General features: G+C 33.6%; 218 protein-coding genes and 2 pseudogenes (1 of these 220 running past the window's edge). 91 read left to right on the top strand and 129 right to left on the bottom strand.

Annotated elements, in window-relative coordinates; all coding sequences use genetic code 11:
* From GIY83_RS12785 to GIY83_RS12750, 8 genes are all read left to right on the top strand, one after another.
* Window positions 1-2,960, top strand: partial view of a TonB-dependent receptor gene (locus tag GIY83_RS12785; RefSeq protein WP_208681642.1) — the 3' portion only. 112 nt of this gene lie to the left of the window's left edge; the window shows 2,960 of its 3,072 coding nt (coding positions 113-3,072); its start codon lies off the left edge, out of view; it ends in the stop codon at window positions 2,958-2,960.
* A gap of 11 nt (window positions 2,961-2,971) precedes the next feature.
* Window positions 2,972-4,447 carry a RagB/SusD family nutrient uptake outer membrane protein gene (locus GIY83_RS12780; RefSeq protein WP_194615412.1) on the top strand — a complete coding sequence of 492 codons (1,476 nt, stop codon included), beginning with the start codon at window positions 2,972-2,974 and terminating at the stop codon, window positions 4,445-4,447.
* A gap of 11 nt (window positions 4,448-4,458) precedes the next feature.
* Window positions 4,459-6,015: a hypothetical protein gene (locus tag GIY83_RS12775; protein WP_194615413.1), complete on the top strand. Its 1,557-nt coding sequence runs from the start codon at window positions 4,459-4,461 to the stop codon at window positions 6,013-6,015.
* Between the two features lie 14 nt (window positions 6,016-6,029).
* Complete coding sequence (locus GIY83_RS12770; RefSeq protein ID WP_194615414.1) at window positions 6,030-7,688, top strand: family 16 glycosylhydrolase; 1,659 nt, start codon at window positions 6,030-6,032, stop codon at window positions 7,686-7,688.
* Between the two features lie 81 nt (window positions 7,689-7,769).
* Window positions 7,770-8,528 carry a family 16 glycosylhydrolase gene (locus GIY83_RS12765; RefSeq protein WP_194615415.1) on the top strand — a complete coding sequence of 253 codons (759 nt, stop codon included), beginning with the start codon at window positions 7,770-7,772 and terminating at the stop codon, window positions 8,526-8,528.
* A 334-nt stretch (window positions 8,529-8,862) separates the two neighbouring features.
* Complete coding sequence (locus tag GIY83_RS12760; protein ID WP_194615416.1) at window positions 8,863-9,447, top strand: RNA polymerase sigma factor; 585 nt, start codon at window positions 8,863-8,865, stop codon at window positions 9,445-9,447.
* A 50-nt stretch (window positions 9,448-9,497) separates the two neighbouring features.
* Window positions 9,498-9,641: a hypothetical protein gene (locus GIY83_RS12755; protein ID WP_165689754.1), complete on the top strand. Its 144-nt coding sequence runs from the start codon at window positions 9,498-9,500 to the stop codon at window positions 9,639-9,641.
* Window positions 9,642-10,585: 944 nt separating this feature from the next.
* Window positions 10,586-11,650, top strand: a complete 1,065-nt coding sequence (locus GIY83_RS12750; protein WP_194615417.1) for a hypothetical protein — start codon at window positions 10,586-10,588, stop codon at window positions 11,648-11,650.
* Window positions 11,651-11,665: 15 nt separating this feature from the next.
* Here the strand turns inward: GIY83_RS12750 and nth are convergent, their stop codons facing one another.
* Window positions 11,666-12,343, bottom strand: a complete 678-nt coding sequence (gene nth, locus GIY83_RS12745) for an endonuclease III (RefSeq protein WP_194615418.1) — start codon at window positions 12,341-12,343, stop codon at window positions 11,666-11,668.
* A gap of 224 nt (window positions 12,344-12,567) precedes the next feature.
* On the opposite strand from nth, the gene GIY83_RS12740 reads away from it, so the two are divergent.
* Together GIY83_RS12740 and bcp are read left to right on the top strand one after the other, a co-directional pair.
* Window positions 12,568-13,248 carry a hypothetical protein gene (locus tag GIY83_RS12740; protein ID WP_194615419.1) on the top strand — a complete coding sequence of 227 codons (681 nt, stop codon included), beginning with the start codon at window positions 12,568-12,570 and terminating at the stop codon, window positions 13,246-13,248.
* Between the two features lie 33 nt (window positions 13,249-13,281).
* Window positions 13,282-13,734, top strand: coding sequence for a thioredoxin-dependent thiol peroxidase (gene bcp, locus GIY83_RS12735; protein WP_194615420.1), 453 nt, complete (start codon window positions 13,282-13,284; stop codon window positions 13,732-13,734).
* 358 nt (window positions 13,735-14,092) lie between these two features.
* Here bcp and GIY83_RS12730 read toward each other — a convergent pair whose 3' ends face one another.
* A complete protein-coding gene (locus GIY83_RS12730) occupies window positions 14,093-15,556 on the bottom strand; it encodes a TonB-dependent receptor (protein ID WP_194615421.1) in 1,464 nt (487 codons plus the stop codon).
* Between the two features lie 90 nt (window positions 15,557-15,646).
* Between GIY83_RS12730 and GIY83_RS12725 the strand changes: the two genes are divergently transcribed.
* From GIY83_RS12725 to GIY83_RS12715, 3 genes are read left to right on the top strand one after another with little or no spacing between them, the layout of a single operon-like run.
* Window positions 15,647-16,411 (top strand): MBL fold metallo-hydrolase, encoded by a 765-nt coding sequence (locus GIY83_RS12725; protein ID WP_194615422.1) that lies wholly within the window; start codon window positions 15,647-15,649, stop codon window positions 16,409-16,411.
* A gap of 13 nt (window positions 16,412-16,424) precedes the next feature.
* Complete coding sequence (locus tag GIY83_RS12720) at window positions 16,425-16,928, top strand: hypothetical protein (protein WP_194615423.1); 504 nt, start codon at window positions 16,425-16,427, stop codon at window positions 16,926-16,928.
* Between the two features lie 43 nt (window positions 16,929-16,971).
* A complete protein-coding gene (locus GIY83_RS12715) occupies window positions 16,972-17,400 on the top strand; it encodes a hypothetical protein (RefSeq protein WP_208681640.1) in 429 nt (142 codons plus the stop codon).
* A gap of 53 nt (window positions 17,401-17,453) precedes the next feature.
* Here the strand turns inward: GIY83_RS12715 and GIY83_RS12710 are convergent, their stop codons facing one another.
* The 6 genes from GIY83_RS12710 to GIY83_RS12685 all read right to left on the bottom strand — a co-directional run bounded on the left by GIY83_RS12710 (window position 17,454) and on the right by GIY83_RS12685 (window position 23,258).
* Window positions 17,454-18,080 carry a hypothetical protein gene (locus GIY83_RS12710; protein WP_194615425.1) on the bottom strand — a complete coding sequence of 209 codons (627 nt, stop codon included), beginning with the start codon at window positions 18,078-18,080 and terminating at the stop codon, window positions 17,454-17,456.
* Window positions 18,080-18,670, bottom strand: a complete 591-nt coding sequence (locus GIY83_RS24935) for a hypothetical protein (protein WP_228520366.1) — start codon at window positions 18,668-18,670, stop codon at window positions 18,080-18,082. The genes GIY83_RS12710 and GIY83_RS24935 overlap by 1 nt, the downstream gene beginning before the upstream one ends.
* 58 nt (window positions 18,671-18,728) lie before the next feature.
* Complete coding sequence (locus GIY83_RS12700) at window positions 18,729-19,373, bottom strand: alpha/beta hydrolase (protein ID WP_194615426.1); 645 nt, start codon at window positions 19,371-19,373, stop codon at window positions 18,729-18,731.
* A 241-nt stretch (window positions 19,374-19,614) separates the two neighbouring features.
* Window positions 19,615-19,941 carry a hypothetical protein gene (locus GIY83_RS12695; RefSeq protein ID WP_055098245.1) on the bottom strand — a complete coding sequence of 109 codons (327 nt, stop codon included), beginning with the start codon at window positions 19,939-19,941 and terminating at the stop codon, window positions 19,615-19,617.
* Between the two features lie 5 nt (window positions 19,942-19,946).
* Window positions 19,947-21,203 (bottom strand): dihydroorotase family protein, encoded by a 1,257-nt coding sequence (locus GIY83_RS12690; RefSeq protein WP_208681638.1) that lies wholly within the window; start codon window positions 21,201-21,203, stop codon window positions 19,947-19,949.
* A gap of 126 nt (window positions 21,204-21,329) precedes the next feature.
* Entirely contained in the window at window positions 21,330-23,258 is a 1,929-nt protein-coding gene (locus tag GIY83_RS12685; RefSeq protein WP_194615428.1) for a BatA and WFA domain-containing protein, read from the bottom strand.
* A gap of 286 nt (window positions 23,259-23,544) precedes the next feature.
* On the opposite strand from GIY83_RS12685, the gene GIY83_RS12680 reads away from it, so the two are divergent.
* Window positions 23,545-24,657, top strand: coding sequence for a lactonase family protein (locus tag GIY83_RS12680; RefSeq protein WP_208681636.1), 1,113 nt, complete (start codon window positions 23,545-23,547; stop codon window positions 24,655-24,657).
* A 134-nt stretch (window positions 24,658-24,791) separates the two neighbouring features.
* Here the strand turns inward: GIY83_RS12680 and GIY83_RS12675 are convergent, their stop codons facing one another.
* The 10 genes and pseudogenes from GIY83_RS12675 to GIY83_RS25115 form a co-directional block, all read right to left on the bottom strand.
* Window positions 24,792-26,144, bottom strand: a complete 1,353-nt coding sequence (locus tag GIY83_RS12675; RefSeq protein WP_194615430.1) for a DEAD/DEAH box helicase — start codon at window positions 26,142-26,144, stop codon at window positions 24,792-24,794.
* Between the two features lie 109 nt (window positions 26,145-26,253).
* Window positions 26,254-26,622: a response regulator transcription factor gene (locus GIY83_RS12670; RefSeq protein ID WP_194615431.1), complete on the bottom strand. Its 369-nt coding sequence runs from the start codon at window positions 26,620-26,622 to the stop codon at window positions 26,254-26,256.
* A gap of 10 nt (window positions 26,623-26,632) precedes the next feature.
* Window positions 26,633-28,846, bottom strand: a complete 2,214-nt coding sequence (locus GIY83_RS12665; RefSeq protein WP_229029093.1) for a DUF4838 domain-containing protein — start codon at window positions 28,844-28,846, stop codon at window positions 26,633-26,635.
* A gap of 5 nt (window positions 28,847-28,851) precedes the next feature.
* Window positions 28,852-30,114 carry a YaiO family outer membrane beta-barrel protein gene (locus GIY83_RS12660; RefSeq protein ID WP_208681633.1) on the bottom strand — a complete coding sequence of 421 codons (1,263 nt, stop codon included), beginning with the start codon at window positions 30,112-30,114 and terminating at the stop codon, window positions 28,852-28,854.
* A 6-nt stretch (window positions 30,115-30,120) separates the two neighbouring features.
* The gene (locus tag GIY83_RS12655) at window positions 30,121-31,557 is read right to left on the bottom strand and encodes a glycosyltransferase family 2 protein (protein WP_208681631.1); all 1,437 of its coding nucleotides are present in this window, start codon (window positions 31,555-31,557) and stop codon (window positions 30,121-30,123) included.
* Complete coding sequence (locus GIY83_RS12650) at window positions 31,554-32,615, bottom strand: hypothetical protein (RefSeq protein ID WP_194615435.1); 1,062 nt, start codon at window positions 32,613-32,615, stop codon at window positions 31,554-31,556. The genes GIY83_RS12655 and GIY83_RS12650 overlap by 4 nt, the downstream gene beginning before the upstream one ends.
* A gap of 71 nt (window positions 32,616-32,686) precedes the next feature.
* A complete protein-coding gene (locus tag GIY83_RS12645; RefSeq protein ID WP_194615436.1) occupies window positions 32,687-33,451 on the bottom strand; it encodes a TIGR02757 family protein in 765 nt (254 codons plus the stop codon).
* Entirely contained in the window at window positions 33,448-34,866 is a 1,419-nt protein-coding gene (locus tag GIY83_RS12640; protein ID WP_208681629.1) for a hypothetical protein, read from the bottom strand. Before GIY83_RS12640 ends, GIY83_RS12645 begins: the two co-directional genes overlap by 4 nt.
* A gap of 281 nt (window positions 34,867-35,147) precedes the next feature.
* Window positions 35,148-35,585 (bottom strand): annotated as a pseudogene (locus GIY83_RS24930) (ABC transporter ATP-binding protein); the annotation flags it as partial.
* 228 nt (window positions 35,586-35,813) lie between these two features.
* A pseudogene (locus GIY83_RS25115) lies at window positions 35,814-36,026 on the bottom strand (ATP-binding cassette domain-containing protein); the annotation flags it as partial.
* 132 nt (window positions 36,027-36,158) lie between these two features.
* On the opposite strand from GIY83_RS25115, the gene GIY83_RS12630 reads away from it, so the two are divergent.
* Window positions 36,159-36,881, top strand: coding sequence for a phosphodiester glycosidase family protein (locus GIY83_RS12630; RefSeq protein ID WP_208681625.1), 723 nt, complete (start codon window positions 36,159-36,161; stop codon window positions 36,879-36,881).
* A gap of 101 nt (window positions 36,882-36,982) precedes the next feature.
* Window positions 36,983-37,276 (top strand): hypothetical protein, encoded by a 294-nt coding sequence (locus GIY83_RS12625; protein ID WP_370514189.1) that lies wholly within the window; start codon window positions 36,983-36,985, stop codon window positions 37,274-37,276.
* 77 nt (window positions 37,277-37,353) lie between these two features.
* Here GIY83_RS12625 and GIY83_RS12620 read toward each other — a convergent pair whose 3' ends face one another.
* The 7 genes from GIY83_RS12620 to GIY83_RS12590 form a co-directional block, all read right to left on the bottom strand.
* A complete protein-coding gene (locus GIY83_RS12620; protein ID WP_194615441.1) occupies window positions 37,354-37,656 on the bottom strand; it encodes a DUF6787 family protein in 303 nt (100 codons plus the stop codon).
* A gap of 32 nt (window positions 37,657-37,688) precedes the next feature.
* The gene (locus tag GIY83_RS12615) at window positions 37,689-38,138 is read right to left on the bottom strand and encodes a DUF6146 family protein (protein ID WP_194615442.1); all 450 of its coding nucleotides are present in this window, start codon (window positions 38,136-38,138) and stop codon (window positions 37,689-37,691) included.
* Between the two features lie 228 nt (window positions 38,139-38,366).
* Entirely contained in the window at window positions 38,367-38,930 is a 564-nt protein-coding gene (locus GIY83_RS12610) for a hypothetical protein (protein ID WP_194615443.1), read from the bottom strand.
* Window positions 38,931-39,091: 161 nt separating this feature from the next.
* Window positions 39,092-39,451 carry a hypothetical protein gene (locus tag GIY83_RS12605; protein ID WP_208681620.1) on the bottom strand — a complete coding sequence of 120 codons (360 nt, stop codon included), beginning with the start codon at window positions 39,449-39,451 and terminating at the stop codon, window positions 39,092-39,094.
* Between the two features lie 95 nt (window positions 39,452-39,546).
* On the bottom strand, window positions 39,547-40,497 hold the full coding sequence (locus GIY83_RS12600; RefSeq protein ID WP_194615445.1) for a D-2-hydroxyacid dehydrogenase: 951 nt from the start codon (window positions 40,495-40,497) through the stop codon (window positions 39,547-39,549).
* Window positions 40,498-40,636: 139 nt separating this feature from the next.
* Window positions 40,637-41,707 carry a 3-phosphoserine/phosphohydroxythreonine transaminase gene (serC, locus tag GIY83_RS12595; RefSeq protein WP_194615446.1) on the bottom strand — a complete coding sequence of 357 codons (1,071 nt, stop codon included), beginning with the start codon at window positions 41,705-41,707 and terminating at the stop codon, window positions 40,637-40,639.
* A 93-nt stretch (window positions 41,708-41,800) separates the two neighbouring features.
* Entirely contained in the window at window positions 41,801-42,874 is a 1,074-nt protein-coding gene (locus tag GIY83_RS12590; RefSeq protein ID WP_208687186.1) for an acyl-CoA reductase, read from the bottom strand.
* Window positions 42,875-43,010: 136 nt separating this feature from the next.
* Here GIY83_RS12590 and GIY83_RS12585 point away from each other — a divergent pair, with 136 nt between their 5' ends.
* Window positions 43,011-43,364, top strand: a complete 354-nt coding sequence (locus tag GIY83_RS12585) for a 4Fe-4S dicluster domain-containing protein (protein WP_065447848.1) — start codon at window positions 43,011-43,013, stop codon at window positions 43,362-43,364.
* 165 nt (window positions 43,365-43,529) lie between these two features.
* Window positions 43,530-44,690 carry a hypothetical protein gene (locus GIY83_RS12580; RefSeq protein ID WP_194615448.1) on the top strand — a complete coding sequence of 387 codons (1,161 nt, stop codon included), beginning with the start codon at window positions 43,530-43,532 and terminating at the stop codon, window positions 44,688-44,690.
* A gap of 87 nt (window positions 44,691-44,777) precedes the next feature.
* Here the strand turns inward: GIY83_RS12580 and GIY83_RS12575 are convergent, their stop codons facing one another.
* Window positions 44,778-47,513, bottom strand: coding sequence for a TonB-dependent receptor (locus tag GIY83_RS12575; RefSeq protein ID WP_194615449.1), 2,736 nt, complete (start codon window positions 47,511-47,513; stop codon window positions 44,778-44,780).
* A 316-nt stretch (window positions 47,514-47,829) separates the two neighbouring features.
* Here GIY83_RS12575 and ychF point away from each other — a divergent pair, with 316 nt between their 5' ends.
* The 9 genes from ychF (at window position 47,830) to GIY83_RS12530 (ending at window position 59,611) form a co-directional block, all read left to right on the top strand.
* On the top strand, window positions 47,830-48,924 hold the full coding sequence (gene ychF / locus GIY83_RS12570) for a redox-regulated ATPase YchF (RefSeq protein ID WP_053473683.1): 1,095 nt from the start codon (window positions 47,830-47,832) through the stop codon (window positions 48,922-48,924).
* A 302-nt stretch (window positions 48,925-49,226) separates the two neighbouring features.
* Window positions 49,227-49,904, top strand: coding sequence for a TIGR02117 family protein (locus GIY83_RS12565; protein ID WP_208681619.1), 678 nt, complete (start codon window positions 49,227-49,229; stop codon window positions 49,902-49,904).
* A 388-nt stretch (window positions 49,905-50,292) separates the two neighbouring features.
* Window positions 50,293-51,252 carry a YihY/virulence factor BrkB family protein gene (locus tag GIY83_RS12560; RefSeq protein ID WP_208681616.1) on the top strand — a complete coding sequence of 320 codons (960 nt, stop codon included), beginning with the start codon at window positions 50,293-50,295 and terminating at the stop codon, window positions 51,250-51,252.
* Window positions 51,249-51,773 (top strand): NADPH-dependent FMN reductase, encoded by a 525-nt coding sequence (locus GIY83_RS12555; RefSeq protein ID WP_194615452.1) that lies wholly within the window; start codon window positions 51,249-51,251, stop codon window positions 51,771-51,773. The genes GIY83_RS12560 and GIY83_RS12555 overlap by 4 nt, the downstream gene beginning before the upstream one ends.
* Before the next feature lie 3 nt (window positions 51,774-51,776).
* A complete protein-coding gene (locus tag GIY83_RS12550; RefSeq protein WP_208681614.1) occupies window positions 51,777-52,757 on the top strand; it encodes a transglutaminase domain-containing protein in 981 nt (326 codons plus the stop codon).
* Between the two features lie 120 nt (window positions 52,758-52,877).
* Window positions 52,878-54,053 (top strand): nicotinate phosphoribosyltransferase, encoded by a 1,176-nt coding sequence (pncB, locus tag GIY83_RS12545; protein ID WP_194615597.1) that lies wholly within the window; start codon window positions 52,878-52,880, stop codon window positions 54,051-54,053.
* 162 nt (window positions 54,054-54,215) lie between these two features.
* Entirely contained in the window at window positions 54,216-56,087 is a 1,872-nt protein-coding gene (locus tag GIY83_RS12540; RefSeq protein ID WP_194615454.1) for a DNA topoisomerase IV subunit B, read from the top strand.
* Window positions 56,088-56,233: 146 nt separating this feature from the next.
* Complete coding sequence (locus GIY83_RS12535; protein ID WP_208681612.1) at window positions 56,234-56,851, top strand: hypothetical protein; 618 nt, start codon at window positions 56,234-56,236, stop codon at window positions 56,849-56,851.
* A 36-nt stretch (window positions 56,852-56,887) separates the two neighbouring features.
* Complete coding sequence (locus GIY83_RS12530; RefSeq protein WP_194615456.1) at window positions 56,888-59,611, top strand: DNA gyrase/topoisomerase IV subunit A; 2,724 nt, start codon at window positions 56,888-56,890, stop codon at window positions 59,609-59,611.
* 275 nt (window positions 59,612-59,886) lie between these two features.
* Here GIY83_RS12530 and GIY83_RS12525 read toward each other — a convergent pair whose 3' ends face one another.
* The 8 genes from GIY83_RS12525 to murQ form a co-directional block, all read right to left on the bottom strand.
* Window positions 59,887-60,513 carry a PolC-type DNA polymerase III gene (locus GIY83_RS12525; protein ID WP_208681610.1) on the bottom strand — a complete coding sequence of 209 codons (627 nt, stop codon included), beginning with the start codon at window positions 60,511-60,513 and terminating at the stop codon, window positions 59,887-59,889.
* 2 nt (window positions 60,514-60,515) lie between these two features.
* Window positions 60,516-62,432 (bottom strand): DUF294 nucleotidyltransferase-like domain-containing protein, encoded by a 1,917-nt coding sequence (locus tag GIY83_RS12520; RefSeq protein WP_208681608.1) that lies wholly within the window; start codon window positions 62,430-62,432, stop codon window positions 60,516-60,518.
* A 202-nt stretch (window positions 62,433-62,634) separates the two neighbouring features.
* Window positions 62,635-63,408, bottom strand: coding sequence for a TerC family protein (locus GIY83_RS12515; RefSeq protein ID WP_208681600.1), 774 nt, complete (start codon window positions 63,406-63,408; stop codon window positions 62,635-62,637).
* Between the two features lie 24 nt (window positions 63,409-63,432).
* Window positions 63,433-63,804, bottom strand: a complete 372-nt coding sequence (locus GIY83_RS12510) for a DNA topoisomerase IV (protein WP_208681598.1) — start codon at window positions 63,802-63,804, stop codon at window positions 63,433-63,435.
* A 276-nt stretch (window positions 63,805-64,080) separates the two neighbouring features.
* Entirely contained in the window at window positions 64,081-64,656 is a 576-nt protein-coding gene (locus tag GIY83_RS12505) for a DUF1572 family protein (protein ID WP_208681595.1), read from the bottom strand.
* Between the two features lie 90 nt (window positions 64,657-64,746).
* Complete coding sequence (locus GIY83_RS12500) at window positions 64,747-65,319, bottom strand: pentapeptide repeat-containing protein (RefSeq protein ID WP_208681592.1); 573 nt, start codon at window positions 65,317-65,319, stop codon at window positions 64,747-64,749.
* A gap of 96 nt (window positions 65,320-65,415) precedes the next feature.
* On the bottom strand, window positions 65,416-65,637 hold the full coding sequence (locus GIY83_RS12495; protein ID WP_072955827.1) for a DUF6095 family protein: 222 nt from the start codon (window positions 65,635-65,637) through the stop codon (window positions 65,416-65,418).
* Window positions 65,638-65,833: 196 nt separating this feature from the next.
* Window positions 65,834-66,658 (bottom strand): N-acetylmuramic acid 6-phosphate etherase, encoded by an 825-nt coding sequence (murQ, locus tag GIY83_RS12490; protein WP_194615465.1) that lies wholly within the window; start codon window positions 66,656-66,658, stop codon window positions 65,834-65,836.
* Window positions 66,659-67,122: 464 nt separating this feature from the next.
* Here murQ and GIY83_RS12485 point away from each other — a divergent pair, with 464 nt between their 5' ends.
* A complete protein-coding gene (locus GIY83_RS12485) occupies window positions 67,123-67,587 on the top strand; it encodes an outer membrane beta-barrel protein (protein WP_208681590.1) in 465 nt (154 codons plus the stop codon).
* A 222-nt stretch (window positions 67,588-67,809) separates the two neighbouring features.
* Here the strand turns inward: GIY83_RS12485 and GIY83_RS12480 are convergent, their stop codons facing one another.
* Together GIY83_RS12480 and GIY83_RS12475 are read right to left on the bottom strand one after the other, a co-directional pair.
* Window positions 67,810-68,478: a ZIP family metal transporter gene (locus tag GIY83_RS12480; protein ID WP_121318961.1), complete on the bottom strand. Its 669-nt coding sequence runs from the start codon at window positions 68,476-68,478 to the stop codon at window positions 67,810-67,812.
* 92 nt (window positions 68,479-68,570) lie between these two features.
* Window positions 68,571-69,335: a bifunctional 2-polyprenyl-6-hydroxyphenol methylase/3-demethylubiquinol 3-O-methyltransferase UbiG gene (locus GIY83_RS12475; RefSeq protein ID WP_194615466.1), complete on the bottom strand. Its 765-nt coding sequence runs from the start codon at window positions 69,333-69,335 to the stop codon at window positions 68,571-68,573.
* Window positions 69,336-69,467: 132 nt separating this feature from the next.
* Here GIY83_RS12475 and GIY83_RS12470 point away from each other — a divergent pair, with 132 nt between their 5' ends.
* From GIY83_RS12470 to GIY83_RS12460, 3 genes are all read left to right on the top strand, one after another.
* A complete protein-coding gene (locus tag GIY83_RS12470) occupies window positions 69,468-70,631 on the top strand; it encodes a class I SAM-dependent RNA methyltransferase (protein WP_194615467.1) in 1,164 nt (387 codons plus the stop codon).
* A 184-nt stretch (window positions 70,632-70,815) separates the two neighbouring features.
* Complete coding sequence (locus tag GIY83_RS12465) at window positions 70,816-71,052, top strand: hypothetical protein (protein WP_194615468.1); 237 nt, start codon at window positions 70,816-70,818, stop codon at window positions 71,050-71,052.
* A 224-nt stretch (window positions 71,053-71,276) separates the two neighbouring features.
* Window positions 71,277-71,969, top strand: coding sequence for an aspartate/glutamate racemase family protein (locus tag GIY83_RS12460; protein WP_194615469.1), 693 nt, complete (start codon window positions 71,277-71,279; stop codon window positions 71,967-71,969).
* Between the two features lie 56 nt (window positions 71,970-72,025).
* On the opposite strand, the gene GIY83_RS12455 is transcribed toward GIY83_RS12460, so the two are convergent.
* From GIY83_RS12455 to rlmD, 4 genes are read right to left on the bottom strand one after another with little or no spacing between them, the layout of a single operon-like run.
* Window positions 72,026-72,964 carry a hypothetical protein gene (locus GIY83_RS12455; protein ID WP_194615470.1) on the bottom strand — a complete coding sequence of 313 codons (939 nt, stop codon included), beginning with the start codon at window positions 72,962-72,964 and terminating at the stop codon, window positions 72,026-72,028.
* A gap of 11 nt (window positions 72,965-72,975) precedes the next feature.
* Window positions 72,976-73,773 (bottom strand): DUF6048 family protein, encoded by a 798-nt coding sequence (locus GIY83_RS12450; RefSeq protein ID WP_194615471.1) that lies wholly within the window; start codon window positions 73,771-73,773, stop codon window positions 72,976-72,978.
* Complete coding sequence (locus GIY83_RS12445) at window positions 73,745-74,281, bottom strand: DUF6452 family protein (RefSeq protein WP_194615472.1); 537 nt, start codon at window positions 74,279-74,281, stop codon at window positions 73,745-73,747. The genes GIY83_RS12450 and GIY83_RS12445 overlap by 29 nt, the downstream gene beginning before the upstream one ends.
* A gap of 10 nt (window positions 74,282-74,291) precedes the next feature.
* The gene (rlmD, locus tag GIY83_RS12440) at window positions 74,292-75,704 is read right to left on the bottom strand and encodes a 23S rRNA (uracil(1939)-C(5))-methyltransferase RlmD (protein ID WP_194615473.1); all 1,413 of its coding nucleotides are present in this window, start codon (window positions 75,702-75,704) and stop codon (window positions 74,292-74,294) included.
* Between the two features lie 158 nt (window positions 75,705-75,862).
* Between rlmD and GIY83_RS12435 the strand changes: the two genes are divergently transcribed.
* Complete coding sequence (locus tag GIY83_RS12435) at window positions 75,863-76,912, top strand: sensor histidine kinase KdpD (protein ID WP_208681588.1); 1,050 nt, start codon at window positions 75,863-75,865, stop codon at window positions 76,910-76,912.
* 125 nt (window positions 76,913-77,037) lie between these two features.
* Here GIY83_RS12435 and GIY83_RS12430 read toward each other — a convergent pair whose 3' ends face one another.
* The 3 genes from GIY83_RS12430 to GIY83_RS12420 all read right to left on the bottom strand — a co-directional run bounded on the left by GIY83_RS12430 (window position 77,038) and on the right by GIY83_RS12420 (window position 79,882).
* Window positions 77,038-78,024 (bottom strand): aldo/keto reductase, encoded by a 987-nt coding sequence (locus GIY83_RS12430; protein WP_194615475.1) that lies wholly within the window; start codon window positions 78,022-78,024, stop codon window positions 77,038-77,040.
* Between the two features lie 177 nt (window positions 78,025-78,201).
* A complete protein-coding gene (cysM, locus tag GIY83_RS12425) occupies window positions 78,202-79,089 on the bottom strand; it encodes a cysteine synthase CysM (protein ID WP_194615476.1) in 888 nt (295 codons plus the stop codon).
* A gap of 1 nt (window position 79,090) precedes the next feature.
* Entirely contained in the window at window positions 79,091-79,882 is a 792-nt protein-coding gene (locus GIY83_RS12420; protein WP_194615477.1) for a serine O-acetyltransferase, read from the bottom strand.
* 190 nt (window positions 79,883-80,072) lie between these two features.
* On the opposite strand from GIY83_RS12420, the gene GIY83_RS12415 reads away from it, so the two are divergent.
* From GIY83_RS12415 to GIY83_RS12405, 3 genes are all read left to right on the top strand, one after another.
* Window positions 80,073-80,774, top strand: a complete 702-nt coding sequence (locus GIY83_RS12415; protein ID WP_194615478.1) for a DUF1003 domain-containing protein — start codon at window positions 80,073-80,075, stop codon at window positions 80,772-80,774.
* A 384-nt stretch (window positions 80,775-81,158) separates the two neighbouring features.
* Window positions 81,159-81,344 (top strand): hypothetical protein, encoded by a 186-nt coding sequence (locus GIY83_RS12410; RefSeq protein ID WP_194615479.1) that lies wholly within the window; start codon window positions 81,159-81,161, stop codon window positions 81,342-81,344.
* The gene (locus GIY83_RS12405; RefSeq protein WP_194615480.1) at window positions 81,334-81,885 is read left to right on the top strand and encodes a Smr/MutS family protein; all 552 of its coding nucleotides are present in this window, start codon (window positions 81,334-81,336) and stop codon (window positions 81,883-81,885) included. The genes GIY83_RS12410 and GIY83_RS12405 overlap by 11 nt, the downstream gene beginning before the upstream one ends.
* 151 nt (window positions 81,886-82,036) lie before the next feature.
* Here GIY83_RS12405 and GIY83_RS12400 read toward each other — a convergent pair whose 3' ends face one another.
* Window positions 82,037-83,008, bottom strand: coding sequence for a hypothetical protein (locus tag GIY83_RS12400; RefSeq protein ID WP_208681586.1), 972 nt, complete (start codon window positions 83,006-83,008; stop codon window positions 82,037-82,039).
* A gap of 87 nt (window positions 83,009-83,095) precedes the next feature.
* Here GIY83_RS12400 and GIY83_RS12395 point away from each other — a divergent pair, with 87 nt between their 5' ends.
* The gene (locus GIY83_RS12395) at window positions 83,096-84,220 is read left to right on the top strand and encodes a cysteine desulfurase family protein (protein ID WP_208681584.1); all 1,125 of its coding nucleotides are present in this window, start codon (window positions 83,096-83,098) and stop codon (window positions 84,218-84,220) included.
* Between the two features lie 105 nt (window positions 84,221-84,325).
* Here GIY83_RS12395 and GIY83_RS12390 read toward each other — a convergent pair whose 3' ends face one another.
* On the bottom strand, window positions 84,326-84,898 hold the full coding sequence (locus tag GIY83_RS12390) for an L-threonylcarbamoyladenylate synthase (RefSeq protein WP_194615483.1): 573 nt from the start codon (window positions 84,896-84,898) through the stop codon (window positions 84,326-84,328).
* A gap of 37 nt (window positions 84,899-84,935) precedes the next feature.
* Window positions 84,936-86,012 (bottom strand): DegT/DnrJ/EryC1/StrS aminotransferase family protein, encoded by a 1,077-nt coding sequence (locus tag GIY83_RS12385; RefSeq protein ID WP_208681582.1) that lies wholly within the window; start codon window positions 86,010-86,012, stop codon window positions 84,936-84,938.
* A 222-nt stretch (window positions 86,013-86,234) separates the two neighbouring features.
* On the opposite strand from GIY83_RS12385, the gene GIY83_RS12380 reads away from it, so the two are divergent.
* From GIY83_RS12380 to GIY83_RS12335, 10 genes are all read left to right on the top strand, one after another.
* Window positions 86,235-86,465 (top strand): phosphopantetheine-binding protein, encoded by a 231-nt coding sequence (locus GIY83_RS12380; RefSeq protein ID WP_078008137.1) that lies wholly within the window; start codon window positions 86,235-86,237, stop codon window positions 86,463-86,465.
* 4 nt (window positions 86,466-86,469) lie between these two features.
* Window positions 86,470-87,525: a ketoacyl-ACP synthase III gene (locus GIY83_RS12375; RefSeq protein ID WP_194615485.1), complete on the top strand. Its 1,056-nt coding sequence runs from the start codon at window positions 86,470-86,472 to the stop codon at window positions 87,523-87,525.
* Window positions 87,522-88,610 carry an aromatic ring-hydroxylating dioxygenase subunit alpha gene (locus tag GIY83_RS12370; RefSeq protein WP_208681580.1) on the top strand — a complete coding sequence of 363 codons (1,089 nt, stop codon included), beginning with the start codon at window positions 87,522-87,524 and terminating at the stop codon, window positions 88,608-88,610. The genes GIY83_RS12375 and GIY83_RS12370 overlap by 4 nt, the downstream gene beginning before the upstream one ends.
* Window positions 88,610-89,353 (top strand): SDR family NAD(P)-dependent oxidoreductase, encoded by a 744-nt coding sequence (locus GIY83_RS12365; RefSeq protein WP_194615487.1) that lies wholly within the window; start codon window positions 88,610-88,612, stop codon window positions 89,351-89,353. The genes GIY83_RS12370 and GIY83_RS12365 overlap by 1 nt, the downstream gene beginning before the upstream one ends.
* An 8-nt stretch (window positions 89,354-89,361) precedes the next feature.
* Complete coding sequence (locus GIY83_RS12360; protein WP_194615488.1) at window positions 89,362-90,372, top strand: 3-oxoacyl-ACP synthase III family protein; 1,011 nt, start codon at window positions 89,362-89,364, stop codon at window positions 90,370-90,372.
* Complete coding sequence (locus GIY83_RS12355; protein WP_194615489.1) at window positions 90,372-91,007, top strand: acetyltransferase; 636 nt, start codon at window positions 90,372-90,374, stop codon at window positions 91,005-91,007. Before GIY83_RS12360 ends, GIY83_RS12355 begins: the two co-directional genes overlap by 1 nt.
* 61 nt (window positions 91,008-91,068) lie before the next feature.
* Entirely contained in the window at window positions 91,069-91,491 is a 423-nt protein-coding gene (locus GIY83_RS12350) for a hypothetical protein (protein ID WP_194615490.1), read from the top strand.
* A gap of 75 nt (window positions 91,492-91,566) precedes the next feature.
* A complete protein-coding gene (locus tag GIY83_RS12345) occupies window positions 91,567-91,872 on the top strand; it encodes a hypothetical protein (RefSeq protein ID WP_194615491.1) in 306 nt (101 codons plus the stop codon).
* Window positions 91,811-92,242 (top strand): glycosyltransferase, encoded by a 432-nt coding sequence (locus GIY83_RS12340; protein ID WP_228520380.1) that lies wholly within the window; start codon window positions 91,811-91,813, stop codon window positions 92,240-92,242. Before GIY83_RS12345 ends, GIY83_RS12340 begins: the two co-directional genes overlap by 62 nt.
* Before the next feature lie 35 nt (window positions 92,243-92,277).
* Window positions 92,278-93,240 (top strand): glycosyltransferase, encoded by a 963-nt coding sequence (locus GIY83_RS12335; RefSeq protein ID WP_194615493.1) that lies wholly within the window; start codon window positions 92,278-92,280, stop codon window positions 93,238-93,240.
* Window positions 93,241-93,245: 5 nt separating this feature from the next.
* Here the strand turns inward: GIY83_RS12335 and GIY83_RS12330 are convergent, their stop codons facing one another.
* A complete protein-coding gene (locus GIY83_RS12330) occupies window positions 93,246-94,283 on the bottom strand; it encodes a glycosyltransferase family A protein (protein ID WP_194615494.1) in 1,038 nt (345 codons plus the stop codon).
* Between the two features lie 101 nt (window positions 94,284-94,384).
* On the opposite strand from GIY83_RS12330, the gene GIY83_RS12325 reads away from it, so the two are divergent.
* Window positions 94,385-95,251: a hypothetical protein gene (locus GIY83_RS12325; RefSeq protein WP_194615495.1), complete on the top strand. Its 867-nt coding sequence runs from the start codon at window positions 94,385-94,387 to the stop codon at window positions 95,249-95,251.
* 1 nt (window position 95,252) lies between these two features.
* Here the strand turns inward: GIY83_RS12325 and GIY83_RS12320 are convergent, their stop codons facing one another.
* A complete protein-coding gene (locus GIY83_RS12320) occupies window positions 95,253-96,326 on the bottom strand; it encodes a glycosyltransferase family 1 protein (RefSeq protein WP_194615496.1) in 1,074 nt (357 codons plus the stop codon).
* 83 nt (window positions 96,327-96,409) lie between these two features.
* Here GIY83_RS12320 and GIY83_RS12315 point away from each other — a divergent pair, with 83 nt between their 5' ends.
* Window positions 96,410-97,177 (top strand): Kdo domain containing protein, encoded by a 768-nt coding sequence (locus GIY83_RS12315; protein WP_208681576.1) that lies wholly within the window; start codon window positions 96,410-96,412, stop codon window positions 97,175-97,177.
* On the opposite strand, the gene GIY83_RS12310 is transcribed toward GIY83_RS12315, so the two are convergent.
* From GIY83_RS12310 to GIY83_RS12300, 3 genes are all read right to left on the bottom strand, one after another.
* Window positions 97,158-97,940, bottom strand: a complete 783-nt coding sequence (locus GIY83_RS12310) for a glycosyltransferase family 2 protein (RefSeq protein ID WP_208681574.1) — start codon at window positions 97,938-97,940, stop codon at window positions 97,158-97,160. The genes GIY83_RS12315 and GIY83_RS12310 overlap by 20 nt on opposite strands.
* The gene (locus tag GIY83_RS12305) at window positions 97,940-99,013 is read right to left on the bottom strand and encodes a glycosyltransferase family 9 protein (protein WP_208681572.1); all 1,074 of its coding nucleotides are present in this window, start codon (window positions 99,011-99,013) and stop codon (window positions 97,940-97,942) included. Before GIY83_RS12305 ends, GIY83_RS12310 begins: the two co-directional genes overlap by 1 nt.
* Window positions 99,014-99,118: 105 nt before the next feature.
* Complete coding sequence (locus tag GIY83_RS12300; protein WP_026982140.1) at window positions 99,119-99,934, bottom strand: 2,3,4,5-tetrahydropyridine-2,6-dicarboxylate N-succinyltransferase; 816 nt, start codon at window positions 99,932-99,934, stop codon at window positions 99,119-99,121.
* 287 nt (window positions 99,935-100,221) lie between these two features.
* On the opposite strand from GIY83_RS12300, the gene GIY83_RS12295 reads away from it, so the two are divergent.
* Window positions 100,222-100,863 (top strand): PAS domain-containing protein, encoded by a 642-nt coding sequence (locus GIY83_RS12295; RefSeq protein ID WP_208681570.1) that lies wholly within the window; start codon window positions 100,222-100,224, stop codon window positions 100,861-100,863.
* Between the two features lie 70 nt (window positions 100,864-100,933).
* Here GIY83_RS12295 and GIY83_RS12290 read toward each other — a convergent pair whose 3' ends face one another.
* On the bottom strand, window positions 100,934-102,709 hold the full coding sequence (locus tag GIY83_RS12290; RefSeq protein WP_229029092.1) for an LTA synthase family protein: 1,776 nt from the start codon (window positions 102,707-102,709) through the stop codon (window positions 100,934-100,936).
* 377 nt (window positions 102,710-103,086) lie between these two features.
* Between GIY83_RS12290 and ruvX the strand changes: the two genes are divergently transcribed.
* Window positions 103,087-103,503 carry a Holliday junction resolvase RuvX gene (gene ruvX, locus GIY83_RS12285; protein ID WP_194615502.1) on the top strand — a complete coding sequence of 139 codons (417 nt, stop codon included), beginning with the start codon at window positions 103,087-103,089 and terminating at the stop codon, window positions 103,501-103,503.
* Between the two features lie 124 nt (window positions 103,504-103,627).
* Entirely contained in the window at window positions 103,628-105,124 is a 1,497-nt protein-coding gene (locus GIY83_RS12280) for a malate:quinone oxidoreductase (protein WP_194615503.1), read from the top strand.
* A gap of 39 nt (window positions 105,125-105,163) precedes the next feature.
* Here the strand turns inward: GIY83_RS12280 and GIY83_RS12275 are convergent, their stop codons facing one another.
* Window positions 105,164-107,386: an FUSC family membrane protein gene (locus tag GIY83_RS12275; protein WP_194615504.1), complete on the bottom strand. Its 2,223-nt coding sequence runs from the start codon at window positions 107,384-107,386 to the stop codon at window positions 105,164-105,166.
* A 201-nt stretch (window positions 107,387-107,587) separates the two neighbouring features.
* Between GIY83_RS12275 and def the strand changes: the two genes are divergently transcribed.
* The 3 genes from def to mazG all read left to right on the top strand — a co-directional run bounded on the left by def (window position 107,588) and on the right by mazG (window position 109,604).
* A complete protein-coding gene (gene def / locus GIY83_RS12270; protein ID WP_208681566.1) occupies window positions 107,588-108,178 on the top strand; it encodes a peptide deformylase in 591 nt (196 codons plus the stop codon).
* Between the two features lie 67 nt (window positions 108,179-108,245).
* Entirely contained in the window at window positions 108,246-108,731 is a 486-nt protein-coding gene (locus GIY83_RS12265; protein ID WP_208681564.1) for a DUF5606 domain-containing protein, read from the top strand.
* A gap of 102 nt (window positions 108,732-108,833) precedes the next feature.
* Window positions 108,834-109,604 (top strand): nucleoside triphosphate pyrophosphohydrolase, encoded by a 771-nt coding sequence (gene mazG, locus GIY83_RS12260; RefSeq protein ID WP_194615507.1) that lies wholly within the window; start codon window positions 108,834-108,836, stop codon window positions 109,602-109,604.
* Here mazG and GIY83_RS12255 read toward each other — a convergent pair whose 3' ends face one another.
* The gene (locus GIY83_RS12255) at window positions 109,605-110,285 is read right to left on the bottom strand and encodes a Crp/Fnr family transcriptional regulator (protein WP_194615508.1); all 681 of its coding nucleotides are present in this window, start codon (window positions 110,283-110,285) and stop codon (window positions 109,605-109,607) included.
* Between the two features lie 205 nt (window positions 110,286-110,490).
* Here GIY83_RS12255 and GIY83_RS12250 point away from each other — a divergent pair, with 205 nt between their 5' ends.
* From GIY83_RS12250 to GIY83_RS12215, 8 genes are all read left to right on the top strand, one after another.
* A complete protein-coding gene (locus GIY83_RS12250) occupies window positions 110,491-112,878 on the top strand; it encodes a heavy metal translocating P-type ATPase metal-binding domain-containing protein (RefSeq protein WP_208681562.1) in 2,388 nt (795 codons plus the stop codon).
* Between the two features lie 104 nt (window positions 112,879-112,982).
* Window positions 112,983-113,174 carry a cbb3-type cytochrome oxidase assembly protein CcoS gene (ccoS, locus tag GIY83_RS12245; protein WP_194615510.1) on the top strand — a complete coding sequence of 64 codons (192 nt, stop codon included), beginning with the start codon at window positions 112,983-112,985 and terminating at the stop codon, window positions 113,172-113,174.
* Between the two features lie 2 nt (window positions 113,175-113,176).
* A complete protein-coding gene (gene ccoN / locus GIY83_RS12240) occupies window positions 113,177-115,363 on the top strand; it encodes a cytochrome-c oxidase, cbb3-type subunit I (RefSeq protein ID WP_208681560.1) in 2,187 nt (728 codons plus the stop codon).
* Between the two features lie 7 nt (window positions 115,364-115,370).
* Window positions 115,371-115,565 carry a cytochrome C oxidase subunit IV gene (locus GIY83_RS12235; RefSeq protein WP_065447907.1) on the top strand — a complete coding sequence of 65 codons (195 nt, stop codon included), beginning with the start codon at window positions 115,371-115,373 and terminating at the stop codon, window positions 115,563-115,565.
* Window position 115,566: 1 nt separating this feature from the next.
* Complete coding sequence (locus tag GIY83_RS12230; protein WP_194615512.1) at window positions 115,567-116,505, top strand: cbb3-type cytochrome c oxidase N-terminal domain-containing protein; 939 nt, start codon at window positions 115,567-115,569, stop codon at window positions 116,503-116,505.
* Between the two features lie 11 nt (window positions 116,506-116,516).
* The gene (gene ccoG / locus GIY83_RS12225; protein ID WP_194615513.1) at window positions 116,517-117,935 is read left to right on the top strand and encodes a cytochrome c oxidase accessory protein CcoG; all 1,419 of its coding nucleotides are present in this window, start codon (window positions 116,517-116,519) and stop codon (window positions 117,933-117,935) included.
* Between the two features lie 12 nt (window positions 117,936-117,947).
* Entirely contained in the window at window positions 117,948-118,397 is a 450-nt protein-coding gene (locus GIY83_RS12220; protein ID WP_194615514.1) for a FixH family protein, read from the top strand.
* A 298-nt stretch (window positions 118,398-118,695) separates the two neighbouring features.
* Window positions 118,696-119,397 carry a sulfite exporter TauE/SafE family protein gene (locus tag GIY83_RS12215; RefSeq protein ID WP_208681558.1) on the top strand — a complete coding sequence of 234 codons (702 nt, stop codon included), beginning with the start codon at window positions 118,696-118,698 and terminating at the stop codon, window positions 119,395-119,397.
* Here GIY83_RS12215 and hemN read toward each other — a convergent pair.
* The 5 genes from hemN to GIY83_RS12190 form a co-directional block, all read right to left on the bottom strand.
* Window positions 119,394-120,758, bottom strand: coding sequence for an oxygen-independent coproporphyrinogen III oxidase (gene hemN / locus GIY83_RS12210; RefSeq protein WP_194615516.1), 1,365 nt, complete (start codon window positions 120,756-120,758; stop codon window positions 119,394-119,396). The genes GIY83_RS12215 and hemN overlap by 4 nt on opposite strands.
* Before the next feature lie 118 nt (window positions 120,759-120,876).
* On the bottom strand, window positions 120,877-121,353 hold the full coding sequence (locus tag GIY83_RS12205; RefSeq protein ID WP_208681550.1) for a hypothetical protein: 477 nt from the start codon (window positions 121,351-121,353) through the stop codon (window positions 120,877-120,879).
* Between the two features lie 109 nt (window positions 121,354-121,462).
* The gene (locus GIY83_RS12200) at window positions 121,463-121,810 is read right to left on the bottom strand and encodes a hypothetical protein (RefSeq protein WP_208681548.1); all 348 of its coding nucleotides are present in this window, start codon (window positions 121,808-121,810) and stop codon (window positions 121,463-121,465) included.
* Window positions 121,811-121,926: 116 nt separating this feature from the next.
* Window positions 121,927-122,349 carry a DoxX family protein gene (locus tag GIY83_RS12195; RefSeq protein ID WP_194615519.1) on the bottom strand — a complete coding sequence of 141 codons (423 nt, stop codon included), beginning with the start codon at window positions 122,347-122,349 and terminating at the stop codon, window positions 121,927-121,929.
* A 122-nt stretch (window positions 122,350-122,471) separates the two neighbouring features.
* Entirely contained in the window at window positions 122,472-124,100 is a 1,629-nt protein-coding gene (locus GIY83_RS12190) for an acyl-CoA carboxylase subunit beta (RefSeq protein ID WP_194615520.1), read from the bottom strand.
* A gap of 251 nt (window positions 124,101-124,351) precedes the next feature.
* On the opposite strand from GIY83_RS12190, the gene GIY83_RS12185 reads away from it, so the two are divergent.
* The 3 genes from GIY83_RS12185 (at window position 124,352) to GIY83_RS12175 (ending at window position 125,787) form a co-directional block, all read left to right on the top strand.
* Window positions 124,352-124,942 carry a TetR/AcrR family transcriptional regulator gene (locus GIY83_RS12185; protein WP_208681545.1) on the top strand — a complete coding sequence of 197 codons (591 nt, stop codon included), beginning with the start codon at window positions 124,352-124,354 and terminating at the stop codon, window positions 124,940-124,942.
* Window positions 124,943-125,011: 69 nt separating this feature from the next.
* Window positions 125,012-125,470, top strand: coding sequence for a hypothetical protein (locus tag GIY83_RS12180; RefSeq protein WP_194615522.1), 459 nt, complete (start codon window positions 125,012-125,014; stop codon window positions 125,468-125,470).
* A 2-nt stretch (window positions 125,471-125,472) separates the two neighbouring features.
* Window positions 125,473-125,787, top strand: coding sequence for a DUF3817 domain-containing protein (locus tag GIY83_RS12175; protein WP_194615523.1), 315 nt, complete (start codon window positions 125,473-125,475; stop codon window positions 125,785-125,787).
* Between the two features lie 261 nt (window positions 125,788-126,048).
* Here the strand turns inward: GIY83_RS12175 and lpxD are convergent, their stop codons facing one another.
* The 4 genes from lpxD to prfB form a co-directional block, all read right to left on the bottom strand.
* Window positions 126,049-127,047 (bottom strand): UDP-3-O-(3-hydroxymyristoyl)glucosamine N-acyltransferase, encoded by a 999-nt coding sequence (gene lpxD, locus GIY83_RS12170; protein ID WP_194615524.1) that lies wholly within the window; start codon window positions 127,045-127,047, stop codon window positions 126,049-126,051.
* 641 nt (window positions 127,048-127,688) lie between these two features.
* Window positions 127,689-128,135, bottom strand: a complete 447-nt coding sequence (gene msrB, locus GIY83_RS12165) for a peptide-methionine (R)-S-oxide reductase MsrB (RefSeq protein WP_194615525.1) — start codon at window positions 128,133-128,135, stop codon at window positions 127,689-127,691.
* Window positions 128,136-128,239: 104 nt separating this feature from the next.
* Window positions 128,240-129,094: a hypothetical protein gene (locus GIY83_RS12160; RefSeq protein ID WP_194615526.1), complete on the bottom strand. Its 855-nt coding sequence runs from the start codon at window positions 129,092-129,094 to the stop codon at window positions 128,240-128,242.
* A gap of 4 nt (window positions 129,095-129,098) precedes the next feature.
* A protein-coding gene (prfB, locus tag GIY83_RS12155; protein WP_194615527.1) for a peptide chain release factor 2 occupies window positions 129,099-130,197 on the bottom strand; the annotation gives its coding sequence in 2 pieces (ribosomal slippage) (window positions 129,099-130,133 and window positions 130,135-130,197; 1,098 coding nt in all).
* Window positions 130,198-130,749: 552 nt separating this feature from the next.
* Here prfB and GIY83_RS12150 point away from each other — a divergent pair.
* Complete coding sequence (locus GIY83_RS12150; RefSeq protein ID WP_194615528.1) at window positions 130,750-131,769, top strand: low specificity L-threonine aldolase; 1,020 nt, start codon at window positions 130,750-130,752, stop codon at window positions 131,767-131,769.
* Between the two features lie 98 nt (window positions 131,770-131,867).
* Here GIY83_RS12150 and GIY83_RS12145 read toward each other — a convergent pair whose 3' ends face one another.
* Window positions 131,868-132,842, bottom strand: a complete 975-nt coding sequence (locus tag GIY83_RS12145; RefSeq protein ID WP_194615529.1) for a hypothetical protein — start codon at window positions 132,840-132,842, stop codon at window positions 131,868-131,870.
* A 12-nt stretch (window positions 132,843-132,854) separates the two neighbouring features.
* Window positions 132,855-133,175, bottom strand: a complete 321-nt coding sequence (locus tag GIY83_RS12140) for a YbaB/EbfC family nucleoid-associated protein (RefSeq protein ID WP_065447922.1) — start codon at window positions 133,173-133,175, stop codon at window positions 132,855-132,857.
* Window positions 133,176-133,319: 144 nt separating this feature from the next.
* Between GIY83_RS12140 and GIY83_RS12135 the strand changes: the two genes are divergently transcribed.
* From GIY83_RS12135 to GIY83_RS12120, 4 genes are all read left to right on the top strand, one after another.
* Window positions 133,320-135,380 (top strand): S9 family peptidase, encoded by a 2,061-nt coding sequence (locus GIY83_RS12135; protein WP_208681543.1) that lies wholly within the window; start codon window positions 133,320-133,322, stop codon window positions 135,378-135,380.
* A gap of 70 nt (window positions 135,381-135,450) precedes the next feature.
* A complete protein-coding gene (locus GIY83_RS12130; RefSeq protein WP_065447924.1) occupies window positions 135,451-136,491 on the top strand; it encodes a PLP-dependent cysteine synthase family protein in 1,041 nt (346 codons plus the stop codon).
* Between the two features lie 375 nt (window positions 136,492-136,866).
* Window positions 136,867-137,796 carry a LamG domain-containing protein gene (locus tag GIY83_RS12125; RefSeq protein ID WP_208681541.1) on the top strand — a complete coding sequence of 310 codons (930 nt, stop codon included), beginning with the start codon at window positions 136,867-136,869 and terminating at the stop codon, window positions 137,794-137,796.
* A 432-nt stretch (window positions 137,797-138,228) separates the two neighbouring features.
* Window positions 138,229-139,146 (top strand): LamG-like jellyroll fold domain-containing protein, encoded by a 918-nt coding sequence (locus tag GIY83_RS12120; protein WP_194615532.1) that lies wholly within the window; start codon window positions 138,229-138,231, stop codon window positions 139,144-139,146.
* A 100-nt stretch (window positions 139,147-139,246) separates the two neighbouring features.
* On the opposite strand, the gene GIY83_RS12115 is transcribed toward GIY83_RS12120, so the two are convergent.
* The gene (locus GIY83_RS12115; protein ID WP_194615600.1) at window positions 139,247-139,444 is read right to left on the bottom strand and encodes a hypothetical protein; all 198 of its coding nucleotides are present in this window, start codon (window positions 139,442-139,444) and stop codon (window positions 139,247-139,249) included.
* Window positions 139,445-140,021: 577 nt separating this feature from the next.
* Here GIY83_RS12115 and GIY83_RS24920 point away from each other — a divergent pair.
* Window positions 140,022-140,165, top strand: coding sequence for a hypothetical protein (locus tag GIY83_RS24920; protein ID WP_229029091.1), 144 nt, complete (start codon window positions 140,022-140,024; stop codon window positions 140,163-140,165).
* A 57-nt stretch (window positions 140,166-140,222) separates the two neighbouring features.
* Here GIY83_RS24920 and GIY83_RS12105 read toward each other — a convergent pair whose 3' ends face one another.
* The 3 genes from GIY83_RS12105 to gcvT form a co-directional block, all read right to left on the bottom strand.
* Window positions 140,223-140,936, bottom strand: coding sequence for a YebC/PmpR family DNA-binding transcriptional regulator (locus GIY83_RS12105; RefSeq protein ID WP_059118580.1), 714 nt, complete (start codon window positions 140,934-140,936; stop codon window positions 140,223-140,225).
* A gap of 471 nt (window positions 140,937-141,407) precedes the next feature.
* Window positions 141,408-143,438 carry a S41 family peptidase gene (locus GIY83_RS12100; RefSeq protein WP_194615533.1) on the bottom strand — a complete coding sequence of 677 codons (2,031 nt, stop codon included), beginning with the start codon at window positions 143,436-143,438 and terminating at the stop codon, window positions 141,408-141,410.
* Window positions 143,439-143,710: 272 nt separating this feature from the next.
* Complete coding sequence (gcvT, locus tag GIY83_RS12095; protein WP_208681539.1) at window positions 143,711-144,793, bottom strand: glycine cleavage system aminomethyltransferase GcvT; 1,083 nt, start codon at window positions 144,791-144,793, stop codon at window positions 143,711-143,713.
* Window positions 144,794-145,248: 455 nt separating this feature from the next.
* Here gcvT and GIY83_RS12090 point away from each other — a divergent pair, with 455 nt between their 5' ends.
* The 3 genes from GIY83_RS12090 (at window position 145,249) to GIY83_RS12080 (ending at window position 147,666) form a co-directional block, all read left to right on the top strand.
* Complete coding sequence (locus tag GIY83_RS12090) at window positions 145,249-146,106, top strand: NAD(P)H-hydrate dehydratase (protein WP_208681536.1); 858 nt, start codon at window positions 145,249-145,251, stop codon at window positions 146,104-146,106.
* 404 nt (window positions 146,107-146,510) lie between these two features.
* On the top strand, window positions 146,511-147,293 hold the full coding sequence (locus GIY83_RS12085; RefSeq protein WP_194615536.1) for a HipA family kinase: 783 nt from the start codon (window positions 146,511-146,513) through the stop codon (window positions 147,291-147,293).
* Entirely contained in the window at window positions 147,283-147,666 is a 384-nt protein-coding gene (locus GIY83_RS12080) for a DUF3037 domain-containing protein (protein ID WP_194615537.1), read from the top strand. Before GIY83_RS12085 ends, GIY83_RS12080 begins: the two co-directional genes overlap by 11 nt.
* A gap of 294 nt (window positions 147,667-147,960) precedes the next feature.
* On the opposite strand, the gene GIY83_RS12075 is transcribed toward GIY83_RS12080, so the two are convergent.
* Window positions 147,961-149,070 carry a polysaccharide lyase family 1 protein gene (locus GIY83_RS12075; RefSeq protein WP_194615538.1) on the bottom strand — a complete coding sequence of 370 codons (1,110 nt, stop codon included), beginning with the start codon at window positions 149,068-149,070 and terminating at the stop codon, window positions 147,961-147,963.
* A 231-nt stretch (window positions 149,071-149,301) separates the two neighbouring features.
* On the opposite strand from GIY83_RS12075, the gene GIY83_RS12070 reads away from it, so the two are divergent.
* On the top strand, window positions 149,302-149,874 hold the full coding sequence (locus GIY83_RS12070; protein WP_194615539.1) for a Crp/Fnr family transcriptional regulator: 573 nt from the start codon (window positions 149,302-149,304) through the stop codon (window positions 149,872-149,874).
* Window positions 149,875-150,025: 151 nt separating this feature from the next.
* Here GIY83_RS12070 and GIY83_RS12065 read toward each other — a convergent pair whose 3' ends face one another.
* From GIY83_RS12065 to GIY83_RS12040, 6 genes are all read right to left on the bottom strand, one after another.
* Complete coding sequence (locus GIY83_RS12065) at window positions 150,026-150,574, bottom strand: HutD family protein (RefSeq protein WP_208681534.1); 549 nt, start codon at window positions 150,572-150,574, stop codon at window positions 150,026-150,028.
* A 121-nt stretch (window positions 150,575-150,695) separates the two neighbouring features.
* On the bottom strand, window positions 150,696-151,202 hold the full coding sequence (locus GIY83_RS12060; protein ID WP_194615541.1) for a GNAT family N-acetyltransferase: 507 nt from the start codon (window positions 151,200-151,202) through the stop codon (window positions 150,696-150,698).
* Window positions 151,203-151,248: 46 nt separating this feature from the next.
* Window positions 151,249-152,781 carry a S10 family peptidase gene (locus tag GIY83_RS12055; protein WP_194615542.1) on the bottom strand — a complete coding sequence of 511 codons (1,533 nt, stop codon included), beginning with the start codon at window positions 152,779-152,781 and terminating at the stop codon, window positions 151,249-151,251.
* A gap of 576 nt (window positions 152,782-153,357) precedes the next feature.
* A complete protein-coding gene (locus GIY83_RS12050) occupies window positions 153,358-153,936 on the bottom strand; it encodes a hypothetical protein (protein WP_194615543.1) in 579 nt (192 codons plus the stop codon).
* Window positions 153,937-153,940: 4 nt separating this feature from the next.
* Window positions 153,941-154,174, bottom strand: a complete 234-nt coding sequence (locus GIY83_RS12045) for a hypothetical protein (RefSeq protein WP_194615544.1) — start codon at window positions 154,172-154,174, stop codon at window positions 153,941-153,943.
* A gap of 6 nt (window positions 154,175-154,180) precedes the next feature.
* The gene (locus GIY83_RS12040; protein WP_208681532.1) at window positions 154,181-154,687 is read right to left on the bottom strand and encodes a hypothetical protein; all 507 of its coding nucleotides are present in this window, start codon (window positions 154,685-154,687) and stop codon (window positions 154,181-154,183) included.
* Between the two features lie 136 nt (window positions 154,688-154,823).
* Between GIY83_RS12040 and GIY83_RS12035 the strand changes: the two genes are divergently transcribed.
* On the top strand, window positions 154,824-155,219 hold the full coding sequence (locus GIY83_RS12035; protein ID WP_194615598.1) for a helix-turn-helix transcriptional regulator: 396 nt from the start codon (window positions 154,824-154,826) through the stop codon (window positions 155,217-155,219).
* A 157-nt stretch (window positions 155,220-155,376) separates the two neighbouring features.
* Here GIY83_RS12035 and GIY83_RS12030 read toward each other — a convergent pair whose 3' ends face one another.
* The 5 genes from GIY83_RS12030 to thrA all read right to left on the bottom strand — a co-directional run bounded on the left by GIY83_RS12030 (window position 155,377) and on the right by thrA (window position 162,517).
* Window positions 155,377-155,748 carry a hypothetical protein gene (locus GIY83_RS12030; RefSeq protein ID WP_208681530.1) on the bottom strand — a complete coding sequence of 124 codons (372 nt, stop codon included), beginning with the start codon at window positions 155,746-155,748 and terminating at the stop codon, window positions 155,377-155,379.
* A 47-nt stretch (window positions 155,749-155,795) separates the two neighbouring features.
* Window positions 155,796-157,445, bottom strand: coding sequence for an ankyrin repeat domain-containing protein (locus tag GIY83_RS12025; RefSeq protein ID WP_208681528.1), 1,650 nt, complete (start codon window positions 157,443-157,445; stop codon window positions 155,796-155,798).
* 133 nt (window positions 157,446-157,578) lie between these two features.
* Window positions 157,579-158,868 carry a threonine synthase gene (gene thrC / locus GIY83_RS12020; RefSeq protein ID WP_194615548.1) on the bottom strand — a complete coding sequence of 430 codons (1,290 nt, stop codon included), beginning with the start codon at window positions 158,866-158,868 and terminating at the stop codon, window positions 157,579-157,581.
* A 130-nt stretch (window positions 158,869-158,998) separates the two neighbouring features.
* On the bottom strand, window positions 158,999-159,931 hold the full coding sequence (locus GIY83_RS12015) for a homoserine kinase (protein WP_208681526.1): 933 nt from the start codon (window positions 159,929-159,931) through the stop codon (window positions 158,999-159,001).
* Window positions 159,932-160,069: 138 nt separating this feature from the next.
* Window positions 160,070-162,517: a bifunctional aspartate kinase/homoserine dehydrogenase I gene (gene thrA, locus GIY83_RS12010; protein WP_208681524.1), complete on the bottom strand. Its 2,448-nt coding sequence runs from the start codon at window positions 162,515-162,517 to the stop codon at window positions 160,070-160,072.
* A 723-nt stretch (window positions 162,518-163,240) separates the two neighbouring features.
* On the opposite strand from thrA, the gene hutH reads away from it, so the two are divergent.
* The 4 genes from hutH to GIY83_RS11990 all read left to right on the top strand — a co-directional run bounded on the left by hutH (window position 163,241) and on the right by GIY83_RS11990 (window position 168,377).
* Window positions 163,241-164,755 carry a histidine ammonia-lyase gene (gene hutH / locus GIY83_RS12005; protein WP_194615551.1) on the top strand — a complete coding sequence of 505 codons (1,515 nt, stop codon included), beginning with the start codon at window positions 163,241-163,243 and terminating at the stop codon, window positions 164,753-164,755.
* A 48-nt stretch (window positions 164,756-164,803) separates the two neighbouring features.
* Window positions 164,804-165,448, top strand: coding sequence for a DUF47 domain-containing protein (locus GIY83_RS12000; RefSeq protein WP_055098081.1), 645 nt, complete (start codon window positions 164,804-164,806; stop codon window positions 165,446-165,448).
* A gap of 32 nt (window positions 165,449-165,480) precedes the next feature.
* A complete protein-coding gene (locus tag GIY83_RS11995) occupies window positions 165,481-166,821 on the top strand; it encodes an inorganic phosphate transporter (protein WP_194615552.1) in 1,341 nt (446 codons plus the stop codon).
* Between the two features lie 170 nt (window positions 166,822-166,991).
* A complete protein-coding gene (locus GIY83_RS11990) occupies window positions 166,992-168,377 on the top strand; it encodes an SMI1/KNR4 family protein (protein WP_208681522.1) in 1,386 nt (461 codons plus the stop codon).
* Between the two features lie 78 nt (window positions 168,378-168,455).
* Here the strand turns inward: GIY83_RS11990 and GIY83_RS11985 are convergent, their stop codons facing one another.
* From GIY83_RS11985 to GIY83_RS11960, 6 genes are all read right to left on the bottom strand, one after another.
* Window positions 168,456-169,772, bottom strand: a complete 1,317-nt coding sequence (locus tag GIY83_RS11985; protein WP_208681520.1) for a serine hydrolase — start codon at window positions 169,770-169,772, stop codon at window positions 168,456-168,458.
* Window positions 169,769-170,386 (bottom strand): hypothetical protein, encoded by a 618-nt coding sequence (locus GIY83_RS11980; RefSeq protein WP_208681514.1) that lies wholly within the window; start codon window positions 170,384-170,386, stop codon window positions 169,769-169,771. Before GIY83_RS11980 ends, GIY83_RS11985 begins: the two co-directional genes overlap by 4 nt.
* A complete protein-coding gene (locus tag GIY83_RS11975; protein ID WP_065447952.1) occupies window positions 170,383-170,718 on the bottom strand; it encodes a PadR family transcriptional regulator in 336 nt (111 codons plus the stop codon). The genes GIY83_RS11980 and GIY83_RS11975 overlap by 4 nt, the downstream gene beginning before the upstream one ends.
* Before the next feature lie 108 nt (window positions 170,719-170,826).
* Window positions 170,827-171,342 carry a DUF421 domain-containing protein gene (locus GIY83_RS11970; RefSeq protein ID WP_208681512.1) on the bottom strand — a complete coding sequence of 172 codons (516 nt, stop codon included), beginning with the start codon at window positions 171,340-171,342 and terminating at the stop codon, window positions 170,827-170,829.
* Window positions 171,343-171,442: 100 nt separating this feature from the next.
* Window positions 171,443-172,813 (bottom strand): 30S ribosomal protein S6--L-glutamate ligase, encoded by a 1,371-nt coding sequence (rimK, locus tag GIY83_RS11965; RefSeq protein ID WP_194615558.1) that lies wholly within the window; start codon window positions 172,811-172,813, stop codon window positions 171,443-171,445.
* 143 nt (window positions 172,814-172,956) lie between these two features.
* Complete coding sequence (locus tag GIY83_RS11960; protein ID WP_208681510.1) at window positions 172,957-175,503, bottom strand: ATP-dependent Clp protease ATP-binding subunit; 2,547 nt, start codon at window positions 175,501-175,503, stop codon at window positions 172,957-172,959.
* Window positions 175,504-175,761: 258 nt separating this feature from the next.
* Here GIY83_RS11960 and gyrA point away from each other — a divergent pair, with 258 nt between their 5' ends.
* Together gyrA and GIY83_RS11950 are read left to right on the top strand one after the other, a co-directional pair.
* Complete coding sequence (gyrA, locus tag GIY83_RS11955; protein WP_194615560.1) at window positions 175,762-178,404, top strand: DNA gyrase subunit A; 2,643 nt, start codon at window positions 175,762-175,764, stop codon at window positions 178,402-178,404.
* A gap of 40 nt (window positions 178,405-178,444) precedes the next feature.
* Window positions 178,445-179,716 (top strand): tetratricopeptide repeat protein, encoded by a 1,272-nt coding sequence (locus GIY83_RS11950; protein WP_194615561.1) that lies wholly within the window; start codon window positions 178,445-178,447, stop codon window positions 179,714-179,716.
* Between the two features lie 76 nt (window positions 179,717-179,792).
* On the opposite strand, the gene GIY83_RS11945 is transcribed toward GIY83_RS11950, so the two are convergent.
* From GIY83_RS11945 to GIY83_RS11920, 6 genes are all read right to left on the bottom strand, one after another.
* The gene (locus GIY83_RS11945; RefSeq protein WP_194615562.1) at window positions 179,793-180,212 is read right to left on the bottom strand and encodes an OsmC family protein; all 420 of its coding nucleotides are present in this window, start codon (window positions 180,210-180,212) and stop codon (window positions 179,793-179,795) included.
* Window positions 180,213-180,565: 353 nt separating this feature from the next.
* Window positions 180,566-182,557 carry a DUF349 domain-containing protein gene (locus GIY83_RS11940; RefSeq protein WP_208681508.1) on the bottom strand — a complete coding sequence of 664 codons (1,992 nt, stop codon included), beginning with the start codon at window positions 182,555-182,557 and terminating at the stop codon, window positions 180,566-180,568.
* 435 nt (window positions 182,558-182,992) lie between these two features.
* Window positions 182,993-183,742, bottom strand: coding sequence for a shikimate dehydrogenase (locus GIY83_RS11935; RefSeq protein ID WP_194615564.1), 750 nt, complete (start codon window positions 183,740-183,742; stop codon window positions 182,993-182,995).
* Window positions 183,742-185,139, bottom strand: a complete 1,398-nt coding sequence (locus GIY83_RS11930) for a tetratricopeptide repeat protein (RefSeq protein WP_208681506.1) — start codon at window positions 185,137-185,139, stop codon at window positions 183,742-183,744. The genes GIY83_RS11935 and GIY83_RS11930 overlap by 1 nt, the downstream gene beginning before the upstream one ends.
* A gap of 230 nt (window positions 185,140-185,369) precedes the next feature.
* Window positions 185,370-186,566 carry an aspartate aminotransferase family protein gene (locus GIY83_RS11925; RefSeq protein ID WP_208681504.1) on the bottom strand — a complete coding sequence of 399 codons (1,197 nt, stop codon included), beginning with the start codon at window positions 186,564-186,566 and terminating at the stop codon, window positions 185,370-185,372.
* A 262-nt stretch (window positions 186,567-186,828) separates the two neighbouring features.
* Window positions 186,829-188,514 (bottom strand): OstA-like protein, encoded by a 1,686-nt coding sequence (locus GIY83_RS11920; RefSeq protein WP_370514188.1) that lies wholly within the window; start codon window positions 188,512-188,514, stop codon window positions 186,829-186,831.
* A 491-nt stretch (window positions 188,515-189,005) separates the two neighbouring features.
* Between GIY83_RS11920 and GIY83_RS11915 the strand changes: the two genes are divergently transcribed.
* Window positions 189,006-190,877 carry an alpha-amylase family glycosyl hydrolase gene (locus GIY83_RS11915; protein WP_194615567.1) on the top strand — a complete coding sequence of 624 codons (1,872 nt, stop codon included), beginning with the start codon at window positions 189,006-189,008 and terminating at the stop codon, window positions 190,875-190,877.
* Window positions 190,878-190,961: 84 nt separating this feature from the next.
* Here GIY83_RS11915 and GIY83_RS11910 read toward each other — a convergent pair whose 3' ends face one another.
* The 7 genes from GIY83_RS11910 to rsfS form a co-directional block, all read right to left on the bottom strand.
* Window positions 190,962-191,744: a superoxide dismutase gene (locus GIY83_RS11910; protein WP_194615568.1), complete on the bottom strand. Its 783-nt coding sequence runs from the start codon at window positions 191,742-191,744 to the stop codon at window positions 190,962-190,964.
* 8 nt (window positions 191,745-191,752) lie between these two features.
* Complete coding sequence (locus tag GIY83_RS11905) at window positions 191,753-192,022, bottom strand: acyl-CoA-binding protein (protein WP_194615569.1); 270 nt, start codon at window positions 192,020-192,022, stop codon at window positions 191,753-191,755.
* Complete coding sequence (locus tag GIY83_RS11900) at window positions 192,022-192,675, bottom strand: phosphatidylserine decarboxylase family protein (protein ID WP_194615570.1); 654 nt, start codon at window positions 192,673-192,675, stop codon at window positions 192,022-192,024. Before GIY83_RS11900 ends, GIY83_RS11905 begins: the two co-directional genes overlap by 1 nt.
* Window positions 192,665-193,552, bottom strand: coding sequence for a phosphatidate cytidylyltransferase (locus GIY83_RS11895; protein WP_208681502.1), 888 nt, complete (start codon window positions 193,550-193,552; stop codon window positions 192,665-192,667). Before GIY83_RS11895 ends, GIY83_RS11900 begins: the two co-directional genes overlap by 11 nt.
* 1 nt (window position 193,553) lies before the next feature.
* Window positions 193,554-194,159, bottom strand: coding sequence for a lactate utilization protein B/C (locus GIY83_RS11890; RefSeq protein ID WP_194615572.1), 606 nt, complete (start codon window positions 194,157-194,159; stop codon window positions 193,554-193,556).
* 113 nt (window positions 194,160-194,272) lie between these two features.
* Window positions 194,273-196,198, bottom strand: coding sequence for an ATP-dependent zinc metalloprotease FtsH (gene ftsH / locus GIY83_RS11885; protein ID WP_208681500.1), 1,926 nt, complete (start codon window positions 196,196-196,198; stop codon window positions 194,273-194,275).
* Between the two features lie 15 nt (window positions 196,199-196,213).
* Entirely contained in the window at window positions 196,214-196,585 is a 372-nt protein-coding gene (gene rsfS, locus GIY83_RS11880) for a ribosome silencing factor (protein WP_055098058.1), read from the bottom strand.
* Between the two features lie 93 nt (window positions 196,586-196,678).
* On the opposite strand from rsfS, the gene GIY83_RS11875 reads away from it, so the two are divergent.
* A complete protein-coding gene (locus GIY83_RS11875; RefSeq protein ID WP_208681499.1) occupies window positions 196,679-197,419 on the top strand; it encodes a biotin--[acetyl-CoA-carboxylase] ligase in 741 nt (246 codons plus the stop codon).
* 127 nt (window positions 197,420-197,546) lie between these two features.
* Here the strand turns inward: GIY83_RS11875 and GIY83_RS11870 are convergent, their stop codons facing one another.
* The 3 genes from GIY83_RS11870 to pyrE all read right to left on the bottom strand — a co-directional run bounded on the left by GIY83_RS11870 (window position 197,547) and on the right by pyrE (window position 199,735).
* Window positions 197,547-198,206: a hypothetical protein gene (locus GIY83_RS11870; protein ID WP_208681497.1), complete on the bottom strand. Its 660-nt coding sequence runs from the start codon at window positions 198,204-198,206 to the stop codon at window positions 197,547-197,549.
* A gap of 341 nt (window positions 198,207-198,547) precedes the next feature.
* On the bottom strand, window positions 198,548-198,940 hold the full coding sequence (locus GIY83_RS11865; protein ID WP_208681495.1) for an SRPBCC family protein: 393 nt from the start codon (window positions 198,938-198,940) through the stop codon (window positions 198,548-198,550).
* A 144-nt stretch (window positions 198,941-199,084) separates the two neighbouring features.
* Window positions 199,085-199,735 carry an orotate phosphoribosyltransferase gene (gene pyrE, locus GIY83_RS11860; protein ID WP_208681489.1) on the bottom strand — a complete coding sequence of 217 codons (651 nt, stop codon included), beginning with the start codon at window positions 199,733-199,735 and terminating at the stop codon, window positions 199,085-199,087.
* A gap of 7 nt (window positions 199,736-199,742) precedes the next feature.
* On the opposite strand from pyrE, the gene GIY83_RS11855 reads away from it, so the two are divergent.
* Both GIY83_RS11855 and GIY83_RS11850 read left to right on the top strand, forming a co-directional pair.
* Window positions 199,743-200,345, top strand: a complete 603-nt coding sequence (locus GIY83_RS11855; RefSeq protein WP_208681488.1) for an NUDIX hydrolase — start codon at window positions 199,743-199,745, stop codon at window positions 200,343-200,345.
* A gap of 262 nt (window positions 200,346-200,607) precedes the next feature.
* A complete protein-coding gene (locus GIY83_RS11850) occupies window positions 200,608-201,204 on the top strand; it encodes a class I SAM-dependent methyltransferase (RefSeq protein ID WP_208681483.1) in 597 nt (198 codons plus the stop codon).
* Window positions 201,205-201,516: 312 nt separating this feature from the next.
* Here GIY83_RS11850 and GIY83_RS11845 read toward each other — a convergent pair whose 3' ends face one another.
* From GIY83_RS11845 to GIY83_RS11830, 4 genes are all read right to left on the bottom strand, one after another.
* Window positions 201,517-202,257 (bottom strand): DUF6882 domain-containing protein, encoded by a 741-nt coding sequence (locus GIY83_RS11845; RefSeq protein WP_208681482.1) that lies wholly within the window; start codon window positions 202,255-202,257, stop codon window positions 201,517-201,519.
* A 63-nt stretch (window positions 202,258-202,320) separates the two neighbouring features.
* Window positions 202,321-202,770, bottom strand: coding sequence for a GNAT family N-acetyltransferase (locus GIY83_RS11840; RefSeq protein WP_208681480.1), 450 nt, complete (start codon window positions 202,768-202,770; stop codon window positions 202,321-202,323).
* A gap of 47 nt (window positions 202,771-202,817) precedes the next feature.
* Window positions 202,818-203,048 (bottom strand): DUF4287 domain-containing protein, encoded by a 231-nt coding sequence (locus GIY83_RS11835; RefSeq protein ID WP_208681478.1) that lies wholly within the window; start codon window positions 203,046-203,048, stop codon window positions 202,818-202,820.
* A 603-nt stretch (window positions 203,049-203,651) separates the two neighbouring features.
* The gene (locus tag GIY83_RS11830; RefSeq protein ID WP_208681476.1) at window positions 203,652-205,379 is read right to left on the bottom strand and encodes a M14 family metallopeptidase; all 1,728 of its coding nucleotides are present in this window, start codon (window positions 205,377-205,379) and stop codon (window positions 203,652-203,654) included.
* A gap of 231 nt (window positions 205,380-205,610) precedes the next feature.
* Between GIY83_RS11830 and GIY83_RS11825 the strand changes: the two genes are divergently transcribed.
* On the top strand, window positions 205,611-206,960 hold the full coding sequence (locus tag GIY83_RS11825; RefSeq protein ID WP_194615584.1) for a DEAD/DEAH box helicase: 1,350 nt from the start codon (window positions 205,611-205,613) through the stop codon (window positions 206,958-206,960).
* Window positions 206,961-207,304: 344 nt separating this feature from the next.
* A complete protein-coding gene (locus GIY83_RS11820) occupies window positions 207,305-207,751 on the top strand; it encodes a hypothetical protein (protein ID WP_194615585.1) in 447 nt (148 codons plus the stop codon).
* Window positions 207,752-207,869: 118 nt separating this feature from the next.
* Here GIY83_RS11820 and GIY83_RS11815 read toward each other — a convergent pair whose 3' ends face one another.
* The 7 genes from GIY83_RS11815 to GIY83_RS11785 all read right to left on the bottom strand — a co-directional run bounded on the left by GIY83_RS11815 (window position 207,870) and on the right by GIY83_RS11785 (window position 213,427).
* Window positions 207,870-208,448, bottom strand: a complete 579-nt coding sequence (locus GIY83_RS11815; protein ID WP_194615586.1) for an alkylphosphonate utilization protein — start codon at window positions 208,446-208,448, stop codon at window positions 207,870-207,872.
* Between the two features lie 78 nt (window positions 208,449-208,526).
* Window positions 208,527-209,543 (bottom strand): hypothetical protein, encoded by a 1,017-nt coding sequence (locus GIY83_RS11810; RefSeq protein ID WP_208681475.1) that lies wholly within the window; start codon window positions 209,541-209,543, stop codon window positions 208,527-208,529.
* A gap of 41 nt (window positions 209,544-209,584) precedes the next feature.
* On the bottom strand, window positions 209,585-210,421 hold the full coding sequence (locus GIY83_RS11805; RefSeq protein WP_208681473.1) for an alpha/beta hydrolase: 837 nt from the start codon (window positions 210,419-210,421) through the stop codon (window positions 209,585-209,587).
* Window positions 210,422-210,450: 29 nt separating this feature from the next.
* Window positions 210,451-210,909, bottom strand: a complete 459-nt coding sequence (gene coaD, locus GIY83_RS11800; protein WP_208681470.1) for a pantetheine-phosphate adenylyltransferase — start codon at window positions 210,907-210,909, stop codon at window positions 210,451-210,453.
* A 37-nt stretch (window positions 210,910-210,946) separates the two neighbouring features.
* Window positions 210,947-211,570, bottom strand: coding sequence for a zinc-ribbon domain-containing protein (locus GIY83_RS11795; protein WP_208681468.1), 624 nt, complete (start codon window positions 211,568-211,570; stop codon window positions 210,947-210,949).
* 23 nt (window positions 211,571-211,593) lie between these two features.
* A complete protein-coding gene (locus GIY83_RS11790) occupies window positions 211,594-212,286 on the bottom strand; it encodes a DUF421 domain-containing protein (protein ID WP_194615590.1) in 693 nt (230 codons plus the stop codon).
* A 169-nt stretch (window positions 212,287-212,455) separates the two neighbouring features.
* On the bottom strand, window positions 212,456-213,427 hold the full coding sequence (locus tag GIY83_RS11785) for a D-alanine--D-alanine ligase (protein ID WP_208681466.1): 972 nt from the start codon (window positions 213,425-213,427) through the stop codon (window positions 212,456-212,458).
* 506 nt (window positions 213,428-213,933) lie between these two features.
* On the opposite strand from GIY83_RS11785, the gene GIY83_RS11780 reads away from it, so the two are divergent.
* Together GIY83_RS11780 and GIY83_RS11775 are read left to right on the top strand one after the other, a co-directional pair.
* A complete protein-coding gene (locus tag GIY83_RS11780) occupies window positions 213,934-214,557 on the top strand; it encodes a PASTA domain-containing protein (protein ID WP_194615592.1) in 624 nt (207 codons plus the stop codon).
* Window positions 214,547-215,590 (top strand): RluA family pseudouridine synthase, encoded by a 1,044-nt coding sequence (locus GIY83_RS11775; RefSeq protein ID WP_194615593.1) that lies wholly within the window; start codon window positions 214,547-214,549, stop codon window positions 215,588-215,590. The genes GIY83_RS11780 and GIY83_RS11775 overlap by 11 nt, the downstream gene beginning before the upstream one ends.
* Before the next feature lie 122 nt (window positions 215,591-215,712).
* Here GIY83_RS11775 and GIY83_RS11770 read toward each other — a convergent pair whose 3' ends face one another.
* The 15 genes from GIY83_RS11770 to GIY83_RS11700 all read right to left on the bottom strand — a co-directional run bounded on the left by GIY83_RS11770 (window position 215,713) and on the right by GIY83_RS11700 (window position 228,059).
* A complete protein-coding gene (locus GIY83_RS11770; RefSeq protein WP_208681463.1) occupies window positions 215,713-216,327 on the bottom strand; it encodes a hypothetical protein in 615 nt (204 codons plus the stop codon).
* Window positions 216,328-216,337: 10 nt separating this feature from the next.
* Window positions 216,338-217,579 (bottom strand): ATP-binding cassette domain-containing protein, encoded by a 1,242-nt coding sequence (locus GIY83_RS11765; protein WP_208681461.1) that lies wholly within the window; start codon window positions 217,577-217,579, stop codon window positions 216,338-216,340.
* A gap of 189 nt (window positions 217,580-217,768) precedes the next feature.
* Window positions 217,769-218,614 (bottom strand): sulfurtransferase, encoded by an 846-nt coding sequence (locus GIY83_RS11760; RefSeq protein WP_208681460.1) that lies wholly within the window; start codon window positions 218,612-218,614, stop codon window positions 217,769-217,771.
* A 49-nt stretch (window positions 218,615-218,663) separates the two neighbouring features.
* The gene (locus tag GIY83_RS11755) at window positions 218,664-219,470 is read right to left on the bottom strand and encodes a hypothetical protein (protein ID WP_208681458.1); all 807 of its coding nucleotides are present in this window, start codon (window positions 219,468-219,470) and stop codon (window positions 218,664-218,666) included.
* A 39-nt stretch (window positions 219,471-219,509) separates the two neighbouring features.
* Window positions 219,510-220,343, bottom strand: a complete 834-nt coding sequence (locus tag GIY83_RS11750) for a ThuA domain-containing protein (RefSeq protein ID WP_208681456.1) — start codon at window positions 220,341-220,343, stop codon at window positions 219,510-219,512.
* Between the two features lie 21 nt (window positions 220,344-220,364).
* Entirely contained in the window at window positions 220,365-220,754 is a 390-nt protein-coding gene (locus GIY83_RS11745; protein WP_208681454.1) for a DUF1398 domain-containing protein, read from the bottom strand.
* Between the two features lie 116 nt (window positions 220,755-220,870).
* Window positions 220,871-221,863, bottom strand: coding sequence for an alpha/beta fold hydrolase (locus GIY83_RS11740; protein ID WP_208681452.1), 993 nt, complete (start codon window positions 221,861-221,863; stop codon window positions 220,871-220,873).
* A gap of 102 nt (window positions 221,864-221,965) precedes the next feature.
* Window positions 221,966-222,817 (bottom strand): mechanosensitive ion channel family protein, encoded by an 852-nt coding sequence (locus GIY83_RS11735; protein ID WP_208681450.1) that lies wholly within the window; start codon window positions 222,815-222,817, stop codon window positions 221,966-221,968.
* Between the two features lie 88 nt (window positions 222,818-222,905).
* Complete coding sequence (locus tag GIY83_RS11730; protein WP_194620181.1) at window positions 222,906-223,343, bottom strand: thioesterase family protein; 438 nt, start codon at window positions 223,341-223,343, stop codon at window positions 222,906-222,908.
* Window positions 223,344-223,461: 118 nt separating this feature from the next.
* Complete coding sequence (locus GIY83_RS11725) at window positions 223,462-223,926, bottom strand: hypothetical protein (RefSeq protein ID WP_208681448.1); 465 nt, start codon at window positions 223,924-223,926, stop codon at window positions 223,462-223,464.
* 35 nt (window positions 223,927-223,961) lie between these two features.
* Complete coding sequence (locus GIY83_RS11720) at window positions 223,962-224,624, bottom strand: hypothetical protein (RefSeq protein ID WP_194620177.1); 663 nt, start codon at window positions 224,622-224,624, stop codon at window positions 223,962-223,964.
* A 139-nt stretch (window positions 224,625-224,763) separates the two neighbouring features.
* Window positions 224,764-226,038 carry a Na+/H+ antiporter gene (locus GIY83_RS11715; protein WP_208681445.1) on the bottom strand — a complete coding sequence of 425 codons (1,275 nt, stop codon included), beginning with the start codon at window positions 226,036-226,038 and terminating at the stop codon, window positions 224,764-224,766.
* Window positions 226,039-226,161: 123 nt separating this feature from the next.
* Window positions 226,162-226,752, bottom strand: a complete 591-nt coding sequence (locus GIY83_RS11710; protein WP_194620173.1) for a hypothetical protein — start codon at window positions 226,750-226,752, stop codon at window positions 226,162-226,164.
* Window positions 226,753-226,791: 39 nt separating this feature from the next.
* Window positions 226,792-227,160, bottom strand: a complete 369-nt coding sequence (locus GIY83_RS11705) for a hypothetical protein (protein ID WP_194620171.1) — start codon at window positions 227,158-227,160, stop codon at window positions 226,792-226,794.
* A 386-nt stretch (window positions 227,161-227,546) separates the two neighbouring features.
* Entirely contained in the window at window positions 227,547-228,059 is a 513-nt protein-coding gene (locus GIY83_RS11700; RefSeq protein WP_194620169.1) for a hypothetical protein, read from the bottom strand.
* Window positions 228,060-228,848: 789 nt separating this feature from the next.
* On the opposite strand from GIY83_RS11700, the gene dnaK reads away from it, so the two are divergent.
* The coding region (dnaK, locus tag GIY83_RS11695) for a molecular chaperone DnaK (RefSeq protein ID WP_208681443.1) at window positions 228,849-230,686 on the top strand (1,838 nt) is incomplete at its 3' end.

The raw sequence follows: 230,686 nt of genomic DNA, 5'->3' as shown, positions 1-230,686 counted from the left end.
GCGTAAATGTAAAAGTTAAAAGTTCGTCACAAAGTACAACCACAGACTTCGACGGATCTTTTAAATTATCAGGAGTTCCAAAAGGAACTGTAATCGTTTTAAGTTATATAGGTTTTAAAACGCAGGAAGTTGCGGTTGCAGGAACCAAAATAACAGTTAAAATGATTGACGATGCCAGATCGCTTGATGAAGTTGTTGTATTAGGATACAGCAGCAAAAAGAAGAGAGATGTTACCGGAGCAGTTACTGTTGTATCCAGCAAAACCATCGAAGATCTTCATCCCCTTAAGGTAGAACAAGCCCTGCAGGGAACTGTGGCAGGGGTTAGTGTTACGGCACAATCGGGTTCTCCGGGCGCACCAATGAATATCAATATTAGAGGTATCGCCACAAACGGAAATAATGCAGCAACTGTATTTATAGATGGCTATCAGGGAGATTTGAGTATTTTAAATCCAAGTGATATCGAATCGATTACAGTACTTAAGGATGCTCAGGCGGCCGTTTACGGAGTATTGGGAGCCAACGGAATTGTGCTGGTAACAACAAAAACGGGTAAAAAGAATTCTAAAACCAAAGTTTCTTTCAACTCTTCTTTTGGTACTCAGGAAACGAGCAAAAAAATGTCGGTACTAAATGCTACAGAATATGCATTGTTACTGAACGAAAGTTATGCTAATGGCGGACAAGCATTGCCTTATCCTAATGTTTCAGGTTTAGGAAAAGGAACAGACTGGCAAAAAGAAATCTTCAACCCAGCTCCGGTTATTAATAATGATATCGCTATTTCCGGAGGTTCAGATAAAATCACCTATTTATTAAGTGGATCAGATTTAAGCCAGCAAGGTATTATTGGAGGTCCAAAATCTGATTTTAAAAGAAATACTGCAAGATTATCTTTAGGTGCTGATTTAGCCAGTAATATGAAACTGCAAACGAATATTATTTATACGTATCTCGACAGAGATTCATTAAATGAAAATGGTTTGGGATCGGTACTTTTTAATGCTATCAATACACCTTCGACTTTGCCGGTTCGTGATCAAAACGGAAATTATACTTTAGTTCCAAGTGCACCGGGTTATGGAGTTGAAATCATCAATCCTTTGGCACAAATAGAAAACACCTATAATGACTATAAATTAAGAAAACTAAACGGGAATGTTAGCTTTATTTACGACATAACCAAAGAGTTTAAATTTACATCTCGTATTGGTTTCAACACAGGAAATAGCATTAGCAGAAACTTCTCTAAGCAAGTAAGCTACGGCGGAAAAGTGTTTGATATCACCAGAAGCAGTGTGACTCAAAATACTGTAAATGATAATGATTATACACTTGATCTTATTGCAGAATACAAAAAGACACTTTTTGGAAATCATAATATCAAAGCAATCTTAGTATCTACAGTTTATAAATCCTGGGGGTCAGGACTTGGTGCTACAGGTTATGATGTTCCTAATAATTCATGGAAATATGCCGATATAAACCTTGCAAAAGGAACAAGTCCGGCTGGTGGCCGTGATGTATCGTCGTATGGGTATGATGAAAGAAGAGTTTCTTATGCCGGAATTTTAGAATATGATTTTAAAGGAAGATATATTTTAAGCGGAGTGATCAGAAGGGATTCATCAACTAAATTTGGTCCGGAGAACAGAGTAGCTTTCTTTCCGTCATTTACGGCAGGATGGGTAATTTCTGAGGAATCATTTTTAAAAGATAATAGCACTTTAAATTTCTTAAAATTCAGATTAAGTTATGGAGTTTTAGGAAATGACCAGATCCGACCTAATGGTTATACAGGATTATTAAACGGAGAAGCAACTTATGTATACAATGGCGCTCTGATAAACGGAACAGCAATTGGAGGATTACCAAACCCGAAATTACAATGGGAAGAAGCTAAAAAGTTTGACGTAGGGGTTGATTTTCGTTTATTTAATGATAAGCTGGACTTTACAGCAGATTATTTTATTGATACACGAGATAAATTATTAATACCAAAAATTCCGGTTTCGGGAATAACAGGAGTTTATGCTCCGGGAGCTTCTTCACCAACTATGAATGCAGGTTCGGTACGTAACAAAGGATTCGAATTCGCTGTTAATTATAAAGACAAGATATCGGATAATTTTAATTTTAATATCGGATACAACATCACTACAATCGATAACGAAGTTTTAGAAGTAGCCAATAGTACCGGTTATACAGACGCAGGCAGTTTTGGTGTCGGGCAACCGCTTCTTCCCTCAAGAATGGAAAAAGGAAGACCTATAGGATATTTTTACGGATATAAAACAGACGGGATTTTTCAGAACCAGGCCGAAATTGCAGCACATCCATCGCAGGCAGCTTTAGGAGCAGCTACAGCTCCGGGAGATATTCGTTTTAAGGATATAAATGGTGATGGTGTAATTGACAGCAAAGACAGAACGAATATTGGAGACCCGATTGCCAGTGTAATAATGGGATTAAATGTAACCCTTAACTACAAAAATCTTGATTTTCTTGCCTATGCTTATGCTTCAATAGGAAATGATATGGTTAGAAACTACGAGCGTACACTTACAGATGTAAACAAATCTAATTATGTGTTAGGAAGATGGACCGGAGAAGGAACAAGTAATACCGTTCCCAGAGTTACAACGGGAGCAACTAACAACAGCCTTTTTTCTGATTATTATGTAGAAGATGCTTCTTTTTTAAGAATTCAGAATGTACAATTAGGGTATACATTAAACAAAACATTCTCGGATAAAATCGGTATTTCAAAATTGCGTTTGTATGTAGGGGTAAACAATCTATACACGTTTACCAAATACAGAGGTTTTGATCCGGCTGCTATAACAGGGCCACAAAATGACGATAACATTTCACAATCGTCTGTAGGATCTGGAATCGATAACGGATTTTATCCAACACCAAGGATTTATACAATGGGACTAAATCTAAATTTTTAAAAAACAATAAAATGAAAAAGTATATTATAAATATAGGATTAGGAATCGTTCTTTTAGGAGCTTTGAGCGTTTCTTGTTCAGATAATTTTGTAGAACGTGAGCCTGTATATTCAATAGATTCTGAAAATTATTTTAATTCAGAATCAGATTATAACAATGCCTTAATTGGTGCATATGATTTGCTGCAATCTACTTATATAAATGTTTTATTGGGCGAAATAGCTTCAGATAATACATTGGCCGGAGGAGAAAGCGCGAGTGATGTAGTTGGTTTCCAGCAAGTAGATGAAATGACGCACACTGCCGTAAACAGTAATATAAAAGATGTCTGGAACTGGATGTTTGCAGGAGTAAACAGAGCAAGTTATATTCTGGAGTTTAAAGATAAAACAGACTTTCCGGGTAAAAACCAAATATTGGCTGAAGCACATTTTTTAAGAGCATATTATCATTTTGAATTAGTAAAATGGTTTGGTGGCATTCCGTTAAATGGAGATAAGAGGTTTAAATTAGATGACGAGAAAAAAATTCCCCGTTCATCAGTTCCTGAAGTTTACGCTTCTATTGAAGCTGATTTGCTTTATGCTATCGATAATTTAAACCCGAATGCCCCACAAGTGGGTAGAGCTACAAAAGGAGCTGCACAGGCATTATTAGGAAAAGTGTATTTGTATCAGGATAAATTTGCTGATGCCTCTAAAGTTTTAGACAAAGTAATCGAATCAGGAAAATATTCCTTGATAGCAGATTATAATACCATTTTTGAAAACGCAGGAGAAAACGGAAAAGAATCAGTATTCGAAGTACAATACAGTGATGCCGAAGGAGCAGGTTTTGGATGTCTCCAATGTAGCGAAGGTAACGTAGCTGTAGGTTTTAACGGAATAAGAAATTATGTAGGCCCTGTTTTCGATTCAGGATATAGTTTTAATGTGCCAACGTCAAAAATTGCCAATGCATTTGAAGTAGGCGATAAACGTAAAGATGTTGCTATTTTGGATATTGTTGCCTGGGCTGCAGCCAATAATGCTACTTATGGTACGGGATATAAACACACTGGATATTTTAACAGAAAATATTTACCACGTCAGGGAGATTCAAATATTGGAGATCAAAACCTGACAAACCCTAATAATTACAGAGCGATTCGTTATGCAGATGTATTATTAATGGCTGCCGAAGCTTATAGTAGAGGAGGACTAGGCGATGCTAAAGCCAGAACTTATTTAAACGAAGTAAGAAGACGTGCATTTGGAGATACAAATCATGACATCTCAGCTTCAGGACCAGCTCTAACCGATTTTATCTGGGCAGAAAGAAGGTTTGAATTTGTTGGAGAAGGAATTCGCTTTTTCGATTTAGTGCGTACAGGTAAAGCAGCACAGGAAATTGCTGGTTTTAAGGCAGGAAAAAATGAAATATTCCCAGTTCCTATCGAAGAGATTCAATTCGCAAACGGAAACTGGCAGCAAAATCCTCAATATTAAAAAATAGTATTATGAAAAAATTACATTTTATTATAAGTCTGTTCGTTTTGGCAATCACAGTAGGTTGTTCTAATGACAGTAATGGCAGCGATGTCGATATCGATTCGATAGGAGCGCCAAAAAACATATCGGCACTCACAACCATTACTCAGGATAATTCAGGTAAAGTAACTTTTTTGCCTAAAGGAGAAGGCGTTACGCAATATCAAATTAATTTTGGAGATGGAAGCCCGGTGTCGAGTTATCTTTCGGCAGGAGCGACCGTAGCGCATACGTACAAAGAAGGTATTTACCAGGCCAAGATTATGGCAATGGGATTAAATGGAAAAATTACAGAAGTAACACAGGAAGTTACAGTTTCATTTTTGGCACCAAGTAATTTGCAGGTAACTTTAGCACATGTAGTTGGTGATAATTTATCAGCGTCCGTAAGTGCAAAAGCCAGTTTCGAAACCTATTTTCAGGTTTATTTTGGAGAAACCCCAAATGAAATCCCGGTTGATTTTATGGAAGGTGAAACCATTAAACATACCTATGCCAATATAGGAACCTACGAAGTAAAAGTTGTCGCTTTAAGCGGAGGAAAAGCAACATCGGTACATACAGAATCGATTACAATTTCGAACCCAATTTTATTACCGGTTGATTTTGAATCGGCTACCTTAAATTATGCCTTTACTACTTTTGGCGGTGTAGCAACAGTTGTAGCCAATAACCCTAGTGTAGATGCCAGTAACGTAAGTGCAAAAGTGGCTAAATTAACCAAACCGGCGGGTGCAGAGGTATGGGCAGGTTCTTTCTTAGAATTAGGAGAACCAATTAATTTCTCTACTCTGAAAAAAATCAAAATCAAAGCATGGTCACCAAAAGCGGGAATTGTAGTTAAAATGAAATTAGAAAATTTGACCAATTCAGATATTAATACCGAAGTAGATGTTACCAACACAGTAGCGAACAATTGGGAAGAATTGGTATTTGATTTCTCTGCTGTTGATAATGCTAATAAATATCAAAGAGTAGTACTTTTCTTTGACTTTGGTAATGCAGGTACAGGCGTAGATTATTACTATGATGATATTCAGTTAACTTCAGGAGCAGAATCTTTAGTGTTGCCATTAACATTCGAATCGACCAACTTAACTTATGCTTACGGAAATTTTGGTGGAGCGGCCGCATCGGTAGTTGCCAATCCTGATAAATCAGGAATCAATACATCATCAAAGGTAAGTGCTTTAACAAAAAACAATGGTGCCGAAGTTTGGGCAGGTTCATCACTAGCGCTTGAAACGGCGATTAATTTCTCAACATTTAAAAAACTAAAAATAAAAGTCTGGTCACCTCAGGCCGGAATTATTGTGAAATTTAAATTAGAAAATCTAAATGATGCCACTATAAACAAAGAAATTGATGCCACTACAACAGTTGCCAATAGTTGGGAAGAACTCACTTTTGATTTTGATGGAATTGTGAATGCCAATAATTATCAAAGAGTAGTGCTTTTCTTTGATTTTGGAAACAATGGCACAGGCAAAACATACTATTTTGATGATATTAAACAATCCAATTAAAAATATAAGTAATCATGCGTAAAATAATTATAAATATCGCGTCCGTACTTACGATTCTGCTTATGGTAGGTTGTCAGGAAGACGATTTAAAATTCGGGAACTTACAAGCGCCGACAGACCTTGTAATTAAAGCCGAGATTGTAGGTAAAACCGATGCAGATCCAAACGGAGATGGTTCGGGATTAGTAAAACTTGTCGCCACGGCCAATAATGCTATATCGTATAAATATGCTTTTAGCGACGGAACCTCAGTAAATGCGCCAACAGGTAAATTCGAAAAAAGATTTACCAAACCGGGACTTAATACTTATACCGTAACTGTTATTGCAACAGGAACAGGAGGGATAGAAACAAATACTTCGATAGATGTTACTGTGCAAAGTGATTTTAGCGATCCTGAAGCCGTAACGTTCTTAACAGGCGGAACTTCTAAAAAATGGTATTGGTCAGCTTCAGAACCAGGACATTTGGGTGTTGGACAAAATGATGGTGATGCAACCAAAAATTATTTCGCTAATTATTATACAGCAGGACCTTTCGAAAAAGCAGCCTCACCGGCAAGTAGCTGTTTGTATGATAATGTTTTAACATTCTCTCTGGATGGTGATGTAGTGAAATACCAATTAGATAATGGTGGCTCAACATTCTTTAATGCAGCTTTTGCAAGTGTAGCAGGCGGAAGTTCACCAGATGACGCATGTTTGGCATATGATGCAAGCGGAACAAAAATCGTGTCGCTAAGCCCTTCAGAATCGGTTGTGATGAACAACCCGGATCATCTAACACAAACAAGAGGAACAGCAATGAATTTCTCTGATGGTGGATTTATGGGCTATTATATAGGACAAAGTACTTACGAAATAATTTCGATAACAGCCAACAGAATGGTAGTAAGAGCTGTTATGGGCGGTAATCCGGCATTGGCATGGTATCATATATTTACCACTACAAAACCTACTCAGGCACCACCGGCTGATTATACAAAGTTAGTTTGGTTTGATGAGTTTAATACAGACGGTGCACCTGATGCGACAAAGTGGAATTACGATCTTGGCAGAGGAGACAGCGGTTGGGGAAATAATGAAGAACAAAACTACACCAACTCAGCAACAAACGTAATCGTTCAGGGCGGAAACCTGAAAATTACGGCTAAAAAAGAAGCTTCAGGAGGTGCCAATTATTCTTCGACCCGACTTAAAACCGATGGTAAATTTAAATTCACCTATGGTAAAGTCGAGATAAAAGCCAAACTTCCAACAGGAGTAGGAACCTGGCCGGCAATCTGGATGTTGGGTTCAAATTATGCAACTAAACCATGGCCGGCTTGTGGCGAAATAGATATTATGGAGCATGTTGGGAAAAATCAAAATGTTATTTTGAGTACCCTTCATTATCCGGGACATTCGGGAGGACAAGGTAATACAGGTTCTAAAACGATACCAAATGTCTCAACAGAATTTCATGTTTACAAAACAGTTTGGAGCCCTGCATCAGTAACAACTTTTGTAGATGATGTTCAGATCCATTCTGTTCCTAACGACGGTACTTTACCTTTCAACAGCGACTTCTTCTTAATCCTGAATGTTGCAATGGGAGGTAATCTAGGCGGCAATATTGATCCTGCTTTTACACAATCTTCTATGGAGGTTGATTATATAAGAGTATATCAATAGATTATAAATTAATTAGTAAGAATGAGGTGAGAAGGTCAGTTAAGGCTGGCCTTCTTATTTTGTTAATTTTAAAATGATGGTATGAAAAAAGTAATTGTATTATTAATGATAACCAGTTTGAGTTTTGCGCAAGAAGTCAAAAGAAAACTAGTCTGGGAAGAAAATTTTAATAAAAAAGAAGTGAATGAAACCTTTTGGAATTTCGAACTTGGAGACGGATGTCCAAATTTATGCGGTTACGGAAATAACGAAAGACAGATTTACACCAAAACAAATCACGAATTCAGGGATGGAAATCTTATTATAGAAGCCAGAAAAGAAGGTGCTAAATACACCTCGACAAAAATAACGACAAAAGGTAAAAAAGAGTTTAAATATGGCCGCATCGAAGCCAGAGCAAAACTACCGGTAGGACATGGCTTATGGCCGGCATTCTGGATGCTGGGTGCAAATATCGATGAGGTAAAATGGCCTAAAACAGGAGAAATCGACATTCTCGAATATATAGGCAGAGATCCACATATGGTATATACTACTTTGCACACGCAAGCCAGTCACGGAAATACCATCAATACAAAAAGAACCCCTTTTGCTACTATTGAAGAAGGATATCATGTTTATGCAATTGAATGGACAAAAGATAAAATCGATTTTTTTGTAGATCAAACATTAGTTTACACCTTTAATCCTGAAGTAAAAAATGAAGATACCTGGCCTTTTGATAAACCATTTTATATTATCCTAAATTTGGCCATAGGGGGAAATTTTGGAGGTCCTGAAGTGGATGATAATGTACTTCCTCAAAAGTTTTATATCGATTATCTTCGTGTTTATCAATAGTAAGTACTAACGTGACAAAAAAATGTAATAATCAGATGTAAATGAGTTAATTATTTAGTGTTGAGTTGTTTATATCTGATTTTTTATGTTAAAAAAAGACCTTATTTTTGCTTTTTTTGATCATATAAAGCCTGAAATTAAGTTTGTTCTGCAATAATTAACAATTTATTGTTAATTATTCCTCATTTTGTTTGCTTTTTAAAATTATAATTTGTTAAATTTGGTCAGAATATTAACATAACATCATAACCCAAAAGATACGCCTATTATATAAAACTACTTTTTAGAAAAAATTACTCCAAATTTTAAAACAGAACTAAAAAAAAGTAGTATTATGGCTGATCTGCATATTCCAGACGCTCTATTAGTGAAAAATTATGTCGAAGGCAATGAGACGGCCCTGGCGACATTAATTAAAAGACACGAGTCTAAGATATATGGATTTATATATTCTAAGATTGCTGATAGAGATATTTCAAACGATATTTTTCAAGACACTTTTATTAAGGTAATTAAAACCTTAAAAAGTAATTCCTATAACGAAGAAGGTAAATTTTTACCTTGGGTAATGCGTATATCTCACAACTTAATTGTAGATCATTTTCGTAAAACCAAAAAAATGCCAATGTACAGAGAAACCGAAGAGTTTTCGATTTTTTCTGTCATGTCTGATGATTCCCTGACGATTGAGAATAAAATGATCTTTGATCAGGTCGAAGTAGACTTAAAAAAGATCATAGAAGAACTTCCCGAAGATCAAAAAGAAGTATTGGTTATGCGTATGTATCAGGATATGAGTTTCAAGGAAATATCTGAACTTACGGGTGTTAGCATCAATACGGCACTGGGCAGAATGCGTTATGCATTAATGAATTTAAGAAAAATAATTGACAAACATCAAATTATTTTAACCAACTAATACTATTTTGAGTAATAGTCCGTTATACTATAATAAAACATTTTGATAGTATGGCGAAAATTTACTCTAAAAAGGCATTAGCTTCTAAAGATTTAAAACCTAAAAAAGAAGTTGTTTCTTTTTTACTAAATTATTCACAAGCATTAACAGTTGTGAAAATTGAAGATAAAAGTTTTGAAATTATAGCTAATTAAACAGCCCACTACATTTGTCGGATGTTTATTTCGAAAGAAAAACCAACTGGTCGTTTGGTTGAAAGCTCACTATTTGTATGCAAATACAGGTAGTGAGTTTTTTTTTTCTGATACAAAAAGAGCACATTCAAAAATCGAAGATCTAGTAAAAAATATCCTCAATTAGATAAACATAACCAACGGTTTCAACCGTTGGGACGCAATCCATCCAAAATGCATTTTTCATCATGATTAATTAATACATTAATAAATTAATAAATTCTCTCAAATACGTTTCCCGCCATCCGTTCCCAAAGGTTGAAACCTTGGGTTATGTTTGCAATATGCTCATTGTAGGTAATTTTAAAAAAAAAGGAAGATCTAATAAGATATAATCAATTAGCTAAAACATAGCCAACGGTTTCAACCCTCGGGACGCAATCCATCCGCAATCCATTCACAATGCTATTCCACAACAATCCATTTCCACTCTAAATAGCACAATAATAAGCTGTTTATTATTGAAGATAACACCTATTATTGATAATAACTTGATTATAACTTTACAGCTGTTTTGTTAAAATTCTATATTTTAACCGAATATCAATTTTTTATTTTATATTTAGCTTTGTTTTAGTTAAAAAGAAGTTTTTTATTTAACAAAATCGCTATATAAAAGAGGTTTATGTATTAAAAACCTTTCAATATGTAGAAAAATTCAATTTTTAATAATAACCAAAAAGAAGTATAACCAAAACCAAATCATCTATGGCCAAAAATTACCCTAACCACGTTTCGTTTGTTGTTTATTTTAATATCTCGTAAAGATTATTAAAAAAGAATGATTGTTTGGTACACATTGATTGAGGGTAAGAGTAAAGAACTTTAGCCTTTCAAATCAATTTTTTCAATCAACAATAATAAGTACTACCCTTAATCTATTTAACAACCAAACTTAACCGAAAATGAAAAAGAACTTTAAGATCTTATTATTGCTCCTATCAATAAGTATAGGAGCATACGCTCAAAAAGAAGAAATCAAAGAAGCGCAATCTTATTACAGCAAAGGAAAAACCCAGGAAGCATTAGCTATTTTAAAGAAAATAGAATACCTAATAATAAACGCACCGGTTGAGGTAAAATCAGATTTCTATTTTACAAAAGGAAATGTTTACAAAGATTTAGCAAGCAAAAATGTAGATGCTGCAGCTAATTTTGCTTTAGCAGTAGGAGCGTATCAGGATGTATTATTATACGAAAATGATTCTCAAATCTACAAATATGCTTTCAAGGCAAGTTTGGCCCTAAAAGAAATGAAATCCAAACTGGTAGACGGAGCATACAATGATTTTAAAGCAGAGAAATACAAAGAAAGTGCCGATAAAAGTTACGAAGTCTATCTTTTCGATAAAAAAGACATCAGAAACCTGTTCAATGCAGCTTCTGCCGCCTTTGCAGCAAAAGAGTACAAGTCAGCCATTAAGTATTTCGAAGAACTTAAAAGACTAAATTACACTGGCGAGACAGTTATTTTTTATGCTACAAACAAAAAAACAAAACAAGAAGAAGCCTTTATCTCCATGAGTGCGAGAGAAGCAAGTATTCAGGAAGGACTTTACGAAAAACCAAGAAATGTAAATCCACCATCAAAAAAAGAAGAAATCCTGACCTCTTTAGCCTTTTGTTATATGGAGACAAACGATTATTGTAGTGCCGAAAAATATTACGAAGATGCACTACAAGCCAACCAAAATTGCATGACCTGCTATATCAATCTGGCCTATGTCAAAATACAATTCAAAAAAGAATTACAGGACCTAATGGGGACTTTAGGAAACAGCCCTGCCGAAATGAAGCAATATGATAAATTAGATGCCCAAAAAGACGAAATCGTAAAAAGCGCCATTCCGTACCTAAAAAAGGCATTGAATATAGAACCAAAAAATGAAAGTGCAGCAAAATCACTTCTAGGTATTTATAGATCACTAAATATGACAGGTGAATATAATGCCCTTAAAAGCAGTATGTAAAAAATAGAGAAGAAGCTACTTAACAATCTTTTTAGTAGCTTCTTCCTTTTTCATAGTTTCCTCAATCAGCGATTTTTTGCCAACAGTCCTTGTAATAATATCTTTATCTAAGCTCCATCCCCTTGCAGGCGAATATTCACGACCATACCAAATAATCTGAAGATGTAAGTCGTTCCAGATTTCTCTAGGAAATAATCTTTTAGCATCTTTTTCAGTCTGCACCACATTTTTCCCGTTCGAAAGATTCCACCTGTGCATCAACCTGTGAATATGCGTGTCAACCGGAAAAGCCGGCACACCAAACGCCTGAGACATTACCACACTCGCCGTTTTGTGTCCCACAGCAGGTAATTCTTCAAGAGCTTCAAAACTCTGCGGAACCTTTCCATCGTATTTATCAATCAAAATATGCGATAAACCATAAATCCCTTTCGATTTCATTGGCGACAAACCACAAGGGCGAATAATTTCCTTAATTTCCTCTACCGACATTTTTACCATATCATACGGATTATCAGCCTTTGCAAAAAGAATAGGTGTAATCTGGTTCACACGCACATCGGTACATTGCGCCGAAAGCAAAACAGCAATCAGCAATGTGTAAGGATCCTTATGATCGAGCGGGACAGGTATAGTAGGGTAGAGTTCTTTTAACGTATTTATAACAAACTGTACGCGAGCTTCTTTATTCATTTCCGTATTTTTAATCCCGTAAAAATACTATAATTTTCATGATGTGCCTAATCCAGCTTTCCGTTGCAACTCCTCATTGTGGCAATAACATTTTTAAGCATTCGCAAGAGCTTCCTCCGGTCGCTTTTCCAATGCAAAAAATGTAAATTACCACAACTCGGGGGTTTTCACTGCAATCTGAGGCATGAAAACATATCTCTTAATTAACCTATTTTATTTAAACAATGAAAATTATAGTGACATTTATTTTTATAATTATTTCGCAATTTAGTTCTGCACAAAATTGTAGTTGTAAAGAGCGACCTCAATTGAATGAAATTATATCTTGTGAAAAAACAACCTTTAAAAACGGAGCAAAAATTTACTATCAGTTTAATTGCGATTCATCTTGGCTTGTTTTTGAAAGTAAAACAAAAGAAAAGAAAAAGCTTTTTTCTTTAGATAAAAGTCTAATCGAATTAACAGGCAGATTAGGTTATTTAAGCTGGGCTGAGTACAACAACACATTCATTATAGAAAACCGTTTAGTTTCTGGTTGTTGCGATCCGTCAGAGTTCGTACTATTTGATAAGAATAACGGAAAAAAAATTGCAAATCTTGGTAGGGAAATTTATCATAGTAACATTAAGAAATATCCTTATTTTGTTACTATTGATTCTAAAGAGTCTAATTTTTTAAACTTTTTTAATTTGAGTACCAACAAACTTTTTAAAATTAATTTACCAAAAGGACGTATAGAAAAAACCTTAAAAATAACTACCGAAATCTTTTTTGAGAGCTTATTCGAAGAAGGGGAAATTAAAAATGGTATTTTTGAGATTGAATATAGATATAAAACTCGACATAACGGAAAATGGTTGATTGGAGAGATAAAAGTAGATTTAAATAAACAGACATTAATCTAAAATCTAAAATCAACAATCTAAAATTTAAAAAATATGACAACATTAAAAGCCGGTGACAAAGCACCAAATTTTTCAGGAACAGACCAGGACGGAAAAACACATAAACTGGCAGATTACGCCGGAAAAAAATTAGTAGTATTCTTTTATCCAAAAGCAAGTACGCCAGGTTGTACCGCAGAGGCTTGTGACCTAAGAGATAATTTCGAACGTTTTAAAGTCAATAACTATGAACTCCTGGGAGTAAGTGCCGACAGTCAAAAAGCGCAGCTGAAATTCAAAGACAAATACGAATTCCCTTTTCCTTTATTAGCCGACGAAGACAAATCAGTTATCCATGCATTTGGAGTTTGGGGCCCTAAAAAATTCATGGGAAAAGAATACGACGGAATCCACAGGACCACTTTCGTAATCAACGAAAACGGAATCATCGATGAGGTAATCGAAAAAGTAAAAACAAAAGAACACGCAGCGCAAATTTTGAAATAAAAATTTTTGTTTCAGGTTTCGAGCTTAACGGTGACTTTTACCGCAAAGCACGCTAATTTTTTTTCTTAGATTGCATTTATAATGCGCAAAGTTTGCAAAGCTTTACCTGAAAAATTGCCTCAAACAACTTGTCAAAGTTCAAAACTTTGACAAAGTTTCAAATCCAGCAAAACCTGAAAACTGAAACATAAAAAGTTCGCAAAGCTTATTCAACACATAGCTTTGCGAACTTTTCTTTTACAAAAGCTTCAGATATAGAAAAAAAACTTAGCGCGCTTTGCGGTAAAAAAAATTTTAGAACTAGAGAGTAAAAAAAAGTCCCAAAAAGAAAGACTTTCTTTTTAGGACCTTTTTGATATTACATATTATTTTGTTCCAATTCAGTTTCCGGATGATATCCAAAAAGATGGTGTTCTTTGATAATTTCGGCAACACCAGAAGGAAGCATCGGTTCCCAGCCTGATTTCCCCTGGCTGATCATTTTTAAAACCTCTCGGGAGAATACATTTAAGATATTCGGGTTATAATCTACGATATCAACCACTTTTCCGTTGAATTTAAAGAATTTATATAATTCCTTCATTCTAGGGTGTACTTTTAGATTTTCAGAAGTAATGATTTCTCCGTTATCGCCCAACATTGGGTATAAGAATACTTTCATATCACGATAGAATAACTTTCCAAAAGCTTCAAGGATACCACCACTTAAATGACGATAATACTTCTCGTCAAAAATATCTACTAAATTATTCACCCCCATGGCCAATCCCATTCTGGCTTTAGTGTAATTAGCAAAATATTCAACCACTTTATAGTATTCCTGGAAATTTGAGATCATTACAGTCTGACCTAACGAACAAAGCAATTCGGCTCTGTCCATGAAATCACGTTCGTCAATTTCACCATCAGAACGTAAATTCGAAAGTGTAATTTCAAAAACGACCAAAGTATTGTCTTTTTCAACCTTATTTTCTTCAAGAAACATTTTGAGAGATTTCTCGTACATATCAAGGTTTACGTTCGTAACCGGTCGAAAACTTCCTCTAAAAGCAAGAAGGTTCTTTTTGTATAAAACGGCAGCTGGTAATACGTTTTTCCCTTCAGGATTAAACATTACCGCATCAGTCATTCCGTTTTTAACCAATTGTAAACTCATCAAACGATTATCAACATCAGCAAAACGAGGTCCTGAGAAGTTAATAGTATCAATTTCGAGTTGGTCTTTGTCTAAGTGATCGTATAAATAACGAAGTAATCGTTTTGGATCGTTGTATTTATAAAAAGCACCGTAAATTAGGTTTACTCCTAAAATTCCCAGTGTTTCCTGTTGTAGTCGGGCATCAGTTTCTTTAAAACGAATGTGCAGGATAATTTCGTTATAAGCTTCATCAGGTTCAATTTGGTATCTAATTCCTACCCAGCCATGACCTTTAAACTGTTTGGCAAAATCTATTGTGGCAACAGTGTTCGCGTAACTAAAGAAAAGTTTTGTAGGATGTTTTTCGCGGCTTAATCGCTCCTCAATGATTTGGCCTTCAAGAGTCAGCATTTTCTTTAATCGCTCTTCGGTTACATATCGGCCATCTCTCTCAATTCCATAAACGGCGTCACTGAAATCTTTGTCGTAGGCAGACATTGCTTTTGCAATTGTTCCCGATGAACCCCCGGATCTGAAAAAATGCCTAACGGTTTCTTGTCCAGCACCAATTTCAGCAAAAGTTCCGTAAATATTCTCGTTTAAATTAATGCGTAACGCTTTGTCTTTTATGGAAGGAATCTGTTCGATGACCTTGTCACCTTTGAGTTTTATTTCTGTACCCATTTTATTTTAAATAGATTTGTTACAAAGTTAGCAAATTAGGCTTCTAATGAAAGAGAAATAATCCTATTTTTGTAAAAAAATTAAGTTCAATTGAAGGTATATTTTTTAGGTACTGGTACTTCACAAGGCATTCCGATAATCGGAGTCGATCATCCTGTTTGTAAAAGCACTGATGCTAAGGACAAAAGGCTCCGCGTATCGATCTGGATCACATGGGGCGAGCACTCTTACGTTATCGATTGCGGTCCTGATTTTAGGCAACAAATGCTTTCTTGCGGCTGCAGACATCTCGACGCCATTTTGTTTACACACGAACATGCAGATCATACTGCTGGTTTAGACGATATACGTCCGTTTAATTTCAGACAGGGCGAAATTCCTGTTTATGCACATCAGCGTGTTATAGATAACCTTAAACGCCGTTTCGATTATGTTTTCGAAACTGTAAACAAATATCCGGGCGCTCCAAGCGTAAAAACGATTGAGGTCATCAATAACGAATCCTTTACGGTAGGTGATAAAACAGCCATTCCGGTAAATGTTATGCACGGCGATTTACAGGTTTTTGGATATCGTATAGATGATTTTGCCTATTTAACCGATGTTAAAACGGTTCACGAAACCGAAGTTGAAAAACTAAAAAATCTTAAAGTTTTAGTAGTAAATGCTTTGCGAGTAGAACCACATGACACACACTTTAATTTGCAGGAAGCACTTGATTTTATAAATTTGGTGAAACCTGAAAAAGCTTATTTAACGCACATTAGCCACGTTTTAGGCTTTCATGAAGAAGTGCAAAAACAATTGCCTGAAAACGTTTTCCTGGCCTACGATAACTTAGAAATTACAATTTAATTATACCACTACAATGAAAAAATCCTTAATGCTTTATCTTTTTATCCTTGCGATACTTATGAATGTTTTTACTTATATGTTTTACAGCAGAGAAGTAAAATTTGGGCAGGAAAGATATGATAAAACAACTAAAAAACTAAGAGACAGCATTAATCTTGTAACAACAAAATTAGCCGATGCAGATTATTTCTCTCTGGAACATAACGAGAATGCGCAAAACTATTTTGATAATAGCGCTTCAGGAGGAAAAGTAATTTTATACGAAAAACTGATTCCGGTTGTAACAGAGAAATTATTAGATCTAAATGCAAATCCAAACGGAAATCCTTATACAGGGCAGGATAAAATTGGTCCAAACAAGTTTATCATCAATAAAATAAAAATTCTAAACCACAGATGGATCATTGCAGATTACAGCAATGGCGAATTATGGGGAGAAGTCTTGTTAAAATATTTTGTTGATAACGATGATAATATTACTTTTGAAGTAAATCAAACCTGGTTGTATCAAAAATAGAAACTAATGATCCTATTTTTTGCAATCTAAAATTATAGGATATATGAAAAAGATATTTTTATTTTCGATGATTATTGGTCTTTCGTTTTCTTGTACAAAGAAAGTTTCGGAAGAGAATAAAACACCAAAACAGCAAGAATCAAAACCGGTGGTAGTAGGAGGTGACTCTGATGCTCACGGTTGCAAGGCATCTGCAGGATATACGTGGTCAACACTTAAAAAAGAATGTGTACGTCTTTTTGAAGCAGGAACAAAACTAGCTCATGCCGAAGATGGAAAAACATACTCGACTGTAGCCTACGTTATTTTTGATGCAAACCAAGCCGAACTTTTCCTTGACACTCAAAAAGAACCCATCCTTTTAGACAGAAAATCAGAAGGAGATTCCTGGACAAAAGGCGATTATCAATTGATTCCCTGGAAAGGTTATGTGCTGAAAAAAGCTGGTAAAATTATTTATACAGGAGAATAAGAGTTTTCAATATACAGTCGCAGTTTTCAGTTTGAAGGCTGCGATTTTTTATTTTAAGAAAAATGCATTGTCATAAAAATGATTGCATAAATCCAAAAGTTGTATAGAATTGTAAAACTAAGACCATATAAGATACTATTTGAATAATTGCCTTTGCACTTTCCGGATTTTTTAAAGACCAGCCTTAATGCCCTGAAGAAAATCCAATAAAGCATTGCCATAAAAGTTAAGATGGAAAACCATACTATGGCACCAAATGCCCAGCATAAGTAACTAATTACGACTGCCATAATAAACCATAAAATTAGGCTTAGTATAATTCCAAAAATTCCTTCGCCAATATCTGGTGCATCCTCAATACTGCGATCTGCAACAGCTTCTCTTATAAAATCAATTTGTGAAGGATCAAAACGATCTGTTATTTGGCCTAGATTATCTCTAAGTTTAATTCCCTTAAATAATCCAATAGATAGAAATAAAAAGAATGCTATAGATAAAATGGTTGTTGATAATAGCGAATTTTCGAAAAAAGATCTATGATCTCCTAATCCAAAAAGCCAAACAGTTATAATAGTTAGGGTTATAATAATAAGTGTAATTATAAATATATTTCTGGAGTTCAGAATTTTATAGTTACTCGTTAATTTTAATTTACTGTTTTTGTTGCTCTTTTTTGTCATTATGCCTTAAAAAAATCTTTAATCATCTTTGAGCTTTCTTCGGGACTTCTTAATGAAACTACCTGACCTTTTTCGTCTATTGTAAAATGACCTTTAAAAGCATCAGGCATTCCATTATATTGCTTATTTACCTGATTTAGTGTTTCTTTAAAACAATTGTAATTGTACTTTTCTACTAAATAAGTCAAAGAATTTTGCCCTTTTAAAAGTTCGTATTCCTGATAATTATAAGGTGTTGTTTCTTGTCTTTTTAGTAAAGTCAGATTGAATTTATGCAATAGTTTTTCTATATCCTTCTCACTAATAAACTGAGAAAGACCACGGAGCGCATAGATTTTCATGTCTAGATAACGTTCTTTCTTATATGCACTATCAAAGAAATCCTTTAATTGAGGAAAATCAAAATCATATAATAATCTTAATACTTTATTTCTAATATCAAGTTGTTTTGTAGTAGAATAAATCCTTGCTAAGTGAACGAAATTATCCTTATCAATAATGTTTTTGTCTAAAGAAAACAGCGCACTTCTAAAGTCTTTATTGCTGTCCTTTATTTTTTCGTCAGTTAATATCTCTGGAAATTTACTCATTATTAGGATTTAAGATGGCTGGAAACTGAGACCGAGACTGAAAACTGTGACTAGAAAACTACTCCGAGAGCCAATTCTTAAAATCAAAGAAATTTTGCGGAGCCACTCCATGACCAACAGGATATTCCTTATAAGTAACCGGAATATTTAGTTTTTCAAGAATAGCAGGAGTTTTTCTCGCCCAATCGATAGGGATTACCTGATCTACGGTTCCGTGTGAAGCGAATATTTTTAAGTTTTTAAAGTCGTTTTTCTGGTAACCTTCTTTGATTATTTCTTCGTTAAAATAACCACTCATAGCCACAACTCTCTGAATTTTTTCAGGATACGAAAGTGCAACCGAATAACTTAAAATAGAACCCTGGCTAAAACCAACCAAGGTAACATTATTGGCATCAATAGGATAATTAGCAACCAGTTCATCAACAAACTTAGCGATCAAATCACGAGAAGTTTTGGCTTGTTCGTTGTCTGAAAATTTATTCTGATCCGCATCAAAATTAATCGCATACCAGGCATAGGCACCATATTGCAAATCATAAGGCGCACGGGCAGAAATGATATAATAGTTATCAGGAAGTTCAGTAGCAAACGAAAACAAATCAGCTTCATTGCTGCCGTATCCGTGTAGTAAAAGTAAAACAGGATTTTTGTCTAAGATAACTTTTGGTTCTTGTATTTTATATTCTAAAGATAGATTCATTTCTTTGGAAGTTATGAGTTTTGAGTTATAAGTTATGAGTTTTCTCTGAAAGTCGAACTTTGAGAAAGTTTGTTGAGATTATATAGTAAAATTTGTTTTTTTCTGCATTTTTGCTTGCAAATCAGTGTTATCCGTGTTCTAAATTTATACGCTGATAAAACAGATTCGCTAAAGAGAAAACGCGGATTTTAACGGATTTTTTTAAATTGGTATTTGGAGTTTTTAAAAATTTGGAATTTTCTTATCCTATCGATTTAAACCATTTTTGAAATAAATTCCCAACCAACGGAATTGGTCTTGTTTGACCTTGTATAGCACTAAAAATCCCATACGTCCATAATATCGAAATACAAATCCACATTGGGAAAGTAATCATAAAGCTGTCGAAATTACTGATAATGGCTCCAAATGAAATAAAAGCAAGCGATAATCCTAAAGCTTGGCGAATATGAAAAGAGGCAAAACTATTTTTATTTTCAGAGTTCATAGACATCGCGATCAAAACACCAATAATTAAAATATAACTGGTAATGGCGATTGATTTTCCCTCTTCGATTGAATTATTCATTGTAATTATTTAGTGATAACAAGTTGATTTTGATTCAAGATTCCGTACACAGAACCTTTGATTTCTGTTCCTAAAAAAGCAGAATTTTTAGATTTCGAAAGAATATTAGCTTTTGTAAAAGTCGATTTTCCTTCCGGAGTAAAGAAAGTGAAGTTCGCTTTAGAACCTTCGGCAATTGTATTGTTTTCAATTCCGAAAACAGATTTACCATAAGTTAATTTTTCGATTACCGTTTCGAGTGGTAAAACAGTTAATAAGGCTCCAAAAGCACTTTCAAGACCAATTGTTCCGTTTTTCGCTGTATCAAATTCCATTTTCTTGAACTCGATATCAATTGGATTGTGGTCTGAAGTAATAATATCTATTATTCCGTCTTTAACTCCATTTAATAAAGCCTGTCTGTCGCTTTCGGTTCTTAATGGCGGCGTAACTTTAAAGCGGGTATCAAAACCTTCTAATTTTTCATCGGTTAAAACCAAATGATGTACTGCAACGCTACAAGTTACCTGAAGTCCTTTTGCTTTAGCTTCTTTTATCAATTCAACCGATTTTGCGGTAGAAATGGTCGGAATATGAAGTTTTCCTCCCGTATATTCCAGTAGAAATAAATTTCTTGATATTTGTAATTCTTCGGCCAGATTTGGAATACCTTTTAAACCTAATTTGGTTGAAACGATTCCTTCATTGGCAACACCGTTTCCTTTGATATTTGGATCCTGCGAATAAGTAATAACCAAGCCATTAAAATCCTGAACGTATTGCAAAGCAATTTTTAGCAAGTTGGCGTTGTCAGTACTTTTATTATAATCGCCAAAAGCAACCGCTCCGGATTTTTTCATATCAAATAATTCTGCCATATCTTTTCCTTCGCTGGCTTTGGTTAAAGCACCAATTGGGAAAAGTTCCGTAGCAAAATCATTAGCTTTATTTTTTACAAAATTGACCTGCGATTGATTATCGATAACAGGGAAGGAGTTCGGTTGAAGAGCGATGCCGGTAAAACCGCTTTTTGCAGCAACATTCAATCCGTTTGCAATGGTTTCTCTGTCTTCGTAACCTGGTTCTCCAAAAGAAACGCTGCTGTCAAACCAACCTTGGGAAAGATGTAAATTATCCAACTTAACTTCGGTTGTGTCCTCGATATCAAGAATCGAAGTTCCTATTTTTTCTATTAAACCATCTGCAATTAAAAGATCAACGGTCTGATTGTGAAACGGACTTTTTGAATCGATAATTTTGGCGCTTCTGATGATTATTTTCATATGTAGATATTTATTTATTCAAACATAAAATGTTTTATTTCTACCATTAAGGTTAAGTTAAATTAAGAAGGCTTAACCCTTTATGATCTTAATCTCTTAATGGTTCAGAAAAAATAAACTTTAAGTTTATTTCACGAATTTTATAATTGCCATTTCTAATGCTAAAAATAACAGTGCAAAGATAACAAACCATTTCCAAATTTGGCTGTCAGTTCGTTCAGTTTGTAGCGTATTAAAAATGGTCGAAATCGTATCGGCAGTTTTAAAATCAGAAACTACGTTGGTATTTACCTGACTCAAATCGCTTTCGGTTCTTTTGTAATTGAAACTCAGGTTTTCTACCCATTCTTTTTTATCAAAAACACTATAATTTCCGGATGTTTCAGGGAAATCATTAAAGGTTAGTTTTACTTTATTATTCAATATTTGCTGAATAGGAATAAAAGAATCTTCACTTCCTTTTACTTCCAGAATAGCATCTTTGGTCAATAAAACATCCACAAAATAAGGTTGGTTATTGCCAATAGTCAGGGCATTAACTCCTGTTTTTTGATTGTTTTGCCCCATTTTATAAAACAACGGAACAATTAATGGCGATTGCTGAAAGTTTGAATTTGCTGCATTAATAGGTGCTGAAAAAACAGTAATTCCCGAAACCGGATTCTGAATTGCAGTTACAAATACGCTCTGATCTTCATAAGATAATACGGCCGGATATGGGCTCGAAATGGCAAAAGAATTATTTGTTTTTGGATATTGAAAATTCGTGATTTTATTCTCGAAAACGCCTGAAAATAAAGGATGATCGAAATTGATTTTGGTAATCAACTTGCTTTTGTTTTCAAGAGTATTAAACTGAATTTTTCCGAAATTACCCAGAAATGAATTGAGATTTGAAACTGAACTTTTTTCAGAAGGAATCACCACTAAATTTCCGCCTTTAGCAACAAATGCTTTCAGAGTAGTTTGCAAAGCCTGAGGAACTTCAACTAATTCATTTAAAATGATAGTATTCTGTTTGTCTAAACTATTATAATCTAAATTGCTAATCGAATAATTATTGTAATTGAATTCAGAAGAAGTATAAATTCTCGATAAGAAATTGCTTTTTTCTGGTTCGCCTATACTAATAACATTTGTTTTTTTATTTTTCGAAATACTAAAATAAAGCTTATTGTCGTAAGTAAGACCGTTATCTTCAATAGTCACATATCCGTGAAAAGCTTCTTTTGGAATCGTAAAATTGACTTTCTTTTTCTTTGCCTCAAAATTGATAATGGTTTTGGCAATCAGTTTATTTTGATTGTATAAGGCCATCGAAACCGGTTTGAAATGCTCTCCGTAAGCGGATAGATTTACGCTAATTTCATAGAAATTTTCTAAAGTCTGATTGATATAAACGCTGTCAATAGCGATGTTGTTTTTTTGTTCCGCCGATGGAATTATAAAATAAGGTTTCTCTTCAGTATCAATATTTTTTACATCTTTTTCGGCCAATCCAATAGCATCTGTAATAATAACAATGTCTTTTTTATAAGCCGATTTATGGGCTTTTATCTTTGCCATGATTGACGGAAGTTCAAAAGGTGTTGCGCTGTACTGTAGATTCTGTAAAGCACTTTTGGATGATTTTATATCCGTATTCCAGTAATTTTCGGTATTGGTTAATAATGAAAACTGAGTGGTTTCGGGAGTATTTTCTAATAATTCCTGAACAGCACGTTTTAGCAATTCTCCTTTTTTGCCTTTTGCTTGCATACTAAAGGAATTGTCCAGAATAATATACATTTCGTTAGTGGCATTTTTACTGTCTTTTGCTTCGAAAAAAGGCTGGGCAAAAGCCAAAATAATACAAGTCAATAACAATAAACGAGTCGCCAGTAAAAGTCTTTTTTTGATTTTTGAACTTTTTCGGGTTTGAATCGAAAGCTCTTTTAAGAAACGTACATTAGTAAAATAGGAAGTTTTAAAACGTCGTAATTGAAATAAATGAACCAAAATTGGAACAATCAATAAAAATAGAAAGTATAGAATTTCAGGATGTTTAAAATGCATTCCGGCTTAGATTTATTTTACTACTTTTTGTAGATACTGGTCAAAAATACAAATTTTTAGTCAAACCATATAGGTAATAGTATTTAAACCATATAAGTAATATAAGAGATATAAGTTAGATTCAAATTATATTAAAATTACATGAACTCATATGACTTACTATGGTTGAAAATTGGAAGACGGAGTTTGAATAATGTAACTTTTGTAATTTCTTTTGTAACGAAAAATGACTTTTCGAATGATATTATTGAGTATTTTAGCCTATTCAAAAAACAAATAAAAAACTATGAAAAGATTATATATGCTGCTTTTTTCAGCTTTAGCCTTTACAACTACACAAGCGCAGAATAAATTTAATTTATTGGTAGGAACTTATACCAATACATGCGATAGTAAAGGAATTTACGTTTACGAATTTGATGCGGCTTCGGGTGATTTTAAATTAAAAAATTCTACAGAAAAAGTAGTGAGTCCGAGTTATGTATCCGTTTCGGCAAATAATAAATTTGTTTATGCCGTAAACGAAAACGGAAATCAAAGTGCTGTAACAGCATTAACATATGATGCACCAACAGGTAAGCTTAAGGTACTAAATACAAATTCTTCTTTAGGAGCAGATCCTTGTCACTTAATAAATGATGATAAAAACGTGATTGTTGCGAATTATTCTGGAGGAAGTATTGCGGTATTTAAGAAAAATGCTGACGGAAGTATAACCGAAGGTCAACAATTGATTCAGCATGAAGGAAAAGGACCAAATGTGGCACGTCAGGAAAAGGCGCATGTGCATCAGGTTGTTTTTTCTCCGGACAAAAAGTTTGTTTTATCGAATGATCTGGGACAGGATAAAGTTTTTATTTATAAGTACAATCCTGGTGCAAGCCATGAGGTTCTAACTTTAAAAGGATCTGTAGATGTAAAAAAGGGAAGCGGCCCAAGACATTTAACCTTTAGCAAAGACGGTAAATTTGTTTATTTGGTTCAGGAATTAGACGCGACTCTTACTACATTTAGTTATGATAAATCGGGAAGTTTAAAGTTACTTTCTGAAACCAGTATTTTAGCAAAAGGATTTACCGGAGGAACAGGTGCAGCAGCGATTAAAATTTCGCCTGATGGAAAGTTTTTATACGTAACAGATCGTGTTGATGCCAATAATATTTCGGTTTATCAAATTCAGAAAGACGGAAAAATTAAATTTACAGAGCAGCAAAGTACTTTAGGAAAAGGCCCAAGAGATTTCGCTATCGACCCAACAGGAAATTACCTTTTAGTTGGTCATCAATATACTAACGATATCATTATATTCAAAAGAGATAAAGCTACAGGAAAACTTAAAGCTACTGGTAAAAAAATCGAATTGTGTTCGCCTGTGGGATTGGTTTTTACCAAAATATAGTTTTCAGTCTCGGTCTCAGTTTTCAGTTTCCTAACAGTGCTAAAAACTGAAACTGAAACCTGCCACAAAAAAAATCCAAATTCTAAGTTCAGCAACTTGGAATTTGGATTTTTTTTTATTGGAATTTGAGAGATTTACTTGTTCTTATCTTTTCTCTTCTTGTCTCTCGTTTTCAACATATTTCGATTGACAGATCCGTGGGTTTTCTTTTTGGTTTTAGAAGGTCCCCCAAGGTTGACTTTTTTATTCTTTTTATCTTTTTCATGAAAAGCACCATCACCTTTAAGGGTTTGTTTTTTCATTAAAAACTTAATCGGCTGTTTGTCTTTTTCAGGTTCGATTAATTTAGATGAAATTTCAACTTCTTCAGGGAAATCTGCAATGGCAAGTTCCTGATTCATCAACACTTCAACTTCCACTTTAAATTCTTCTTCACGAGGTGTAATAAAACTAATTGCAGTTCCTGTTGCATCAGCACGACCTGTACGACCAATTCTGTGCATATACAATTCAGGAAATTCAGGAAGTTCGAAGTTGATAACGTGAGAGATATTAGAAATATCTAAACCTCTCGCCATAATATCAGTAGTAATTAATCCGCGTAGATTTCCTTCCTGGAATTCAGCCATCGTACTCAAACGGTAATTCTGAGATTTATTGGAGTGAATTACACCAAACTGACCTTCAAAATCTTCTTCGATTCTTGTATGAAGCATATCTGAGATCTTTTTATTATTCACAAAAACTAAAACACGTTCCATGCTTTCGTTTGTTTCTAATAAATGTTTTAGCAGATTTACTTTTGTATTAAAGTTAGGTACGTTGTACGTAATTTGTGTAATGTTTTCAAGCGGTGTTCCTGAAGCTGCAAGTGTAACTTCTTCGGGAAAATCAAAAAAGTCATTCAAAACAGCATCTACTTCATCTGTCATGGTTGCAGAGAATAGAATGTTCTGACGTTTGGTTTTCATCATGGCCAAAAGTGCTGTCAATTGCGTACGGAAACCAAGATTCAGCATTTCATCAAACTCATCAATTACTAATTTTTGAGTTTCATCAAAACGAATAACGGCATCAAGTGCTAAATCCATTGTACGGCCTGGTGTTCCAACTAAAATGTCGACACCTTCGTAAACGGCTTTTTTTTGTGTATTGATATTTACCCCACCAAAAATACCAAGTGTACTAACCGACATGTATTTGGTTAATTTCTCGACTTCTTCTACCACCTGAACAACTAATTCACGTGTTGGAACCAGAATTACAATTTTAGGTGTATTGGTTGGTGTAAATTTGTATAATTTTAAAAGAGGTAATAAGTAGGCAAATGTTTTACCGGTACCGGTTTGCGCAATTCCCATCATATCGCGGCCAGACATAATCACGGCGAAAGATTTTTCCTGAATAGGAGTAGGCGTAACAAAGCCTAATTCGTCGATTGCTTTTTGTACTGATTTTGGAAGATTGAATTTTTCGAAAGTGCTCATTTGCATTAAATTTTGTGCAAATATAGCTATAAATAGCTGAAAATTGGTATTTCTTAGAAATTACGACAGTTTGGGGCATTCGTATTTCTCAAAAATCGACTTTGAATTGCTATAAAAATCGTTTTATTCGCAATAAAAGTTCATTTGGATTAAAGGGTTTTGCAATAAAATCATCAACACCCAATTGAAAAGCTTCTTCGACAGTATTCTCTTCTTCGCCAAGTGCCGAAAGTGCCACCACACGAATGTCTTTAAAATTTTGTTTGATATAACTAATGATTTCTAATCCTGATTTAAGCGGTATAATGATATTAGTAATCACTAAATCAGGCATAATAGTCGGAATGCGTTCTAAAGCATTGATACCATCTTTTGCAATACTTATTTTATAACCTTCTCTTTTTAGAATAAATTTTAGAATTTCGATTGTCATGTCATCATTATCAATGATCATGATTTTTTTATCACTAGTGTTCATGTTTTGATTTTCATTTTTTATATAATTCTATTTCGTCCAGCATTACCATTGGTTTTTTGTTTTTTCTTTTCCTCCACTTGGGTACTGCAGTCTGGTTTTCTACAATGATCTTAATCATGGCAAAACTACTAAAGCTTTGATCTTCAAATTCCCATGATTTTGTTGTAATTTCAAAGTCTTCTGTTAAATTGTCACAAATTTTTTCTTGTAGAAGATTCCATTTCTGATCTTTAAAACCGTACACTTTTATTTTTTTAGGTAAAAAAATCCAATGCCTTTGATCGTTGAGGAAATTTAATATTAAGCTATTGAAATCTAATTTCTTTGTTTCGATTTCAATTTCAGGGTTATTTTCGTACCAACCAATCCAGTTACTATTGAAATCTTTATAACCTCTGTTTCCATCCACTAAACCATAACCTCCTTTACCTTTAAATTCGTCTGAAGGCTGTGTGATAAGATTCACTTTTAGATCTTCACCCAAATGCGTTACGGAGTTTTTGCAAATTTCCAGCCATTCTTTATAATAATTATCCGGTGAAAGTCCGCCTTCGCTGAGTTCGTAAATGCCAAATTGATTGCAGGCTTTCGAAAATTTCAAAACTCTTTCTGTCAAGCCTTGTTGTACTTCTTTCTCTCCTTTAGAATTTACGGTAAACATTCCATGTTGGTTTTTTCCGTAAAACTTAGCCTGTTCAAAATAGACGTACTCCAAAGCCAATCGTAATTTTTGAATTCGGGAACTTAAAACCGAATCATTTTCGACAGCACTTAAAGCTTGTTCTAATAATTGATCGTACTGATCCATTGCTACGGGGGTTAGAAACGTATTTCGGGCATCAACAGGGCTCGAATAAATATCTAAATAAGCATTGCTTTTCTTTTGATTGGCTTCCAGAAGATTCAAGTATTTACTAACAAAAGGCGCCGCTTTCCCATAAAAACCACGGAGAAAGTCAGCAGTTACAGCTTCGGTATTAATATCAGTATCCCACATTAATTTAGCTAAAAGATATTGCCTTAATTCTGAGAAATCTCCTGGAAGGTCTGAGTAGCCCTGAGCGAATATTCCTTTTACCTTATTTTTTTTAAAGAGTTTATAATTGCCCTGGAAGGATTCGAAATTAGGAAAAGGCGACATATAATTAGAAAACTGCACGGTATAATCCCATAGAAATAAATGCTGTGAAGTAATGCTCCAGTTTTCTAATGTTTTTACAAACCACGAAGCATTTTCGGCGGTAATTGTTTTTGCCCGATTCAATTCAATCGGGCAAAAAATAGTGTAAATATTAGGTTCTATCTTTAGATTAACCGGAGGTTTGAAGGTATGAAGATAGGCGAGGGTGGTAATTTTTGTTTTAGGAAAATGCGCTGCAATTTTATTCAAAAAATAATAAAATGAACCCTGAGGACCGCCGTATTTTTTATTTAAAGCCTTACATTGAGTACATTCGCAATACACCACATCGTCATTTTGACTTACTGAATAAAATTGAGCATTTGGTTTTTTAGCAATAATTTTTGCCATTTTTTTCTCTATCAAATCTACAACCGTGTCATTGCTCATGCATAACGATTCGGTATTTCTTTCGCCTTCGTATAAAGCAAAAAGTTTAGGGTTGGTTTTAAAATACTCTTTTGCCGGAACCAAAACACTAAACGAATGTCCCCAAATGCCAAAATCGTCAACCTGCCAATCTAGTTTATGCCAGTCTCTAAAATCTGTGTCATAACAGTCCGGATATAAAAGTGCCCGGTAATCAAATGATGGCTGATGAGTTTTATTGGTATTTTTAGCAAAAGTAAGCTGTGTCACTTTCGGGATATAGTTTTCTGAAGCGGTAAATTTTCTAAACTCCCAAATTTCCAGTAAAGTATAAACGGCGTAACTCAGGTATTTTTGATTTGAAGCAATTAAATAAATTGATTTTGAATCGCTTTTGATAATAAATTCATTCGGTTTTAGTTTTTTATTTGCTGATATCGATAAAATTATTTCAGATGCATTATTTTCTTTTTTGCTTTCTGATGTAATTTCAAATGGTTTTGAAAAAGCTTTATCCAGATAATATTTTAGAATTTTAGCCGCTGACTGAGCATTTTCAGAAGCGGAAATAATCCTGTTTTTATCGGATATTATAATTTCAGATTGTGCCATCATATTGAAGCTAAATAGGAAAAAAAAGAAAAGTTGAAAATATATGAATTGCTTTTTTTTCATGAGATTTAAAATTTGTATTGTAATATAACGGCAAAATCAAGTTCAGTTTGAAATCCGTTTTTTGTGTATTCTTGTTCATTATCTGTAATTAGCAAACCAAAAACATAACGGTTTTTTATTAATCTGTAATAACCTGCGCTAAGTCGATAAGATTTTAAAGACATTCTGGTATCGTATTCTGTCGCTCTTGTTCGATCATCCGGAGAAGTTCCATAACCGGCTATCAGGGTGATATAATCAAATTTTGTTTTATAATAATATCGGGAGCTGAATGTAAATGAGGGACTGTCTTTTTGAATATAGGATCTTAAATTAACCCAATACGAACCAAAATATTTTCCGACCCCGATATTTAATGTTTTTAAATTGCTGTTATCCTGCATAGTAATATAACGAACGCCTAAATCAGCTTCCCAGCCTTTTTTAAAATTATGAAAGTAAGAATAGCCTAATCGCCATTCCGGAAAAGCGCTGTCTTTACTATAGGCAACATCAAGATAAGAATAATTATTTCTTTTGGCATACAGATACGATTCAACTTCAAACTGAAGTCCGCTGGCCTGTACCAAATCTGAGGAAAGTCTTTTGGCATAACTTACCCTTCCAATCAAACTTCCCCAGGTACGCTGTCTCATATAATCGGCACTGGCTAAATGCCACGGACCAACTCCCTTACGATCAATCGTGGTAATATTGTAATATGCTCCAACACGATCCATATTTGTTTTAGAATATAAGGCATAAAGGCGCTGTTCTATATCGGCATCATTAGGGTATTTTGTACGGATAGATTTAAGATATTTAGCCTCATTCTGAGTATCATTTTGTAAAGAATAAATTGCAATTCGCTTAAGTCTGAAAATTCTGTTCTCTGGAAATAATTCAATTGCTTTATGAGTTAAATCTAAAGCTTCGTTGTAATTTTTATCTTCTAAATCCATATTAATCAGATAAAGAAAAGCGTCTTCGTATCTCGGGTTTTTCTCAATGACATAATTATAATAAAATCGGGCACTGTCTTCTACTTTTAGTAAATCGTAATTTCTGCCCAAAGCCAAATGAAAATCGATATAATCGGGCGCTAATTTTTTACCTAATAACCCTCTCTCAACATTGAGTTTATAATTAGCACGCGCACTTTTCATGTCTTTTATTATCACGGTCAAAAGACTGTCAGTGTCAATTTTTTGTGCGTTAGTATTTTGGTGAGAAAATAAAAACACGCAAAAAATCAGTACAATTGTATGTAACGTTTTAAGGTTTTTCATTATCAATTATTTTTTAGTTGGGGTTTCATATCCTTTTCGAACCATAACACCCCAGTTTTGTTCTTTTTTTCGAAAGAAAAGCCAATACCCTTTTAATGATGCATAAACCGTGATAGGGTGATATACAAAAGGTTCAATCGCAGCCATACCAATTAGGATTAGTAATTCTTTGTAATTGGCATAACTTTTATATAAAATTTCATCGATTAATATCGATATTATTGTAATCGAGAGATAAAATAAATAGACCAGCAGACTTATAATAAATAGATATTGATAATCGATAATATTAAACACAAAACTGGAGATCAGGGTTATTACACCTATAAATTCAATAATTGGAACTAAAAATTCGAAACTAAAAAAGAAAGGTAAAACCAAAAAAGCTGTCCGGCCATATTTGGGGTTCAGAAACATTTCCCTGTGTAAATACAACGTTTGTACCAATCCTCTTGCCCAGCGTATGCGTTGTCTTAAAAACACTTCTCTTGTATCTGGAACTTCAGTCCAGCAAAGCGATTCAGGAATGTATTTTATTAAAAACTTTTCTTTATTGTCATGCATGTACCTTCTCATTCGGGTGACCAATTCTATGTCTTCTCCCAAAGATTTGTGCCAATATCCTCCGGCTTTTATTACGATATCTTTATCGAACATTCCGAGACCTCCGGAAACCAGCAGTAAACCGTTGATTTGACTCCAGGCCATTCGTCCAAATAAAAACGAACGTACATACTCTAATTCCTGAAAACGCGGATACCATTCTTTAGGATAATGCACTTTAAATAAGAAACCTTCTTTTATCTGGCAGGAATTCGAAATCCTGATTCCGGCGCCACAGGCAATGACGCGGGTTTCATTTTCCATGAATGGTTTTGCCAGTTTCAAAATCGTATCTCTTTTTAAAATACAATCAACATCTGTACATAAAAACAAGGGATACTGAGAGGAGTTGATTCCTGCATTTGAGGCATCGGCTTTGCTTTTTCCGTTTACTTTATCGACAATCAATAACTTTGAATAAACGGGATTTGTCGATTTATAGTGCCCGCGAACAGGTTGTGTTACGATTTTTTCCTGATAATAGAAATCAATTTTAACCAAATCGAATTCGGCTATTAATTTTTCCAGAGTATCATCTGTACTGCCGTCATTAACAATAATGATTTCGTATTTTGGATAGGTTAATGAAAGCAAGGATTTTACATTATAAACAATATTGACACCTTCGTTAAAAGCCGGAGCCACGATCGAAACGCCTAAAATATGATTGGAGCGAAGTAAAACTTCTTCGTCTAAGTATTTTTGATATTTTAAATGTTTTATGATGGCCCAATACGATAATATCGAAAGGAAGATGTAAAAAAAAATATATCCCATAGAAAACCAGGCTATAAAAAGATCATAACCACGAATAAGATGTGATAGAAAATCATGAATCATAATTGTCGTGTTCTAATGTGATTGATCATTTTTTGTGTATCAGAATCTTGTGTTCCTAATATATTAAGTCCTGTCGGATCAATATTGTTTAAGCAGCAAACCATTTGAAGTTTGAGATCTTTTATTTCTTCTTTTTTTATTTGAATGTTTAAGTAGTCAATGGTTTTTTCTGAACCTATTGCTGATAGTGCTTCCAGAATTTCAAGTTGAATTTCTAAGGTTTCGGTTTCAAGTAAGGTTAGTAATTCGACTTCGGCTTCAAAAAGATAAAGATCGCGAATGGCAATAATAACATCTGTACGTAAGTTTTTATCTTCGTGATGTAAGAGTCTGATTATTTCTGCTGATTTGTTTCTATAGTTGTAAAAAACCATTGTCATAACAGCCAATTTTAGAATGGTTGGATTTTCAGATTGTATCCAAAGATCTATGTCGGGCGGAATTGGTATTTTTTCTGAATGTAAAACGTCCATTACCTTTATGGTCGTGATAAGAGAGGCTTTAATAGGTAATTTATTTACAACCTGCCAATCGCCTTTTGATAAAGCCAGATAAGCAATATTAGCATTTGATCGAATAATTTTATCCGGATGGAATAAATATTTTTTTAGAAGTGAAATTCCAGGCTTGTATTTTAATGCCTGAAAATGATAAATTCCTTCCCGTTTTTTATATTTCCTGAAATCCCGAATTAAACTTGCCGAATAATGATTGAGATCCAGTTGTTTGTAAATGAGTAAAATGTTTTTAGCAGTTTTCCCTTTCAAGTTGCTTTTCATCCGGATCATATCCTCTATAAGCATATTTTTGCACCAGGTTCTGTGTATCGGAATTTCTGATTTGAACTTCGCGATTTTATATTTTAAAGTATTTTTATCCGGTTTTGATAAGGTAATCTCTGTTAGGAAAATTTCAGACTTTCGTATTATAAGATGTCTGTAGGGTAATGTGTACTGGTAATGAATTCTTTTTAGTATTAAAGCCAGCGCCAGAGATAAACTTGTAAATACAAATAAAGGAATGGCGTAATGTTTTATATAACCTATAAAATGTTCCATATCACATAACTTTATATGTAATATTACGAAAAAAAACGCAATAAAGCTAATGAAAAAGGAAGCTGTTGGGGTTAAAACCCTTCAAAAACGCCCAATCCAAATAAAGCAAAATCATACTTTACAGGATCCTGAGCATCCATTTTTCTAAGTTTAAGATCTAATTCGTTCAGGGCTTTTGCGTCGTTTTGTTTTCGGGTCAGAATGCCTAATTTTCGGGCAACATTTCCCGAATGAACGTCAAGCGGACAAGATAATAAAGAAGGTGAAATGGTTTTCCAAATACCTAAATCGACGCCTTTTGTGTCCTGGCGAACCATCCAGCGCAGGTACATGTTGATTCTTTTTGCTGCCGAATTATTCAGCGGATCCGAAATGTGTTTTTGAGTTCGGGGCAAATGATCGATTTCGAAAAATATTTTTTTGAATTCATGAATACTTTTCTGCAAACTATCTTTTTCCTGATGTTTTGCAAAAACAGCTTCTAAGCCACCATGATTTTTGTAAATATGTTGCAATCCTTTTATAAAACCGCCAAAATCTTTTCCGTTGAAAGTACGGTGAACGAAATCTTCAAGACGGGTTAGATCATCATCAGAATGCGACATGACAAAATCATAAGGTGTATTACCCATTAATTCCATCATTTGATGCGAGTTTTTGATGATCATCTTACGATTTCCCCAAGCAATTGTGGCGCTTAAGAAACCGGCAATTTCGATGTCTTCTTTTTGAGAGAACAAATGGGGAATTTGTACAGGATCGCTATCAATGAAATCCTGATTGTTATATTGAATGACTTTTTGGTCGAGAAATTCTTTGAGTTCTTTTTGGGTCATTTTTTCGAAAGGTCTTTAGCGTAGAAACCATCTTTTAAATCGTTTGTACGCATTTGAGGGATTGTGTTGAAATGTTTTTTAAAGTACTCTATTTGATCTTTATTTACGCAAGGTAAAACACCATCTCCATTTCCCCAAAAGAAATCATTATTTACAGGTGAGTCGTAATTAAGATTTCCAAGCTTAAGAGTAATAAAAGCAGTGTTGCTTTTTGTGTTTTTATACGGGAAGACAATATTGCTAAACGAGAAATTACTAGATTTTCGCATAAAAGGATTATTAGAAAAGCTATTGAAGTTTAAAGGAAAGAATAATACAATAAAAACAGGGATCAATGATAGAGTCAATAATGAGTTGATTGTTTTCTTATTCTGAATCAGGCAAGCGAAACAAAAAAGAGAAAAGAATAGTATAAAATTCATGAAAAAACGATATTGCGGTGATGTCATAAAAAGCAAAACCAATTGTAAAACCATCACAATATAAAGTATCCAGAGACTTTTTTTATTTTGAAATTTATAGATAAAAAATGGAACAAAAACGATCAGAAAAATACTTAACGAATTGAATAGACCATGAAGTTTTGGAAGTGTCAACCATTTTAAAAACAAACTAAAAGGTGACATCGAATTATAATGCTCAGCAGTAACAGAGTAACCAAAATGCTTAATGGAGTCATAATAAAAATTTTCGATAGCATCCGGAATACCATAAGCCGTTGATAAACTATTAAAACCTTTAGACGGGAAAATGGGTGATCCACAAACAATCATATTTTTTATGATAAAAAGCGAGATAATTAAAATTGCCAGTAATATGGGTTTTAATAATTTTTTCGAAAGCAGTTTAAAATGTAAAGTCAATAAAATAAGAGGAATTATCCCAAAAGTTAACATGGTGTTTTTGATGTAAATCAAAAAAAGAACTAAAATTACAATTAGATTAAATACTTCGGGTGTTGGTTTTTTAAAGTTTTCTAAAAAGTAAAAGAAAAGTACTATTGAAAAAACATAAACTGGAACATCTGGAGAAGGAGCGCTTATAAATTGAAATAGAAATATGTTGAATAAAGGAAGCAATCCTGCAACAAGATAATTTCTATTATTGTTGGTGAAGAATTCATTTAATTTTTGAATTGAAAAAAACGTTCCAAGCAAAAGACAGAAACCGCTTAGGTCATTAAAATTTTTGTATAAGAAAGAAAAATTAAAAACACTTTGAGTAACGTGCCAACCACTAGTTTGCCCTAAAAAGAGGTGTAAATTAGCAAGTCCTTTTACAAAACCATATTCATTAATCCATTTTATAGTTTGAATGTAGTACGATTCGTTGTCTATAATAAAAGGAATTGAAGAACATTGTGCAATTATTAACAAACTGGTTATAACAAAAACAATTTTTAGAATGTTTTGCAATTCCTTAAATTCAGATAGAACTAGTTGATAAATTGCTATGATTTTGTTTTTAAATAGAAAAGAAATAAAGATATTTAATAAGAGTAAAAAAACATGAAATTCAATATTTATTCTACCAAAAATGGCCCAAATACTTGCAATTATAGTTGTCCCAAATAGACCGAGAATCGATGTGATTGCAAAATTTTGATTTTTTAGCTGTAATATTCTATCTGTTAGAAAACCTAAATTAATTGTGGCAAAAAGGATATAAAACCAACTTATTACAATTAAAATCATAATTAAGAAATAATTTGTCCATCAGACATTACCAATTTTCTATCGGCCATATTTGCCAATTCCTCATTATGTGTTACAATTACAAAAGTCTGCCCAAATTCATCACGAAGCTGGAAGAATAACTGATGCAGGTTTTCCGCAGAATGTGTGTCAAGGTTTCCCGAAGGTTCATCGGCAAAAATAACATCGGGTTTGTTGATTAAAGCTCTCGCTACGGCAACCCTTTGTTGTTCTCCGCCCGAAAGTTCGTTGGGTTTATGATGTATTCTGTGCGATAGACCTAAATATTCTAAGATTCTTTTGGCTTCTTTTTCAGTTTCGGCTTTTGGTTTGTTAGCCATAAATGCAGGGATACAAACATTTTCTAAAGCGGTAAATTCAGGTAATAATTGATGAAATTGAAAAATGAAACCAAGATTTAAATTTCTGAAATTAGATAATATTTTGTCTTGCTTGCTTTTCTTTTTAAAATAGCGATTCATATAAATAGCTAACACCAAAAGAGGCAGTAATAAAGCAGCAATGGTAATGTATCTAAAAATATCGTCAAATATGGTAAGCTTAAAGAATAATAAAAAGGCAACTAAGCATACAGTATAAATGCCGCCTATCCAGGAAATTAATCTGAATATTTTTTCTTGCTTAGAATTGTCAGTTTCTACATCCTGTAATTTCAATACATTTTCTCCGTTTATAGTCAGAGACGATTCGGTGTTTATTTCTGGTTTGTCCAGTGTTCCTAAAATTTGTAAAAGGGTTGTTTTTCCGGCACCTGAAGCACCAACAATAGAAACAATTTCTCCTTTTTTGATGTGCAAATCGACTCCTTTTAGAACCTCTAATTTATCGTAGAACTTATGTATATTTTTTGCGTGAATCATTTTGAAACTGTTTTTACAAAGAAACAAAGATTCTGCCGATATAAAAATGGGTTGTAACAGAATTTTAAGAAGAAAGCTATTTAAATAGGTATTGAAATTTTATGCTACATTTATTAGAAATTATTTAGAGGGATGAAAACAAAAATTGGGTTATTAGTTTTGATAATTGTACTTCTTGGACTGTTTATTGATGCCAAAATATATGCTGATGATTCATTTTTGGTCTATAAAGTCGATCTTAAAAAGGAAGATTTAAAACTATATTGGAAGAATAATAAGGATGAGAATTTTGGAAGTATCCAGAACCTGAAACTTTGGATAGAAAAAAACAAGTTGACGCTGAAATTTGCCATGAATGGCGGAATGTATAAAAAAGATAATTCGCCACAAGGACTTTATATCGAAAAACAAAAGGTTCTGGTTGCTTTGGATACCTTAAAAGCAGCTGGTAATTTCTATCTAAAACCGAATGGTGTTTTTTATCTAACAAGAAAAATTGCAGGAATTTGTAAAACAGAAGATTTTCGTAATGATGGAAAAATTCAATATGCTACACAATCCGGTCCAATGTTAGTTATTGATGGAAAAATTCATCCGGACCTTACAAAGGGATCAAGTAATCTAAACATTCGAAACGGTGTTGGAATTCTGCCTGATGGGAAAGTGATTTTTGTATTGTCGAAAAAAGAGATAAATTTTTATGATTTTGCCCATTATTTTAAAAGTTTAGGCTGTAAAAATGCTTTGTATCTCGACGGATTTGTATCACGTGCTTATGCTCCATCAGAAAATTGGATTCAGACCGATGGAAATTTTGGTGCGTTATTTGCAGTAACAGAAAAAAAGAATAATTAAGGGGTTTATTATATGGGAATTAAGAAATAAAATTGTACTAATAAATAAGTTCAATTGACTCAATTCTTTATAAATTCGAATAATATCTAAATGAAATGAAAATGCAGGAAGTAAAAACAATAAACGAAGGCGACAGAACCAGAAAACTCCTTTTGGGTTTGCTCTTGGACGGCGTTGGAATGATATCCTTTTCGATTCCCTTGATTGGAGAATTCTCAGATGTAATTTGGGCGCCCGTTGCGGCATTTATTATGACCAAGATGTACAAAGGCAGAGTAGGTAGAGTGGCAAGTGTGTTAACATTTATAGAAGAAGCATTGCCGTTTACAGATATAATCCCGTCGTTTACACTAACGTGGATTTATACTTACTATTTTCAAAAAGGAGAAGACTAAAATTCTAACAATTTTATAAATGAAAAATGGCAACCTTAAAAGTTGCCATTTTTTTTTATTTTAATGAGATGGTGAAATTAATCTTTAAATAAAAATCCGAGTCCCATGTTTTTTAGCATTTTCTTTTCGAAGTTCCAGAAAAAACGGAATTGACCAAAAATAGTTCCTATTGCAACGAGTAAAACCTGATAGATAGGGAAAATAATCAATAACCGGATTAAAGTAAACCATCCGCCAAAATCTTCTTTGGTGATGCCCAGTACAACGCAAAAAGGTTTAGACAACCATGCAGATGCCGATCCTGTGATGGCAAAAACAATCAATATAATTATGGCTTGTAGATTTGAGGTAATACCCCAACGTTTCTTTAATCGATTCATTTTTATTTGCAATAATTACAAATATAAGAACATTATCTTATAGGAACATACCCTGAAAGCTTTTGTTTGTATGTATTTTGAAAATAAATCATATAATTATAAATCAGGTAATTTACTTCGTATCCGTAATGAATATTTGGCTGATAATCGATTCTCATTTCGTATAAATTGGGGCTATAACGCTGCGGTTGCAAAACACGATTATTCCATTCATTTACATATAAATTGTTCTTGTTTTCAAGATATGATAAAGAGTAATAATTACGCGGAAGCGCCGTTGCAGCCAGCCAGGTGCTAAAACCATTATCGATAATAATAACTTCATATTCTAGAGAATCATTTGCAATTCTTACGGTATCATTTATAGCAACTTTTGGAGTATGCCCAGGATGAGTAGTATTGGTTACAATATTATTTTTTGAAGTAGTAGAACAAGCAATAATCGTAAATAAAAGGATAAAGATGTAGAGGTAATTTTTCATAACTTTTTAGTTTGAAACTTAAATTTACAAAGATATCAATCAACTATATTGCTATTTAACAACAGTTTATAATTAGTAATTGCAGATTTAAATTTATTTAAAAGTTAGAATATCAAAACCTTTGCCATTCTTACAATGAAAAGAAAAAAAAGCTGCTTACATCAAGTAAACAGCTTTTTTTTATATTTTTAGGCTCAGCAACTTAGTATCTTAGCGACTCAGCAACTTTTATTTACTTCCAAACAATTTACCAATAAATCCTGCAATTCCGCCTTTGCTTTTAGTGACTACAAGAACATCCGTTACATCTACCTTTCCGTCATTGTTTTGATCTAAACCAAACTGCATTCCGTATTTATTAATTGTTTCCATGATCCCGGAAGCCTGACCGCTATTTCCGGTAAGAGAACCAATGATATCAGAAATCTGAAAACTACTGTCATTAGGATCTTTCGCTTTATTAACCAAAGAACTTAGTATTTGCGGAATCATACTTGCTGCAACCCCTGAAGAAGCATCACTGCTCAATCCAAATTTTTGCCCAAGACTTCCTGACAATTGCTGTGTTATTTGCTGTACAACAGGGTTTGAACTGTCTATAGAAGATTTACCGCTAAATAAACCGGCAAGTTGTTCTCCACCACCTTCTGAAGCAATTTTTTTAAGTCCTTCAAAAATCGAAGTGCTTGTTTCGTTTATTACAGCCTCGTTGTGCTCATTAGGAACAGCAGAGTTGTTTACTACGGCATTGCCTCCGTATTGTTGTACTAATTGAGTTAATTGTTCAAACATAATGTTTAGATTTAGATTAGACGACAAATTTAATAAAAAGAAAGGTATTTACTACAAAATAATAATAAATACCTCTAAAGTTAATCTATTTTTTAATTACTTAGTTCAACAAATTTAAGAAATTACTCAAACTCTTATATCGCTTTAACTTAAAGTCAATGTTATGGTTTAGTATTGGGTACTTTCACGTTGCACCAGGTAGTGATATCCTCAGGATTAAATCCGGGACAATTAGCAATGTTCTTTTTAGGAAAAAATAGCACGTCATTATTTAATGTACTTAGATTGAAATAATAATTGCTGTGATCTTCTCCATACCTCCATACGTCACTTGAGCCGTCATTATGTACCGTTTCATTAAAAGTAAAAATAGAAGATTGCTCCGGGATAAAATATTTTTTTTCGATAACAAGCAAAAATATATTTCCAAAGATATAAGTACAGAATAATGCAATTGCAGCTGTAAGTACTATCAAACGAAAGATCCACTTACGTCCGGAGTTATTTTTGGCAGTCTCCATATTATAGTTTAATTAAACGGCAAAATTAGAAAAAAAGAAAAGGGATTTACTACGGTTAAGCAGTAAATCCCTTTAATTAATTTGATCTATTTTATTTAGCTCAACAAGGTAATGATTTGTGAAGCCAATTCTGTACCAATTCTGTCTTGAGCCTCTCCGGTTGCAGCACCAATGTGCGGAGTCAAAGAGATTTTAGTATGCATTAAGATTGCCATTTCTGGTTTTGGTTCGCTTTCAAAAACGTCTAAACCTGCAAAAGCAACTTTTCCAGAATCTAAAGCTTTTACTAAAGCAACTTCATCGATAACACCACCTCGAGCACAGTTTACGATTCCAACACCATCTTTCATGATTGCCAGTTCTTTTTCTCCAATGATGTAACCATCCTGAGCAGGAACGTGTAATGTAATGAAATCAGCTTCTTTAAACAAAGATTCTAATGATTGAGAAACGATAGTTGTAGTGATTGACTGACCATCAAAAAACTCCACTTTTACATCTACAGACGGAATAAAACTATCTGCAGCAATTACTTTCATTCCTAAACCAAGAGCCATCTTTGCTGTAGCTTGTCCGATACGACCAATACCAACAATACCTAGAGTCTTTCCTCTTAATTCAGTTCCATTTGCATATGCTTTTTTCAAACCATCAAAGTTCGAATCCCCTTCAAGAGGCATGTTTCTATTAGAATCATGTAAGAAACGAACACCAGAAAACAAGTGTCCAAATACCAATTCAGCAACAGATTCTGATGATGAAGCCGGTGTATTAATTACGTGAATTCCTTTGCTTTTTGCATAATCAACATCAATATTATCCATACCAACACCACCACGACCAATAATTTTAAGTCCTGGGCAAGCATCGATAATATCTTTACGAACTTTAGTTGCACTACGCACTAAAACTACGTCAACATTATTTTCATTCACAAAATTAGCTACTTGTTCCTGAGCTACTTTTGTAGTTATAACTTCAAATCCACCTTTTTCTAAGGCTAGAATTCCACTTTTAGAAATTCCGTCATTTGCTAATACTTTCATTGTATTTATTGTTTATTTGGCTAATCGTTTAATTGTTTAATCGATAAACCAGCTATTTGATTTTTCTTTTTTGATATTTTAAAGGAAGCATTTTTTGACGATTAAACAGTTAAACAAATTAACGATTAACCGAAAAAAATTAAACTTTAGCTTCCAAAGCTTTCATTACATCTACTAAAACCTGAACACTTTCGATAGGCATAGCGTTGTAAATAGAAGCTCTGTAACCACCTACAGAACGGTGTCCTGGCAATCCTGAAATTCCTGCAGCTTTCCATAAAGCATCAAAAGTTTCTGTATGATCAGCGTTGTTTAATAAGAAAGTAACATTCATTTTAGAACGATCTTCTACCGCTGCAGCACCTTTAAATAATGGGTTTCTGTCTATTTCAGCATAAAGTAAATCAGCTTTTGCGTCGTTTAATTTCTCAACAGCAGCAATTCCTCCTTTTTCTTTAATCCATTGTAAAGTTAGTAATGATACATAAACAGCAAAAACAGGAGGAGTATTGTACATACTTTCTGCTTTAATATGTTTAGCATAATCTAACATACTTGGGATAGTTCTTCCGTTTTTCTCTAAGATATCTTCTTTGATTACTACCAAAGTAGTTCCTGCAGGACCCATATTTTTTTGAGCTCCGGCGTAGATTAAATCAAATTTAGAGAAATCTAAATTGCGTGAAAAAATATCAGAACTCATATCGCAAACAACAGGAATGTTAGTTGCTGGGAATTCTTTCATTTGAGTTCCAAAAATAGTATTGTTACTAGTACAGTGAAAATAATCAGCATCACTTGGTATTTCGTATCCTTTTGGAATATGGTTATAATTTTGTTCTTTCGAAGAAGCTACAACAATAGTTTCTCCAAAATATTTTGCTTCTTTTATTGCAGCAGTTGCCCAGGTTCCGGAATCTAAATAAGCGGCTTTTCCACCTTCTTTCAATAAATTATACGGAGCCATCAAGAAAGCGGTACTTGCACCACCTTGTAAAAATAATGCCTGATATCCTTTTCCTGTAAGTCCTAATAACTCTAAAGCAAGGGAACGAGCTTCATCCATAACGGCAACGAAATCTTTACTTCGGTGCGAAATTTCAAGAATAGAAAGTCCTGAATCATTAAAATTTAATATAGCTTTTGATGCTTTTTCAAAAACCTCTTGAGGTAAAATACTTGGTCCTGCGCTGTAGTTGTGTTTTTTCATGGTTGTTGTTAAAAGTCGAAAATTTTAAAGAGGCAAATTTCGGCAATAGGAGCTGAAAAAGCGATAAATTATTCGAAATAATTAAACATATTTTTACTTTGTTGTTAACAAAAACGTTATAGTATCTACGTTATCTGCATAATCCCACAATTGAGGATTTTGAGTTTGTCCGAATGGGATACTATTTTTGATCAAATTGTTGCTAACAATACACTGAATTTGTTCAGCATCAGCTTCAAGGCGAGTTTGTAATTCGTCTATATTTTCGTAAAATTCATAAAAAACACTCGAAATAGGAGAGGCGTAGCTAGGATCTTCCTTTATTGTTAAAAATCCGTTATCAAGTAATTTAAAATTACTCATTAAAAAAACGGCCTTGTTGTAATCGTAATTGTTGGCGTATTTCTCGTAATGAATCACGTCCTGATATTTAAAAATTGCTTCAAAAAAAGCATCAAATGAATATCCTTTTGGCACAAAAATCTTCGAAACATTGCGGCAACCTAACCCAAAATAACGGAAAATATCTTCGCCTAAATTTTCTAAATCTTCTTTGGTTTCTTTTCCGTTTAAAACTGCAACCGAATTTCTGTTTTTTCGAATGATCGAAGGTTTATCTTTAAAATAATACTCAAAATATCTTGCAGTATTATTGCTTCCGGTAGCAATTACGATATCAAAGTTTTCCAGTTTTCCTTCCACGAAAGTGATCTTATCTTTTAAGCTTTCATCAGCAAAAATCAAATATTTAGCTAAAAAAGGAAGTAAATGCTGATCGTTCGAAGATGTTTTTATTAAAGCTTTATTTCCGGTAACCAGAACCGATAAAAAATCGTGAAAACCTACCAGCGGAATATTTCCCGCCAAAATTAAGGCTACATTTTTTTCAGTTTTGTCATCCTGGGCAAATTCTGTTGCGTATTGAGAAAGCCATTTTGTAATGTTTTCTTCAGTCAGTGCAGCGGCCCATGATTTTATAGCAAAGTATACTTGTTCAGGTGTATACCATCCGTTATGAGATTGAGATAAAAGGATCAGTTTTATAAAATCATCAAAAAACAAGTCATTACCTAAAACCGATTCATTTCGTGTATTTTCTGCTTCGGAAAACTGACTTAAAAATTTTCCTAATTCAACAAAAACACTTTTTTTTGTTTCTAATGTTATAATGTTTGTTTATGAATTGTTTTGATTGTAATTTTGCACAAAAATAAGCTATATTACGTTATAAGGCAAAGCAGAATGAAATCTTTGGTATTTTAAACTCAAAGCCTGTAACTTTTAACATGTAACCAAGAACAAGATGGCAATAATTATAACTGACGAATGCATAAACTGTGGAGCTTGTGAACCAGAGTGCCCAAATACAGCAATTTATGAAGGCGCTGATGATTGGAGATATAAAGACGGAACAAGACTTTCAGGAAAAATAATTTTACCGGACGGAACTGAAGTTGATGCAGATGATGCTCAAACACCAATTTCTGACGAAGTATATTATATTGTTCCTGGAAAATGTACAGAGTGTAAAGGTTTTCATGATGAACCTCAATGCGCTGCTGTGTGTCCTGTTGATTGTTGTGTGCCAGACGATAATCACGTAGAAGATGAAGAAACCTTGTTGAACAGACAAGCGTTTTTACATGGTGATGAATAAACTTTTAGTGTAGAAAATATAAATCCTGAGTAACAACTCAGGATTTTTTTTGCTCATATTTTAAATTTTGACATTTGGTAGTTTGTTGATTTTTAAGGTTTTATTTTTTAAATGTTAATTTATTGATAAAAAATTAATACTTTAGTTGAAAATTTAACAACGCCTATGAAGAGATTGATATTTTTATTTATTGTGTTTTTTAGTGTTAACAGTTTTGCTCAAAATGCAGAATATTCTATCATTGTAAAAGATATAGAAACGCAGTTGCCTATAGAAAACGCAATGGTTGTTATACTTAAAACCAAACAGGTTTTGTTAAGTAATGAAGACGGAAAGGTTACTTTTGTACTCAACGGAGCTTCGAATGTTCAGGTTTCTGAAATGAATTATGAGAATTTAACCCTGCGCTGGGCTACTTTAAAAGAAGATCAATTTGTAGTTTATCTAAAAAATAAGAACAACAAATTAGATGAAATTGTCTTATCTAAAGAAAATCCACAAAAAATACTTCAACGAATTGTTTCTAATTCAATAGAAAAACTAACAACACCTTACCGGCTTAAAGTTTACGTGAGAGAGTTTTTTATGCTCGATAATAAATACTCGTATTATAATGACGGACTGGTAAATTTTCAGTTTTCAGGAAATAAAAAGTCAACCACTACATTATTAGTAGAGCAAAACAGGTCTTATGGTTTGCTGGAAACAGATGTAAGCGCGGATTTAAGAGGCTATAATCTCAATAATATTATGGAGAATTATTCGAACCTAAATTACTTTCATCCCGTTTTAGATTCAAAAGCAAAAAAAGAATATGATTTTATTATAAAAGGTCATCCTAATAATAAAGACTATTATGTCATGAATATTACTGCTCTTGATAAATCTAAAAAAGATGCAGATAGTTTCGAGGTGATTTATGATCCTGTAAAAAAGCTTATTGTAGAATTCTCGTGTGTTTTTACCCCGGGAGATCCTGATAAAATCGAAGAGAAACCGGCTATAGGATCAAAAAAAATCACCAGATCTTTTGTAAAAGTAGATTACAGATTAGATGGTTCAGATTATTACCTGTTAAGTTCGAATGAAGAAATAGCGTATAATCTTACCTTAAAAGATCAGGTTAAGAATATTCAGGTTCGAAATAACTTTATAACCACGAGTTATAACAAACAAAAGTTTACCTATAATGAAAGTGATGTTTTTAAAGAGAAAACACTTTTTAATAAACAAAATAAAATTTTAACCAACTATTGGGATATTTCAGGATTTACAGCAACCGATGAAGAAAAAGCAATCATTGCTTCCTTAGATTTTAAGCTATGATCTTTAATAAATAAAAAAAATCCTGAGTTTAACGCTCAGGATTTTTTGTGATTTATGGTCAGATTATGTCAATGGTTTTTCTTTAAATTAAAAATTAAACCCAAGTCTTGCATAGTAATAAGCTCCGTTGAAACCCATTTGTACAGCATCCCAATATCCTCCGGCTTCAACCCAGTCGTCTTGCTGGTCAGGATAGATATTTAATAAGTTATTGGCTCCAATACTAATTTTGGTAGATTTTGAAACTTTAAATCCTAAAGTTAAGTCGGTTACAATTTTTGCCCCGTACGTATCTGTAGCAGCTTTCTTTTGGTTGGCAAAAACCTGAGCATCAGTTTCGGTTGGAGACGTTCTGTAATCTTCAGGATCTTCATCCATTTGATAATCCAGTAATTTTACTTCACTAAATCTGGTAAAAGCCAAACCTGCATCAAACCATTTTCTTCCGTAATTAAGGTTTAAACCAAATTTATTTGGTGGAGCAGAAGCCAGTAAAAAAGCTTTGTCACGTTCACCAAAGAATGTTTTTTCATCTAAAGTACCATTTTTTACTTTGTCGATTTTCATATCATTGATGTTTCCAACAAGAGTTGCACCAAATCTATTCTCGTTTATTGTTTTTTTCCATGCTAAAACAACATCAAGTCCTGTTGTTTTTGTATCAACGCCATTTACAAAAAACTGCGCTTTATCTACATTGCCAGGCAAAGCCGATGCATCAAAATAACCCGTTAATACAATTCTGTCTTTTACATTAATTAAATAACCATCTACAGTTGCAGTAAAATCGCCAAAGTTAGCTGTAAAACCCAAAGAAGCGTTTAAAGCTTTTTCTTCGTTTAATTTCTGAATCCCAAAAGCTCTGGTAATTTCGCTATCATTTGGAGCCAGCAAAACTTCGGTTGCACCGGCAGAGCTAAAATTGGTAAAGCGTAAATTGTAATAAATCTGAGCTAATGACGGAGCACGAAATCCTGTGCTTACAGAACCTCTTAAGTTAATATGATCTGTAATTTTAAGTCTCGAAGCAAATTTTCCGTTTACCGTACTTCCAAAATCACTATAATTTTCATAACGAACAGCACCGCTCACCATCCACGCCTGGGTAACATCTAGTTCAGCATCTGCGTATAAAGAAAAGTTAGTACGGCTTTTGTTTACTTCGTTTAAGGGGCTATATCCCGGGAAACCCTGAGAACCACCAGGTCTTGGGATCGTTGGTGAGGAAGTAGGATCTGTAGGATCATAATCAGGATTTGGAACCGTAGGAGCACTTTGAGTTGTTGGGTCTGTAATAGGTACTCCATTTGTGTCATAAGTAGCGTATGAACCTTCTTCTCCTGCAAAAATTTCAAATTTTTCTACTCTAAATTCAGTTCCAAAAGCAATATTTAATCCGCCAAGAATATCACCGTAATTTTTTGAAACATCTAAATTAGTAGTGTTTTGAAGTAAGCTGTGTCCGCCGGCATCAAATTCTCTTGGCGATTTATCTTCAAGAGAAGCATTGATGGTTCCTTTTATATCATAGTGGAATTTGTTCTTTCCTAAAGTATTACTAAGATCCCATTTCCAGCCACCTGAAGTTTCTGTTCTAATTCCTGCTGCAATCGAATTGTCATTTATTTTTGAGGTAATTCTAGGTGTATATCCGCCCGGATAAATAGATTCTACGACTCTTTCTCCGTCATTTCTGGTAAAAGCGTAAGCATCTGTATCTCTGAAATTGCTTCCTCCAAATGCATAAAATTGTGTCTTGTCAGAAATAGGAATAGCAAGATTTACAAATAAATTCACACCCTGAATTTCAGCTTCACCAAAACCTTTTCTAAAATCAAAACCAGGGCGTAATGTTTTGTTTTTATTCAAAAATTCTCCGGTAACATTCACATAGCCTCCTTTAGATCCTATTGCAGTACCATAATTGGCAGACACTTTTAGCGATCCTCCGTCAAAATTTTGGTTTTTCCCAAATGAGTTTCCGTTTCCTTTTTTGTCTAATCTAAAATCTTTTGTGTTGGCAGTACCTTCGGGAAAGTCTCCTTTTGCATCTGTATTAAACGCACCGTAAGTAATGGCTCCGGTAAATTCGTTTATATTGTCATTAGTCACAATATTGATAACTCCTGCAATGGCATCAGAACCGTATTGCGCCGCTGCACCATCTCTTAAAATCTCAATTCGCTTAATAGAGGCAGCAGGAATAGCATTCAAATCAGTTCCTGTATTTCCGCGTCCGCGAGTTCCAAATAAATTAATCAATGACGATTGATGTCTTCTTTTTCCGTTAATTAAAACCAGCGTCTGATCAGGTCCCATTCCTCTTAAAGAAGCCGGGTCGACGTGATCTGCTCCGTCAGAACCGGATTGTTTATTGGCATTAAACGAAGGCGCAACATATTGTAATAATTCATTAATTTCCAGTTTTCCGCTTTGCGTCGTAACATCTTTTACATTAATAACATCAATAGGAACAGCCGAATTTACAACCGTTCTTTTCGCGTTTCTCGAACCAACAACTACGACATCGCTCAAGATTTGGCCGCCGCTTTCGTCTAAAATAATCTCTATTTTGTCACCGGTAACTTTTTTTTCGATGGAAGAATAGCCAACATAACTAAAAATTAATGTAGCTCCTTCTTTGACTTTTATACGATAACTTCCTTCAAAATCAGTAGATACGCCGTTTGCAGTTCCTTTTTCAAGAACATTAACACCTGGTAAAGGCGCGCCGGATTTGTCTTTTACAACACCTGAAATTTCTTTTTGTGCAAAAAGAAACATCGTATTTAGTAGGAATAAAAATAATGCAATCTTTTTCATGGTTTTGTGAGTTTGGTTTATTGTTTGATTTTGATCTTTGATAAAATTACTATTTTTTAACAAAATATTAATAAAAAGTTTAATTATTTTAAAGAAGGTGTTTTAAAATACATTAATCGTCATTTTTACTTCACTTACGAGCTATTAAATCTTATATTTGCAAAATTTTAAAGCCAAAAAATATCATTTCGGCAGAAATAAAAAATCAATACATAAATTATACGTCATTAAAGTAACCATCTATATATTAAGGTAGAAGCTAAATGATAAAGACCTGAGAGAATCAGGATCTAATAAAAATAAATAGAAACAACAGATGAAAGCAGGAATTGTAGGATTACCAAATGTTGGAAAATCAACATTATTTAATTGTTTATCTAATGCAAAAGCGCAAAGTGCCAACTTTCCGTTTTGTACAATCGAACCTAATATTGGTGTTGTAAACGTTCCGGATCCAAGAATCAACAAGTTAGAAGAATTGGTAAAACCAGAGCGTGTACAAATGGCAACAGTAGATATTGTTGATATTGCAGGTTTGGTAAAAGGGGCGAGTAAAGGTGAAGGTCTTGGAAACCAATTTTTAGGAAACATTAGAGAGTGTAATGCTATTATTCACGTTTTGCGTTGTTTTGATAATGATAACATCGTACATGTTGACGGAAACGTAAACCCAATTCGTGACAAAGAAACGATTGATATCGAGTTACAGTTAAAAGATTTAGAAACAGTTGAAAAACGTTTAGAAAAAGTAAACCGTGCCGCTAAAACCGGAAACAAAGAAGCGCAAACTGAAAAAGCACTTTTAGACAGAATCAGAGAAGCATTATTACAAGCTAAATCAGCTCGTACTATTACACCTCAAGGTAATGACGAAGAAGTTCTAATGGAATCTTTTCAATTAATTACTGCAAAACCGGTTTTATATGTTTGTAATGTTGACGAAAACTCAGCAGTAAACGGAAACAAATATGTAGATCAGGTTCGTGAATTAGTAAAAGACGAAGATGCTGAAGTAATTATACTTTCAGTAGGAGCAGAGGCTGATATTACAGAACTCGAAAGTTATGAAGAGCGTCAGGTTTTCCTTGAAGACATGGGATTAACAGAGCCGGGAGCATCAGTTTTAATTCGTGCTGCTTACAAATTATTAAAACAACAAACGTATTTTACGGCAGGTGTAAAAGAAGTTCGTGCCTGGACCATCAATATTGGAGCTACAGCGCCACAAGCAGCCGGAGTTATTCATACTGATTTCGAAAAAGGATTCATTCGTGCAGAGGTGATTTCATACGAAGATTACGTTCAGTACGGTTCAGAAGCAAAAGCAAAAGAAGCAGGAAAATTCAAAGTTGAAGGAAAAGAATATGTGGTAAAAGATGGAGATGTAATGCACTTCCGTTTCAACGTGTAATTTCTAGAGAATAAAGAATAGAGAATATAGAGAATAGACTAAACTGCTGAAGAGATTCAGCAGTTTTTTTATGCTTAAAGCTGACTGTTGTCAGGCTGAGCGAAGTCGAAGCCAGTACAATACATGAGAATAAAATCTGCTCAATCTGCGAGAAACAAAAAAACAAAGCATAAAAAAAATCCGTGTAAATCCGCGCTTTCGCGTAAGCGAATCCGCATAATCCGCGTGCGATTATTTTTTTGGCTCAAAAATTGGTTAGAGAAAAATTAACCAATAACTAATTTAAAAACAAACCAATCAAAATGCTAAAATCAACTTTCAAATTTCTAGGCTGGACCATTCTCGGAATCATTACTTTTCTTGTTTTATACCTCATTTCAGTCTATCTGATTTCTAAAATCACAGTCAATTCAGACGTTGCACTAGTAGAGGAAAAAGATGCAGTGCCTATTTATATTCTCTCAAACGGAGTGCATACAGATATTGTAGTTCCAATTGTAAATGACATTAAAGATTGGCGACAAGAAATTCAGTTTAGCCAAACAAAATCAAAAGACAGTTTGATGGAATATATCGCTTTTGGTTGGGGAGATAAAGGTTTTTATCTGCACACGCCCGAATGGTCAGACTTAAAAGCTAGTACAGCTCTAAAAGCAGCATTCGGAGTAAGCTCTTCGGCCATGCATACTACATTTTTCAAACAATTAAAAGAAGGTGAAGATTGTAAACGCATTCTGGTTTCAAAAGAAAACTATCAAAAACTAGTGGCTTTTATTTCAGAAAGTTTCCTGGATCCAAATCACCCACAATGGATTGAAGGTTATAGCTACGGGAAGAAAGATGCTTTTTACGAAGCCAAAGGAAGTTATAGTTTGTTTTATACCTGCAATACCTGGGCAAATTGTGCGCTAAAAGCAGCCAATCAAAAAGCAAGTTTATGGACGGTTTATGATAAAGGGATTTTTTGCCATTATAAGTAAATCTCGTGTAGGGAGCAAGTTTTTCTCATTTTATGTCATTTCGACGCAGCGTCCCAATAGCTATCTGGAGCCATAAAAGATTACTTTACTTGATTTTTATTTTATTTCGGCGTTCAGTGAACTTCGTTTGAAAGGGATTGCTTTGCCAGTTTGCACTTTCAGGCTCGTGTGCGGGATTAGCTCCTGAAAAAAAAGGATTTGGTTTTATTATGGAAATTGAAATAAAAAAAATCCGTGTAATCTGCGTTTTCGCTTTAGCGAATCAGTTTGATCCGCGTGCCATTTTACTTAAATTCGACATGGAAAAAATGTAAAATTCACCAAAAAAGCGAGAATTCAATTTTTCGATAATGGCGTAAATTTGAGAGTATCTCAAAAAATCAGCAAAATGAAAATCAAAAATATCTTTTCAAAATCATGGTTTCTGGTAAAGAACGCTTTTTTAGAATTTAATGATGATAACGCTATTAAACTTAGCGCAGCACTATCTTACTATACCATTTTTGCATTACCTCCTTTATTAATTATCATTATTACCATTTGTGGTTTTTTCTTTGGCGAAGATGCTGTAACTGGTCAGCTATATGGACAAATTAATGGCATGGTAGGAAATGGTGCAGCAATCCAGATTCAGGAAGCGATAAAAAATGTTCAATTATCCGGAAACAATGTTTTTGCAACCACCTTTGGAATCATAATGTTGTTAATTGGGGCATCAGGAGTTTTTGCTGAAATACAAAGTTCAATTAATTTTATTTGGGGATTAAGAGCAAAACCAGATAAAGGCGTAAAGAAATTTATACAAAACAGATTAATGTCATTTTCGATGATTGCATCAGTAGGTTTTTTAATGCTGGTTAGTCTTTTAGTAAATACGACATTAGATTTAGTTAGTGCCCGTTTAAAGATATATTTCCCGGAAAGCACTGTATATTTATTTTATGTTGTCAATATAATAATTGTACTTGCCAGTATTACGATTCTTTTTGCCATTATTTTCAGAACATTACCTGATGGGAAAATAAGATGGAAAGATGCTTTTATAGGATCAGTAGTTACAGCAGTACTTTTTATGATCGGTAAATTTGCAATAGGTTTTTATTTAGGCAGTTCAACCGTTGCTTCTGTTTATGGTGCTGCCGGTTCAGTAATTATTATTTTAGTTTGGGTATATTATTCGGCAATTATTCTGTATTTTGGAGCAGAATTTACGAAAGTATATGCAAAATCTTACGGAGGAAAAATTTACCCAAATGAGTACTCGGTAGAAATAGCAAAAGAGATTTACGAAATTGATAAATCGAAAAAAGCACCAATAGATGACAAATTATTAAAAGATAAACCATGAAAATAATAGCCTTTGGAGGAAGTAACAGTCAGCATTCTATCAACAAACATTTAGCAACTTATGCTGCAGGTTTGTTCGAAAATGCCGAGGTTGAAGTTTTGGATTTAAACGATTTTGCAATGCCATTATTTAGCGTTGATCTCGAAAAAGAAGTAGGGCAGCATGAAATTGCAAAAGCATTTTTAGCTAAACTTACTGCTGCAGATATTTTAGTAGTTTCTCTGGCAGAAAATAATAATAATTATTCTACGGCATTTAAAAATATATTCGATTGGTCTTCCCGAATTACGAAAGATGTTTTTCAGAAAAAGCCAATGCTGTTAATGGCAACTTCGCCTGGAACAAGAGGCGGTGCTTCGGTTTTAGAAATAGGACGTAATGCTTTACCAAGATATGGGGCTGAAATTAAAGCTACATTTTCATTACCCGCCTTTAATGCTAATTTTGATTTAGAGCAAAATAAAATCTCAAATGCAGAGTTAGATAAAGAATTAAAAGACATAATAAAGTCTAGTTTTTAATCGATGACCATAAAAAAGATTACCGTTATATTTCTTTTCCTTAATTTTCTTTTCCTGCATTATTCATACGCTCAAAAGTATAGTGATGTTGACAGGACAATTGTAAAATATCCCAAGCATTTTAATTCTACAGAAGATCTCGCCCAGAAAATTCGGGAAGATTTTAGTTCGGATGGAGATAAAGCACGGGCTATTTATACCTGGATTGCTCTAAATGTAAAATACGATTATGCTTCTTTTTTGAAACCACAAAGAACGCAGGGTTTTAGCTATTCTACAGAAGCCGAGAAACAAAGGAAGATTAAACAAATCAATGATAAACTGATTCAAAAAACGTTTGATTCTCAAAAAGCAGTTTGCGAAGGCTTTACAGCCTTGTTTCAGCATTTGGCTGGGTTAGTGGGATTAAAATCTGAAATAATTAGAGGAGATTCAAAAACAAGATTAGCAGATATCGGCCGGAAAAACACTTCTTCAAATCATGCCTGGAATACGGTTTTAATTGATAAAAAGTGGCGATTGATAGATGTTACCTGGGGTCAGGGATATTATGACAGCAGTAAAGGCAGAATGGTAAATGATTTTGATCCAATTTATTTTGACACAGATCAGGACTATTTTTTTGCCAAGCATTTTCCCGATTCAGGTTCTTATCTGGGCAATAAATTAAATAAAGAAGAATTTCTTAACGACCCTTTAATTTATAATAAAACAATTGCAGGAGATTATAAAATTAAATCGCCGGATTCTGGGATAATTAAGGCCAAATATGGCGATAAAATTACGATTGAAATTAAAAACGTTTCAAAATCAAATGTCGTTTTTTATTTAAATAAAAAGAATCAACCCGTGAAAATTCAGAACTCTAAAGAAAAACGTGGTGGTTTAGAATTTCAAATCACCTATGACAAAAATATAGGAGATTATATTACTATTTATTTGGATACCTTTAGTATTGTTTCTTTTAAAGTCATCAGGAAATAAATATATTTGAGAGGTTTATTTAAAGAATTTTCTTGTTTTAGCGAATTGCCGTATCTTAGCCGGAAAGATATGAGATTTAATGATAACAGTCAATCGAGCTGTTAAAATGTGATTATGAGTATGGAGACAACTTTCCTGAAATCAATTCTAGATAATGATTTCTATAAATTTACGATGCAACATGCTGTAATAAAACTTTTTCCAAAGGCAAAAGTGCGTTACGGTTTTATAAACAGAGGAAAGCATATTTTTCCTCCCGGTTTTGCTGATTTACTTCGAAAATCAGTAGTTGCAATGGCCGATTTGCGATTGACTAAGGACGAAAAGAAATATTTGTCTAAATTTTGTCCCTATCTGGACCCTACTTATTTAGACTTTTTACAGGGATATACTTATGATCCCTCAGAAGTCCATATTACTCAGGAAGGCTCAGACATAAAAGTTACGATTGAAGGATTTTGGTATCGTACTATTTTATGGGAAGTGCCTTTGATGGCCTTAATTTCGGAACTTTTTTATAAGTCAAATCATTTAATTCGTTTAAACGATGATGCAATAAAAAAGCTGACCAGAGATAAAATCGATAATTATAATACTTTAGGAGTTTCGATTTTAGAATTTGGTACCCGACGTCGTCATTCTTACAATGTGCATGTTTTGATCAATGATACATTACAAACTTTTGGTTCGCAAAGTTTTATCGGCACCAGTAATGTGCATTTTGCAATGGTGAATAACATACGTCCTTTAGGTACTCATGCGCACGAATGGTTTATGTTTCATGCTGCCCAGTTTGGTTTTAAAATGGCCAATTTTATAAGCCTTGAACATTGGACACAGGTTTATGGTGGTGATCTCGGGATTGCCCTGACAGATACCTATACAACAGATGTTTTCTTTGAACAATTTGACAAAAAATACTCCAAACTTTTTGATGGAGTCCGTCACGATAGTGGAGACCCAATTGAGTTTGCGCAAAAAGTAATTTCGCATTATACCAAAATGGGAATTGACCCAAAATCGAAAGTAATTGTTTTTTCGGATTCCTTAAATTATGACAAGGTAAAACTCATAACCGATTTTTGTAAAGACAAAATAAAAATGTCATTTGGTATTGGGACCAATTTTACCAATGATGTAGGTTTGCCTCCTATGAATATGGTTATAAAATTAACGGAAGTTAAGCTGGACAATACACATTGGCAGGGTGTCGTAAAACTTTCTGATGAAAAAAATAAAAATACGGGAACACCTGAAATGATTGCTTTAGCGAAGCAGGTTTTAGGAATCAAATAGTGTTTTTTTGTTTAAAAGCTGATTTTTTATATTTTTATCGGCCGTATTATTTTAAAATCAATTTAAATAGAATTCAAAGCTGTTATTAATCATAACAAAAAAGAAATACGCTTTCATTTTTTGACTATAAATGGTACATTAGCCAAAAATCCAATTCACTTTATGCTAGAGCAAAATCAATATACCGAAGATAATATTCGATCACTCGATTGGAAAGAACATATTCGTATGCGTCCCGGAATGTATATCGGGAAATTAGGAGATGGTTCTTCACCTGATGATGGTATTTATATTCTTTTAAAAGAGGTTTTAGACAACTGTATCGATGAGTTCGTGATGGGGTCGGGGAAAACTATTGAGGTGACTATCAGGGATAAAACGGTTTCGGTTCGTGATTACGGACGTGGAATTCCGTTAGGAAAAGTAGTCGATGTAGTTTCGAAAATGAATACCGGAGGAAAGTACGATTCTAAAGCTTTCCAGAAATCGGTAGGTTTAAATGGTGTCGGAACAAAAGCAGTGAATGCACTTTCGAGTGCTTTTCGTGTAGAATCTGTTCGTGATGATAAACAAAAAGCTGCCGAATTTTCAGCAGGAAATCTGATTCTTGAAGAAGATGTAATTGATACAACAAAACGAAAAGGAACAAAAGTAACCTTTACTCCGGATGAATCGATCTTCAAAAACTATAAATTCCGTTTAGAATATGTAATCAAAATGGTGAAGAACTATTGTTACCTAAACAATGGTTTGACTATTATATTCAACGGCGAAAAATACCTTTCAGAAAATGGTCTTCGTGATTTATTAGAAGAAACAATCAGCGAAGAAGATCTTGAATATCCAATTATTCACCTGAAAGAGCATGATATTGAGATTGCTTTAACGCACAGTAAAACGCAATATAGCGAAGAATATCACTCCTTTGTCAACGGACAGAATACAACACAGGGAGGAACGCATTTAGCGGCTTACAGAGAAGCAATTGTAAAAACCATTCGTGAGTTTTACAACAAAAACTTCGAAGCATCTGATGTTCGTAAATCGATAGTGAGTGCAATCAGCATCAAGGTAATGGAACCTGTTTTTGAATCTCAGACCAAAACCAAATTAGGTTCTATGGATATGGGGTCTGATGACGGAACACCGCCGGTATCGGTTCGTACTTTTGTAAATGATTTTATTAAAACCAAATTAGACAATTATTTACATAAAAATCCTCCAACAGCAGAAGCTTTATTACGTAAAATTTTGCAGGCTGAACGTGAGCGTAAAGAATTATCAGGAATTAGAAAATTGGCTACAGATCGTGCTAAGAAAGCCAATCTTCACAATAAAAAATTAAGAGATTGCCGTGCGCATCTTCCTGATACCAAAAACCCAAGAAACTTAGAAAGTACGCTTTTTATTACCGAGGGAGATTCGGCTTCAGGATCGATTACAAAGTCACGTGACGTAAATACTCAGGCAGTATTTAGTTTACGTGGTAAGCCTTTGAATTCGTACGGAATGACTAAAAAGATTGTATATGAGAACGAAGAATTCAACTTATTGCAAGCAGCGTTAGATATCGAAGACGGATTGGAAAAATTGCGTTACAACAACATTGTAATCGCAACCGATGCCGATGTCGATGGTATGCACATTCGTTTGTTATTGATTACTTTCTTTTTGCAATTCTTTCCTGAATTAATCAAGGAAGGACATTTATATATTTTGCAAACGCCTCTTTTCAGGGTTCGAAATAAAAAAGAAACCATCTATTGTTATTCTGATGAAGAAAGAAAAGATGCGATCGAAAAATTAAAACCAAAACCGGAAATCACCCGATTTAAAGGTTTGGGAGAGATTTCGCCAGATGAGTTCAAAAACTTCATTGGAGAAACGATTCGACTTGACCCAATTATGATGGATAAAAACACTTCGATTGAGCAATTATTGTCATTTTATATGGGAAAAAATACGCCGGATAGACAAGAATTTATCATCAAAAATTTGAAGGTAGAATTGGATGCTGTTGAAGCTGAGGTTTAAGAATTAAAATAAATATAGAAACCTCAGTCACTGACTGGGGTTTTTAAGATACAAAATTCCGCGACAGTGTTGCGGATTTTAGAATTTGAATTTGGTCACTAGTGTTGAGGAAATTTATTCTTTGTAATTAGAAATGAAATTGCGATATGAAGAGAATACTATTTTTGATTGCATTCTTATTTTTTATTTCATGTAAAAATGAAAAAGCAAAAGATTTTCAGAGAATTGAAGCTGTAAACTCATTAAGCAGAATAATCAAAAAAAGAGATTTTCCATTAAAGAGATTTTCTAAAATTGAATTAGTATCTTATTACAATAGAATGGTTTGGGATATTATAAAAGTTAATGGAAAGTATCCATTTAGTAAAAAGCTGGTCGATAATTACAGATTGACTTTTGATAGCTTAATGATACAAGAAAGAGTTGTTTTGAATAAAATTCAGGAAAAAGAACTTTTGAATTTAATGCTATCTGATACCTGCAGTACTGGTGAAACTCCTGCAGATTGTTACAAACCTCGACATATGATTTTATTTAGAGATCATAAAAACCGTATTATTGGTTACAGCGAGTTTTGTATAGCCTGTGCCGCTGGAAGAAATTCTGATAATTTAGATGAATTTCAGAAATATTGTTATTCTGATATGGAGACATTATTTAGGAAATACGGGATTAAACTTTTTGTACGTGAGGGGGATGAAGATGATACTGAGGAAAATAAAGAATATGATTTTCTAAAACATAAAGGGTTTATAAAAAATTAAAATTTATTAATACTGAAAATAAATTCAGCATAAAAAATGAAAGACGAAGAAGACGATAACATCATTCCAAACGACGACGAGAATAATTCTGAAGAACACCAGTTTGATGACAATCAGGACGGAGATGATTCTGAGGAAATTATTAGTGTAAATGCTAAGAATTTTGAAGGACAGCATTTTTACGAAAATCAGGAAGAAGAAGGAGAAGACGTTATTACCAAAGTAACGGGTATGTACAAAGACTGGTTCCTGGATTATGCTTCATACGTAATTCTGGAACGTGCAGTTCCGGCGATTGAAGATGGTTTTAAACCGGTTCAGCGTCGTATTATGCACTCTTTGAAAGAGTTGGATGACGGTCGTTATAATAAAGTTGCCAATGTTGTAGGTCACACCATGCAGTATCATCCACACGGAGATGCGAGTATTGGTGATGCTATGGTACAAATTGGTCAGAAAGATTTATTAATTGACTGCCAGGGAAACTGGGGAAATATATTAACAGGCGATGGAGCAGCGGCTTCTCGTTATATCGAGGCACGTTTATCTAAATTTGCTTTAGAGGTTTTGTATTCTCCAAAAATTACCGATTGGGGAGTTTCATACGATGGTCGTCGTGCAGAACCCAACAATCTTCCGGTAAAGTTTCCGTTACTTTTGGCGCAAGGAGCAGAAGGTATTGCAGTTGGTCTTTCGACTAAAGTTCTGCCTCATAACTTCAATGAACTAATTGATGCTTCGATCAAGATTTTAAAAGGTAAGGCCTTTACATTATATCCTGATTTTATGACACAAGGTATTGCCGATGTGTCCAATTATAATGACGGACTTCGTGGCGGACGTGTACGTGTACGTGCTAAAATTGCGCAATTAGACAAGAACACCTTGGTGATTACGCAAATCCCATTTTCGACCAATACAACGACTTTGATTGATAGTATTTTGAAAGCCAATGATAAAGGTAAAATCAAAATCAAGAAAATCGAAGACAATACAGCTGCAGATGTTGAGATTTTAATTCACCTTTTCCCGGGTGTTTCTCCGGACAAAACAATCGATGCTTTGTTTGCTTTTACGGCATGTGAAACTTCTGTAGCGCCTTTAGGTTGTGTGATTGAAGACAATAAACCTTTGTTTATTGGAGTTTCTGAAATGTTGAAAATTTCGACACACAGAACGGTTGATTTATTGCGTCAGGAATTAGAAATTCAGTTAGAGGAATTAAAAAATAAATGGCATTTTTCTACTTTAGAAAAAATCTTCATTCGTGAAGAAATGTACATTGATTTCAAATTATATTCTGATAGAGAATCTCTTTACAAATATTTGTACGATAGATTCGAGCCTTTCAAAAAATCATTCGTCAGAGAAATCAACGATGATGATTTGCAGCGTTTGACTCAAATCCCGATGATTCGTATTACCCGTTTTGACTCTGATAAAGCAGATGACTTTATCGCGAAGTTAGAAGACGAGATGAAAGAGGTAGAGCATAATTTAGAAAATCTTACTGATTTTGCTATTGCATACTTCGCCAAATTAAAAGAAAAATACGGAAAAGGCCGCGAACGTCAGACAGAACTTCGTGTTTTTGATAACGTTGAGGCTACAAAAGTGGTTTTACGTAACACGAAATTATATGTAAACCGCGAAGAAGGTTTCGTTGGAACCAGCCTTAAAAAAGACGAGTACGTAGGTGATTGTTCTGATATTGATGATGTTATTGTATTTTTAAGAGACGGAACATTGATGGTAACAAAAGTTGATGCCAAAACTTTTATCGGAAAAGATATTATTCATGTTGCTGTTTTTGATAAGAGTGATAAACGTACCATTTATAATATGATGTATCGTGATGGTAAATCCGGTCCTTCGTATATAAAACGTTTTAATGTTTCGGGTGTTACCAGAGATAAAGCTTACGATTTAACAAATGGAACGAATGGTTCTCAGGTTGTTTATTTTTCACATAATCCGAATGGAGAAGCTGAGGTTGTAACAATTTTATTGCGTCAGGTGGGAACAATCAAAAAACTGAAATTCGATATTGATTTTGCTAAGCTCGCCATTAAAGGCAGGGCTTCAAAAGGAAATTTGGTAACAAAATATCCAATTAAAAAAATCGAGCTAAAAGAAAAAGGAATTTCTACTTTATTGCCAAGAAAAGTTTGGTTTGATGACACGGTTAAACGATTGAATGTCGATGCCAGGGGTGAATTGTTAGGTGAGTTTAAACCAAGTGATAAAATCTTAGTAATTAGTCAGGCAGGTAAATTAAAAGTCATTATTCCAGAGTTGTCAACTCATTTTGAGGAAGACATGATTGTTTTGGAGAAATTTAATCCTAAAAAACCAATTTCGGCGATTTATTATGATGGAGAAAAAGAACGTTACTATCTTAAACGTTTCCTTGTAGAAAATGAAGGAAAAGAAGAAAGTTTTATAACGGATCATCCAAATTCGCAATTAGAAATTGTATCGACAGACTATCGTCCGGTAGCACAATTGATATTTGCAAAAGTAAAAGGAGTTCAGAAAGAAGATTTACATATCGATGTCGAAGATTTTATTGCTGTAAAAGGCTTTAAAGCATTAGGAAATCAACTGACAACTGATAAGCTAAAACAAGTTAATTTATTGGATCCATTACCTTATGAAGAACCCGTTGAAGAAGTTCCTGAAAGACCAGAATTAGACGATGACGATTCGGTTGAAACAGAATTAGATGATGATGGCCAAATAGGGTTAGTTTTAGACTAATATAAAAACAGAAAACGCTAAGATTTATCTTGGCGTTTTTTATATAATAAATTGTATCAGTTTAGTTCTCCAGAACATTTGCAATGATTTCTTCCTTGATCCATTTTTACCTCTTCATTTTCAATAATAACAGTCATGGTATCGCCATTGAGTGGGATTACTTATGTGAGAATTTTATGAAGCTTTTAAAAAATAAGTCTTCAAACGTATTCCCATACCCACTATTTATAGAAGATTAATTTCTAAAAACAAGCCTGATTCTAAAATCAGGCTTTTTATATAAATAAACCATTCAAATTAATATGTTTTTTCTCTTTTAGTTTTTTTACAATTTTCAAAAAAGCAATTGCTGTAATATACGCATCACCCAAAGCGGTGTGACGGTCTTTTTTAGAAATATCAAATTTATCTGCCAGATCGTCTAAAGTATAATGATCTTTTCGCTCGAATAAATGAGACTTGATTAGTGTTTTTTTGTATAAAATAGCAGTATCTAAGCGTTGATTAGTTAAATGAGGTAATCCGTTTCGTTCTAAGGCTTTATTGATCATCGTAACATCAAAAACAGCGTGATGCGCAATAATAATCGAATCGCCTAAAAAAGCCAGAAATTGTTGCAAAGCTTCTAATTCAGTAGGACGTTGGATCACGAAAGCTTTTAAAATACCGTGAATCTGAGCTGTCGATTTATCATAATGATCCTGTTGGATATAAACCTCAAAACTATCCTGAATAGCAATTGTTCCGTTTTGTAAAATCAATGCACCAATACATAATATTCGATCATTGTCATAATCAAAACCCGTAGTTTCGGTATCTAAAACGACAAATCGGGTTTCTTCTATCGAAATATTTTCATCAAAGAGATCTTCTTCCTTTTTCCAAAAATTAAATAAACTCATAGTTATACCAGATTTGAAACATTAAAACGTACCGAAATCAATTCCTGAAGTTCTTTGATGGTTTTAAAAGTTCTTTTCAGCTTGATTTTTTCCATTTTAGATAACGATTCCAATGCAATAAATTGTCCGGAATCATGATGCAAAAGACCTTGTTTGGTTCTGAATTTTAATAAAGCTTTAAACGAATACGAACACGATAAATATAGTTCTCTGTTATTGGGTTCTAACTCGGCCAGTTTTTCAAAACGTTCTGCTGTATTGCTGATCGATTTAACCGAATGGGATAAAATCAAAACCCTGGCAGCATCTGTAAGTGGCATCAAAGCCCTTCTTTTGATATCAAAATGGTCTTTATTGGCTCCGTCCTGTTCTACCAGAAATTGTCTAAAAAAGCCTGTTGGCGACGGACTTTGCAATGCACCACTAACCAGGTGAACATAAAAAATAGGATTTGCTTTTACATTTTCAAAAATAGATTCTGATAATTCATCCACAATCGCTGCATCTCCATAGGTCAAGCTGTAATCGAAAAAGATAAACGACAATAAAACTTCATTTTTCCCCGGATTGGTAATCCAGTGGTATACCTGATTTTTCCATTCATCAAGACTCATACACCATTTAGGGTTTGAGGCCATCATTTCGGCAGGACAATAATCATAGCCAATTTCAAAAAGACCTTTATTAACAAGAGTGGCAAATTTTAAGAAGTAGATTCTGGTTTCGTCTTTAAAAACCTCGGAAACATTTTCATATACAATCGCATTATCCTGATCGGTATGCAGCATTTGCTCGCTTCGTCCTTGGCTTCCCAGAGCGAGCCAGGCAAATTTTACCGGAGGCGGACTGCTCATTTTTTCTAATGAAATTTCGATAACACGTGTCGTACAAGCTTCATTAAGCTCTGTAATAATTTTAGAAATCAGAGTCATTGGAATGTTCTGATCCAGATATCCCTGAAGCAACTGCATGATTCGTGCCCTGATAGGTTTTATTTCCTTTGCCTTTTTAGCTCTTTTAAGCGCTTTTATTAAGACAGCAGGATTATTTCCCAGAGCTACCATTACATCATGTTTCGATAATATGCCAACCGCTTTGGTATTTGTTGTGCCGTCTTTGGTTAAACATAAATAACTGATGTTACTTTTCATCATCGCCATTTGAGCCTCTGTCACTGTCATTTTTTTAGGATAGGTAATAACAGGTTTGGTCATTATGGTTTCTGCAGTCGTCAGGATCGAATAATCTCCCGTCACGATCTTGTTACGCAAATCTTTATCGGTAATAATCCCTATTGGCAACATTTCATCAACGATTAAGATGGCTCCGACTTTTTTCTTCGTCATGATTTTTGCAATATCCCTGGCAGTGGTTGATGGTCCGCAGGTAACAATTTTTTTCGAATATTTGATAGGTTGTAAATCAAAGGAATCTCTTTCAGAATTATTGTCGTGCAGTAAATCATCACCATACAATTTATCTTTATGGATATCTGAATACGGATTTCGGGTGTTGGATGCGTAGCTTTCGATCAGGAAATTACCAACAGTTCTGTTCTCAAGTGCATAAGGTTTAAAAACAGCAATAGGAATGGCGTATAATATCGTCTCTTCATGCGCTACGGCTTCCATAATATAATTTTCCTGTGCCAAAAGCGGACGCAAGCCAAAAATATCTCCTTCATCGCACATGTCTAAAACAGTGTTCTTTTGGCTTTTTTTAAGCGCAACAGCGCCTTTGTGTACCACGTAAAAGGAATCGTGAGTTTCTTCGTTTTCTGCAAAAATTACAGCATCTTTATCTTTATAAACAATAGAAATTTGTTCGGATAATTTCTCTAAATCCTTTTGGTGCAAAAAGCTAAAAGGAGGAAAGCCCTTTAAAAAGTCGGCAACTCTATGCGAAATGGTATTTTTCATGCGTAAGATTTAGGTTCTAATGTAATACTTAAAATAGAAATGTAAAAGAAACACGCTTAAACTTTTTTGGTTTTGCCACAAAGTCACAAAGGCACGAAGTTTTGTTTATTCTTCGTGTTTTATAAGATGTAATAAGCGAGTTACTGTTTGCTAAATGCTGATATAAAAAAAGTTCCACTAATGGAACTTTTTAAATTATGACTTATGATTGTTTCTTTCGGACTTTCATATTGATAAATTCAACAGCCAGCGAAAATGAAATGGCAAAATACAAATACCCTTTAGGAACCGCCCCAATGTGTTCACCGGCAAGCGCAGCATTCGATAAATGCATACTTTCGGTAATTAGCATAAAACCAATTAGTATTAAAAACGAAAGCCCTAATATTTGAATAGAAGGATTTTTATTAACGAAATTTCCAACCGGAACCGCAAACAGCATCATAACCAAAACTGAAATAATAACCGCAGTAATCATAATTGTCAAAGCGCCATGAACACCATTTGTCATACCAACAGCGGTTAAAATAGAATCGACAGAAAAAATCAAATCAATCAATAAAATCTGTACAATAACATTTGAGAAAGATTTTTTTGCTGCGGTGCCAATACTCTTTTCTTCATCGCCTTTATGGTCTACTTTTTCGCTAATCTCTTTGGTACTTTTATAAATTAAAAACAAACCTCCAATAAATAAAATCAAGGCCTGACCTGTAAAATCACCTTCAAACCAACCCCAGTGAATACTAAAGATGGTGGCTTTCATAGCAATCAGATACGAGATTCCCATTAGCAAAGCAATACGCATAAACATGGCTAAGAACAAACCAATTCGCGTTGCTTTTTTTCGATCTTCTTCGGGTAATTTACCCGTTACAATCGAGATAAAAATAATATTATCAATTCCTAAAACAATTTCAAGAAAAGTCAGTGTCAATAAGGCAATCCAGGCATCAGGATTCAAAAATACTTCCATTCTAAAAAAGTTTTATTAAATTACTTAATCCAATTTTATAACAGTTCCGCGTTGTTTCTGATCAGAACCTACCATTCCAAACTCAAAAGTATAAGAATTTTTAGAAGTCGTTAAAATCTTCATATTGATTGCTTTCTCTTCAGCCATATTTTTTGGGTGTTTCTTTTGCAAAATATATTCGCAATCACTTACCCAGCGTACTGTTGAGGTATCTGTTTTTCCTTCAAAAGTTTCGATTTCGATACCGTCTTTACGCTCAAAAATCGTTGTTTTTTTTACGCCATTTACGTCAAACTCAAATTTGAATTTTCCGTTTTTAAAATCTTTGCAATTGTGTTCGGCATCATAACAAGATACTAAGGCAAGTAACGGAAGTAAGAATACTATTTTTTTCATTTTAAATAATTTGTTTTTTTAGGAGCTGTTTCCTGCTGTCCGCTATATCTTTTGTGGCGAACCCCGCCACAAAAGGATGTCGCTTCCATCAGGGCTAGAAATATATCGGATAAATTAGAAATACTGTTACAATTGATGCAAAAAAGATATTTATAAAACAGAGAAAAAATAAATTCCGTCTTCTGTTTTTATCAGCTTGTTCATCAGATAATATTGTTCTGCCGAATTTAATTAAAATCCAGTACCAAAATCCTCCTAACTGAGCATGATATTCGATCATTTAAATCGCTTTAGTTCATCATCTGTAAAGTTCTTGATTTCTTTTTCCTTGGCAAACTTTTCGGCATTATAATTTCCCGATTTATTTTTTGGGATCGATAAACTATCCCATTGGCTATTTTTTAGTTGTTTGGCATAAAAAACGATTTGCCCAACGTGATAAGGATAATGTGCCAGTTGGCGATTTATAGCTTCGATAACCGTGTGACCTTCATTACGGATATAAATGATATCCGAGAGCTGTTCCGGTTTTAGTTCGTTTAAGGTATTCAGGAAACAATCCCAGCCTTTGTTCCAAACAGTAAGCACTTCTTCTTTAGACTGCAGATCATTTTCGAATTCGGCGTCACGGTTACGCCATTCTTTTTCACCATCAGAAGTTAAAAAGTCTTTCCAGCGCGACAACATATTACCCGAAATATGTTTGATTATAGTGGCAATACTGTTTGTATCTTCATTTACCGCAACAAAAAGCTGATGAGGTTCTAATTGCCCAATTGCTTTTTCGCCCAGCATTTTATAATAAAGAAATTGCTTTTTAACGCTTTCTAAATAAGATTCAGTTGCTTCCATGATTAATTTGATTTTCGTCCACTAATTTTACTGATTTGTAAGTTTAAAAATAATTAGTGCAAATTCGTGCAATTCGTGGCGTTGTTAAATTTAAACAATCTTAATGTCGTATTTATCTAAAAGTCCCACAATTCCATCATTAGAAAACTGAGCTTTTCTCATTGGGTTAAATTCCGGATCGATTTTGTAATTGTATGCTGTTTTAAAATTTACTGCTGCCAATTGGGTATCATTAAAAATGGCTCCTTCTAAATTGCAATTATCAAAAACCGAACTCGTCAGGTTGGTTCCTATAAAAGTTACCTCGCGAACAGAGCAATTTATAAACTTGGTTTTAGGCATTTTTTTATTCGAAAAAATGGCGTAATCTAACGTGCTTTCTTCAAAATAAACCTGGAATAAAAAATCGTCACATTCGTTAAAAGCAATTCCTAATAGCTTGCAATTTTTAAAACTCACATTTTTTAAATTCGTCCCAAATAAACTGGTCATCGACAAATTGCAATCGATAAATTCGCAGTCTAAAAAAGTATTGTAAGCAAAATTGCTGTTAGAAAAATCACAGTTTTTAAAAACACAATCTTCAAACTCCCGATTGTTGATTTTTTTGTCAATATAAACGACTTTCTCGAAGGTTTTCTGAATGTGAATTAGACTTTCCATTTTTTGTATGGGATAAAAGGTGAAATTTTTTAATTTAAAGAATGGTTTAAACCCGACAGGTTTTAAAAACCTGTCGGGTTTGCTTAGCCGACTAAATTAGTCATTAAACAAACCCTTCATAATAATTTTCAATCCGTAAAAAATCAGGAACATGGCGCTTAAGCAAGCTACAATTCCAATTCCTAAAACGAGATAATGCCAATTTGTATGTTGATTCATAAAAGCATTATATATCAACGAAGGACCAATAAACAATAGAGGTAATGAACCTGACATATATTTAATTCCTTTTCCCAGTAATTCTTTATTTGTTGCCATTTGTTTTTTGTTTCAGGTTTTAGAGAGTTTAGGGTTTCAGAAAGTTTCAGGTTTCACGTTTTTTTAGTTTCAAGTTTGTTGGAACTTTGTCAAAGTTTAGCTGTGAGAGTTTCATCCTGATACTTTGCGAACCTTCATTTTTTTTTGTTTAAACCTTGCGAGCTTTGTGTAAAACCTTGCATTCTTTGCGGTTAGATCAAAACTCTTTTTGCAAATTATAATTATCGACAGCATTTCGTACGCTGCCGTATTTTTTTAATAGTTCACTTGCTTCTTCATATGAAATTGGAATTTCTCCCATAATCATTTTTACACCTCGGTCAACCAATTTTATATTGCTCAATTGCATATCGACCATTTTATTCCCTTTTACTTTTCCAAGCTGAATCATAGCAGCAGTCGAAATCATATTCAGGACTAATTTTTGTGCTGTTCCGGCTTTCATTCTTGAGCTTCCGGTAATAAATTCAGGACCTACAACTACTTCAATAGGATATTGGGCTGTTAATGCCAACGGACTTCCTGCATTATTAGTAATACAGCCCGTAAGGATATTGTTCTGATTACAAGTTTCTAAACCGCCAATTACATAAGGAGTTGTTCCTGAAGCTGCAATACCAATTACTACGTCGTTTGCACCAATATTATTGTTTTTAAGATCAATCCAGGCTTGTGTTGCATTGTCTTCGGCGTTTTCTACAGCTCTGCGAATAGCAGTGTCACCACCGGCAATAATTCCGTTTACTAAATCAAAAGGGACACCAAAAGTAGGAGGACATTCTGAGGCATCGACAACACCTAAACGTCCGGATGTTCCGGCTCCAATATAAAAAAGGCGTCCGCCCAGCTTTAATTTAACGACAATTTGTTGTACTAAAGCTTCAATTTGAGGAATTGCTTTTTCAACTGCATTAGGAACAGTTTTGTCTTCCTGATTGATATTGGTAAGCAATTCATGAACCGACATTTTTTCTAAATGCTCGTATTTTGATGCTTGTTCTGTAATTTTTGTAAACGTCATTTTTTAGTATAATTGGTCGGGTCAAAATTAATCTTTTTTATTGCAATCTCGAAATTTAGAACATAAAGTAATAATACTTTATAAATCTTTTTCCTTATAAATTTTTATCTATAAGGACTGATTTCCTGAAACTTTGTTACACCAAGTAAAATATTATGTTTGTTAAATATTAAAAGATAAATGGATAAATTAAGCTTTTTGGATAGCATTGCTCACATTGCTGTTTTTGTTTCATTACTATTGGCATTATTTTTACTAACGGTAAAAACCGAAAATAAATTGGCAAACAGGTTATTTGCCAGCTTTATTATTTTTTCGGCGATAGATTTCAGCGGACTCTTTGCGTACTCATTTCCTCACCAATACGCAGATCTGGAGTTTTTAAGAAGTACAACATGTTTACTCGAAATGCCTTTGATTTATCTTTATGTTCTGACAGTTTGTTATAATGATTTCCATTTAAAATGGAAACATTTAGTCTATACACTGCCTTTTATTGTCATGAATTTAGTTCTTGCACCGAGATTTTATTTGAAATCAGGTATCGAAAAAGAACAATTCATAGCCAATTTTCTACCAATAATTCATTCTCATTAGGCAAAGGAACAAAATTGCAAGTAGATTTTAGTTATACTACACCTTATAAAAGCGGCTTGTATACTACTGGATATGCATCAAGTCTGAATATTGGTTTTAAACAAGATTTGCTTAATAAAACCATGCAGATTGCCTTTTTGGTAAATGATGTTTTTAATACGTCTTACTTAAAAGATGATGTTTCAATTGTAAATGGTGTAAAACAGGTTTATAGCCAAAATGAAAGCAACCGATTTGCCCGTTTGTCTGTCGTTTATAACTTTGGTAACAAAAAAATTAATGTGAACCAGCGTGATTTTGGAAATCAGGACGAAAAAAACAGAGCGAGATAATTTTTGAACTGGATAATTAGTCACTTAGGAAATTAGATAATTGAAATTAAACGGAAGTATAGATTGAGTATCCTAACAGGCTTTTTTTTATGCGTAAAGTTTTTTTTGCGTGAGGATAGGAGCTGACTACCGAAGTAGTGTGGATAACCCCACCGTATTTGCGAAAGGCGCACATAAGCGGTTGGTTAAATAGCGCCTTTTGTGAATATGGTCACGCCCTAATTATAAAAAGAATGCCAGTAAAATTCCGAGTACAATCATAGAAACTTTGGCAACATTGAATTTGTGGCCTTCGCTGCTTTCGAAAATAATGGTTGATGAGATATGAAACAAAATACCGATGACAACGGCGGTGATTTCTGTATAATAATCGTTTAAAAAAGGTAAAAAGTCTGATGCAATTGTCCCAAGCGGCGTCATGATTGCAAAGGTAAGCATGAAGGCAAAAATGGCTTTTTTATTGAGGTTTGCATTGATGAAAAAGGTCGTCAGGATTACGGCAATAGGCAGGTGGTGAATGGCTATGCCGAGTGCTAAATCGTGATGATGACTTACAGGAAAACCCTCCAGAAAGGCGTGAATACAAAGGCTTATAAAAAGCAGCCACGGAATTTGACTCATTTGCGCATGTCCGTGTACGTGTCCGTGTTCGGCGCCTTTTGAGAAAAACTCTAATATGATCTGGAATAAAATTCCGACCATGATAAAAATTCCAATATTGTGATTGTGTGTTGCATAAACGTCAGGCAGTAAATGCATAACGGTTAGGGATAGTAAAAATGAACCGCTAAAAGCAAGCAATAGTTTTAGATTGGTTTTGCTTTTTGGTTTTAAAAACAAAGCCACTATATAACCTAAAAGTACAGAAAATAAGGGTAATAGATAATTCATTTCGTTTTGGTGTAATCGTTGATTTGTTTAATCGGTTAATCGGATAATTGTTTTTTTAACGATTAAACAAATTAACAGTTAAACAATTGAACCTATTTAAAAATCATGATTAATCGTTCGCTTTCGGTTTTATGAAACTTTTTGAGTTTATAATCTCCAAAAATATCTAAGAGATAAATTCCGGCTTCGTCCATTAATTCCTGAAAGTCTTTGAGGGTAAGGGCTTTTACTTTTTCGGTAAAATGATATTGACGTCCCTGGTCTTCAAAATCTATTTCTTTAAAAATATGCCCGTCCTGAACGTATCTTTTTATTTTAAAATCGATACTATCAACTGTTTTTACTTCTTCGGGAACCAGCGTTTCGATTACATTGGCTACGTTCATAAAGTCTATAACGGCAAAACCATATTCAGATAAGCTTTCTTTGATGGCTTTAAGGGTAGTAAGGTTATCATCGTCACTTTCGAAATAGCCAAAACTGGTAAACAGGTTAAAAATGGCATCGAACTTTTCTTCGAAAGGTTCGCGCATATCGTGCACTTTAAAATGCAGGGTTTCGTTGCTGTTTTTACTGGCTTCGGCAATGCTGTTTTCAGACAAATCAGCGCCTAAAACATTAAAACCTAATTGATTTAAATAGATAGAATGGCGTCCTTTTCCGCATGCTAAATCAAGAACTTTTGCTTTTTCGGGCAAATTGAGATAATGCGTAAGATTATCCATAAAAATTTGTGCCTCGCGGTAGTTTCTATCTTTATAAAGTATGTGGTAATATGGAGTATCAAACCATGAGGTAAACCAATTTTCGGTGTTACGTTCCTGATTTGGTGTTGATGAGTTTGGTGCGTCAGACATTTATTCTATTTCAATTAATTCAAAGTCCCGCAAATTTAGTGTATTTTTGCCGAAAAATAACTATTTCGTGACGATACCTGAATAATCAGATGTGGGTTTGCGATCGGAGTTTTTTTTAATACAAAAATAAAGATGGAAGAAAATTTTAGAATGATAGCCAAATGTTTTTTTGGTTTTGAGGAAATATTAGAAAAAGAATTGCGTGACCTTGGTGCTCAGGATGTCGAAAAAGGGGTGAGAATGGTAAGCTTTAAGGGCGATAAGGGTTTTATGTATAAAGCCAATTTATCGTTGCGTACCGCACTTAAGGTTTTAAAACCTATTTACTCGTTTAGAGCCAATAATGAGCAGGCATTATATAAGGGGATTTCTGGTGTAAACTGGTCTAAATTATTGAATGCCAATCAGACTTTTGTGATTGATGCAACGGTGCATTCGACTTATTTTAATCATTCTGAGTTTGTTTCTCAAAAATGTAAGGATGCCATTGTAGATCAGTTTAGAGAAAGAACGGGACAACGTCCAAGTATTGATAAAGCTTTTCCTGATTTGCGAATCAATGTGCATATCGATAAAGATCAGGTTTCGGTTGCATTAGATACTTCTGGGAATTCATTGCACCAGCGTGGTTATAGAACCGCTACAAATATTGCGCCTATCAACGAGGTTTTGGCAGCAGGAATATTGATATTATCCGGTTGGGAAGGACAAAGTCACTTTTTGGACCCAATGTGTGGTTCGGGAACTTTCCTTGCCGAAGCAGCTATGATTGCTTGTAATATTCCGGCAAACATAAACCGTAAAGAATTTGCTTTCGAAAAATGGAAAGACTGGGACAATGATCTGTTCGAACAGATTATAAACAGTCTGATGAAAAAAACAAAGGAATTTCATTATACTATAAAAGGTTTTGATAAAGCGCCAAGTGCAGTAAACAAAGCCAAAGACAATATCAGAAACGCCAATCTTGAAGATTATGTGACGATCAAAGAAGAAAACTTTTTTGATACTGAAAAAGAGGTTGAAGGAAAACTGCATATGGTTTTTAATCCGCCTTATGATGAGCGTCTGGATATTCATATGGAAGAGTTCTATAAAAATATTGGTGATACCTTAAAGAAAAGCTACCCGGGAACAAACGCCTGGTTTATAACGGCAAATCTTGAAGCGCTGAAATTTGTAGGATTAAAACCTTCCCGCAAAATTAAACTCTTCAACGCAAGCCTTGAAGCACGTTTGGTGAAATACGAAATGTACGAAGGGAGTAAGAGAACGAAATTTCAGGTTTCTGAATAAGTACAAAGCAGCAAAGGTTCAAAGGGACAGAGGTTTAAAAACTTTGTCGTTTTGAATTTTTATAACTTTGAGTCTAAAAAAAATCAGATTGAGTAATAGTGCAAAGAAGTAAGGAGTTATAAGCGCAAAGAAAATCCTTTGTCCCTTTGAACCTCTGTACCTTTGAACCATAAAAAAGAAAAAAATGTCAAAATTACAAGTAAGAGCTTTTTTATACCAATTAGGATGTTTTGCAATTTTATTTATTGCAGGACGATTTGTAGTTGCGATGTATACAGGATTAACGGGACTTTGGATTCCGATGACTGCATTTATCGTAGCTACTTTGATTTCGCCTAAATTTCAGGCAGTAAAAACCAAAGACGGTGAAAAGCTGTACATGAAATGGATTTTTATAAAAGGAATCAGAGAAATAGGTTAATTTAGTTAGCGACTCACGATAGCTATCGGGATAAAGGATTGTAAAGTTTTTTTTTTTCACGCAGATTCGACAGATTTAAGCAGATTAAATTTAGATAATTGATCTGCGCAGATTTGCTTGAGTCTTTTTAGATCTACGTGAAAAATATTTAAAATTATAAGCAGTCTATGTTTCTGTGTTGAATAAAACACTATTAATTTGTACGGATTTTAAAATAGTTGTTTATGAAGATAATTGGACTTATAGGTGGCATTAGCTGGGTGTCTACTGCTGATTATTACAAACTTATAAACGAGGGGGTAAATGAGAAACTGGGAGGTCTTAACTTCTCAGAATGTTTGATATACTCTTTTAATTATGCTGATATAAAAAAGAATAACGAAAAGAGCGATTGGGATTCGACCTTTAATATGTTATTAAACGCGAGTCAGTTTTTAAAGCAGGGTGGAGCAGAAGCCATTGTTTTATGTGCTAATACCATGCACTTTATCGCTGACAGACTAGAAGCAGCCGTGGAGTTACCAATTATTCATATTGCTACTGCCACTGCTGTTGAAATCGAGAAACAAGAATTGAAAAAAGTAGGTCTATTAGGGACTAAGTTTACTATGGAGCTTGATTTTTTTAAGGATAAGCTTCTGGCTAAAGGAATTCAAGCTATTATTCCGCAAAGTGAAGAGGATAAAGATTTTATTCACACTACCATTTTTGAAGAGCTAGGAAAAGGCCTTGTGACCAATGAAACTAAGAAACGCTATCTGGAAATTGCCAACCAATTAATCAAAGAAGGAGCCGAAGGAATCATTTTGGGTTGTACCGAAATTCCGTTGGTGATAAAACCCGGAGAGCTTTCTGTGCCTATTTTTGACACGGCTCTAATACATTCAAAGGCAGCTGTTGATTTTCAATTATCGTAAGCTTGCCATAAAACTTAAAAGCCATGAACTTAATTAATTTAAATTCATGGCTTTTTTTATTTTTGATATTCTTTAACTTTTACTGACTTGTTGTTTTTTATTTCGTACTCAGTATAAGTTGTTTTATCGTTGTCTTCGAAACTTTGAACTTTTTTAATCAAATAGAAATTGTTATTCGACCATTTGTAATAATAGTCAGATTCGTTTCCGCTTCCATCAGCTTCAAATTTTACAAATTCTTTATTTTTTTGATCGAAATTTAAATATTCTAAAGCTTCGAGTTTTGTATTTCTAATAAACTGTTTTTTAGTTTTATCATAAACAAAGTAGAGATAACCACTATCAAATTTAATTCTATCCGGAAAATAGATAGGAATTTTAATGTCCAGAAGTCCGTCAAAATTTAGGTCTTCTAATTCTACTGTTCCGTCTTTTTCGTAAATCGCTTTATTAAAGCCGGAAATTGTTTGTACTTTTTCTTTTTTAGAATTATAAATATCCAGTTTGCTAATTAAGAAATTATCAGCTAGTTCACCATTTGTGTTTTCAGCTTTACCTTTATATTGGTTGAGTTTGTAACTGTAATTTTTTGGATTAAACGAAGATAAATCTTCCAGACAGGAAAGAGTGGCATCGAATTTTTTATCTTTCTTTACGTTTTGCCATATCCCGCTTAATTTATATTCACTATCTAATTGTAATAAAAATGAGCCTGTTTTTTGCGGCACGTTTCCTTTTTTAGTTGTTGTATAACTTGTCTCGTCAAGTTTTATTTCGCCTGCTTTACAGATGCCTTTTGTAAAAATAGGCATGTCTTTACTGTTTTTTAAATAGTAATAGCTTCCTGAAACAGAATCTTGTCCCTGAATGAATTCAATAGTCATTTCTATAGGGTACTTATCTATTTTTCCGGAGAAATGAAGCGAGGTCTTAACAATCGTTTTTTGAGCAAAAGCAATTTGGCTAAAGGCAAAAAGAATAAGGATTTTGTTCATTTAGCTCAAAACTAATTTTTAGGAGTTTCTATAATTTGCGGAATAATAGTTTTTTTCTTGTAAAGCGGAATAAAGTAGGAAACGGTGTAATTGAAGCCTACTCCAAAACTTCCGTCGTAAGTTCTGTTAAAACCCGGTATGTATAAATTATCAAAACCTGATGGTTTTGAATTGGCTACGAGCATTTTTAGCTGAACTCCAAATCCAACAAATACATTATTAAACACTTTTGCTTTTAAACCCATGGCAACTTCAAGCCATCCTGCTGTTAGGCCGGTATATTTTTGACCAGCAGCAACTGGCGGCTGTTCTCCCCAATACGGATTTGCATTGTATATTTTATAGCTATTAAGCTGTTGGCTAAAAGTACTAAAACCGCCTCTTAAACCGATTGTAATTAAGTTTTCCATGTCGAGCCAGTTTTGATACAAATTGTAGTCAAAACCACCTTTGATGTACGTTCCTGTAGCGGTAGAGTTTAATCTGTCGTCATCCGTGGTTTTATCTTCGAAACCAAGTTCGGCTGCGATAAAGTATTTTTTCGTTAAACGAAAATCTCCTACAATTTCAATTCCTTTATAATCTTTATCATAAAGACCGCGAGTCAGTTTGTACAAATCGACACCTACACGAAGACCATAGCGATCTGTTTTGATGCTGTCTTTCTTTACTTCCTCAAGAGCAGGTTTTGCAGTTTCGGTTTTAGGCTTTTCTTTTGTTACTGTTTTAGTTGATGTTTCCTGAGTATGACCCAAAAACATTGAAAACAATAAGACAGAACTAAAAATATACTTCAAGGTGTGTTTCATTTTCAGATTCAATGTTACGGGTTTTTACAAAAATTTCCTGCATCCAAGGGCCGTCACCATCCGGATCTGTTCGTACGAAAGGATTTACTGGAGCGAGTGTAAATGTGGTTTTAAAACCGCAGGCTCTCGATACATATACATTTTGATGTGTATAATCTATTTTTAGAACATCGATATTTATGGCAGCAGGATTTGGACTTAATGAGTTATAGACAAACTTATATGTTGTCGAAATGGTGTCTGTTCGCAACGGGACAGAAACTGTACTTGCGTTTGTAACATATTTGGTTGTGTCTGTAACGCTTTTGTTGAAAATAATTCCCTCTGTTTTTCCTTGTCCAATAACCATTAAATTGTTTACATTTCTAAGTTTTGAAGGATCATTAATATCATAAAATGAAATTACTAATCGGGGAGTGGTGGGTGTATTTGCATCACAAATATCATCTTTCTCACAGCTGGATAAACCAAATGTAAAGACCAATAAAAGAGAGATTATTTTTTTCATTTATATTTTGTTAGCGAAGTTCTAAAAGTACAACATTTTCGACATGATGCGTTTGCGGGAACATATCAACCGGTCTCACGCGTGTAACTTTATATTTTTCGTCCATTAAAGCTAAATCACGTGCTTGTGTTGCTGAATTACAACTTACATAAACTACTTTTTTAGGAGCAATTTTCAGGATTTGATCGATAACTGCGGCGTGCATACCATCTCTTGGTGGATCTGTAATAATAACATCCGGTTTGCCATGTTCTGCGATGAAGCTTTCGTTGAAAACAACTTTCATATCACCTACAAAAAACTCACAATTCGTTATATTATTGCGTTCTGCATTGGCTTTAGCGTCTAAAATTGCTTCGGGAACACTTTCTACACCAATTACTTTTTTTGCTTTTTTAGAAACAAATTGTGCAATAGTTCCGGTTCCGGTATATAAATCATAAACGGTTTCGTTGCCCGAAAGTCCGGCGAAATCACGTGTTATTTTGTATAATTCATACGCCTGATCAGAATTTGTTTGATAAAAAGATTTAGCATTGATGCTGAATTTTAAACCTTCCATTTCTTCCAGGATATAATCTCTACCTTTATATAGTTTGATATTCTGATCGTAAATAGTGTCGTTTTGTTTGGAGTTTACGACATATTGTAACGAAGTAATTTGCGGAAACTTCTCATAAAGATGATCTAAAAGCAATTCACGATTTTTCTTGTCATTTTCGTAAAACTGAATCAAAACCATGATTTCGCCAGTCGAAGCTGTACGAATCATAAAAGTTCTTAATAAACCGGATTGCTCTCTTGGATTAAAGAAAGCTAAATTGTTTGCGTTAGCAAAATCTCTAATTTCATTTCTAATGGCATTAGACGGATCTTCTTGTAAATAACATTTTTGAATATCAAGAATTTTATCCCACATTTTCGGGATATGAAATCCTAAAGCATTTCTGTTTCCTAAATCCTCAGTGCTTTCTATTTCTTTCTCTGTTAGCCAGCGACTGTTAGAAAACGAAAATTCCATTTTATTTCTGTAGAAAAATTGTTTTTCAGAACCTAAAATAGTTTCGAATTCAGGTAGTTCTACTTTTCCTATACGCTGCAAATGATTTTTTACTTCGTTTTGTTTGTAATACAACTGTTGGCTGTATTTCATATTTTGCCATTTGCAACCTCCACAAACACCAAAATGATCGCATATAGGTTCTATGCGGTGTTCTGATAATTCATGAAATTTTACGGCTTTGCCTTCATAATAGGCTTTTCTTTTTTTGAAAGTTTGAACGTCAACAACATCACCCGGAACCACGTTCGGTATAAAGATTACTTTTCCGTCAGGAGCCTTTGCTACTGATACACCTTTTGCTCCGGCATCAAGAACCTGAATCTGATGAAAGACAACTTTGTCTGTATTTTTTCTTCCCATAGCGCAAAAATAAGGGTTTGTAAACTTTTTCAAATTTAATTTTCAAAATATTTTATCAAATTGTTTAATTTATTATTTTAATTGACATTAAAAGTTAACTTTGTTTTTAGCAATTAACCCAAATCTGCTATTTTTAATCCATTGATTGTTATATTTTTATGAATTTATATCATAACCTTTCACAAATTGGCTTTCTAAAAAAAAGTTATGCTTTCAAATTTTTATTTGTTGCTTTTATAGGAATTCATATTCCGTTGATAGGGATATTATTTTTTGTACTTTATTATAACCACAGTGTTTCGCCTACTTCGATTTTAGTTTTTTCTTTGATCATGACTTTACTGGCTACCTTGATAACGCTTTTGGTTTTAAATCAATTAATTAAACCCATATCGCTTGCTTCAAAATCATTAGACGATTATAGAAATAATAGAAAATTATCTATTTTACCCACTGATTATACAGATGAAGCCGGTTTGTTATTGTGCAATATTCAGGAATCTATCTATGAAGCGGAAAGTTTTATCAACGAAAAACAGGATTTGATTTATATGCTTTCGCATGATTTGAAAAATTTTGCAGGTAATCCGCAAGGCCTGGCAAATTTAATTATAAGCGAAAAACCATCTGAATCTGTTCGTCAATTGGCAGAACTGATTCGTGAGTCGACTAATTTGCAGTTTCGATATATCGAGAACTTTATAAAATTATTACAAGAACAGGATCGTGTTGTAAAAGGTAATCAGGAAAGCAGAACAATTTTATTGCATGGTATTTTGCCTTTCATTAACGAACAGGTCGAACAAAGGCTTATTGATAAAAATATAAAACTGAGCCTGAATTTAGAAATTACCGAGGCTAAACTAAGACTCGATGAAGGTTTGCTTGTTCAGGTTTTAGTAAATTTAATTAGTAATGCTATTAAATTCTCGTATTTCGACAGCGAAATTAAAGTTAGAATTTACAGTGAAAATTCAAAAGTGATAATTACGGTTGTAGATAAAGGAATTGGTTTTGATAAACATCAAATTGATGAATTGTTTAAGAAATTTACCAAAATGAGCCGATTAGGTACTGCAAATGAATCTTCAACGGGAATTGGATTGTACCTCTGCAAGAAAATCATCGAAAAAAACAAAGGAACATTAAACGCAACAAGCGAAGGCAAAAACAAAGGGGCCGAGTTTAGAATTGAGTTTGAAGGCTGATGAGTTATGAGTTATAAATTATGAGTTGTGGCGGGCAAGTAAATATGAAAGTTCTAGAAAAAAAAGCACTGAGATTAAAAAAAAATTAGAATCTCAGCAGCTTGTATTTTAGTAACTAAAAAAAACTACCATAAGTGATGCACGGAAGGTCTTATATATTCTTTGTAAATATTGTTCATGGCCTCGATTTTCCCCTGAGTTAATTCGGGTAAATCATAGACTGATAAATTCGACATTACATGATTGGCTGTTGAAGCTCCCGGAATGATACAGCTAATATCTTTAAAACTCAAAATCCATTGCAGGGCAATAGGAGCGAGGTTGGGTGTTTCAGGAAATAATGCTTTTAGTTTTTCTACAGCTTTTAGTCCCAATTCGTAATCTATACCTGAAAAAGTTTCTCCTTTATCAAAAGCATCTCCGTTACGATTAAAATTGCGGTGATCCTGAGCATCAAAAGTAGTTTTAGTATCAAATTTACCTGTTAAAAGTCCGCTTGCCAGAGGAACTCTCGCAATGATTCCGATATCTTTCTTTCTGGCTTCAGAGAAAAATAATTGAGACGGACGCTGACGGAATAAATTGAAAATGATCTGAACCGTTGTTACATTCGAATATTCGATTGCTTTTAAAGCTTCTTCGACTTTTTCGACGCTAACACCCAAATTCAAGATTTTACCCTGATCTTTTAAGCGATCAAAGATTTCAAAAATTTCAGGTCGGTAAAAAACTTCCGTAGGAGGACAGTGAAGCTGAATTAAATCTAATGTTTCTAATCCCATTCTTTTCAAACTGTCTTCAACATATTTTTGAAGTGCTTTTGGCTGATAACCTTCACTTATATGAGGATTTATATGACGTCCGCATTTTGTAGCGACGTAAATTCGTTCAGAGCGGGAACGAACAACTCTTCCCACAGCCGTTTCGCTTAATCCGTTTTCATAAACATCGGCAGTATCAATAAAATTTACGCCGTTGTCTATTGCCCTATTTATAAGTTCGTCGGCAGTTTTATCATTAAATCCTGATCCCCATTTTCCTCCTACCTGCCAGGTGCCAAGAGAGATTTCGGATATATTAAAGTTTGTTTTTCCTAGTTTTCTGTAGTTCATTTCTTTTTAGGTTCAAAGGTTCAGAGTGGCAAAGGTTCAAAGGTTTTTTGTAGAGGCGCACAGTAGTGAGTCTTTTTATATGCGTAGATTTTTTTTAAGAATCTAAGATTCAAAAGTAGAAAGACGCAAAGATTTTGGTATTAGTTTATAAAACTTTGCGCCTTTGAACCTTTTTTCTCAATCAAATAAATCCGAAGACAAATAACGATCACCGCGATCGCAGATAACGGCAACGATTACTCCTGATTCTAATTCTTCTGCGATTTTTAGGGCGACGGCAACAGAACCTCCGCTGCTCATTCCTGCAAAAACGCCTTCTTCGAGTGCTAAACGTTTAGTCATTTCGCGCGCTTCTTCTTCGCTGACATCAACAACTGAATCTACTTTTGTTGCATCAAATATTTTAGGTAAATATTCCTGTGGCCATTTACGAATTCCCGGAATTTGAGATCCGTCGCTTGGTTGTGCACCAATGATCTGAACTGCCGGATTTTTTTCTTTTAAGTATGTCGAGGTTCCAATGATAGTTCCTGTTGTTCCCATTGCCGAAACAAAATGCGTTACCGTACCATCAGTATCATTCCAGATTTCAGGGCCGGTGGTTTTATAATGTGCTTTCCAGTTGTCATCGTTCGCAAACTGATTTAGCATGATATAACCGCCTTCTGCCACTTTTTTGTCGGCATAGTCCCTTGAACCAATAATTCCTTCCCTAGCAGGTGTTAAAATCACTGTAGCGCCATAAGCACGCATGGTTTGAGTTCTTTCTTTTGTAGAATCTTCCGGTAAGACTAATTCGATCTCAATTTGAAACAATTGTGCAATCATGGCAAGGGCAATTCCGGTATTGCCGCTTGTGGCTTCAATCAGTTTATCTCCTTTTTTAATATCACCTCTTTCAAGAGCTGCAGCAATCATGTTATATGCTGCTCTGTCTTTTACGCTTCCGCCCGGATTATTTCCTTCAAGTTTCAGTAAAAGTTTTACATTTTTATTCTTAACCAAATTGACAGTTTCCATCAATGGAGTGTTTCCAATTAGGTTTAGCAATTTTTGTGCGTTCATTTTATTTTTTTTCTTTTATTTTAACTTCAGTTGTAGTGGTATTGATTACTATAGAACCTTCAGGAATCGATTTGGTCACCCAGGCATTTCCTCCTACGATACTATTTTTTCCAATAATGGTTTCGCCTCCCAAAATAGTAGCATTCGCATAAATGCAGACATTAGCTTCTACGGTTGGATGTCTTTTAGCATTTTTCATTTCTTTGCTCACGCTTAATGCTCCCAGAGTAACTCCTTGATAAATTTTTACGTGTTTCCTGATTACGGTTGTTTCGCCAATAACAATTCCAGTGGCGTGATCGATAAAAAAAGGAGATGCAATATCAGCACCCGCATGAATATCGGTTCCTGTAATTCGGTGCGCGTATTCGCTCATTAATCTCGAAAACAGCAATAGGTCCAGATGATATAGTTCGTGGCTTAAACGATAAATGGCAATGGCGTAGAAGCCGGGATAACCTAAATAAACTTCATCGATGCTATTCGATGCAGGATCATTTTCTAAAATATATTCGGCGTCTTGATTTAGTTTTTCAAGAACTCCGGGTAATTTTTCCAGAAATCGGTCCCAAATCGATTCGCATAAATTTTGAGGTTTTTTGCAGGCTAAAACAGCAATTTCTTTAAAGCAGATTTCTAGCTCATCAATGCTTTTATCTAAGTCTGCATTTGAATCAAAAAGGGTATAGAAAAGCTTCTCGGTAAAATCTTCAGTTTTGGTTTTGATTCCGTAATTTATATTTGAATGGCTTTTTAAAGCTTTAATATTTTGTATGATATTGTCTTTGGTCACAATTGTAAAATTGAATGGATAATTTAAAACGTTAAAAGTAATGCGTTTTTTGTAAATAAGGGCATGAATATTACAAAGAAATTTTGTTCTGAGAATTGTATTTGTGATAAATAAAATAAAAACATTGCCGAATTTTTTATGTGATTCTTAAGAACTTAAATGCGTAAATTAGCCTGTAAAATTTATAAAAATGAAAAATAATTCGACTTTTAAAAGTGCTATTTCTAATCTTTCTTTTCCTGAAAGTGAGAAAATTTGGGGAAAATCTATTCATGATCCAATTTTGGGGCTTATTATTGAAGACTTTCCTTCTTTTAGCGAACAGGATTGTATAGCGGTCAAAGAATTAAATGAATACCGCCAAAAATACATTTCGAGATATTTGTCGACAGAAATAGGAACGCTTTCTAATCTTGAAAAAAGTGTTATTAATTCTTTAAAAGAAGATAAATCAATAGTAAGTATTGTAGAGGACGAACAGGAACCCAGAAGTTTTGGACAAAGAATTGCCGATCAGGTAGCAGACTTTGGCGGAAGCTGGACTTTTATTATTTCGTTTTTACTTTTTATCGTCGTCTGGATTGGAGCCAATGTTTATATTTTGGTCAATAAGGGTTTTGATCCCTATCCGTTTATTTTGCTGAATTTGATTTTATCCTGTATTGCCGCATTGCAGGCTCCGGTAATTATGATGAGTCAAAACCGACAAGAAGAAAAAGATCGAAATCGTGCCAAAAAAGATTATATGATTAACCTTAAATCAGAATTAGAAATTAGAATGATCCATGATAAAATTGATCATATGATTATGCATCAGCAACAGGAATTAATCGAAATTCAGAAAGTACAAATCGAGATGATGAATGATATTCTGAATCAGATAAAAAAATAATTTAGGAGAATTTTGGTTTAGAAAAGCTTAAAAAAAAATTCAGAAAATATACTTTTTATGAAAGTATAAAGTCAAATATTTTTGATGATTTTTAGATTTTTCTGAAAGCTGGAAAGTGCTAAAAACGAAAAATAATAAATAGGTAAAAAAACAAAAATTAAGGAAGTTTTTCTTGAGAAAAAAAGTAAGAATGAATTGTGCTTTAAAAAGGGTTTTTAGTACTGTAAAAACAAGCCAGTTTTTTGCGTTTTTTGAGACATCATTTTCATGAGTTTTACCATGAGTATTTTGTTTGATTTCATCAGAAAAATATTTGATTCGTTTTAGAGAGTAGTGAAGTCCTATTTTAAAGTTTCATACTTTTGAATTCTTAATACGTAGAAAATGAAAACTTTTAAAATTTTAATAATGATTCTTGCGATTTCACTTGCGTTATATGAGCAGGTTTCAGCAGATAAAAATATTTATATAACGGTAATTGCGATTGTAGTTTTCATGTTTGGAATGATGCAGCTAAGCGCAAAAACACCTAGTAAAAATCAAGATAAAGAAGAACAGGATGTTGACTAAAGGAGATAAGGTTTCTGTCTTAGATGAAGCCATAAACGGAATAGTGATTTCGGTAAAAAACAATGAAGTTTTGATCGAAACTGAGGACGGATTTACGATGACATTTTTTGTCAATGAGTTGCTTAAAATACAAGAATCCAGTAATTTAATGAATTCTATTAAAAGAATTGATTTAGATGCGGTTTCAAAAGAGAAAGAAGAGCCAAAAGCAAGGAGTTTTGTCAAAGAAAAGAAAGATAAACGCGAAATCGCAGCACCGGAATTTGATTTGCATATCGAAAAACTGGTTCCTAATAAACGCGGAATGTCAAATTATGATATTCTGACTTTGCAGACAGAAACGGCAAAAAGACACATTGAATTTGCGATCCGAAACCGCATTCCTAAAATCGTTTTTATTCATGGTGTTGGCGAAGGAATTCTAAAAGCAGAACTTGATTTTTTATTGGGACGTTATGACGGAATAGATTTTCAGGATGCCAATTATCAAAAATATGGCTTAGGTGCTACTGAAGTTTATTTTAGGCAAAACAATAAATAAGACGCTTTTTTGCGCTTGAATTTATTCGTTTTAGAGCATAAAAAAACACCCGTTTTTCATTCTAATTTCAATACAAAATTAGAATGAAAAACGGATGTTTTTTTTGTAGGAATTAAGTGGTGTATTTAAAAGCTTAAAACAGGGTTTAAATTTATGGTACGACAACTTCTAAATTTCCTAAAGTATAATTTGTAGGCAACTTAAAAGTACTGTGATCTTTTTGTAATATTACACTTTTAAGAACAATAGTATGAGTGAAAACTTTATTGACATTTGTTGTCGTTACTTCTATAATTCCACTTTCTCCAGCAAGCCCATCCTGGGCAATCCATGTTTCGCTTACCGAAGGACTTGATGGTATTGTTGTGTTACAAAAGTAACCTTGCGTTAGCGTACCGTTTATATAAGTACGTAATAAAACTTTGTTTGTTGTACCATTAGCATTGATAAGACCTGTTCTTGGTGTTGTAGTTTTTTCATTAACGATCAATGCAGGATCGATATTGTCAATCGTTAATGCAGATGATGCATTGAAATTGTAAACCTGTTTTGAAGAATTTGTACATTGCTGTACAGGATTGGTAAAAGTTGTATTTGGTGAAGTATACGAAGTTGCGAAATTTCCAAATACGTATTCAGCTTCAATCTGATCTCCGGCAGGTTTAGCAAAGGTGATGTTTCTAAAAACAATAGTATGATTGTAGCCTATAATTTTGGTGCTTCCATCAGTTGCGGTTAAGTCTGTATTCTGAGTGGTAGTAATCTCTATTTTTCCGGCTGTTCCAAGCCATTCTTCTGTAATATTAGGTGTTTTTGGAGGTATTGTGCCACATATATTGGCAGTGGCAACAGTACCGTCATATGCTCTGTATACCACACGATATAAACTATTATCAATGTCATAAGAGTAAACAGACGGATCATTTATAATTTTATTGTCAGGTAATTGCAGTAATAAAGATTCCTGAGTTTTAAGTTTATATATTAGATTATTAGTTAATGGATCACAGGTTTGAGCTTTAATACTCTCGTTGCTAAAATCAATAGTATCTACTGTTAAATCACCATCATCGCAACCGTTTAGTAGTAGGGCGAACAATAGAAGGCTTGCATATTTTTTCATCGTAATTTTATTTGACGTCAAAAATAGTGAAAAATTTGGCAAATGATATTTAAGATTAGACAATTGATATTTCATAACTTTGCAGTAATGAAAAAAGTATACCTCGATAACGCCTCTACAACCGCTATGCGTCCTGAAGTTATTCAGGAAATGACTAAAGTAATGACAGAAGATTTTGGTAATCCATCTTCTATACATAGTTTTGGAAGAAACGGAAAGACTATTTTGGAGCTCTCCAGAAAAAGTATTGCCAAACATTTAAACTGTTCTGCACAAGAAATTATTTTTACTTCAGGAGGAACTGAAGCTGATAACTGGATTCTTCGTTCAGCCGTAGAAGATCTTAAAATTGAGCGTATCATTACTGCAAAAATTGAGCATCATGCCGTTTTGCATACTGTTTTAGTGTTAGAAGCGGAATATAATCTACAGGTTGATTACGTAAAAATAAACCCTGACGGAAGTATAGATCTTACTCATTTGTCTAATTTATTGGCAGAAGATAAAAAGACTATTGTGAGTTTAATGCATGTAAATAACGAAACAGGAACCATTCTCGACTTAGACAGAGTTGGGCTAATCTGTAAACAATACAATACTTTATTTCATTCAGATACTGTGCAGTCTGTTGGTAAAACCCAGATTGATTTACAAAAAACGCCAGTCGATTTTATTATTGCAAGTGCACATAAATTTCATGGGCCAAAAGGAATTGGTTTTGCTTTTGTTCGAAAAAACTCTGGATTACAGCCTCTTATTTTTGGCGGAGAACAAGAAAAAGGTCTTCGCGCAGGAACAGAAGCCGTGCATCAAATTGCGGGTATGGCAAAAGCCTTATCACTTTCGTATGAGAATTTAGAGCATGAAAGAATATATATATCCGGGTTGAAAATGTACCTGATTGATCAACTGGAGATTCATTTTCCGGGCTTTAGAATCAACGGAAAAAGAGATGACTTTTATAATATTATCAATATCATATTGCCTTTTTCTGCAGATAAAACGTCAATGCTTTTGTTTAGTTTGGATATGAAAGGAATTGCAGTTTCAAGAGGAAGTGCATGCCAGTCCGGAAGTATAAAACCTTCACACGTTTTAAAAGAAATGCTTTCGGAGACGGATTTAAAATTACCAAATCTCCGAATTTCATTTAGTCATTATAATACCAAAGAAGATATCGATTGGCTGATTGAGAGTTTGAAAGCTTTGTAGAGGTTCAAAGGTTCAAAGGTTCAGAGTGGCAAAGGGACAAAGGTTTTAAATTCCAATTGTGAAGCTGAAACTTGAAACCTGAAACAAAAAAAACTAAAAACTAAATTACTTACGAATAACTTTCACCTGCGAATCATTCGTTAGTTTGATGATTGTTGATGGTTTTCCGGCTAGTTTATCGTGGTTTAGTTTTACTACATAATCTACTCCTTTGATGATTTCAGGATTAATATCCTTGAATGCGATAGGAGTAGGCTGTCCTGAAATATTTGCCGAAGTTGAAACCAGAGGCTTTTTCATTCTTTCTAATAATTTAAAGCAAAAAGGCTCTTTCACTAAACGAACTCCTAATGATTTATCTGCGGCAATAATATTTGCGGCTACATTTCTGGGTTCATCTAAAATTAATGTAGTAGGTTTTTCAGATAAATCCCAAATCTGCCAAGCAACTTCAGGAATGTTTTTGAATACATTGTACATCATTTTTTCGCCATTCATCAAAACAATCATGCTTTGGGTTTCAGCACGCTGTTTTAATTTGTAAATTTTGGCAACAGCTTCCGGATTAGTTGCGTCGCAGCCAATTCCCCAGACTGTATCGGTTGGGTAAAGAATAATGCCACCTTCTTTTATAACTTCGTAAGCATTGTGAACTTCAGTGTTGATATCCTGACTCATAACCTAAAATATTTTTAATGATAACAAAACAACTTTGTTATAAGATTTGTTTATTTATAATTTGAACTATTTTTTCTAAATCAGCTGCAGCGATTCCTACATACAAAGGCAGGCATAAAATTCGTGATGCGATCGATTCAGAAATAGGCATTGTATCTCCTTTTGTATATTCTATTGTGTTTAAAGACGGATAGAAATAACGTCGGGGAATTATATTTTCATCTGCCAGCGCAGTCTGAACTTTCAATAAAACATCTTCTGAACTAAAAATCACAGGATAATAACTGTAATTCCATTCTGTGTTTTCTCTTATTTTTAAAGATTTTACGGTCTCAAAATTTAAATTTTCATTGTAAAAATTGACTACTTTTTTTCTTTCGGCAATAATATGATCCATATACGGGAATACCGCTAAGCCCATTGCTGACTGCAGCTCAGAGATTTTAGCATTTATTCCTAAACCATGAAATGCTAAAGGTCCATCATGTCCGAAATTATGGCTGTAATACAACTGATAAAACGTTTCTTTATCATCGCAGAATATTGCGCCACCTTCTCCTGTATGAAATAATTTTGTTGCGTGAAAACTACAAGTGCTTACATCTCCAAAATTAAACACAGACTGGTTATTATACTTAACCCCAAAAGAATGAGCAGCATCGTAAATGACCTTTAAATTGTGTTTTTTGGCGATTTTCTCAATTTCGATTACATGACACGGGTTTCCAAAAACATGTGTTGCCAGTATTGCTGTAGTTTTGGGCGTAATTGCGGCTTCGATTTTAGTTTCGTCGATGGATAAATAATCAGGATTTATGTCGACAAAAACAGGTGTACAGTTTTCCCATACAATTGCTGCAGAAGTGGCTACATAAGAAAAAGGAGTTGTGATTATTTCGCCTCCCTTTCCAAATAACTTTAATGCAATTTGAATGGGTATTGTACCGTTATTAGTAATGATTAAATTAGAAACGTCAAGATGTTTTTTGAGTTTATCTTCTAATTCTATAGTCAGTTCACCCCGGTTTGTAAGCCAAGCTTTATCCCATGCACGTTTTACAAAAAGGTTATATTCTTCTTGTGGAGGTAAAAAAGTTTTGGTTACAGGAATCATTAAATTTTTGATTAGTGGTTTTTAATTTATCTTTAAGGGTAAACTATTGTTATATTTGTGGGGTAAAAATAGCAAAAGAAACCTGAATTTTTGGCATAAGTCATTATTATAACAATATAAGAAAAACTACAAACAGCTGAGTTGTTTGAATGACAAGAATTTAAGAGACTTTTTTTATACAAGTAATAAGAATAATAAACTCAAAACAAATTTAAGAATACTATGGAAATCAACACTTTTTTGCGAAATTTTGCAGATATTTTAGATGACACAGATGCGGCATTAATTAAACAAGAAACTGTTTTTAGAGATTTGGAAGAATGGGATTCCTTAACAGCCTTGTCATTAATTGCTATGGCTGACGAAGAATACGCTGTAAAATTAACGGGAGATGATATTAAATCTTCGACTTCATTAAATGATATCTTCGAAATAATTAAAAATAAAGCATAATCAAATGGCTACTTTTTCAGTAAATAACATTGCAATAAAAGGTATATCTTGTTGCGTTCCCAAAAATACGGAACGCAACATTGATTTAGATATATTGACACAAGAAGAAATTCAAAAATTCATTGATGCCACCGGAGTTGAAGAACGACGCATAGTAACCAAGGAAATTTGTACTTCGGATTTATGTTGTGAAGCTGCTGAAAAATTAATCAAAGACTTAAACTGGCAAAAAGAAGAAATAGAAATTTTGGTTTTTGTTTCGCAAACTGCCGATTATATTTTACCTGTTTCTGCCTCAATACTTCAGGACAGATTAGGTTTGTCTACAAATTGTATTGCTTTTGATGTGCCACTAGGATGCTCCGGTTATGTTTACGGAATATCGATAATAGCCAGTATGATGAAAGCAACCGGTATCAAAAAAGGATTGCTTTTGGCTGGAGATACAAGCAGTAAATTACTTTCTAAGTCAGATAAAAGTACAATCCCGCTTTTTGGTGACGGAGGTAGTGCAACAGCATTCGAGCTTGATGAAAAAGCCGATAATTTGCTTTTTGATTTAGGTACAGACGGTTCCGGTTATAAAGCGATTATTATACCGGATGGAGGATCAAGAAACAGAATAAATGAAGATTCCCTTAAAGTAGTAAATATCGAAGAAGGAATTAGTCGTAATTCCTGCAATTTGGTTCTTGACGGAATGGATGTTTTTGGTTTTGGAATTTCACAGGCTCCTAAAACAGTAAATAAACTTATCGAAAAATTTGAAATCGATAAGGAAGCCATTGACCATTTTGTATTTCATCAGGCGAATCTGATGATGAATAAAATGATTGTTAAAAAATTAAAATTACCGGTAGAAAAAGTTCCTTATTCATTAAAAGGATTTGGAAATACCTCTTCTACAACAATTCCTCTTACTATCGTAACTGAGTTAAAAGAGAGTTTGACAAATGACAACAAAGATCTTATCATTTGCGGTTTTGGAGTTGGATTATCCTGGGGAACAGCCAAAATAAGGCTGGATAATGTTATGATTTCAGATTTGATAGAAATATGACAAAAAACTTAAACTACATAGACCAAGCAGTTTATCAAAAAGAAAAATCTTTGTTTCTGGAGGAATCCTGGATACTTGTTGCCCATAAAAATGAACTAGTAAACAATAATGATTTTGTAACGTTTGAATATTTTGGCAATAAAATATTTGTTCAAAATTATAACGGTACAATAAAGTCTTTTCAGAATGTTTGTTTGCACAGATTCAATACAATACATGAAGAACCTTATGGAAACAGGGTTTCATCATGTTTGTATCATAACTGGACGTACGGAAAAAAAGGCAATGTTATAGGCTTAATGTGTCGCAACTCATTCGAGAAAGACAATATAAACGAATTACGGCTTAAAGAATATGAAGTGGGTTATTGTGGTGATTTTGTTTTTATAAAATTAAACAACGAATTTGATAAAAGTCTGGAAGAATATCTAGGCAATATATTTGTTCCGTTACAAGAAATCAGCACACACTTTGGATCAAAAACAATCGATTATACTATTGAACATAAAGTAAACTGGAAACTTCTGGTCGAAAATGTACTGGAATGTTATCATTGTACATCCGTACACGAAAACTCATTTGCAAAAATGGGATTTGGTTCTATGGCCCCGGAAAAATTTGATTTTTTTAATGCGCACAGTTGGTGTGAATTTCCTAAAGGAGAAAGCGCCAAACAAAATAAAATTATCGAAAAATCACTGGCAGGCCGAACTTTTAAAACACAAGGGTATTTGCATTTTTATTTGTATCCCAATGCTTTTATAAGTTCTGTAGAAGGTAAAGGTTTTTACTTTGGTTTTATGCTGCCGGAATCTCCTTCGAAAACAAATTTAAGAGTGCGTTATTTCTCTCCAAAATTTGATAAAGAATTAAGCGAATCCGAGCAAAATATTATTGATTTTATTAATAATAGTACCAACGAATCTTTGGATTTGGTTTTAAATGAAGATAAAAAGATAGTAGAAAATATTCAGACGAATCTCGTGAATTTTAAAGACAGCTCGCCAATATTTGGTGATGAAGAATTTAGAATTCTAAAGTTTTACGAATATTTTAATGCTAAAAAAGAATTAAAAGAGATATAATGAGCCCATTTGATTTATCAGGAAAAAAAATAGTAGTAACCGGAGCATCTTCAGGTATAGGATATGAAACCTGTTTAGCCATCGCCAGACAAGGAGGCACTTTTATTGCCATTGCAAGACGGCAGGATTTTCTCGAAAAACTAATCCAAGAATGCGGAAGCGAAAATAGCTTCATAGCTGCTGATTTATCCAAAATAGAGGATATTAAAACTATTGTTGATTCAATCGAAAATATTGACGGTGTTGTTCATTCAGCAGGAATAGTGTCGTTGGCGCCCGTAAAATTTTATTCAGAAGAATTGATGAATGAAATGAGAAGCATCAATTTTGATTCGATTGCTTATCTGATTAATTTAATATTTAAAAAGAAAAAAATAAATAAAGGAAGTTCGATTGTGCTGGTTTCCTCTATAGCCGGTTTGTTCGGTATGAAAGGAAACGGGATTTACGCTGCAAGCAAAGGCGCGTTAATTGCCATTTCTAAAGTCTGGGCTGCTGAATTTGCTGCCAGTAAAACGCGTGTAAATTGTGTTTCACCAGGAATGGTTAAAACCGAAATAACATCAAAATCGATTGAAGATTTATCTTTAGAAGTGATTCAGCAAGATGAAAAAAAATACCCGTTAGGATACGGAGATCCGGTTCAGGTGGCCAATCCTATTGTATTTTTATTGTCTGAGGCAAGCAACTGGATAACGGGGCAAAATATAGTTTTAGACGGAGGAAGAACATCAACGATATAATCCTGACAATGAAAGCGAATATAAAAGCCATTTCGTATTATTTACCCGAAGCTGTTTTATCTAATGATTTGATAAATCAGGAATTTCCTGAATGGGATATCGAAAAAATTAGTTCTAAAACAGGAATCAATTCGCGACATATAAGTGCCACTGATGAATTTTCATCGGATATGGCGGTGAAAGCGGCAGAGAAATTATTTACGGAACATAATATAGATAAATCAACTATTGATTATTTGTTGTTTTGTACGCAGAGCCCTGACTATTTTTTACCCACGACCGCATGTATTATTCAGGATAAGTTAGGATTAAACACATCAATAGGGGCCTTAGATTTTAATTTAGGATGTTCCGGATTTGTTTATGGTTTAAGCTTGGCAAAAGGCCTGATTGCAGGTGAAATGGCTAAAAATGTTTTACTAATTACTTCAGAAACGTATTCCAAATTTATTCATCCAAAAGACAAAAGCAACAAAACTATTTTTGGTGATGCCGCTGCAGCTACCTTATTAACTAGCGAAAAAGGATTTTGTTCTATTGGCAATTTTATTTTTGGTACAGACGGAAAAGGAGCAGAGAACCTTATTGTAAAACAAGGCGGTATGCGTTTTCCTGTTTTGGATGAAAATGAAGATATCGAAGATGAATTTGGTAACGTAAGAAATGATAAAAATTTATTCATGAACGGAACCGAGATTTTCAATTTTACAGGTGAATTTGTTCCAAAGCTTACCGAAGCGATTTTAGAAAAATCCAGCTTAACAAAAGACGATATCGACCTGTTTATTTTTCATCAGGCTAATAAATACATGTTGAATCATTTAAGAAAAAAAATAAAAATCCCTGAAGAGAAATTTTTTATTGCCATGGAACATTGTGGTAATACGGTTTCATCAACCATTCCAATCGCTTTGTATGAAGCTCAGCAACAAGCTAAATTAGCCGATAGTAAAAATGTTATATTAGCAGGTTTTGGTGTGGGATATTCATGGGGTGCATGTAATTTAATAATAGAATAATGAAGAATCTAATAATAATAGGAGCAAGAGGATTTGGTCGTGAGGTTTATGATCTTGCCACACAATGTTCCGGTTTTAATATCGAATATGTTATTAAAGGTTTCTTAGATGATAAGGCAGATGCTCTTGATGGTTTCGAAAATTACCCTTCTATTATTTCTTCTGTAGAAAATTATAAAATTGAAGAGAATGACGTTTTTGTCTGCGCATTAGGAACTGTAAAATGGAAAAAACATTATGCAGAGTTAATTTTATCAAAAGGAGGTTCGTTTATTAATCTTATTCATCCTTCGACCAAACTAAATACGAACGTTGTTGTTGGTAATGGTTTGCTGGTTTTTATGTATGCCAATATTAGTAATGACTGCATCATTGAAGATTTTGTAACTATACAAGGGTATGTTGGTTTAGGTCATGATACTAAAATTCATAAATGGGCACATTTAAGTTCCTATTCTTTTACAGGTGGTTTTGTTGTGCTTGAAGAAGAATCAACTCTTAATACCCGTGCGACGGTATTGCCTCACCTAATAGTTCGAAAAGGGGCAACCGTAGGTGCCGCAAGTCTTGTAATTAGAAACGTAAAAGAAAACACTACCGTTTTTGGGGTTCCGGCTAAAAAGCTTGAGTTTTAAAACTTATTTCTATAGTAAAATTCTCATATAAAGTTTGAATTAGCGTTTAAATTAAATAAGAATGAGTACTAAGAAAAACGTTTTAATGATTTGCTCTTGGCTTGATTATAAGCTAAGATTAGGAAGTTTCTTTATGGAACAGGCTTTAATATTAAGTGATGAATTTAATTTTATCCTGATAAATTTTCGGCCGGTTAAATTTAAGTTTAAAAATTTTAAGAAAATTTTTAAGATAGAGAAAAATATTTATGAAGAAAAGGTTACAATCCTCTACTTATATTATCCATCGTTTAAGATTTTTAAGAATAATTACTTTTTAAAATTAATCGAAAAAAAAGCTTTCAGAGTTTTGCATCAATATTTTAAAAAAGATAAAATTGAAATTGATTTACTTCATGCGCAAAGTGTTTTCGATGCAGTATTTTGGGCTTTGAGTTATCACGAAGAATATAAAACACCTTATTTGCTAACAGAGCATAATTAGTTTACATTAAGGAATATTGGTAAGCAAAAGATTAAAAAGCTTGATGCCGTTTAAAAAAAATCTAAATTTAATTTAGTGCTAAGTACTGATGTGGTGAGGCAGTTTGCAACGAATTATTTTTTTGGTGATTTTATTACTGTTGGAAATACGGTAGATAAAAAACTATTTAATAATTATAATAGAACGAAAAGTGAATATTTCGAAATTATAACCAGAGGAGCGTATGCGCCAATAAAGAACCAGATTAAAACTTTAAAAGCGTTGAAGATTATCGACAACTTAAATTACCAAAAGATAAAATTTACATGGATTGGCATCAATGCCTGGGGAAAACAATTGTATAGAAGAAGTAAGAAATTTGATTCTAAGTTTTCAGTTTAAAAACATACAAATCGAAATAATAGAAAAAGCTTCAAAAGAAGAAATTGTTTTAGCCTTGCAAAAGTCAGATGTTTTTGTTTTTACAAGTCTTTTTGAAACCTTTGGAGTCTCTCCTTTTAGAAGCTTTGTTTACAGGTGTTCCAGTAATTACAACACAATCCGGAGTGTTAATGAATTTATTACTAAAGAAAATGGTATTATTGTACCCGTAAAACATTTTAAGGCTATTGCCGAAAATATTCTAAAAATATTGAATAAAGAACTTCAGTTTAATCACGAATCAATATTTAAAAATGCAATTTCAAGATTTGGTGTAAAAGCATTTAGGGAGAAAATGATTCCTATATATAATAAAAGTATCGCTTCGTGATATTTCAAAAAAAAAATAAACAAAAACAATCTAATATGAGAGATCAAAATACCATTATTTCAAGTTGGATAAATAATGAAAAACCATTTGTCAGCATTTTATGTGATACCTTTAATCATGAAGGATTTATTCGGGAAACTTTAGAAGGTTTTTTAAAGCAGGAAACAACATTTCCTATTGAAATAATTGTACATGATGATGCTTCTACAGATAATACAGCTGCTATTGTAAAGGAATTTGCAGAAAAATATCCACTCATTATTAAACCCATTTTACAAAAGGAAAATCAGTATTCTAAAAAAGTTAATTTTTGGAGTGATCTTACTTTTCCTATGGCACAGGGAAAATATATTGCCTTATGCGAAGGCGATGATTATTGGATCGATGCATTGAAATTACAGAAACAAGTTGACTTTTTAGAAAATAATAAAGAATATGTCATTACATGGACAGATTATTTTAGCAAAAAAGGAACTGAATTAGTGCCTAATGATTTCAAAGATACTTTACCATCAGTGTACACAATTGATTTTGATACCATTTTTCAGCCCTATTGTACCCTGACCCTGACCAGCGTTTTTAAAAAGAAGGCTGTTGATCCTTTAGATTATAAAAAGTTTAAATACGGTAAAGATAATACGCTTTATGCACTGGCGCTTTGCCACGGAAAAGGTGCTTTTATGAATTTTCAGGCAGCGGTTTACAGAGTGCATCCGGGAGGCGTTTTTTCTTTAAAATCTACTTTTTTCCAGCGTTATTCTTCCTACCTCAATATAAAAGAGATCTATGATAATATTCCGCAGGCCAGAACAAAAAACATCGAGAAAGTGATGGCTTCGTTATTAAAAGCTTCTGCGTTTGAGGCTTTAAAATTGCGTAAAAATAAAGAATTTCAAAATATAGAGGAACCACGAAAAGCGATCAATGAATTTTTATATAAAGCTAATTTATCTTTAAAATTCAAATATTTATTGAAATATATAAAATCAGGATTTTAAAATCTTTATCGCCCAAATAAAGATTTAAAATATAAAATCATTCGATCGAAAGGGCTTATTCTCTGGAATATAGCCTTTTCGTTTTTACTTACATGCTTATAAAATGTAATATTAAAAGAGCCAGCATTACGAATAGTGCGCACCAGAACCTTATTGATATGTTTTTCCAGCAAGTCCTGATTGAAATATTTTAGCTTTTCATTCTGCGAAACCAGAAATTTTGAGGCATTAATAGTTTCGATAATCTCCTGAGGAGAAAGTCTTTTTTGTAATGAAACTGCATTTAGGTAAAAATCAATTTTTGGATCCGCAGGATTTACTTCAAGAGAAGCTAACTGATTTATTTTTACTCTTTTTACAGATCGGTTCACATTATCAATTTTTGTTTTACTTATATTGTTATCGTGTTGTCTGTAATTTAGAAGAGATTCAGGGATGTTATAGAAATTGGTTTTAGCTAATAATCGGCTCCATAAATCATAATCTTCAGCAGGAACAAAATCATTATCGAATTTTAGATCGCCTAAAACCTCTTTTTTAAACATTACAGTTGGGTTACCAATGTTACAACTGTGTAAAAAAGATACTTTTATAGCATCATGATGGATACTGTGTTTTATTGTTTTATTTTTTTTCGATCCAAAAAAAGTAAAACCTGTACCACAAACTCCAATTTCAGGATTATTTTTTAATACTGCTAGCTGCTTTTCAAAACGTGTTGGTATTGCAATATCATCAGCATCCATTAATGCAATAAATTTACCTTTTGCAGCGTTAATTCCTTCATTCCTAAGGTATGCCGGGCCTACATTCTGTTCCTTATCAATAATAATTATTCGATTATCTTTAGAGTGAATTTTTTTAATTATCTCTAAGCTTTCATCTGTAGATTTATCGTTTAATATTATAAGTTCAAAGTCTGAGAATGTTTGATTTAGGATACTTTCAATGCTTTCGTGCAAAAAGGTAGCAGCGTTAAAAACAGGAATTATAACAGAAATTTCAGGAATTTGCATGATTTTGCATGGTTTTTGTTTCAACATGGCAAAGATAATATTTAAGTTAAAATTATCTTAAAGAATCAGCTGTAATTTTATAGATAATTTCGGAATGTTTTTATCTTTGCCCTAACAAATTTAAATAAATGAAAAAAATCCATGTTGGCTTTTTATTTTCTTATGATTACGAAAAACTAAAAATATCAATTCCTCTTGTATATAATGATGCCGATGCTATCTTTTTAGCAGTTGATGAAAAATTTAGAACCTGGTCAGGTGAAATTTTTGAGGTTGATGATCAGTTTTTCGAGTGGATAAAACTATTTGATACTCAAAATAAGATCACAATTTATCGAGACAATTTTTATGTGCCTGAACTTTCAGCTATCGAAAACGATAACAGGGAACGTCACATGCTGTCTTTAAAAATGGGAATCGGTAATTGGCTTATACAGGTAGATAGTGATGAATATTTTTTAGATTTTAAAAAGTTTGTAAAAGATTTAAAAAAGCATGATCACTTTTTAGATAATCCGGAAAAAAACAGAATACAGGTTGCTGCTTTCTTAATTAATATGTTTAAGTATACTGATGGAGGTCTATTGTATGTAGATAAAGCCACCAGAGGGCTTATGGCGACTAATTATCCTGATTATAAAGTTGCCCGAAATACGCGTCGTAGAATTATATATACGCCAAATGTGTTATGGCATGAAACTTTATCCAGAACAGCCGAAGAAATAGAATATAAATTTAAAAACTGGGGCCATAATGATGAAGTAAATGTAGATTCTTTCATGCAGAAATGGAAATTAGTTAATAAAAGTAATTATAAAGAAATGCGTGGTTTCTTTTATATTGAACCAGAAAAATGGAACCGCTTAGAATTTGTAAGCGGCACTACTATGGAAGAAATTATTAAAAATTTTAATGGAGAAAAATTAGTGCCTTCACCTTTCTATATTTGGAAAAAAAGCTTTGGACAATGGTTTAAACATTTATTAAAAAAATAGTTTATTTCAGGATTTCATTATAAACGTTTAAATATTCTCTAGCTGCAATTTTCCAATCGAAACTTGCAGCTCTTTTTTTAAGCAAAGATGCTATTTCTGTCTTATTTTTATCAAAATGCTCTAATTCGTCAATAAGTGTATTTTTCATATACTCCGGATCAAAATTTGTCCAATAAGACGCTATATCTCCACCAATTTCAGGTAATGAGGTTTTGTCTGATAAAAATACAGGTTTGCCAAAACTCATAGCTTCAATTGGAGGCAGGCCAAAACCTTCTCTTATGGAAGGAAAAAGGAAAGCAGTACAGTTTTTCATGAAATATTGCTTGGCCTGATCGCTAACTTTTCCTGTTAAAAAAACTTGATTTTGTAAGCCATTATCATCAATGAGTTTTCTAATCACGGCGCCATATTTTTTATTATTGTTTCCTGATATGATCAAATTGAAATTTTTTATTAACTTCATCATATTAACAATTGAAGCGTAATTCTTTCGTTCGATAAAATCGCCAATGGTATAAAAAAACGGTTTGTCAACTGGTACACTGCTGACAAAATTAGTTGTGTCTAATAAAGTAGAAATTGGATTTCCGTTATATATAATATGTTCCGGAACATCGGGAACTTTAAAGTATTGATGGGTTTGTTTTTTTGCAAATTCAGATATATAAGTTATAGCTGTGGCTTTATTCAATTTTTCCAGAAATAATCGATTGCGCTTATGGCTCATATCTGCAGATATTTCCTCCACAAAATTTACATCATGTATTGTAAGAAGATATTTAGTATCTATTCTTGGTTCTAGTTTAGAATTTTGATTTACAGAATGCCATAAATCAAATTTATCCAGAGGTCTAAATGGCTTATATCTATGAAATGATCTGTACTTGTGATATTTAAACTTATCACCAAACTCATCTTTTAGTAAATTGGGCTTTCCGGAATTGAGATGAATCTCTACATTATCAAATGACAATTGATCTAATCCTTTAATCAATTCATAATTAAAAGTGCCTAAACCTGAGGCTCTGTTGCTGATATTATGTGTTTCTAGAAAAATACTTTTCTGTGACATCTTTTCTTTTTTTTACGAAAATACAATAATAATTTGAAGTGTTAAATCGTATATGTACTTTTGTTCCTTATAAAAAGCTACTGATGAATTTTAAAGTAAATCCTTCTTTCGAAAATAGTACTTCGTCAATTCTTGACAAAATCAAAATGTTTAATTCTTCGGGTGAACTTTTTGGAAATGGAGACCGCAATAAAATAAAACTGTTTGATTTAGATGGAAAAACCATCAATATTAAATCCTTTAAAATTCCGAATATAGTAAACAAAATTGCCTATCGATATTTTAGAAAATCAAAAGCAAGACGTTCGTTCGAATATGCTACCATTTTATTAGAAAAAGGAATTGGAACTCCACAGCCAATTGCGTTTCTTGAAAACTTTACTATTATAGGATTAAAAGACAGTTATTACGCAAGCGAACATTTGGTAACTGAATTGACTTATAGAGAATTGGTAGAAATTCCGGATTATCCGGATAACGATACTATTTTAAGGCAGTTTACAAAATTTACTTTTGATCTTCATGAAAAAGGAGTAGAGTTTTTAGATCATTCTCCTGGAAATACATTAATTAAAAAGAACGAAAACAATCAATATAATTTTTTTTTAGTAGATTTAAATAGAATGAATTTTCATGAAAACATGAGTTTTGAGCAGCGTATGAACAACTTTAGCCGCTTAACTCCCAAAGAGGAAATGATTGCTGTAATGAGTAGCGAATATTCAAAATTCTACAAAGAAAAAACTGAAGTTGAAATTTTTGAAAAAATGTGGCAGGCAACTACTCATTTTCAGGAAGAATTTGCAAGAAAGAAAAGACTAAAGAAGAAACTTAAATTTTGGAAGTCTTAGTTTTTGATCGTAATTTTTTAAGTTCCTGAAAGCGTACGTAAACACTCAAAGTATTCAGGTAACAAATAATAATGCCCTTTTTCCCATCTAGAATTCCTAAACGGAGTATATATTGATTCAGGAATTGATAAACTGGCCGTATGTAGAAATGAAAAAAATGCGGTTTCGTCTTTTTTGCTAATTCTTCCTGCGCTTTTAATTTTCCGTAAAGAATCATTTTTTGCTTATAATCCTCATAACTGGAATAAGAATAATGAACTAATTTGTTTTTTAATTTTCCGATTGTTCCACTTACGATTAATTTTTCGTGTACAATTTTTTCGTGATTATAATGAGCCTCTTCTTTTTTGAACAAACGGATGATTTTATCTGTTTGCCAGCCGCTAAAACGTAATTTTTTATTTTGGAACATAAAAGTTCTATACATAAAATACGCCGAAGCGCCATCTTGGTCATTGATAATATTGCTGATTTCATTTTCAAGTTCAGTGGTCAGCCTTTCGTCAGCGTCAATAAAAAGAATCCACGAATTTGTTGCCAAACTTAATGCGTAGTTGCGTTGAGAGGCAAAATTATCAAAAATACGTTGAGCAACTTTTACATTTTTGAAGGAAGAAGCTATTTCAAAAGTAGTATCTAAACTAAAAGAATCGACAACAATTATTTCATCGGCGAAAGCCAAATTGTCGAGAACAGCTTTTATATTTTGCTCTTCATTATAAGTAATAACTAATGCTGTTAAAGCTTTTTTAGACAAAGCCATTAGATCGAATTGCTTAGGTTTTGATTTAAAAACGATTCGATCTGAGCTGTAAAATATTCAGGTTTAAATTCTTTATACAAAGACAAAGACTCTTTTTTAAGCATTTTTTCTGTCTTTTGATCGAATAAATCGGCACGATAATCTTTTAAGTGAACTGATAGATGATGAACTCCGTCTTCAAAAGTTGCCCAGATTTTCTTTTCTATCCAGGGAGAGAAAATAATAAATGATGGTTTTTTGAGTGCTTTTGCCATATTTATAGCACCGCCATCATTACCAATAATCAGATCGCATTGGTTCATGATAGCAATAAATGAACGAAGGTCATCGCCCAATAAATCAAAATATATTTTTTCCTGAGTCGAAGGTTTGCAGGCGTTAAAAACGGTTTTGGCATCTTCTAATTGCTTAGGGAAATAATTAAAAAGAATATTTACATTGGCGTTATCTGCAACATAATCGATCACTGTAGACATAAATTCTAAAGGATATGTTTTTAATTTTTCGCTTCCTAAAAGACTAATCATAACTGTTTTTCGGTCTTTTTGAACATTATGTTTTTCAAAAAGTGCAATCGCTTGTTGATTTTCTTTTTCAGAAACAAATAATTTTGGGATCGGATCATTTTTTATTTTTAAATCCAAAGGTTCTAATAGCGAAAGACGTCTTTCTATTGCCAAACCTAAATTAGTTTTAGGAAGCGCTTCAAAGGGAACATTATCGGTATAAAGGAAGTTTCTGCCAGGTTTTTTATAAGAGATTTTTTGTTTGGCATTGCTTAATAATACCAAAATCCAGCTTTCTAATTTTGAGTAGGCATCAATTAATAAGTCGTACTTTTCTTTTCGAATTTGAATTCCCAGGTTTAGTAGCTCTTTTTTGCTTTTGCGATGTTTTTCTTCAAATAAAATGATGTTATCTATATTTGAATTCCCTTCTAAAACAGGAGTTGTAGAGGCGTAAACTAAATAATCTATTTGGGCATCAGGATAAGCAGCACGCAAATTATTGCATATTATACTGCTAATCAAAACATCACCAATCATTTTTTGTTGAATTACAAGTATCTTCATATAGAAAGCTTAATCTTATTAAGAGTCTACAAATTGAAGCAAAAAAAATCCAAATTCCAATTGATAAGATTGGAATTTGGATTTTAAAATATTGTAATTTAAAATTTAAACCGCAACGTCGTATTCACGAAGCGCGTTATTTAATGAAGTTTTTAAATCTGTAGATGGTTTACGTGTACCAATAATTAAGGCACAAGGAACCTGAAATTCACCGGCAGCGAATTTTTTAGTATAACTTCCTGGAATTACTACTGAGCGTGCAGGAACAAAACCTTTCATTTCAACTGGCTCATCTCCGGTAACATCGATAATTTTTGTAGAAGCAGTCAGACATACGTTAGCGCCAAGAACAGCTTCTTTACCTACGTGAACACCTTCGACAACAATACAACGAGAACCAATAAATGCACCATCTTCGATAATTACAGGAGCAGCTTGTAATGGCTCTAAAACTCCACCAATACCAACACCACCGCTTAAGTGAACATTTTTACCAATTTGTGCACAACTACCAACAGTTGCCCAGGTGTCAACCATAGTTCCTTCGTCAACATACGCACCAATATTTACATAACTTGGCATCAAAATAACGCCACTCGAAATATAAGCTCCGTAACGTGCAACAGCATTTGGTACTACACGAATTCCTTTTTCAGCATAACCTCTTTTTAGTAACATTTTGTCATGATATTCGAAAATACCAGACTCCCATGTTTCCATTTTTTGAATTGGGAAATACATCACAACAGCTTTCTTAACCCATTCGTTTACCTGCCACTTGTCACCAACTGGTTCAGCGCAACGTAATTTTCCTGCATCTACCAATTCTATAACTTCTCTGATGGCATCAGTTGTCGTAGTTTCTTGTAATAAAGCTCTGTTTTCCCAAGCTTGTTCGATTATAGTCTGTAAAGAATTCATAAGTTTTAATTTTTGGCAAAGATAGCGTATTTGTACAAATGCAAAAAGGTAAATGCTTTTGAAAATGTTACAGATTTAACTTTTTGTTTTTAATTTGATAAATAAAACAAATCGCCTTAATTGAATTTTTCAACACATGTAGCCACTAAAAGTTTTTTTAATGTCAGAATATGACAAAAGTCAGGTTTTGACTTTTTTGTTCTAATTAATTTCGCACTACGAATTTCCCGAAACAGATAGGGAAATTGAATATACCATTCCAAAACAAATTATATAAGCAGCAAAACATGAATCAGGAAAATCAACTTCAGGGACAGAGAACTATTATAGACAAGGAAGTCTCATGGGACAAGACTCAGGTTATTATGAGTAAAACAAATGCTTTTGGTATTATTGAATATGCCAATGAAACTTTTGTTGATGTTTGTGGTTATGAGGATTATGAATTAATGGGGCAACCGCATAATATTATTCGCCATCCGGATATGCCACGAGTAATCTTTAAAGTACTTTGGGAAAATCTTAAAAACGGAAAAAATTTTCACGCTATTGTAAAAAACTTAGCCAAATCAGGAAGGTTCTACTGGGTAATTACCGATTTTGAAATTTCAAGAGATGAGAATGATGTTATTGTGAATTATTTTGGAAGACGCCAGGCAGTGCCGCAAGAAGTTATTGCATTGCATATTGAGCCTCTCTATAAAAAACTTTTGCAGATAGAAGCAGCAAGTGGAATGGAATTTAGTGAAAAATACCTTATTGGATTTTTAGAAGAAAAAAAGAAAAGCTATGTTGAATATATTAAGGATCTGATTTTTGAACACGAAAGAGGTCAGGCAAAATTTGCTCAATATGAAGAACGAGTAGTTGTAGAGGAAGAGGAAGAAGAGGAGGAAAGAGGTTTTTTTAGAAGACTCTTTAATAGATAGTATTTGATTTTTTTAGGTTTGAATATTTGGATAAAAAGTCCGTTTTGAGTTTTCAAAACGGACTTTTTATTTAAAGGGCTAACTTGTTGTAAATAATTCTTTCGTTGAAAGACTGTATGTAAGCTTTTATAAATTTTTCGTATTCTTTAACTTTGGCTTTGTCCTTGTTAATTAAATTATCTTTTAATAAAACGTCTTTTTTCCAGCTATAAAGTCCAATTGTCTGATTATTGGCAAAAGCTAAATAATAATCGTCCTTAATATAATGATACGTTCCCTGAAGGTAATACACCACAAAGTTGTCCTTAGATTTATAGCTTTTACCAAAACTTACCATATCGGTTTTAATGTTTAGATAATCTAATATACTTGGCATTATATCAATCTGCTGAAAGTTCTTCTCATTAACACCTGCCAATTCAGGATTCGAAGGGTCGAAGAATAAAATTGGAATTCTGAATTTTCCAATATTGGTTTGATCAGATTCCTTATCGCCTCCGGCCGATGTATGATCAGAAGAAATTACAAAAAGAGTGTTGTTGTACCACTTTTGTTTTTTTGCAGTTTCAAAAAACTTTTTCAAAGCATAATCGCTATAAGCAATACTCTCCTGAATAACAGTTGTTCCTTTTGGAAATTTGCCTTTGTATTTTTCGGGTATAATATAAGGATTGTGCGAAGAAATGGTAAATAACGAACTGAAAAACGGCTGTTTAAACGAAGATAATTTCTCGGCATAGAATTGTAGAAACTCTTCGTCAAAAATTCCCCATCGTCCATCAAACGCTTCTTTACCTGTATATTGGTCTTTTCCGAAGTATTGATCGAATCCTGCTACTTTGGCATATTGGTCAAAGTTTTGGCTTCCGTTAAAAGCACCATGAAAAAAGGAAGTTTTATAACCTTCTTTTTTTAAAATTTTCGGAAGGCCATTTATTTTGTTCAAAGAATAACTAGAGGTTATAAACGAATTATTCATTAAGCTAGGAATACTGGAAAGTATAGAAGGAACAGCATCAATAGATACTTTTCCGTTGGCAAAACCATTTTTAAAATAGTATGACTTTGTAATAAGAGAATCTAAAAACGGAGTTTGTCCGCGTCCCACATTTTCATTTCCAAAACTTTCCAAAATCAAAATCACCACATTTTTTTTGATAGCAGGTTTGCCAGGGTGTAATGAAATAACAGGATTGTATATTGATTTTAATTCTTTTGTATTATAATAAGTAGTGTTCTCAAGATCTTCTTTTTTTGTGATAGTTTTTAAGATAGTAAAAGGAGTATTGAGGACTAAAGCAGTATTGCTTAAAGCACCGTACTTAATTCCGTCAACGATTTTTATTGGTTTTTTTTGAAAGCCTCCACGTCCTAAAATTAATAAAACTGCGATTGAAAGTATTAGATAGCTAAATTTCAGCAAGTAATCTTTCTTCGTAAGGTCTTGTCGTGCTATGTTTTTATTTAAATCCGGAAGTAGTTTCCACAATAAAACACTAATGGCTATAAAGATAAGTCCAATGTACCAAAACTCTGCTAAAAATGAAGGTATCAGTCCAATTGCTTCCTGCTCCATACCTTTAGCGGTAATCATACCAAAAGTGCTTCTTCTTGAAGTAAAACGGTAGTAGATAATATCGATGAAATTAGTTGCTATAAATATAAGATTGACAACGTAAAAAGTAATCTTAAGTATACGTTGATAAAGGTCATTGTACTTGAAATTCCCGGGAAGTAAATGAGCAACAAGAAAAACAATATTCAAATAGCTGATAGCGGCCAGATCAAACAAAATCCCTCCTGTGAAAGTTTGAAGGGTAAAATCATCAAATAAATCCAAATTCATAAAATAAAATAAAGCTCTGCTTAACTGGTATATTAGAACGATTAAAAGAAATCTTTTCAAAAATAGAGCAATGCATTTTTTATAGTTATTCATTTAGGGCTTAATGTTTTTGGTGACTTATTTTTGTTCCTGTTTAGTTTAAAAAATCTGGTATTCAATGATTTAAAAGGATCGATGAATTTTCCGCAAAAGAACTTATTTTTTTTTAAATTATGAAATAATAAACAACATTTTTCTGATTAAAAGGATAATATGTTAATTTTGCATGCAATAATGTAAAATAATGCAGTAATGTATCTTAATTTATTGGAATTATAAAACATTCAGATTATTTTTTAAGTTGTTAATTCCTTTCTATCTTTGTTGAAAACTGAAAAATGCCAAGAATTCTCTCTATAGATTACGGACAAAAACGCACAGGAATTGCTGTTACTGATGAAATGCAAATTATTGCTTCAGGATTAACTACGATCCCTACCAATAATTTGATCGACTTTTTGAAGGATTATTTTTCAAAAGAAAAAGTCGAAACGGTTTTAATTGGTGAGCCTAAACAAATGAATGGGCAGCCATCCGAAAGTGCTGCTGTAATTAAAGGATTTGTTACTCATTTCTCTAATGTTTTTCCGGATATGAAAGTAGTGCGCGTTGATGAACGCTTTACTTCGAAAATGGCATTTCAAACCATGATCGATAGTGGATTAAGTAAAAAACAGCGTCAAAATAAAGGGTTAATTGATGAAATCTCAGCTACAATAATGCTTCAGGATTATCTTTCTTCAAACCGTTTTTAATTTTTACAGCTTTGCAGTTCCTTAACCTGATTTTTTTAGTAAAAACATAACTTTTATCATGTGATTTTAGTTTTTTTTTGCAATTATAAAAAGTACCTTTGCACTTTAAAAACAAATTACTGTTATGCCTGACAATACAATACGTTCCAATAGTGAAGTAGTGCTTATTGGAGCTGGAATTATGAGCGCAACTCTTGGATTAATTTTAAAAGAGCTGCAACCCGATATAAAAATTGAAATTTATGAGCGTTTAGATGTCGCTGCTGCCGAAAGCTCTGATGCTTGGAATAATGCAGGAACAGGACATTCAGCTTTTTGTGAATTAAATTATACCCCAGAGAAGGCTGATGGAAGTATTGATCCTAAAAAAGCAATTAGCATAGCAGAATCTTTCGAGATTTCGCGTCAGTTTTGGTCTTATTTAGTACAAGAAAATAAAGTACCGTCTCCAGATAATTTTATTAAAAGTGTTCCTCATATGAGTTTTGTGTGGGGAGATAAAAATGTCGAATACCTTAAAAAGAGATTCGAAGCTTTGCAAAGCAATCCTATTTTTTCTCAAATGGAATTTAGTACAGATTTTGAGAAATTAAAACAATGGATGCCACTTGTCATGGAAGGCAGAGAAGCTAATGAAAAATTAGCAGCAACCCACATGGAAATTGGTACCGATGTAAATTTTGGAGCTTTGACCAGAAGTATGTTTAATTATTTAGAAAAACTGGATGGTGTTTCTTTATACTTTAATCATGAAGTTAAAAAATTAAGACAACGCGAGGATAAATCATGGAGAATTAAAATCACTGATTTAACAAGTGGTCAAACAAGAAAAGCCTATACCAAATTCGTATTTATTGGTGCCGGTGGAGGTTCATTACCTTTACTGGAAAAAGCAAACGTTCCGGAAGGAAACGGTTACGGAGGTTTCCCGGTAAGTGGGCAATGGCTAAAATGTACCAATCCTGAGGTGATTGCTAAACATCAGGCAAAAGTATATGGTAAAGCAAGTGTAGGAGCTCCGCCAATGTCTGTTCCGCATATCGATACACGTGTAATTGATGGTGAGAAAGCACTACTTTTTGGACCTTTTGCAGGATTTTCGACTCGTTTCTTAAAGAACGGATCTTACCTGGATTTACCTTTATCAATAAAAGCAAATAATTTAATCCCAATGTTATCAGCGGGATTCCATAATATACCATTAACGAGATATTTAATTGAGCAGGTTCGTCAGTCTCCAAAGGACAGAATGAAAGCTTTACGTGAATATTTACCAACAGCACGTTCTAAAGACTGGAAATTAGAAAAAGCAGGACAACGTGTTCAGGTAATTAAAAAAGATGAAAAAGAAGGTGGGGTTTTAGAATTTGGTACAGAAGTGATCAATACTCAAGACGGAACATTAGCAGTATTATTAGGAGCTTCTCCTGGTGCATCGACTGCAGTTGCAATTATGATTGATTTGATTAGCAGATGTTTTACCAATCAAATTAAAACACCGGAATGGGAAGCAAAAATGAAAACTATGATCCCTTCTTACGGACAAACTTTAAATGATAAACCGGAGCTTTTAGCAGAACTTAGAAAACATACTTCTGAAGTTTTAAAACTAAATAATTAAGCTCAAACTTTTATAATATAAACAACAAATCCAGATGAATTAATCTGGATTTGTTGCTTTAAATTCTTCTGTGATTTTCAAAATCTTTTCGGCCAGATTACTCATCCAGATCAATTGTTCAATAACCATTTGAGCTTCCTGCATTTTGGCCTGGCGTGTTTCTTTATCCAGTTCGTCATCTTTAATTAAACGAGTAAAATTGACGCGTTTGAGTTCTTCAAATTGCAAAGTCACATCCTCCTTATCGAAAAAAGTATCTGTTAAAATAACTTCATTTCGTAAAATAGAAATCGCATGATCTAAGTTAGAAAGAATCGTTTTTATGATATAATTAAATGATTCTGAAGCTGATGTTGTCTGGTGCGATTGTATATAAGTCGATAATGACGCTAAAGCGGATAATATCGAATGATTTAGAACCACCAGTTTATTGACTAATGGTAACGTTTTTTGCTTCGATTTTGGCTCCTGCATCATACGCTGAAAAGAAGTCATTAAGTTTCCAATTTCAACAAAGGCATTTTTTCTTGCCAATCGGTATGAGGTTGGTATTTCGCCTTTTTTATTATAAAAATCAGCAATTTCTTTTAGATAATTTCTATTGGCCCTAATCGAATTTTCGATATGAATAGGCGTATTGATAAATTCCCAGGCCGGCCATAAAAATTGATTGGCCAAAAACGCTAAAGCGGCTCCGGCTAATGTATCTAAAACACGAAACTGAATAACTTCGACAATATTAGGGGTTAAAATTCCGTATATAAAAACTACATACATCGTAACAAAAGTGGCACTTATTTTATAATTAATCTGTGTAAAAGAAATACCAAGAAGCATACATATAATAGATAATATACTAAGCGCAACATGATTCTGTATTAAAGATACAATTCCAAAAGCTATTAATCCTCCAAGAATAGTTCCGAAGATCCTGTTATACGAGCGTTCTTTCGTTAAGCCATAACCCGGACGCATGATTACGACAATGGTTAATAAAATCCAATAGACGTTTTGAAAAGCTAAAAATTGCCCAATAGTAAAACCAATTAATATGGTAATGGTTAATCGTACGGAATGCCTGAAAATAGAAGAAGAAAAACTTAAATTTTCGATTAAAGTACGCAACGGATAATATTGAGGGGTTAAGAATTTTTCTAATTCTTTATCCTTATCCTTTAATTTAAAAGATTGCATCGCAAGCGAGAAAGCACGCTGAATAATTTTGATCTTACCAACCTGATTTTTAGCATATTTAAGCATATTGGTCAGCATTAAAACGCCTTCTGCAGCTTCTTCCTTACCTAAAGTTTTTTCGTAATCAAAAATGGCAAATTCAAGCGCATCAAGTTCATTTTTTAAATCATTTTTATCAACGTATACGCTAATAGTGTGTACGTTTTTAGAAAGCTTTTTCAATGTCGAAGCCAATTTATAGGCCACATTTTGATACGTTCTTAATACATCAGGATGTTTGGCGAATTTTTCGTGAAGTTTGCTGTGATCGAATGATGTGTATAAGGCAAGCTCCTGAATTTCGACCAAAGTAATAAAAACAAGCAGCATTTTTCGGTTTTGGCTCGTTGTTGCTGATGCATTTTGATTGCCAATAAGCATTCTTCTTAAATCCTCGTGAATTAAATTCAGATCGACCTGTGTGGCAAGTTGTTTTTCGATGATTTTCTGGCGATTGGCTTCCGGGCTCCATAAATCACCTCGTAATTTTAAATATTTTGCTGTTAATTTTATGCCTTCGGCAATTTGTAATTCGACATATTTATAAGGTTGTACAAAATGAAAAACCAATGAAACAACTAAATACAATATACCGCCAACAAATATAAAACCCGAATATTCAAAAGCTTCCCAGCCTTCATGCAAATGCCCGAATGATAATGAAATAGATAATAAAGCAGAGAACGAAACCAAAGTAGCACGCTGACCGTAAACAGAAATCATCGAGCATAAAAAAAGTAAACATCCCAAAAAAGGATAAAATAAATAAGGATAAGGGTACGCAAGATTTACTAATAAATTCACGCCCGAGACTATAAAAGAAGCTACAATAAGGCCTTTTATTTTATGACCTAAAGAGCTCGGAACATCACTGGGATAGGTATAGAAGGCTCCTAAGGCAATTGTAAAGCCTATTTCGAAATGACCTAGAAAATTCAAAATTAAAACAGGAACAACAGAAGCAATAGTTACTTTAGAGGCGTTTAGAAAAGAGGTACTGTTAGTAAATTTCGAGATACGATCAAGCATTATGGTAAGGTTTACAAACAAAAGTACGAATTGTACGAATTAATTTGGCATAATTATGGATGAGATTTTACGAAGCTGCTAAAAAATACGATATAATATATCTTTAGAATTATTCATTGACTATTTTTTACTATTTTTGCCAGCTGAATTATGAGAACGAAATTCAGGAGTTTTCATTAGATAAAATATAAAAAAAGACAAATGATTTTACCAATTGTAGGATATGGTGATCCTGTTTTAAGAAAAGTGGGTGAGGCGATTACGCCAGAATATCCAAACTTAAAAGAAACAATAGCAAACATGTATGAAACCATGTATAATGCTTACGGAGTAGGGCTTGCTGCCCCACAAGTGGGTATGTCAATTCGTTTGTTTGTTATTGATACAACTCCTTTTAGTGATGATGATGACTTACCTTCAGAGGAACAAAAAGATTTAAAAGGTTTCAAAAAAACTTTTATCAATGCTAAGATTCTTAAAGAAGAAGGTGAAGAATGGAGTTTTAATGAAGGTTGCTTGAGTATTCCTGACGTTCGCGAAGATGTTTACAGAAAACCAACCGTGACGATAGAATATTGCGAAGAAGATTTTGTAGTAAAAACAGAAGTTTTTGATGGTTTGATTGCAAGAGTTATTCAGCATGAATACGACCATATCGAAGGAGTTTTATTTACCGATAAAATATCCTCTTTGAAAAAACGTTTGATTCAAAAGAAATTAAAAAACATTACCGAAGGCAAAACGTTTCAGGAATATAGAATGAAATTTGCTGCTGCTAAAAAAGGGAGATAATTGATCTAAGAGAATTAGAATCAATAAAATATAATAAATCAAATTCTTAATACTAATTTTAATAAACATGAATTTAGAGAAAATTTTAGCCATTTCTGGGAAACCAGGTTTATATGTATTGAAAGTGCAAACTCGTACAGGCTTTGTGGCAGAATCATTGACAGACGGAAAAAAAATTACTGTTAACCTGAAAAGTAACGTTAGTTTATTATCAGAGATTTCAATTTATACTTACGACGGAGAAAAACCATTGACTGAAGTAATGCAGCGTATTGCTACTAAAGAAAACAAAGGTCAGGCAATTTCTCATAAAGAAGATAATACTACATTAGCGGCTTATTTTAAAGAAATTCTTCCTGATTATGATGAGGAAAGAGTTTATCCTTCTGATATTAAAAAAGTATTAAACTGGTACAATACACTTCAGACAAAAGGATTAGTAACTGATTTAGCTCCGGCTGCTGCTGAAGCTCCAGAAGAGACTCCGGTTGTTGAGGAAAAAACAAAAAAAGCGCCTGCTGCTAAAAAAGCAAAAGCTAAAAAAGAAGAATAGTAGTTTTACTGCATTCAAATATATTAATCCTGTTAAGATGTTTTCTTAGCAGGATTTTTTACTTTTACAGCATTCGTTACAATCCGAAAAAAATGTCATAAAATGAGCAGAGAACTTCAACTTAAAGCCTTCGAAAGATTATTAATTATTATGGATGAGCTTCGTGAGCAATGTCCGTGGGATAAAAAACAGACTTTACAGACCCTGAGACACCTTACGATCGAAGAAACTTATGAACTAGGAGACGCTATTTTAGATAATGATCTCAATGAAGTAAAAAAAGAATTAGGTGATTTGTTACTGCATATTGTTTTTTATGCGAAAATTGGCTCTGAAACTAATGATTTTGACATTGCTGATGTTTGTAATGAAATTTGCGATAAGTTAATTCATCGCCATCCTCATATATACAGTGATACTGTAGTAAAGGATGAAGAAGAAGTAAAGCAAAATTGGGAAAAACTAAAACTGAAAGAAGGTAAAAAATCGGTTCTGGAAGGTGTTCCAAGAAGTTTGCCGGCGCTGGTCAAAGCAAGCCGAATTCAGGATAAAGTAAAAGGAGTAGGTTTTGATTGGGAAGAACCACACCAGGTTTGGGATAAAGTACAGGAAGAATTAGAAGAATTGCAAGTAGAGGTAAAGTCAGGTGATCAGGATAAAATTGAAGCCGAGTTTGGAGATGTTTTATTCTCTATGATTAATTATGCAAGATTTCTAAACGTAAATCCTGAAGATGCTCTAGAACGCACGAATAAAAAATTCATAAAGCGTTTTCAATATCTCGAAAGTAAAGCCGGAGAGTTAGGAAAACCCTTAATGGATATGACTTTAGCTGAAATGGATGTATTCTGGAACGAAGCTAAAAAGCTGTAATTATTCGGCCATTTTCTTTAATGCTTTCACATTCTTAAGCATTATTTTTTTACCTACTAATTCAATCAAATTCAGTTTGTTAAAATCAGATAATAATCTGATACAGCTTTCTGTGGCAGTACCAATTATCCCTGCTAATTCTTCTCTTGTCAGTTGAACTTTCAGGGTTTTATCTGCATTTTCACCAAACGAGTCATGCAATTCCAATAAAGTTTCTGCCAGGCGTTGTTTTACGGTTTTCTGAACCAAAGCAATTTTATCATTTTCAGATTCTTTCAAATCTTCACACACAGATTGCATCAGGTTCATTGAGAACTGATTATTGTTATTAAAAAAGTGTAAAATTTCGGTTTTCGGAATAAAACAAACCTCCATATCCGCAACTGCTTTTGCAGATAAATTTGCAGGTTCATTGCTAATCATGGAGCGCTGACCCAAAAGTTCTCCTGATTGTACTAGTTTTACAATCTGATCTTTTCCGTTTGCACTTAATTTAGAGAGTTTCCCCACACCATCTTTTATACAAAAAACACCATTAGTTACTTCACCTTCTTCAAAAATGGATTCTCCTTTTTTAATTTTATAGGTAGTCTTGCTGTTAGCCAATTTTACAACCTCATCCTTATTAAGTGCTTTAAGAGAAGAAAGTTGTCGTACGATGCATTGATCACATTTATTCATGGCAAAAATATTTACTGCAAAATTAACCAATATAAGCATTCGAAGGCATTATTATTCCTAAAAAAAACGCATAAAAAAGCGAATATTGTTATTTAGCTATTTTGTTTTGTTAAATTTAGAATTCGATTTCTTGATAACATGATAAATATCATTTTTATCATCTCTAGTTTTTTTAACATTTGTTGTATCAAAAAAAACAAATTTTATGAGTGAGCAGAGTTGTTTTCATTGTGGGTTAACCATAGCTAAAAATGAGGAAATCAATTTTGATGAAAAGAAGTTTTGTTGCAACGGATGCAAAACCGTTTACGAAATTTTTAGTCTTCATGATATGACCTGCTATTATGATTTCGAAAAATCACCAGGCGCCACTCCGCAAGATATTAAAGGCAAATATGACTTCTTAGACAATGAAGCAATCCTGTCAAAAGTATTAGAATTTCAAGAAGGAAATACGGCAATAGTTTCATTAAATATCCCTCATATTCATTGTAGTTCTTGTATTTGGATTCTTGAAAACTTAAATAGAATTCAACCGGGAATAAGTATTTCACAAGTTAATTTTCCTGAAAAGAGAGTCCGAATTACATTCAATTCAGATCTTGTTTCCTTAAAAGCTATTGTCTACCTGCTAAGTTCTATTGGTTATGAACCTTACATTAGTTTAGAAAACTATGAAACAGGTAAAACAAATGTAGACAGAACTTTAACCTACAAATTAGGTGTTGCTTTCTTCTGTTTCGGAAATATAATGTTATTGTCTTTTCCGGAATATTTCGAGATCAAAGAATTTTGGTTAGATAATTACAAACCATTTTTTAGAATATTGATTTTCCTTTTGGCTTTGCCAAGCTTTTTATATTCGGCAAGCGGCTATTATGTTTCAGCCTATAAAAGTATAAAATCAGGAATGCTAAACATCGATATCCCTATTGCTCTGGGAATCATCGTGATGTTTATCCGCAGTACTTTTGATATTGTAATGAATTACGGGGCAGGATTTTTCGACAGTTTAACTGGTTTGGTTTTCTTTATGCTGCTCGGAAAAATGTTCCAGATTAAAACCTACAGTTTCTTGAGTTTCGAAAGAGATTTTAAGTCCTATTTCCCAATTGCAGTTACCAGAATAAATTCAGATACATCAGAAGAAAGTGTTCCTATTTACGATGTGCAAAAAGGGAATAGATTACTCATCAGAAATCAGGAATTAATCCCGGTAGACGGTATTTTAATTAGTGAAAAAGCCGAAATCGATTATAGTTTTGTAACCGGTGAAGCTGTTCCCATTACTAAAAAATCCGGAGATAAAGTTTTTGCCGGCGGTAAACAAATAGGTAAAGTAATCGAGATGGAAGTGCTGCACTCAGTCTCACAAAGTTATCTTACTCAGTTGTGGAGTAATGAGATTTTCCAGAAAAATGTGTTCCAAAAGCATAAAACGATTACCGATGCCATAAGCCGTTATTTTACTCCTATATTATTATTAATTGCTTTTGCAGGTTTTGGATACTGGATATTCATTGATGCCAATACAGCATTTAATGTTTTTACAGCAGTTTTAATTGTCGCTTGTCCTTGCGCATTGGCTCTGACAGCTCCTTTTACTTTCGGAAATATTCTCAGAATAATGGGCAAACAAAAAATGTATCTCAAAAATGCATTGGTCATCGAACAATTAGCCAAGGTAGATACTATTGTTTTTGATAAAACCGGAACTATCACCACCAATAAAAAATCAAATATTTCATACGAAGGAAATATCCTTTCTGAAGAAGATTATATTTTGATAAAAAATGTGCTTAGAGGTTCAAATCATCCATTAAGCCGTATGCTATATGATTTCTTATCAGAAACAAAGAAGGTTAAAATGGATGATTTTCAGGAAATAACCGGAAAAGGAATTTTAGCTTCTGCCAACAATAAAGTAATCAGAATTGGTTCTGCTGAATTTGTTGGAAGTTCAGGACCAGATGCATCGCAAATTGAAAAAACTGCGCTTCATATCAGGATTGATGACATTTATTACGGAAAGTTTACTTTTCAAAATCAATATCGTGAAGGCTTAGAAAACTTATTTTTTAATTTAAGCAAAACCTATCAGATAAAAGTGCTGTCAGGAGATAACGATGGAGAAAGGGCGAGTCTTCAGTCGATTTTACCTTTAGAAACCGAATTAATTTTTAATCAGAAACCTGAGCAAAAATTGGAATTTATCAGGAAATTACAAGAAAAAGGTCAAAATGTAATGATGGTAGGAGATGGGTTAAATGATGCAGGAGCATTGGCACAAAGTAATGTCGGGATCTCTATTTCTGAGAATGTCAATGTTTTTTCCCCAGCTTGCGATGCGATTTTAGATGCTTTAGAGTTTTCAAGACTCAATTATTTTTTAAAATTATCTCAAAAATCAATTACGATAATTAAGATGAGTTTTGTTCTGTCACTTCTTTATAATATCGTCGGACTCACTTTTGCGGTTACTGGTAATTTACTTCCATTAGTGGCTGCTATTATCATGCCTTTAAGTACAATAACCATTGTAAGTTTTGTGACTTTAATGTCTAACTATTTCAGTAACAAAAATTTAAAATGATTTATAAGTGATTTTTTTAAATTTAACATTACTCTGTAACTATGATAATTATCATATTTTAACAACAAGTAATCTGTTAATTTTGTTAACATAAATTTAAGGGTATGAGTGTTATTTATCTATTGATTTCAGTTAGTATTTTCGTCGCAATTTGCTTCTTTATTGCCTTTATTGTTGCTGTAAAATCAGGACAATATGATGATGATTATACCCCTTCAGTCAGAATGCTTTTTGACGATGAAACGAGAATTACCCCCCAGAATAAAAAATCAACAACAGAAGAAAAACAAGTATAATTATGGAAATGGAACAGTTTTATTACGACAACAAAATTGTAAAAAAATTCATTTACGCCACTATCCTCTTTGGGGTAGTAGGTATGTTAGTAGGGCTGACCTTAGCGGTTATGTACCTTTTTCCCAACATGACAGATGGTATTTCGTGGCTTAGCTACGGTCGTTTAAGACCTTTACATACCAATGCTGTTATTTTTGCCTTTGTTGGGAATGCTTTTTTTGCGGGTATGTATTATTCGCTTCAGCGATTGCTAAAAGCCAGAATGTTTAGTGATTTTTTAAGTAATGTCCATTTTTGGGGCTGGCAGCTTATTATTGTTGCTGCAGCAATTACATTGCCTTTAGGATATACTTCATCAAAAGAATACGCTGAGTTAGAATGGCCTATTGATATTGCTATTGCCCTTATTTGGGTAGTTATGGGGATCAACATGATAGGTACAATGTTGCGTCGTAGAGAACGTCACTTATATGTTGCGATTTGGTTTTACCTTGCCACATTTGTTACAGTAGCCGTTTTACATATTTTTAATAATATCGAAATTCCGGTATCAGCTTTAAAAAGTTATTCTGTTTACGCAGGTGTTCAGGATGCGCTGGTACAATGGTGGTACGGACATAATGCGGTTGCATTTTTTCTGACAACTCCATTTTTAGGTCTTATGTATTACTTCATTCCAAAAGTTGCAAACCGTCCGGTTTACTCTTATAGATTATCTATTATTCACTTTTGGTCTTTGATTTTTATCTATATCTGGGCAGGTCCACACCACTTGTTATATTCAGCTTTACCAAACTGGGCTCAAAACTTAGGAGTTGCATTTTCTGTAATGCTTATTGCCCCGTCTTGGGGAGGTATGATCAACGGACTTTTAACATTAAGAGGTGCCTGGGATAAAGTTCGTGAAGAGCCAGTTTTAAAATTCTTTGTGGTAGCTATAACAGGTTACGGAATGGCAACTTTTGAAGGCCCTATGCTTTCTCTAAAAAATGTGAATGCTATTGCGCATTATACTGACTGGATCGTTGCTCACGTACACGTTGGTGCATTAGCATGGAACGGATTTATGTCTTTTGGTATTATTTATTGGTTGATTCCAAGAATGACAAAAAGCTCATTGTTTTCAAAAAAATTAGCAAATTTCCATTTCTGGATCGGTACTTTAGGAATCATTTTGTATACTTTACCAATGTACGTGGCAGGTTTTCAACAAGCCTCAATGTGGAAACAGTTTAATCCTGACGGCACATTAACTTATGGTAATTTCCTTGAAACGGTTACTGCAATTATGCCATTATACTGGATGAGAGCAATAGGAGGTACTTTGTATCTTGTTGGGATGCTGACATTAGTTTACAATATTATAATGACTGTTAAAGCGGGTGATACTATCGAAGATGAATTAGCGCAGGCTCCGGCTCTACAAAGAATAAGTACTGGAAGATTAAAAGGAGAAAAATTCCATACCTGGTTAGAAAGAAGACCAATTCAGTTAACCATTTTAGCTACAATTGCTATTTTAATTGGAGGGATCATTCAAATTGTACCAACGATTATGGTGAAATCAAATATTCCAACAATATCAAGTGTTAAGCCTTATACACCTCTAGAATTAGAAGGTCGTGACTTATATATAAGAGAAGGTTGTGTAGGTTGTCACTCACAGTCAGTTCGTCCTTTTAGAAGTGAGGTAGAACGTTATGGTCCGCAATCAAAAGCAGGTGAGTTTGTTTATGATCATCCATTCTTATGGGGATCAAAACGTACAGGTCCTGACTTATTAAGAGTAGGTGGGAAATACAATGACAATTGGCATTTTAACCATTTCTGGAATCCACAAAGTATTTCTGCGGGTTCTATCATGCCAGGGTACAAATGGTTGTTTGATAATGGACCAATGGATATCTCGCTGACTCAAAAGAAAATGCAAGCCATGATTACGCTTGGGGTTCCTTATTCAGAAGCTGATGTTGCCAATGCTCAAAAAACATTAAGAACTCAGGCTATTGCAATCGAGAAAAGCTTAGAAAACGATCCTGACTTTGTAAAAAGTTATGAAGAAAGCAAGAAAAAAGCAGCTGCAAAAGGCGAAAAATTCGTTCCTATGAACGAGAGAGAAATTGTTGCTTTGATTGCTTATATACAAAGACTTGGAACTGACATTAAAGTAAAAGAGACTTCTAAATAACAGCATTATGTTTGAACAAATAAAACACAATATGGAGACTATTTCGGGTATAGCAATTTACCCGATACTTTCTCTCTTGATATTCTTTTTCTTTTTTGTTGGATTAGGCTTATGGGTATTCTCATATAAAAAAGAAAAAATACAGGAAATGAGTGAAATACCTTTAGATGAAGGGTGTAGTATAATTTCAAAAGATATTTAAAATGAAAAAGTTTTTCCCAGTATATTTAAGAGTACCGATTATTTTCTTCATCGTATTTGCTTTGATGGAATACTTTATAGATTCAGGCGACAGGCCGGCTTTTGTTAAGTATCCAATGGTTGCTGTCTTTTTATTGGTTTTTCTATTTATCCTTATTGCGATAGAAATTACCTTAAGTGCGGTGAACCGCATTATGTACCAATTGATGTCGCCGGAAGAAAAGGCAAAACTGGAATATGAAAAAAGTTTGAGTTTAACAGAAAGCACCTGGTATAAAGATTTAATGCAGAAGCTTACGAAAACCCAACCTATAGAAAAAGAAGGTGACTTGTTGATGGATCATGATTATGACGGCATCAAAGAGTTAGACAACAATTTACCGCCTTGGTGGGTGTATTTATTCTATATCTGTATTGTTTTTGGAGTAATTTATTTTGCCCGTTATGAGGTTTTTGGTGGAGATGATCAGGAGATGGAGCTTAAAAAAGAAATGGCTCAGGCAAAAATTGATGTAGATGAGTACCTGAAAACAGCACCGGATTTAATGGATGAGAAAACAGTTGTTTTACTAACAGATCCTGAAAATTTAGCTGCCGGTAAAGAAATATTTACAACCAACTGTGCTGCATGTCACCGTGCTGATGCCGGAGGCCAAATTGGGCCAAACCTTACCGATAATCATTGGATTTTGGGAGGAGGAATTAAAAATCTTTTCCATACCATAACTAATGGAGGTCGTGACGGTAAAGGAATGATTGCCTGGAAAGGAACTTTAAAACCAAAAGAAATTCAAAAAGTAGCGAGTTACATCCTGTCCTTACAAGGTAGTAACCCAAAAGATCCAAAAGAAGCAGAAGGCGAAATTTGGGTTGATGATAGTGCTCCAACAAAAGATACCACAGCAAGTACACCAAAGGATAATACTGAAGTTAAAAAATAATTACAAAAATCATGTCAAATTTACCAGACGAAGCTTTTAGAGATACCATCGGAACTATTGATGAAGGGGGTAATCGAAAATTTATTTTCCCTAAAAAACCGTCTGGTAAATTCTATGAATATAGAAAAATAGTTAGCTACATATTGTTAGCCATCTTAATTGCAAATCCGTTTATAAAAGTAAACGGAAATCAATTCATGATGTTTAATGTTATGGAGCGACGTTTTAATATTTTTGGATTTCCATTTTGGCCGCAGGATTTTTATCTCTTTGTAATTTCAATGCTTGTTGGTATTGTTTTTATAATTTTATTTACCGTAGTATTTGGAAGGATTTTTTGTGGATGGATTTGTCCGCAAACTATCTTTTTAGAAATGGTTTTTCGCAGAATTGAATATTGGATTGATGGTGATCGTGGCGCTCAGTCCCGATTAGCAAGACAGGAATGGAATGCAGAAAAAATTAGAAAACGATTAATTAAATGGACTATCTTTTTTCTGATCTCGTTTGGCATTGCAAATATTTTTCTGGCCTATTTAGTAGGCAGTGATCAACTTTTTTTAATGGTCGAACAAGGACCAATTGAGCAAGCAAGTAATTTTATTGCGCTTCTGATCTTTACCGGAGTTTTCTATTTTGTTTTTGTTTGGTTTCGTGAACAGGTTTGTATTATTGCCTGCCCCTACGGAAGATTGCAAGGTGTACTTTTAGATGATAAATCTATCAATGTGGCTTATGATTTTGTTAGGGGAGAAAAAGAAGCCGGTCGTGCGAAATTCAATAAGAAAGAAGACAGAGCTACAACAGGAAAAGGAGATTGTATTGATTGTCACCAATGTGTACATGTGTGCCCAATGGGAATCGACATTCGAAACGGAACTCAATTAGAATGTACCAATTGTACTGCCTGCATTGATGAATGCGATACAATAATGGAAAGTGTAGGTTTACCAAAAGGCCTTATTCGATACGCATCTGAAGATGAAATTGTAAAAAAAGCACCTTTTAAATTTACAGCAAGAATGAAAGGTTACACAGCTGTTTTGTTCATTTTATTAAGTGTTTTTGTTGGGATGCTGTTTTTACGAACCGATGTTCAGGCCGTTGTTTTACGTTTGCCAGGTCAGTTGTTTCAGCATAAAGGCGATATGATTAGCAATGTTTATACCTATAAAATCGTTAATAAAACGATGAAAGATTATCATGACATTCATTTTGAATTGATTGATCAAAAAGGAAATATTAAAAATGTTGGAAAACAGCATTTTAAAGTTTTAAAAGAAGGAATCTCACAAGGAACATTATTTATAGAAATTGATAAGGTTCTTTTGGAAAGCGATAAAACCAAAGTTAAAATTGGAGTTTATAACGGTACAGAATTACTCGAAACTACCACAACTAATTTTTTAGGACCACGAAGTTTTAATTAAAAATATACTATCATGAAAATAAATTGGGGAACCGGAATTGTCATAGCATTTGCACTGTTTATGAGCTTTATTTTATATTTTGTTTTCGAAGTGCAGTCGAATAGTAAGTATGATAATGATTTGGTTGTAGAAGAATATTACAAACACGATTCGCATTTTCAGGATGAAATGGCTCGAATTCAAAATGCTCATGATTTGCAGCAAAGACCTTCTGTTACCTATACAGAGAATGGTGTAAAAATAGCTTTTCCTGCCACTTTTGAAAGTGATAAAATAAAAGGTAACGTTTTATTATACCGACCTTCAAATAAGAAATTTGATTTTGATACTCAAATTGCTTTAACTAATTCGTCTTTGCTTATTCCGCAAAAGAAACTGATTAAAGGGCGTTGGGATGTTAATATGGAATGGGAATATAAGGGAAGAAAATACTTATCGAAAGAAGTAATTTACGTGAATTAATTTTAATACGTGTTTGCCACAGATTAGAATGATTTGCATGGATTTTTTGAAAAATTATTGATGTCAGGTTTGAAAATATAGTCCCTATGGGACAAATAATCATGGGGATTTATTTTTTACCAACATTTAATCTCTGTGAGATATAATCCGTTCGGATTTAGATATTGGTAGAAAGAACAAGCTACATTTAAAAAAGATGTCCCATAGGGGACTGCACAAATATTGATTGAATAAAACACACAAAACGTTGTAAAATCATTTTAGTCCAATTTTTCTGCGGCAAGATAATAATAAACAAATGTTATACTCAGCTTTCATATTAGGTTTAATAAGTAGTTTGCACTGCATCGGAATGTGTGGTCCAATTACTATGATGTTACCTGTAGATCATCAAAATGAAGCAAAAAAAGTTACGCAGATCATAACATATCATCTAGGCCGACTAACTGCGTATGCAACAGTTGGACTTATTTTTGGTTTATTAGGAAGAGGATTTTTTCTGGCGGGACTGCAGCAAAAGATGTCTATTTTTATAGGTTTGGCAATGATTCTTGTCGTTTTGGTTCCGGAGAAAGTTTTTTCAAAATACAATTTTTCAAAACCTGTTTATAAAATTATTTCCAGAGTAAAATCAGGTTTAGGAAATCAATTTAAAAAGAAAACCTATAAATCCCTTTTTACAATAGGATTATTAAATGGTTTTTTGCCTTGCGGAATGGTGTATGTAGCCTTATTTGGTGCCATCGCCATGCAGAGTGCCGGTTTTGGTGTATTGTATATGATTTTGTTTGGGTTAGGAACAATTCCTTTAATGACACTCGTTGTTTATGTCCATTCATTAATAAAATTGCCTTTCAGAAATAAAATCCAAAAGGCAATTCCGTATGTAGCTGTAATAATTGGTGTTTTATTTATCCTTAGAGGACTGGGATTAGGAATTCCCTATATTTCTCCGTCGAATATGAGTTTGTTTGTACAGGAAACTCCTAATTGTCATTAAACAGTCATCGAAAACAAGTTTGTTTGCGGTGATTTTCTTTTTAGATGTAAATCAAATGCCATACAAATATTTCGAACAAAAGGTCTTCCGGCTTCTGTAATGGTTATTTTACCTTCCCCGATTATAATCAACTGATCTTTTTCTATTTCTTTTAAGTCTTCTAGTACGTTAGGAATTTCTTTGAAGTATAAGGCTTCATCGCTCCAGGAAGTTTCAAATTCACAGGTTAAGTTAAGTATGTGTTTTCTAATAATTAAATCCTCATTGGTTAGGATATGTCCTTTTGCAACAGGCAATTTGTCTTCTTCTAATAATTGGTAATATTCTTCGATACTTTTTGTGTTTTGGGCAAAACTGTACCAGCTATCACTAATAGATGAAACTCCCAAGCCAATCATAAGCTGCGTTTTTGAGGCACTATAACCCATGAAATTTCGATGCAATTCCTTATTGGCTCTAGCTTTATACAAGCTATCAGAAACCAGCGCAAAATGATCCATACCAATTTCGTGATAACCATTTTGAGAAAGCATCTGTTTTCCTGTTTCGTATAGTTTTCTTTTTTCAGCATCTTTAGGAAGGTTCTCTTCATTAAATCCGCGTTGTCCGTTTCCTTTTATCCACGGTACATGTGCGTAGCTGTAAAATGCCAAACGATCCGGTTTTAAGGAATTTGTCTTTTCGACAGTATCAATTACGTTCTCAATCGTCTGAAATGGTAATCCAAAAATAATATCGTGACCTATCGATGTATAACCAATTTCTTTTGCCCAAAAAGTTACTTTTGCGACATTGTGAAAAGGCTGGATTCTATGAATTGCTTTTTGAACTTTTTCAGCATAATCCTGAACGCCAAAACTCACTCGGCGAAAGCCTAAATCGTATAGTTTTTTAAGTTGTTCGTATGTAGTATTGTTAGGATGACCTTCAAAACTGAATTCGTAATTTTTAGCTTTGTCAGCTTTAAAAAGTATAGCGTTTATAAGCAGCTCTAAATTGTTTGAAGAGAAAAATGTTGGCGTTCCTCCGCCTAAATGAATTTCTTTTATAAGGGGTTTTTGAGGTAATAAATTACAATACAAATCCCATTCTTTTAAAACTGCCTGTATGTAAGTTTCTTCAACCGAATGATTTTTTGTAATGCGTTTATTGCAGCCACAAAAGGTACACATGCTTTCGCAAAATGGTAAATGAATATATAAACTAATTCCGTTTTGAGCATTACTTTCTGAAAAAGATTTCTGAAAAGACGCTATCCATTCCTGAGTAGTAAAATCACTTTCATTCCAGTACGGAACTGTTGGATAACTTGTATATCTGGGACCTGGGACATTGTATTTTTGGGTCAGTGAGATTTTCATAAAGTCGGATTTTGTATAATTCAAAATTAGAATTTATGAATGAAGCAGAAAATGACAAATATCATGTATTTGCCAAAAAAAAGAGACTCACTAGGAGCCTCTTTTCTGAATTAAATAACTAACGTGAAATAGAATCTTGGATGATTTTAAGCCATTTTTTTGCAAACTGATGATCTTGATAGGCGCTTATCTGTTTGATGCGGTCATCATCAAAATCATAGAATGGTATTGTGATTTTTTTAGGAGTTTCTTTATCCTGAAATTCAAAGTCAATTTTTACGATGGTATCTGATGGTCCTTCAGTGGTTAAAACCAGTTTACAAAAGGAAACCGTTTTTAGATCTACATACATAGATTCTTGCTGATTAGGATTGAAATTCATCAAAATAAAACGTCTGTTTTTCTGATCTATTGTAAGTGTCTTGTTGCTTTGAGATTCAGTTAAATCAAAATCTTCCGGATGAGTTGGACTGAATTTCTTTTTTATGTTTAAAATTTTTGATTTGCTTGCAGCGCTCGTTCGTGCTGAAAAATATACAGGAATGGCTACTATGATCGCGATCACAATACCAATTATGGTTACACTTGTTTCCATGATTTAAAAAATTGGGTAAATTATTATGAAATATGACACCATTTTCAGGATAGAAAACAGCTCAACTTGTTAGGAAGATGTCTCCCTAAATTAAAATTTCATAAAATGCCTACCAAAAAAAATGGAAGGGATAGAGCATTAAAAGGACTTTTTTGCTCTGAGTTGCAAACTGATTTGCAAAGTTTGATGTTGATTTTACTGCTTTGTGCTGAGGAATCACCATCAATAAAGAATCAAACCATTTTGTTAAGATAGATGGATTCGATTTTATGTTTGCTGCAAATTGATAACTTGCCTGGGGTTGTATAAAAGCTAATGAATCGGCGTGATCTATGGAGAAATTAGTATCCGTTTTTTGACTTTCAGTTGTTTCAATAGAAGATTCGTTTGCCTGAACAGCAAAAAAAGCAACTATCAAAAGTGATATAAAAATAACGGTTTTACGAATCCAATTCATGGTGGCGAATTTAACTCATAAAATACAATTAAAGAAATTTTAAAGAATTAATTAACTTTAAAAGTAGGTTATTATTTATCCTCACTAGATAATTGTACTATTGAGGATAAATGAAGTTATTGTTGCATTTTGAAATAATAATCAGCAGAGTGTTTTCCGCTTCCGTAAAACAGGAAGAAAACACAAACTAAAAGTACTACTATAGCCAAAATTAAACTTTCAGAGTGCATATGTCCCATAAAATTGATGAGAATCGCACCAAATAATATTGGCAATTGGGCTGCGATTGCCCAACGGGTTAGTAATCCGAAAAAGATCATAATACCACCAATCATATGCGCTGGTGCAATGTAATGTAAAAGAAACATTCCGCCGCCAAACTGATCAATTGGAGAAATTAAATCATGTAAATACTGAATGTTGGTTACAAATGAAATTCCTTTCATAAATAAAAATACACCCAAAACAATACGTACTAAATCAACCGGTAAATAAGTGTGCGCATTTGCCCACTTATTTAAACTTTTTACATTTTCCATGATACTACGTGATTAAAAATTACATCTAAAGTTACTACTTTTTAATGAGATATTTATTTATAAGTACTTGAAAGTAAGATTTTTGTATTTTTTTAACGTAATTTGAAAAATGCAGGAATTCTTTAAACCTGAATAACGCCTAAATTAAATTGTTTTTGAATAGGAGCGTGGTTGGCAGCCTCAATTCCCATAGAAATCCAGGTACGGGTATCCAGAGGATCAATGATAGCATCTGTCCATAATCTTGAAGCAGCATAATAAGGTGAAGTTTGTTCATCATATCTTGCCTTGATCTTATTGAATAATTCAGCTTCTTTGGCTTCGTCTACAATTTCTCCTTTTGCTTTAAGCGAAGAAGCTTCGATTTGGGCTAAAACTTTTGCAGCCTGAGTTCCTCCCATAACGGCAAGTTCTGCACTTGGCCATGCAAAAATTAATCGTGGGTCATAGGCTTTTCCGCACATGGCATAATTTCCTGCTCCGTAAGAGTTACCCACAATTACGGTAAATTTTGGAACAACCGAATTACTTACAGCATTCACCATTTTTGCACCATCTTTTATAATACCGCCATGCTCCGATTTTGATCCTACCATGAAACCGGTAACATCCTGAACAAATACTAACGGAATTTTTTTCTGGTTACAATTGGCAATAAATCGAGTGGCTTTGTCAGCGCTATCAGAATAAATTACACCCCCAAACTGCATTTCGCCTTTTTTGGTTTTAACTACTTTTCTTTGGTTGGCCACAATTCCTACCGCCCAGCCATCGATTCTGGCATAACCGGTAATAATGGTTTGACCGTAACCATCTTTATAGGCTTCGAACTCTGAATTATCAACCAAACGATTGATGATTTCCATCATATCGTATTGCTCGTTTCGGGCTTTTGGTAAAATTCCGTAAATGTCTTTAGGTTCTAAGGCAGGTTTTTCAGATTTGATTCGGTTGTAACCGGCTTTATCATAATCACCTATTTTATCTACTATATTTTTTATTTTATCAAGAGCGTCCTTATCGTCTTTAGCTTTATAATCAGTTACGCCGGAAATCTCACAATGTGTTGTCGCGCCACCTAAAGTTTCGTTATCAATAGTTTCACCAATGGCAGCTTTTACCAAATAACTTCCGGCAAGAAAAATACTTCCGGTTTTATCCACGATTAAAGCTTCGTCGCTCATAATGGGCAAGTAAGCTCCGCCGGCAACACAACTGCCCATAACAGCAGCAATCTGGGTAATGCCCATACTGCTCATTTGTGCATTGTTTCTAAAGATGCGGCCAAAATGTTCTTTGTCAGGAAAAATTTCATCCTGAAGAGGTAAATAAACCCCTGCACTGTCTACCAAATAAATAATAGGCAATCTGTTTTCCATGGCAATTTCCTGCGCACGAAGATTTTTCTTTCCGGTAATAGGGAACCAGGCACCAGCTTTTACAGTAGCATCATTGGCCACAACAATACATTGTTTGTTTCTTATGTAGCCTATTTTGATAACAACACCGCCAGATGGGCAACCACCATGTTCAGCATACATTCCGTCTCCAACAAAACCTCCAATTTCAATACTTTTTGAGCCTTCGTCAAGCAAATAAGCGATACGTTCGCGCGCTGTCATTTTTCCTTCGGCATGTAATTTTTCTATACGTTTTTCACCTCCGCCCAATTTTACTTTGGCAAATCTTTGTTTTAAGTCAGAAAGTAATAGTTTATTGTGATCTTCGTTTTTATTGAAGTTTAAATCCATGGTATATTGTGGTTTTTACAAAATAGTGTTGGCTAATTTACAAAATCAATTGAAATCCACATAATAAAAATGTTTTCAGATATAATAAAAAGTAATTAATGATATTTTAAAAATAAGATGGGTTTAATGAGAAATAAATGAATTTATAGTCTTTATAAATTCAATTTTTGTTTTAGACGAGCTAAATACAAATGCATGCTTAATCATATTTTTTGCCTTAATTTGTTGTTTCATACCAATTAGTATTCTTTATGTCTAAAGCTGCCAATACCCGACTTACAATTCTTCAGAAAGCATTTGAATTGATTTATTCAAAAGGATATCAAACCACCAGTATTGATGATATTATTGCCACCACGCAAGTTACAAAAGGCGCGTTTTATTACCATTTTAAGACCAAAGATGAAATGGGAGTTGCAATTATTGAGGAAATCTTGAAACCTGTGATGCTGGAAAGTTTTATAAAACCTATCGAAAACTCACTTAATCCTGTTGATGATTTGTACAATATGATCTCTTATTTACTTCTTGAAGATCCTTTTTTGCAAATAAAGTATGGTTGTCCTGTTGGAAATTTAACCCAGGAAATGACACCCTGGAATAATCAGTTTAGTGAAGCTTTGCTGGGATTAATTAATCAATGGAAACAAACTATCGAAAAAACGATTTTAAATGCTCAGCAATCTGATTTGATCAAAAAAGAAGTTAATGGGGAACAAGTAGCTTTTTTTGTAATGTCAGGATATTGGGGAATACGAAATTTTGGAAAAATTCAGAATAGTAATTCGTGTTATATTATTTATTTAAAGGAGCTTAGAAGTTATTTGAATAGTTTGAAATAAATTTTTATGCTAAAACATACTATCTGGTATGTTTTTTAAATATATTTGCATTGTCTTAATTTTAAAACAATGTATACAACGCTATTATTTTGCCATTCGATGCTGCGGTGGTTTGTTTTAGGAAGTTTATTCTACTCGATTTTTATCGCTTACAAAGGTTATTGGTTACAATTATCTTTCACTAAAAAAGATAATGCTATACGGCATTGGACGGCAACTATTGCTCATATTCAATTGATTTTTGGAATATTAATTTATATGCAAAGTCCGATTGTAAAATACTTTTGGGCAAATTTCGCCACAGCTGTTCAAAATATTGATGCCGCTTTTTTTGCATTGATTCATATTTTATTAATGCTTGTTTCTATTGTTTTAATAACAATTGGTTCAGCTTTGGCAAAAAGAAAAGAAAGTGATCGCGATAAGTTTAAAACCATGTTAGTTTGGTTTTCTATCGCGCTAATAATCATTTTTATAGCAATTCCGTGGCCCTTCTCATTTCTTGCAAACCGACCTTATTTTAGATAATTATGAAAAATTTACTGCAAACCAATACCGGACGATTACGAATCATTGGGTTTCTGGAAGGAACCTCTCTTTTAATCTTACTTTTTATAGCAATGCCTATGAAGTATGTATTTGAAATGCCTTTTCTAACCAGACCCGTAGGAACCATTCACGGCGCTTTATTTTTACTTTTTATTTTTAATACGCTGAGTGTTGGTGTAGAGCAAAACTGGAATTTTAAAGACACCACCTGGAAAGTACTTTTAGCGTGTGTTATACCTTTTGGAACTTTCTATATTGATTCTAAAATTTTAAGTAAAATTAAAAACCAGCAATAACTATGATTTTTGTATTTAAAACAAATGTTGATAGTATATCAAAAGTAAAAAAGATAACGCCTAAACTGAATCGGTTATTTCCTAATTCGAAATGGAATTTTGATCTGGAAGATTGTGATAATATTTTACGTTTTGAGTGTAGTGAGAATATTATCCAAAAAGTGATTTTTTTAATGAAAGTCGTAGGCTTTGAGTGCGAGGCCTTATAAAACAAAAAAAAACAGAAGCAAGCTTCTGTTTTTTTATATAAAAATGTGTGTTTTATTTTTTTGAATCGCAAACCATTCTTTTCAAAATAGCCCATTGTTTTAATGCATCGCGAGCTTCGACAGCAGGATATCCTAACATTGTTTTTCCTGCAGGAACATCTCCAGTTACACCAGAACCTGCACCAACAATAGCACCGTCTCCAATAGTAGTATGATCTTTTATAGAAGCACTTCCGCCAATAATTACGCCATTTCCTAAAGTTACTGAACCGGCTAAACCGCTATTTCCGGCCATAATACAAAATTTACCTAATTTACTATTATGTCCAATTTGTACTAAATTATCAATTTTACAACCATCTCCTAGTACTGTAGAACTGAATTTACCGCGGTCTACACAAGAATTCGCTCCAATTTCAACTCCATTTCCTATGATAACATTTCCAATTTGTGGAATTTTTACCAAACCTTTTTCACTACAAGGACGGAATCCAAAACCATCAGCGCCAATTGTTGCATTTGGATGAATGATACAATCGCTGCCTATATGACAACGTTCACGAATTACAGTTCCCGACCAGATAATGGTATTTTTACCAATAGTACATTCGTCTAAAATAGTAACATTTGGGTAAATTGTAGCGTTTGCACCAATTTCGACTTTTGGACCAATATAACAACCTGCACCAATTCTGGCGCCTTCACCAATAATAGCTGTTTCATCAACATTGGCCGATTTATGGATATTATTACGAAATATTGGGGTAGGCGGAGCAAAAAGTGCTAAAATTTGAGACATTGCCAAATCAGCATTTTTTACTTTTATAAAAGCACGATTATCTCCAGGTTCAATCGAAATGTCTTCGTTAACAACTGCAATTGAGGCTTTTGAAGCTTCCCAGAATTTTTCATATTTTTTATTTCCTATAAAAGAAATTTCAGAAGAGGTGGCTTTTTCTAATTGTTCTGTTGCTGTAATGCTTTGCGAAGTCGTGCCGTAAATTACGCCATTAATAACTTCATTAATTTCTTGAATTGAATAGGATTTCATCGAATGATTTTAATTGTTTTAGGGGTTATTTCGCACCAAATAAAATCAATTAGATTTAAATTACCTAATCTTATTTTGAACTTTTTTAAATAGTATTTTAAATAATAGTTTAAATATTACAATTTTAACAGTAATTCTATTAATTTTTTGATTGATTTCGAATTCCTGAGAGTACAACAGCTTTTAAATTCGTGTCTTTTGTAGGTTTTTAGGTGTCAATATACAGACTTTTAAATCGTAATGATCCAATAAATTGGTGTACACTTATCTTGTTTTAAATCAATGGATTTTAAGGTGTTTTCGATAGTAAATAGCCATTTTAAACGCTCATTAAAGCATCATGTTATTTTGTAGGTTTCTTTGGCTTTGATTTAGAGAAGGTTTTTTTGCTGATTTGTAGCAGTTATTTAAATCAAATAAGAGAAATGAAAGGTTGCTTTTTGATTTTTTTGAATGTATTTTTCAATTTAATTTTTAAAAACAGTAAAATTGGTAAGTTAAATCTTAAGGTCAATAGGGAATGTATTTCCTTATGAAGTTAAATTGAAAGCTCTTTTTTAAATTTTATTCTCATTTTAAAATGAAATTATAATAAAAAAAGCGATTCACTTTAAATTATAAGGAATCGCTTTTTAGATTTTTTATTCTTTTATTTTAGAAAGAGAAATAGCATTAATGCAATAACGCAAACCGCTTGGTTCAGGGCCATCAGGAAAAACATGTCCTAAATGTGCGTCGCAGGTATTGCAAACCACCTCAACACGGATCATTCCGTATGACTTGTCTGCATGGTAAGCAATAGCATTTTCTTTTAGCGGTTGTGTAAAAGACGGCCATCCTGTTCCTGATTCAAATTTTTCACTTGCATCAAAAAGTAAAGTGCCACAACATTTACATTCATAAATTCCCGGATCGAATAAACTGCAAAGTTCAGAGCTAAAAGATCTTTCAGTACCTTTTAATCGTGCTACCTGAAATTCTTCCGGCGTTAAAAGCTGTTTCCATTCATCCGGTGTTCTCTCGACTCTTTTATCCGGAGCCGGATTTCCTTTATTTGTAAAACGAATTATATCTGCCCATTTTATCATAACTGTAATTTTAAATTTAAAAAAGATTGAATAAAGTTACTACTCTTTTATATAACAAAAAGTAATAAGAATAAGTACCGTTACTTATAAAAGTAAATAATTAATTAATTATCAAAAGGATAATTTTCGTATCGTTTATATTCTCCGGTTTCGCAATTTATTTTAACCACATAATGCTTAAGGTTTCTGGGAACTAAATCATCTGGAAGTGTTCCCGATTCAGTTTCTTCACCAAATATGTAGTAACTGTTTTTTGGGCCCAGCTCAATTCCATCCGTTGTGGTGGATCTAAAAACCTGATCTTTTCTTTTTTCTTTCAGGATACGATCTGCATCTTTTATTTTTATTTTGCATTTTTTAGCAAAACCATAATATTCTACACTATCAGATACGCTAATTTTCTTAATATGTTTCGATACTTCGGGATTAATCCAACCGTGTTCCCTGAAAAGTACCGGTCGTAAAAAAACTTCATTGTTAATTGTAGGATTATCAGAAAATCTACAGTCATTACTTCCAACATAGCCCGTCATTCCGTAATGTAAGTAAGCATAATGATGATAGCCCGAAATATAATAATGCAATTTGTTTTGTGTGGTAACTACAATTGTGTCTGTTTTCAAAAATGTTTTATAAGGAATATTGATGGATTTATATTCATCATAACTGGTTCTTTTATTGAACCCATTTTTAATTAATGTGTCATGAATTAATTTTCCGTCTCTTAGTATCTGAAACTTAAGAATATTAATCTCATTCTTTTTGAATTTTGCTAACTGAATCTCGGGTTGTTCAGTAATAAGTTTGACTGTATCGCATTCTTTTGAGAACTCCACTGCATCAATTTCTGCTTGTTTTTTTCGGTGATCTGATGACCAAAAGAACCAACCAATCATTATTGCTACCAGAGTAATAAAAACACCTATTATTACTAAACAACCTTTGATATATTTATTCATTTATTTATTCTTCCTCTTTTTGCCCCATCATCATTAAAAATGCTTTTAGGAAAGGATCGATATTTCCGTTCATAACGCCATCGACATCGCTGGTTTCATAACCTGTACGAACGTCTTTTACTAATTTATAAGGCTGCATTACATAATTACGTATTTGCGAACCCCATTCGATTTTCATTTTTCCGGCTTCGATATCGGCGCGTTGTGCCTGCTGTTTCTTCAATTCGATTTCATACAATTGCGAACGTAACATTTGCATGGCACGTTGTCTGTTGTCTTGCTGAGATCGTGTTTCAGAACATTGAATCTGAATTCCGGTTGGTTTGTGTACCAGTTGTACTTTGGTTTCAACCTTATTCACATTTTGTCCTCCGGCTCCACTAGATCGGGAAGTTGTGATCTCGATATCGGCAGGATTAATGTCAATTTCGATACTGTCATCAACAAGCGGATAAACATATACAGATGCAAATGAAGTATGACGTTTGGCATTACTATCAAAAGGAGAGATTCGAACCAAACGATGTACGCCATTTTCTCCTTTTAAATATCCAAAAGAATAATCGCCTTCAAACTCCAGAGTAACCGTTTTAATTCCGGCAACCTCACCAGCCTGAAAGTTCAATTCTTTTATTTTAAAACCATAACTTTCTCCCCACATCATATACATACGCATTAACATTCCGGCCCAGTCACAACTTTCCGTCCCGCCGGCACCAGCAGTAATTTGCACTACGGCACTTAAGCTGTCACCTTCGTCTGAAAGCATGTTTTTAAACTCGATGTTTTCGATATGAGCTTGTGTCGTATTGTAATGTCCGTCTAATTCTTCTGCAGAAAGTTCTCCTTCTTTATAAAAATCATACGCGAGTTGCAATTCATCTGTAAGTTCGATGGCTTTGTTGTAATCTTCGATCCATTTTTTCTTGTTTCGAAGGTTTTTTACAATGACTTCTGCTTCTTTTGCATTGTTCCAGAAGTCTGGTGCGAAGGTTTTTTCTTCTTCGTTGGCAATTTCAATTAGTTTGGCATCAACGTCAAAGATACCTCCTCAACGCACCAAGGCGCTCCACAATACCTTTTATTTGTTCGGTAGTTGTCATAAATTAATAATGTTTTATTTGTTTTTTGAATATTACATTAATTACTAATTTGTCAAAAAAGAGTTCACTAGTAAAATGTAATTTTGTTGTACAAAAATAAGATATAGTTTTTATATTATCGTATTAATTTTAACATATAAAAAACGAGTTTAAAAAGTCTTTGAATTAAATAAGCGACAGAAGATAATTTGTTTTTTAATAATTGTTTAATGAATCTATACATCAGATAAAAAAATGTTTTATTCCTATTATAGTTAAGAAAAAAATGCATTTTTTTTTAGTTTATTTTGGTAATACAATTTAAGGCTGATTATCAGCTGTTTGCTTATTTTTGATAGGTTGTAAATAAACCGTAATTATTTCTGCTAACAAATTGGTTTTTAAAATTATAAGCCAGTTTTAGAATATTAATGTTAGTTTTATATGATTTTTGTGAATATTACGTTAATTTAGTTTAATTGTATTTACAAGTTAAATTTTAGCAAAACTTGCCAAGAATAACTATCAGTAATACGTAATTTTGCTGTACAAAAAAGATATACTTTTTAGAATATGGAGATAAATTTAATTAGCGATACTATTACCAAACCTACCAACGAAATGTTGCAGTATATGTTTAACGCTCATGTTGGCGATGATGTATACAGACAGGATCCTACAGTTATTGAGTTGGAAACCAGAGTCGCTGAGTTTTTTGGTATGGAGGCCGGACTGTTTTTTCCATCAGGAACTATGGCTAACCAAACCGCTATAAAATTACATACACAGCCCGGAGAGCAATTAATTGCAGATAAATATGCCCACGTTTATAATTATGAAGGTGGAGGAGTTTCGTTTAATAGTGGCGTTTCTTGCTGCTTATTAGATGGAAATCGAGGTATGATTACGGCAAGTCAGGTTGCGGCAGCGATTAATGATCCGGAGTTTTATCATAGTCCGTTAACGAGTTTGGTTTGTGTAGAAAATACAACCAACAAAGGAGGCGGGGCTTGTTATGAACTGGAAGATTTAAGAGAAATAAAAAAGGTTTGTGATACCAATAATTTGAAATTCCACCTTGATGGAGCTAGAATTTGGAATGCATTGGTGGCTAAAAGACAAAATCCGAAAGATTTTGGTGCTATTTTCGATACTATTTCGGTTTGTTTATCAAAAGGATTAGGAGCTCCAATTGGCTCAATTTTGTTAGGAAGCAAAGCTGATATTCACAGAGCGTTGAGAATCAGAAAGATACTAGGTGGTGGAATGCGTCAGGTAGGTTATTTGGCTGCAGCCGGATTATATGCATTGGCTAATAATATCGAACGATTGGCAGAAGACCATAGAAGAGCCAAAGAAATTGCTGCAATTTTAAGCACAAAACCCTGGGTGTCGCATATTGAACCAGTAGAAACCAATATTTTGATTTTTTCATTGGCAGAAGGTTACAGTGACCAGCTTTTGATTGAAAAATTAAAACTAAAAAATATTTTGATAAGCTCAATGGGACATAATAAACTTAGAGTTGTCACGCATTTAGATTATAAAGAAGTCATGCATACTTATGTGATTGAAACGCTTCAGAAGTTTTAGGAAGAAGGTTCAAAGTTGCAAAGGTTTTTATGTTAGGTTTATTTAAACTTAAAAGATTGTTTGAATCAAAAAAAAAGCAGGATTTAAATCCTGCTTTTTTAATTATTTACTTTATCAATAATCACCAGATTGTCATCAATTGATGAATTTGAGGTGAGTTTGAAATATTTATATTCTTTAGTTAAAATGTTGAATTTTACAAGAGAAAAATACCCGTCTTTAACCATATAACAAACATATTCGTTTGTTGATTTGTCTAAAAATCCAGAGCCATTTTGCATACCATTTCCTAATCCTTCAGTGCTTAAAAAGTCTTCATAAGTGTAATCGATAAGATTAATTTTGGTAATCGTTACACCAGCAGTTCCAGCTATATTTTTCAAACAATATACAGTGTTGTTATCGTATACGGCAGCTTTTGAAAAAGTAAATTTTGAGTTTTTAAATAACACTTTTTTGGCTGTATTATTTTCTACATCAATTTCAAAAGTATCTGTAGTAGGGTAAGAGCTATAGATTTTGCTGCCATTAAAAAAGTTTGAAATCGATGCTGTCTGATCAAAATTTAAACCTTTATAGGTGACTTCAAATGTATTTGGATCGATTTTTACAAAATAAGAATTGTCTTTAAATGTGCCAAGATAAGGAGTTCCAAGAACTATTCCGTAAAGTATTTTTTTTGAATCATCCCAGTTTAAAGAAACCATAGTGGGTTCCTCGCCCATTATTTGACTTGGATAAATTAATTTTTTTGAAGTCGTAGTTTTGGTATTTCTGTCAAAAATAAAAAGTTTATCATTGGGAGGATAATGCTCAATTAAAAATATTTTTTCAGAATTTGAAACAATCGTACTTAAGTTAATCGTATTTGATGTTAAGCCTTCAAATTGTGCATATGGCGTTAATTTACCACTGTTGTTTCCGATCTTGTTAATCTTTCCTGAAAAATTTACAGATAAATAACTAAAGTCATCTTTAACCAGTTCATTATTTGTGGATGGTGAATCACTGGAACAGGAAAATAAAAATAAACTGGCAAAACTAGTTGCCAGTGTTTTGAAGGTTAATTTCATGTTTAAAGTATCTTACTTAAAAAGATTATCCATTCCCGGAATCATAGGCATATCCATTTTTGCAACAGCATCAAGTTCTTGTTCGTTAACGCTTGTAGCTCTTTCTATTGCTTTGTTTAGCGTTACAACTAAGTAATCCTCTAATTGTTCTTTATCTTCAAGCAAAGAATCATCAATAGAGATCGATTTTACTTTTCTATTTGCAGTTAATGTTACCTTTAGTAATCCGTCAGCGCTTTGTTCATCAATCAAAACAGTATCTAAACGTTTCTTAGTATCTTCAATTTTTTGTTGGGTTTCTTTAAGTTTACCCATCATTCCCATTAAATCCATTTTTGTTGATTTTTTAAATTGTTTCGTACAAAATTAGTATATTGCTTTATGATATCAATAGAATATTTTATGAAAAAATTAATTTGGTTCTATTGTCTTTGTAGTATTTTTGCTCCTTCGTATTTAAAAACTAATGCTTAATCAATGCAAAACGATATAATGGCTCCACAAGCCAAAGAAATTCCTAAATCATTAAAAAAACATAAAGAAACAAGAATTGACAATTATTTTTGGTTAAATGACCGCGAAAATCCTGAAGTTATTGATTATCTGAATCAGGAAAATTCATATTACCAGAGTATGACATCGCATACAAAAGATCTTCAGGAAAATTTGTATGAAGAGATGAAAGGCAGAATCAAAGAAGATGATTCATCAGTTCCTTATTTTTATAATGGTTATTATTATATCACTCGTTTCGAAACAGGTCAGGATTACCCAATATTTTCGAGAAAAAAAGGAAGCCTTTCGGCAGATGAAGAAGTTTTATTCAATTGCAATGAATTGGCCAAAGGGCATGCTTACTTTAAACTGGGAGGTTTAAGCGTAAGTCCGAACAACAAATTTGTCAGTTTTGGAGTAGATATAGTAGGAAGAAGAATTTACACTATTCAGGTTAAAAATTTAGAAACAGGAGAGATTTTAGCAGATAAAATCGAAAATGCAACGGGAGGTTCAGTATGGGCAAATGACAATAATACTATTTTTTATACCAAACAAGATGAGGTTACTTTAAGAGCCGATAAAGTTTTTAGACATAAATTACATACAGCTTCAAAAGAGGATGTTTTGGTTTTTAATGAAACTGATGATACTTTTAATGTTTCTGTAAGTAAAGAAAAGTCCAGAAAGTATATCGTGATTGGTTCAGGAAGTACTTTGACAACGGAATACAGAATTTTGAATTCTGATACTCCTGATGGAGAGTTTGTTGTGTTTCAGCCTCGTGTACGTGGTTTAGAATACAGTATTTCTCATTTTGAAGACTCATTTTACATTTTGACGAATAAGGACAAGGCGACTAACTTTAAGTTGATGAAAACGCCTGAAAATAAAACTGGAAAGAAAAACTGGGTAGATCTTATTCCGCATCGTGAAGATGTTTTGTTAGAAGATATCGAAATTTTCAAAAATTATCTGGTCGTAGAAGAGCGCTCAAACGGATTAAATCATATTCGCATTATGCCGTGGAATGGTGAAGAAGATTATTACCTTCCTTTTGGCAGCGAAACATACAACGCTTACACGACAACCAATATCGATTTTGATACAGATGTTTTACGTTATAGCTATCAATCGCTGGCAACGCCTTCGTCTGTAATCGATTTTAATATGAAAACTAAAACCAAGGAAATCCTTAAGGAGCAACAGGTTTTGGGCGGAAAATTTGATAAAGAAAATTATATTGAAGAGCGCGTTTGGGCAACTGCCAGAGATGGTGTAAAAGTGCCTATTTCGATGATTTACCGTAAAGGATTACAGAAGGATGGTAAAAATCCGTTGTTGCTTTACGCTTACGGATCGTACGGAATTACAATGGATACTTATTTCTCTTCTACACGACTTTCTCTGCTAGACCGTGGTTTTGTTTACGCCATAGCACATATTAGAGGCGGGGAAGATTTAGGAAGACAATGGTATGAAGATGGAAAACTGTTAAAAAAGAAAAATACCTTTACAGATTTCATTGATTGCTCTAAATTTGTAGTTAACGAAAAATTTACATCTCCTGAACATTTATATGCTGAAGGAGGATCTGCAGGAGGACTTTTGATGGGCGTAATTATAAATGAAGCTCCGGAATTATATAACGGGGTGATCGCTCAGGTGCCTTTTGTTGATGTTATCACAACAATGTTAGACGACAGTATTCCGTTAACAACTGGAGAATACGATGAATGGGGAAACCCAAACAATAAAAAATATTACGATTATATGTTATCTTACTCACCGTATGATAATGTAAAAGCGCAAAACTATCCAAACATGTATGTTTCTACCGGATTGCATGATTCTCAGGTACAGTACTGGGAACCAGCTAAATGGGTGGCGAAGTTAAGGAATCTAAAAACAAATAATAATCTTTTATTTTTAGATACCAATATGGATGCCGGGCATGGCGGAGCTTCTGGACGTTTTGAGGCTTTAAGAGACTTAGCAAAGGAATTTAGTTTTTTATTAGATTTAGAAAAAATTAAAAGCTAATTAGAAATTTTTTGTTAAATTTGCAACCTATCAAGGGTATTTAAAAATACCTTCGATTAACTATTTTTTTATGAAAGAAGAAATAAACGCTTATAATAATGTTTTAGAGTTAATAGGTAATACCCCACTTATTAAGCTAAATAAAATTACCGAAGAGTTAGAAGGTAATTTCTACGCAAAGGTAGAAGCTTTTAATCCAGGACATTCCTCAAAAGATAGAATAGCGTTATATATTATCGAAGAAGCTGAGAAAAAAGGAATCCTGACGCCAGGTGATACTATCATTGAAACGACATCAGGAAATACGGGTTTTAGCTTAGCAATGGTAAGCATTATAAAAGGGTATAATTGTATATTGGCAGTAAGCTCAAAATCATCGAAAGATAAAATTGACATGTTGAGAAGTTTAGGAGCAAAGGTTTATGTTTGTCCTGCACACGTTTCGGCAGATGATGAGAGATCTTACTATAACGTAGCCAAACGTTTGCACGAAGAAACAAAAGGCTCAGTTTACATTAATCAGTATTTTAATCAATTGAATATTGATGCCCATTATAATACTACAGGTCCTGAAATTTGGGAACAGACAAAAGGACAAATTACACATCTTGTAGCTTGTAGCGGAACGGGAGGAACAATTTCCGGAACTGCAAAATTCTTAAAAGAGCAAAATCCAAATATTAGAATTCTAGGTGTAGATGCTTTCGGGTCAGTTTTAAAGAAGTACCACGAAACAAGAGAATTCGATAACAAAGAAATTTATCCGTATCGTATAGAAGGTTTAGGTAAAAACCTGATCCCGTCTGCTACAGATTTTGATATCATCGACAAGTTCATTAAAGTAACTGATGAAGAAAGTGCTCACTCAGCCAGAGAAATCACCCGTAAGGAAGGATTATTTGTAGGGTATACTTCCGGAGCGGTAATGCAGGCAATTAAGCAATATGCAGAAGAAGGTGAGTTTACAAAAGACAGTAATATTATTGCTATTTTTCCTGATCATGGTTCTCGCTATATGAGTAAAGTATTTAGCGATGACTGGATGAATGAACAAGGGTTCTTTGACAGTGTCAATGAAGAAGAAGTTCAAAAAATTGAATTTGTAAAGTAGTTCAACTGCTTTTTTTTAATATAGAGCTCCATTCGTAAAATCGAATGGAGCTTTTTTTTGCATTTTTTTAAAGTGTTGATCATGAATGTGTAATACTTATAAAACAGACCTTGTTGACGTATGTTAATGTTTTGTGTTTATTTGCGAATACCGTATTTATACGTAAGAAATTATAATTTTATTTGAGTTTAATTTACTCTTTTGATAAATTAGGTATTAGTATAAATAAATACAATTAAACGTTTTAAATTATCGTTTTGGTTATTTAAACGATTATTTAGGTTCGTTGTCGAATAAATTTTAGGTCCCATACATAATAATATAGTTTAGCAGTGTTAAAAAGACACAATGTTTTTAATCCCTAAATCTACTATTATGAAAAAATTACTACTCACTTTATTGTTTGTAAGTTATTTGAATGTTAATGCTCAAAATCCAATTCAGGAGTTTAATTTCAATGGGACCTTAAATAATACAGCCAATACAACTTCTTTTATTGGTGCTAACAATTTTGTCACAGACAGAGCAGGATTGGTAAAAGGCGCACAGCGACTAACTAATAAAGCTATGGAAGCTGTTGTAGATGATCTTCCTCAGGGTAATAGCCCAAGATCAGTTAGTGTATGGGTAAAATTAAACGATATTGCTTCAGCAAATTATATTTGGGGTTACGGTACAGCTTATAATACGCAATACTGTGGCTTATTGCAGCAAGGAACGAATTCTTCTAACTCAGATTTAAGTTTAGCAGGTTGGGGAGCTTCTAATGATGTTATTGTTTCGACACCTCTTGCAAAAGATACTTGGTACAATTATACAATAACCTACGACGGAAAAGTGTCTAATATATACCGTAATGGAGAATTGTTAAAATCTGCAGAAGGAATTACGCGCTCTACTAAAGGTAATATTTTTAGGCTGGGTGAAATAAATACAACCGTGGGTATTAATGCAGATATAGACGATTTAAAAATTTATAATGTTGCCCTGGCCAGCGAGCAAGTGTTGGCATTGTACAATAGTTCTAAAGCTGTTATTAACTCTGTTGCAGTTATTGAGCAAGCTGCTACTGCAAAAACAGTAAAAAAAGCACCGGTAAAAACAAAAACCGCTGCCAAAGCTGCTTCGTCAAATATTATTGCGACAGCTGATGTTAATGATGTCCCGAAGAATGTTGAGGTGTTCTCGCAAGGTCAAAAGATTTACGGGAACAATAATAATACAATGAGTATAAATGATCTTCCTGAAGGAACGTATTTGCTAAAAATAACAAATGCACCATCAAAAAAGATAACTTCAAATTAAAAACAAGATTTGGTTTATAACCAATAGTTAGGTTTTTTTTTATTTTTTATATTGTTTTAGTCTCAGTTAATTTTTTTTTGGATAGTAAAAGGCCTTGTAAAGTTTTACTTTAGAAGGCTTTTTTGATTATTTCTTTGTTTGTAAATGATTTTTTGTAAAGATGTTTTTACAAATGAATCGGATAATGTCATTTAGTTTTGAATTTTATTAATTTAAATAAGAATATCGTACTTATACTCAGTAAGGGTTTGGTAGCTTTGAATAAAATTTATAGTTTTAACAAAATTTCTGAAACTATACCTGAATTCTAAATGTATTTGCATCATTAATTATAATGATTTGTGATACTGAGATTTGTTGAGTTTTTGCATGATAATATAGTTTGGTGTTTGTGAAAGAACACTTTTTTAAATCCCCTAAAATCTGTTACCTATGAAAAAATTATTACTGACATTACTGTTTGTAAGTTTTTTAAATACCAATGCCCAGAATCCGGTTCAGGAATTCAATTTTAACGGAAACCTGACTAGTGCCGATAATACCATCTCGTTTCTTGGTGTTGCCAATTTTGTAAATGACAGAATGGGCGTTGCAAAAGGAGCACAGCGTCTTACCAACAAAACGTTGCAAGGTATGATAGGTGATCTTCCGCAGGGAAATAAGCCCAGATCAATATCAATTTGGGTGAAGTTTAATGCTATTAATGCTGTAAACTATATTTTAGGCTACGGAACTGCCGTAAATACACAATACTTTGGTTTAGTACAACAAGCAACTGCTGGAGGTAATTCTGATGTAAGTTTGGTAGGTTGGGGAGATACTAATAATGTGATAGCTTCGGTTCCGCTTCTAAAAGACGTTTGGTATCAATATAGTATTACTTACGACGGAAATACTTCAAAAGTATACCGTAATGGTCAATTATTAAAATCGGTTAATGAAATCCCTCGTTTAACGAAAGGTTATATTTTAAGGCTGGGAATAATAAACACCACAACGGGAATCAATGCTGATATCGATGATCTTAAAATTTATAATGTTGCCATGACAGATGAGCAAGTGATGGAATCTTATAATAGCTCGAAACCAACTACCACTGGCGAAACTGAAAATGTTCAGTCTTCTAATACAGTAAAAAAGGTTAATCCTGCAATAACTGCAAAAGCTAAAGTTGCCGCAAAGTCTCCTGCTTCTGGTTCTGCAAATGCTACAGAAACAAATTCTGGTTCTAAAACGGTTGAGGTTTTTTCTCAGGGACGAAAAATAGCGGGAAGTAATGCCTCTAATATTGGAGATTTACCGGAAGGGACTTATTTGATAAAAGTAACAAATAATCCTGCGAAAAAGTAATTAAAAATATAATAAAATGTTCATTTCTAATTACATTTTTAGAATTACATTAAAATTTTGCAAATTAAAACGCCTTCTAATGTATAGAAGGCGTTTTTTATTATTTTTTTTTCTGTTGTCCGGGAGCATATGCTTTTGCACTTTTACTTCCTGACATTTTTTTTGCTTGTCCTGGTGGAATTTTTTGATTACCATTATTGCTATTGTGAACATGAGTACTACAACTAACGACGCTAATAACAACAAATAAAATAACCATAATGATTACGGCAACTTTAGTGTATTTAGATGTTTTCATAAATATCTTTGATTTTTGTTTTCGAACAAATATATGCCATAATATGAGTTTTAAACGATCCAGATGCTATTTAGAGTATATATAAACAATGAAACAAAGCAAAGAGCCTTTAAGAAATTCAATTTTTCCAATGCTGATTTTTAGCTTATTACGCTAAGAACTACAAATAGAATTACCAGAACAATTACGGCGTATCTTGTATATTTTGATGTTTGCATGATTTGTTATTTTAAGTTTATATAATTTAAATTTGAGATGCGTAAATATAATAGTTTATTTTAATTGACGTAAATCTCTCGCAAATTTTTTATTTCTTAGCAATAAATATGTTTGACTAAATACTATGAGAAAAACAATATAATTTACGTAAAAGCGAACAAGGACTAAAGGCCTGGGATGTTCATTGATTAATTGAATTATCTAAAAATCTACCGGTAAAAAGTATTTTATTGTCTGATATTAAAGAAGTAAATTAGCCTTATTGTTTTGAATATAATACGAATTTACCAACTTGTGCAGATGTTCTTAACCATATGAAACTTGTTCAGGAAGCAGATTTAAAGTATCCTATTATTTTATGTTCAGACCTATGTTTATGGACGGAATGCATCGGGTAATTAAGGCGTTGCTTGAAGGTCATCTTGAGATTCAGGCAATTCAGTTTGAGAGTACGCCAGAGCCTGATTTTATCAATATTCCCGTTGATGATTTGCCTTATTAAGCTATAAAAAAAGCCCTGAAAATTTCAGGGCTTTTGATATTTATAAAAAAGAGAAAATTATGCTTCCTGCATAGTATGATAAACGTTCATTACGTCATCATCTTCTTCAATTTTTTCGATTAGTTTTTCAACGTCAGCGATTTGAGCTTCTGTAAGTTCTTTGGTAATTTGCGGGATACGCTCAAAACCAGAAGATAAAATTTCAAGACCTCTGTTTTCTAGTTCTTTTTGCAAAGCACCAAAACTTCCAAAAGGAGCATAGATTAAGATTCCGTCTTCGTCCTCAAAAACTTCCTCAGCACCAAAATCAATTAGTTCCAATTCTAGTTCTTCCGGATCAAGATTTCCTTTTGCAATTCTAAAGTTGCAAGTATGGTCAAACATAAATTCAACAGAACCCTGAGTTCCCATTGTACCGTTGCATTTATTAAAATAGCTACGAATGTTTGCTACAGTTCTATTATTGTTGTCAGATGCAGTTTCAATCAAAATAGCAATTCCGTGAGGAGCATATCCTTCAAACAAAATCTCTTTATAGTTGGCAGTATCTTTATTACTTGCATTTTTTATTGCGCGCTCCACATTGTCCTTAGGCATGTTAGCGGCTTTTGCATTTTGTATTACAGCTCTTAATCTAGAATTGGCATCAGGGTTAGGACCGCCTTCTTTAACAGCCATAACGATGTCTTTACCAATTCGGGTAAATGTTTTAGCCATTGCTGACCAACGTTTCATTTTTCTTCCTTTTCTAAATTCGAACGCTCTTCCCATTTCTAATTTTTAGTTTTGAGATGCAAAAATACGGTTATTCCTTTTTTTAGCAAAATCAATTGTATTCTTTTTTGAATTATGTTTTGTGAATAATTTAACCGCTAAGATCGCTAAGATTTACGCAAATCTTGCAAAGCTGAAATGACTGAGCTTTGCGGTGAAATTTTACCACAAAGAACACAGAGGATTCACAAAGCGCACAAAGTTTGTAACTGATTAAAGAATGCCAAGTTTACAAAGCTGAATGATAAAGTTTTTACTGTGAAATTTTACCATAAAGAACACAAAGGATTCACAAAGTTCGCAAAGTTTGTAACTGATTAAATAATGCAAAGTTCACAAAGCTAAGAAATGACAAAGCTTTGCGAACTTTCCATTCTTTATAAAGCTAACAAAGGATATAAATCTTAGCGTTCTTTGCGGTTAATTTTTTATTCCCATTTCAAAACCTGAAACCTGAAACAAAAATCGCTATTTCATAGCATTAAACTCATTAATAACATTCACCGCTTCATTCAGGTACGGATTTGTTTTTAAGTTATTAATCTGGTATTGATTGATAGTTTTGTCATTAGGATAAACGCCTAACAAAAACTGATTTACGGTAGAGTTGTAAACGTCTAACGGATTATTTTCATCATTAAACGTATTGATTTCTTTCCAAAGAGAATTTACGGTTTTTTTCTGTTTAAAAACGGCATCCAAAGTCATCGGAATCTCTGCTTTTGGCGTATTAACAAGCTGATCAATTTTAAGATTTATCTTTTTTATATTATTAAAAAAGTAATTATCGGCCAATCTCATAGTACTATTTTTTGCCAGTTTATCAATCAGAGCTCTTTTTACGTAAGGTCTAAATTTTAAAGAGGTTTGAATACTATCGTTTTTAATAGCGGTTGGAAAATCACTTTCCTTTTGATAAACTCCTTCGTAAAATTCAGGTAAAACTACATCGGGTTTTACTCCAACATATTGGTGACTTTTTCCTGTAACCCTGTAGAATTTATTAATCGTTATTTTCAAAAAGTCAGTGTTTTTAGTTTCGTCAAGCGAAAGTATTGTCTGCATAGTAGCCTTTCCAAGTGTATTGCTTCCTAGTAATAAGGCACGATTATAATCTTGTAGAATTGAAGAGAAAAATTCACTTGCCGAAGCCGTATTACTATTTACCAGAATCACAATCGGACCTTTATAAATCAAACCTTTATAAGGGTCATTAATAACCGATGTTCCTTCTTTATTGTCTAGCACAATAGAAAGCGGGCCATAATCGATAAACATTCCGGCTAGTTTTATGGCTTCTTCCATAGATCCGCCGCCGTTATCAATTAAATCAATTACAAGACCTTTTATATTATCTCTTTCCAGTTTTATCACTTCTCGCGCCACATCATCAGCACAACCTTTTCGGCTATTGCCATCTAAGTCAGCATAAAAACTTGGTATTTTGATGTATCCAATTTTACTGTCTTTACCAATAATAAAACTAAAAACCGAATTATCTTCATCCTTCATCACTTGCTTTTCAATATACACATCAAAGCTTTTGCCCGAATTTCGCTTTAGCGTAAGCGTAATACTTTTATTCGATTCAGACAAAATCATGGTCGAAATAGATTCTATCGAAGCACAGGAAACCTGAAGGGATTCCTTTTGATTGGATATCGAAACAATCTGATCCCCTTTTTTTATTTGTCCCGTTTGATAAGCCGGGCCATTGGGGTCAAGTTCAGCTATAATAATTTCATTTTTTTCGTTTAGACTCACCGTCATCCCCAGAGACAAATGTTCTTTGGATAACGAAGCAACAAAACTCGTTTTAGAATCATCACTAAAGTAAGCAGTATGTGGATCAAAATAAGTACAAAAAAAATTATAGAGTTTTTCCTCCTGTTTTGTATTGGTTTCTAAAAGCGTATTGATTCTACAGATTTCGTTAGCAACAATCAAGTTTTTAGACTTTAACTCAATCGACTTAAAATTAGTTTTAAGAGAATCTAAATTATCACTGGATTCAGCAATTTCATCCAGAATCTGATAACGGATTTTTTTAGACCATACTTTTTCCAGATCTTCTTTTTTAAGGTAAAAAGCAAAGGATTTTTTGTAAAACCTGATGGTGTCTTTTTTAGTATAATCCATCGGTTCTTTTTGAATTTTTTCAAGAACAGTTTTAGTTCTCAAAAGTCCCTTTTTATAAACATATGTAATATCGGCTAAAAAATCACAATGATTGCTCAGAATAAGGTCGTCCAGATTGGTACGATATTTATCGGCTAATTCGTCATATTCAGATTTATAAAATATGTTTCTCGAAGGATCTAATTCGTTGATCAGATTGTCGAAAACAAAAACCGACAAACTATCATCTACTAGTTTAGGTCTAATATGTTCTTCCTGAATAAGCGCATTTATTTTGTTTAGTATTTCACATGTATTGTCACTATTTTGGCTAAATAGAACATTGGTAACCAGCATCAATACTAATAATATTTTTTTCATAAATCGAAAATCTTCGTTTAGACTAAAATTACACTTTATTTTTTGATAAAAAGTTACAATTTTTCTAAAATTTCTTACATCACAACAATTTGTTTTTAGTAGTCAATTCTCAAATTACTAAAAAAATTAGCTCCGAATTCACGAATTATTAGATAGCGCTTCAATAAAAAAAAATCCTGATTTGCTTCGCCTGTTCGCTGTCGCTCGGGTCGAGGCAAAAAAAAATGCACTACAATCAATGTAGTGCATTTTTAATTTATTTTAATAAAAAACTATTTCTTATAAAAAGGTAATTTTACCACTTTTGCAGGAACATCATTTTTTCTAATTCTAATAAAAATATCGCTATCAACAGCGCTATTGTTTACCGTAACATATCCTAAACCAATACCTTTATTCATAGAAGGCGACATTGTTCCAGATGTTACAATACCAATAACTTCGCCCGCTGCATCAACAATTTCGTAATCATGTCTTGGCACTGCACGTTCCTGCATTTCAAAAGCCACTAATTTTTTAGTAACACCAGCCTCTTTTTGTTTTTTCAAACCTTCAGAATTGGTAAAATCTTTTGTGAACTTAGTAATCCAACCCAATCCAGCTTCAAGCGGAGAAGACGAGTCATTAATATCATTTCCGTACAAACAGAAACCCATTTCAAGACGCAAAGTATCACGGGCAGCAAGACCAATTGGTTTAATCCCAAAAGCTGCACCAGCTTCAAAAACCTTATTCCAGATCGCTTCCGCATCAGCGTTTTTGCAGTAAATTTCAAATCCGCCAGAACCAGTATAACCAGTTGCAGAGATAATTACATCACTAAAACCAGCAAAATCACCTACTTCAAAATGGTAATAAGGAATCGCAGCCAAATCTAAAGACGATAAAGACTGCATTGCCTCAACAGCTTTTGGCCCTTGAATAGCCAATAAAGAGTAATCATCCGATAGGTTTTTCATTTCAACACCCAAATCATTGTGCGAAGAAATCCAGTTCCAGTCCTTATCAATATTCGAAGCATTTACAACCAATAAGTACTCTTCCTCTTTCATTTTATACACAATCAAATCATCTACGATTCCGCCTTCATTGTTAGGCAAGCAAGAATATTGCGCTCTTCCAATTGTCAAAGTCGAAGCATCATTCGAAGTCACTTTCTGAATCAAAGCCAAAGCATTTGGACCCGTCAACAAAAATTCACCCATATGCGAAACGTCAAAAACGCCCACACCAGTACGAACTGTTTCATGTTCAGCGTTAATTCCCTCATAAGTAATAGGCATATTATAACCCGCAAAAGGCAGCATTTTCGCTCCCAAACTCTCATGTATGTGCGTAAGCGCAGTATTTTTCATTGTGTTGTTTTATAAAATTGTGTCGCAAATTTATTCAAAAAATATCTAAAAATGATAGTCTAAATTATAAATTTCGCAATGATTAGGAGCAATTCAAGCTTTTCGTTACATGTCCTCATAAAAAAAGCAAAGTTTCTAATGTTCTAAAAAGAGCTTCCGTTGGTCGCTTTTTTTGAACAAGAAACTTTTGCTTTTTTTACTCCGGGCTTTCCAGTGCAATCCGGGCTAGGGCATTCAGTAAACAAGAAACACTTTCCTTTTCAATTTTTTGTGTAACTTTAATTAACTAATTTTTTATAGTTAATAAATTAAGGTACATATGCAACAGCCAATTAAAAAATCTGTTTTTATCCGCGTTTTTACGAAGTAAATCCGTTTCATCAGCGTCATAATTAAGCATTAACCTAAATCCAAAAGCGATTAAAAAATTAAAATAATTTAGACAAATAACCCAAATGAAAGATCCGCTTTTAATCACCAAAAAAGAAATTCTAAAATTCTACAAACCCGTAAATCCGCATACACATAAAGGACTTCAGGGACATGCCGTGATTATTGCCGGAAGTTACGGCAAAATAGGAGCAGCCGTTTTAGCCTCAAAATCCTGCTTAAAATCAGGTTGCGGACTCGTAACGACTTTTACACCAAAATGCGGGTATCAAATTCTCCAAATCTCCATCCCCGAAGTGATGGTCGTAAACGATGAAAATGCCAATTTTATCACCAATATTCATTTTCCCATTCCGCCACAAGCCATCGCAATTGGCCCGGGAATAGGGAAGGAGCTGGGAACACAAAAGGCCTTATTCGAATTTTTACGAATCAACAAAGCACCTTTGGTACTCGATGCAGATGCCTTAAACATTCTCGCCGAAAATCAATCATGGTTAGCATTAGTTCCCGAAAACACAATTCTGACACCTCATCCAAAAGAACTCGAACGCTTAATAGGCAAATGGAATTCAGAATCGGAAAAATTTCAAAAAACAATCGCTTTTTCCGAAAAACACAAGCTAATCATCGTCATGAAAGGCGCACCAACCTACATTATCAACAAAACCGAAATTTACGAAAACACCACCGGAAACGCAGCACTTGCCACAGCCGGAAGCGGCGACACTCTAACCGGAATCATCACAAGTTTTATAGCACAGGGTTACGAACCCAGATATGCGGTAAAACTAGGCGTCTTCATCCACGGATTAACTGCTGATATTGCCTTACCACAAACCGGTTATCAATCGTTTATTGCTTCTGATATTATTGAGAATCTTGGGAAAGCTTTTTTAGAATTAGAAAATGAGATAATTTGACAATTTGAAAATTTGACAATGACAAACTAGATGAAAATATTGTTATGAAAATGATTCCCATAGCCCCGATAGCAGTGGAAATCCTTTTGTGTCCGCCGCGGCGGACACAAAAGATTGGAACGGATTGCTTGGCCAGTTCGCACTTTCAGGCTCGGGTGCGGGATTAGCTCCTGAAAAAAAACGCAAGCAAAAAATTAAAAATCCGTATTACATCTGCGTCTTCGCTTTAGCGAATCCGTTTCATCCGCGTACTTTTTTACAATCCCTTCAAAGTCTCAAGCTTTGCGCCCTTTCAAATAATCAAAAAACTTTGCGAACTTTGCGTAAAATCTTAGCGCTCTTTGCGGTAAAATAACGAATCTAAAATCAAAATCCGTAAGTTTGTATTCCAGTAAATACTGCTTATGAAAAACAATTTCGATCTCAGAACGGTAAACGTTACCCGTTATATAACACCTTTACGCGAAGGCGGTTCTTTACCCGCTTTGGCAGAAGCCGACGACGATTTTAAATACGTCTTAAAATTCAGAGGAGCCGGTCACGGCGTAAAAGCCCTTATAGCCGAATTAGTAGGCGGACAAATAGCAAAAGCCTTAAAACTACAATTACCAGAATTGGTTTTCGCTAATCTCGACGAAGCTTTTGGCAGAAACGAAGGCGACGAAGAAATTCAGGATTTACTGCAAGGAAGCCAGGGATTAAATCTGGCACTGCATTTTTTATCAGGAGCCATAACGTTTGATCCTGTTGTAACGACTGTAGACCCAAAATTAGCTTCGCAAATAGTTTGGTTAGATGCTTACATTACCAATGTCGATCGTACATTTAGAAATACCAATATGTTGATCTGGCATAAAGAATTATGGCTTATCGATCACGGTGCATGTTTGTATTTTCATCATTCCTGGAACAATTGGGAACAACACGCCAAAAGTCCGTTTGCATTGATAAAAGACCACGTTTTATTACCACAAGCCTCGCTTTTAAAAGAAGTCGATGCCGAATATAAAGCACTTTTGACACCAGAAATTCTCGAAGAAATTGTAAACACAATTCCGTTAGAATGGCTGGAATGGGAAGACAGCGATGAAACGCCGGAAGCCTTGCGAAACGTATACTTACAGTTTTTGCAAACTAGATTAAACAATTCAGAAATCTTTGTAAATCAAGCCCAAAATGCAAGATAGTCACTTATATGAGTATGCCGTAATTCGTGTGGTACCCAGAGTGGAGCGCGAAGAATTCCTGAATATCGGAATCATTTTGTTTTGTAAAAGAGCCAAATTTATAAAAGTATTACACCACATAAACGATGCGAAAGTCGAAGCTTTATCAAACGATTTTGATATCGAACAGCTGCATTGTAACGTAGTCGCATTAGAAAAAATAGTAAACGGAACCAAAGACAGCGGCCCAATTGGAGCAATGGATATTCCGGAACGTTTTCGCTGGCTAACCGCTATTAGAAGTTCGGCCATTCAAACTTCCAGACCACATTCAGGATTATCTCAGGATTTAGAAAAAACGATTCAGCGATTGTTTGAAGAACAGGTGTTATAATCGTTTTAAACCATATAAGTTATATAAGAAAATTTAAGCTTTTACTTAAAATAATCTCGCAAAGACTCGAAATCGCAAAGAAATATAAGAAAAAAACTTTGCGACCCTGCGTCTTTGCGAGATTATAAAAATAGGCTAAAACAAAAACTTAGCGGCTTAGTGCGTTTGTGGCAAAAAGCAGTAAAAAAATAACCATATAAATAATATTAAGAAATCATAAGCCTGGTGACTTAAATTTCCTCATATAACTTATATGGTTTAAAATAAAAAAAACTAAAAAACTAACTCATATTATTAAAACGATCCGCAGATGTTGCCGCCTAAAGTAGCCCCTGCATTAGCCGAAACATCAGCTTTCACAGCCGTTTTATCCAGTTTTACAATTGAATAAGGAGGAGTGAAAGCAGTTTTGCTTCCTGCCTGATTTCCTGTAGTATTAGTAAAAACATTATCAACTGCTGTAACAGCTGTATAACCAGTCATTAAATCGATTGGAGTTTTTACACCTTCAAAAACGTTTGCTTCAACACGAATATCAGCTTCAAAACCTGCAGCAATACATTTGTTGCTTACTGTACTGTTGAAGAAGTTGTTTACTAAATGCACTTTTCCAAAACGTACTCTTGGCATTCTTTCTTTACATCCCGGAGCCCACCAGCAACGAGCGAAAGTAATTCTTAATTTTCCACGATCTCCTGTAGCACCATCACTTGAGCCAATTAGGTTTGAATACCTGTGATCATCAGAACCTCCTGATCCACCTGGTTTTGGTGCTTTTAGGTAGCCAAATTTAGTGTAAGAAACCGTGATATAATCAGACTTGTTTTTAATGTCGAAGTTCCCGTCGACACCATCTCTGAATTCGCAGTGATCTACCCATACGTTTGTACATTCGTCAAGAATGGCATTATCCCATCCATCAGTATCATAAGCTCCGGGTCCTTCAAAAATAAGGTTTCTGATAATTAAGTTTTTGCATCTTTTGATGTTGATAATCCCAGAAGCCTCTTTAGTTTGGTTGGTCGAAACTAATTTCGCACCATTTGCACCGTAAATAGTTTTACCGGTTTGATCCTGTAATGATAATCTTGTTGTAACAGTAATGGTACCCGTAACTTTGATGACCTTTACAGAACTGTTTTCAATTGCAGATTTCAATTGGGCATAAGTAGTAACATTTGTTTCAGCAGCAGATCCTCCACCGGTTACACTTCCGTTTTGTGAAGCCCATCCCGGAACCTGAGCACAGTTACCAATTTTTGCAGTTACATTACCAGATACAGGTGTAGTTTCAATACTAGTACTCTCATCATTTGCAGAAGAAGCAATTTCTTCGTTGTTACACGATGCAAAACCTAAAATCAGAGTTAACAGGAACACTGAGAATGTTGATTTAATTTTCATAATAATAAATTTGGGGGTTTATATAATTTAACAGTGCAAAACTGACTATAATTATTTGCTAAAAAGTTGAACAAGTTCAATATTTTGAAAATAAATTGATTAAAAGTGTTTTTTTAACAGTTGTTAATTTACAAAAATGCATAAAAAGAATACTTTTACGTAATCGATTACATTATTTTTCATTCATTCACCTACTTACGCCCCTGAGTAAGAATAAAAGTAAAAAACCACATGTATAAAAACCTACGATTAAGTATTGAGCGCAAAATTCCGTTAACAGATCAAGAATGGAATTTTATTGTTGAAAAAGCCGAGTTCATCAAACTCAAGAAGAATGAATTTTTACAGATCCAGAACTCAAACAGTTCCTATGAAGGCTTTATTTTAAAAGGTGCTTTCAAAACCTACATTTTGAATGATAACGGCACCGAAAGTGTAATTTTCTTTTCGTTCGAAAACGAATGGATGTGTGACCTTGAAAGTTTCTACCATCAAAAGCCTACAACCTACAACATCAAGGCAATTGAAGATAGCGAAATCCTGGTCATTAATAAAACCAACAAAACCATCTTATTTGAGCAAGTACCCAAGCTAATCCAGTTTCACATCATTATGGTCGAAAAAGCCAACATTGCCATACAGCAACGACTTATAGATGTCTTAAACAAAACCTCGAAACAGCGATATCTGGAGTTTATCGAAAAGTATGCTCACAAAGTAGATAAAATCAACAACAGAAATTTGTCGTCTTATCTTGGTGTCTCGCACGAATTTTTATCAAAGATTAAAAGAAAATGCGTGTAACATATTAAAAGAATCTCGCAAAGTCGCAGAGCCGCAAAGAAAAATAAAACTTTGCGTCTTCGCGTCTTTGCGAGATTAAAAAAAACTTAGCGACCCTTTTGTAAATCCTAGTGCACTTTGCGGTTAAACCTGAAACCTGAAAAATTTCAAATTAAAAATCCAATATCCCAAAGAGGCATTCATTAGAAAAATGAAGCATGATATTTTTCTTTTCTGGATTTTCAACGACTAATAAATCATAAGGATTTAAATCGTACGGCTTCTCATTAATTTTAATGACTGCTTTATCTAAAGAATATAAAACTACTATTGCAGCATTACAATTCTGATTACTATTGGTTATTATCAATTTATGATGGCTTATTTTTTCAGAAACCATCCAATTGAAATCAGTACCTTTTGTATAAGAAGTCACTTCATCATCGGATTTAAATTTCATGATTTCATACTTCTCATATTTTTTTTTCTCTGTGTTTACCTCAATGTCTAAGCAGTTATCAAGCATCACCAAATAGCGATGATAACCCTTAAATTGGGTAAATTCTGAAGGGACTTGCTCTATTGTAGCACTGCTTATTCTGAAGATAAAATCCCGATTAATATAGTGTGCTGTTTTCGGATAGATCATATATTCATAGGTCAATCCGCCGCTCCAAATAGAGGCCGTACTATCTTTTTTAGGCAAAAGGCGTATGTTCATTTATTGAATATTTTAATAAGATTTCAAGTTTCTTGATACATCCTTAGCCCCGCTTTTAAATGAGCTGTATCACTTATAGGATAAAGCCTTTGTGTCTTTGTGCCTTCGTGGCAAAAAAAACTTAGATTTTCTTTTCTAAATGAATAAATTCCAAAGGTTTATCAGAAATATTAATATGAATATCACTTGAAGGAAAAGCTTCTCTCTCGCCTGTATCAACATAACCATGACGTTTGTACCATGCAATAAGTTCTGAACGAACTGAAACAACCGTCATACTAAGCGTAGATAATCCTAAAGTTTTAGCATGAATTTCCGCCTCTGCCAACATCTTTTTTCCAATACCGCTATTTTGTAATTCAGGAGAAACAGTAAGCATTCCCACATACAACTGATGCTCTTTCTCGACCAATAAAACCGATCCGATAATTTTGTCGTTCTCTGTAAATTTCAGGAATGTATTTTTAGGATCTAAAATCATTTCTGTTAGTTCTTCTTCGGTGGTTCTTTTTCCTTCTAATAAATGAGCTTCTGTAGTCCAGCCTTTTTTAGAAGTTTCGCCTCTGTAGGCTGAGTTTATTAATATGTTTAATGATGGAATGTCTTGTAATGTTGCTTTTGTAATCATGAATTATAGTACTTGTAATTTAGCTTCTTTAAATTAGAAATTAGATTTAATATTTTGCAGGTTCACCAGCTTTAGGCAATGATTGCTTTATGAATGTTCTGATGTCTTCATTTGCAGCTTCTAAGTCAGCTTTTCTCAAATACATCATATGACCGCTTCTGTAGCCTTTCCATGACATTCGATCGGTTAGTTTTCCGCTTGTATCCATTTGCCATAAATTGTATTTAGAATTAAAATAGTCGCAGGCACCATCATAATATCCTGATTGCACCATTACATGTAAATATGGATTTTGAGCCATGGCTTGTCTCAGGTTTTCCCCTGTTTTATCATTAGATCTGTCCCAGGGATGTACAGCACCAAACATATTGTATTTAAAGTCCGTTTTGTAATTAAGATTATTACGAACATACATATTGATGGCAGGTGTAAAGGAATGTAGCCAAGACGTAAGTTCGGCATTAAAATCCGGACTTTCACCAGAATCCTTACGGTCAATTCCTTTGTATCTTGAATCAAGTCTTCCTATTGTATAACCTTGATCTCTTAATAGTTCTTTCCAAAAATAATCATACGGAACGTCTAAATTATTTTGCAGGATTACTTTCTCAGAAATACCAGAATAATGTGCCATTTTAGTGGCAATTTCTTTTCTTTTTTGTTCTTCCAATGATCCCCCTTTACTTAATGCAGGAAGAAGTTCGTTGATGGTAAAATCTTCAACCTCGGGTAACATAGCGGTTAAATCTTTGTTTTGAAGATCAGGACTAAGCATTTTGTGATACCAGGCAGTAGCTGCAAAATAGGGTAGTTTAAGGGCAGCATCAGAAACAACGCCACGGGTTATCCCTAAATCAGTAGGAGATACCAAAATCACTCCGTTGAGATACATCCATTGATTGTTTTGTAATTGAAGCGCTAATCCAGAAACACGGGTTGTGCCATAACTTTCTCCTATCAGGTATTTAGGTGAAGCCCAACGATTAGAGCGGGTTACAAAACCATTGATCCAATCGGCTAAGTATTTAATGTCTGCATTTACGCCGAAGAACTTTGTAGTAGGGATTTCTTTGCTTGTAGGTCTTGAATAAGCTGTGTTGACAGGATTTACAAAAACGATATCAGCAACATCTAAAATAGAATAAGGATTTTCCTTTATTCCGTAAGGCTGCACAGGATATCCTTCATCATCAATATTTAACAAACTTGGTCCTGTGTAAGCAATCTCCATCCAAACCGAAGCAGAACCCGGACCACCATTAAATGAAATAACTAAAGGACGTGAATCCCGATCTTTTACATCAGAGCGCTCATAATAGGTATAGAATAATCCGGCAATTGCTTTTCCGTCTTCGTCCCAGACTGGCATCGTCCCGGTTGTTGCTTTATAAGGAACTTTTTGTCCTTTTATTGTGGTGGTATGATTTGTGATAACCTGAGAATCCGGATTGAAAGTAAGGTTAGCAGGTGAATTTTCTTCTTTTGCAACCGGCGGTTTATCGGCTGCTTTTGGTTTTGACTCCTGAGCGTATGAGATAAAAAATCCAACTAAAAGGAATGAAATTAAAGTTTTTTTCATAGAAGTATTGGTATGTTATTATTTGGGATTTTGATGTTCTAAACAGTTGACTAGAATTTGAGTTTTTAAAGATATAAAAAAATAGTAAGTGATGATTTTAGTCTTTAAGAAGACTAGGGCTTTTTATGAAATTGTTTAGTAAGGAAGTTTCTGGTTTTTTATTGAATAACCTTCCGTTTTAGCTAGAGAAAAAAAAATATTAAAGAATGGCTTTAATCAAAACTTTACAGTTTATTTTTTTTTTTGATTAAGCAAATAGCAGTACGTAAGATGAGTTAATAAAACAATAGAGATTCCAATACTCCAATAAATTTCAAAATAAGCAAATGCATTATAAAAGCAGAAAAGGGAATTTATATTTTCATCAACTCCAAAATAAAGAGGAAAGACAATTAAAGGAAGCGATAAAAATATTGACAAAATTATGAAACGACCGTATTTAATTTTAAAGTGATCCGCAATTCCATAACATAGCATTTGAATAATTAATATTATAAGGAAAAGTTTCTCCATGATTTAAATTTTATTGGCAAAGCAAGTGCATTCTCTATTAAATAAAGCAATTAAAAAGAAGGTTTAATTAATGTAGAAATACTCTGTATTCTCTAAAATTTTATTTTCTTTAGTTTGAAAAAGCACATTTTCGCTTATTTTTTCTTTATCAATGTAAATTTTCCCTTTTTTAAATTGACCAGATATGTTTATTTTTCCAAACTTCTTATGATCAAGAAATATGATACTGTCATTTATTTTGTAATTTCCGTAATGATGAGTTCGTCCTCCCCAGCTTCCACTTTTAATGATATATTTTCCATCTTCTTTTAAGTCGATAATTAATCCATTTCCTCTGGCGTGAATGTATGTTTTAGAATTTTCTAAATTTTCATAATAAAGATAAAGCCCTAAAGTAAAAAGGATAATGAAAGGAGCTAATAAAATTGGAAGTAAATTATAAATATTTTTATGCTTTTTGAAAATTTTAAAATTTTCAGGAATTATATTTGATAACAAGATAATTTCTAAAACGCCTAAAATGATGTAGAAAAAAGGAGCAAAAACATTATCTGCCTGATATGATCTGTAAAGGATAAAAATAAATAATCCTCCCACAATAGTAAGTTGAATTATTCTTTTAATTTGGTTTTTCTCTGTCATTAGATTATTTGCTTCTTTGAGATTCAAACCAATTTAATTGATTTTTAATTCTTTCAATAATATCTAAATCATGGTCACTGTGGATATCTCTTAAATTATAATTAGGATTTCTTGGATCAGTAGTTTCCTGAAATTGATTAACACCTAAATTAAAAAGAGCTTGCCCAAATCTTTGACTTGGATTTTTTTCTAAATACTCTTCTAATAAATCAAGTATGATCCTATGTTCTTTTTTCATTTGAAATTAATTTTCTTTATTTTCTAAATTCTCAAAAAATAATATTGGGTTAGCAATAAATTTCATTGCATTTGAACTTTTCAAACTCTCAATAATATATTTTATTTCTGGTTTAAAGATTTGCCCTTTTAAATCAATCAAAACAAATTGATTTTTTTTACAGAGATTTAAAATCGCTTGAAGAACATTTATAATATTGGACGCTTTTCTTAAATCAATACGAAAATGAAATTCCTCAATTTGACTTTTATTGTCATTTAAACAAAGACAGGCATCATTATCTTCTTCATTACTTCCATTGCCTTTCCAATTTATAAAAGTATCATTACCCCAATCAGCTCTTTTTATTATTTGATCCATTTCGGAAATAATAGAAGAAATATTTCCATCAAAATTTTCCCAGAAAGAATCAGTATCTGGTAAAAATTCAGTTTCATTATTTTCAAAGATATTGTAATTTTTATCAATAGAATTTTCAGGAATAACGATTAAAAGATATTGCCAGATTGCCATTTTACGATAAGATTAATAATTGGTAATTACTCTCGAGCTAGCTAATATAGAAATTATGAAAATAGTATCTTAGAAAAACTGCTTTGTTTTTTACCGAAATTTATTTTCGTTTAAGAATTTTAAATATCTTTGAATTATCAGTACAGCAATAAAACCAAAATATATCGGCAGAAATATAAGCTGTATCAGAGAGCTTAAAGATATGAAACAGGAAGCACTGGTATATGCTTTAGGAATAAGTCAGCAGACCATTTCGACTATTGAAAACAGCGAAAATGTAGACGAACAAAGACTAATTGAGATAGCAAAAGTTCTGGAGGTTTCTGTTGAAACAATTAAAAATTTTTCGGAAGAAGTGGTTTTTAATATTATTGGAAATACTTTTCAAGACCATAGTTCAATTACTTCGGGTGATTACAATTGCAATTGTACTTTTAATCCTTTAGATAAAGTTGTTGAACTCTACGAACGTTTGGTACAAGCTGAAAAAGATAAAGTTGAGTATTTAGAGAAATTATTCAACGGGAAATAAACGTTTTTAAAGCTATATTAATTATAAAAAAGAGATCTTAAATAAGATCTCTTTTTTTATGTTCAATTGCTATCGCGAGCGTCACGCTCGTGAACTTTTCAATTGGTTTTTGAATTTCTTTGTGTTCACGAGCGGGACGCTCGCTAGCTGGGAAATGTTAAATTTTATTTCCATTTTCATCGTATCCAGAAGGATAAACACCATAGCGGCTTTTGAATTCTTCTACCGTGGCAGGTTCTCCCATGTTGCCATGAAAATCATGAGGACTTAAATTTTTGTACCAGATTCTCCATTTTTCGTCCTCTTGTTCCCTTTCCTCTTTTGTCATAGCGTTTAATCGTTCCTGTTCTTTTCGATCGATTAATTCACCTAGCTTTTGATGAACTTGAAATAATTGTGAATCGGTCAATTTCTTGTAGCACTCACGCCATTCTGTGGATGTTGGTGTTTTACCCAGCATTTCGGCTAAAACTTCTAATTGTTTATCACTTAAACTCTCTGTTAATTCTTCTGGTTTAATTTTTTTCATAGAATTTTAATTTTATTTACATATTAACGCAAGCCTCTTGCCTGTATCTACTTTGTGTTCACGAGCGAGATGCTCGCCCTAGCAAGAGGAATTAATTTTAATTCGTTATCTGTATAAATTATTAAATTTTCTTTACTCTCATCAACGTATAAATTTCTTATTTCACTTAATAAGTCTAATTGAATTTCTTGAAGTATTTTCTTTTCTTGTTTATCAATGAATAATATAGTCTTTCCTTTTCCGATAAGGATAACCTTTTCATCTTTAAAAGCCAAATAGCTCAAAGCATGTCTTGAATGGTATTTCGAAATATCCATTTCCCAAATTTTAGTAATAGTATCATCTTTAAATATGTAGTATTCTAGTTCATTTGGAAATGATACAGCAAATTCATTATCATTGAATTCAAATCCGCTAGATGTATTATTCCATTCCTTAAAGAAGCGATGAATAAATTTAACGCTTAAATCTTTTTTGAGATGATATAAATTAAAATAAGTTTCTTGGTCATAACTATGAAAAGAAAGCAAGTTATTATGATTTATTTTTGGACTAAGAGTACCATCTTCAGCTTTAGTTTTACTAATTATTTCAAAATTCTCAGAGAGTAAGATTATTTCCCAATTTTGAGAACTTCCAATATATAAATTTCTTGATGGAAGATAAGTGATTTGATCTAAAACCAAATCTTTGGGTAATTTTATCGTTTTTGTGTGGTTAAAAGATTCTTCCTCAATAATTAATAATTTATTATCTCCTGTAGGAACTATAATATTTCCTTTATAATCAAAAGTAAAATTTCTAATTGTAGGCACATCAATATTTATAATTTGGTTGACCATAATTTCATTCCCATATTTTGAATACTTTACTAAGTTAGAACTTTTAGTTAGAGCGATATATATTGATAACTTAAGAGGGTTTTCTTTTAAGAAAAATATTCTGTTATAATTATAATTTTCAGTTGATAGATGTGTTGTTTTATTTGAAATTATTTCGGAATAATATTTTTCAAAATGGTTTATAATACTCTCACGTCTTCCTTGTTTTGCTAAATAATATGGTGTTCTATTGCTACTATCTTTTTTCCAGTCACATCCATTATTGTAAGCAAAATCAAATACTTGAGGTAAATCAAGCCAGGCTAGCTTGTGAAGTAAATTGCTTTTGTTTTCATCAGAGCCATTTAAATCAATTTTATGTTTTATATAAACTTTAGCGCATTCAATTGATTTACATTCTAAATATTGAGGTTCTTTCTTGTTTATTTTTGCACCGTTCGTAAGTAATAAATCAACAACATCAACTTTATCTTTACTTGTTGCCAGAAAAAGTTCCTTGTCATTCATGGTGGCTCCATTGTTAAGAAGATATTTAGCAATATCATAATTATCTGCCCAGCATAGTGGAGTGGTATAATTACCACTTCTTTCTGCATTTATTTCGGCGCCCTTTTTAAGTAGGTATTTAACCATTTCAATATTTCCACTAGATGAAGCAATATGTAAAGGAGTATCGTCCATCCATCCTTTTAGAAATATTTCAGATGGATTATGCTTTAAATGTTTTTTAGCCTCTTCATTTTTATATTCTTTTATAAGAATGAATATCTCTGGTGTTTGTGTATGATCAGTTTGATACACATTTGGTTCGATTGTTTTCCTAAAGTTGTTAACTAAAATGTTTAAAAGCCTCATTTCAAATTCTATTTTTATTCAATATAACTTGGTAAATATAAGATTTGTACTCTTAAAAAAAGCTTATCAAAATAAAAACCATAGATTATATTTTAATCTATGGTTCTAAATTTTTTTATTGTAAAGATGATTATTACCCTAAGAAATCCTTCAACTCCTCATAAGTCTTAATCTTAAGACTTACTTTTTCCTCATTAATAACACTCTCAATTTGTTCCGGAATAGGAAGTGTAATACCCAAAGTAGGTTCAACAACATCCAAAAATTTAATAGGATGTGCGGTTTCTAAGAAAACACCAATTGTATTATCGTGCTTTTGTAATTCTTTTTTCAATCCTAAATAGCCAATAGCGCCGTGAGGTTCTGCAATATAACCATCAGCTTTGTAGATGTTTTTTAAAGCTTCCAACGTTTCTTCATCGGTATAACTATAAGAAGAGAAATCTTTTTCGAAAGCTTTTAGATCGTTGTTGTATAATTCCTGAATCCTAATAAAGTTACTTGGATTTCCAACGTCCATGGCGTTAGAGATTGTGGCTTTAGAAGGTTTTGGATCGTATTTTCCGCTTTCTAAGAATCTTGGTACGGTATCGTTAACGTTTGTAGACGCAACAAAATGTTCGATTGGTAAACCTAATTTCTTAGCCATAATTCCGGCACAGATATTTCCGAAATTTCCACTTGGGCAAGAGAAGACTAAAGGTTTGTTTTGGCTTTTCAACGCCTTATAAGCAAAGAAGAAATAGAACATTTGCGGCAGCCAACGCGCAATATTGATAGAATTCGCCGATGTCAGGTTTTTGTGCGCTAAAGTCTCGTCTAAAAACGCTTTCTTTACCATATCCTGGCAATCATCAAAAACGCCGTCAACTTCAAGTGCTTTAATGTTTTTTCCTAAAGTCGTCAATTGTTTTTCCTGAACTTCGCTCACTTTTCCTGAAGGATATAAAATAACGACATCAACGCCATCAACGCCAAGAAATCCGCTGGCAACGGCTCCGCCTGTATCTCCCGAAGTCGCTACTAAAACGGTATTTTTACTGTCTTTTTTGTCTTTATTAAAATACGCCAGACAACGTGACATAAATCGCGCTCCAACATCCTTAAAAGCCATAGTGGGCCCGTGGAATAATTCTAACGAATAAATATCTTTTTCGACTTCAACAACCGGAAAGTCGAAAGATAAAGTTTCGGCAATAATGGCTCTTAAATGATCTTCCGGAATTTCATCGCCCACAAATTGCTGAATCACATCAAAAGCAATATCGTTATGGCTTAGATTTTCGATTACATTAAAAAATGCAGGATTTAAGGGTGTAATAGTTTGAGGAAAATATAATCCTTTATCACTCGCCAATCCTTGTATCACAGCTTCTTTGAAAGAAACTTCCGGGGCATTATGGTTTAAACTATAGTATTTCATTGGTTGTTTTGCTTTAGGCTTTAAGCTTTAGGCTTTAGGCTTTTTTCCTAATGCGTATAAGCTTATTGCTTTTTTATTTTTTATTGATTTTATATTTTCATAAAGGTTTTAAGCCTATTGCCTACAGCGTTCAAAGAACACGTACGCCGTCTGGATTAATTTTCGAAACGTGAATTTCATACGGCAAATTCATATTTTCGTAAACATCGCTCATGGCTTTTGCGATTTGGTCTGCAGTGTTTTTTCCTCTGCTTAAAGCAAAAATCGACGGACCAGAACCTGAAATTCCAGAACCTAAAGCGCCGTTTTCTAATGCCGTTTGTTTGATCAAATCAAACCCTGGGATTAAAACGCTTCTTAAAGGTTCTACGATTTCGTCATGAAGCGATCTTCCAATCAAGTCGTAATCTTTGGTGTATAAACCTGCAATTAATCCGCCCACATTTCCCCATTGCATGATGGCGCTTTTTAGGGAAACGGTTTGTTTTAATACCGAACGCGCATCAGATGTTTTCAACTCAATTTGAGGGTGAACCACCGTTGCAAATAATTCCTCCGGACTATCAATTCTGATAATATCCAGCGGCGCATAACTTCTTACCAAAGTAAAACCACCCAAAAGGGCAGGAGCAACATTGTCAGCATGAGCGTTTCCGCTAGCTAATTTCTCGCCCTGCATCGCAAATTGCACCAAATCTTTGCGGGAATACGGTTGTCCTAATAATTCATTAATCCCAAAAACTGCTCCGGCAGAACTTGCAGCGCTGCTTCCGATTCCGCTTCCGGCTTTGATATTTTTATAGATTTCGATTTCAAACCCAAAATTTATCGATTCAAAATCTCTTTCATAAGCTTCTAACATCGCTAAAGCCGCAACACCTGAAACGTTTTTCTCAGTTTCTAAAGGTAAATCGGCACCCACAATTTTAGTAATACGAACTCCTTTTTGTTCTGTTTTTCGAACAATCATTTCATCACCCGCATTGTCTAAGCAAAGTCCAAGTACGTCAAATCCGCAGGAGAGATTCGCTATGGTAGCCGGGCAAAATAGTTTTATTTCCATTTTCTTAAAGGTTCAGAGCGGCAAAGGTTCAAAGGAACAAAGGTTTTGCTGCTCGTAATTTTTATATTTAGGTTTAAAGGTTCAGAGAGGCAAAGCGACAAAGTGAAAACCTTTGAACCTTTGTGCCTTTGTACCTTATTAATTATTTCCTATTCGAATAACGTCTGCAAAAATTCCTGATGCAGTAACCGCTGCTCCCGCTCCAGCGCCTTTGATCAATAAAGGCTGATCTACGTAACGATCTGTGTAGAACAATACGATATTGTCTTTTCCTTCTAAATTATAGAAGGGATGATCTTTCGGGATGAATTGAAGACCTACGCTTGCTTTTCCATTTTCGAATTGTGCTACGTATTTCAATCTTGAATCTTTGGTTAAAGCCTCTTCGTAGATTTTTTTGAAATGAGCAGCGTGTTTGGTTAACGAAGCAAAAAAGTCTTCGTTGTTTGTTGTTGCTAAACATTCGGCAGGCAGGAACGATTCGTTGGCGATGGCATCAATATCCATTTCGTAACCGCTTTCGCGAATTAAGATTAAGATTTTACGCGCAACATCGATTCCGCTTAAGTCGATTTTTGGGTCCGGTTCTGTGAATCCCTGAACTCCGGCTTCTTTTACTACATCGTGAAAAGAATTGTTCTTATCAAAATTATTGAAAATGAAGTTTAAACTTCCTGATAAAACCGCTTGGATTTTGTGCACTTTATCACCTGATGCAATTAAGTTTTTTACGGTGTCAATAATGGGTAATCCCGCGCCAACATTGGTTTCAAACAAAAATGGAGCGTTATACTGACGTGATAAACTTTTCAGTTTTTTATAATTGTCGTAAGCAGATGAACAGGCAATTTTATTACAAGTTACAACGGCAATACTTTGTTTTAAGAATTTTTCGTAAGTTTCAGAAACGCTTGCATTTGCTGTAATATCCACAAAAATACTGTTGCGTAAATTGAGCTCTTTGGCACGTGCGATAAATTCTGTCGGAATAGCATGTTCGCCTTTGTCTAAAGCCGATTGCCAGTCTTTTAGAGAAATTCCGTCCTCGTCAAAAAGCATTTTTCTGGAGTTCGATAAAGCAATTACGCGAACATTTATTTTTAAATTTTCTTTTAAAAACTTTCTTTGATTGTGAATTTGCTCGATGAATTTCTCACCTACATTTCCAACTCCCATTACAAATAAATTCAGCTGTTTGGTGTTTTCCTCAAAGAAGTTTTCGTGCAATGTATTCAATGCTTTTTTAACGTCTCTTTCGTTAATTACAGTCGAAATATTACGCTCAGAAGCACCTTGCGCAATAGCACGGATATTTACGTTGTTTTTACCCAAAGTACTAAACATTCTTCCGCTTAAACCCTGGTGATTCTTCATGTTTTCTCCCACCAAAGCAATAATGCAAAGGTCTTTCTCTACAATGGCAGGATCAATTTTGTTTTGAAGAATTTCTACTTCAAAAGCTTTATTGATGGCAGCTTCGGCATTATCAGCATCCGAATTTAAAATTCCGATACAAATAGAATGTTCAGAAGAAGCCTGAGTGATAAAAATAACATTGATTTTTTCCTGAGACAATACTTCGAACAAACGTTTTGATGAACCCGAAACTCCAATCATTCCAGGACCTTCCAAAGTTACCAACGAAATATGATCGATATGACTGATTCCTTTTACAACCGTATCTTTTGATGAAACCTGATTCGAAATTAAAGTTCCTACAGCTTCCGGCTCAAAAGTGTTTTTGATTAAAATGGGAATGTTTTTTCTTAAAACTGGCTGAATTGTCGGCGGATACAATACTTTGGCACCAAAATGCGATAATTCCATCGCTTCCTGATACGAAATGTTTGCAATGGGTTGTGCTTGTTTTACAATTTTAGGGTTGGCAGTAAACATTCCGTTTACGTCTGTCCAGATTTCCAATTGTGATGCGTTAAGCGCTCCGGCAATTATAGCAGCAGTATAATCAGAACCGCCACGGCCCAAAGTTGTAGTGATTCCGTCATGGGTCTGAGCAATAAACCCCGGTAAAATATTGATTTGTGATTGATTTCCGCCAAAATATTCCTGAATCAATTGGTTAGAAACTTCAAAGTTTACCACCGCTTTACCAAAGTTATTGTTGGTTTTAATCAGTTCGCGACTGTCTTTATACACTACATCCTTATCAATTTGCTGATACGCCTGCGCGATGATGTAAGAAGAAAGCAATTCTCCAAAACTTAAAATAGTATCAGCAGTCCTTGGAGACAGTTCGCCCAATAAAAAACAACCGTCTAATAAAGTTTCTAAGTGATTGATGATTCTTTTTACATGGCTTAACAAGCTGCTTTGCTCGCTTACCGGAATAAGATCTTTTAATGTATCAAGGTGTTTTTTCTCGATTTCAGCAACAATCTCTCTAAAGCTTTCGTCGTTTGCCGCTGCTTTTGCTGCCGCCAACTGCAATAAATCGGTTACTTTGCTTAAAGCTGAAACAACAACTACTAGTTTATCTTGTTTAGAATTCTGGTTTATAATTTCGAGAACGAGTTTTATATTTTGAGCATTGGCAACCGAAGTTCCGCCAAATTTTAATACTTTCATTTTGATATTTTTTAATAATGTGCAAAGATTTTGAGTAACAAAGGTTCAAAGGTTATCAACGGTGAACTGAAACTGAAAACTGCGACTATTTTTTTCTTTGTAAATGTTTTTTATGTATCCATCGTCTTTCTTCTTTCAAGAAAAAAGTATAGATAACCCAGGTTTATATGTGAAAATGTATACCCCTAAGGGGTAGTAGTTGTTGTAGTAGAAATTGTAGTAGCAGCAATTGCAACTCTGGATTGAGTTGTCATTGTAGATTGATATTTTGCGCTGTTACTTTTCATTTTGATTTTTCAAAAGTACAGTTTTTTATAAAAGTTAAAAAACTGAAAATCCTTTTTGCGAATATTTCAATAATTCAAATGTAAGCATTTTAATATTGAGTAATTGTTAAAATTAAAACTCTAAATGTTGCTTATTCATATATTTAATGCTTTTTCTAAGAAGGTTTTAAAGTCTTTAGGGTATTGATTTTATTAGGAAGCAGATAAAAAACAAACGATTTTAGCCTATATATTAAGTAGGAAATTTTTTTTATGTCTTTTAAGATGAAATCTGCGATTGAAATTTTTATCAATAAAGAACTGATTTTTTGTCTGATAAGGATTATGAAATAAATAAAACCGACGAACCGAATTGAGGCAAATTTTAATTATTATGAACAAATGTTGCTTTTTAATATTGATTTGCTGAATTTTGATGTCTTAAAATACAAACAATATGAGAGAAATCCATTATATAAGTACTGAAATCTTAACCTTAGAAGCTTTACAAGAAATTATCGTAAACCAGAAAACCCTTGAATTATCTGAAGAAGCGAAAGTAAATGTTCAGAAATGCCGTGATTATTTAGATAAAAAAATGGCTTCACATTCTGAACCTATTTATGGTATCAATACAGGATTTGGATCTTTATGTAATGTGAAAATCTCTAATGAAAATTTATCCAAACTTCAGGAAAATCTGGTAAAGTCGCATGCATGCGGAACCGGAGAAGAAGTTCCTGCTGAAATTGTAAAGCTGATGTTGTTGCTTAAAATTCAATCTTTAAGCTATGGACACTCTGGAATTCAGCTGCAAACCGTAAATCGTTTGGTTGATTTTTATAATAATGACATTTTACCTATTATTTATACTCAGGGTTCTCTTGGAGCTTCTGGAGATTTGGCACCTTTGGCGCATTTGTCTTTGCCTTTATTAGGTGAAGGTGAAGTTTTGTTTGAAGGAAAAAAAGTGGCTTCTGCTGAAGTTTTGAAGCATTTTGGCTGGGAACCAATCGTTTTACAATCAAAAGAAGGTTTGGCTTTGTTGAACGGAACTCAGTTTATGAGTGCTTACGGGGCTCATATTTTGATAAAAGCCTACAAATATTCTTATTTGGCTGATTTAATAGGTACCATTTCATTAGAAGGTTTTGACGGAAGAAGCGAACCTTTTAACGAATTGATTCATTATATACGTCCGCACAAAGGGCAAATCGTGACAGCACAGCGTATTAATGAGTTTCTGGAAGGAAGCGAGATTATTGCTCAGGAGAAAAAACACGTTCAGGATCCTTATTCTTTCCGTTGTATGCCACAAGTTCACGGTGCTTCAAAAGATGCGATCGATTATGTTCGAAAAGTATTCAAAACCGAAATTAATTCGGTTACGGATAATCCAAATATATTTATTGAGGCAGATCAGATTATCTCCGGCGGAAATTTCCACGGACAGCCTTTGGCTTTGGCTTTAGATTTTATGGCAATTGCTTTGGCTGAATTAGGAAGTATTTCTGAAAGAAGAACCTATCAGTTGATTTCGGGATTGCGTAATCTTCCGGCATTTTTGGTAGATAATCCGGGATTAAATTCGGGATTTATGATTCCGCAATATACTGCCGCAAGTATTGCAAGTCAAAACAAACAATTGGCAACTCCATCAAGTGTAGACAGTATTGTATCGAGTAACGGACAAGAAGATCACGTGAGTATGGGAGCAAACGGAGCAACAAAAGCGTTACGTGTTTTAGATAATTTAGAGCGTATTCTGGCAATTGAATTATTGAATGCTTCACAGGCTATTGCTTACAGAGAACCTCTTAAATCAAGTGATTTTATCGAGATGTTTTTGAGCAGTTACAGAGAGGTAGTTCCGCTGGTTAAGGAGGATAGAATCTTACATTATGACATCGAAAAAACCGTTGAATTCCTTGATAGTTTCCAAATTGAAAACGATTTGTTAACAATGGCTTAACATTGTAGAATATTAATGAAGTAATTTTGCACTATCAAAAATATAAAAATGTCAATAAACAGTATTTTCCAATTTTTAGTGCCGAAAGACAAGAAATTCTTTCCACTTTTTGAAGAGGCTTCAAGCAATTTAATTGAATTAGCTTCTAATTTACACGAAGCTGTAAATCTTCCATTAAAAGAAAGAGAAGTTCTTTTTCAGAGAATTGACGAATTAGAGCAAAAAGGAGAAGACATTACACGTCAGACCAATCTTGAATTGAGTAGAAACTTTATTACTCCATTTGACAGAGAGGATATTCACACATTGATTACTTCTATTGACAACGTTGCAGATTATTTGCACGGAGCAGCAAGCAGAATGAGATTGTATCAGGTTGACAAGATTACAAAATCGATCAGAAAAATGACCGAAATCAATCTTGAAGCTTGTCAGAACATTGACAGTGCAGTAAAAGAATTGAGAAATTTAAAGAATTTCAAAGTCATAAAAGATGCTTGTGCCAGAATTAATAAACTGGAAAACAAGTCAGATAACGTTTATAACAAAGCAGTTTTTGAAATTTTTGAAAACGAAACAGATGCTAAAAATATTATTAAATATAAAGAAGTGTTATCTGTTTTAGAATCAGCAACAGATAAATGTAAGAGCGTTGCGAACATACTAGAATCTATTTCGGTAAAACATTCTTAAATTCAATTTATTTCATTCTGAAGTTATAATTTATGACGCTACTTATAATTATTATAGTATTAGCCTTAATTTTTGATTACATCAATGGTTTTCATGATGCGGCAAATGCTATTGCAACAGTTGTTGCCACAAAGGTGCTAACGCCTTTTCAGGCGGTTCTTTGGGCAGCATTTTTTAACTTTCTGGCTTATTGGGTTTTCGGATTTGGTGTTGCGGATACTGTTGCAAAAACAGCGCACACTATGGAGATTAACCTTGTGGTAATTCTTGCGGGGGTTATTGCAGCGATTTGTTGGAATTTATTGACATGGTGGTTAGGTATTCCTTCAAGTTCATCACATACCTTAATTGGTGGTTTTGCCGGAGCAGCAGTTGCTCACGCGATCGCTGTACATGGTTTTTCAGGTTATGTTGGTGAAGACGGAACTACACATTACTGGTATCAAATTGTAAGCTGGTATAAGGCTGGAAAAGATGGCGGAATGCCTTCGGGAGTTCTTATTATCATTGCCTTTATTGTTTTGGCACCGCTTTTAGGAGCTTTGGCTTCTTATTTAATTTCGATCTGGTTATTAAATGCTTCTCGTAAAAGTATTTATCCTAAAATATTTACAGTTGCCTTGATGATTGCTACTGTTTGGTTTGTGAGTGGTCTAATGGTGCCTTATGACGAGATTCTTAAACATGGAAAACCTCGTTTTGATTCACATTTTTGGAGCGTAGCTTTCGATCCGCATAATATTAAATGGTTTTTAGTTGCTTTCATTATCTTAACAGTAAGTGCATTTTGTTTGATCTTTAGTAGTTTGAATCTACATCAGGCAGATGCGGCGTTAAAGAAAATGCAATTACTTTCTTCTGCTGCTTTTAGTTTAGGACACGGAGGAAATGATTCGCAAAAAGTAATGGGTATTATTGCTGCTGCTGTAGCGGTTTATATCAATACAAACCCGGGTGTACATATGGATTCCTGGTTAGATGTTGTATTGCCAAATGATGATTTAGGTATAAAAGGAGTAATGCCGGGATGGATTCCGTTAGCGTGTTATTCTGCAATTGCGGCAGGAACTTTGAGTGGTGGATGGAAGATTGTGAAAACAATGGGTTCTAAAATCACAAAAGTAACATCGTTTGAAGGTGTTGCTGCTGAAACTGCTGGTGCTTTAACGCTTTATTTTACTGAGCATTTAAAAATTCCGGTAAGTACAACGCATACTATTACAGGTTCTATCATCGGTGTTGGATTAACAAAACGTGTATCTGCCGTTCGTTGGGGAGTTACTGTAAGCTTAATCTGGGCATGGATATTAACCATTCCAATTTCAGCAATATTGGCAGGTTTAGTATATTACATTTTAAGTGTATTTATATAAAAGTAAAAAGATTTTTGTAAAATGTGAGAGATAAAATCGCATTTTAAAACAGATAGAAAAAGCCGGTTTCTTTATTGAAACCGGCTTTTTTGTTTGGTAGTATGGGTTGTTTTAAAGTTATAATGTATTTACATTTACTTTATAATAAAAGAAGGAAAAAGTTTTAGTTAATGGAAGAATTGAATCAAATTGAAAGAATAAAAAAGAAGCTGCTTATAGCAAAAAATACAGATAAGGATTTAAAAGTATTTGGTGCAGACAGTCATAAGTATTTTTTGGGCGAAACTGCAAATAGCGACCAAATTTTAAAGTTCGAAAAAGACTATAATCTGGAGCTTCCTGAAGATTATAAGGCTTTTTTACTTCATATTGGTAATGGTGGGATTTCGTATGCAGATTCTGCCGCGGGACCAGGTTACGGAATTTATCCACTTGGGAAAAATGTAGATGAATTTATCTCTGAAAATGCAAAGCAGTATCTAAAAGAAGATTGTAAATTATATCCTGAAATGACCGATCATTTTTGGGCTGATTTGAATAAAAATATTGAAGAAGATGAAGATATTTCAGATGAAGCTTTTGAAGAAGAATTAGGTAAAATATTCTCAGGATTATTGCCTGTTGGTACGCAGGGCTGTACGTATTATCATGCACTTGTTTTAAATGGTGAATTTAAAGGAAGAATTGTGAATGTCGACATTGACAGGCAAAAGCCATATTTTGCGTTTGAATCTAATTTTTTAGATTGGTATGAAAGATGGTTGGATGGAATTATACCAGAAAGTACAATGGCAACGCAACCTGATTTATTTAAATACACCTTAAGTGGATTGGCTGGTTATATTCTAGAAGTGTTTTTCTCTACAGAAAATCATGATACTAAAATAGAATGTCTGAATGGAATCCTGAAAAAGGAAAAATTAGATTCCGCAACTTTAGATATTGTAGAAGAACAATATAAATTAAGTTCAGGTGAAATTAAAAAAGAGATTCTTCAAATATTGACCAAGTTTGATTATGAACGTGCAAAACCTCATCTAATTTCTTATTCAGATGAAAGTTTATTAGATGTTTTTCAGTTTGTATTTTGGTATGCAAAAGATAAAAGTATAGATTGGTTAGAGGTTATAAAGTCGAATATTGAAAATATTCATGATGAAGAAACGTTTAGTTTTTGTACTTATTTATTAGAAGCAATGAATCTTGATTATGCCGATATTATTGTTCCTTTTACTTATAATAAAAGCGAAGATGTAAGGGTTGATGCTTATTATGCACTGGGAAAATTGGAGAATAAAAGTAATTATATTGATGCTTTTATATCCGGCCTTAATGATGAATCAAACAGGGTAATTCATATCGTTTTGCAGGCTTTAAATGGAGTAGAAGACAGGAGGCTTTTAAAGTATTATAAATTGATAGCTGAAAAATTTCCGGTCGAAAAAGATTATATTTTAGTGAATCTGAATCATAGATTAAAACCATTTGGTTTAACTAATAAAACAATTAAAAAAATCAAGACAGATTTAGAAATTGATCTTAATAATATCAAGTAGAATTAAATTTTAGAGATAAAAAAAAGCTAGTTTCGATAAAGAAACTAGCTTTTTTTTTATTTGCTATTTTAGGTGTATTTATTCTTTGGTGAATAAAAATTCTTGTCCGCCCTGTTTTAAAATCATTTCTTTTTTATCATAATTGAATTCAAGAACGATACCCGCAGTATCAAATTTGAACACTTTGGTAGTTGTAGCTTCTAACGGAAAAGAAGGTTGTCCGGTAGCTTGAGCAATTAATGTATTGTCTTTTTTTGAAATCGTTATTTTTATTGGAATTTGAGTACTTCCGTAAGTTCCGGAATACAAATCCAGAATTTCCGGACTAACAGCAACGCTTCTGAAAACCGGCATTGTAAATGGTTTGTTAAAGTAGGAGTTTAAAGCGCATAATAAGATGTTATTATTGTCGTAATCCAAACCGTTTGAAGTTAAGGTTAAAGCTAATTTTTCATTTGGAAAATAGCCTGCAACAGATTTAAAACCATCAATTCCTCCGGTATGACCGTAGTTTTTCTTTTCATAGTAAGGAAATTCAAATAATCCCATTCCAAATTTATCTTGTGCGGTTTTCATTTGATTTAAATGATCTGCTGAAATAATTTTTCCGGCAAAAAGACCTTCAAAAAAGATGTTTAAGTCAGTTGGATTAGAAACAATTGCTCCGGCACCAAGCGGAATCGACATGTCTGTTTCACTTTCTTTTTTCCATTTCCCATTTTCAGCTGTATACGAATAACATTCGTTGTTCGCAATATTGGTTTTTTTACCTATATAAGTGTTTTTTAATTTTAATGGATTAACAATTTTCAGGTTTAAAATTTCGCCGAAAGATTTCTTGTAAATATCTTCTAATATAAAAGACAATAAAACATAGTTAGAATTGCTGTATTGGCCTTTTGTGTTTGGTTCAAAAGCAATTTCTCCGGCAGCTATCCTTTCGATCATTTTAGCTCTGGGTTGAAATTGCGTATTCCAGCTTAAATAATCATCATCGTTTGTAAAATCGTGTATACCGCTTCTGTGGTTTAATAAATTGCTAATTGTAATTGTTTTTGCATTTTTTACCGTTGGAAAATATTTATCAATAGTTTGATTTAAAGTGATTTTATTTTCTTCGATAGCTTTAAAAATAAGCGCTGCAGTAAAAGTTTTAGAGATGGAACCAATTCTGTATTTCGTATTTATAGTTGATTTTTTTGAAGTCGCAACGTCATCAAAACCAATCGATTTGGTATAAATTGTTTTTCCGTTTTCAGAAAGGGCAATGCTTCCCATGTATTTGTTGTTCTTTTCCAGAAGCGTAAACAAACTGTCCAGTTTTTGGGTGTTGAAAGTTTGTGAGAAAGCACTTGTAACTATAAAAGTGCATAAACAAGTAATGATTTTTTTCATGATAATGTTTTTTGATTGATTGATTTTTTGAACTTTAATAAAAGGGTTATAAGAAAATAGAAAACTACGATTGCTAACAACATTACAGGAATAAACCAGTTGCCCAATACTTCATGAGTTCCGTATTGAGTTTTGCTTTCAGGATTCATTATTCCTAATACAAACACAGAAGGCGACTCGCTTTTTATGTGAAGACCAACAAGATTTGGATTGAAGATTTTTGCAAAAATCAGAAAAACGAAACCAAACAGAAACAGATATAAAACAAAGAAAAAGATGTACGAAACACCATTTGTAAAGTTTAATATTAAAGCTTTAAAAACATGAACAGGGTTGAATGTTGTTGTTGCCTGTTCTAGTTTTTTATCAGCAACAAGAGGTTTTAGGACTTCTTCCGGAAAACCTAGTTTTTCGATAATATCTAAAAGTGAATCTAGTTCGTTAGTATTATTTCTATGTTGAATCGCTTCAAAAATATGGCTGTTGAATTCCATGTAAATATCATCCTGATTTCTTTTTGATAATGATGCCGTCGCTTTTTTAACGCGCTTCATGTAGTCGTTGTAAATTCGCTGCGAAGCTTTTTGTTCGAATTTGATGTCTTCTATTCTCATTGGATGATTTTTTTAATTGATTTCTCGAGATTCTCCCAGTAGATATTCATCTGGCTTAGAGTTTCTATTCCGGCTTCGGTCAATGAATAATACTTTCTCGGGATCCCAGTTTCCTGTTCTACCCATTTTGAATCTACTAATTCTTCAGTTTTTAACCGATTCATTAAAGGATAAAGCGTTCCCTCGGCAATTTCTATTTCAGTATGTTTTCTTATTTGTTCGATAAGTTCATAACCGTAGTACTCATGATTTTTGAGTACGTTGAGGATGATGAAAGTCAATGTGCCTTTCTTTACCTGCGATTTCCAGTTTGTTACAAATGTTTCGTTCATTCTGCTAATGTATAACAAAATACATAGTATAACAAAGTATATAGCTAAGTTTTTTTTATTATAAATATTTAAAATGTTGATTTTTAAATGTTTAAATATTTTTAGAGGTTATTTCTGTAAGTTCTTGTGATTGTGTTTTCGCTTAAAATGCGTCTCCTTGATATTTTTTTTATCATCTGAGATCACGCTTATCGTACCGTCAATTTCCAGCATAGCGAGCTTTATATCTGTCAAATGCTCTAAACCATGTTCACGTGCCGCTTCTTTTAATTCTTCGTGCGAAATATCCAATTTACTCAGGGTTTTAAAATCGATTATTCCGTTATGAATCAGGATTTCGGGTTTGTCTAATAATAAGTTATTGAGCCCTTTGTATTTATGTGTAAGCTTTTTGATGATATAATTAATGATAAACAATGCCAGAGCAGCAATTAAACCTCCTGAAAGACTGGTGTCAGGCCCGACCATGGCATTTTGAACCGAATTACTAATCAATAAAATCAGAATGATATCGGCGGTATTCAATTGCGAAAGCTCTTTTTTACCAAAAACTCTAAGGGCGATTGTCATGAAAAAATAAACGGCAACACTTCTTGCGATAATATCCAGATAGGGGTATAGCATCTTTTTTGGAATTTAAATTTAAAAAAAGCTTTGTCGAAGTTTTACACTTTGACAAAGCTGCTAAATTAATTATAGGTTATTAAGTTCAGGTGAACTTTACTTATATCAGTTTAAAATTCTTTTCAATTGCTTTAATCATTTCTCCGGCAACATCTTTGTTTGTAGCGCCTTCGATTCCTTCAAGACCTGGGGAAGAGTTTACCTCAAGTAATAAAGGCCCTTTTGAAGAGCGAATAATATCAACTCCGGCTACTTTTAAATCCATAGCTTTTGCGGCTTTTATAGCGATTTTTTTCTCTTCGGCCGTTACTTTTATAACAGATGCAGTTCCGCCCAAATGAATATTAGCTCTAAATTCTCCCGGCATTGCTTCACGCTGGATAGCTGCAACCACTTTTCCGTCGATTACAAAACAACGAATGTCTTTTCCGTTCGCTTCTTTGATGAATTCCTGAACCAGGATATTAGCATTTAAGCTTTTAAAAGCATTGATAACACTTTCTGCTGCTTTTTTAGTTTCTGCCAAAACAACCCCTTTTCCTTGAGTTCCTTCCAGTAATTTTACAATTAAAGGCGAGCCTCCAACCATTTTAATTAAGTTGTCAGTATCCAAAGGAGAATTGGCAAAACCAGTTGTAGGAATATCAATTCCGCTGTTTAAGAGCAATTGTAAGGAATATAATTTATCTCGTGATTGTGTGATGGCTGTAGCCGAATTTAAAACGAAAACCTTCAAAGCTTCAAACTGACGTGTTAGCGCACAGCCATAAAAAGTTATACTTGGTCTAATACGTGGAATAATAGCATCAAACTGATTCAATATTTTTCCGCCGCGATAATGAATTTCAGGAGTTTTAGCGTCCAGTTTCATGTAACATTCCTTGATATTCAAAAAATGCATTTCATGACCGCGCATTTCACCCGCTTCCATAATTCTTTTATTGCTGTATAATTCAGGATTACTGGCCAAAAGTCCAATTCGTAAACCAGAAGTTGCTTTTTCGGAGTTTTGGTATAATTCTTTTAGTGTTTCTGTAGACGGCTGTCCTAACATGTATTTTTCCTCAGGATCAACCAGTACACGTCCGCTCATGGCTTCGCGCCCTAAAAGCATACGAAAACCCATTGAATCCCTGTTGGTCAGGGTCATTTCTATTGGCCATTTTATATCGCCAAGTTTAATGCTGGTCTGGATAACGTAACGGTGTTCTCTAAAACCGCTTGAACTTTTTACAATTCTTTTATCAACCAACGGAGCTTCGCAATGGATGATAGTTTTAATATTATTCTGAATTGGATTAATATCAAATTTCACCCAATTGGCATCATTTTTTATAAAAGGAGCTATGTTTATAGCGTGCATTGCCGAAGTTTTAGCACCGGAATCGACACGAGCTTTGATTGTCGGGATTCCTAGTTCTGGAAATGAGCACCATTCTTCGCTACCTAAAATGACTTTGTTTTGAAGCATACGTTATTATTTGTTTTTATAGAGATTAATAGCCAAAAATAGCTATTTGCTTTTACTAAAGATAGTAAATTATCTAAAAAAAATACCCGTTATGTTATGAAAACGTAACGGGTAAATTAAATTTGTTATAGATTTAAACTAATTTATTGATTAGTTGGCTCCTCGGCTTTGTGTATTTCTACTGAAAGTTCTTGAGAATCATCTTTTAAATCCATTAAGATTTCATCACCTGAATGTATTTTTGAAGTTATGATTTCTTCTGCCAATAAATCTTCAACGTATTTCTGAATCGCTCTTTTTAGAGGTCTCGCTCCAAATTGTCTGTCAAAACCTTTTTCAGCAATAAATGCTTTGGCTTTATCAGTAAGATTTAGTTTGTAACCTAATTCAGCAATACGAGAATATAGTTTTGCAAGTTCGATTTCGATAATCAAATCGATGTCGCCTTTTTCTAATGCGTTAAATACGATTACATCATCAATTCTGTTTAAGAATTCAGGAGCGAAGGTTTTTTTCAATGCATTTTCGATAATACTTTTTGAGTTTTCATCAGCCTGAGCTACTTTCGCAGCAGTTCCGAATCCTACACCTTGTCCAAAATCTTTTAACTGACGTGCTCCAACATTCGATGTCATGATAATGATGGTGTTTTTAAAGTCGATTTTGCGACCTAAGCTATCTGTCAAATATCCGTCATCTAAAACCTGAAGCATCATATTGAATACGTCCGGATGCGCTTTTTCGATCTCGTCTAAAAGTACCACGCAATATGGTTTTCTACGAACTTTTTCAGTCAATTGACCTCCTTCTTCGTAACCAACGTATCCCGGAGGCGCTCCAACTAAACGAGAAATAGCAAATTTTTCCATGTATTCACTCATGTCGATACGAACTAACGCATCTTCAGAATCGAATAATTCTTTTGCTAAAACTTTCGCCAATTGGGTTTTACCAACTCCAGTCTGACCTAAGAAAATAAACGAACCAATTGGTTTGTTAGGATCTTTAAGTCCGGCTCTGTTACGCTGAATAGAACGTGCAATTTTTAAAACGGCTTCGTTTTGACCAATTACTTTGTTTTGAATCAATTCAGGTAATTTGGCTAGTTTATTACTTTCTGTTTGAGCAATTCTGTTTACAGGAATTCCGGTCATCATAGAAACAACATCAGCTACATTATCTTCTGTAACTTCAATTCTGTTGTTTTTAGAATCTTCTTCCCATTGTTCTTGTGCAACCGCAAGATCTTTTTCTATGCGTTTTTCATCATCGCGAAGTTTGGCAGCCTCTTCGTATTTTTGTTTTTTGACTACCATGTTTTTCGTTTCACGAACTTCTTCTAACTGACGCTCTAAATCTAAAATTTGTTTAGGAACATCAATGTTAGTAATGTGTACGCGTGATCCTGCTTCGTCAAGAGCATCAATAGCTTTGTCCGGTAAAAAACGCTCAGACATATATCTGTTGGTTAATTTAACACAAGCTTCAATGGCTTCCTGAGTATAAGTTACATTATGGTGATCTTCGTATTTGTCCTTAACGTTATTTAAAATGGCAATCGTCTCTTCAACAGATGTTGGTTCAACAATTACTTTCTGGAAACGTCTTTCAAGAGCACCATCTTTCTCAATATATTGTCTGTATTCATCAAGAGTTGTAGCACCAATACATTGGATTTCACCTCTTGCTAAAGCAGGTTTAAACATGTTCGAAGCATCAAGAGAACCTGTTGCTCCACCGGCACCTACAATCGTGTGAATTTCATCAATAAAAAGAATGATATCGTCATTTTTCTCCAGCTCGTTCATTACGGCTTTCATTCTTTCTTCAAACTGACCGCGGTATTTTGTTCCGGCAACTAAACTAGCCAAATCAAGAGTAACCACGCGTTTGTGAAAAAGAATACGGGATACTTTCTTCTGGATAATACGTAGAGCAAGTCCTTCTGCAATAGCAGACTTACCAACTCCAGGTTCTCCAATAAGAAGCGGGTTGTTCTTTTTTCTACGGCTTAGAATTTGAGAAACACGTTCGATTTCTTTCTCGCGTCCTACAACCGGATCTAGTTTTCCTTCCTCGGCCATTTCTGTTAAATCTCTCCCAAAATTATCTAAAACCGGAGTCTTGGATTTTTTGTTTGACTTATTGGCGGGATTGTTAAAACTACTTTCTTTAAGACTGTCATCTTGTCCTGAATCGTCATTATACGATTCGTTTCTTGGCAAGTTTTCTAAGAATTCTTCTTCGTTTGGAGTCATATTTAAATATTGTTCTTTAGCTATGTCATAATCTATTTTTAGTTTATTCAATAGCTTGGTTGTTGGATCGTTTTCGTTTCGTAAGATACACAATAGCAAGTGCGCCGTGCTAATAGACGAGCTCTGAAATACTTTAGCTTCTAGAAATGTGGTCTTCAGGGCTCTTTCCGCCTGACGCGTAAGATGAAGATTTTTCTTTTCTGCATTTACTTCAACGCTTTGATTGGCCGGGCTCAGTATTTCTACCTTCCTGCGTAAATGATCTAGATCGACTGCAAGGTTATTAAGAATATGAATAGCTTTTCCGTTTCCATCCCTTAAAATGCCTAGCATTAGATGTTCAGTACCAATAAAGTCGTGGCCCAAACGTAAGGCTTCCTCTTTACTGTAGGTAATAACATCTTTTACTCTTGGTGAAAAATTATCATCCATAATATATAATTGGTATTGTAAATTTAGTGAATTAGTGTTTGAAAAACAAAAACCATACCCTTAAGGAACTCCTGACAGCTAAGAGACAAAAAAAATAACAATAAAAGCGTTAAAATACGCTTAATTTATTAACCAAAAGCGAAAATAAAGTTGTTAATAAATCATTGAAATAAGTGTAAGTAAATAGCTGAAAAAATTCCAAAAAAACGTATCTTGGCACGCTTTGAAACTAATATAATTATTTAAACATAACAACTTATGTCTGAAGGAGAAAAGTTAATTCCTATTAACATTGAAGATGAAATGAAATCAGCTTACATCGATTATTCGATGTCAGTAATTGTATCGAGAGCGCTTCCGGATGTTAGAGATGGCTTGAAACCAGTGCATCGAAGAGTTCTTTACGGAATGTATGATTTAGGTGTAACTTCAAGATCTGCCCACAAAAAGTCTGCAAGAATCGTAGGAGAGGTTCTGGGTAAGTATCACCCACACGGGGATACTTCTGTTTATGATGCAATGGTTCGTATGGCTCAGGAATGGAGTATGCGTTATTTATTAGTGGATGGTCAGGGTAACTTTGGGTCTGTCGATGGTGATAGCCCTGCAGCAATGCGTTATACTGAGGCCAGAATGCGTAAAATATCTGAAGATATCATGGCAGATATCGAAAAAGAAACAGTTGATTTTCAATTGAACTTTGACGATACATTATATGAGCCAAAAGTAATGCCTACAAGAGTTCCTACTTTATTAGTAAACGGAGCAACAGGTATTGCCGTTGGTATGGCAACAAATATGCCTCCACACAATTTAACTGAAGTTATCAATGGTACATTAGCGTATCTTGATAATAACGATATTGAAGTTGACGAATTAATGACACACATTAAAGCTCCCGATTTTCCAACCGGTGGTGTAATATATGGTTATGAAGGAGTTCGCGAAGCTTTTAAAACCGGTAGAGGACGTATTGTAATGCGTGCTAAAGTTGGTTTTGAAGAAGTTGACGGAAGAGAATGTATCATCGTAACGGAGATTCCCTATCAGGTGAACAAAGCCGAAATGATCAAACGTACGGCTGATTTAGTTAACGATAAAAAAATCGAAGGTATTGCGAATATTCGTGACGAGTCTGATAGAAACGGTATGCGTATCGTTTATATTCTGAAACGTGACGCTACGCCAAACGTAGTATTGAATACCTTATATAAATTCACATCATTACAATCTTCTTTTAGTGTAAATAATATTGCATTAGTAAAAGGACGCCCGCAAATGTTGAATCTAAAAGATATGATTCACTATTTTATCGAGCACCGTCATGATGTAGTAGTGCGTAGAACTCGTTTTGAATTGCGTAAAGCAGAAGAAAGAGCGCATATCTTAGAAGGATTAATCATTGCTTCTGATAATATTGACGAAGTTATTGCGATCATCAGAGGTTCTAAGAATACAGAAGAAGCTCGTGAGAAATTGATCGAAAGATTTAATTTGTCAGATATTCAGGCACGTGCTATTGTTGAGATGCGTTTACGTCAGTTAACAGGTCTGGAACAAGATAAGTTAAGAGCTGAATTCGACGAATTGATGAAGTTAATCGAGCATTTGAAAGCTTTATTGGCAGATGTAGATTTAAGAACGAATTTAATTAAAGAAGAACTGGAAGAAATCCGTGAGAAATACGGAGATGAGCGTCGTTCTATAATTGAATATTCTGGTGGAGATGTAAGTATCGAGGATTTGATTGCCGATGAAAATGTAGTAATTACAATTTCACACGCAGGTTATATCAAACGTACCAACTTAACAGAATACAAAACTCAAAATAGAGGTGGAGTTGGACAAAAAAGCGCAGGAACAAGAGATCAGGATTTCCTTGAGCATATGTTCGTTGCAACCAATCACCAGTATATGATGTTCTTTACGCAAAAAGGAAAATGTTTCTGGATGCGTGTTTACGAAATTCCTGAAGGAAGCAAAACTGCAAAAGGTAGAGCAATCCAGAATTTAGTAAATATTGAAAGCGATGATAAAGTAAAAGCTTTCATTTGTACACAAGACTTAAAAGACAAAGATTATATCAACAGTCATAATCTTGTAATGGTAACGAAACAAGGTCAGGTGAAGAAAACTTCTTTAGAGAAATATTCTAAACCAAGGGTAAATGGTGTTGCTGCAATTACAATTAAAGAAGGTGATGAGTTACTTGAAGCTAAATTAACAAACGGAGAAAGCCAAATTATCTTAGCTGTTAAGTCTGGTAAATTGGTTCGTTTTGAGGAAACTAAGACGCGTCCGATGGGAAGAACAGCATCAGGAGTTCGCGGAATTACCTTAAAAGACGATACTGATGAAGTAATTGGTATGGTTACGGTTGATAAAGAGGATGTAAACGATACACAGATTTTGGTTGTAACTGAAAACGGATACGGTAAACGTACTAAATTAGTTGATGACGATGGAGAAGATGTTTACAGAATCACAAACCGTGGAGGTAAAGGTGTTAAAACACTTAATATCACGGAGAAAACAGGAAAATTAATTTCTATTAGCAATGTAACAGATGCTGATGATTTAATGATCATCAATAAGTCAGGATTAACAATTAGAATGGCGATTGAAGATTTACGTGTAATGGGTCGTGCAACACAAGGGGTTCGATTGATTAACTTAAAAGGTAAAGATTCTATTGCTGCTGTAACAAAAGTTATGAAAGATGATGTTGCAGAGGTTGTTGTTGACGAAGACGGAAACGTTATTGAGTCTGCTATCGAAAGAGTAAAACCGGATTTAGAAGTTCTTGAGGACGAAGGTCCTGTAGACGATGACGACGACGATGATACTGATCAAGAAATTGAAGACGAAGATGATTCTGAAGAAGAAGAGTCTGAGGAATAAAAAGTAAACCACTTATAATTAAATACACAAATTGAATATTATGAAAAGTAAATATGTAATACTTGCGTCAGCATTATTGATTTCAGTAGCTACTTTTGCTCAAAAGGATCAGATAAAAAGTGCTGAAAAAGCGTTAAAAGGAGGGGATGCTCAGGGAGCAATTACAATCCTGAACGATGCAGAAAATATGGTAGCAAATGCCAAAGATGTTGAGCAGGCTCAATTTTACTCTGTAAAAGCTAATGCTTATTTAGATTTAGCAAATAAAAAAATAGACGAAAGTAAAAACCTTTCTCTTGCTGCTGAAAGCTATAAAAAGTTAATTGATGTTGAAAAAGCTTCAGGAAAATTAAAATATTCTACTCAGGCTGCAGCTTCAATTACTGAAATCAAAGGAAAGTTGATTAATTCAGCTATCGCAGATTCTCAGGCTGGTAAAAATGTTGAAGGAGCAAAAAAATTGTATGATGCTTATTTGTTAGAGAAAAAAGATACAATCAATTTGTATTATGCAGCTTCAACAGCGGTAAATGCTCAGGATTTTGATCTTGCATTGCCAATGTACGAAGAGTTGAAACAATTAAATTATTCTGGAAAAGGAACTAGCTATACTGCTGTAAACAAAATTTCAGGTAACGAAGATGCTTTTAATAGTGCAAAAGACAGAGATTTAGCTGTAAAATTAGGAACTCACGAAAAGCCTCAAACAGAAGCTATTCCTTCTAAAAGAGGAGAGATTTACAAAAATCTTGCTTTAATTTTAGTTCAAAAAGGGCGTGGCGAAGATGCTAAAAAAGCAATCGCTGATGCAAGAAAAGCAAATCCGGATGATAGTTCTTTGATCCTTACTGAAGCTAACTTGTATTTAGAGTCTAAAGATTTTGATACTTACAAAAAATTAGTTGGTGAAGCTTTGCAAAAAGATCCAAACAATGCTGATTTAGTATTCAATTTAGGAGTTCTTAGTGCGAATGCAAAAAACAATGCTGATGCTGAGAAATATTATTTGAAAGCTATCGAAATCAATCCAAAGTATACAAATGCTTATCTTAACCTGGCAGCTTTGAAATTAGAAGCTGAAAAACCAATTATTGATGAGATGAATAAATTGGGTACTTCTGCAAAAGATATGAAGCGTTACGATGTGTTGAAAGGACAAAGAGAAAATGTTTTTAAAGCAGTAATTCCTTACCTTAAAAAAGCAAATGAGTTAGATCCTAAAAACGAAGATGTTTCTAAAACATTATTAGGAGTTTACAAAGCGTTAGAAATGACTGCTGAAGCAAAAGCTCTAAAAGCTACAATGAACTAATAAACGTTTGTTTAAATCTATAAAAAAAACCATTCACTGCGGTGAATGGTTTTTTTTATGCTTAAAAATATTGCTTTTAGCTTACTAGTGAAGCAGATAAAGTAATAGTGGTATTTAAAAGTTTAGAAATCGGACAGATTTCTTTTGCTTTTGCAGCTGTTTTTTCAAATTCCTCAGCTGAAATATTAGGAACCTTGCCTTTTAAATCTAAATGAATTAAAGTTATTGTTCCGTCTTCAAAAGTAACTGTAGCTTCTGTATTAAGATCATCGGCAGTAAAACCTCCTTCGTTAAGTAAAAAGCTTAATTGCATCGTAAAACAGCCCGAATGCGCTGCTGCAACCAATTCTTCAGGATTTGTTCCCACTCCGTCTGCGAATCTTGTTTTAAATGATAATTGCGCATTATCTAGTGTAGTACTTTGTGTGCTGATTTTTCCTGTTCCTTCCATGCCCGTTCCTTTCCAGTTGGCATTCGCTTTTCTTGTAAATTTCATTTTTCGTTGTTATTAGGATTAATAATTGAATTTGTTGATTATCAATAGATAATGTGGTTTATCAAATATAATCAATATTTTACAGAAATTTTTTCATGAAATTATAATACATTGTTAAGTTTCGGGTTGAAACGAGATAGATATTGGAGTGAACTTAACCGCAAAGTGCGCAAAGTTTTTTTAATATACTGACTGGGATTTATAAAACGCAAAGCTCGCAAGGCTTTGTGTTTATTTAGCTTTGCGAACTTTGTGTATCCCGATAGCTATCGGGATTGTGTACTTTGCGGTAAAATCAGAATAGTATAAAAAAAAAACTGCAATGAATATTCACTGCAGTTTTGATATTTAAATTATTCCTGACCCAGGTTTCGTAATTGTTTCAGTTTATCTTTCCAAAGTTCAAGGCTTTCTTTATGGATAGCGATGTTTTTACGAACTTCAAGAACAATTGAATTCTCTTTTTTAGCATTTTTTGTATTAGCAAAAAACTGAATATTGTTTTCTAATTGGAAAATTTCATTTTGAACTTCTTCAATCTTACGCATTAAGAAGATCTTTTCGTTGTCTAATTTACGAGTATCATTACTATCAGATAATGAGTCGATACGATTAGAGAAACGCATCATTTCAGTTTCTTTTTTGCTTAAGCTTAATTTTTCAAAAAGAGCGTCTAGGATTTTATTGAATTTTCCTTCTATATGACGTCTTGAAAAAGGTACTTTTCCGTAACCTTTCCAGATTTCGATATGTGCTTTAATAGCATCCAAATCAGTTTTGTGATCACCAGTCAATTGATAAGCTCTTAAAATGTCTAAGTATGCTTTTTTATTGTCGAAAGCAGCTACTTCGTCAACATTTTCTTCAGATTTGTACTCTTTTAATTTATCAAAATAATGATTACAAGCGTCTTTGAATTCTTTCCAGATTTTATCTGAATATTTTTTAGGAACGTGACCAATTTGTTTCCACTCTTCCTGAATTTGCTTCATGATAGGGGTAGTGGCACCAAAATCGGTACTTTCTTGTAGTTCTTTTGCTTTGGCAACAAGAGCCATTTTTTTGTTTAGATTGTCGTTTTGATCCTTTTTAATGTCTTTGTAAAATGAATTTTTAAAAGAATTAAAGTTTCTAACGGCAGTTTTAAAAGCAGCCCAGGTTTCTTCGTTAACTTCAGATGGTACTTTTCCGGCAGCGAAAAACTCATTTCTAAGTGCTTCTACCTTCTGAATTTGTACTAACCATTGGGAGTGAGAGTTTACTTTTTCAGTTCCTAAAACTTCAATTTTACCAATGATTTCTTTTTTAACTTCAAGATTTTTTTGTTCGTTTGCTCTTTGGCTTTCAAACAAAACTTCTCTCTTGTCATGGATTTTTTTAGTCAGTTCACTAAATTTATTCCAGATGGTATCACGGTGTTCTTTAGAAACTGGTCCGATATCTTCTTTCCAGATTCTATGTAAATCCTGTAATTCACGGAATGCTTTGCTAATGTCGGTTTCGTTTGCTAACTCTTCAACACGTGCAATAATTTTTTGTTTTTGCTCCAGATTGTATTTAAAATCTAAATCTCTGGCTTCACGATCTAAGTGTAGGTAATCGTAAAAATTCTCTACGTGAAAATGGTAATTATTCCAAACGTGATTGTATTTGTCTTTTGGGATTGCTCCGGCATTTTTCCATCTTTCTCTTAAATCATTAAAATGTTTAAGAGTGTCTTTGATGTTTTCCTGCGGATTGATAAGCTCTTTAAGCTCTTCTACAATCGCAAGTCTGTTTTCTAAATTCGATTTTAGATTGGTTTGTAAATGCTTGAAATGTGCATTTCTTTTTTCTCTAAAAACATTGTAATACTCGTCAAATTTAGATTTTAACGGAGAATGATATTCAAATTCTTCATTCGGGTCTTGTTTAGAAGCGTTGAATTCTTCTTTTTTCTCCTCTATAAGGTGGTTGTATTGTATTAAAAATGACTTCTTGATTTCTTCGATATGATCTTTTACAGACATTACTTTATCTGTGTTGATCAGTTTTTTAAGTTCATCTACCAGCACATCCATAGCAAAAGTATCATAATCCTGCATAGGAATATCATGACGCTCTTTCAGCGTTTCATCTTCACTTTCTTCGGCGTTCGAATTTGTTATGGCATCTAATGCAGTCTGATGAGCGGTTTCTGTTTCTTCGGCTGTATTTTCTGCTTCAGTTTCAGTTTCTGAAGTTGAGATTTTAGCAGCAGTTTCAGGCTCTGATGTTTCAGTTGCATTATCTTGTGTAGAATCGCTAATTTCGATTTCTAATTTTCCGTCTGCTTCCTGCAGGTTATCATTCTTTTCTTCTAACATTTTAAATGTATAAGGTTTTTATTTTAAACAGAGCGAAAGATACTAAAGGTGTTTCTAAATACAAAATAAATCGTTTGTTTATACGCTTTTTTAAGATGAAATTCCTATTTATTGTGGTATTTTAGGAATATGATATGGGTTTTTTAGCTGATTTTTTTGAAGTAAATTTAAATTTCGGATTAATAGAAATTTTAGAAAAATCAAATTAAATTAATATTGTAAACTTAAATTTTTAGTTTTCTTTCAAACTAAAACAAAATAAGGACTCTGACTTCGATGCCGTAATTGTAGGATTTATGGCTTCTAAAAGTAATACCGGGTTGGATGTAAATCATATTGATTAGCATCATTTTTCATCCAAACTCTAAAAAAAAAAACTATTACTTAGTCTAATATATAAAAAAAACACACTAGTAATTAGTGTGTTTTTGTCTTTTATTTATTCCAGATTTTCCAGGCTTTCTCTGCCTGAAAAATAAGCATGTCATAACCGTTTTTGATTACAGCGCCTTTTTCTTTGGCGTTTTTTAAAAACTGAGTTTCTGCCGGATTATAGATTAAATCGTAGGCGATATGTTTCTCTGTAAAAAACTCGTACGGAAGATCTGGACAAGCTTCTATATTTGGGCTTGTGCCAACTGGTGTACAATTGATTATGATTTTGAAATTATCAAATGTAGTGGCATTGATTAAATTGTAATCGATAATGTTTTCCTTGGCTTCTCTCGATACAAAAGTATACGGAATACCAAGTTCGTCCAGTGCAAAGGCAACACCTTTTGAGGCGCCGCCTGTACCCAGAATAAGTGCTTTTTTATGGTGCGGCTCTAATAATGGTTCTAATGATTTTTTGAAACCATAGTAATCAGTGTTGTATCCTTTTAATTTTCCGTTTTTGGTAAATTTAATCGTGTTTACGGCACCAATTAGAGCTGCTTTTTTTGAAAGTTTATCTAAGAAGGGAATTACTTGTTCTTTGTACGGAATCGTAACATTAAGGCCTTTTAAATCGGGATTGTTTTTTACTAATTCAGTGAAATAATTAATTTCTGAGATGTCAAAGTTTTCATAGCTGTTGCCGGCAAAAACTTCATCGCTAAATTTTTCTGTAAAATATCCTTTCGAAAATGAGTAACTAATATTACGGCCTAACAAGCCAAAACGTCTCCTTAAAATATCAATCATTATTGTTTTCTATGTTTTTCTATATAATTTTTAACCGTCTTTTTTGACCATACTACCGGAAATAAATCTTCGATTAAGATGTAATTATCAAAGTTCAAACGCAAACCATTGCTTAAATGAAATTTTGCTTTGGTATTGTCCTGAATCATGAAATACAATCCTGCCAAACGATATTCGATCTCGTTTTCTTCCGGAAAATATTCTGTGGCCTGTAATAAAGTCTGAATAGCGCTTTCGAATTCGCCTAAAAACTGAAGAATGTCAACCCAAAATAACCAGGTATCTAAGGCATAATCTCCAAATTCTACTGCTTTTCTATAACCAAATTCTGCTTCTTCAAAAAAGTTCATTTGTTTGTTGATCGTCGCATAACGTTTCCAGTACAAACGATTTTGATTGTCGATTGCTAATGCTTTATTGACAAAAAATAAGGCTTTCTGGAAGTTTTTCTGGCGAACATAAAAATCAGTAATAGCAATCCATCCTTTGTCTAAAAGGGGATCTTCGTGTACTGTTTGGTTATAGTATTGAAGTGCTTTAACTGAATTACCCAGTTTTTCGTAACATTTCCCTATACGCAATAGCGCATAAGAAGTAGCATCGTCTAACTCGATGGTTCTGTTGTAGCTTTCAATCGCTTCAGCGTATTGTTTAAGACGCTCATAGGCTTTTGCTTTTTCCATGAAAGCACCTAAAAACTCATCGTCGATTAGGGTTGCATAGTCAAAAGCACGAATAGCGTTTTGATATTCTTTTACGCCATAATGCAAACGGCCAAGCTGATGCCAGGCGATTTCGCTGTATGGGTTTTTATTGATGTACTCGTTGAGATAAACAATGGCTTCCTGGTTTTGATCTAAAAATTCAAAACAATACACCACATTATATAAGGCAGACTGATCTTCTAAATCTTCTTCAAGACATTTGATAAAACTGTCTTTTGCCATCTCGAGGTTATCCATAAAAAGATATTCCATTCCGATCAGGTTGTACACGTCAGCGTAGTCATCAGTATATTGCAGGGCAATTTTAAGCAATTCTACCGCTTTTTCGTGTTGATCTCTTTTAGAGCAGATATTGGCTTTCTGGATGTAAATTTCCTCGTTATTAGGTTCGATTGCATATAACTCATTTAAGAGTTTCTCGGCGATCTCTAGTTTATCGTCGTAAACCAACATTTCTACTTGTACTAATTTTAAGCCCGTAGATTTTGGGTGTTGGTCTAATGCAAGTTTCAAGGCCTTCTTTGCTAAATTAGCCTTGCCTATGTCTAAATAATGAAGAATAATTTCTTCAAATTCTTCAGAATCAAAAAAGAGTACTTTGTTAGTTTTTAACATCGACTCAAATTTGGATAGGGATAGGTTATAATCTTCTTCTTCGTTGCTTAATTGCATACTGTCTTTATTTGAAATTAGCCTGTTATAAATTTAGGCAACCATATTATTGTTGTGAGGAATGGGAATTAATTGTTGTGAACAATTTAATTAACAATATGGACAGAATTTCTATTCTGTTTTAAGTTATAATCTTTTGGTCTGTAAAAGATTAAATTTGATTTTTATTTTATTTTTGTTTTAACCGTGAATCCTAGCCCTGATAGCAGATAGCAGGAAATAGCTCCTAATTAAACTACTTGTTCTTTTTTCATGATTTCATCCATAACACTTAAGATTATGGCACAACCTTCTTTTATTTCTTCGTCAGAAATGGTTAACGGTGGTGTTATTCGTATTGCGCATCCTTCAAACAGCAACCAGAATAAAATGAGCCCTTTGTCCTGACAGTTTAAAATAACTTCGTTTGTTATTTCTGCACTCTCTGTCATGGCGGCAAGCATTAATCCTTTTCCTCTAACTTCCTTTATCAAAGGATGTACCAAAAGCGATCTAAAGAGTTTTTCTTTATTTAAGGTGTCCTGCATTAAATTTGTCTCAGTTAATTCCTGCAAAGTAGCTAAACAGGCTGACGCAATGACAGGATGGCCTCCAAAAGTGGTGATATGTCCCAGTTTAGGGTTTTCGGTTAATAGATCCATTTTTTCTGCCGAAGCGGTAAAAGCACCTACCGGCATTCCGCCACCCATTCCTTTTCCCATAACGACAATATCCGGAACGACGTCATAGTTCTGGAAACCAAATAGTTTACCGGTTCTTCCAAATCCGGGTTGGATTTCGTCGACAATCATCATGGCACCAACCTCATCGCAACGTTTACGTACTTTTTGCAGATAATTGTTTTCGGGCTGAATAAATCCTGCGCCTCCCTGAATGGTTTCTAAAAGTATTGCGGCTGTTCTGGTGGTGATTTTTTGCAAATCTTCTTCGTTATTGAAGGTGATAAAGTCAACATCAGGAAGCAACGGACGAAAGGCTTGCTTGCGTTCTTCGAATCCCATAACGCTCATGGAACCCATGGTGTTACCGTGATAGGCGTTATGACAAGAAATCAATTGACTGCGTCCTGTGGTTCGTTTGGCTAATTTTAGTGCGCCTTCGATAGCTTCTGTACCTGAATTGACTAAATAGGTTTTGTTTAGAGATTCGGGTAGGAATGAGGCCAGTAATTTGCAATATTGAACGGCCGGGCTTTGCGAATATTCGCCATAAACCATAACGTGCGAATATTTGTCTAACTGATCTTTGATCGCCTGATTGACTCTCGGGTGTTGATGTCCAAGTGTGCAGGCCGAAACTCCGGCAACAAAATCTAAATATTTTTTATCGTTTGTATCGTAAATATAGGAACCAATGGCGTGAGAAACTTCCATTCCGAGTGGGTAAGGAGAGGTTTGTGCCTGGTATTTTATAAAATCTGGATTCATTTTTTTTAAGGTTCAAAGTGGCAAAGGTACTAAGGTTGAAAGTTTAGTCTCAGTCTCGGTTTTGGTCTCAGTATGAAACTGAAAACTGTAACTAAATACTGTGACTGAATTTAACCGCAAAGATCGCAAAGTTTACTAAGATTTAGGTCAAGATCATATTATTAAAATGCAAAGTCCGCAAAGCTTTGTAAACTGAAAACTGTGACTACGACTAATTTTACCGTAAAGATATAAAACTGAAAACTGTAACTGCGACTGAAAACTATTTCTTAGTCTTAGTAGTGCTTGCTTTTGTGGTACTAGTTTTATTAACAGCAGGTTTCTTTTTGTCGTAATCAAGGGTTTCTTTTCTGACTTTCATCGGGGTGGTTTTGTCCTTGGCTTCCTGGTCTTTTCCTTCCTGTACTAATTTGTCGTTGAGTTCGTTGTCTTCGGCGGTAAAAATATCATCTTTGGACTTTATTCGTTCGTCACCTCGCCATTTTAAGCCTTTTAGTTTACGTGCATTTTCGGGCAGATCGGCTTCCGGATAAACATCGCCGTCGACTTTATTAAAAAATGTAATGGTTTCGATATCGTTATTTTCTAAAATAAGATTGATCTTGCTGCTTACATTTTTATTGATGCCAATGAGCTGATTATCGTCATTTCGCATATAATAGACTACCTCGGTGTTTTTAATCACATCGACGTCATGCAATTTTCCTTCTTTGAATTTTCCGAATAAATTGAGTCCCTTGACCTGATTATAACCCGTGCCGAGGGTATCCCGCGAGACTATAAAGGTGTTATTGAGGACTTTTAAGGAATCTAATTTTTTGGTGGTGTTATCACCAATTAAATGCATAATATCTCCTGTAATCTGACTTTCTCCGTTCCATAGAATTGGATTTCCGATCAATTTTGTCAATGCAGTTTTAGAGTTCGAATGGATAGAATCACATTTTCCGCTCATGTCTATTTTGTAGAAACGAACGTTTTTATACGCTCTTAAAATTCGTTCGCCTTCTTTGCCGGTAACCATTAATTTTTGTCCGTGAATATAAACCGAATCTTTTTCGACAAGATTTATGGCTACGGCTCTTTTTGTGACAAACATCGAATCTTTTAGTTTGTAAATTTCGGCATAATGTCCTTTTACAATTCCGCGATTGATAGAGTCGGTAATTTTTACATTTCGGGTGGCAGAGGCAAATTCAATATTTCGATTATAGTACAAACTATCCCCTTCTATGAGTCGGTCATCGTATTTTATGTACGACTTCCTTAAAAAATGCGCAAGGTTTTTCTTGGTATCATAAAACCCTTTTTCGGTGTAAATGTAGTTCGTCTTGCTTGTAATAGTCGACGGGCCAAATAAATAAGTGTGTCCTGAATTACTGTAATAATCTAAATGATTCGATTTTATAACATATTTAGGATTTGTAATCGTAACTTCTGTCAGGAATTGAAATTTTTTCTCAGCTACAAAATATCTTCCTGATTTACTTACCAGGGTATTGTCTTTATTAACGATAGTACCTTTTGTATTGTAAAAAACCTGCTGAATATTTCGATCAAAATTAATAGTATCTGTTTGTAGAGTGGCATCTGGAGAACTCATCACAGCATCTCCGGTGGCGAAAGCTTTTTTTGAATTTCCACTATATTCCGCATATTTACTGTTCAGAAATAAAGTATCACCTTGTACTAATTGTACATTTCCAAATGCTTTAAGATAGTTTTCTTTCTTAAAAACGTAGGCTTTGTTACAAGTTAATACAATCCCGTCATGATTTACTTTTACATTTCCAGTCAATAAAACACCGTCAGGTACTAAGACTTCATTGACTTCTACCAAATCTGCATTTTCAATATTAATTGTTTTTGGCTTTGGCGCCTGTGCAAAAATGAATTGAACGCTTAACAATAGCAAACAATAGGATATGAAAAATAGTGATTTCTTCAATTGATTAAATTTTTGTCAAATTTATGAAAAAGGTTACAACCTTTACTGATATTGTGATTAATTTATATTATTTAGATGTGAAGGTTTTCTTATTAGGTTTAAAGTTTCATAGGTTCAAAGGAACAAAGGTTTTCTTATTCGGTTCAAAGTTTCATAGGTTCGAAGGAACAAAGGTTTAAAGTTTTCAAAAGGACTGTGATATTTCTGGTAAAATGAATTTTACAGGTAGTATATATCTTTAGAGATGCATAGCAGTGCATCTAATATAAAGAAGAGATTTAATTTTAATTCATCAGGAAAAAACTTTGTTTCTCTGAACCTTTTTTTAATTATCAACAAATCATAATACTATTTCGTTATAGTTGGCTTTTTATATAATGTATTAATGTAATATGATTTTTGTTTGATTTGAATTTTAAAAATTAGCCTAAATTTAGAAAATAGTTTCGGGATGTTGAGTTCAGAAAACCATTAGTTTATAAAAAACGAATATGATAAATAAAAAAGTTTTTGTTGCAGGATTGGCTGCAACCATGCTGTTTTCTGCATGTAAAACCAAAGATTTAAAAATGAATATAACAAAAGAAGAAGTTCCTGCTGAAAGGAAGATTGTAGTTTATCAGGTTTTTACGCGTTTGTTTGGAAATAAAAACACAACCAATAAACCCTGGGGAACAATTGAAGAAAATGGAGTAGGGAAATTTAATGATTTTACCGACCATGCGCTTCATGAAATTAAAGATTTAGGAGTTACTTACATTTGGTATACCGGAGTTCCGCACCACGCTTTGGTGAGGGATTATAAAGCTTATGGAATTTCTGATGATGATCCCGAAGTGGTAAAAGGCCGTGCAGGATCGCCTTATGCGGTGAAAGATTATTATAATGTAAATCCCGATTTAGCATTAAATCCGGCGAACAGATTACAGGAATTCGAAGATTTGATTGACCGTACGCACAAAGCAGGTTTGAAAGTTATTATTGATATTGTACCGAATCATATTGCCAGAAAATATGAAGGGAAAAATAATCCTGAAGGTGTTAAGGATTTTGGTGCCAATGACAATGCAAATGTTGAATACAGCAGAAACAACAATTATTATTATATCCCGAATAATCACTTTGAAATTCCGGACAATGATATTCCATTAAACGGAGAAAAGAATCCGCTTGTTGATGGAGTATTTGATGAAAATCCAGCAAAATGGACAGGAAACGGTTCGCGAAAAGTAAAACCAGATCAAAATGACTGGTATGAAACCGTAAAAGTAAATTACGGAATTCGTCCGGATGGATCTAAGGATTTTCCTGAACTTCCAGCCGGATTTGATCAGAAATCATATCAGGAGCATTTTGCTTTCTGGCAGGATAAAGACGTTCCGGATTCCTGGAAAAAGTTTAAATCAATCGCTTTGTATTGGATTGTAAAAGGTGTTGATGGTTTTCGTTATGATATGGCCGAAATGGTTCCGTATGAGTTTTGGAGTTATATGAACTCGGCTATCAAAATGAAAAATCCGAATGCGTTTTTATTGGCAGAGGTGTATAACCCAAATGAATATCGCAATTATATTCGTTTAGGAAAAATGGATTATTTATATGATAAGGTCGAAACTTATGATAAACTGAAAGGCATTATTCGCGGAAAATCATCTCCTGACGGATTATCGGATATTCAGAAAAGTATGTCGGATATTGAACATAATATGCTTCACTTTTTAGATAATCATGACGAGCAGCGTTTGGCAAGTTCTGAATTTGCAGGAACACCGGAAAGAGGAAAACCTTTAATGGTGGTTTCGACTACGATTAGCACTTCGCCAACAATGGTTTATTTTGGACAGGAAGTAGGAGAGGCCGGAAATGAAGATGCCGGTTTTGGAAAACCTACAAGAACTTCAATTTTTGATTATATCGGCGTTCCTAATCATCAGCGTTGGATGAATGGCGGAAAATTTGACGGAGGACAGCTTTCTGAATCAGAGAAAAATCTTCGTGATTTTTATAAGCGATTATTAAATTTCTCTATTAATAGTCCGGCTTTGATGGGAAGTTTTCAGGAAATTCAATCTGTAAACCGTGAGAATAATGCCGGTTATGATGAATTGCTTTATTCGTATGTTCGCTGGTCTGAAAATCAGAAATTGATCGTTGTGGCGAATTTTTCTTCTGAAAAAACAAGTGAGTTTGAATTGAAAGTTCCGGCAGATATTATCTCAAAATGGAATTTGAAAGACGGTGAATACGGACTTACAGATCAATTGTACTTGCAGAATGAGGTAAAACTGAATGTCAGTAATGGAGAGGGAAGGGCTAAAGTAAAAATAGCACCATCTGAATCGTTTATTTATGAGTTAAAATAGGATAGAACTTGCATTGATTTTGTTTGATGCAGTACTATAAGATCAAAAAAAAGCTGATACTCAATTGTATCAGCTTTTTTGTTTTTATACTTTCCTGACCTTTTTGAGGGCTTCAGTATAATATTCGTTTACTTTTTCCCAATTAATATGTTCGTAAAAAGCATCGATATAACTTCCTTTTCTGTTTTGGTAATCCAGATAATAAGCATGTTCCCATAAATCGATTCCTAAAATAGGCGTTCCGGGAATCAGGGCATTTTTCATTAAGGGATTATCCTGATTATCAGTTGTAGTAACTTGTAGTTTCCCATATCTGTCCACTACCAGCCAAACCCAACCTGAACCAAATTGCTTTGTCGCCTGACCTTTAAACTGATTGGTAAGATTGGCAAAAGAACCAAATTCTTTATTAATCGAACCCGCAAGAGTGTCTTTAGGGGTTTGCTCTTTAGGAGTCAGGATATTGAAATAAAGTGTATGATTGTAATAGCCACCTGCATTTTGACGAAGTTTTGCATTGCTGAGATCCATTTTTTTTAGGATATCTTCAAGCGGCATGTTCTCAAATTCGGTATTGGCAATTTCTTTATTAAAGTTGTTCGTGTAGGTTAAATAATGTTTAGAATAATGTGTTTCTAAAGTAAGCGTTCGTATGGCAGGAGCCAGTCCGTCATATGAATAAGATAATTTTGTCATCTCAAAAGAACCCGGATCTGCTTTTACATCATTTGGTGATCCTATTGTTATTTTCTCCTCTTTTGTTGGTAAAGGAACTTCTACAACTTCGGTTAGTTTGTTGTTATCATTACATGAAAATAAGAGGAAAAATGAAGCTAAAATGCTGAAATGAACAATGTATTTCTTCATAATGTTAATTATTTTGATGTTAGTGAATTAATGATTTCAATATAGCATTCTTTTGCCTCATCAATAGATATATGGCTAATTTGCATCCAGGCATTTGTTTTGAATGCGTTTCTTAAATCAAAATTTTCAGATTGATTGTAGATCGCAGTTCCAAAAGTTGCCTGCTTGTAATAGGCATAAAGGCGTAGCTGCACATCTTGCGGCAGTGAGGCCTGAGTCATTTTTAAAGCAGTTTCAACCGCCTCAGAAAAACGAGTATCTAAATCTTTTTTGCTCATTAAGCTTTTGTAGCAATAATTGTTTTACCGCCAATTGCTTTTTGGTTTAATACTACATTAATTGGAGTACCTAAAGGTAAAAATAAATCTACTCTTGAACCAAATTTTATGAAACCTGCATCAGTACCTTGTACAACCTGCATACCTTCCTGAGCATAATTCACAATTCGTCTTGCTAATGCACCAGCAATTTGTCTGTATAATATTTGTCCAAAAGTTTCATTTTCGATTACAACTGTAGTTCTTTCGTTTTCTTCGCTTGCTTTTGGATGCCATGCAACTAAAAATTTTCCAGGGTGGTATTTACTGAATTTGATAATTCCATCCATTGCGTAGCGGGTAACGTGTACGTTTATTGGTGACATAAAGATAGAAACCTGTAAACGTTTATCTTTAAAATATTCGCCTTCATAAACTTCTTCTATAACCACAACTTTTCCATCAACCGGAGCAAGGATCTGATCGCTGTTTCTAATTGCAATTCTTTTAGGGTTTCTGAAGAATTGTAAAATAATAATCAGAAGTACTACACCGGCAATTTGAACAAGCATTCTTAGCCAGGTAATATCAATGAATTTGTCAGCAATTAAAAGTACAGCTACTGCAAATGCAGTACCTAATAAAATGGATGGGCCTCCTTCTTTATGAAACATAGTATAAAATTTGATAAAATAAAAATATAATTGGTGCTACAAATATAACACTATCTAATCGATCTAATACGCCTCCGTGGCCAGGCATTATAGCGCCACTGTCTTTTACGCCGGCAACCCTTTTGAATTTTGATTCAATCAAATCTCCAATAGTTCCGAAAATACTAACAATTAAAGCAATTATCGTCCAGATTAGGATCGATTTATTGCTGAAATCAGGATTAGGCTGGATGTATAGTTTTGAGATTAAAAAACCGGCAAAAGCGGCAAAGACTACTCCTCCAAGAAATCCTTCAATGGTTTTTTTAGGAGAAATGCGTTCAAATAATTTATGTTTACCTATTGATTTACCTACCAAATAGGCAAAAGTGTCGTTGGTCCAGATTAAAACAAACAGGCCAATGATGATTTTTGGATTGTAATCTTTGATACCAAATGAAATCTTGGTAATAAACAGAAAGGGCAGCATAATGTATCCTACTGAATAGATATATTTGGATGCTCTGCTTATGTTTTGTGTGTCATCAAATAAAAATACAATACATTTTATTGATACAATTAGTGTAATTACAAGTAATACCGTAAACAGGCGATCTATATCGACAGTAATTATGATGTTCTCTTTTAATAGTTTACTGATGTGATTTTCAGTTTCTATTTTATAGAAGCTGATCAGTGATACAGTCGAATAAAAAAGGGTAACAAATAAAATAGAAAATATCTTATTTAACCCTACTAAATTGCAGAACTCATAGGTTGCAATAATTAGGAAAATGCCAAAAAGGATAATAAAGCTTTCGGTAGAAAACAGAATAGAAGTTAGTAGTAAAGCGATATAAACAGCACCAGAAATGGTTCTCTTGAGTGTTTCATTCATCTTAAAGATCTTCTAGGAGCAATAAATATAGATTTTTTGCAACACTTCCGTATTGTGTAAAATCTTCTTCCTTGGCTTTTTCGAAATATTTTATTGTGGTAATATTGGTTGGATAGTCCCTTTCGTATTTTCTTTTGATAGCGCTTAGACCATCACTTTTTATTAATTGCAGTTGGCTTGTAGTAGCAATAATTACAATATTTGCGGGTAATTCGTTTGGTTTGTCCTGCCTGATTTGCTTTGATGAGAATAAGATAGAACCTTCATCAGCAATTAAGTTCTCGCAGGTAGCCAATAAAAACTTAGGGTTTTTAGGAGAAATATAAAGTAATTTATTTTCTTCTAATAAATGAAATAGTCCTGGCTCGTAGCATAAAACTTCGCTTTCGAACCAATCATTTTCTTCTAGTATATTTTCAAATTGTTCGGCAACTTCTTGTTTGTTTTCACAATATAAAAATTTACCCCCATTTTTTTTGAAATTAAAAATGAATCTTTCATCTATAGATAAATGACTATCAGGAGTATGATTTCCTCCATACTCGCTTTCATTTTCTTCATCAGAAGCGGCATCGCTAGACCCAAATATTTTTTTGAAAAAATTCATTTTATATGAAATACTTTACATGTTAATTGAAAACGTTCAAAGATAAAAAAATCTTAATTCAAAAGGCTATTTTGAATTAAGATTTTAAAAAATATTACATATTTACTGAATATTTACGAAACCACTTCTTCTAAATTTTTATCAAAAGTACGTTTTCCGAAAATAGTTTCTAAGTCATCTTTAAAAATAACTTCTTTTTCAATTAATATATCAGCTAACTGATTTAGTTTGTCTTTGTTTTCTTCAAGAATTTGAATGGCTCTTTGGTATTGACCTTCAATTAATTCTGAAATTTCTTTATCAATTACTTTAGCCGTTTCGTCAGAGTATGGTTTAGAGAAGTTGTATTCGCTTTGACCGCTTGAATCGTAATAAGTAACATTTCCGATTTTATCATTCAAACCGTAAATCGTTACCATAGCACGGGCCTGACGTGTAACTTTTTCTAAATCGCTTAATGCACCAGTCGAAATTCTGTCAAAAGTTACCTTTTCAGCAGCTCTTCCGCCCATAGTAGCACACATTTCGTCCAACATTTGGTCAGTTCTTACGATTTGTCTTTCTTCCGGAAGGTACCAGGCCGCTCCTAAACTTTGTCCGCGAGGAACAATAGTTACTTTAATAAGTGGTGCAGCATGCTCTAACATCCAGCTTACAGTCGCGTGACCGGCTTCGTGAATAGCGATTGCTCTTTTCTCTTCTGGAGTAATAATTTTATTTTTCTTTTCAAGACCACCAATGATTCTGTCAACGGCATCAAGGAAATCTTGTCTGTCTACTGCAGTTTTGTTGTTACGTGCAGCAATTAATGCAGCTTCGTTACAAACGTTTGCAATATCAGCACCAGAGAATCCCGGAGTTTGTTTTGCTAAGAAATCAAGGTCAAGACCTTCAACTTTTTTAATAGGAGCTAAGTGAACTTTGAAGATTTCAGCTCTTTCGCGAATGTCTGGTAGGTCAACAAAAATTTGTCTGTCGAAACGTCCGGCACGCATTAAAGCTTTATCCAAAACATCGGCTCTGTTGGTTGCAGCCAGAACGATTACGTTAGAGTTTGTACCAAAACCATCCATCTCTGTAAGTAATTGATTCAAAGTGTTTTCTCTTTCGTCGTTTCCGCCTGACATATTGCTTTTTCCTCTTGCTCTACCCACAGCATCGATCTCGTCGATAAAGATAATAGCAGGAGATTTTTCTTTTGCTTGTTTAAATAAGTCACGAACACGTGAAGCACCAACTCCTACGAACATCTCTACGAAATCAGAACCTGATAACGAGAAGAAAGGTACCTGAGCTTCTCCTGCCACTGCTTTTGCCAATAAGGTTTTACCAGTTCCCGGAGGTCCTACAAGTAAAGCTCCTTTAGGAATTTTACCTCCAAGATTGGTGTATTTTTCAGGGTTCTTAAGGAATTCTACAATTTCTTGTATTTCTTCTTTAGCACCTTCTAAACCAGCAACATCTTTGAATGTAGTTTTAATGTCGGTTTTCTCATCAAACAATTTAGCTTTCGATTTTCCAATGTTAAAGATTTGTCCGCCACCGCCACCTGCGCCACCTGACATTTTACGCATAATGAAAATCCAAACACCAATAATAATGATGATAGGAAGTAAGCTGATTAAGATATCTGTCCAGTTATTTTTCTGCAGGAAATTAAAATCTTTCAGTTTGCCTTCGGCAACTGCTTTTTCTAATTTAGTTTGAAAAATCTGGTCGTTACCAATTTCTAATGTATAGTGAGGACCTTTGTTAGGTCTTTCGAAAATATCATTAGCTACTTTTTTATTTGCCGGATCTTTAAGAGCAGCAGTGTTTAAGTATACTTCGGCTTCTGCCTTATTGAATACAATAACTTTTTCAATCTGACCTTTTTCTAATAAAACATTGAATTTAGAAGAGGTTAATTGAGCAGGTTCGCTTAAGTTTGATCCTCCGGTTGCAAAACTTATAAATAAAAAAACTAGAAGTATTGCGGTGTATATTAACCAAGGACTTATTTTAAATTTACTCGGATTTGGATTATTATCTTTAGCCATTAGAGAAAGTTTCTTTTAGTATTTGTTTTCGATTGTAGTTATTTTGGCGTCACCCCAAAGGCTCTCGATATTATAGTATTCGCGAATATGTTTCTGGAAAACGTGTACAACAATGTGCACATAATCCATAAGAACCCATTCTGCGTTATCGGTTCCTTCTACGTGCCACGGTTTATCTTTTAAGTCTTTAGATACTGTCTTTTGAATTGAGTTAACAATGGCGTTAACTTGGGTGTTTGAATTTCCGTTGCAAATAACAAAATAGTCACAAACTGCCGTGTCTATATCTCTTAAGTCAAGAATATCGATGTCATTTCCTTTTACTTCTTCAATCCCTTTGATTATGTTCGCCAATAGAACATCATTATTAATAGTCTTTTTCGCCATGAATTATTTTATATGATTTTGTAAAGTTACCAAAATTTGTGATTATTTTTGAACCTTAACAAAATATTAAATTAAGTTAATTAAATTCCTTTAATGAAACTAATCAAACTCGATGCCATAGATTCAACAAATGACTTCCTTAAATCATTGGCAAGTCAGGATGAACTCGATAATTTTACCGTAGTAACTGCTGAAAATCAGACAAAAGGAAAAGGGCAGATGGGCTCTAAGTGGCAATCAGAATCAGGTAAAAACTTAATTATGAGTGTCTTGGTAAAAGATTTTCTGTATGATAATGAACAAGTTTTTAACCTCAGCGTTATTGTTTCATTAGCAGTAATCGATGCCCTAAAATCATTAAATATTCCTGATATATGTATAAAATGGCCTAACGACATTATGTCATACAACAAAAAGGTTGGTGGCATACTTATTGAAAATACCATAAAAAGCAATGGCAGGATTGTGTCAGTTGTTGGGATAGGCTTAAATGTAAACCAGACTAATTTTGTTCATTTACCCAATGCTTCTTCATTAGCCGTAATTTGTAAAGCTGAATTTGATAAAAATACTTTAGTGTCCATCATATTAGAAAAAATGCAGCAAAAGATTGATTCCTGGGCAAACAGTTCTGCTGATTTATGGAAAGAGTATTTTAATTCCTTATTCCGTCAGGGAATACCAATGCCTTTTAAAAAGCTGAGTGCCAAAGATTCCGGACAAAATTTCATGGGAATCATTCAGGGAGTTTCTCCTGTTGGTAAAATACAAATTTTGTTAGAAGACGATTCGGTTTCAGAATTCGAAATCAAGGAAATTCAGATGTTGTATTAAAAAGTGGCTAAGATTCTAAGTGGCTAAGATTCTAAGTGACTAAGTTTCTAAGTTTTTTTGATTTTGCTTTATTGACATAAAAATCAGTGTAAATCAGTTACATCCACAAAATCCGTGCGCCATAAGTTTAGTTTATACTTTTTAATACGGGCTTTTTTGGTGCTATTTTTCTATTCCAATACATAATGTAGATTGTTCCCAGGATAGAAGGTGCCATCCATGCCATTATGTTTCCAATACCTATTCCGGCTATGATAAAAGCTGTTATCGAAGCGATTAGTGCTCCAATCATTTTGCCAATGTGTTTAGAAAGCCATTTTTTATTTGTTTCCGAAACATTTTTGTAAAATTGAAAATCTTTGATTGTCATATAAAGTCCAAATCCACCAAAAAAGGTAAACAATATTCCGTTTTCAATATTCATCAACTGACAGTAAACTCCGAGGGCAATCATTACTACTGAAAAGAATAACATACTTCCTGAAATTATAAAATCGATTGTGTCAGCTTTTGTTTTAGTTTTAAAAGTCAAAACCCTGTTTCCTGCAATCACCAGATAAATAGTAAATAAGCCAATTAAAAATAAAAAGATGTTCTGGTGTTTGGGCATCCAGCAAATAGGGATAGAGATAAGAGAACTCGTAACCATTCCGATAGAGAATAGTTTCCCCATTCTTTTGTGCAGTAAACTTCCTTTTTTGACTAGTATACTTCCAATTCCTGTAATTAACCCGATTCCGCCAAAAAACGCATGAATGTAAATTAAAATCTTAATAGTTTGTTCCATTTTGATGTTGGTTAGTTTTGATGGATCAAACTTCGAGGAATAATTTTGGGTGTAATAATTTATAGTTCCGAACTGTTATTTTTTAAGGATGAATTGGTTTTTTGAAGACTCTGAGTTTCTAAGTCGCTAAGCTTCTAGGTTTTTTTAATCGCGTAAAGCAGAAGAATCGTAAAGATTTTAGTGAAAACTTTACAGCTTAAAAATAAAGCTCTGCGACTCTGCGACTTTGCGAGAAATCATCTACAATCTGCGAGAAATAAAAAAGGCCCGACTTAATCGGACCTTATAATTTATGTAGTTCAGGAATTAATAATTAACAATTCACAATTGATAATTAAAAATTAAAGCTTTGTCATATTAGTAGCTAAAGTTTCAATAAACTTGCTAATTGGCCCTTTGATCATCATGGCCATCATTGGGTTAAATTCACCTTCGAATTGCAATTGTACAGCACTTTCGGTAGCTGAAACACTATCGATATTCGAAACCAAAGTAAACGGAAGTTTATCACTTGCAGCTCCCAAAACAATTTTGTTTGGTGCTGTTTTCTCTTTCATTTTAAGTTTTATTTCCGGCATACCTTTCAGTCCAAAAATAAAAGCATCTTCGCCAATCACTTCAAATTTTGCGATATTATCCGGCATTAATTTTTCAAAATTCTTAACATCAGTCAATAAATCAAATAAATCTTGAGCTGATTTCTGAACAGTAACTTTTGGACTTTCTAAGTTCATATTTTAATTTTTTTACTAATTGTTTTTAAGAAGAGGGTATGAATAAATTCCAAATTTTAAATTCCAAATTCTAATGTGACACTATTTTTAAGAATTTGAAATGTAATTTCAAATTCTTAAATTCTAAATTCTAAAATCTAAGAATTATTCTTCCTCTTTTCCCCACGTCGATGGACTTTCGTTCCATTCCAGTAAAGTCGATTGTTGGTCTTCGGTAATATATTGTTTCTGAACTGCTAAGTCTAATAAGTTTTCGTAATTACTTAACGTATACAGATCGATATTAGCATTTTTAAAGTTCTCTTCGGCAACACCAAAACCGTACGTAAAAATCGCTGCCATACCTTTTATGTTGGCTCCTTCGTTACGTAAAGCTTCAACAGCCATCAAACTGCTGTTTCCTGTACTAATTAAATCTTCAACCACAACCACATTTTGGCCTTTTTGTAAAAAACCTTCAACCTGGTTTTGTCTTCCGTGTTTTTTTGCTTCCGGGCGCACATATACAAACGGCAATCCAAGGCTTTCAGCAACAAGAATCCCCACTCCAATGGCTCCAGTAGCAACACCGGCAATAACATCTGGTTTCCCAAATTGTTTTTCAATATTTTTCGCAAACTCATCACGAACGTAGTTTCGGATGCTCGGAAATGAAAGAATTAACCTATTATCACAATAAATAGGAGATTTCCAACCAGAAGCCCATGTAAAAGGATTTTCGGGATTCAATTTAATTGCATTTATTTGCAAAAGCAATTCGGCTGTTTTTTCGGCAGTATCTTTATTAAAAATCATAGTACAAATGTATAAAGTTTTTGTGAACGACAAACCACTTTTTTTGACAAATGAGATCTCGAAAGAGACTGATTTTCAATTATTCTTGTTAGAGAGTATTGATATCGAGCATCTTATCGTCAAAATGTTTCAAAATAAAATTCAAAAAGCTTATTTGTATCATCCTGACGAAAAGGAAATTATGAAGACGTTAAAAGCCAAAATTCCCGTAAATAAAGCGGGTGGAGGGCTTGTGTACAATAAAAAAGGTGAGGTTTTATTTATTTTCAGAAACGGAAAATGGGACTTACCAAAAGGCGGAATCGAAAAAGGAGAGGAAATCGAAGACACTGCCATGCGCGAAGTCGAAGAAGAAACTGGAGTAGGCAAACTACGCATCACCAATAAACTCGAAAAAACCTATCACGTTTTCAAACGCAATGGAAAATACAAACTAAAAGTGACACATTGGTTCGAAATGCAGTCAGATTTCGACGGAATCCCCCAAGGTCAAGCCGAAGAAGGCATTGAAAAAGTAGCCTGGCTAAATCCTGAGCAAATCAAAGATGCGCTAAAAAACTCCTACGAAAACATCAAATTATTGTTCGAACAAGAGAATCAGCTACAATAATAATATCAAATTCCAAATTCCAAATTCCAATTTGAATTCGAATTTTTAATTTTATTATTGATATTATGTCATCATAAAAAAAACAAGCCTGATGAGCATCGCGTTCATTGGGCTTTTTTTTGAAATTTTAATGTATCAATTGATTTTGATTATGAAATTGTGGCAACTAATGTTTTTTTTGAGAGAAAATACTGTATTTTTGAATTTTAATCCTTGATATTAACTCGGTTTTATTCAATCAAGAATACAAACAACTCGCAAAATGATTTTTAAATCCTTAAAAAAAAATATAGAAATAGAAGATAGCACCTTCAATATGCTATACTCTACACGCATCCGAAGACTTTCTGAGCGACATTGGACACCCGTTGCCATTGCTAAGGCAGCGGCAGATTATCTTGTAGATAAACCCAATAAAAAAGTATTGGATATTGGCGCTGGTGCCGGTAAATTTTGTTTGGTAGGCGCGGCTTCAACAAAAGGCATTTTTTATGGTGTCGAGCAAAGAGCGTCACTTACCAAGCTGTCAAAAAAAATAGCCGAAAAGCATCAGGTAGAAAACGTCGAATTTATTCATTCCAACATCACCGATATTTCTTTTTCAGATTACGATGCATTTTATTTCTACAATTCTTTTTTCGAAAACATCGATACTTCCTGTCCAATCGATAAAAATATCGTTCCAAAAAACGAATTGTTTCTTTCTTATTCCAATTACGTAAGAGATCAGCTCCATAAAACACCCAAAAACACAAGACTTGTTACTTATTGGAGTACATGGGAAGAAATACCCGAAAGTTTTGATTTAGAATATTCTGCCTGCGACGGAGTGTTAAATTTTTGGAAAAAGAAGTCATGAATTTTGAACCGCCACCTTTGTCAAAGTTCAAAACTTTGACAAAGGTTTAGGGTAGTTTAAAAAAATATAAAGTTTTTCAACATATTCAAAATCAGAAGACTAGTATCTCAGCAGCTTAGTAACTTAGAATTTTAAGTTGGGCGTGCCAGTATTTATAAAAAGACCCAATCAACTTTGCGTTCATTGGGTCTTTTTATAAATACTGTCGGGCTATCCGCGCTACTTCGGTAGCGAACTTCTATCCCTCACGCGTGTCAATGAGTTAAAACACGTTTTTGGTTCTTTCGTTGTTTTTAAGGTAGACAGAAAATCTTAAGAATTACCATTTAATTTTATCAAAAGATTATCTTCATTAAAAACAGCATTAATTACATTTTCATTTTTTTCTGCTTTAATTTCATTTCCATTTACAGTCAGTTGATAACCTTTTTGAGATAAGTAATTTGTAAAAGCATTTTTGTGGTTTTGAATTTCAAATGTTGAAATTAATTCTGGAAAAACAGTTAAGATTCGGGCTAACTCTTCGCTTTCAACTTGATCTATTATATCAGATTTAATAGTAACAACCATTGTTCCCTGACCATAATTTCCAAGATAATAACCACTTCCGTTGAACATCTCAACAGCAATCATTCCTATTAAATGTAAATCATTCTCTACAGCGTCAAATTTTCCAACAGTTAACAAATCTATATTATTTTCTTGTCCATATTGCTTTAATAAAAGAGCCTGTTTCATAACAGATTCGGCATAACCTCCAGCTTTATTCTCCCAGATCCAAAGCCATGTTTGTGAAGAGTGAGAAAACGACCCCAAAACCTGCATCGGAAAAGTAAGATCGTCTCCAAATGTTATTTCTTCTTTATTCATATCAACATTCCAGGAAAGTCCGCCAGTGACATCATAAAGATTTCTTTGTTTTTCTAAAGCAATCGCTCCAAATTTTTCTAAAAAATCATTTTCAGATTCAAAGTGCTTACTAATGTTTTGTTGATTGACAGTTGACTCCGTATTTTCTTCTTTCTTTTTAAAAAGATTGTTGAATATTCCCATTCCTTATATGGCTTTTTAGTTAGTATAAAATTGATGTTTATGTTTTGTCGTGCTGAAATAAGATTACAAATCGATTTGATAAATTCTGGATTCTTCCTCCCAGGGATGATATCCTTGTCCGATGTAGTTAAAACCCATTTTTTCGTAAAATCCAATATGATCAGTGCACAGATATAAGTTTTGAAATCCGGCGTTTTTAGAGTCTTCTTTAGCTTTTTCGATGAGTAATTTACTGTAGTTATTTCCTCTGTGCTTTTCATCGATAAAGATGGCACAAACCCAGGGATATAAATCCATTCGGCTAATGAAATCATTTGTAATAAGCCCGGCACAGCCAATAATTTCATTATTATATTTTAATAAATACCATTGCGGCAAAGAGTCTTTGGCATTTATACTATGGCTAATACAATCTTCGTAAATAATTGGCGCTACCTCAGACCAGCTATTTTGAAAATATTGAATGGCCTTATCTTTATATTCAGGGTTTTCCCTAACCGAAATTATTCTCATTTTATGTTTTAAAATTATCGTGCAAAAGTTTTAATTATTTTACACTTTTACTCACTATCTTCATTTTTCATGCCTTTAAGCAGTGCATAAATTGCCATTGAATGTCCCTGACCTAAGTCAAAATCATTTTTAAGCCAGTTTACAATATCTCCGGCTTTTACCTCAGGTTGAAGCTTTCCATCTATTGTAAATCCTTTTTGTTCCGCCAGAGTTCTAAACTCAGCCGGACCATTTCCTGTTTTCTCTTTAATGGTTTTTAAGTATCCTTGAAATGACATAAAGTAGTAGTTAGTGGGTTAGTTTATGAAGTACTAAAATACAAATTAAAATATAATTGGTTTTCAGGTTTTTATTTCTTTTGGTTCAACTTTGACAAAGTTTAATGCAACAGATTGCAAATCCGCGCTATTGGGTTTACAATCATAAGTATTCGAAACTTTTAAAAATGGGCTGAAAGCCCTAAAGCAATAGCGTAGTGCGTATCGCTACGAATTAAATCAAAATAGGAAATTGCCCTGAAAGGGCAAAAGAAAATTGAGAATAAAGATTCAAAGAAAAAGGTGATTTGTAGGTGAACATCATATAATGTGGTAAACGTGCTTTTTTAAATTAGGCTTGCTCACTTAAAGGGCTTGAAATTCCAATCGTTTTTAATTCATAGTGCTACGCATTACGCTATTGCTTAGGCTCTTTCAGAGCAACAGGTTTCGACTACTTATAATTGCAAATCCGCTCGATAGGGTTCAACTTTGTCAAAGTTCAAAACTGTGACAAAGTTCTTTGCGTAAAGCTTTGCGATCTCTGTGTTTCTCAACACAATCAAAAATCAAAAAAAACTTAGCGACCTCTGCGGTAAAAAAAACTTAATGATTAAAAAAAATCTACAAAACACGATAAACAGGATATTGCATATGCGCCTTTTCGTAATGCACCGAATTTTTATAAATCCAGTTTAGCTGCGCTTGAGAATTCTTGGCAAATTCGCGATCGTTTTGTTTTTTGGTTTCTAATTCGGTTTTTAGTTGCGGATTTTCTTTAAGCAGTTTCGAAGCTGTATCTTCAAAAATATATTCTGAATAATGTTCTTTTTGCTGCAAAATAGGATCGAAGAAATTCCAGTTAAAAAACGAATCAACACCTTCCGGTTCAAAAGCTTCTACTAAATATTTTACGCCTTTTTGGTTGGTTGGAACCAGGTAATCTCCTTTGGTGAAAGCCATTTTTACATTTTTAGAAGTTAAGGATGTATTATAGTGCAAATAATGTCCTTCATAAGCATTAGGAACCGTTTTAAAATCGGCAATTCTATAGCTCTCTACTTCAATAATCGTATCGTTTTTAAGTTGAGAATAGCTGATATTGTTATTTTTGAGCAAATCAATAATATTCCAATAACCACGCGGAATAATATAAGCAGTTGGAATCACCACTTCTTTAACCGATTTGAATTCTTTGATGTACGGAACGTCTTTTTTATACGGTTTACTTCGGTCATAATACAAACGATTTCCGGTTGTAGCGTCGCTTTTTTTGTAACTCGCCTCATATCCTAAAAACGAAAATGTCGCGGCTTTTGTGCTGTCCAATTCCCATTTTAAAGTATATGATTTTTTGGGCTGATATTGCTCCATGTTCTTCACTCGAAGCGCTTTTATTTTTTGGTAATTGGCATCGGTAAAATCCAAAGTCGATTTGGTGTATTCGTAGGTCATTTTTACACGTTCAGCATATTTTTTTAGCATATGGGTTTCAACCACAAAACCAATTGTGTTAAACAACGAAGTATAACCCGTTGTATATCGCGGACTATCTACAAACTGACCAAAACCTTTGTCTGGTGTATCTTTAAACGAATCTACGTAAGGTGTGGTTTCGATTTTCTTTTGCTGTAAATCTTTTACCAGAGCCGGCATCATTTCATCATTCAAAAAATCACCCAAAACTGTTCCCAGTTTGTTGTGCTGTGTCATGATATAGGTTAGCTTGTACTGATAATCAGATCCATTACTCACGTGATTATCAATAAAAACATCAGCATTTATTTTCTGAAAAATTTCTACAAAACTCTTGGTGTTTCGAGTATCCGATTTCATTAAATCACGATTCAAATCATAGTTTCTGGCATTTCCTCTAAAACCATAAATTTCTGGACCGTCCTGATTGGCTCTTGTAGTTGAATTTCTATTTAAAGCCCCTCCAATATTATAAACCGGGATAGTAACTAAAACAGTGTTTTTTGGCGCTTTCAGTTTTCCTATTGCTAAATCTCTGCAGAATTGCATCGTCGCATCGATTCCGTCAGGTTCTCCGGCGTGGATTCCGTTATTGATAAAAAGAACCGCTTTGTTTTTCTGAATTTTATCAAAATCAAATTCTTTGTCAGGATTATAAACCACCATATGCAAAGGTTCTCCGGAATCTGTAAGACCCATTTCTTTGATCTGGATCGTTGGGAAATCTTTGGCTAAAAGTTTAAAATAAGCAATAGTTTCTTGATAAGAAGCCGATTGATTTCCATTTCCTTTTTCAAAAAAAGTATCGTATTTTTTATTGTTTTGAGCGAAGATTGTCAAAGAAAAGAGTAGAAGAGGCAGGATGAAAAGTCTCATGGTTTTGGTTTTAAAGCGAGATTCAAATATAATTAATTTGTTTCAGGTTTAAGTTTTCAAGTTGAAATGCTTCGTGTTTTTTTCTCTCGCAGATTTTGCAGATTGAGCGGATTTTTATTTGTTAAAAATTAATCTGCAAAATCTGCGGGAAACATTTTTACGATTTGTATATAAACTTGAAACTTGAAACAAGAAAAACCGGAAACAATTTTTTTTGACTACTTTTGCAAAATGAATAAAAATCACCATTCCAACAACATACTTTCGAACTTAGGAATTGAAACCCTAAACGAAATGCAGGAAGTTGCTCAAGACGCAATTTTAAACGATAACAACGTATTATTACTTTCACCAACAGGATCAGGAAAAACACTGGCTTTCTTGTTACCTGTTTTAGAATTATTGCAGCCGGAAATTCTTTCGGTTCAGTGTTTAATATTAGTGCCTTCGCGCGAATTAGGTTTGCAGATTGAGCAGGTTTGGAAAAAAATGGGAACGCCATACAAAGTAAATATTTGTTACGGAGGACACTCAATAGATACCGAAATCAAAAATTTGAGCAATCCGCCAGCGGTTTTGATAGGAACTCCGGGAAGAATTGCAGATCATATCGACAGAGACACTTTTAGAACAGATAAAATTCAGACTTTAATTCTGGATGAATTTGATAAATCATTGCAATTGGGTTTCCATGAGCAAATGTCATATATCATTGGGAAGTTGACAAAACTGAACAAACGCGTTTTGGTTTCGGCAACTTCAGACATTGAAATTCCCAGATATACGAGAGTGGTAAATCCTACTATTCTGGATTTTATTCCGGAGCAGGAAGAGAAAACGAATCTTTCGATGAAAATGGTTGTTTCTCCTTCAAAAGACAAATTAGGCAGTTTATTCAATTTGATTTGTTCACTGAAATCGCAATCGGCTATTATTTTCTGTAATCATCGTGATGCGGCTGAGCGTATTAGTGATACATTAAACGAAAAAGGAATTTACGCGACCTATTATCATGGCGGAATGGATCAGGACGAGCGCGAACGTGCTTTGATTCAGTTTAGAAACGGAAGTATGAGTTACCTCATCACAACTGATTTAGCGGCTCGTGGACTGGATATTCCTGAAATGAAACACGTAATTCATTATCATTTGCCTCTTAAAGAAGACGAATTTACACATCGTAACGGTCGTACTGCCCGTATGCAGGCTTCCGGAACGGCTTATATTATCATTCACGAAAGTGAAAAAAAATTGGATTATATCGACTACGGAATGGAAGTTTTAAAAGTCGAAAACTCAACAACTTTGCCTAAGCCACCGGAATACCAAACGATTTATATTAGTGGCGGAAAGAAAACAAAACTAAATAAGATTGATATCGTTGGTTTCTTTTCTCAAAAAGGGAAACTGGAGAAAGGCGATTTAGGCTTAATAGAGGTAAAAGATTTTATTTCGTTTGCGGCTGTAAAATTCAATAAGGTAAAAGACTTGTTGCATAATATTAAAGACGAGAAAATGAAAGGCAAGAAATTTAAAATCGAAGTTGCCCGTAAAGTGGTAAAGAAAGAGGAGGAGAAGTAATTTTTTTGTTTCAAGTTTCAAGCTTTGGGTTTGTTTTGGATCCGATCTTCTTTTAATGAAAGAACTGTATTAAAATCAAGAAGTAATTATTGTAGTATAAGTTTTATAATTACAGCCTTTTTTGATCTTTGTTGATTACTAAATTTGGTCGTTTTTTAATAAAATTTCGGGTATTGCATGTGTGTAAATTGTTGAATTTCAATAATTTAATTTGGTTTACTGCAGATTTTGATTGATTTTAAACAACAATCTTAATTTATTGTTAATAAATTAACGGATAAGGCTTTAATTTATCATATTTTCTGCGTTTCTTGTGCCCGTAAATAATAAACCCCAAATTAATTATGAAAAGAATTATTACGATTGCCATTTTGATGTTTAGTTTTGTCTCTTTTGCACAAATTAAGGTTCTTGAAACTGTACCTGTTGAAAGATTAGGAAAAGTAAATAACAACTATATTCAAAAAATTGGAGATGAGTATACTGTTTATTATACAAGTATCCAGAACGATGAGGAGTCATCAAGCTTGAGAAAATTTACATTCAAAAATGTAAATAATGATTACAACAGTCTTTACAGTATCATTGTAAACGGTTTTACTGCAACGCCTTTGTATGATATAAAATTAGAATTACCTAATAACTATATCTGGTTACACTACACAGGAAGTGTTATTCCTGAGAAAGCTACAGTTCAGTTTATGGTTTCTTCTAAAGATGCTTCTTCTGCAACAAGCAGTGTTTCTGAACCATTATTGAAAGATCAGATTAATAAATTATTCCAAAGATAATTTACTACTTATACATACTAAAAAAGGGCTATTCACGATATGAATAGCCCTTTTTTAAGTTTACAGTTTTCGGTCGCAGTTTACAGTTAGCAAATAACTGAAAACTGTGACTGAAAACTTATATTTTCTTGACGTATTGTGTAATAATTACAATTTGCTGACCGTCTACTTTTCCTTCGATATATTCGGCGTTTTCGTGATCTAAACGGATGTTACGAACGGCTGTTCCTTGTTTGGCCACCATGCTTGATCCTTTTACTTTTAGGTCTTTGATTAAAACTACAGAATCTCCGTGTTCTAAAATTACACCATTACTGTCACGGTGAATGATTTTGTTTTCATCATCTTCGCCTTCTCCTGTTGCTTGTGCCCATGCAAGAGTATCTTCGTCTAAATACATCATGTCAAGTAATTCCTGTGGCCATCCTGCAGCGCGCAAACGGCTTAACATTCTCCAGGCTACCACTTGTACCGCAACGTTTTCATTCCACATGCTGTCATTAAGACATCTCCAGTGATTTAAATCGACATTATCCGGGTTTTCAATTTGGTCAATACACGTGCTACATGCTAAAATACTTTCGTCAAGTCCGCCTTTTTGAGTTGGTAATACCTGATATACTTTTAGATTTTCTTCGGCGCCACAAAGTTCGCATTTTGATCCGCTACGTTTGTTTAATTCTCTTTCGATGCTCATTATTGATTGTTTATTTTAAAAATGCGAAATTACTTATAATTAGTAAGGGTTGCAAATTTATATTAAGACTTAAAATTTTTAGTTTTTGAATATTATTTCGTCAAGATTAATAATTGAAGTAGGATATGGTGAATATTCATGATATTTAACTTCAATGCTGTTTTCAGAAACAAATCTTATTTTTTTATCACAGCCGGTTGCACAAGTTTCGGTATAAATTGGAAAATACATTTTTTTATTTTTATCAAATGCGATAATGTTGCCTCGAAAATAAGATACAATTTTAAAATTATCGTTTTCGATACTTTCCTCTTTATCATACTTTCCGGTGTAACTGAACAAATTATCTTTATAATAAGTGCTGTAAATAACATCTGCGATACCTGAAGAGCCATTTGCTAAATGATTAGAAACATTGTTGTCAGTTTCCCATTTTTGTACATAATTGGTGTAATTATTTTCATCTTCTAAATTATGAAAGACCCATTTACTTTTATAAGCAAATTGATAAAGAATTTTTTTAATTGCTGGGTTTGAATTTAGACTTTCATTTTCAATAAACTCTCCATCTATTGCTTCATTACTGCGAAGGGTTGGTTCACCCGTATAGTCTAATTTATAAAAATGAAGTGTTTTTATATCTAACATTATAAAGGCGACGTTTTCATCTGTAACAGCATTTCCCATTACAGTTTCATTGACGGATAAAAGAATATATTCTGTATTATCAATGGTTTCTTTTTGAAAGCTTTTTTTATCAATTTTAGTATATGTAAACTCATTAGAAAATAAAGTATCTTTTTTGATGAGTTTAAATTCATTCTCATTTTTTAAATATTTTGAAACTAAAATAAAATTCTTATCTCCAGCTAAAAAATATTTATCATTTTCTATAGAACCGTATGCCGTAATTCTTATTTCTTCGGTATTATCTTTATTGGTTGTTTTGTACAGAAGTGTTAAGCTATCTGGCTTGATGTCTTTATCAATTTCGATTTTATCTTTAGCTTGATTTGTTACTTTTCCCTCTTTTTTGCAAGAAACAAAAGTTATAATAGAACAAAATATAAGAATTGTGATAGCTTTTATTTTCATTTAAATTAGATTAAAAATATATGTTTTGTCCAATACAGCAATTAAATCTTTGATGTCCAATTTATAATTTCAGTGCGAGCCTGAGAATCTATTTCATATAAATTATCATATTCTTTTGTTTTTTTCCAATCATCAGATCCCGCTCTTAAAAAATGATTTAATCCGTTTATTATTTTAACTTCAATATTTTTATTATTTAAGTCAGGAATTAACGCGGCAGTTTCTTTACTATTAAAAAAACTATCATTTGTTCCTGCAATAAAAAGCATTGGAATTTGTAAATTCTGAAATAGCATTTTCGTACTTACCTTAATTTCAGGATTACTCCTGGGGGTGTATTGTGGCTTATTAAATTTTTCGAATTTTTCAATTGGTGTAGCCATCAATATCATAAAATCAATTTTAAGTGCGTTTTGATAGGCATCGATTGTTGCGATTCCACCTAAACTGTGACCTAAAGTGCCTATTTTTTTATTAGATAGAGAATCCGTTTTTTGAATATTATCTAAGGCATAATATAAGTCTTTTATAATTTGATCTACGCCAAAATTTACTTTCCCACCTGATTTTCCAACGCCCCGGTCGTCAAATCGGTAAACTGCAATTCCATTTTTTAATAATTCTTCTGCAATATTATAATGAGAATTGCGGTTGTTCTGACCGCTTCCCGGTGTTATAACAATACTTTTTGAATAGTTGGTTTTAGGAAAAATGAGTGTTCCGCTCAATTTTACATTTTCTTCAGAATCAATAAAATCAATTTCTTGCGAATTGTACCGTTCGATATTTTTTATTTCTTTTCCGAAATCAGAATTATTCTGACTATTAATTTTATTAAATGAAATAAAGAGAAGAACTAGAATTAGTTTTTTAAACACAAATTTTGGTTTTAGGTAAAATCGCTTCTTTATTTCGTCACTCTAACCGCATCCGGAACCAGCATTTCATATTCGCCGCCATGACGCAGTACATCACGAACAATGCTTGAACTAATAAATGAAGTACTTGCTGCTGTTAATAAAAATACCGTCTCTATTTTAGATAATTTTCTATTGGTGTGGGCAATTGCTTTTTCGAATTCGAAATCGGCGGGATTGCGCAGACCTCTTAGAATAAAATGGGCTTTTTGTTTTTTGGCTAAATCGATAGTCAATCCTTCATAAGTAATTACCGAAATTTTAGGTTCGTCTTTGAAAGTTTCTTCTATAAAACGTTTTCTTTCTTCGAGTGAAAACATGTATTTTTTTTCGGCGTTTACACCAATGGCAATTACAATTTCATCAAATAAAGGAATTCCTCTTTTGATAATATCTTCGTGTCCAAGAGTAATTGGGTCAAATGATCCGGGGAATATGGCTTTTCTCATTTTTTTTAAGGTTCAGAGGTTCAGAGTTACAAAGATTTTAATTACTAAAACCATTCGCTTTTTTTTGAGTAATTTTTAATATTTCATTTTCGTGATAAAGTTTAGTTAAATCTTTTCTTGAATAATAAACTTTTCGATTTGAATAGTTTTCAGGTTTATTTAAGTCATCTATTTCATTGGGCATATATGCCTGAAAATCATTTAAGGTAGCATAGACACTATCTGCGGTTATTTTATCAATTCGCATATTTGAATAATAGCCATTATTTAATTTTAAATTGTAAACATCTCCTTGCATTGGATTTTTTATTAGAATTCCTGCTTCGTCTTTATTTTCAAAATATCTATTGATTGTAAAAATAAGGAATAAAGCTATTATAATAGAACCTGAAAACATCCAGATTGAATTATCTAATTTTTCGTTTTTTAGTTGTAATTGAGCACTTTCAGATAAATCTTCATAATCAAAATTCTCTTTGCAATGACTGCATTTTATATAAACAGATTTTCCAATCGGAAATAATGGAATCAAGGTGACGTGAGTGTATCTTTTATAAATGCTAAAATGCAATGTATCTTGTGTACGACATTTTGGGCATTCTTCATTTAAAATAGAACCATTTTTTATGTTTGATTCTCGAGTTCCAACAAGAAATAGCATGTTATTTTATTTGAAAGTTTGTATTATGTTATCCTAAGCGTTTTTAAAGCCGGAACCCATTCGTCTTTTTTACAGACTTCGCATTTTGCTTTTCCTGGTTTTTGCTCTTCGGTGTGACCGCAAAAAGTGCAGGCGTGAATGCCCTCTTTTTCGATTGTCTCGCTTTTTTTATTGAATGCAGCGGGCAAGATTGGTAGTCCGTATTTTACTTCATGATCTTCATAAAAAAATACGCTTATTTCTCCGCTGGTTTCTATAAAAGCATGTTTTATTTGTCCGAGATGTTCGATAGATTTTATACGGAGTTCAGAGAAGAACTCGTCTTGTGCGAGACTTTCTTTTTTGAAAGTAGCGATAGAAAATTTTCCATTATTAATTAAACATTCGGTTTTGCCTTCTATAAATTCTTCGAATTTTTTGCTTTTTCCGGTAAGCCAGGTAACAGAACGATACAAAATAATAATGACCGTAAAAACAATCGCAGCCGGAACAATACCAACATCTTCATAAAACATTGGATCTCCTGCTGCAGAACCTAATGCAATGATAATTACAGTTTCGAAAATCGATAATTGTTTTACACCTCGTTTTCCTGCCAGTTTTAAGGTTAGCAGTAAAATGATAAACATCACGGTAGAACGAAATATCACTTCGAGCGCAAAGTTTGCGGGAAGATTGTTGTAAAAAAGTCTATTCCATTCGAAGATTTCTTTCATTTTTTCTGAGTTTCTAAGTTGCTGAGGCGCTGAGTTACTAAGTTTTTTTTCTTTGGGCTAAATCACTTTGCGGGACTTCGACTTCGCTCAGTCTGACAAAACTTTGTAGTTAAAAAAAGGTTCTGAGATCTTAGTTACTTAGCATCTCAGAACCTTAGTATCTTAGCAACTATTTTAAAGCTAACTCGATCGCGTTTGTGAATAAATCCTGTAGCGAGATTCCGGCGGCTTGTGCTTGTTGCGGGATAAGGCTTTCGGTGGTTAGACCTGGAATTGTGTTCATTTCCAGCATATACGGTTCGTTGTCTACGATGATGAATTCGCTTCTTGAGAAACCTTTCATTTTTAAGACTTCGTAAGCACGTTTGGCTGTTTCTGCTACTTTTTGTGTTAGTTCGTCGGAGATTCTGGCTGGCGTGATTTCTTGTGATTTTCCTTCGTATTTGGCTTCGTAGTCGAAGAAATCATTGTCGGAAACTATTTCAGTGATGGGTAAAACCTTAATTTCGCCCTGGTAATTGATTACTCCAACAGAAACTTCGGTTCCGTCAAGGAAACTTTCGATGATGATTTCGTTGTCTTCTTTGTAAGCTACTTCAATTGCGATTGGCAATTCGGCTTCAGATTTTACTTTTGAGATTCCGAAACTTGAACCGGCTTTGTTTGGTTTTACGAAACACGGTAAACCTACTTTTTTTACGATTTCGGCTGTATTGATAACATCACCTTTGTTTAGGTAATACGAGATTGCCGTTTTGATTCCGTATGGTTTTAAAACCGATAATAAATCACGTTTGTTGAAGGTCAATGCGGCTTGGTAATAATCGCAAGACGATTGTTTAATTCCTAGTAATTCGAAATAGGCCTGCATTAATCCATCTTCACCCGGAGTTCCGTGAATGGCATTGAAAACACAGTCGAAAGTAATTTTTTGATCGTTTACGGTTACTGAGAAATCGTTTTTATCAATTGAAAATTCGGCATTGTTTTCGTCTACATACACCCATTTTTCTTTGAAAATATGAATACGGAATCCGTTGTATTTTGTTTTGTCAAGATATTGGTAAACGACGTTTCCGCTGATCAGCGAAATTTTGTATTCGCTTGAGTATCCGCCCATGATGATGGCTATGTTTTTCATTCTGTATTGTTTATATGTTTAATCGTTTATTTGTTTAACTGTTTCAGGTTTTTGGTCACGAATTCACGAATTAAATTTTAATTCAATCTGTGTTTATCTGTTTCAATCTGTAAAATCTGCTTGCCATTTCGTTTGCTTTGTCATCCCGAGGAACGAGGGATCTCCGTTAGTAGCTCCATATGCCAGGTAAACTTTGCGTGAGTTTCTTGCGGGACTTCGACTTCGCTCAGCCTGACAAATAGTACCAAAAATCTTCTTATAAATCCTAAAGCCCTAGCCCTGATGGGAGCGGTATCCTTTTTCTGGCTTCTTTAGCCAGGAAAAGATACAGCGGACAGCAGGAAATAGCTCCTTTAAATTAAAATTCCAATTTTGAAATTCCAAATTTCCAAAAGCTCTTTATTTTCAATAAGGATGACAATCGTGCGACTTTCTTGCTTAAAACAAAATTATCATTTTTTTTGAAACGAAATAGCTTTATCTTTGCGACAACTAAAAATAAATTTATGACTTTACGTAAGTATTTAACAAGCCGTGTGTTTTTTGTACAAATCCTGATTGCGGCTGCTATTATTGCTGTTTTGGGTTATCTGTTTATGCATTGGCTGACTTTTACAACTGATCATGGACATGAAATTGCGGTTCCGAATTTGTCTAAATTGACGGAGGAACAAGTTGAGGCAAAACTGGACGAACTGGATCTGGATTATGTGCTTTTGGATAGTGTTGATTATAGAAGTGAATTTCCTAAATACAGTGTTGTTGAGCAAGATCCGTTGCCGGGAACGAAGGTAAAAGTGGGAAGAAAAATATATATTAAAATTAATGCATCGGGATTTTCATCTGTTAAAATTCCTGATTTGATCGAGAAAACGTATCGTGAGGCGGTTCCGACTTTGAAGGCTCTAGGGCTTGAGCAGGGAACGATTACGTATATTCCTAATCTTGGAAAAGATATGGTTCTGGAGATGCGTTATAAAGGTAGAAACTTAAAAGTAGGAGACCGTGTGCTGAAAGCTTCTAAAATCGACTTGGTTTTAGGTGACGGAAAAGCAAGTTATGTAGATGAAAGTCAGGCGACAGACAGTTTAGCTGCGCCAACTACTGAAACCCCAAAAGATGAACAATAGTAATGAAAATTTAGATCTGGAAGACGAATTATTCGAACATTTTAGATTTGAAGTCCCTAAAGGTCAGGCGTTTTTGCGTATTGACAAATATTTAATGAATTTGATTCAGAATGCGACGCGAAATAAAATTCAGAACGCCGCAACTGAAGGAAATATTTTTGTAAATGATATTCCGGTAAAATCAAATTATAAGGTTAAACCATTTGATGTTGTAACGGTGATGTTAACGCATCCGCCATACGAAAATCATATTCTTCCGGAGGATCTTCCGTTGAATATTGTGTATGAAGATGATGCTTTGTTGTTGATCAACAAAGAGCCGGGAATGGTAGTGCATCCGGGTCACGGAAATTATACAGGGACTTTGGTGAATGCTTTGGCGCATCATTTTGATAATTTACCAATGAACAGCAGCGAACGCCCTGGTTTGGTTCACCGAATCGATAAGGATACGTCCGGACTTTTGGTAGTAGCTAAAACAGAAGCGGCGATGACGCATTTGGCCAAACAATTTGAGGCTAAAACTTCTGAACGTGAATATATTGCCCTTGTTTGGGGAAATGTTGCCGAAGAGGAGGGAACGATCGAAGGAAACCTTGCCAGACACTTGAAAGACCGTATGCAAATGGCTGTTTTTGCTGATCCTGAAATTGGGAAACCTGCCATTACGCATTATAAGGTTTTGGAACGTTTTGGTTATGTGACTTTGATTTCCTGTAAATTGGAAACGGGAAGAACGCACCAGATTCGTGCCCATATGAAACATATTGGACATCCGCTTTTTAATGATGAACGTTACGGCGGTCATTTGATTTTGAAGGGAACTACGTTTACCAAATACAAACAGTTTATTGATAATTGTTTTAAAGCGTTGCCACGTCAGGCGCTGCATGCTAAAACGCTTGGTTTTGTACATCCTACGACTGGCGAAATGATGCGTTTTGATACTGAATTACCTCAGGATTTTCAGGATTGTATAGAGAAATGGCGCAATTATGGAAAGACGCATAATATGGAAGAGGAGGAGAACTAATTAGATAATTTGTCAATTAGAAAATGAGATAATTTCTTATAATTAAAAAGCTCCAATTTAGAGCTTTTTTGTTTTTACTAGTTAGGGCTTAATTTTTCTTAATATCTTAATGGTTAAAAAATCTATTCAATGTTTTTAACGGTAAGGTCTATGATTTTGGCTTCGCCATTGGTTAGCAAACCTAGTTTGCCTTGTTGGCTTAGTTTGCTTTTTTCAAGGGAACATTCTAAGAAGGTTTCGTTATCGACTGAGAAGAACAATTGATTGTTGAAGACTCTTATTTGTACGGAATACCATTTGTTGTTTTCTAATTTCATAGGTTTTTTGAACAAAGTTGGGCCGCCTCGTTTTTCATATTCATCACTTCCTTCTTTGTAAACGCCTCTTCCAATTACGATATTCTGGTCGATTTGGTAGAGATAGGTTCTGATGTAGTTTTCTTTATCGATGTTGAGCATGATTTCGAAGAGCGATTCTTTGGTCATGTTTACTTTAAAATCGATTTCATAATTTTCAGGGAGTTGTTTTTTCGATTCTATTACGCCCCAATGCATCGGACCGCCTGTTCCTATTAAGGTATCTTTTTTTAGCAACCATTCTTTTGAATTAAATTTCCAATTGGATTTTAATGGTTTTGTTTCGGTAATGGTGTACGCTTTCTTTACTGTTGAAATGGTACCGCAACATGAGGCGATTATTAGTGGTATTACTAATAATGAGATATATCTGATTTTCATTTTTTTGTTTTTAATTGGGCTCAGAATGGTATTTTATTTTACCGATTGATCCTGTTGGGGAAGGTAAAAGTTCAAAAACCGAAGTAGGAGCAAGGCCAGTTTCGATACGATGCGAAACGTATAAAATACTCACGTTTGTTTCTTGTTTTATGGTATTGATAAGCTGAATTACTAAATCGACATTTTCGTCGTCTAAACCTTCTACTGGTTCGTCCAGAATTAATAACGGTGGATGTTTTAAAACGGCACGAACAATCAACGCGACTCTTTGCTGACCAATTGAAAGATCGATAAAACGTTTCTTTTTTAAATGGCTCATTTCAATTACTTCCAGCCATTGGTCTACTGTTTTGTTTTGTAAAGTGGTTGGTTCTGTATATAGCCCAATAGAGTCAAAGAAACCGGATAAAATCATTTGTTCTAAGGTGTGACCTTTTTGAAATAGATCTGTCATAGAAGTGGTGAAGATTCCGATTTGTTTTTTGATATCCCAAACGCTCTCGCCAGTTCCTTTTTTTCTTCCGAATAAATGCAAATCCTGTCCGAAACCTTTTGGGTTATCTCCTGTAATCAAGGATAAAATGGTGCTTTTTCCGGAGCCGTTTGGTCCTATTAATTGCCAGAATTCACCTTGTTTTATGGTCCATGAAATGTTGTCTACAATTTTTCGATCGTCATAACTTACCGAAACATTTTCCATTTTGATTAATACACTTTCGTGGAAAGAATGTGGTTCAATTGCTTTTGGAATTGCCGATGTGTTTAGGGTTTTATAATGATTTAAGGTTTGTGAGAGTGGATGTAATTCAAACGTATTGTCTTTGATTTGAGCTTTATGGGGAACAAAAGATAATACGTCGATTACACGATTTACGATTTGAATGATGGCAATATCTTCCGTTAAATCTTTTAATGATTCTGCCAAAAGTACGCGAGATGCTTGATCTAAATGATCAAAAGGATTATCGAAAATAATGAAATCGGGTTTTTGATTGATACAGTATTTTAGAAATTCTTTTTTGCGTTCGCCTGACGAAAAAGTTCTCAATTGTCTGTGAGATTGCGGAGAGGCTTCTACGATGTCGTATTGGTATTCTTTTTCGATGAATTTCTCTATGGCAATGTCTGAAAACAGAATGCCTTTTTGGTTGTTAAAAACGGCTAATTCTCCTTTGGCTTCGCCGGAAAGCAAAGTATCTATAAAGGCTTTTTTGTTTACCTGATTCGATAAAAGTATGTCCCAGTGTTGCATTTTGTATTTGTATTTTAAACTGTTGTCTGTATTCTTAACACATAGAAACATAGCTTTTGTAATGTAAGAATAGGCGTTTCACTTATTTAAACAAACATAGCTATGTGTTAGAAACATGTTTATTTTTGTATTCTTTTTTTACACATATAAAATCTATGTTTCTATGTGTTAAATATTAAAGCCAATGCTTTATTTAGTTGCTAATTCGCGATCATTTCTGGACCATTCGCTCCAGGATCCTACGTATAGTTTAGGAATTGAAAGTCCTGCATAATCCATCGCGAGTAACGTATGGCAGGCTGTGACTCCAGAACCGCAATGCACGATTATATTTTCAGGCTTTTTGTCGCCTATAATTTCAGTATATTTTTTTGCTAAAACATCAGCCGATTTATAAAAACCTTCTTCGTTTAAGTTTTCGCTAAACGGAACATTGATAGCGCCCGGAATATGTCCTGCAATTAAATCCAGCGGTTCTGTAAGACCATCAAAACGGTTTTTATCTCTTACATCAATTACGATATTTTCTTTGTTATTTCGGGCTATTTCGACTTCTTCAATATCGGCCTGAGCCAAATTCCATTTAGCAATTGGATAGTTTTCGGTTGGTTCAAAAGTTTCAATAGCCGAACTTAATGGATAGCCTACTTTTACTGCGGCTTGTAAACCTCCGTTGAGAACCTGAACTTTTTTATGTTGAATGGCGCGTAACATCCACCAAAATCTTGCTGCTGCATTCGATCCGTTTTTATCGTCGTAAATGATCACATGGCTCGAAGGCAAAATACCAAGTTTAGAAAGTACCTTAGAAAATTTTTCTAAAGAAGGCAAAGGATGTCTGCCTCCGTTTGCCGGATTTTTAACTGTTGCTAAATCTTGATTTAAATCGACATAACGAGCACCTTTAAGATGTTCTTTTTTATAATTTTCCTGAGCATTGATTCCGGCTCTGGAATCGATTAAAATAACTTCAGACGAATCTTTAATGTTTAAAAGTTCATCCGGATTTATAATGGGAGAAAGTTTAGCTGACATGTTGATTTATTTACTTTTTGTTCTTGTAATATTTATTTTTAATCTGAGATTAATCGGCGAAAGCCTGACTATAAAAAATAAAAAAAGTATTGTTTGTTTTGTTGTATTGCAAACATTCCCAATTACTATACACCGGGCTTGTAGAAATGCAAAGCGTGTTGGCTAAATTTTTTCGTGAAGCATTTTTTGCAAAACATCCTTCCTTTAGCACAAAACTGTCATCTTTTGATATGTCAGTAATTTTTAAAGGAAGATCTTCTAAATAATATTGAGGGTTTATTTTAAGTGCACCTTCGTTCATAATCAAATGTTCGATTGCAAATTGATAATCAAGGGTTCCAAAGGAATAACTTCCGCAATCTGCATTTTCTAATCTGTTTTCTACTTTTATATCTTTAAAAAGTTCAGCGTATTGGCTGGTTTTATCATTATAAAGTAAAATTTTAGTTTTAATGTTTTCTTTGTCATAAACAATAAAAACATAATCGTTGTTGCTTTCCTGAAATAGATTGCCTTTTGCAAAACAAAGTAATTCATAATTAGAATTTGTGTTGAAAAAAAGCTGTTGTTTTTCGTTTAACTTTACTATTGATTTACTACTCATTTCAGAAAAAAGCTGTTCTTGTGAAAGTTTTTTTAATTTTTCTTTATCTCCTTTTATTCTGTCTGCAAATTTTGGATCATCAAAAACTGATATTTGATAATGAACTGCATCTGCTGTTTTAGCTGTTGAAGTAGTATCGTTTATCGTTTCTTTTTTAGTATTATTTACAGTGTTTGTTTTATTCTCTTCTTGTTTTGAGTTGCAAGAGAATGCTAAAAGTGTAAAAAAAACGAAGACAATTTTATTTTTCATTAAATGATATTTTCCTGGTATTAATTTTATTTGATTGCTCTATTTTGATTGCTTTTTCGAGTTACCTAACCAAAGCAATCCGTTTAGAATTAGCTGACTTTGTGATTCGTTTTCGAATGTATGCGAAAGCGTTTTATTGGTTCCGTGTTCGTAATCGATATCATTGTGTCCCATGTTTACATAAAGCATTTTGTAGTTTTTATTGGTCCAGACTACGGGATAATAACCTTCATGCCAAATTTCGTTTTGTTTTGGACCTGTTCCTAACGGAAAGCTGCTTTGGTCGATCGCAACAAGGATTTTGATATCCGGATTTTTTCTTAAATCATTGCTCCATCTGTACCATTCGTTTGGTGCCGATTTGAATGTTTTAGGAATGTTTTTAGTTGCAGGATGCTGATTTTCGATTCGTAAAACTGCCGATGTTGGCCGCCATGTATTGCTGCCGTATTCGCCTGATCCTAAAAAAGTATTGTGGTACCAATTCCAGTTTTGAGGATAAGTAGAATCATTTAGTGCAAATGCCGAAAAGTGAAACCCTATAAAACCGCCGCCATTCTCCATATATTTCTGGAAAGCTTCCCGCTGACTTGTTGTTTCGGGTCTTGTATCTAAAAATAAAACGACTTGGTATTTCGATAAAAACTGGGCGTTTAAATTATCCCAATTGCTGGTTGAATCGTACTGGAAATGATTTTGTTGGGCTACTTTAGCAAACCATTTATTGGCTTCATGTACAAAACTGATATGTGCCTGATCATTTTTGGCGGTATAAAAAGCGATTATTTTAAATTTAGGATTTGCTTTTTTATGCTGGGCAAAACCTATAAAGCAAATAGACAACAGCGCAATCAGAATAATTCTTTTGGACATGAAGTTTGATTTAGATTATCTTTAACCAGGGATTTTTTCGATCAGTATTTCATTATTAGCTTTGTCGAAATAGGTGCAAGTCATTTCGATAATATCGACACGCCATTTGGCAATTCCGGATTGAGCGGCATGATTGCAGAACGTTAAATAATCGGTCTGACCGTCCTGATGCATTACCAGAAATTCGATAAAACGTTCTTTATTGGCCACGGGAGCGACCTGAATTTCAGGATATTTTTCTTCAGCCGAAACTTTGTAATTATTTACTCCGTAATATTCCACATTTCCGTTATTGACAAAGGTATCATATCCCTTTACACCCAAAATAATCAGGTCTTGTATATAATTTGGAAAATCTGCACCGCTTTGTACTTTGGCATGTGCTTCTTTTATTTGTTCGATTGTAAACATGTGTTTTAGTTTTTAAGTTAGGGTTTGCCACAAATTGCACGAATAAGCACTAATTTTTCTTCGTAATGCTTTTAAAATATTAATTTGTTAATTCTTGAAATTCGTAGCGAAAAGAATTATTGTTTCAAAAATACGATTAATGGTTTTATAAATTGGTCGAAAGATTCAATATGCGGTAAATGTCCGGTGTTGGGTACTTCGACTAGTTTTGCATTTGGGATTGTTTTTTGTGTTTTTTTGCCCAATTCGAGATAATTGCCCATTGTTTTTCTGACTTCTTCAGATACAAAAGGTTTTCCTATGGCTGTTTTGTCTCTTGTCCCAATGATTAGAAGCGTTGGACTTTTGATGTTTTTGAATTCGTATAAAACAGGTTGCGTAAAAATCATATCATACATCAAAGCCGAATTCCAGGCCACTCTTGCATAATCGGGAGCTGTAGTCCATCCGGCGCCAAGTTCAGCCCATTTTTGGAAATCAGCATTCCATTTTCCATCATAATAATTCGCCATTTGATAGCTTTTTATATTCTGATAGCTTTGTTTTAATTCTGATTCGTACCACCAATCTACAGGTTTATAAGGCACCACTAGTTTCCAGTCTTCCAGACCAATTGGATTTTCAAGAACTAATTTTTCAGTGGTTTCTGGATACATTAAAGCAAATCTTGTCGCCAGCATTCCGCCCATAGAATGTCCCAGAATTGTTGCTTTTTTGATTCCTAAATGATCGAGTAACTTTTTGGTATTCTCGGCCAATTGCTGAAAAGTATATTGAAAATTATCCGGTTTAGATGATTTTCCAAAACCTATCTGGTCTGGAACAATAACTCTAAAACCTTCTTTTATCAGGGCTTTTATGGTCGATTCCCAATATGCTCCATTGAAGTTTTTACCGTGCAGCAAAACAATGGTTTTGTTGTTGTAATTATTAGGTTTGACATCCATATATGCCATTTTAAGATACTGTCGCTGATTGCTCAATTCTAAAAATTGTACAGGAAACGGGTATTCGTAATTGGTTAAATTAATATCTAAGGCCTTAATGTTTTGCTGCTGCGAAAAACAAAAAAAGGGAAGAAGAAGCAGAATCAGTTTTATATTTTTCATTTTTTGAATTATTTCATTTTGGAGTATTTATAAAATTAAAGTTAACCATTTTAAATTCAAAAAATAAAATCTTAAAGTTATCAGAAAATAAAAGACAAGAAATTATGACTCGTTTTTGTTATTTTTTAAAGTAACTACTTGTTGCGGATAAGGAATATCAATACCGGCCTCATCAAAACGTTTCTTGATGCTTTGCAGTAAATCGCAATACATGACAAATGCATCTGTTGAGTTTTTTGCCCAGGCCCAGGCTTTTAGTGTTACGCTTGAATCTGCCAATGCCACAACGCGGGCTGTAACCAATTGCTTTTTTTGTTTTTTATCGTCTGCAGTTCTGTTATCTATAAATAGCGGATGTTTTACCACTTCTTCTTTCATGATTTCCAGTGCTTTTTCGATATCAGATTCGTAGCCAACGCCAATTTCGATTATTTTACAGGATTTGGTGTCATGCATATTGGTATTCACAATAATCTGATTGCTAATAATAGAATTAGGAATTATAATTCGGTTGTTTTCGGCATCTTTTAGAACTACTTGCCTCAAATTAATATCCTCAACGGTACCTACAAAATTGTTGATCGTGATTTTGTCGTTGATTCGGAAGGGTTTAAAAATTACCAGAAAAATTCCGCTTACGATATTACTCAAAGCTTGTTGAGAAGCTAAACCAGCTACTAATGAAATCACTCCGGCTCCGGCTAAAAAAGAATGTCCGATAATTTTAAATTCGGGAACTTGTATTAAAGCAAAGGCGAATCCTAAAATATAGATTACGGTTATGATCAGGTGTTTTAAAAATCTAAATCCGGTTGCATCATATTCTTTATCAGTTAATTTTCGGTACAAAAAATAACGAAGTACTTTGTCTGTAACTGCGCCCAAAACAATTGTTACAAGTCCAATTATAGCGATAATGATAATTATTCGGAAGTCTTTTACGTAATCGATCATGAGTTTTGAATTTTAAAAAATCCAAAAAACATATATTTAAAAATATAGTTTTTTGGATTTCATAAAGTTAAGAAAAATGAAGTTTGTTTTATAAACCAACGAAATCGTCACTTTTAGGGAAAATGCTCAAAGCTTGAATAGCAATTTCAGGTGTTGGAGAAGCTAATTTACGAAGTTTGGTATCCATCCAGGCACCATCAACGGTAATCACGGCGCAAAGTGTATCATCTTCTCTTCTGAATTCGTGAACGATGGACCAGCGTGAAGCATCGGCTTTCATTTTTGATGTTTTGGTGTGAAGGAATATTTTATCAGAAAGTTTTAATTCTTTTCTAAAAACACATTCTTCTCTAAATAAAACAGGACCAAAGCCTTGTGTTTGCATGACTTTAAGAGTTAAACCCAGTTCTTCAAGGATTTCGATACGATGTTGTGCTCCAAAATCGTAATAAGCACTATGACGAACGTGAAAATTAGGGTCAAGATCAGACCAGCGAAAAGATATTTCTTTAATAAATGAAGCCATTTTATAATTGTATTTTAATGAAAATCGAAATTACAAATAAAATAGGAAACTGTTTCTTAGAAAATCTTAAAGTATATAATCTATTTTTTATCCCGATTATTTTTGGTTAGCTTTTTTGTTATAAAATTTCAAGATTGTCCCATTCATATTCGATTTTGTTTAATCTCATATAGTAGGGAACAAGTAATAGAATTTCTAAGCGAAACATAAAATGACCATTATTGACAAAGGGCAGTGCAAGCATTGAAACTATGCAGATCACTACTCCGCAAATAGCGTCAATTTTACCAATTGAGATTGCATTGGGTTTTTCGAACCAAAGAGAATAAGCCGCAAAACCTTTGAATATCATAATTGCAATAATAAATGCTCCTATTCCTGAAAAAGCAGTATTGCTGGAAAAACCGTAAAGAGAAAGATTTACGTTTGGGATAAAAAGATTGATAACGAGAGATGCAATAGCGCAAAGTCCCATTATCATGAAAATCCAACAAAAAGTTTTAATCCACCACGGTAAAAGTTTTCTTCTAATAACCGGTGCTTTGTCAAATTCGTCAAAATGGCTTTCTAATTCTGGGTTCATGGTATTATTTTGGGGATTTTTTATTGTGTTTTTAATTATATAACCTGCGTAAGGATCAGAATTAGAATAGTAATTTGTACTCCCAGAATGATCCAAAAAAAGTTTCTGCTGGGTTGCGAAACATTTTTTAATCCTGTGATGATTTTGTCTTTAATAATTTCTGAAAAGCTTACATTTTCATCTTTAAAATCAACTTCGTCCAGGCTTATTTTTTTAAGTCCATAAATCAATATTTTTTTTACCCATTTGTTTTCATCAGAATCCCTAAACGCTTGAATTAATTTTAATTGCAGCATAGCTTTATCGGCTCCTGATTTTAATAACTCCGGTTGTTTTGATTTGATTCTGTCGATCACTTTGTCGATTACAGGGAAAAGTAAAACTTCGCCTTTGTCTGATATCAACTTATTGATGATTTTTGACATTATATATTTATTGCCAAGAGAAAATAAAAGAAATGGACCTACAAGTAAGGTGATTAATGTTAAGCCAAAACCAATTGGGCGTAAAGCAAATAATACCAATACAATGGCTGATCCGTTTATGTGTCCCATTTTTGCACCTGATTGATAAATGATAGTGCAAATGGTAGATATTCCAATTATGGCATATAAGAATTGTCCGAGAATATTTATTTTAAAAAAGCTAAATGTTGCGCTGCTGAACAATTTGGCGGTATATTTTAAATGATCATTCATTAATGTGGTGGTTGGTTTAGTTAAATTAGATGATTTTTAGAGTAGTAAAAATATCGAAAAAACATTACAAATGTTAAATGTTTCTATTTATACTTCGAATAAAATGTTTGTTTAAGTTTGTGTGTTGTAAATCAGTAGATTAAGATTGTAATTCGTCCTCTTTTGTACCTTCTAATTTTTTTACAATAAAAGGTAAAGTAAGGCCCTGACCAATAAGAGTAAGTAAAACAACAGCTACAGAAATAAATATAATAACGGTTCGTTCCGGAAAAGGAGTTCCATCTTCGAGTTCTTTAGGAATACCAATAGCAATAGCCAGAGAAACGATTCCGCGCATTCCTGACCAACTGATAATAATACTGTTATTGAAGTCTAAAAGGGCGTGCTCGCTTACTTTTCTTGTTCTTTTAGTGTTGTGAAAAGCTTTTTGAAGATTGATTTTCTGCAAAAAGATCCTCGCCATTCTAATCAATAAAGCGACGATAGTGATAATAGCTGCATATCCAATGTAAGGCAAAATCATATCGTTGTCGATGCCTTTTAGGATATAACGAAAATTAAGTCCTATTAAGATAAAGATGAGTCCGTTGAGTATAAAAATAATAATATCCCAAAGGCTTCTGGATTGATTTTTTAAACTTTCAGGGAATATTTTTTTACTGAAACGAGCAATGGTTAATCCTAAAATAACAACAGCGATTACTCCTGAAACTTCTAAATGTTCTGCGATAAGATAGGTTACAAAAGGCATTAAAAGCATAAAGCTAATGGTAACTTCTACGTTTTTTTTGTGCACTTTACTTAATATGAAAGCCAGGATTTTTGCCATTACAAAACCTACCAGAAAACCGCCTCCAAGCAATAGTACAAAATGTAAAGCAGCTTTCCAGATAATAAAAGCAGATCCCATTACGGCGGCCACAGCAAAACGATATGCCACAAGTGCCGATGCATCGTTGATAAGACTTTCGCCTTCGAGAATTGTTAGGGTTTTATGAGATAAATTTAATCCTTTTGTAATGCTTATTGCCGCTACAGCATCAGTAGCAGAAAGTATAGAACCTAACACAAATGCCAGCGGCCAGGTCATTCCGGGAATCATATAACGGGCTACTACTGCAATGCCTATTGTGGTCAGAAAAACTAATGATATAGCTAAAGTGCTAATGGTGTTAATATTCGTTTTGAAGTCTTTAGGCGAAATATTAAAAGAAGCATCGTATAATAATGGCGGAAGAAATAGCAGAAATATAATTTCAGGATTGATTTCGATTTCGCCCATTGACGGAATAAAACCAATTGCAATTCCGGCGATAACAAGTAATATAGGGTAAGGTAATTTTATTTTATGCGCAAAAGCTGAAAGACCGATTAAGATGGTGAGGATAAAAATAATAATGCTGTAGTTTTCCATTATGGATTAATTTTCATTGAGTTGTTTCTTGTTTTAGAGGTTTTCAATCAGTAGATTGGATTGTTTTAAGTTTGTAATCTTTATGAGCAGTTTAGTTAGGATATGCATACTGTTTTGGTTCTTTTAATTCAATTTACTGTCAAAAGCGCTAAAGTTATCGATTTTCGGCAATGGTTTTACCTGGTTTTTTTTTGATGTCTTTTTGATGATTTTTTCAGAACCCAGCGCTTTTGTTATTTCAGTTCTTTGTCCTGTTACTAAATTGAAATCCGTTTCGGTAGTTAAATTTTGGCCATCCCAAACAACATTTGATATTTTTTGTAATTCAAAATAGCCATTTTTAAATTTGAATATGTGCGAAAAGTGGTTATTACCGATTTCAGAATATAAAGACAAACTGCCATCTTCAATAGTTACATCAGGAATTTGATTGCCACCATATTTTCGGTTTGGATATTGAGCTTCCATTAATTTTTTTGTAGCGACTTTTAATTTATATTTTCCGTTTTTTTCTAAAAAATAGATTTCCAGTTTTAAAGGTTGTGTTTTGTCTATCGTATCCATTTTCACAAACACTTTATCTGCTAAGCCGTCATTGTTTAAATCGCCTTCTTCGGTTCTGATTACGACATTAAAATTGTCTTTTATTTTCTGTACTTGTGCGTAAATACTAATTTGGGTGAGAACAAAAAATAGTAAGAGTATCTTTTTCATTTTAGATTATCAATTAGGTTTATTTTGTTGATGATTATTTTATTCTGTTTTACATTGATTGATAATTGTATCTGTTTTCATTTCCTGTCCGTTTTGAAAATATTTTAAAACGCCAAAATATTTGATGGTGTCATTCTTGCAAAATTCAATATAAAATCTCGCAATTCTATATTCATAATAATGCTCAAGAAGCTCACTACTAAATCCTCCGGGATCTTCTTCATTGTTTATAAAATGTTCAGTTCCGGCCTCTCCAAAAGGATTTGTTCCCCAACCTTTATAATATCTATAAAAACTTAAGGAATAATACAGATCAGTTCTTGAAGCTGATTCAGAATTGTATTGATACTTATGCTTGTACTTATTTTCTTTACCAATAAATTCAGCATTCATTTTTTGAACAACCATGTTTTTTATTACTGCATTTAATGAGTCTTGGTTATTAATTTGGTTTTTGACAATATATAAGTGTGGATAAACCTTTGATTGAATGAATTCCATTTTTGTAAAAAAAATTGAATCAATAATATTTATTGAGATTAATATTCCTATAATTCCAAAAGCCCATTGAATTCTTTTCTTCTTTTTACTTATCCATTTGATTAGTACATATAAAAGATAAAAGAAGAGAGCAAAGAATAGTAAAAGAATAATTATCATAATTTGTGTTTGTATTTTTATATTGATGTTGGGTGATTTTGTAAAATTATCAACCAACTCAAAAATATCGAAAGATGTAGGTTTTATTGAAATTGAATGGTTTTTGTTCTTGTTTAAATAGAAACGCTGGGAATTTAATTTGGTTTCGTTATGCTTTCAATTGTTGGTACAGATAATGCTTTGTCTATGTAATGATCGTATTTTAAAGCGTAGTATTTCTTTCCGTCAAATTGTATTAAGCCGTTAAGATAAATATTCTCACCAGAATATGAACTTGTTGGCAGTTGATAACGTGTGTTTCGTTTACTATGCTTGAATTTATAAATTGGCAATGTTGAGATAAAATTTTTATAAGTAAATTCAGTTGGCAAAAAATAGATTATAGTTGAGAATTCCCCACCTTCTTTATCTGTCATCAATGTTAATTCCACTATTTCTTTTGTTTCTGGATTATTGAATGTAAATTTCTTGTGATGGGTCGATATCGAATCATTTAGTAATTTAAAACCTTTTGATGATAATTGTTTGTGCTCAACAGGGTTAGAATAATTAACTATTTTTCTAAAATCAGCTATTTTTAAAGTCTGTGCACAAGATTGGTTTACAAACAGTATTACTACTAAAATATAAAGGTTACCTAAATTCATATCTTTCTCGTTCTTGTTATTATTTGATGCTTTATGATTTTCGTTGCAATTTCCAAATCAATTGCTGAAATTTTAACTTAATAGAAAAACAAATTAGCTATCAGAATCTCTAGTTAAAATAGTAATTTTAAAAGTGAGCATAATCCTTTGTTTTTGTTAGTTCTGACCACCAACAATTAAAATTTCCGGATCGTTGTCTGTGATTTCATCTACTGAAAAAATATTTTTCAGTTTCCCAGCCTAAAGTTTGAAAACCTTCGTTGGCAACATAAGCGTTTACATTGTAGTAGTTTCCGGATTTGTCTGTTTGAATATATGCTTTCATTGAATGTTTTATGGTTAAAAGTTAAGATGGAGTGGGGTATTATTTTAATATTTTTTCAAATATAAACTTTTTCTTATAAATATTTTGATGGGTTTAAAATTACGAATTTCAGAATCTTAATGTAGTTAGGGTAGAAGGGAAGTTTAAACAATATTTTTATTTATTGATGTGACATTAAATATAATTTTTAAAACAATTGCCCTAGCCCCGAAGAAGCGGCATCTTTTTGTGTCCGCCGCGGCGGACATAAAAGATATAGCGGATAGCGGGAATAGCTCCTAATAATGACACGTAAAGTGCTGATATGCCACGAATGTCAGGTTTTGAAAATGTCATGTTGTCAGATTGTTTTTCATGTGCCGACAGGAAAACTGACAATTTACTTTGGTTTTTTATATTGGCACAAAGATTGACTTATGCCACCTGAGTTATAAATTAGTATATCAAAATTAAATATATAAAAAATGGGTAAAATAATCGGAATTGACTTAGGTACGACGAACTCTTGTGTTTCTGTAATGGAAGGTAACGAAGCAGTTGTTATTCCTAACGCAGAAGGAAAAAGAACAACGCCATCTATCATCGCTTTTGTTGAAGGTGGAGAAATTAAAGTGGGTGATCCTGCAAAAAGACAAGCGGTAACGAATCCTACAAAAACGATTGCTTCTATTAAACGTTTTATGGGACACACTTTTGCTGAAACTCAGGAAGAGGCAAAAAGAGTTCCTTACAGTGTTGTAAAAGGTGACAACAATACTCCACGTGTGGATATTGACGGTCGTTTATACACTGCTCAAGAATTGTCTGCAATGACACTTCAAAAAATGAAAAAAACTGCTGAAGACTATTTAGGTCAAACTGTAACTGAAGCGGTTATTACTGTTCCTGCTTACTTTAACGATGCACAACGTCAGGCTACTAAAGAAGCTGGTGAAATTGCTGGTCTTAAAGTTATGCGTATCATCAATGAGCCAACTGCAGCTGCACTTGCTTACGGATTAGATAAAAAAGGAACTGATCAAAAAATTGCTGTTTACGATTTAGGTGGTGGTACTTTTGATATCTCTGTTCTTGAATTAGGAGACGGTGTATTTGAAGTATTATCTACAAATGGTGATACTCACTTAGGTGGTGATGATTTTGACCAGGTTATTATTGACTGGTTAGCTGACGATTTCAAATCTGAAGAAGGTATTGATTTACGTTTAGATCCAATGTCATTACAACGTTTGAAAGAGGCTGCAGAGAAAGCTAAGATTGAATTATCATCTTCTGCTGAAACTGAAATCAACTTACCTTACGTAACGGCTACTGCTTCTGGACCAAAACACTTAGTGAAAAAATTATCTAGAGCACAGTTCGAAAAATTATCTGATACTTTGGTAAAACGTTCTATGGAGCCAGTTGCTAAAGCATTAAAAGATGCAGGTTTATCTACATCTGATATCGACGAAGTAATCCTTGTTGGAGGTTCTACTCGTATGCCAAGAATTGCTGACGAAGTAGAGAAATTCTTTGGTAAAAAAGCGTCTAAAGGTGTTAACCCTGATGAGGTTGTTGCTATTGGAGCAGCTATTCAAGGTGGAGTTTTATCTGGAGATGTAAAAGATGTATTGTTACTTGACGTAACGCCTCTTTCTTTAGGTATCGAAACTATGGGTGGTGTATTGACTAAATTAATTGAGTCTAACACAACTATTCCAACTAAAAAATCTCAAGTATTCTCTACTGCTGCTGATTCTCAGCCATCTGTTGAAATTCACGTATTGCAAGGAGAAAGAGCGATGGCTGCTGATAACAAAACTATCGGTCGTTTCCACTTAGATGGTATTCCACCAGCACCAAGAGGAGTTCCTCAAATCGAGGTTACTTTTGATATTGATGCGAATGGTATCATCAAAGTTTCTGCGACTGATAAAGGAACTGGAAAATCTCACGATATCCGTATCGAAGCTTCTTCTGGATTAACAGCTGAAGAAATCGAAAAAATGAAAAAAGATGCTGAAGCTAACGCTGACGCTGACAAAATAGCGAAAGAAAGAGCTGAGAAATTAAACGAAGCTGACAGCATGATTTTCCAAACAGAAAGTCAATTGAAAGAGTTAGGAAGCAAATTAGCTGACGACCACAAAGTTGCTGTAGAGTACGCTTTAACTGAATTGAGAATGGCTCACCAATCTCAAGATATTCCAGCTATTCAAACGGCTCTTGACAACATCAATGCAGCTTGGAAAACAGCTACAGAAGCTATGTATGCTCAAGGTGAACAAGGTCAACAAGCAGCTCCACAACAAGAGCAATC

The organism is Flavobacterium sp. SLB02 (genome assembly GCF_009664855.1).
Lineage (GTDB): Bacteria > Bacteroidota > Bacteroidia > Flavobacteriales > Flavobacteriaceae > Flavobacterium.
Note: the sequence above shows the minus strand (reverse complement) of the source record. Positions and strands in the feature narration are given on the sequence as shown.

Bases quoted from the DNA above. Each gene is read 5' to 3' on its own strand.
- rimK (WP_194615558.1), bottom strand. From the start codon at position 172,813: ATGCTTCAAAACAAAGTCATTTTAGGTAGCGAAGAATGGTGCTCATTT.
- GIY83_RS12710 (WP_194615425.1), bottom strand. From the start codon at position 18,080: ATGACAAAAAAGAGCAACAAAAACAGTAAATTAAAATTAACGAGTAAC.
- GIY83_RS11900 (WP_194615570.1), bottom strand. From the start codon at position 192,675: ATGTTTCATAAAGAAGGAGGCCCATCCATTTTATTAGGTACTGCATTT.
- GIY83_RS11960 (WP_208681510.1), bottom strand. From the start codon at position 175,503: ATGGATGATAATTTTTCACCAAGAGTAAAAGATGTTATTACCTACAGT.
- GIY83_RS11745 (WP_208681454.1), bottom strand. From the start codon at position 220,754: ATGTTTACAATCGAACAAATAAAAGAAGCACATGCCAAAGTACAAAGC.
- GIY83_RS12525 (WP_208681610.1), bottom strand. From the start codon at position 60,513: ATGAGTTTATTTAATTTTTGGAAAAAGGAAGAAGATCTCTTTGATGAA.
- GIY83_RS12190 (WP_194615520.1), bottom strand. From the start codon at position 124,100: ATGGATTTAAACTTCAATAAAAACGAAGATCACAATAAACTATTACTT.
- GIY83_RS12305 (WP_208681572.1), bottom strand. From the start codon at position 99,013: ATGAAGATACTTGTAATTCAACAAAAAATGATTGGTGATGTTTTGATT.
- GIY83_RS12385 (WP_208681582.1), bottom strand. From the start codon at position 86,012: ATGATTCCTGTAACCAAAACTTTTTTACCTCCACAAGAAGAATATAAC.
- gyrA (WP_194615560.1), top strand. From the start codon at position 175,762: ATGTCTGAAGGAGAAAAGTTAATTCCTATTAACATTGAAGATGAAATG.
- def (WP_208681566.1), top strand. From the start codon at position 107,588: ATGATTTTACCAATTGTAGGATATGGTGATCCTGTTTTAAGAAAAGTG.
- msrB (WP_194615525.1), bottom strand. From the start codon at position 128,135: ATGATAAAATGGGCAGATATAATTCGTTTTACAAATAAAGGAAATCCG.
- GIY83_RS12465 (WP_194615468.1), top strand. From the start codon at position 70,816: ATGTCAAAATTACAAGTAAGAGCTTTTTTATACCAATTAGGATGTTTT.
- GIY83_RS12775 (WP_194615413.1), top strand. From the start codon at position 4,459: ATGAAAAAATTACATTTTATTATAAGTCTGTTCGTTTTGGCAATCACA.
- GIY83_RS12125 (WP_208681541.1), top strand. From the start codon at position 136,867: ATGAAAAAATTACTACTCACTTTATTGTTTGTAAGTTATTTGAATGTT.
- GIY83_RS11905 (WP_194615569.1), bottom strand. From the start codon at position 192,022: ATGAGCAAAAAAGATTTAGATACTCGTTTTTCTGAGGCGGTTGAAACT.
- GIY83_RS12340 (WP_228520380.1), top strand. From the start codon at position 91,811: ATGCCTGGGGAAAACAATTGTATAGAAGAAGTAAGAAATTTGATTCTA.
- GIY83_RS12200 (WP_208681548.1), bottom strand. From the start codon at position 121,810: ATGAATTGGATTCGTAAAACCGTTATTTTTATATCACTTTTGATAGTT.
- GIY83_RS12665 (WP_229029093.1), bottom strand. From the start codon at position 28,846: ATGAAAAAAAAGCAATTCATATATTTTCAACTTTTCTTTTTTTTCCTA.
- GIY83_RS12250 (WP_208681562.1), top strand. From the start codon at position 110,491: ATGAGTGAGCAGAGTTGTTTTCATTGTGGGTTAACCATAGCTAAAAAT.
- GIY83_RS12030 (WP_208681530.1), bottom strand. From the start codon at position 155,748: ATGAAAAAAATTAAACCAGAAGAATTAACAGAGAGTTTAAGTGATAAA.
- GIY83_RS11835 (WP_208681478.1), bottom strand. From the start codon at position 203,048: ATGTCATTTCAAGGATACTTAAAAACCATTAAAGAGAAAACAGGAAAT.
- GIY83_RS11830 (WP_208681476.1), bottom strand. From the start codon at position 205,379: ATGAGACTTTTCATCCTGCCTCTTCTACTCTTTTCTTTGACAATCTTC.
- GIY83_RS12215 (WP_208681558.1), top strand. From the start codon at position 118,696: ATGTTATACTCAGCTTTCATATTAGGTTTAATAAGTAGTTTGCACTGC.
- GIY83_RS11910 (WP_194615568.1), bottom strand. From the start codon at position 191,744: ATGAAGAAATACATTGTTCATTTCAGCATTTTAGCTTCATTTTTCCTC.
- GIY83_RS12470 (WP_194615467.1), top strand. From the start codon at position 69,468: ATGGAAGAAAATTTTAGAATGATAGCCAAATGTTTTTTTGGTTTTGAG.
- GIY83_RS12770 (WP_194615414.1), top strand. From the start codon at position 6,030: ATGCGTAAAATAATTATAAATATCGCGTCCGTACTTACGATTCTGCTT.
- GIY83_RS12625 (WP_370514189.1), top strand. From the start codon at position 36,983: ATGCAGGAAGTAAAAACAATAAACGAAGGCGACAGAACCAGAAAACTC.
- GIY83_RS12555 (WP_194615452.1), top strand. From the start codon at position 51,249: ATGAAAATAATAGCCTTTGGAGGAAGTAACAGTCAGCATTCTATCAAC.
- ccoG (WP_194615513.1), top strand. From the start codon at position 116,517: ATGTCAAATTTACCAGACGAAGCTTTTAGAGATACCATCGGAACTATT.
- GIY83_RS12060 (WP_194615541.1), bottom strand. From the start codon at position 151,202: ATGATTACAAAAGCAACATTACAAGACATTCCATCATTAAACATATTA.
- thrA (WP_208681524.1), bottom strand. From the start codon at position 162,517: ATGAAAGTATTAAAATTTGGCGGAACTTCGGTTGCCAATGCTCAAAAT.
- GIY83_RS12150 (WP_194615528.1), top strand. From the start codon at position 130,750: ATGGAGATAAATTTAATTAGCGATACTATTACCAAACCTACCAACGAA.
- GIY83_RS12205 (WP_208681550.1), bottom strand. From the start codon at position 121,353: ATGGAAACAAGTGTAACCATAATTGGTATTGTGATCGCGATCATAGTA.
- pncB (WP_194615597.1), top strand. From the start codon at position 52,878: ATGGAGACAACTTTCCTGAAATCAATTCTAGATAATGATTTCTATAAA.
- GIY83_RS12690 (WP_208681638.1), bottom strand. From the start codon at position 21,203: ATGAAAATAATCATCAGAAGCGCCAAAATTATCGATTCAAAAAGTCCG.
- GIY83_RS12700 (WP_194615426.1), bottom strand. From the start codon at position 19,373: ATGAATCTATCTTTAGAATATAAAATACAAGAACCAAAAGTTATCTTA.
- GIY83_RS11940 (WP_208681508.1), bottom strand. From the start codon at position 182,557: ATGTTAGAAGAAAAGAATGATAACCTGCAGGAAGCAGACGGAAAATTA.
- GIY83_RS12520 (WP_208681608.1), bottom strand. From the start codon at position 62,432: ATGAAAAATACCATTTCGCATAGAGTTGCCGACTTTTTAAAGGGCTTT.
- GIY83_RS12655 (WP_208681631.1), bottom strand. From the start codon at position 31,557: ATGATTCATGATTTTCTATCACATCTTATTCGTGGTTATGATCTTTTT.
- GIY83_RS12715 (WP_208681640.1), top strand. From the start codon at position 16,972: ATGAAAAAGATATTTTTATTTTCGATGATTATTGGTCTTTCGTTTTCT.
- GIY83_RS11840 (WP_208681480.1), bottom strand. From the start codon at position 202,770: ATGAGAATAATTTCGGTTAGGGAAAACCCTGAATATAAAGATAAGGCC.
- GIY83_RS12145 (WP_194615529.1), bottom strand. From the start codon at position 132,842: ATGAAATTAACCTTCAAAACACTGGCAACTAGTTTTGCCAGTTTATTT.
- GIY83_RS12675 (WP_194615430.1), bottom strand. From the start codon at position 26,144: ATGAGCACTTTCGAAAAATTCAATCTTCCAAAATCAGTACAAAAAGCA.
- GIY83_RS12550 (WP_208681614.1), top strand. From the start codon at position 51,777: ATGACCATAAAAAAGATTACCGTTATATTTCTTTTCCTTAATTTTCTT.
- GIY83_RS12430 (WP_194615475.1), bottom strand. From the start codon at position 78,024: ATGAACTACAGAAAACTAGGAAAAACAAACTTTAATATATCCGAAATC.
- GIY83_RS12040 (WP_208681532.1), bottom strand. From the start codon at position 154,687: ATGGCAATCTGGCAATATCTTTTAATCGTTATTCCTGAAAATTCTATT.
- GIY83_RS12475 (WP_194615466.1), bottom strand. From the start codon at position 69,335: ATGTCTGACGCACCAAACTCATCAACACCAAATCAGGAACGTAACACC.
- rlmD (WP_194615473.1), bottom strand. From the start codon at position 75,704: ATGGGAAGAAAAAATACAGACAAAGTTGTCTTTCATCAGATTCAGGTT.
- GIY83_RS12455 (WP_194615470.1), bottom strand. From the start codon at position 72,964: ATGAACAAAATCCTTATTCTTTTTGCCTTTAGCCAAATTGCTTTTGCT.
- GIY83_RS11950 (WP_194615561.1), top strand. From the start codon at position 178,445: ATGAAAAGTAAATATGTAATACTTGCGTCAGCATTATTGATTTCAGTA.
- GIY83_RS12325 (WP_194615495.1), top strand. From the start codon at position 94,385: ATGAAAAAAATCCATGTTGGCTTTTTATTTTCTTATGATTACGAAAAA.
- GIY83_RS12630 (WP_208681625.1), top strand. From the start codon at position 36,159: ATGAAAACAAAAATTGGGTTATTAGTTTTGATAATTGTACTTCTTGGA.
- GIY83_RS11895 (WP_208681502.1), bottom strand. From the start codon at position 193,552: ATGAATGAAACACTCAAGAGAACCATTTCTGGTGCTGTTTATATCGCT.
- GIY83_RS12115 (WP_194615600.1), bottom strand. From the start codon at position 139,444: ATGAAAACATCTAAATACACTAAAGTTGCCGTAATCATTATGGTTATT.
- ccoS (WP_194615510.1), top strand. From the start codon at position 112,983: ATGAGTGTTATTTATCTATTGATTTCAGTTAGTATTTTCGTCGCAATT.
- GIY83_RS12055 (WP_194615542.1), bottom strand. From the start codon at position 152,781: ATGAAAAAAACTTTAATTTCATTCCTTTTAGTTGGATTTTTTATCTCA.
- GIY83_RS12680 (WP_208681636.1), top strand. From the start codon at position 23,545: ATGAAAAGATTATATATGCTGCTTTTTTCAGCTTTAGCCTTTACAACT.
- nth (WP_194615418.1), bottom strand. From the start codon at position 12,343: ATGAATAAAGAAGCTCGCGTACAGTTTGTTATAAATACGTTAAAAGAA.
- GIY83_RS12395 (WP_208681584.1), top strand. From the start codon at position 83,096: ATGAAAAAAGTATACCTCGATAACGCCTCTACAACCGCTATGCGTCCT.
- GIY83_RS12730 (WP_194615421.1), bottom strand. From the start codon at position 15,556: ATGGGTACAGAAATAAAACTCAAAGGTGACAAGGTCATCGAACAGATT.
- gcvT (WP_208681539.1), bottom strand. From the start codon at position 144,793: ATGAAAAATACTGCGCTTACGCACATACATGAGAGTTTGGGAGCGAAA.
- GIY83_RS11855 (WP_208681488.1), top strand. From the start codon at position 199,743: ATGTATAAAGTTTTTGTGAACGACAAACCACTTTTTTTGACAAATGAG.
- GIY83_RS12375 (WP_194615485.1), top strand. From the start codon at position 86,470: ATGGCTACTTTTTCAGTAAATAACATTGCAATAAAAGGTATATCTTGT.
- GIY83_RS12350 (WP_194615490.1), top strand. From the start codon at position 91,069: ATGAGTACTAAGAAAAACGTTTTAATGATTTGCTCTTGGCTTGATTAT.
- GIY83_RS12355 (WP_194615489.1), top strand. From the start codon at position 90,372: ATGAAGAATCTAATAATAATAGGAGCAAGAGGATTTGGTCGTGAGGTT.
- GIY83_RS11985 (WP_208681520.1), bottom strand. From the start codon at position 169,772: ATGAAAAAAATCATTACTTGTTTATGCACTTTTATAGTTACAAGTGCT.
- GIY83_RS12505 (WP_208681595.1), bottom strand. From the start codon at position 64,656: ATGGAAGCAACTGAATCTTATTTAGAAAGCGTTAAAAAGCAATTTCTT.
- GIY83_RS12175 (WP_194615523.1), top strand. From the start codon at position 125,473: ATGAAAAATTTACTGCAAACCAATACCGGACGATTACGAATCATTGGG.
- GIY83_RS11825 (WP_194615584.1), top strand. From the start codon at position 205,611: ATGAATAAAAATCACCATTCCAACAACATACTTTCGAACTTAGGAATT.
- GIY83_RS12390 (WP_194615483.1), bottom strand. From the start codon at position 84,898: ATGAGTCAGGATATCAACACTGAAGTTCACAATGCTTACGAAGTTATA.
- GIY83_RS11990 (WP_208681522.1), top strand. From the start codon at position 166,992: ATGGAAGAATTGAATCAAATTGAAAGAATAAAAAAGAAGCTGCTTATA.
- GIY83_RS11970 (WP_208681512.1), bottom strand. From the start codon at position 171,342: ATGCTATACCCCTATCTGGATATTATCGCAAGAAGTGTTGCCGTTTAT.
- GIY83_RS12405 (WP_194615480.1), top strand. From the start codon at position 81,334: ATGTTGACTAAAGGAGATAAGGTTTCTGTCTTAGATGAAGCCATAAAC.
- GIY83_RS12685 (WP_194615428.1), bottom strand. From the start codon at position 23,258: ATGCATTTTAAACATCCTGAAATTCTATACTTTCTATTTTTATTGATT.
- GIY83_RS12645 (WP_194615436.1), bottom strand. From the start codon at position 33,451: ATGACCCAAAAAGAACTCAAAGAATTTCTCGACCAAAAAGTCATTCAA.
- GIY83_RS12660 (WP_208681633.1), bottom strand. From the start codon at position 30,114: ATGAAAAACCTTAAAACGTTACATACAATTGTACTGATTTTTTGCGTG.
- GIY83_RS12495 (WP_072955827.1), bottom strand. From the start codon at position 65,637: ATGGCAACAAATAAAGAATTACTGGGAAAAGGAATTAAATATATGTCA.
- GIY83_RS12075 (WP_194615538.1), bottom strand. From the start codon at position 149,070: ATGAAAATTAAATCAACATTCTCAGTGTTCCTGTTAACTCTGATTTTA.
- GIY83_RS12670 (WP_194615431.1), bottom strand. From the start codon at position 26,622: ATGAACACTAGTGATAAAAAAATCATGATCATTGATAATGATGACATG.
- GIY83_RS11765 (WP_208681461.1), bottom strand. From the start codon at position 217,579: ATGCAACACTGGGACATACTTTTATCGAATCAGGTAAACAAAAAAGCC.
- GIY83_RS12045 (WP_194615544.1), bottom strand. From the start codon at position 154,174: ATGAAAAAAGAACATAGGATCATACTTGATTTATTAGAAGAGTATTTA.
- GIY83_RS12315 (WP_208681576.1), top strand. From the start codon at position 96,410: ATGAATTTTAAAGTAAATCCTTCTTTCGAAAATAGTACTTCGTCAATT.
- GIY83_RS12780 (WP_194615412.1), top strand. From the start codon at position 2,972: ATGAAAAAGTATATTATAAATATAGGATTAGGAATCGTTCTTTTAGGA.
- GIY83_RS12310 (WP_208681574.1), bottom strand. From the start codon at position 97,940: ATGGCTTTGTCTAAAAAAGCTTTAACAGCATTAGTTATTACTTATAAT.
- GIY83_RS12540 (WP_194615454.1), top strand. From the start codon at position 54,216: ATGCTAGAGCAAAATCAATATACCGAAGATAATATTCGATCACTCGAT.
- GIY83_RS12130 (WP_065447924.1), top strand. From the start codon at position 135,451: ATGAAAGAAGAAATAAACGCTTATAATAATGTTTTAGAGTTAATAGGT.
- GIY83_RS12000 (WP_055098081.1), top strand. From the start codon at position 164,804: ATGTCAATAAACAGTATTTTCCAATTTTTAGTGCCGAAAGACAAGAAA.
- GIY83_RS12370 (WP_208681580.1), top strand. From the start codon at position 87,522: ATGACAAAAAACTTAAACTACATAGACCAAGCAGTTTATCAAAAAGAA.
- GIY83_RS11795 (WP_208681468.1), bottom strand. From the start codon at position 211,570: ATGCTATTTCTTGTTGGAACTCGAGAATCAAACATAAAAAATGGTTCT.
- GIY83_RS11715 (WP_208681445.1), bottom strand. From the start codon at position 226,038: ATGGAAAACTACAGCATTATTATTTTTATCCTCACCATCTTAATCGGT.
- thrC (WP_194615548.1), bottom strand. From the start codon at position 158,868: ATGAAATACTATAGTTTAAACCATAATGCCCCGGAAGTTTCTTTCAAA.
- GIY83_RS11720 (WP_194620177.1), bottom strand. From the start codon at position 224,624: ATGAATGATCATTTAAAATATACCGCCAAATTGTTCAGCAGCGCAACA.
- GIY83_RS12585 (WP_065447848.1), top strand. From the start codon at position 43,011: ATGGCAATAATTATAACTGACGAATGCATAAACTGTGGAGCTTGTGAA.
- GIY83_RS12235 (WP_065447907.1), top strand. From the start codon at position 115,371: ATGTTTGAACAAATAAAACACAATATGGAGACTATTTCGGGTATAGCA.
- GIY83_RS12695 (WP_055098245.1), bottom strand. From the start codon at position 19,941: ATGAATAATTCAATCGAAGAGGGAAAATCAATCGCCATTACCAGTTAT.
- GIY83_RS11930 (WP_208681506.1), bottom strand. From the start codon at position 185,139: ATGCAATTAAGCAACGAAGAAGAAGATTATAACCTATCCCTATCCAAA.
- ftsH (WP_208681500.1), bottom strand. From the start codon at position 196,198: ATGGCTAAAGATAATAATCCAAATCCGAGTAAATTTAAAATAAGTCCT.
- GIY83_RS12610 (WP_194615443.1), bottom strand. From the start codon at position 38,930: ATGTTTGAACAATTAACTCAATTAGTACAACAATACGGAGGCAATGCC.
- GIY83_RS12380 (WP_078008137.1), top strand. From the start codon at position 86,235: ATGGAAATCAACACTTTTTTGCGAAATTTTGCAGATATTTTAGATGAC.
- GIY83_RS12535 (WP_208681612.1), top strand. From the start codon at position 56,234: ATGAAGAGAATACTATTTTTGATTGCATTCTTATTTTTTATTTCATGT.
- GIY83_RS12025 (WP_208681528.1), bottom strand. From the start codon at position 157,445: ATGAGGCTTTTAAACATTTTAGTTAACAACTTTAGGAAAACAATCGAA.
- GIY83_RS11790 (WP_194615590.1), bottom strand. From the start codon at position 212,286: ATGAAAGAAATCTTCGAATGGAATAGACTTTTTTACAACAATCTTCCC.
- ychF (WP_053473683.1), top strand. From the start codon at position 47,830: ATGAAAGCAGGAATTGTAGGATTACCAAATGTTGGAAAATCAACATTA.
- GIY83_RS12410 (WP_194615479.1), top strand. From the start codon at position 81,159: ATGAAAACTTTTAAAATTTTAATAATGATTCTTGCGATTTCACTTGCG.
- GIY83_RS11730 (WP_194620181.1), bottom strand. From the start codon at position 223,343: ATGGCTTCATTTATTAAAGAAATATCTTTTCGCTGGTCTGATCTTGAC.
- GIY83_RS11700 (WP_194620169.1), bottom strand. From the start codon at position 228,059: ATGAATTTAGGTAACCTTTATATTTTAGTAGTAATACTGTTTGTAAAC.
- GIY83_RS12100 (WP_194615533.1), bottom strand. From the start codon at position 143,438: ATGAAAAAAATATTATTAGTATTGATGCTGGTTACCAATGTTCTATTT.
- GIY83_RS12650 (WP_194615435.1), bottom strand. From the start codon at position 32,615: ATGGAACATTTTATAGGTTATATAAAACATTACGCCATTCCTTTATTT.
- GIY83_RS12085 (WP_194615536.1), top strand. From the start codon at position 146,511: ATGAAAAACAATTTCGATCTCAGAACGGTAAACGTTACCCGTTATATA.
- GIY83_RS12105 (WP_059118580.1), bottom strand. From the start codon at position 140,936: ATGGGAAGAGCGTTCGAATTTAGAAAAGGAAGAAAAATGAAACGTTGG.
- GIY83_RS12575 (WP_194615449.1), bottom strand. From the start codon at position 47,513: ATGAAAAAGATTGCATTATTTTTATTCCTACTAAATACGATGTTTCTT.
- GIY83_RS12265 (WP_208681564.1), top strand. From the start codon at position 108,246: ATGAATTTAGAGAAAATTTTAGCCATTTCTGGGAAACCAGGTTTATAT.
- GIY83_RS11915 (WP_194615567.1), top strand. From the start codon at position 189,006: ATGATAAATAAAAAAGTTTTTGTTGCAGGATTGGCTGCAACCATGCTG.
- ruvX (WP_194615502.1), top strand. From the start codon at position 103,087: ATGCCAAGAATTCTCTCTATAGATTACGGACAAAAACGCACAGGAATT.
- GIY83_RS11750 (WP_208681456.1), bottom strand. From the start codon at position 220,343: ATGTCCAAAAGAATTATTCTGATTGCGCTGTTGTCTATTTGCTTTATA.
- GIY83_RS12565 (WP_208681619.1), top strand. From the start codon at position 49,227: ATGCTAAAATCAACTTTCAAATTTCTAGGCTGGACCATTCTCGGAATC.
- GIY83_RS11810 (WP_208681475.1), bottom strand. From the start codon at position 209,543: ATGAAAATAAAAGCTATCACAATTCTTATATTTTGTTCTATTATAACT.
- GIY83_RS12335 (WP_194615493.1), top strand. From the start codon at position 92,278: ATGAGAGATCAAAATACCATTATTTCAAGTTGGATAAATAATGAAAAA.
- GIY83_RS12615 (WP_194615442.1), bottom strand. From the start codon at position 38,138: ATGAAAAATTACCTCTACATCTTTATCCTTTTATTTACGATTATTGCT.
- mazG (WP_194615507.1), top strand. From the start codon at position 108,834: ATGAGCAGAGAACTTCAACTTAAAGCCTTCGAAAGATTATTAATTATT.
- GIY83_RS12065 (WP_208681534.1), bottom strand. From the start codon at position 150,574: ATGAACATACGCCTTTTGCCTAAAAAAGATAGTACGGCCTCTATTTGG.
- GIY83_RS11735 (WP_208681450.1), bottom strand. From the start codon at position 222,817: ATGATCGATTACGTAAAAGACTTCCGAATAATTATCATTATCGCTATA.
- GIY83_RS11820 (WP_194615585.1), top strand. From the start codon at position 207,305: ATGAAAAGAATTATTACGATTGCCATTTTGATGTTTAGTTTTGTCTCT.
- GIY83_RS12435 (WP_208681588.1), top strand. From the start codon at position 75,863: ATGAATTTATATCATAACCTTTCACAAATTGGCTTTCTAAAAAAAAGT.
- GIY83_RS11890 (WP_194615572.1), bottom strand. From the start codon at position 194,159: ATGAATTTTTTCAAAAAAATATTTGGGTCTAGCGATGCCGCTTCTGAT.
- GIY83_RS12580 (WP_194615448.1), top strand. From the start codon at position 43,530: ATGAAGAGATTGATATTTTTATTTATTGTGTTTTTTAGTGTTAACAGT.
- GIY83_RS11865 (WP_208681495.1), bottom strand. From the start codon at position 198,940: ATGAACTTAGAAAGTCCAAAAGTTACTGTTCAGAAATCAGCTCAAGAT.
- GIY83_RS11775 (WP_194615593.1), top strand. From the start codon at position 214,547: ATGAACAATAGTAATGAAAATTTAGATCTGGAAGACGAATTATTCGAA.
- GIY83_RS12415 (WP_194615478.1), top strand. From the start codon at position 80,073: ATGAAAAATAATTCGACTTTTAAAAGTGCTATTTCTAATCTTTCTTTT.
- GIY83_RS11760 (WP_208681460.1), bottom strand. From the start codon at position 218,614: ATGTCAGCTAAACTTTCTCCCATTATAAATCCGGATGAACTTTTAAAC.
- GIY83_RS12515 (WP_208681600.1), bottom strand. From the start codon at position 63,408: ATGGAAGTATTTTTGAATCCTGATGCCTGGATTGCCTTATTGACACTG.
- GIY83_RS12280 (WP_194615503.1), top strand. From the start codon at position 103,628: ATGCCTGACAATACAATACGTTCCAATAGTGAAGTAGTGCTTATTGGA.
- rsfS (WP_055098058.1), bottom strand. From the start codon at position 196,585: ATGGCGAAAAAGACTATTAATAATGATGTTCTATTGGCGAACATAATC.
- GIY83_RS12720 (WP_194615423.1), top strand. From the start codon at position 16,425: ATGAAAAAATCCTTAATGCTTTATCTTTTTATCCTTGCGATACTTATG.
- GIY83_RS12530 (WP_194615456.1), top strand. From the start codon at position 56,888: ATGAAAGACGAAGAAGACGATAACATCATTCCAAACGACGACGAGAAT.
- GIY83_RS12450 (WP_194615471.1), bottom strand. From the start codon at position 73,773: ATGAAACACACCTTGAAGTATATTTTTAGTTCTGTCTTATTGTTTTCA.
- GIY83_RS12230 (WP_194615512.1), top strand. From the start codon at position 115,567: ATGAAAAAGTTTTTCCCAGTATATTTAAGAGTACCGATTATTTTCTTC.
- GIY83_RS11850 (WP_208681483.1), top strand. From the start codon at position 200,608: ATGATTTTTAAATCCTTAAAAAAAAATATAGAAATAGAAGATAGCACC.
- GIY83_RS12755 (WP_165689754.1), top strand. From the start codon at position 9,498: ATGGCGAAAATTTACTCTAAAAAGGCATTAGCTTCTAAAGATTTAAAA.
- GIY83_RS11975 (WP_065447952.1), bottom strand. From the start codon at position 170,718: ATGAACGAAACATTTGTAACAAACTGGAAATCGCAGGTAAAGAAAGGC.
- GIY83_RS11925 (WP_208681504.1), bottom strand. From the start codon at position 186,566: ATGAATCCAGATTTTATAAAATACCAGGCACAAACCTCTCCTTACCCA.
- bcp (WP_194615420.1), top strand. From the start codon at position 13,282: ATGACAACATTAAAAGCCGGTGACAAAGCACCAAATTTTTCAGGAACA.
- GIY83_RS12500 (WP_208681592.1), bottom strand. From the start codon at position 65,319: ATGGAAAGTCTAATTCACATTCAGAAAACCTTCGAGAAAGTCGTTTAT.
- GIY83_RS12185 (WP_208681545.1), top strand. From the start codon at position 124,352: ATGTCTAAAGCTGCCAATACCCGACTTACAATTCTTCAGAAAGCATTT.
- GIY83_RS12510 (WP_208681598.1), bottom strand. From the start codon at position 63,804: ATGAAAAAAATAGTATTCTTACTTCCGTTACTTGCCTTAGTATCTTGT.
- GIY83_RS11705 (WP_194620171.1), bottom strand. From the start codon at position 227,160: ATGGTTGTTCAAAAAATGAATGCTGAATTTATTGGTAAAGAAAATAAG.
- GIY83_RS11980 (WP_208681514.1), bottom strand. From the start codon at position 170,386: ATGAGAATAGAAGACATCAAATTCGAACAAAAAGCTTCGCAGCGAATT.
- GIY83_RS12360 (WP_194615488.1), top strand. From the start codon at position 89,362: ATGAAAGCGAATATAAAAGCCATTTCGTATTATTTACCCGAAGCTGTT.
- GIY83_RS11785 (WP_208681466.1), bottom strand. From the start codon at position 213,427: ATGAAAAACATAGCCATCATCATGGGCGGATACTCAAGCGAATACAAA.
- GIY83_RS11780 (WP_194615592.1), top strand. From the start codon at position 213,934: ATGACTTTACGTAAGTATTTAACAAGCCGTGTGTTTTTTGTACAAATC.
- GIY83_RS11945 (WP_194615562.1), bottom strand. From the start codon at position 180,212: ATGAAATTTACAAGAAAAGCGAATGCCAACTGGAAAGGAACGGGCATG.
- GIY83_RS11755 (WP_208681458.1), bottom strand. From the start codon at position 219,470: ATGAAAAATAAAATTGTCTTCGTTTTTTTTACACTTTTAGCATTCTCT.
- GIY83_RS11710 (WP_194620173.1), bottom strand. From the start codon at position 226,752: ATGAAAAAGATACTCTTACTATTTTTTGTTCTCACCCAAATTAGTATT.
- GIY83_RS11770 (WP_208681463.1), bottom strand. From the start codon at position 216,327: ATGAAAATCAGATATATCTCATTATTAGTAATACCACTAATAATCGCC.
- GIY83_RS12275 (WP_194615504.1), bottom strand. From the start codon at position 107,386: ATGCTTGATCGTATCTCGAAATTTACTAACAGTACCTCTTTTCTAAAC.
- GIY83_RS11870 (WP_208681497.1), bottom strand. From the start codon at position 198,206: ATGGAACAAACTATTAAGATTTTAATTTACATTCATGCGTTTTTTGGC.
- GIY83_RS11875 (WP_208681499.1), top strand. From the start codon at position 196,679: ATGAAACTAATCAAACTCGATGCCATAGATTCAACAAATGACTTCCTT.
- serC (WP_194615446.1), bottom strand. From the start codon at position 41,707: ATGAAAAAACACAACTACAGCGCAGGACCAAGTATTTTACCTCAAGAG.
- GIY83_RS12400 (WP_208681586.1), bottom strand. From the start codon at position 83,008: ATGAAAAAATATGCAAGCCTTCTATTGTTCGCCCTACTACTAAACGGT.
- GIY83_RS12295 (WP_208681570.1), top strand. From the start codon at position 100,222: ATGAATCAGGAAAATCAACTTCAGGGACAGAGAACTATTATAGACAAG.
- GIY83_RS12135 (WP_208681543.1), top strand. From the start codon at position 133,320: ATGCAAAACGATATAATGGCTCCACAAGCCAAAGAAATTCCTAAATCA.
- GIY83_RS12070 (WP_194615539.1), top strand. From the start codon at position 149,302: ATGTATAAAAACCTACGATTAAGTATTGAGCGCAAAATTCCGTTAACA.
- GIY83_RS12485 (WP_208681590.1), top strand. From the start codon at position 67,123: ATGGAAACATTTAGTCTATACACTGCCTTTTATTGTCATGAATTTAGT.
- GIY83_RS12255 (WP_194615508.1), bottom strand. From the start codon at position 110,285: ATGAATAAATGTGATCAATGCATCGTACGACAACTTTCTTCTCTTAAA.
- GIY83_RS11845 (WP_208681482.1), bottom strand. From the start codon at position 202,257: ATGGGAATATTCAACAATCTTTTTAAAAAGAAAGAAGAAAATACGGAG.
- pyrE (WP_208681489.1), bottom strand. From the start codon at position 199,735: ATGATTTTTAATAAAGATACTGCCGAAAAAACAGCCGAATTGCTTTTG.
- GIY83_RS12220 (WP_194615514.1), top strand. From the start codon at position 117,948: ATGAAAATAAATTGGGGAACCGGAATTGTCATAGCATTTGCACTGTTT.
- GIY83_RS11815 (WP_194615586.1), bottom strand. From the start codon at position 208,448: ATGAGCATCGAAAGAGAATTAAACAAACGTAGCGGATCAAAATGCGAA.
- GIY83_RS11725 (WP_208681448.1), bottom strand. From the start codon at position 223,926: ATGAACCCAGAATTAGAAAGCCATTTTGACGAATTTGACAAAGCACCG.
- hemN (WP_194615516.1), bottom strand. From the start codon at position 120,758: ATGAAAATCTCACTGACCCAAAAATACAATGTCCCAGGTCCCAGATAT.
- GIY83_RS24920 (WP_229029091.1), top strand. From the start codon at position 140,022: ATGTTCAGACCTATGTTTATGGACGGAATGCATCGGGTAATTAAGGCG.
- GIY83_RS12290 (WP_229029092.1), bottom strand. From the start codon at position 102,709: ATGAATTTGGATTTATTTGATGATTTTACCCTTCAAACTTTCACAGGA.
- lpxD (WP_194615524.1), bottom strand. From the start codon at position 127,047: ATGAAATCCTATTCAATTCAAGAAATTAATGAAGTTATTAATGGCGTA.
- cysM (WP_194615476.1), bottom strand. From the start codon at position 79,089: ATGAACGCACAAAAATTGCTAAACCTAATTGGAAACACTCCATTGATG.
- murQ (WP_194615465.1), bottom strand. From the start codon at position 66,658: ATGACGTTTACAAAAATTACAGAACAAGCATCAAAATACGAGCATTTA.
- GIY83_RS11935 (WP_194615564.1), bottom strand. From the start codon at position 183,742: ATGATTGATATTTTAAGGAGACGTTTTGGCTTGTTAGGCCGTAATATT.
- hutH (WP_194615551.1), top strand. From the start codon at position 163,241: ATGAGAGAAATCCATTATATAAGTACTGAAATCTTAACCTTAGAAGCT.
- GIY83_RS12760 (WP_194615416.1), top strand. From the start codon at position 8,863: ATGGCTGATCTGCATATTCCAGACGCTCTATTAGTGAAAAATTATGTC.
- GIY83_RS12195 (WP_194615519.1), bottom strand. From the start codon at position 122,349: ATGGAAAATGTAAAAAGTTTAAATAAGTGGGCAAATGCGCACACTTAT.
- GIY83_RS24935 (WP_228520366.1), bottom strand. From the start codon at position 18,670: ATGAGTAAATTTCCAGAGATATTAACTGACGAAAAAATAAAGGACAGC.
- GIY83_RS12180 (WP_194615522.1), top strand. From the start codon at position 125,012: ATGTATACAACGCTATTATTTTGCCATTCGATGCTGCGGTGGTTTGTT.
- GIY83_RS12090 (WP_208681536.1), top strand. From the start codon at position 145,249: ATGAAAGATCCGCTTTTAATCACCAAAAAAGAAATTCTAAAATTCTAC.
- GIY83_RS12330 (WP_194615494.1), bottom strand. From the start codon at position 94,283: ATGTTGAAACAAAAACCATGCAAAATCATGCAAATTCCTGAAATTTCT.
- GIY83_RS11740 (WP_208681452.1), bottom strand. From the start codon at position 221,863: ATGAAAAATATAAAACTGATTCTGCTTCTTCTTCCCTTTTTTTGTTTT.
- GIY83_RS12300 (WP_026982140.1), bottom strand. From the start codon at position 99,934: ATGAATTCTTTACAGACTATAATCGAACAAGCTTGGGAAAACAGAGCT.
- GIY83_RS12765 (WP_194615415.1), top strand. From the start codon at position 7,770: ATGAAAAAAGTAATTGTATTATTAATGATAACCAGTTTGAGTTTTGCG.
- GIY83_RS12140 (WP_065447922.1), bottom strand. From the start codon at position 133,175: ATGGATTTAATGGGAATGATGGGTAAACTTAAAGAAACCCAACAAAAA.
- GIY83_RS12750 (WP_194615417.1), top strand. From the start codon at position 10,586: ATGAAAAAGAACTTTAAGATCTTATTATTGCTCCTATCAATAAGTATA.
- coaD (WP_208681470.1), bottom strand. From the start codon at position 210,909: ATGAGAAAAGCCATATTCCCCGGATCATTTGACCCAATTACTCTTGGA.
- GIY83_RS12445 (WP_194615472.1), bottom strand. From the start codon at position 74,281: ATGAAAAAAATAATCTCTCTTTTATTGGTCTTTACATTTGGTTTATCC.
- GIY83_RS12160 (WP_194615526.1), bottom strand. From the start codon at position 129,094: ATGAATAAATATATCAAAGGTTGTTTAGTAATAATAGGTGTTTTTATT.
- GIY83_RS12740 (WP_194615419.1), top strand. From the start codon at position 12,568: ATGAAAATTATAGTGACATTTATTTTTATAATTATTTCGCAATTTAGT.
- GIY83_RS12600 (WP_194615445.1), bottom strand. From the start codon at position 40,497: ATGAAAGTATTAGCAAATGACGGAATTTCTAAAAGTGGAATTCTAGCC.
- GIY83_RS12460 (WP_194615469.1), top strand. From the start codon at position 71,277: ATGAAGATAATTGGACTTATAGGTGGCATTAGCTGGGTGTCTACTGCT.
- ccoN (WP_208681560.1), top strand. From the start codon at position 113,177: ATGGAAATGGAACAGTTTTATTACGACAACAAAATTGTAAAAAAATTC.
- GIY83_RS12480 (WP_121318961.1), bottom strand. From the start codon at position 68,478: ATGAATTATCTATTACCCTTATTTTCTGTACTTTTAGGTTATATAGTG.
- GIY83_RS12620 (WP_194615441.1), bottom strand. From the start codon at position 37,656: ATGAATCGATTAAAGAAACGTTGGGGTATTACCTCAAATCTACAAGCC.
- GIY83_RS12365 (WP_194615487.1), top strand. From the start codon at position 88,610: ATGAGCCCATTTGATTTATCAGGAAAAAAAATAGTAGTAACCGGAGCA.
- GIY83_RS12015 (WP_208681526.1), bottom strand. From the start codon at position 159,931: ATGGAAATAAAACTATTTTGCCCGGCTACCATAGCGAATCTCTCCTGC.
- GIY83_RS12320 (WP_194615496.1), bottom strand. From the start codon at position 96,326: ATGTCACAGAAAAGTATTTTTCTAGAAACACATAATATCAGCAACAGA.
- GIY83_RS12560 (WP_208681616.1), top strand. From the start codon at position 50,293: ATGAAAATCAAAAATATCTTTTCAAAATCATGGTTTCTGGTAAAGAAC.
- GIY83_RS12120 (WP_194615532.1), top strand. From the start codon at position 138,229: ATGAAAAAATTATTACTGACATTACTGTTTGTAAGTTTTTTAAATACC.
- GIY83_RS12050 (WP_194615543.1), bottom strand. From the start codon at position 153,936: ATGACAGAGAAAAACCAAATTAAAAGAATAATTCAACTTACTATTGTG.
- GIY83_RS12080 (WP_194615537.1), top strand. From the start codon at position 147,283: ATGCAAGATAGTCACTTATATGAGTATGCCGTAATTCGTGTGGTACCC.
- GIY83_RS12605 (WP_208681620.1), bottom strand. From the start codon at position 39,451: ATGGAGACTGCCAAAAATAACTCCGGACGTAAGTGGATCTTTCGTTTG.
- GIY83_RS11995 (WP_194615552.1), top strand. From the start codon at position 165,481: ATGACGCTACTTATAATTATTATAGTATTAGCCTTAATTTTTGATTAC.